The 226,592-nt window shown below is 74.8% G+C and carries 204 protein-coding genes, 1 tRNA gene and 2 pseudogenes (2 of these 207 running past the window's edge); 106 read left to right on the top strand and 101 right to left on the bottom strand.

Features of this window, described 5'->3' with window-relative positions; all coding sequences use genetic code 11:
• A pseudogene (locus CLV72_RS33870) lies at nucleotides 1-230 on the top strand (lantibiotic dehydratase) (its annotated part extends 1 nt beyond the left edge of the window); the annotation flags it as partial.
• 38 nt (nucleotides 231-268) lie between these two features.
• On the opposite strand, the gene CLV72_RS33565 reads toward CLV72_RS33870, so the two are convergent.
• A complete protein-coding gene (locus tag CLV72_RS33565; RefSeq protein ID WP_281262391.1) occupies nucleotides 269-400 on the bottom strand; it encodes a hypothetical protein in 132 nt (43 codons plus the stop codon).
• Between the two features lie 388 nt (nucleotides 401-788).
• On the opposite strand from CLV72_RS33565, the gene CLV72_RS32715 reads away from it, so the two are divergent.
• The 6 genes from CLV72_RS32715 (at nucleotide 789) to CLV72_RS05615 (ending at nucleotide 5,275) form a co-directional block, all read left to right on the top strand.
• Entirely contained in the window at nucleotides 789-1,010 is a 222-nt protein-coding gene (locus tag CLV72_RS32715; protein ID WP_281262394.1) for a TIGR02679 domain-containing protein, read from the top strand.
• 42 nt (nucleotides 1,011-1,052) lie between these two features.
• Nucleotides 1,053-1,262 carry a DUF2399 domain-containing protein gene (locus tag CLV72_RS32710; RefSeq protein WP_211302712.1) on the top strand — a complete coding sequence of 70 codons (210 nt, stop codon included), beginning with the start codon at nucleotides 1,053-1,055 and terminating at the stop codon, nucleotides 1,260-1,262.
• A gap of 366 nt (nucleotides 1,263-1,628) precedes the next feature.
• Nucleotides 1,629-3,026, top strand: coding sequence for a type I glutamate--ammonia ligase (locus tag CLV72_RS05630; RefSeq protein WP_106240288.1), 1,398 nt, complete (start codon nucleotides 1,629-1,631; stop codon nucleotides 3,024-3,026).
• 97 nt (nucleotides 3,027-3,123) lie between these two features.
• On the top strand, nucleotides 3,124-3,651 hold the full coding sequence (locus CLV72_RS05625; RefSeq protein ID WP_106240284.1) for a hypothetical protein: 528 nt from the start codon (nucleotides 3,124-3,126) through the stop codon (nucleotides 3,649-3,651).
• Nucleotides 3,652-3,693: 42 nt separating this feature from the next.
• A complete protein-coding gene (locus CLV72_RS05620) occupies nucleotides 3,694-4,407 on the top strand; it encodes a 2OG-Fe dioxygenase family protein (protein WP_170140882.1) in 714 nt (237 codons plus the stop codon).
• A 448-nt stretch (nucleotides 4,408-4,855) separates the two neighbouring features.
• Entirely contained in the window at nucleotides 4,856-5,275 is a 420-nt protein-coding gene (locus tag CLV72_RS05615; protein ID WP_146159346.1) for a carbohydrate-binding protein, read from the top strand.
• A 118-nt stretch (nucleotides 5,276-5,393) separates the two neighbouring features.
• Here CLV72_RS05615 and CLV72_RS05610 read toward each other — a convergent pair whose 3' ends face one another.
• The 4 genes and pseudogenes from CLV72_RS05610 to CLV72_RS05600 form a co-directional block, all read right to left on the bottom strand.
• A complete protein-coding gene (locus tag CLV72_RS05610; protein WP_245929874.1) occupies nucleotides 5,394-7,589 on the bottom strand; it encodes an ATP-binding protein in 2,196 nt (731 codons plus the stop codon).
• 138 nt (nucleotides 7,590-7,727) lie between these two features.
• A pseudogene (locus tag CLV72_RS33865) lies at nucleotides 7,728-8,105 on the bottom strand (helix-turn-helix domain-containing protein); the annotation flags it as partial.
• Nucleotides 8,106-8,936: 831 nt separating this feature from the next.
• The gene (locus tag CLV72_RS05605; RefSeq protein WP_106241447.1) at nucleotides 8,937-9,650 is read right to left on the bottom strand and encodes a DUF998 domain-containing protein; all 714 of its coding nucleotides are present in this window, start codon (nucleotides 9,648-9,650) and stop codon (nucleotides 8,937-8,939) included.
• A 5-nt stretch (nucleotides 9,651-9,655) separates the two neighbouring features.
• On the bottom strand, nucleotides 9,656-10,708 hold the full coding sequence (locus CLV72_RS05600) for an aldo/keto reductase (protein ID WP_106240273.1): 1,053 nt from the start codon (nucleotides 10,706-10,708) through the stop codon (nucleotides 9,656-9,658).
• A gap of 99 nt (nucleotides 10,709-10,807) precedes the next feature.
• Between CLV72_RS05600 and CLV72_RS05595 the strand changes: the two genes are divergently transcribed.
• A complete protein-coding gene (locus CLV72_RS05595) occupies nucleotides 10,808-11,389 on the top strand; it encodes a TetR/AcrR family transcriptional regulator (RefSeq protein ID WP_106240269.1) in 582 nt (193 codons plus the stop codon).
• A 46-nt stretch (nucleotides 11,390-11,435) separates the two neighbouring features.
• On the opposite strand, the gene CLV72_RS31675 is transcribed toward CLV72_RS05595, so the two are convergent.
• Entirely contained in the window at nucleotides 11,436-11,633 is a 198-nt protein-coding gene (locus CLV72_RS31675) for a hypothetical protein (protein WP_146159345.1), read from the bottom strand.
• A gap of 486 nt (nucleotides 11,634-12,119) precedes the next feature.
• Between CLV72_RS31675 and CLV72_RS05585 the strand changes: the two genes are divergently transcribed.
• The gene (locus CLV72_RS05585; protein ID WP_106240262.1) at nucleotides 12,120-12,638 is read left to right on the top strand and encodes a hypothetical protein; all 519 of its coding nucleotides are present in this window, start codon (nucleotides 12,120-12,122) and stop codon (nucleotides 12,636-12,638) included.
• Nucleotides 12,639-12,941: 303 nt separating this feature from the next.
• On the opposite strand, the gene CLV72_RS31670 is transcribed toward CLV72_RS05585, so the two are convergent.
• The gene (locus tag CLV72_RS31670) at nucleotides 12,942-13,226 is read right to left on the bottom strand and encodes a hypothetical protein (protein WP_146159344.1); all 285 of its coding nucleotides are present in this window, start codon (nucleotides 13,224-13,226) and stop codon (nucleotides 12,942-12,944) included.
• 335 nt (nucleotides 13,227-13,561) lie between these two features.
• Between CLV72_RS31670 and CLV72_RS05580 the strand changes: the two genes are divergently transcribed.
• Nucleotides 13,562-14,257: an NAD(P)-dependent oxidoreductase gene (locus tag CLV72_RS05580; RefSeq protein WP_106240260.1), complete on the top strand. Its 696-nt coding sequence runs from the start codon at nucleotides 13,562-13,564 to the stop codon at nucleotides 14,255-14,257.
• Nucleotides 14,258-14,287: 30 nt separating this feature from the next.
• Here CLV72_RS05580 and CLV72_RS05575 read toward each other — a convergent pair whose 3' ends face one another.
• Entirely contained in the window at nucleotides 14,288-15,511 is a 1,224-nt protein-coding gene (locus CLV72_RS05575) for a cytochrome P450 (protein WP_106240257.1), read from the bottom strand.
• 171 nt (nucleotides 15,512-15,682) lie between these two features.
• Nucleotides 15,683-16,624, bottom strand: coding sequence for an RNA polymerase sigma-70 factor (locus CLV72_RS05570; protein WP_170140880.1), 942 nt, complete (start codon nucleotides 16,622-16,624; stop codon nucleotides 15,683-15,685).
• A 238-nt stretch (nucleotides 16,625-16,862) separates the two neighbouring features.
• Here CLV72_RS05570 and CLV72_RS05565 point away from each other — a divergent pair, with 238 nt between their 5' ends.
• Together CLV72_RS05565 and CLV72_RS05560 are read left to right on the top strand one after the other, a co-directional pair.
• On the top strand, nucleotides 16,863-17,714 hold the full coding sequence (locus tag CLV72_RS05565; protein ID WP_106240255.1) for an SDR family NAD(P)-dependent oxidoreductase: 852 nt from the start codon (nucleotides 16,863-16,865) through the stop codon (nucleotides 17,712-17,714).
• A gap of 34 nt (nucleotides 17,715-17,748) precedes the next feature.
• The gene (locus CLV72_RS05560; protein ID WP_106240252.1) at nucleotides 17,749-19,005 is read left to right on the top strand and encodes an NAD(P)/FAD-dependent oxidoreductase; all 1,257 of its coding nucleotides are present in this window, start codon (nucleotides 17,749-17,751) and stop codon (nucleotides 19,003-19,005) included.
• On the opposite strand, the gene CLV72_RS05555 is transcribed toward CLV72_RS05560, so the two are convergent.
• The 3 genes from CLV72_RS05555 to CLV72_RS05545 are packed head-to-tail and all read right to left on the bottom strand — an operon-like array spanning nucleotide 18,974 to nucleotide 21,852.
• Nucleotides 18,974-19,999, bottom strand: coding sequence for an NAD-dependent epimerase/dehydratase family protein (locus tag CLV72_RS05555; RefSeq protein WP_106240249.1), 1,026 nt, complete (start codon nucleotides 19,997-19,999; stop codon nucleotides 18,974-18,976). The two genes, CLV72_RS05560 and CLV72_RS05555, sit on opposite strands and share 32 nt — an antisense overlap.
• Before the next feature lie 58 nt (nucleotides 20,000-20,057).
• Entirely contained in the window at nucleotides 20,058-21,230 is a 1,173-nt protein-coding gene (locus CLV72_RS05550; RefSeq protein WP_106240247.1) for an FAD-dependent oxidoreductase, read from the bottom strand.
• A 7-nt stretch (nucleotides 21,231-21,237) separates the two neighbouring features.
• Entirely contained in the window at nucleotides 21,238-21,852 is a 615-nt protein-coding gene (locus tag CLV72_RS05545) for a TetR/AcrR family transcriptional regulator (RefSeq protein ID WP_106240244.1), read from the bottom strand.
• A gap of 459 nt (nucleotides 21,853-22,311) precedes the next feature.
• Here CLV72_RS05545 and CLV72_RS05540 point away from each other — a divergent pair, with 459 nt between their 5' ends.
• Nucleotides 22,312-23,694 carry a cytochrome P450 family protein gene (locus CLV72_RS05540; RefSeq protein ID WP_106240241.1) on the top strand — a complete coding sequence of 461 codons (1,383 nt, stop codon included), beginning with the start codon at nucleotides 22,312-22,314 and terminating at the stop codon, nucleotides 23,692-23,694.
• A 68-nt stretch (nucleotides 23,695-23,762) separates the two neighbouring features.
• Entirely contained in the window at nucleotides 23,763-24,473 is a 711-nt protein-coding gene (locus CLV72_RS05535; protein ID WP_106240237.1) for a helix-turn-helix domain-containing protein, read from the top strand.
• Here CLV72_RS05535 and CLV72_RS05530 read toward each other — a convergent pair.
• A complete protein-coding gene (locus CLV72_RS05530; RefSeq protein WP_106240233.1) occupies nucleotides 24,455-25,033 on the bottom strand; it encodes a dihydrofolate reductase family protein in 579 nt (192 codons plus the stop codon). The two genes, CLV72_RS05535 and CLV72_RS05530, sit on opposite strands and share 19 nt — an antisense overlap.
• A 305-nt stretch (nucleotides 25,034-25,338) precedes the next feature.
• Between CLV72_RS05530 and CLV72_RS05525 the strand changes: the two genes are divergently transcribed.
• The 7 genes from CLV72_RS05525 to CLV72_RS05495 all read left to right on the top strand — a co-directional run bounded on the left by CLV72_RS05525 (nucleotide 25,339) and on the right by CLV72_RS05495 (nucleotide 35,472).
• Nucleotides 25,339-26,448 carry an NAD(P)/FAD-dependent oxidoreductase gene (locus CLV72_RS05525; RefSeq protein WP_211302710.1) on the top strand — a complete coding sequence of 370 codons (1,110 nt, stop codon included), beginning with the start codon at nucleotides 25,339-25,341 and terminating at the stop codon, nucleotides 26,446-26,448.
• Nucleotides 26,449-26,850: 402 nt separating this feature from the next.
• Nucleotides 26,851-30,462 carry an amino acid adenylation domain-containing protein gene (locus CLV72_RS05520; RefSeq protein ID WP_106240228.1) on the top strand — a complete coding sequence of 1,204 codons (3,612 nt, stop codon included), beginning with the start codon at nucleotides 26,851-26,853 and terminating at the stop codon, nucleotides 30,460-30,462.
• 49 nt (nucleotides 30,463-30,511) lie between these two features.
• Complete coding sequence (locus CLV72_RS05515) at nucleotides 30,512-31,495, top strand: aldo/keto reductase (protein WP_106241441.1); 984 nt, start codon at nucleotides 30,512-30,514, stop codon at nucleotides 31,493-31,495.
• On the top strand, nucleotides 31,492-32,211 hold the full coding sequence (locus CLV72_RS05510; RefSeq protein ID WP_211302709.1) for a sulfotransferase-like domain-containing protein: 720 nt from the start codon (nucleotides 31,492-31,494) through the stop codon (nucleotides 32,209-32,211). The genes CLV72_RS05515 and CLV72_RS05510 overlap by 4 nt, the downstream gene beginning before the upstream one ends.
• An 11-nt stretch (nucleotides 32,212-32,222) precedes the next feature.
• Nucleotides 32,223-33,122 (top strand): family 3 encapsulin nanocompartment shell protein, encoded by a 900-nt coding sequence (locus tag CLV72_RS05505; protein WP_106240222.1) that lies wholly within the window; start codon nucleotides 32,223-32,225, stop codon nucleotides 33,120-33,122.
• On the top strand, nucleotides 33,119-34,291 hold the full coding sequence (locus CLV72_RS05500; protein WP_170140879.1) for an MFS transporter: 1,173 nt from the start codon (nucleotides 33,119-33,121) through the stop codon (nucleotides 34,289-34,291). The genes CLV72_RS05505 and CLV72_RS05500 overlap by 4 nt, the downstream gene beginning before the upstream one ends.
• Before the next feature lie 53 nt (nucleotides 34,292-34,344).
• Nucleotides 34,345-35,472, top strand: coding sequence for a Kelch repeat-containing protein (locus tag CLV72_RS05495; RefSeq protein ID WP_146159343.1), 1,128 nt, complete (start codon nucleotides 34,345-34,347; stop codon nucleotides 35,470-35,472).
• Between the two features lie 106 nt (nucleotides 35,473-35,578).
• Here CLV72_RS05495 and aztA read toward each other — a convergent pair whose 3' ends face one another.
• Nucleotides 35,579-36,322, bottom strand: a complete 744-nt coding sequence (gene aztA / locus CLV72_RS05490) for a zinc ABC transporter ATP-binding protein AztA (protein ID WP_106241438.1) — start codon at nucleotides 36,320-36,322, stop codon at nucleotides 35,579-35,581.
• A 60-nt stretch (nucleotides 36,323-36,382) separates the two neighbouring features.
• On the opposite strand from aztA, the gene aztB reads away from it, so the two are divergent.
• The 4 genes from aztB to aztD all read left to right on the top strand — a co-directional run bounded on the left by aztB (nucleotide 36,383) and on the right by aztD (nucleotide 40,767).
• The gene (gene aztB / locus CLV72_RS05485) at nucleotides 36,383-37,267 is read left to right on the top strand and encodes a zinc ABC transporter permease AztB (RefSeq protein ID WP_106240214.1); all 885 of its coding nucleotides are present in this window, start codon (nucleotides 36,383-36,385) and stop codon (nucleotides 37,265-37,267) included.
• Nucleotides 37,264-38,481, top strand: a complete 1,218-nt coding sequence (locus tag CLV72_RS05480; RefSeq protein WP_106240210.1) for a WD40 repeat domain-containing protein — start codon at nucleotides 37,264-37,266, stop codon at nucleotides 38,479-38,481. Before aztB ends, CLV72_RS05480 begins: the two co-directional genes overlap by 4 nt.
• Complete coding sequence (gene aztC, locus CLV72_RS05475) at nucleotides 38,478-39,410, top strand: zinc ABC transporter substrate-binding protein AztC (RefSeq protein WP_106240207.1); 933 nt, start codon at nucleotides 38,478-38,480, stop codon at nucleotides 39,408-39,410. The genes CLV72_RS05480 and aztC overlap by 4 nt, the downstream gene beginning before the upstream one ends.
• Before the next feature lie 178 nt (nucleotides 39,411-39,588).
• A complete protein-coding gene (gene aztD, locus CLV72_RS05470) occupies nucleotides 39,589-40,767 on the top strand; it encodes a zinc metallochaperone AztD (protein WP_106240204.1) in 1,179 nt (392 codons plus the stop codon).
• A gap of 98 nt (nucleotides 40,768-40,865) precedes the next feature.
• On the opposite strand, the gene CLV72_RS05465 is transcribed toward aztD, so the two are convergent.
• A complete protein-coding gene (locus CLV72_RS05465) occupies nucleotides 40,866-41,648 on the bottom strand; it encodes a VOC family protein (protein WP_106240200.1) in 783 nt (260 codons plus the stop codon).
• A gap of 301 nt (nucleotides 41,649-41,949) precedes the next feature.
• On the opposite strand from CLV72_RS05465, the gene CLV72_RS05460 reads away from it, so the two are divergent.
• From CLV72_RS05460 to CLV72_RS05450, 3 genes are all read left to right on the top strand, one after another.
• Nucleotides 41,950-42,276: a hypothetical protein gene (locus CLV72_RS05460; RefSeq protein WP_106240196.1), complete on the top strand. Its 327-nt coding sequence runs from the start codon at nucleotides 41,950-41,952 to the stop codon at nucleotides 42,274-42,276.
• 132 nt (nucleotides 42,277-42,408) lie between these two features.
• Complete coding sequence (locus CLV72_RS05455) at nucleotides 42,409-42,933, top strand: hypothetical protein (protein WP_106241435.1); 525 nt, start codon at nucleotides 42,409-42,411, stop codon at nucleotides 42,931-42,933.
• A 709-nt stretch (nucleotides 42,934-43,642) separates the two neighbouring features.
• The gene (locus tag CLV72_RS05450; RefSeq protein WP_106240193.1) at nucleotides 43,643-44,587 is read left to right on the top strand and encodes an SDR family oxidoreductase; all 945 of its coding nucleotides are present in this window, start codon (nucleotides 43,643-43,645) and stop codon (nucleotides 44,585-44,587) included.
• 63 nt (nucleotides 44,588-44,650) lie between these two features.
• Here the strand turns inward: CLV72_RS05450 and CLV72_RS05445 are convergent, their stop codons facing one another.
• The 6 genes from CLV72_RS05445 to CLV72_RS05420 form a co-directional block, all read right to left on the bottom strand.
• Nucleotides 44,651-45,829 (bottom strand): sensor histidine kinase, encoded by a 1,179-nt coding sequence (locus tag CLV72_RS05445; protein ID WP_211302708.1) that lies wholly within the window; start codon nucleotides 45,827-45,829, stop codon nucleotides 44,651-44,653.
• On the bottom strand, nucleotides 45,826-46,482 hold the full coding sequence (locus CLV72_RS05440) for a response regulator transcription factor (RefSeq protein ID WP_106240190.1): 657 nt from the start codon (nucleotides 46,480-46,482) through the stop codon (nucleotides 45,826-45,828). Before CLV72_RS05440 ends, CLV72_RS05445 begins: the two co-directional genes overlap by 4 nt.
• A 55-nt stretch (nucleotides 46,483-46,537) precedes the next feature.
• Nucleotides 46,538-47,737, bottom strand: coding sequence for a serine hydrolase domain-containing protein (locus CLV72_RS05435; protein WP_106240188.1), 1,200 nt, complete (start codon nucleotides 47,735-47,737; stop codon nucleotides 46,538-46,540).
• A gap of 118 nt (nucleotides 47,738-47,855) precedes the next feature.
• Nucleotides 47,856-49,079 carry a WD40 repeat domain-containing protein gene (locus CLV72_RS05430; protein ID WP_106240185.1) on the bottom strand — a complete coding sequence of 408 codons (1,224 nt, stop codon included), beginning with the start codon at nucleotides 49,077-49,079 and terminating at the stop codon, nucleotides 47,856-47,858.
• 96 nt (nucleotides 49,080-49,175) lie between these two features.
• The gene (locus CLV72_RS05425) at nucleotides 49,176-50,564 is read right to left on the bottom strand and encodes an MFS transporter (RefSeq protein WP_211302707.1); all 1,389 of its coding nucleotides are present in this window, start codon (nucleotides 50,562-50,564) and stop codon (nucleotides 49,176-49,178) included.
• A gap of 43 nt (nucleotides 50,565-50,607) precedes the next feature.
• A complete protein-coding gene (locus CLV72_RS05420; protein WP_106240183.1) occupies nucleotides 50,608-51,342 on the bottom strand; it encodes a GntR family transcriptional regulator in 735 nt (244 codons plus the stop codon).
• Nucleotides 51,343-51,467: 125 nt separating this feature from the next.
• On the opposite strand from CLV72_RS05420, the gene CLV72_RS05415 reads away from it, so the two are divergent.
• Genes CLV72_RS05415 through CLV72_RS05400 form a run of 4 tightly spaced genes read left to right on the top strand, consistent with a single transcriptional unit; the run spans nucleotide 51,468 to nucleotide 55,451 of the window.
• Complete coding sequence (locus CLV72_RS05415; RefSeq protein WP_106240180.1) at nucleotides 51,468-52,751, top strand: MFS transporter; 1,284 nt, start codon at nucleotides 51,468-51,470, stop codon at nucleotides 52,749-52,751.
• Nucleotides 52,752-52,758: 7 nt separating this feature from the next.
• Complete coding sequence (locus tag CLV72_RS05410; RefSeq protein WP_106240177.1) at nucleotides 52,759-53,709, top strand: phosphoglycerate dehydrogenase; 951 nt, start codon at nucleotides 52,759-52,761, stop codon at nucleotides 53,707-53,709.
• Nucleotides 53,710-53,755: 46 nt separating this feature from the next.
• Entirely contained in the window at nucleotides 53,756-55,132 is a 1,377-nt protein-coding gene (locus tag CLV72_RS05405) for an acyclic terpene utilization AtuA family protein (protein ID WP_211302706.1), read from the top strand.
• Nucleotides 55,125-55,451 (top strand): DUF4387 domain-containing protein, encoded by a 327-nt coding sequence (locus CLV72_RS05400; RefSeq protein WP_106240174.1) that lies wholly within the window; start codon nucleotides 55,125-55,127, stop codon nucleotides 55,449-55,451. The genes CLV72_RS05405 and CLV72_RS05400 overlap by 8 nt, the downstream gene beginning before the upstream one ends.
• 73 nt (nucleotides 55,452-55,524) lie before the next feature.
• Here CLV72_RS05400 and CLV72_RS05395 read toward each other — a convergent pair whose 3' ends face one another.
• Nucleotides 55,525-58,566 (bottom strand): family 78 glycoside hydrolase catalytic domain, encoded by a 3,042-nt coding sequence (locus CLV72_RS05395; protein ID WP_146159342.1) that lies wholly within the window; start codon nucleotides 58,564-58,566, stop codon nucleotides 55,525-55,527.
• A gap of 283 nt (nucleotides 58,567-58,849) precedes the next feature.
• Nucleotides 58,850-59,389 (bottom strand): PadR family transcriptional regulator, encoded by a 540-nt coding sequence (locus CLV72_RS05390; RefSeq protein ID WP_106240167.1) that lies wholly within the window; start codon nucleotides 59,387-59,389, stop codon nucleotides 58,850-58,852.
• A gap of 182 nt (nucleotides 59,390-59,571) precedes the next feature.
• Between CLV72_RS05390 and CLV72_RS05385 the strand changes: the two genes are divergently transcribed.
• The gene (locus CLV72_RS05385; protein ID WP_106240163.1) at nucleotides 59,572-60,708 is read left to right on the top strand and encodes a serine hydrolase domain-containing protein; all 1,137 of its coding nucleotides are present in this window, start codon (nucleotides 59,572-59,574) and stop codon (nucleotides 60,706-60,708) included.
• Nucleotides 60,709-60,739: 31 nt separating this feature from the next.
• Here the strand turns inward: CLV72_RS05385 and CLV72_RS05380 are convergent, their stop codons facing one another.
• From CLV72_RS05380 to CLV72_RS05370, 3 genes are all read right to left on the bottom strand, one after another.
• Entirely contained in the window at nucleotides 60,740-62,023 is a 1,284-nt protein-coding gene (locus CLV72_RS05380) for a phytase (RefSeq protein ID WP_106240161.1), read from the bottom strand.
• A gap of 75 nt (nucleotides 62,024-62,098) precedes the next feature.
• Nucleotides 62,099-62,761, bottom strand: a complete 663-nt coding sequence (locus CLV72_RS05375; protein ID WP_146159341.1) for a FadR/GntR family transcriptional regulator — start codon at nucleotides 62,759-62,761, stop codon at nucleotides 62,099-62,101.
• A 160-nt stretch (nucleotides 62,762-62,921) separates the two neighbouring features.
• The gene (locus CLV72_RS05370) at nucleotides 62,922-64,508 is read right to left on the bottom strand and encodes an SLC13 family permease (protein WP_211302705.1); all 1,587 of its coding nucleotides are present in this window, start codon (nucleotides 64,506-64,508) and stop codon (nucleotides 62,922-62,924) included.
• A 279-nt stretch (nucleotides 64,509-64,787) separates the two neighbouring features.
• Here CLV72_RS05370 and CLV72_RS05365 point away from each other — a divergent pair, with 279 nt between their 5' ends.
• The 4 genes from CLV72_RS05365 (at nucleotide 64,788) to CLV72_RS05350 (ending at nucleotide 69,483) form a co-directional block, all read left to right on the top strand.
• Nucleotides 64,788-65,885, top strand: coding sequence for an isocitrate/isopropylmalate dehydrogenase family protein (locus CLV72_RS05365; protein WP_106240154.1), 1,098 nt, complete (start codon nucleotides 64,788-64,790; stop codon nucleotides 65,883-65,885).
• Complete coding sequence (locus CLV72_RS05360; RefSeq protein ID WP_106240149.1) at nucleotides 65,885-66,325, top strand: VOC family protein; 441 nt, start codon at nucleotides 65,885-65,887, stop codon at nucleotides 66,323-66,325. Before CLV72_RS05365 ends, CLV72_RS05360 begins: the two co-directional genes overlap by 1 nt.
• On the top strand, nucleotides 66,322-67,590 hold the full coding sequence (locus CLV72_RS05355) for a four-carbon acid sugar kinase family protein (RefSeq protein WP_211302704.1): 1,269 nt from the start codon (nucleotides 66,322-66,324) through the stop codon (nucleotides 67,588-67,590). Before CLV72_RS05360 ends, CLV72_RS05355 begins: the two co-directional genes overlap by 4 nt.
• A gap of 243 nt (nucleotides 67,591-67,833) precedes the next feature.
• Nucleotides 67,834-69,483, top strand: coding sequence for a carboxylesterase/lipase family protein (locus tag CLV72_RS05350; RefSeq protein WP_106240146.1), 1,650 nt, complete (start codon nucleotides 67,834-67,836; stop codon nucleotides 69,481-69,483).
• Nucleotides 69,484-69,564: 81 nt separating this feature from the next.
• Here the strand turns inward: CLV72_RS05350 and CLV72_RS05345 are convergent, their stop codons facing one another.
• Together CLV72_RS05345 and CLV72_RS05340 are read right to left on the bottom strand one after the other, a co-directional pair.
• Nucleotides 69,565-71,640, bottom strand: a complete 2,076-nt coding sequence (locus tag CLV72_RS05345; protein WP_106240142.1) for a cellulose binding domain-containing protein — start codon at nucleotides 71,638-71,640, stop codon at nucleotides 69,565-69,567.
• A 408-nt stretch (nucleotides 71,641-72,048) separates the two neighbouring features.
• Nucleotides 72,049-72,726: a methyltransferase family protein gene (locus CLV72_RS05340; protein ID WP_106240139.1), complete on the bottom strand. Its 678-nt coding sequence runs from the start codon at nucleotides 72,724-72,726 to the stop codon at nucleotides 72,049-72,051.
• 105 nt (nucleotides 72,727-72,831) lie between these two features.
• Between CLV72_RS05340 and CLV72_RS05335 the strand changes: the two genes are divergently transcribed.
• A complete protein-coding gene (locus CLV72_RS05335; RefSeq protein ID WP_106240135.1) occupies nucleotides 72,832-73,638 on the top strand; it encodes a phosphotransferase in 807 nt (268 codons plus the stop codon).
• 21 nt (nucleotides 73,639-73,659) lie between these two features.
• Here CLV72_RS05335 and CLV72_RS05330 read toward each other — a convergent pair whose 3' ends face one another.
• On the bottom strand, nucleotides 73,660-74,202 hold the full coding sequence (locus tag CLV72_RS05330; protein ID WP_106240132.1) for a hypothetical protein: 543 nt from the start codon (nucleotides 74,200-74,202) through the stop codon (nucleotides 73,660-73,662).
• Between the two features lie 158 nt (nucleotides 74,203-74,360).
• On the opposite strand from CLV72_RS05330, the gene CLV72_RS05325 reads away from it, so the two are divergent.
• Entirely contained in the window at nucleotides 74,361-74,807 is a 447-nt protein-coding gene (locus CLV72_RS05325; RefSeq protein WP_106240129.1) for a hypothetical protein, read from the top strand.
• Nucleotides 74,808-74,849: 42 nt separating this feature from the next.
• Here the strand turns inward: CLV72_RS05325 and CLV72_RS05320 are convergent, their stop codons facing one another.
• Nucleotides 74,850-80,345, bottom strand: a complete 5,496-nt coding sequence (locus tag CLV72_RS05320) for an ATP-binding protein (RefSeq protein ID WP_106240125.1) — start codon at nucleotides 80,343-80,345, stop codon at nucleotides 74,850-74,852.
• 1,252 nt (nucleotides 80,346-81,597) lie between these two features.
• Between CLV72_RS05320 and CLV72_RS05315 the strand changes: the two genes are divergently transcribed.
• On the top strand, nucleotides 81,598-82,278 hold the full coding sequence (locus tag CLV72_RS05315) for a glycoside hydrolase family 11 protein (protein ID WP_106240122.1): 681 nt from the start codon (nucleotides 81,598-81,600) through the stop codon (nucleotides 82,276-82,278).
• Between the two features lie 81 nt (nucleotides 82,279-82,359).
• Here CLV72_RS05315 and CLV72_RS05310 read toward each other — a convergent pair whose 3' ends face one another.
• From CLV72_RS05310 to CLV72_RS05285, 6 genes are all read right to left on the bottom strand, one after another.
• A complete protein-coding gene (locus CLV72_RS05310; protein ID WP_106240119.1) occupies nucleotides 82,360-82,749 on the bottom strand; it encodes a DUF1761 domain-containing protein in 390 nt (129 codons plus the stop codon).
• Nucleotides 82,750-82,894: 145 nt separating this feature from the next.
• On the bottom strand, nucleotides 82,895-83,707 hold the full coding sequence (locus CLV72_RS05305) for an ABC transporter ATP-binding protein (RefSeq protein WP_106240117.1): 813 nt from the start codon (nucleotides 83,705-83,707) through the stop codon (nucleotides 82,895-82,897).
• Nucleotides 83,708-84,697 (bottom strand): FecCD family ABC transporter permease, encoded by a 990-nt coding sequence (locus tag CLV72_RS05300; protein WP_245929873.1) that lies wholly within the window; start codon nucleotides 84,695-84,697, stop codon nucleotides 83,708-83,710. It lies immediately after the preceding gene.
• Between the two features lie 77 nt (nucleotides 84,698-84,774).
• On the bottom strand, nucleotides 84,775-85,851 hold the full coding sequence (locus CLV72_RS05295; protein WP_106240114.1) for an ABC transporter substrate-binding protein: 1,077 nt from the start codon (nucleotides 85,849-85,851) through the stop codon (nucleotides 84,775-84,777).
• A 27-nt stretch (nucleotides 85,852-85,878) separates the two neighbouring features.
• On the bottom strand, nucleotides 85,879-87,108 hold the full coding sequence (locus CLV72_RS32060) for an MFS transporter (protein WP_170140877.1): 1,230 nt from the start codon (nucleotides 87,106-87,108) through the stop codon (nucleotides 85,879-85,881).
• On the bottom strand, nucleotides 87,105-88,292 hold the full coding sequence (locus CLV72_RS05285; RefSeq protein ID WP_106240110.1) for a SagB/ThcOx family dehydrogenase: 1,188 nt from the start codon (nucleotides 88,290-88,292) through the stop codon (nucleotides 87,105-87,107). Before CLV72_RS05285 ends, CLV72_RS32060 begins: the two co-directional genes overlap by 4 nt.
• A gap of 523 nt (nucleotides 88,293-88,815) precedes the next feature.
• On the opposite strand from CLV72_RS05285, the gene CLV72_RS05280 reads away from it, so the two are divergent.
• On the top strand, nucleotides 88,816-89,913 hold the full coding sequence (locus CLV72_RS05280; protein ID WP_106240107.1) for a ferric reductase-like transmembrane domain-containing protein: 1,098 nt from the start codon (nucleotides 88,816-88,818) through the stop codon (nucleotides 89,911-89,913).
• Nucleotides 89,914-89,929: 16 nt separating this feature from the next.
• Here the strand turns inward: CLV72_RS05280 and CLV72_RS05275 are convergent, their stop codons facing one another.
• The 5 genes from CLV72_RS05275 to CLV72_RS05260 form a co-directional block, all read right to left on the bottom strand.
• On the bottom strand, nucleotides 89,930-90,562 hold the full coding sequence (locus tag CLV72_RS05275) for a sulfotransferase family protein (protein WP_106240104.1): 633 nt from the start codon (nucleotides 90,560-90,562) through the stop codon (nucleotides 89,930-89,932).
• A 26-nt stretch (nucleotides 90,563-90,588) separates the two neighbouring features.
• Nucleotides 90,589-91,863: a cytochrome P450 gene (locus CLV72_RS05270; RefSeq protein ID WP_106240101.1), complete on the bottom strand. Its 1,275-nt coding sequence runs from the start codon at nucleotides 91,861-91,863 to the stop codon at nucleotides 90,589-90,591.
• Nucleotides 91,864-91,932: 69 nt separating this feature from the next.
• A complete protein-coding gene (locus tag CLV72_RS33105; RefSeq protein WP_245929871.1) occupies nucleotides 91,933-92,031 on the bottom strand; it encodes a cittilin family RiPP precursor in 99 nt (32 codons plus the stop codon).
• A gap of 305 nt (nucleotides 92,032-92,336) precedes the next feature.
• Nucleotides 92,337-92,549, bottom strand: a complete 213-nt coding sequence (locus CLV72_RS05265) for a DUF6243 family protein (RefSeq protein ID WP_106240098.1) — start codon at nucleotides 92,547-92,549, stop codon at nucleotides 92,337-92,339.
• A gap of 152 nt (nucleotides 92,550-92,701) precedes the next feature.
• Entirely contained in the window at nucleotides 92,702-93,328 is a 627-nt protein-coding gene (locus tag CLV72_RS05260; RefSeq protein ID WP_106240094.1) for a TetR/AcrR family transcriptional regulator, read from the bottom strand.
• A gap of 69 nt (nucleotides 93,329-93,397) precedes the next feature.
• Here CLV72_RS05260 and CLV72_RS05255 point away from each other — a divergent pair, with 69 nt between their 5' ends.
• The 6 genes from CLV72_RS05255 (at nucleotide 93,398) to CLV72_RS05230 (ending at nucleotide 98,281) form a co-directional block, all read left to right on the top strand.
• The gene (locus CLV72_RS05255) at nucleotides 93,398-94,282 is read left to right on the top strand and encodes an NAD(P)H-binding protein (protein ID WP_106240088.1); all 885 of its coding nucleotides are present in this window, start codon (nucleotides 93,398-93,400) and stop codon (nucleotides 94,280-94,282) included.
• 48 nt (nucleotides 94,283-94,330) lie between these two features.
• On the top strand, nucleotides 94,331-95,227 hold the full coding sequence (locus tag CLV72_RS05250) for a helix-turn-helix transcriptional regulator (RefSeq protein ID WP_211302702.1): 897 nt from the start codon (nucleotides 94,331-94,333) through the stop codon (nucleotides 95,225-95,227).
• Nucleotides 95,228-95,349: 122 nt separating this feature from the next.
• On the top strand, nucleotides 95,350-96,360 hold the full coding sequence (locus CLV72_RS05245) for an alcohol dehydrogenase catalytic domain-containing protein (protein WP_106240083.1): 1,011 nt from the start codon (nucleotides 95,350-95,352) through the stop codon (nucleotides 96,358-96,360).
• Nucleotides 96,361-96,412: 52 nt separating this feature from the next.
• Nucleotides 96,413-97,309 carry an SDR family NAD(P)-dependent oxidoreductase gene (locus tag CLV72_RS05240; protein ID WP_106240079.1) on the top strand — a complete coding sequence of 299 codons (897 nt, stop codon included), beginning with the start codon at nucleotides 96,413-96,415 and terminating at the stop codon, nucleotides 97,307-97,309.
• A 59-nt stretch (nucleotides 97,310-97,368) separates the two neighbouring features.
• Nucleotides 97,369-97,815, top strand: coding sequence for a hypothetical protein (locus CLV72_RS05235; RefSeq protein WP_106240076.1), 447 nt, complete (start codon nucleotides 97,369-97,371; stop codon nucleotides 97,813-97,815).
• A gap of 58 nt (nucleotides 97,816-97,873) precedes the next feature.
• Nucleotides 97,874-98,281, top strand: coding sequence for a four-helix bundle copper-binding protein (locus tag CLV72_RS05230; protein WP_106240072.1), 408 nt, complete (start codon nucleotides 97,874-97,876; stop codon nucleotides 98,279-98,281).
• Between the two features lie 61 nt (nucleotides 98,282-98,342).
• Here the strand turns inward: CLV72_RS05230 and CLV72_RS05225 are convergent, their stop codons facing one another.
• Nucleotides 98,343-98,969 carry a DUF305 domain-containing protein gene (locus CLV72_RS05225; RefSeq protein WP_245929870.1) on the bottom strand — a complete coding sequence of 209 codons (627 nt, stop codon included), beginning with the start codon at nucleotides 98,967-98,969 and terminating at the stop codon, nucleotides 98,343-98,345.
• Nucleotides 98,970-99,242: 273 nt separating this feature from the next.
• Nucleotides 99,243-99,668, bottom strand: a complete 426-nt coding sequence (locus tag CLV72_RS05220; RefSeq protein WP_106240065.1) for a DUF6153 family protein — start codon at nucleotides 99,666-99,668, stop codon at nucleotides 99,243-99,245.
• 316 nt (nucleotides 99,669-99,984) lie between these two features.
• Here CLV72_RS05220 and CLV72_RS05215 point away from each other — a divergent pair, with 316 nt between their 5' ends.
• Complete coding sequence (locus CLV72_RS05215; protein WP_106240060.1) at nucleotides 99,985-100,971, top strand: C40 family peptidase; 987 nt, start codon at nucleotides 99,985-99,987, stop codon at nucleotides 100,969-100,971.
• Between the two features lie 70 nt (nucleotides 100,972-101,041).
• Here the strand turns inward: CLV72_RS05215 and CLV72_RS05210 are convergent, their stop codons facing one another.
• Both CLV72_RS05210 and CLV72_RS05205 read right to left on the bottom strand, forming a co-directional pair.
• Nucleotides 101,042-103,108, bottom strand: a complete 2,067-nt coding sequence (locus tag CLV72_RS05210) for a heavy metal translocating P-type ATPase (protein ID WP_245929869.1) — start codon at nucleotides 103,106-103,108, stop codon at nucleotides 101,042-101,044.
• Nucleotides 103,109-103,235: 127 nt separating this feature from the next.
• Nucleotides 103,236-103,823 (bottom strand): TetR/AcrR family transcriptional regulator, encoded by a 588-nt coding sequence (locus tag CLV72_RS05205; protein WP_106240053.1) that lies wholly within the window; start codon nucleotides 103,821-103,823, stop codon nucleotides 103,236-103,238.
• Between the two features lie 71 nt (nucleotides 103,824-103,894).
• Here CLV72_RS05205 and CLV72_RS05200 point away from each other — a divergent pair, with 71 nt between their 5' ends.
• Nucleotides 103,895-104,710 (top strand): class I SAM-dependent methyltransferase, encoded by an 816-nt coding sequence (locus CLV72_RS05200; RefSeq protein ID WP_106240049.1) that lies wholly within the window; start codon nucleotides 103,895-103,897, stop codon nucleotides 104,708-104,710.
• Here CLV72_RS05200 and CLV72_RS05195 read toward each other — a convergent pair.
• The 5 genes from CLV72_RS05195 to CLV72_RS05175 all read right to left on the bottom strand — a co-directional run bounded on the left by CLV72_RS05195 (nucleotide 104,707) and on the right by CLV72_RS05175 (nucleotide 108,974).
• Complete coding sequence (locus tag CLV72_RS05195; RefSeq protein ID WP_106240045.1) at nucleotides 104,707-105,222, bottom strand: phenylacetate--CoA ligase family protein; 516 nt, start codon at nucleotides 105,220-105,222, stop codon at nucleotides 104,707-104,709. The two genes, CLV72_RS05200 and CLV72_RS05195, sit on opposite strands and share 4 nt — an antisense overlap.
• 92 nt (nucleotides 105,223-105,314) lie before the next feature.
• Complete coding sequence (locus CLV72_RS05190; RefSeq protein WP_106241411.1) at nucleotides 105,315-106,019, bottom strand: TetR/AcrR family transcriptional regulator; 705 nt, start codon at nucleotides 106,017-106,019, stop codon at nucleotides 105,315-105,317.
• Between the two features lie 154 nt (nucleotides 106,020-106,173).
• On the bottom strand, nucleotides 106,174-107,169 hold the full coding sequence (locus CLV72_RS05185) for an aldo/keto reductase (protein ID WP_106240041.1): 996 nt from the start codon (nucleotides 107,167-107,169) through the stop codon (nucleotides 106,174-106,176).
• Nucleotides 107,170-107,355: 186 nt separating this feature from the next.
• Nucleotides 107,356-108,459 (bottom strand): glycerophosphodiester phosphodiesterase family protein, encoded by a 1,104-nt coding sequence (locus CLV72_RS05180; protein ID WP_106240037.1) that lies wholly within the window; start codon nucleotides 108,457-108,459, stop codon nucleotides 107,356-107,358.
• Nucleotides 108,460-108,530: 71 nt separating this feature from the next.
• On the bottom strand, nucleotides 108,531-108,974 hold the full coding sequence (locus CLV72_RS05175) for a type II toxin-antitoxin system PemK/MazF family toxin (protein ID WP_106240034.1): 444 nt from the start codon (nucleotides 108,972-108,974) through the stop codon (nucleotides 108,531-108,533).
• Nucleotides 108,975-109,299: 325 nt separating this feature from the next.
• Between CLV72_RS05175 and CLV72_RS05170 the strand changes: the two genes are divergently transcribed.
• On the top strand, nucleotides 109,300-110,238 hold the full coding sequence (locus CLV72_RS05170) for an extracellular catalytic domain type 1 short-chain-length polyhydroxyalkanoate depolymerase (RefSeq protein ID WP_106240031.1): 939 nt from the start codon (nucleotides 109,300-109,302) through the stop codon (nucleotides 110,236-110,238).
• Between the two features lie 103 nt (nucleotides 110,239-110,341).
• Here CLV72_RS05170 and CLV72_RS05165 read toward each other — a convergent pair whose 3' ends face one another.
• Nucleotides 110,342-111,466 (bottom strand): Rossmann-fold NAD(P)-binding domain-containing protein, encoded by a 1,125-nt coding sequence (locus CLV72_RS05165; RefSeq protein WP_106240028.1) that lies wholly within the window; start codon nucleotides 111,464-111,466, stop codon nucleotides 110,342-110,344.
• Nucleotides 111,463-112,383 (bottom strand): SDR family NAD(P)-dependent oxidoreductase, encoded by a 921-nt coding sequence (locus tag CLV72_RS05160; RefSeq protein ID WP_106240025.1) that lies wholly within the window; start codon nucleotides 112,381-112,383, stop codon nucleotides 111,463-111,465. The genes CLV72_RS05165 and CLV72_RS05160 overlap by 4 nt, the downstream gene beginning before the upstream one ends.
• Nucleotides 112,384-112,500: 117 nt before the next feature.
• On the opposite strand from CLV72_RS05160, the gene CLV72_RS05155 reads away from it, so the two are divergent.
• Nucleotides 112,501-113,139: a TetR/AcrR family transcriptional regulator gene (locus tag CLV72_RS05155; RefSeq protein WP_106240020.1), complete on the top strand. Its 639-nt coding sequence runs from the start codon at nucleotides 112,501-112,503 to the stop codon at nucleotides 113,137-113,139.
• Nucleotides 113,140-113,250: 111 nt separating this feature from the next.
• On the opposite strand, the gene CLV72_RS05150 is transcribed toward CLV72_RS05155, so the two are convergent.
• Entirely contained in the window at nucleotides 113,251-113,856 is a 606-nt protein-coding gene (locus tag CLV72_RS05150; RefSeq protein ID WP_211302701.1) for a helix-turn-helix domain-containing protein, read from the bottom strand.
• 92 nt (nucleotides 113,857-113,948) lie between these two features.
• Here CLV72_RS05150 and CLV72_RS05145 point away from each other — a divergent pair, with 92 nt between their 5' ends.
• Together CLV72_RS05145 and CLV72_RS05140 are read left to right on the top strand one after the other, a co-directional pair.
• The gene (locus CLV72_RS05145; protein WP_106240015.1) at nucleotides 113,949-115,316 is read left to right on the top strand and encodes an erythromycin esterase family protein; all 1,368 of its coding nucleotides are present in this window, start codon (nucleotides 113,949-113,951) and stop codon (nucleotides 115,314-115,316) included.
• Nucleotides 115,317-115,705: 389 nt separating this feature from the next.
• Nucleotides 115,706-117,376 (top strand): phosphatase PAP2 family protein, encoded by a 1,671-nt coding sequence (locus CLV72_RS05140; protein WP_211302700.1) that lies wholly within the window; start codon nucleotides 115,706-115,708, stop codon nucleotides 117,374-117,376.
• A gap of 54 nt (nucleotides 117,377-117,430) precedes the next feature.
• Here the strand turns inward: CLV72_RS05140 and CLV72_RS05135 are convergent, their stop codons facing one another.
• Complete coding sequence (locus tag CLV72_RS05135; RefSeq protein ID WP_106240011.1) at nucleotides 117,431-118,084, bottom strand: formylglycine-generating enzyme family protein; 654 nt, start codon at nucleotides 118,082-118,084, stop codon at nucleotides 117,431-117,433.
• Nucleotides 118,085-118,437: 353 nt separating this feature from the next.
• Here CLV72_RS05135 and CLV72_RS05130 point away from each other — a divergent pair, with 353 nt between their 5' ends.
• Complete coding sequence (locus tag CLV72_RS05130) at nucleotides 118,438-121,737, top strand: S8 family peptidase (protein ID WP_106240007.1); 3,300 nt, start codon at nucleotides 118,438-118,440, stop codon at nucleotides 121,735-121,737.
• Between the two features lie 31 nt (nucleotides 121,738-121,768).
• On the opposite strand, the gene CLV72_RS32055 is transcribed toward CLV72_RS05130, so the two are convergent.
• Nucleotides 121,769-121,828: transfer RNA gene (locus CLV72_RS32055), tRNA-Pro, on the bottom strand.
• A 208-nt stretch (nucleotides 121,829-122,036) separates the two neighbouring features.
• On the opposite strand from CLV72_RS32055, the gene CLV72_RS05125 reads away from it, so the two are divergent.
• The 13 genes from CLV72_RS05125 to CLV72_RS05065 all read left to right on the top strand — a co-directional run bounded on the left by CLV72_RS05125 (nucleotide 122,037) and on the right by CLV72_RS05065 (nucleotide 136,615).
• Nucleotides 122,037-122,339, top strand: a complete 303-nt coding sequence (locus CLV72_RS05125) for a hypothetical protein (protein WP_146159339.1) — start codon at nucleotides 122,037-122,039, stop codon at nucleotides 122,337-122,339.
• 111 nt (nucleotides 122,340-122,450) lie between these two features.
• On the top strand, nucleotides 122,451-123,215 hold the full coding sequence (locus tag CLV72_RS05120) for a class I SAM-dependent methyltransferase (RefSeq protein WP_106239999.1): 765 nt from the start codon (nucleotides 122,451-122,453) through the stop codon (nucleotides 123,213-123,215).
• Between the two features lie 127 nt (nucleotides 123,216-123,342).
• On the top strand, nucleotides 123,343-124,149 hold the full coding sequence (locus tag CLV72_RS05115; RefSeq protein WP_170140875.1) for a class I SAM-dependent methyltransferase: 807 nt from the start codon (nucleotides 123,343-123,345) through the stop codon (nucleotides 124,147-124,149).
• Nucleotides 124,150-124,219: 70 nt separating this feature from the next.
• Nucleotides 124,220-125,059, top strand: a complete 840-nt coding sequence (locus tag CLV72_RS05110; protein ID WP_106239991.1) for an ABC transporter ATP-binding protein — start codon at nucleotides 124,220-124,222, stop codon at nucleotides 125,057-125,059.
• Nucleotides 125,056-125,865 (top strand): ABC transporter ATP-binding protein, encoded by an 810-nt coding sequence (locus tag CLV72_RS05105; RefSeq protein WP_170140874.1) that lies wholly within the window; start codon nucleotides 125,056-125,058, stop codon nucleotides 125,863-125,865. Before CLV72_RS05110 ends, CLV72_RS05105 begins: the two co-directional genes overlap by 4 nt.
• Nucleotides 125,862-127,181 (top strand): MFS transporter, encoded by a 1,320-nt coding sequence (locus CLV72_RS05100; RefSeq protein WP_106239987.1) that lies wholly within the window; start codon nucleotides 125,862-125,864, stop codon nucleotides 127,179-127,181. Before CLV72_RS05105 ends, CLV72_RS05100 begins: the two co-directional genes overlap by 4 nt.
• Nucleotides 127,182-127,222: 41 nt before the next feature.
• Entirely contained in the window at nucleotides 127,223-128,728 is a 1,506-nt protein-coding gene (locus tag CLV72_RS05095; RefSeq protein WP_106239983.1) for an ABC transporter substrate-binding protein, read from the top strand.
• Entirely contained in the window at nucleotides 128,725-130,470 is a 1,746-nt protein-coding gene (locus CLV72_RS05090) for an ABC transporter permease subunit (RefSeq protein ID WP_211302699.1), read from the top strand. The genes CLV72_RS05095 and CLV72_RS05090 overlap by 4 nt, the downstream gene beginning before the upstream one ends.
• 459 nt (nucleotides 130,471-130,929) lie before the next feature.
• Entirely contained in the window at nucleotides 130,930-131,997 is a 1,068-nt protein-coding gene (locus CLV72_RS05085; RefSeq protein ID WP_106239980.1) for a pectate lyase family protein, read from the top strand.
• A gap of 13 nt (nucleotides 131,998-132,010) precedes the next feature.
• Entirely contained in the window at nucleotides 132,011-133,006 is a 996-nt protein-coding gene (locus CLV72_RS05080) for a pectate lyase family protein (protein WP_106239976.1), read from the top strand.
• 11 nt (nucleotides 133,007-133,017) lie between these two features.
• Entirely contained in the window at nucleotides 133,018-134,031 is a 1,014-nt protein-coding gene (locus tag CLV72_RS05075) for a pectate lyase family protein (RefSeq protein WP_106239972.1), read from the top strand.
• A gap of 15 nt (nucleotides 134,032-134,046) precedes the next feature.
• Entirely contained in the window at nucleotides 134,047-135,087 is a 1,041-nt protein-coding gene (locus CLV72_RS05070) for a pectate lyase family protein (RefSeq protein WP_146159338.1), read from the top strand.
• Nucleotides 135,088-135,397: 310 nt separating this feature from the next.
• Nucleotides 135,398-136,615, top strand: a complete 1,218-nt coding sequence (locus CLV72_RS05065; protein ID WP_146159337.1) for an MFS transporter — start codon at nucleotides 135,398-135,400, stop codon at nucleotides 136,613-136,615.
• A 100-nt stretch (nucleotides 136,616-136,715) separates the two neighbouring features.
• Here the strand turns inward: CLV72_RS05065 and bla are convergent, their stop codons facing one another.
• Entirely contained in the window at nucleotides 136,716-137,651 is a 936-nt protein-coding gene (gene bla, locus CLV72_RS05060; protein WP_106239965.1) for a class A beta-lactamase, read from the bottom strand.
• A 219-nt stretch (nucleotides 137,652-137,870) separates the two neighbouring features.
• Here bla and CLV72_RS05055 point away from each other — a divergent pair, with 219 nt between their 5' ends.
• Together CLV72_RS05055 and CLV72_RS05050 are read left to right on the top strand one after the other, a co-directional pair.
• Nucleotides 137,871-138,755, top strand: coding sequence for a LysR family transcriptional regulator (locus CLV72_RS05055; RefSeq protein WP_211302698.1), 885 nt, complete (start codon nucleotides 137,871-137,873; stop codon nucleotides 138,753-138,755).
• Complete coding sequence (locus CLV72_RS05050) at nucleotides 138,752-139,654, top strand: serine hydrolase (protein WP_106239961.1); 903 nt, start codon at nucleotides 138,752-138,754, stop codon at nucleotides 139,652-139,654. Before CLV72_RS05055 ends, CLV72_RS05050 begins: the two co-directional genes overlap by 4 nt.
• Nucleotides 139,655-139,673: 19 nt before the next feature.
• On the opposite strand, the gene CLV72_RS05045 is transcribed toward CLV72_RS05050, so the two are convergent.
• Nucleotides 139,674-140,366, bottom strand: a complete 693-nt coding sequence (locus CLV72_RS05045) for an SDR family NAD(P)-dependent oxidoreductase (protein ID WP_106239958.1) — start codon at nucleotides 140,364-140,366, stop codon at nucleotides 139,674-139,676.
• 101 nt (nucleotides 140,367-140,467) lie between these two features.
• Between CLV72_RS05045 and CLV72_RS05040 the strand changes: the two genes are divergently transcribed.
• Together CLV72_RS05040 and CLV72_RS05035 are read left to right on the top strand one after the other, a co-directional pair.
• Complete coding sequence (locus CLV72_RS05040) at nucleotides 140,468-141,310, top strand: helix-turn-helix transcriptional regulator (protein WP_106239954.1); 843 nt, start codon at nucleotides 140,468-140,470, stop codon at nucleotides 141,308-141,310.
• A gap of 133 nt (nucleotides 141,311-141,443) precedes the next feature.
• Entirely contained in the window at nucleotides 141,444-142,253 is an 810-nt protein-coding gene (locus tag CLV72_RS05035; protein WP_106239950.1) for a GNAT family N-acetyltransferase, read from the top strand.
• A gap of 48 nt (nucleotides 142,254-142,301) precedes the next feature.
• On the opposite strand, the gene CLV72_RS05030 is transcribed toward CLV72_RS05035, so the two are convergent.
• Nucleotides 142,302-143,021, bottom strand: a complete 720-nt coding sequence (locus tag CLV72_RS05030) for a polyamine aminopropyltransferase (RefSeq protein WP_106239947.1) — start codon at nucleotides 143,019-143,021, stop codon at nucleotides 142,302-142,304.
• Nucleotides 143,022-143,531: 510 nt separating this feature from the next.
• On the opposite strand from CLV72_RS05030, the gene CLV72_RS05025 reads away from it, so the two are divergent.
• Nucleotides 143,532-145,136 carry a flavin monoamine oxidase family protein gene (locus tag CLV72_RS05025; protein WP_106239944.1) on the top strand — a complete coding sequence of 535 codons (1,605 nt, stop codon included), beginning with the start codon at nucleotides 143,532-143,534 and terminating at the stop codon, nucleotides 145,134-145,136.
• Between the two features lie 36 nt (nucleotides 145,137-145,172).
• Here the strand turns inward: CLV72_RS05025 and CLV72_RS33560 are convergent, their stop codons facing one another.
• Nucleotides 145,173-145,304 (bottom strand): hypothetical protein, encoded by a 132-nt coding sequence (locus CLV72_RS33560; RefSeq protein ID WP_281262390.1) that lies wholly within the window; start codon nucleotides 145,302-145,304, stop codon nucleotides 145,173-145,175.
• A 201-nt stretch (nucleotides 145,305-145,505) separates the two neighbouring features.
• Between CLV72_RS33560 and CLV72_RS05020 the strand changes: the two genes are divergently transcribed.
• Entirely contained in the window at nucleotides 145,506-146,363 is an 858-nt protein-coding gene (locus CLV72_RS05020) for an NAD(P)H-binding protein (protein ID WP_106239941.1), read from the top strand.
• Between the two features lie 14 nt (nucleotides 146,364-146,377).
• Here the strand turns inward: CLV72_RS05020 and CLV72_RS05015 are convergent, their stop codons facing one another.
• The 11 genes from CLV72_RS05015 to CLV72_RS04965 all read right to left on the bottom strand — a co-directional run bounded on the left by CLV72_RS05015 (nucleotide 146,378) and on the right by CLV72_RS04965 (nucleotide 157,983).
• Nucleotides 146,378-148,093 (bottom strand): IlvD/Edd family dehydratase, encoded by a 1,716-nt coding sequence (locus tag CLV72_RS05015; RefSeq protein ID WP_211302697.1) that lies wholly within the window; start codon nucleotides 148,091-148,093, stop codon nucleotides 146,378-146,380.
• Nucleotides 148,090-149,313, bottom strand: a complete 1,224-nt coding sequence (gene larC / locus CLV72_RS05010; protein WP_106239934.1) for a nickel pincer cofactor biosynthesis protein LarC — start codon at nucleotides 149,311-149,313, stop codon at nucleotides 148,090-148,092. The genes CLV72_RS05015 and larC overlap by 4 nt, the downstream gene beginning before the upstream one ends.
• Entirely contained in the window at nucleotides 149,310-150,017 is a 708-nt protein-coding gene (gene larB, locus CLV72_RS05005; RefSeq protein WP_106239931.1) for a nickel pincer cofactor biosynthesis protein LarB, read from the bottom strand. Before larB ends, larC begins: the two co-directional genes overlap by 4 nt.
• Nucleotides 150,014-150,844 carry an ATP-dependent sacrificial sulfur transferase LarE gene (gene larE / locus CLV72_RS05000; protein WP_106239927.1) on the bottom strand — a complete coding sequence of 277 codons (831 nt, stop codon included), beginning with the start codon at nucleotides 150,842-150,844 and terminating at the stop codon, nucleotides 150,014-150,016. The genes larB and larE overlap by 4 nt, the downstream gene beginning before the upstream one ends.
• Nucleotides 150,841-151,962, bottom strand: coding sequence for an Ldh family oxidoreductase (locus tag CLV72_RS04995; RefSeq protein ID WP_106239923.1), 1,122 nt, complete (start codon nucleotides 151,960-151,962; stop codon nucleotides 150,841-150,843). The genes larE and CLV72_RS04995 overlap by 4 nt, the downstream gene beginning before the upstream one ends.
• A complete protein-coding gene (locus CLV72_RS04990; protein ID WP_106239920.1) occupies nucleotides 151,955-152,632 on the bottom strand; it encodes an RraA family protein in 678 nt (225 codons plus the stop codon). The genes CLV72_RS04995 and CLV72_RS04990 overlap by 8 nt, the downstream gene beginning before the upstream one ends.
• The gene (locus tag CLV72_RS04985) at nucleotides 152,632-153,915 is read right to left on the bottom strand and encodes a nickel pincer cofactor-dependent isomerase, group 22 (protein WP_106239916.1); all 1,284 of its coding nucleotides are present in this window, start codon (nucleotides 153,913-153,915) and stop codon (nucleotides 152,632-152,634) included. Before CLV72_RS04985 ends, CLV72_RS04990 begins: the two co-directional genes overlap by 1 nt.
• Entirely contained in the window at nucleotides 153,912-155,447 is a 1,536-nt protein-coding gene (locus CLV72_RS04980; RefSeq protein WP_106239912.1) for a tripartite tricarboxylate transporter permease, read from the bottom strand. Before CLV72_RS04980 ends, CLV72_RS04985 begins: the two co-directional genes overlap by 4 nt.
• A gap of 13 nt (nucleotides 155,448-155,460) precedes the next feature.
• Nucleotides 155,461-155,985 (bottom strand): tripartite tricarboxylate transporter TctB family protein, encoded by a 525-nt coding sequence (locus CLV72_RS04975; protein WP_170140873.1) that lies wholly within the window; start codon nucleotides 155,983-155,985, stop codon nucleotides 155,461-155,463.
• Between the two features lie 184 nt (nucleotides 155,986-156,169).
• Nucleotides 156,170-157,225 carry a Bug family tripartite tricarboxylate transporter substrate binding protein gene (locus CLV72_RS04970; protein WP_106239906.1) on the bottom strand — a complete coding sequence of 352 codons (1,056 nt, stop codon included), beginning with the start codon at nucleotides 157,223-157,225 and terminating at the stop codon, nucleotides 156,170-156,172.
• Between the two features lie 104 nt (nucleotides 157,226-157,329).
• Nucleotides 157,330-157,983: a GntR family transcriptional regulator gene (locus CLV72_RS04965; RefSeq protein ID WP_170140872.1), complete on the bottom strand. Its 654-nt coding sequence runs from the start codon at nucleotides 157,981-157,983 to the stop codon at nucleotides 157,330-157,332.
• Between the two features lie 193 nt (nucleotides 157,984-158,176).
• Between CLV72_RS04965 and CLV72_RS04960 the strand changes: the two genes are divergently transcribed.
• From CLV72_RS04960 to CLV72_RS04950, 3 genes are read left to right on the top strand one after another with little or no spacing between them, the layout of a single operon-like run.
• A complete protein-coding gene (locus tag CLV72_RS04960; RefSeq protein ID WP_106239899.1) occupies nucleotides 158,177-159,343 on the top strand; it encodes a mandelate racemase/muconate lactonizing enzyme family protein in 1,167 nt (388 codons plus the stop codon).
• A 50-nt stretch (nucleotides 159,344-159,393) separates the two neighbouring features.
• Nucleotides 159,394-160,185, top strand: coding sequence for an SDR family oxidoreductase (locus tag CLV72_RS04955; RefSeq protein ID WP_106239896.1), 792 nt, complete (start codon nucleotides 159,394-159,396; stop codon nucleotides 160,183-160,185).
• 40 nt (nucleotides 160,186-160,225) lie between these two features.
• Nucleotides 160,226-161,098 (top strand): fumarylacetoacetate hydrolase family protein, encoded by an 873-nt coding sequence (locus CLV72_RS04950; protein ID WP_106239892.1) that lies wholly within the window; start codon nucleotides 160,226-160,228, stop codon nucleotides 161,096-161,098.
• Between the two features lie 61 nt (nucleotides 161,099-161,159).
• Here the strand turns inward: CLV72_RS04950 and CLV72_RS04945 are convergent, their stop codons facing one another.
• The 3 genes from CLV72_RS04945 to CLV72_RS04935 all read right to left on the bottom strand — a co-directional run bounded on the left by CLV72_RS04945 (nucleotide 161,160) and on the right by CLV72_RS04935 (nucleotide 163,247).
• Nucleotides 161,160-161,966, bottom strand: a complete 807-nt coding sequence (locus tag CLV72_RS04945; RefSeq protein ID WP_106239889.1) for a class I SAM-dependent methyltransferase — start codon at nucleotides 161,964-161,966, stop codon at nucleotides 161,160-161,162.
• 181 nt (nucleotides 161,967-162,147) lie between these two features.
• Nucleotides 162,148-162,420 (bottom strand): hypothetical protein, encoded by a 273-nt coding sequence (locus CLV72_RS04940; RefSeq protein ID WP_106239885.1) that lies wholly within the window; start codon nucleotides 162,418-162,420, stop codon nucleotides 162,148-162,150.
• A 53-nt stretch (nucleotides 162,421-162,473) separates the two neighbouring features.
• Complete coding sequence (locus CLV72_RS04935; protein WP_106239881.1) at nucleotides 162,474-163,247, bottom strand: L,D-transpeptidase; 774 nt, start codon at nucleotides 163,245-163,247, stop codon at nucleotides 162,474-162,476.
• 260 nt (nucleotides 163,248-163,507) lie between these two features.
• Between CLV72_RS04935 and CLV72_RS04930 the strand changes: the two genes are divergently transcribed.
• The 3 genes from CLV72_RS04930 (at nucleotide 163,508) to CLV72_RS04920 (ending at nucleotide 166,528) form a co-directional block, all read left to right on the top strand.
• The gene (locus CLV72_RS04930) at nucleotides 163,508-164,215 is read left to right on the top strand and encodes a response regulator transcription factor (protein ID WP_106239877.1); all 708 of its coding nucleotides are present in this window, start codon (nucleotides 163,508-163,510) and stop codon (nucleotides 164,213-164,215) included.
• The gene (locus CLV72_RS04925; protein ID WP_106239872.1) at nucleotides 164,196-166,148 is read left to right on the top strand and encodes a sensor histidine kinase; all 1,953 of its coding nucleotides are present in this window, start codon (nucleotides 164,196-164,198) and stop codon (nucleotides 166,146-166,148) included. Before CLV72_RS04930 ends, CLV72_RS04925 begins: the two co-directional genes overlap by 20 nt.
• Nucleotides 166,149-166,210: 62 nt before the next feature.
• Nucleotides 166,211-166,528, top strand: coding sequence for an ArsR/SmtB family transcription factor (locus CLV72_RS04920; RefSeq protein WP_106239868.1), 318 nt, complete (start codon nucleotides 166,211-166,213; stop codon nucleotides 166,526-166,528).
• A 15-nt stretch (nucleotides 166,529-166,543) separates the two neighbouring features.
• Here the strand turns inward: CLV72_RS04920 and CLV72_RS04915 are convergent, their stop codons facing one another.
• The gene (locus CLV72_RS04915) at nucleotides 166,544-166,957 is read right to left on the bottom strand and encodes an arsenate reductase ArsC (protein WP_106241392.1); all 414 of its coding nucleotides are present in this window, start codon (nucleotides 166,955-166,957) and stop codon (nucleotides 166,544-166,546) included.
• Between the two features lie 149 nt (nucleotides 166,958-167,106).
• On the opposite strand from CLV72_RS04915, the gene arsB reads away from it, so the two are divergent.
• Complete coding sequence (gene arsB, locus CLV72_RS04910) at nucleotides 167,107-168,198, top strand: ACR3 family arsenite efflux transporter (RefSeq protein ID WP_106239865.1); 1,092 nt, start codon at nucleotides 167,107-167,109, stop codon at nucleotides 168,196-168,198.
• A gap of 42 nt (nucleotides 168,199-168,240) precedes the next feature.
• Here arsB and CLV72_RS04905 read toward each other — a convergent pair whose 3' ends face one another.
• Entirely contained in the window at nucleotides 168,241-169,590 is a 1,350-nt protein-coding gene (locus CLV72_RS04905; protein WP_106239862.1) for an FAD-dependent oxidoreductase, read from the bottom strand.
• Nucleotides 169,591-169,685: 95 nt separating this feature from the next.
• Here CLV72_RS04905 and CLV72_RS04900 point away from each other — a divergent pair, with 95 nt between their 5' ends.
• Nucleotides 169,686-170,552: a helix-turn-helix domain-containing GNAT family N-acetyltransferase gene (locus CLV72_RS04900; RefSeq protein ID WP_106239859.1), complete on the top strand. Its 867-nt coding sequence runs from the start codon at nucleotides 169,686-169,688 to the stop codon at nucleotides 170,550-170,552.
• A 103-nt stretch (nucleotides 170,553-170,655) separates the two neighbouring features.
• Here the strand turns inward: CLV72_RS04900 and CLV72_RS04895 are convergent, their stop codons facing one another.
• From CLV72_RS04895 to CLV72_RS04815, 17 genes are all read right to left on the bottom strand, one after another.
• Nucleotides 170,656-173,850 carry an amidohydrolase family protein gene (locus CLV72_RS04895; protein ID WP_211302696.1) on the bottom strand — a complete coding sequence of 1,065 codons (3,195 nt, stop codon included), beginning with the start codon at nucleotides 173,848-173,850 and terminating at the stop codon, nucleotides 170,656-170,658.
• A 380-nt stretch (nucleotides 173,851-174,230) separates the two neighbouring features.
• A complete protein-coding gene (locus CLV72_RS04890) occupies nucleotides 174,231-174,665 on the bottom strand; it encodes a carboxymuconolactone decarboxylase family protein (RefSeq protein WP_245929868.1) in 435 nt (144 codons plus the stop codon).
• A 2-nt stretch (nucleotides 174,666-174,667) separates the two neighbouring features.
• The gene (locus CLV72_RS04885) at nucleotides 174,668-177,430 is read right to left on the bottom strand and encodes an AMP-binding protein (protein WP_106239856.1); all 2,763 of its coding nucleotides are present in this window, start codon (nucleotides 177,428-177,430) and stop codon (nucleotides 174,668-174,670) included.
• Nucleotides 177,431-177,554: 124 nt separating this feature from the next.
• Entirely contained in the window at nucleotides 177,555-179,270 is a 1,716-nt protein-coding gene (locus CLV72_RS04880; protein ID WP_245929867.1) for a CoA transferase, read from the bottom strand.
• Nucleotides 179,271-179,494: 224 nt separating this feature from the next.
• The gene (locus CLV72_RS04875) at nucleotides 179,495-181,102 is read right to left on the bottom strand and encodes a class I adenylate-forming enzyme family protein (RefSeq protein WP_106239853.1); all 1,608 of its coding nucleotides are present in this window, start codon (nucleotides 181,100-181,102) and stop codon (nucleotides 179,495-179,497) included.
• 8 nt (nucleotides 181,103-181,110) lie between these two features.
• Complete coding sequence (locus CLV72_RS04870) at nucleotides 181,111-182,496, bottom strand: protoporphyrinogen/coproporphyrinogen oxidase (RefSeq protein ID WP_106239850.1); 1,386 nt, start codon at nucleotides 182,494-182,496, stop codon at nucleotides 181,111-181,113.
• On the bottom strand, nucleotides 182,493-183,470 hold the full coding sequence (locus tag CLV72_RS04865; protein WP_106239847.1) for a UbiA family prenyltransferase: 978 nt from the start codon (nucleotides 183,468-183,470) through the stop codon (nucleotides 182,493-182,495). Before CLV72_RS04865 ends, CLV72_RS04870 begins: the two co-directional genes overlap by 4 nt.
• A complete protein-coding gene (locus CLV72_RS04860) occupies nucleotides 183,467-184,636 on the bottom strand; it encodes a DegT/DnrJ/EryC1/StrS family aminotransferase (RefSeq protein WP_211302695.1) in 1,170 nt (389 codons plus the stop codon). Before CLV72_RS04860 ends, CLV72_RS04865 begins: the two co-directional genes overlap by 4 nt.
• Nucleotides 184,633-185,844, bottom strand: coding sequence for a DegT/DnrJ/EryC1/StrS family aminotransferase (locus CLV72_RS04855; protein ID WP_106239844.1), 1,212 nt, complete (start codon nucleotides 185,842-185,844; stop codon nucleotides 184,633-184,635). The genes CLV72_RS04860 and CLV72_RS04855 overlap by 4 nt, the downstream gene beginning before the upstream one ends.
• A gap of 114 nt (nucleotides 185,845-185,958) precedes the next feature.
• Nucleotides 185,959-186,486: an EF-hand domain-containing protein gene (locus CLV72_RS04850; RefSeq protein WP_106239842.1), complete on the bottom strand. Its 528-nt coding sequence runs from the start codon at nucleotides 186,484-186,486 to the stop codon at nucleotides 185,959-185,961.
• Nucleotides 186,487-186,668: 182 nt separating this feature from the next.
• A complete protein-coding gene (locus tag CLV72_RS04845) occupies nucleotides 186,669-187,145 on the bottom strand; it encodes a DUF6917 domain-containing protein (protein ID WP_106239839.1) in 477 nt (158 codons plus the stop codon).
• Nucleotides 187,142-188,065, bottom strand: coding sequence for a Gfo/Idh/MocA family protein (locus CLV72_RS04840; protein ID WP_106239836.1), 924 nt, complete (start codon nucleotides 188,063-188,065; stop codon nucleotides 187,142-187,144). Before CLV72_RS04840 ends, CLV72_RS04845 begins: the two co-directional genes overlap by 4 nt.
• On the bottom strand, nucleotides 188,062-189,213 hold the full coding sequence (locus CLV72_RS04835; protein WP_106239833.1) for an Ldh family oxidoreductase: 1,152 nt from the start codon (nucleotides 189,211-189,213) through the stop codon (nucleotides 188,062-188,064). The genes CLV72_RS04840 and CLV72_RS04835 overlap by 4 nt, the downstream gene beginning before the upstream one ends.
• 158 nt (nucleotides 189,214-189,371) lie before the next feature.
• The gene (locus tag CLV72_RS04830; protein ID WP_106239830.1) at nucleotides 189,372-190,655 is read right to left on the bottom strand and encodes a M20/M25/M40 family metallo-hydrolase; all 1,284 of its coding nucleotides are present in this window, start codon (nucleotides 190,653-190,655) and stop codon (nucleotides 189,372-189,374) included.
• Nucleotides 190,656-190,800: 145 nt separating this feature from the next.
• A complete protein-coding gene (locus CLV72_RS04825) occupies nucleotides 190,801-191,703 on the bottom strand; it encodes a sugar phosphate isomerase/epimerase family protein (RefSeq protein ID WP_106239826.1) in 903 nt (300 codons plus the stop codon).
• On the bottom strand, nucleotides 191,693-192,721 hold the full coding sequence (locus tag CLV72_RS04820) for a Gfo/Idh/MocA family oxidoreductase (protein ID WP_106239823.1): 1,029 nt from the start codon (nucleotides 192,719-192,721) through the stop codon (nucleotides 191,693-191,695). Before CLV72_RS04820 ends, CLV72_RS04825 begins: the two co-directional genes overlap by 11 nt.
• Nucleotides 192,722-193,067: 346 nt before the next feature.
• Nucleotides 193,068-193,385 (bottom strand): hypothetical protein, encoded by a 318-nt coding sequence (locus tag CLV72_RS04815; RefSeq protein WP_245929865.1) that lies wholly within the window; start codon nucleotides 193,383-193,385, stop codon nucleotides 193,068-193,070.
• Between the two features lie 334 nt (nucleotides 193,386-193,719).
• Here CLV72_RS04815 and CLV72_RS04810 point away from each other — a divergent pair, with 334 nt between their 5' ends.
• The 6 genes from CLV72_RS04810 (at nucleotide 193,720) to CLV72_RS04785 (ending at nucleotide 199,065) form a co-directional block, all read left to right on the top strand.
• Nucleotides 193,720-194,367 carry a hypothetical protein gene (locus tag CLV72_RS04810; RefSeq protein ID WP_425428022.1) on the top strand — a complete coding sequence of 216 codons (648 nt, stop codon included), beginning with the start codon at nucleotides 193,720-193,722 and terminating at the stop codon, nucleotides 194,365-194,367.
• Nucleotides 194,368-194,426: 59 nt separating this feature from the next.
• Nucleotides 194,427-195,368 carry a metal ABC transporter substrate-binding protein gene (locus tag CLV72_RS04805; protein WP_106239818.1) on the top strand — a complete coding sequence of 314 codons (942 nt, stop codon included), beginning with the start codon at nucleotides 194,427-194,429 and terminating at the stop codon, nucleotides 195,366-195,368.
• Nucleotides 195,365-196,108, top strand: a complete 744-nt coding sequence (locus tag CLV72_RS04800; protein WP_106239815.1) for a metal ABC transporter ATP-binding protein — start codon at nucleotides 195,365-195,367, stop codon at nucleotides 196,106-196,108. Before CLV72_RS04805 ends, CLV72_RS04800 begins: the two co-directional genes overlap by 4 nt.
• Before the next feature lie 41 nt (nucleotides 196,109-196,149).
• Nucleotides 196,150-196,980: a metal ABC transporter permease gene (locus CLV72_RS04795; RefSeq protein WP_106241370.1), complete on the top strand. Its 831-nt coding sequence runs from the start codon at nucleotides 196,150-196,152 to the stop codon at nucleotides 196,978-196,980.
• A complete protein-coding gene (locus CLV72_RS04790; protein ID WP_106239812.1) occupies nucleotides 196,977-197,645 on the top strand; it encodes a metal-dependent transcriptional regulator in 669 nt (222 codons plus the stop codon). The genes CLV72_RS04795 and CLV72_RS04790 overlap by 4 nt, the downstream gene beginning before the upstream one ends.
• A gap of 550 nt (nucleotides 197,646-198,195) precedes the next feature.
• On the top strand, nucleotides 198,196-199,065 hold the full coding sequence (locus CLV72_RS04785) for an alpha/beta hydrolase fold domain-containing protein (RefSeq protein ID WP_106239809.1): 870 nt from the start codon (nucleotides 198,196-198,198) through the stop codon (nucleotides 199,063-199,065).
• 66 nt (nucleotides 199,066-199,131) lie between these two features.
• Here CLV72_RS04785 and CLV72_RS04780 read toward each other — a convergent pair whose 3' ends face one another.
• On the bottom strand, nucleotides 199,132-199,647 hold the full coding sequence (locus CLV72_RS04780; protein WP_245929864.1) for a DoxX family protein: 516 nt from the start codon (nucleotides 199,645-199,647) through the stop codon (nucleotides 199,132-199,134).
• A gap of 391 nt (nucleotides 199,648-200,038) precedes the next feature.
• On the opposite strand from CLV72_RS04780, the gene CLV72_RS04775 reads away from it, so the two are divergent.
• The 10 genes from CLV72_RS04775 (at nucleotide 200,039) to CLV72_RS04730 (ending at nucleotide 206,364) form a co-directional block, all read left to right on the top strand.
• Nucleotides 200,039-200,800 (top strand): SDR family oxidoreductase, encoded by a 762-nt coding sequence (locus CLV72_RS04775; RefSeq protein ID WP_106239805.1) that lies wholly within the window; start codon nucleotides 200,039-200,041, stop codon nucleotides 200,798-200,800.
• 1,071 nt (nucleotides 200,801-201,871) lie between these two features.
• Complete coding sequence (gene gvpO / locus CLV72_RS04770) at nucleotides 201,872-202,174, top strand: gas vesicle protein GvpO (protein WP_106239802.1); 303 nt, start codon at nucleotides 201,872-201,874, stop codon at nucleotides 202,172-202,174.
• Nucleotides 202,175-202,253: 79 nt separating this feature from the next.
• Complete coding sequence (gene gvpJ / locus CLV72_RS04765) at nucleotides 202,254-202,670, top strand: gas vesicle protein GvpJ (protein ID WP_106239798.1); 417 nt, start codon at nucleotides 202,254-202,256, stop codon at nucleotides 202,668-202,670.
• Nucleotides 202,667-203,407: a GvpL/GvpF family gas vesicle protein gene (locus tag CLV72_RS04760; RefSeq protein WP_106239794.1), complete on the top strand. Its 741-nt coding sequence runs from the start codon at nucleotides 202,667-202,669 to the stop codon at nucleotides 203,405-203,407. The genes gvpJ and CLV72_RS04760 overlap by 4 nt, the downstream gene beginning before the upstream one ends.
• Nucleotides 203,408-203,428: 21 nt before the next feature.
• A complete protein-coding gene (locus CLV72_RS04755; RefSeq protein ID WP_106239790.1) occupies nucleotides 203,429-203,674 on the top strand; it encodes a gas vesicle protein GvpG in 246 nt (81 codons plus the stop codon).
• Nucleotides 203,675-203,698: 24 nt separating this feature from the next.
• Complete coding sequence (locus CLV72_RS04750) at nucleotides 203,699-204,235, top strand: hypothetical protein (protein WP_106239786.1); 537 nt, start codon at nucleotides 203,699-203,701, stop codon at nucleotides 204,233-204,235.
• 63 nt (nucleotides 204,236-204,298) lie between these two features.
• A complete protein-coding gene (locus CLV72_RS04745) occupies nucleotides 204,299-204,745 on the top strand; it encodes a gas vesicle protein (RefSeq protein WP_106239782.1) in 447 nt (148 codons plus the stop codon).
• Nucleotides 204,742-205,554, top strand: a complete 813-nt coding sequence (locus tag CLV72_RS04740; RefSeq protein WP_245929863.1) for a GvpL/GvpF family gas vesicle protein — start codon at nucleotides 204,742-204,744, stop codon at nucleotides 205,552-205,554. The genes CLV72_RS04745 and CLV72_RS04740 overlap by 4 nt, the downstream gene beginning before the upstream one ends.
• Nucleotides 205,551-205,859 (top strand): gas vesicle protein, encoded by a 309-nt coding sequence (locus CLV72_RS04735; protein WP_245929862.1) that lies wholly within the window; start codon nucleotides 205,551-205,553, stop codon nucleotides 205,857-205,859. Before CLV72_RS04740 ends, CLV72_RS04735 begins: the two co-directional genes overlap by 4 nt.
• Nucleotides 205,860-205,899: 40 nt before the next feature.
• The gene (locus CLV72_RS04730) at nucleotides 205,900-206,364 is read left to right on the top strand and encodes a gas vesicle protein K (RefSeq protein ID WP_106239778.1); all 465 of its coding nucleotides are present in this window, start codon (nucleotides 205,900-205,902) and stop codon (nucleotides 206,362-206,364) included.
• A gap of 7 nt (nucleotides 206,365-206,371) precedes the next feature.
• On the opposite strand, the gene CLV72_RS04725 is transcribed toward CLV72_RS04730, so the two are convergent.
• Both CLV72_RS04725 and CLV72_RS04720 read right to left on the bottom strand, forming a co-directional pair.
• On the bottom strand, nucleotides 206,372-207,010 hold the full coding sequence (locus CLV72_RS04725) for a maleylpyruvate isomerase N-terminal domain-containing protein (protein WP_106241357.1): 639 nt from the start codon (nucleotides 207,008-207,010) through the stop codon (nucleotides 206,372-206,374).
• Nucleotides 207,011-207,039: 29 nt separating this feature from the next.
• A complete protein-coding gene (locus CLV72_RS04720) occupies nucleotides 207,040-207,858 on the bottom strand; it encodes a MerR family transcriptional regulator (protein ID WP_245929861.1) in 819 nt (272 codons plus the stop codon).
• A gap of 164 nt (nucleotides 207,859-208,022) precedes the next feature.
• Here CLV72_RS04720 and CLV72_RS04715 point away from each other — a divergent pair, with 164 nt between their 5' ends.
• Nucleotides 208,023-210,344, top strand: a complete 2,322-nt coding sequence (locus CLV72_RS04715; protein WP_106239770.1) for an ATP-binding cassette domain-containing protein — start codon at nucleotides 208,023-208,025, stop codon at nucleotides 210,342-210,344.
• A gap of 52 nt (nucleotides 210,345-210,396) precedes the next feature.
• Here CLV72_RS04715 and CLV72_RS04710 read toward each other — a convergent pair whose 3' ends face one another.
• Together CLV72_RS04710 and CLV72_RS04705 are read right to left on the bottom strand one after the other, a co-directional pair.
• Nucleotides 210,397-211,638 (bottom strand): styrene monooxygenase/indole monooxygenase family protein, encoded by a 1,242-nt coding sequence (locus tag CLV72_RS04710; RefSeq protein ID WP_146159336.1) that lies wholly within the window; start codon nucleotides 211,636-211,638, stop codon nucleotides 210,397-210,399.
• Between the two features lie 411 nt (nucleotides 211,639-212,049).
• Nucleotides 212,050-212,694 carry a DUF1275 family protein gene (locus CLV72_RS04705; RefSeq protein ID WP_170140871.1) on the bottom strand — a complete coding sequence of 215 codons (645 nt, stop codon included), beginning with the start codon at nucleotides 212,692-212,694 and terminating at the stop codon, nucleotides 212,050-212,052.
• Nucleotides 212,695-212,884: 190 nt separating this feature from the next.
• Between CLV72_RS04705 and CLV72_RS04700 the strand changes: the two genes are divergently transcribed.
• Nucleotides 212,885-213,967: a sodium:calcium antiporter gene (locus CLV72_RS04700; protein ID WP_106239758.1), complete on the top strand. Its 1,083-nt coding sequence runs from the start codon at nucleotides 212,885-212,887 to the stop codon at nucleotides 213,965-213,967.
• 17 nt (nucleotides 213,968-213,984) lie between these two features.
• Here the strand turns inward: CLV72_RS04700 and CLV72_RS04695 are convergent, their stop codons facing one another.
• Nucleotides 213,985-214,524 carry a hypothetical protein gene (locus CLV72_RS04695; RefSeq protein WP_106239755.1) on the bottom strand — a complete coding sequence of 180 codons (540 nt, stop codon included), beginning with the start codon at nucleotides 214,522-214,524 and terminating at the stop codon, nucleotides 213,985-213,987.
• 468 nt (nucleotides 214,525-214,992) lie between these two features.
• Between CLV72_RS04695 and CLV72_RS04690 the strand changes: the two genes are divergently transcribed.
• From CLV72_RS04690 to CLV72_RS04660, 7 genes are all read left to right on the top strand, one after another.
• Nucleotides 214,993-215,997 (top strand): sensor histidine kinase, encoded by a 1,005-nt coding sequence (locus CLV72_RS04690; RefSeq protein ID WP_211302755.1) that lies wholly within the window; start codon nucleotides 214,993-214,995, stop codon nucleotides 215,995-215,997.
• Nucleotides 215,994-216,803, top strand: a complete 810-nt coding sequence (locus tag CLV72_RS04685; protein ID WP_106239749.1) for a LytR/AlgR family response regulator transcription factor — start codon at nucleotides 215,994-215,996, stop codon at nucleotides 216,801-216,803. Before CLV72_RS04690 ends, CLV72_RS04685 begins: the two co-directional genes overlap by 4 nt.
• A gap of 29 nt (nucleotides 216,804-216,832) precedes the next feature.
• A complete protein-coding gene (locus CLV72_RS04680) occupies nucleotides 216,833-217,153 on the top strand; it encodes a hypothetical protein (RefSeq protein WP_245929860.1) in 321 nt (106 codons plus the stop codon).
• Nucleotides 217,153-218,850, top strand: coding sequence for a sodium/solute symporter (locus CLV72_RS04675; protein ID WP_106239742.1), 1,698 nt, complete (start codon nucleotides 217,153-217,155; stop codon nucleotides 218,848-218,850). The genes CLV72_RS04680 and CLV72_RS04675 overlap by 1 nt, the downstream gene beginning before the upstream one ends.
• A 687-nt stretch (nucleotides 218,851-219,537) precedes the next feature.
• Complete coding sequence (locus CLV72_RS04670) at nucleotides 219,538-219,882, top strand: DUF485 domain-containing protein (RefSeq protein ID WP_106239738.1); 345 nt, start codon at nucleotides 219,538-219,540, stop codon at nucleotides 219,880-219,882.
• On the top strand, nucleotides 219,882-221,501 hold the full coding sequence (locus CLV72_RS04665; RefSeq protein WP_106239735.1) for a solute symporter family protein: 1,620 nt from the start codon (nucleotides 219,882-219,884) through the stop codon (nucleotides 221,499-221,501). Before CLV72_RS04670 ends, CLV72_RS04665 begins: the two co-directional genes overlap by 1 nt.
• Nucleotides 221,502-221,707: 206 nt before the next feature.
• Nucleotides 221,708-223,954 carry a polyprenyl synthetase family protein gene (locus CLV72_RS04660; protein ID WP_245929859.1) on the top strand — a complete coding sequence of 749 codons (2,247 nt, stop codon included), beginning with the start codon at nucleotides 221,708-221,710 and terminating at the stop codon, nucleotides 223,952-223,954.
• A 79-nt stretch (nucleotides 223,955-224,033) separates the two neighbouring features.
• On the opposite strand, the gene CLV72_RS04655 is transcribed toward CLV72_RS04660, so the two are convergent.
• The 3 genes in view from CLV72_RS04655 to CLV72_RS04645 are tightly spaced (at most 60 nt apart) and all read right to left on the bottom strand, a layout consistent with a single transcriptional unit that may run on beyond the window.
• On the bottom strand, nucleotides 224,034-225,395 hold the full coding sequence (locus tag CLV72_RS04655; RefSeq protein ID WP_106239730.1) for an MFS transporter: 1,362 nt from the start codon (nucleotides 225,393-225,395) through the stop codon (nucleotides 224,034-224,036).
• A gap of 60 nt (nucleotides 225,396-225,455) precedes the next feature.
• Complete coding sequence (locus tag CLV72_RS04650; RefSeq protein WP_106239726.1) at nucleotides 225,456-225,926, bottom strand: RpiB/LacA/LacB family sugar-phosphate isomerase; 471 nt, start codon at nucleotides 225,924-225,926, stop codon at nucleotides 225,456-225,458.
• Nucleotides 225,923-226,592: the 3' portion of a LacI family DNA-binding transcriptional regulator gene (locus tag CLV72_RS04645; RefSeq protein WP_211302694.1), read on the bottom strand. The gene runs 425 nt beyond the window's last position; the window shows 670 of its 1,095 coding nt (coding positions 426-1,095); its start codon lies beyond the right edge, outside the window — the gene reads right to left on this strand; its stop codon occupies nucleotides 225,923-225,925. The genes CLV72_RS04650 and CLV72_RS04645 overlap by 4 nt, the downstream gene beginning before the upstream one ends.

Raw genomic sequence — 226,592 nt, 5'->3', positions numbered from 1 at the left:
TGGCGCAGCGCGCCGCCTGCGACGGCGCCCGCGAGGTCCTGTTGACCTCGTCGCTGCCGGCGGAGTTGGAGCACGACGCCGACCCCACACCGCTGCCCCATGTCGACGTGCGGGTGCGGGTGCGGGTGCGTGTGCAGGCGGTGACCCGCGGCGCATTGGAGGCCGGGGACTTCACGCTCGCCGTCACCGGTATTGCGTCGGCGGCCGGAGCCACGGCGGGCCGGTTCCTGGATCTCCTCGACGTCGGCGACCGCCGGCGGATGACCGATCACTGCACCGCGCCGCCCACGCTGACCGCCTGGACGCCCCCGCCACCGTCGAGGCGGGCGAGGGTGACCGGCGCCTGCGGGCCTTCCAGGAGGCACTGGACGGCTGCGCCGAGGACGACCGGATCGACCATGATCCAGGAGCGAGCGGTGTCGTCATGGTGTACGTCAACGACGACGGAGGCCGCGATCCCGTCGCCGTGTTCGCCCGCCGGATGGCCGACCGTGTCGCCGAGCAGGGTCTACTGCTCCAGGAACGCCAGCGGGCCACACTGGAGGACGAGTTGCTGGCCGGGCTCGCCCAACAGATCCACGACCGCGTCGTCCTCGCCAGAGAACCGGTCGTGGGGATGAACCACGACACCCAGTCGCGGCCGATGTCGTCGGAAACGGCCATCGGCATTCGCTGGGTGCGCTCGGACCGGGCCGGCGAGCGGCAGCGCACCCCTTCGCACCTGCTGGAGCGCGACGCACGCGCCCTCGGACCGGCCGGCCTTTCCGAGTTGCAACCACGGGAACGCCCTGTCCGGCCTGGTACTGCGCGCCTTGGCGCTCCGGATGAAGGCGCCCCGTCCGCACAACGCCGAGCAGCGCCGCGAACTGTGGGAGTCCTGCGGCGTGGTCCTCGACGACCTCGCCGGCCGAGCGCTGGTGCTCAACCTGCCCGCGCACGGCGAAGGACTGGGCGAGTGGCTGACCGGAGCCGCCCGCCATGGCACGCCCTTCCACATCAGCCTGCAGTAGCTCATCAGCCTGCCCATCACCGTCGACCTGCCGGTGGTGCACGTGTGCGAGAACCCCGCCGTACTGCGCCGCGCCGCGGCCGAACTGGGCCCCTCCACTCGACCCCTGGTGTGCACCGAGGGCCGCCACTCTGCCGCCTTCCACCGACTCGCCGCCACGATCGCGGCGGCCGGCGGGTGCCTGCGCCACCACGGCGATTTCGACTGGCCGGGCATCGCGATCACGCGCTCCCTCATCGGCCCCGGCAAGTAGGGCGGCAGACTCCCGTGCTGTCCGACAGCGGCGGGCTGCCGCTGGTGGTGGGCGCCTCGGCCGCCAACACCCTGACATCCAGGCGTTCAAGCCGTTGTTCATGGCCATCCCGCCGATCCGTTCTCGGCGTCGTCCGCGTCGCCGGCACCCGGACAGTGCCTGCCACTACCGGGCTAAATAACATGCAGCCGCGGAAAGATGCCGCTCTGAAACAGTTGACGAGAGAACTCTCGTGCCGTTGTGACGACTGGGGTGGAGGTGAGGGAGTCTATAGGCGAATCAAAAGGAGGCGCCCATGTCGGGACCCGGCAGGCCGGACGCGCGGCGATCATCGGCCGCACGGCGCTCGTAAAGGAGCATGCTCGTATGACCGCAAGCGCTGGCAGCGGAGCGTCGTTGGCTGATGAGGCGGAGGGGCGCCTTGCTGCGCAAGGCGTGCGTATTGTCGCACTGAGCTGGGTGGACAACGCGGGCATCAGCCGGGCTAAAGCGGTGCCGCTGCACAGGCTGCCTCACGTGGCGCGCTGGGGGGTCGGCATGTCGCCGGTGTTCGACACTTTCCTGGTGAACGACTCACGGGCCCACGCTGACGGCTTCAGTGGGCCAACCGGGGATCTGCGGCTGCTGCCCGACCTGAGTCGCCTGACACGGCTCGCCGCGCAGCCTGGCTGGGCCTGGGCGCCGGCCGACCGCTATAGCCAGGACGGCACGCCTTACCTGGGGTGTCACCGTTGGTTCGCCGCCCGAATGGCTCACGAGACAGCTGGCCGAGGGCTAGGCCTTCGCATGGGCTTTGAGACCGAGTGGACCGTCGAGGCGGACTCACATCCGGTTCCGGGATTCGAGTCGGTACCGAGGTCTGGCCGGATCAGGGCCGGATCCGCTTACGGTCTGGCCCGCCTGGCAGACGCCGGGCCATACCTCGTCGATGTCGCCGACGCGCTCATCGCGCAAGAGCTCGACGTACTCCAAATCCATCCCGAGTACGAGACGGGGCAGTTCGAAGTGTCTACCGGCGCCGAGGACCCCTTGGGCGCGGCCGACAGCGCGGTTCTGGTCCGACACACCCTGCGCGCGGTGTCACGGAGCCACGGACTGCGCCCGTCATTTGCCCCACTGACCACACAATCCGGTGCTGGCAACGGCGGACACCTGCATCTGAGCATCTGGCGCAATGGCCGGAATCTGCTCCAGGGTGGTCAGGGCCCGCGCGGGATGACGGCGGAAGGCGAGGCGTTCCTGGCCGGGGTGCTCAGCGCGTTGCCTGCGCTGACGGCGATCGGCAGTCCAACGCCTGCCAGCTATCTGCGGCTGGTGCCATCTCGGTGGGCGGGCGTGTACCAGTGTTGGGGCTGGGAGAACCGCGAGGCGGCGGTCCGTTTCGTCACCGGGATGCCTGGACAGGAGATTGAGGCGGCGAATGCCGAGATCAAATGCTTCGACGGGGCGGCCAATCCATATCTGGTGGTAGGCACGGTCATCGCTGCTGGGCTCGCTGGAGTCGACGCAAGTCTTCGTCTCCCCCCGGAATACTCAGGCGATCCGGCTGTCGCGGACGCCACAGAGCTGGAAAGATTGGAAGTACGGCGACTACCCACCAGCCTCACGGAGGCCGTTCGACACCTAGAGTCCTCCACGCTCCTGCGCCAGGCACTTGGTGAGCCGTTGTTCCGTGCTGTGCTCGCGGTCCGGCATGGTGAGGACGAGTTGTTCGCAGGACAAACCTCGGCGGAGATCATCGAGGCCACTCGCTGGCGGTACTGAGTACGACTCTGGGAAGTTCCTGTGCGGTCCCTCGGATGCCCTTGTGCATACTTGTTCGTCCTTGACATTCTATCCCCAGAGGGGAACGGAGTGCCAAGTGCAGACATCAGACTACATTTCCATAGCAGCTGTGATGTTCTCGCTGCTCGCAGCTTGGAAGGCATATCGCGTCTCAGCGAAGGGCTACGAAACGGCGTCATACCACTCCGGGACGGACCTCTTCATGCAGCTCAACCTGGTGTTCGTGGAGTACCCGCAGGTACGACCATACTTCTACTCCGGCAAGGCACTCACAGAGGACGACCCGAACTTCCACCGAGTGCAGGCTACCGCCGAACTGATACTGGATGTATTCGAGTGGATATGGCACCGACGCGAGGGCATAACGGAGGTTGATCGCCAGGCCTGGTCTGACTACATCGGCCGGATGTTCGCGCTCAGCCCGGTCTTGCGTCAGTACCACCTCAACCACCCGGCGTGGCATCCCACCGTCACAGACCTGTACTTCTCCCAGGACGAGTTCGCCGGGACCTCCCTGCCGACACAGTCCCCGCCCTCGATGGTTCCAGACCCAGTCACTCCTGACCATGCATCGTTCACGGATCCAAAGCCCGAAGGGCGTTAGCACACCATGGCGCCGAGCGCTTCCGTCTCGAGTCTCGAACTGGTGACCGACGTTGCCAGAGGCATCGCCGCCTACGGCTTCCTGCTCGTGGATGGTCCTGCCTTCCGCCCGGACCAAGCGTGCATGCTCGCGCTGGACGCGTTCAGCCAGACATGGCGGGACCTGCCGCCGGACGACTACCTACCCGGGAATGCCTCGTATCGGCTGAGGCGACACGCCCGGTTCATACTGAACCCCGACAGCGGGAGACTTCAGTGGGTGCAGGACGCGGGCTATTTCCAGCACCCCACCGTGAATCCTCTCACCGGGGGGATCGTGCGCCGATTCGCCCCGCTTCTGGACGGGCAAGCACGCAATCCATTCCTGCAGGCCCTGATCCTGCGCAACGCCAGCATCTTCAGTGCCTGCACCCATGCAATGCCAGCCGCATGGGAGATCGACGTCCACCTGATCCGAATCACAGCCCGCCCGGGTGTACCTGGTCGACCATCCCCCGAGGGAAAGCACCGTGACGGCTTCGACTACATCGCTCTGCACCACATCGGGCGGGAAAACGTGACAGGCGGGTGCACCAAGATCTACGACATCGAGGGCGCACTGCTGAAATTTCGCACTTTCACCGGCCGGCTCGACAGCCTATACGCCGACGACTCCCGCATCCTGCACGACGTCACGCCCGTAGTCCTAGGCCCCGACGGTCCCACCGGCCATCGCGACATGCTTTTAATGAGCTTCACCGGGCTCAGCAACTCGTAAGCGGCATATCAGCGTGCACGCTGCAATCGCCGCAATTCCTTCAGAGCGCCAGGTCTGGTAGGGCCGTTGATCGGGTGGTCGGTGTGAGCTGCATTGACCACAGTGTGAACGCTGGGGACGTAGCGGTTCCAGACGGTGCCGGCGTCGGCGGCGATGCAAGTGGTGATCTTGGTGTGGAAGCCGATGACTTGGGCGGAACCTGAATCTTGAGGCCGGTCCGATTCAGGGAACGTCCGCCGCAGCGCAGGAGGAGCACTGCGCCGACCGACGTCCATCGACGGGTCCCGACACCCCCTGCAGCGTCACAGCCCCTTCGTTGTCCTTCGCTGACGTGGGCGAGCTGTCCGGTGGATGTCCGGTCGGTTGCCTGGTTCGCGCTGACGTCCGTGTCGAGAATCTCCTCTGTGCACCCGGAAAGTCGGGTGTGACACCCCAAGAGGAGATGTCCATGTCACTAACGGAACGCCACGGGAACATCAGAGTGAGGCTGCTCAGTGTCCTCGCCCTGCTGTCCTTCCTGTTCGTGCTCGCTCCCACCGCGCCGGCGTCGGCCGCGTCCGGCTGCAGCCTCAACCTGTGCCTGGCGACCAACTACTTCCAGGACCCCGCCTACAACGTCGAGGTGACGATCACTCCTCCCTCCGCCGGGACCTACCACGTGCACCTGTGGTTGGCCAACGCCCCGAACTACGATCACAACACTCCGGCGAGGTCCTACGCGGCCGGTATCAACTACGAGCACGGCGTGGACCTCCGCGGTACCGAGATCTACAGCCTGAGCCGTGGGGAGCGGCTGTGCGGGGAACTGTGGCGTCACCTGGGCGGGGGCCGCTACTCGTCGCACGGCCTGCCGTGCATCACGCACTGACGCTCTCCGGGGCGGCGCGGGTGCGGGAGTCGTCTCCGGCGGGGCTCCCGGACCGGTGAGGGGCCGCGGCTCCGCTGCGGTCGCGGAGAACGCAGCGGAGCCGCGGCCGGCCGTGCGTCTAGTCCTGGACGCGGTCGCCGAGCCGGGCGCGGATGGCCTCGGCGCCGGCCTCCTCGTCCTCGGTGTGGTCGACACCGAGGTGCACGAGGATGTCCAGGGCCTGTCGCCAGTGCCGACGGGCCTGGGCGTCCTGGTGCAGGGCGTGGTGGGCATGGGCGAGGCCGTCGTGGGCGCGCGCCTGGTCGACGAGTTGGCCGAGTTCGCTCACCAGGTCGAGTGCCCGTCGGTGCAGGTCCAGCGCGTGGCCGGGGTCGCCCGTGGAGCACCGGACGCGGCCCAGGCCCTGCAGGGCCTCGTACTGGTAGTTGCGGTCGTCGATCTCCCGGGCGAGGGCGAAGACCCGCCGGTAGTTGTCGGCGGCCTCCTGGGGGCGGGCCCGTAGTCGGTGGACGTGGCCGAGAGCGACCAGGGCGCTGAGCTGCCCATGGGGGTTGCCGATCTCGTGGGCGATCCCGAGTGCCCGCCGGTAGCAGCGGGCGGCCTCCTCCAGCCGGCCCTGACGGCGGTACGCGTGGCCGAGGCCGCGGAGCGCGTGCAGTTCGGTGATGCGGTGCCGGCGGGCCCGGGCGATCTCGAGGCCGTGTTCGAACTGCTCGGTGGCGTCCCGGCCCTGCCCGAAGCGTGACCAGCCCAGGCCGGTGAGCGCCTCCAGTTCGCCGTCCTTGTCGCCGACGCCACGGGCGATCTCCAGGGCCTCGCCGAACCTCTCGGCGGCCTGTCCGTAGCGGCTCGTGCTGTTGAGGACATGCCCGGCGCCGGTCAACGCCTCCATCTCCCCGGAGCGGTCCCCGATCTCCCGGGCGACGGTGACCGCCTGGGTGAAGTCGGCCATGGCCTGCTCGTACCTGCCGAGGAGTCGTCGGATGGGACCGCGCTTGGTCAGCGCGGCCACCTCGCCCCGCCGGTCACCCGCACCGCGTGCGGCGTCCAGGGAGCGGCTGTGCAGCCGCTCGGCGTCGACGTACCGGCCACGGGTACGCAGGTGGCGGTCCAGGGTGCTGGACAGGTGCAGGAGGTGGGGCGCGCTGTCGTGGTCAGCGGCGTGGTGGGCGACGGCGAGCAGGTTGGCCAGTTCAGCGTCCAGCCAGCCGGCGGCCTGGACCGGGTCCCCTGGGGCGTGCGGGTCGGACAGCACAGGGGGTGGGACCGCCGGGCGCCGCTCGTACTCGTAGGGGTAGGCGAGGTGCATCGCCACCGACGCGGTGTGGCAGTACTGGTCGAACAGCCGGGTGAGCGCCGCTCGGCGGTCGGCCTCGTCCATCTCGCGCGCGGCCGTGGCCATGGCGTGCGTACGGACCAGGTCGTGGAACCGGAATCGGCGCGGAGCCGGCTCCTGGAGCAGGTGGTCGTCGATCAGGCGGTCTGCCAACCGGGCTGCCTCCGGTGGCCGGGTGTGGGTGAGGGCGGCGATCGCAGCCGTGTCGAAATCGGCCCCCGGGTGCAGGCCACACAGGTGGTACACCCTTTGCAGGTCCGGGGTCAGCTGGTGGTAGGACAGGTCGAGGGCGGCGAGGACCGTGCGGTGCCCGGCCTCCAGCTCCGCCAGGCGCTGATGGTCGCGGAGACGCTCGACCAGGTCGCGCACTCGCCACGACGGGTGCGCCCCCAGCCGTGCCGCGGCGATCCGGATGGCGAGGGGCAGCAGGCCACACGCCTCGACCACCCTGTCCAGCAGCTCGGCCGGTTCGTCCAGCAGCCGCCGCTCGCCGACGCTGCGCCGGAACAGCTCCACGGCGTCGCGGGGCGGGAGCACGTCCAGCAGGAGGGTGTGGGTCTGGTCCAGACCGGCTAGGCGGCGGCGACCGGTGATTAGCACCATGCAGCCGGGCGAGCCCGGCAACAGCGGCAGCACTTGGCGTTCGCTGCCGGCGTTCTCCAAGAGGACCAGCATCCTCCGGCCGGCGAGTTCACTGCGGTAGAGAGCGGCGCGGTCGTCCAGGTCCGGCGGGATCCTGCCACCGGCGACACCGAGAGCGCGCAGGAGGCGGTCCAGGGCGTCGGACGGCTCGACCGACCGGACGCCTTCGGTGTGACCGTGCAGGTCAAGGAAGAGCTGTCCGTCCGGGTAGTCGGGCGCCATCCGGTGGGCGGCGTGGACGGCGAGAGCGGTCTTCCCGACCCCCGCCATACCGGCGATGGTGATGACCACCACCGCGTTCGGGTCCCGCCTTCCCTCCAGATCGGTCAACTCCACCGCCCGACCGGTGAACACGGGCGGTGCCGCGGGCAGCTGCCGTGGCACCGAGGCGGCCGGCCGGGGAGCGGTCGACTCGCCGTCCCCGTCGGCGGGCGGTGCGCCACGGGCCGCCGCCCGGAGCACCTCCTGTTCGGCGGGGCTCAAGCCCAGTGCGGTGACCAACCCCCGAAGCGTCGCGTTCTGCGTACGCACCCCCTGGTCAGTCTCCAGTCTGCGGACGGTGCGGACGTTCAGACCGGCTCGCTCCGCCAGCTGCTCCTGGGTGAGGAGAGCGCGTTCCCGCCATTCCCACAACAGCCTTCCCAGGGGCGCACCGCCCTCGCGCGCCTTCGGGTCGGCGCCGCTGTCGGATTCCACTGACACTTCACGCCCCGGCTGGTTCCGATGGCGTCTGGTCACCCCCGACCGCCTGGGGGGTCGGACACCCGGAAAGGCGCGTCCAACGTCATGGGACCATGGTAGGTCGTTGGCTCGACTCGGCCCGGATAGCGGCCGACAGCGGCCAGCCGGCATTAAGTGACGACCCGAATGGACCAAAACGGTCTTTTCATCAAGTTCTTCCCATTGGGACGCGATCTGCGGGTGATTCACAGGGAGCGGGCCCCGGTCGTGGTCCGTGCATCACGCGTCGACTTCCGGGGTGGGCGTCGCGCTGCCAGTTGGCGACCTGGCGGGTGAGCACGTCGGTCCAGAAGCGGTCGAGGAATCGAACATGAATCACCGCCGCTGAAACCAACAGACGCGATCAGGCGTGCTCCGAACGTGCTCGGCGGATATCGACCAGCCCGACACAGGAAGTCATCGAACACCATCAACCGGCATACGAATCGGCGACGACCAGACCAAACAACGCTCGGCGACACCAAATGGCATTCCGAGACACCCATCAAGGGAACTCTTAATCAGCGGGTTCGGGGTTCGAGTCCCCGGCGGCGCACCCCCAAAACCCCAGGTCAACGGGAATTTTCTACGTTGACGCTGGGGTTTTCCCGTGTCCGGACGTGCTCTAAACGTGCTCTACCGTCGGGATTCGGTCGAAGCGGCAGGTCAGGGGGAGCGACGCTCGCGCTGCTGGTCCCGCCACCCATCACACTGACCGCGCGCAAGAACCCGAAGAAGCGAAAGCCTAGACGCCGTGCCGTACTGCGGCACGCACCAGTCGCCGGTTCCTGAGTTGATCAGTTCGTCATCGACGTTCATCGGGCCCTCAGCAGCGAACGGCGACGGCGGTGTGCTGGTCGGGGTGGGCGATTTGGGTGCAGTCGCTCTGTCCGGCGCTGCCCCATGCCGGCCGTGTCGGTGGTCCGGATTCGGTGCTGCTGGGAGCGGGCCGCCGGCATTGGTTCAGCGCGAGGGAACCGCACCGGCTTCCGGCTTGTCAGACGGCTGCGCTGGTTGGCGGGTCAGCATGCTGATGCCGAGCAGGGCGTGCCCGACCATGATCGGGTAGATCGCCCAGCGTTCGAACAGCCCGATGTTCCATTCGATGCCGGCGCGGACGTCGACCATGAACAGGGCGAAGCCGATCAGACCGAGGACGCCGAGGGCCGCAAGGGTCCTGCCCCGGGCGCGGTCGAGGCCCAGGCGCCGGGCGGACAGGCCCGCGAGGAGCGCGAAGACGTTGCCGCTGACGATGACGGTCTGCGCGCCGAGGAAGTGGAACACCGCGAGCCCGTTGGCGACGTTCTCGTTCGAGCCGTGCACGATGCCGACGAGCGACACCCCGACGCCCGAGAGCACCGCGAGCAGCGTCAGGACGACAGGGCGCCAGCCCTGGCGCTGGTCGAGGAGGAGGGTGACGCCGACGATCAGGACGGCGCCGTAGATCACCCAGCCGGTGTTCATGACCCACGCGAGGGGTGAGTCCGCGACCTGACCGAACGCGGTCTCACGCTCGGGCAGCCCGAGGTGGCTGACCCAGTTGTACAAGGGTGCGTAGCGGGGGTTGGTCCACGCTGCGGCGGTGACGAGTTCGGCGGCCCAGCTTGCCAGCGGGCCGAGGAGCAGCAGGAGGGCGCCGAGGCGGGCGGCCGGTCCGGTGCGGAGGATGGAGGTCATGGCGGTCACCCCTTCAGGGCCATGCCGGGGATGCGGGCGCGGATGGCGTCGAGCTCGGCCTCGTCGGAGACGCCCTGGAAGTCGTAGCGGGGCGTGTACGGCGCTTCGAGCTCGAGCAGCTCGGCGTCGGTGAGCTCCAGGTCGAGCGAGGCGACGGCGTCGTCGATCTGCTGTGTCGTGCTCGCGCCGACCAGCGGGGCGGTGACCACCGGCTTGGACCGCAGCCAGGCGAGTGCGACCTGCGCTCGCTTCACTCCGTGCGCCTCGGCGACCCGCCCGACGGCGTCGACGATCGCACGGTCGGACTCCTCGGTGGAGGGGGTGTAGAGCATGTCGGCGAAGGCGCCGTCGGTCTGGGCACGCGAGGTCGCCTTCGCGTCGGCCCAGGCGCGGGCGAGGCGGCCGCGCGCCAGCGGGGACCAGACGATGGTGCCGACGCCCTCGTCGAGGCAGAGCGGGATCATCTCGCGCTCCTCCTCGCGGGCAAGCAGGTTGTAGTGGTCCTGCATCGACACGAAGCGGGCCCAGCCGCGGGCCTTCTGCAGGTGCAGGGCCTTGGCCATCTCCCAGGCGCGCATCGAGGAGGCACCCAGGTAGCGCACTTTGCCGGCCTGGACGAGGTCGCTCAGCGCTTCGAGCGTCTCCTCCAACGGGGTGGACGGGTCGTTGCGGTGGACCTGGTACAGGTCGATGTAGTCGGTGCCGAGCCGCCGCAGCGAGTGGTCGACCTCCGCCATGATCGCCTTGCGCGACAGGCCCTTGCCGTTGGGGCCAGGGCGCATGGGGTGACGCAGCTTGGTCGCGATGACGACGTCGTCACGGTTGGCGAAGTCGGCCAGCGCCCGGCCGAGGATCTCCTCGCTCGAGCCGTTGGAGTACATGTTCGCGGTGTCGAAGAAGTTGATGCCGGCCTCCACCGCGTGGCGGATCAGCGGTCGCGCGTCCTTCTCGCCCATCGACCACACCGGGTGGCCCCGGTCGGGCTCGCCGTAGGTCATCGCGCCGATGGCGATCGGGGACACGTCCAGGCCGGTGGTGCCGAGCTTGACGTAACGCATCAGAGTGCCTCCTGCTAGAGTGAAACTTACGGAGAGTTCTCCGCGACTAGGTCGAAACTAGCGGAGAGTTCTCCGGAAGTCAACGGGAGGAGACTGTCCGTGCCTGACGAGACGGCGACGACGTACGGGACCCAGCGCAAGGCGGCCGCGCACAACCGCGCCGCGATCCTGGAGGTCGCTCACGCCCTGTTCGCACAGAACCCCGCGACCTCGATGAACGAGGTGGCCAAGCGCGCCGGTGTCGGAGCGGGCACGCTCTACCGCCACTTCCCGACTAGGGAGGCGCTGATCCTGGCGGTGTACCGGCACGACGTCGAGAAGCTGGTCGCGGCGGTGGACGGCCTGCTGGCGCGACGTCCCGCCAAGGAGGCCTTCGTCGAGTGGTTCGGGACCCTCGCCGCCTACATCCGCGTCAAGCACGGCCTCGGCGAGGCACTGCACAATGCCGCGATCCAGGACGCGATCAACGAGACCTACGCCCCGGTCACCGCCGCCGTCGCCAAGCTGCTCGACGCCTGCGTCGCCGAGGGAAGCGTCCGCCCGGGCCTCGACCCGGGCGACGTCCTGCTCCTGATGGGCTTCCTCTGGCGCGTCGCGCCCCATGACGACGGTGCCGCGCAGGGACGCAGGCTGACCGCGATGGTCTTCGACGGGATCGGAACTCCCGGGGCGTCCCGCTGACGGCCGCGGGAAGGTCTTCGCCCAGTCCTTCCCGCGGCCCGTGCGGTCAGCGCGCCGGCGGCGGGGTGATGCCGTAGGACCAGTTGTCGCCCAGCGCCGACTCGCGCTCGCCGACCACGGACAGCGCTTCCATGCGCGCGCTCTCGTCCTCGGACGACGTCAGCCGTGCGGCGCCGGCGTTCCCCTCCAGGCGGGCGGTGCGCAGCGTGCCCGGGATGGGCACGACGCTGTGTCCGCGTGTCACCGTTCCTTCGCCGCAATTCGGTGTGGCTGGGTGCGCGGGATGAGGTTGGCGGCTTCTTGCGCGGTGGTGTGGGCGAGTTGGGGGAGGACGCTGGTGTAGGTGTCGGCGGTGTTGGTGATGGAGGAGAGCCCGAGGAGTTCTTGGACCGCAATGGCTCTGTGGCCTGCCCTACGCGATTCCCTCGGCAAAGCGGGATGAGCTGTGACGAGTACCCGTTCCGATCAACCTGGCAAGGAGCCTCCACTGGTGAGGTGACACCAGGTGAGACCGGCCCGCGTACGTTCGACTGGTGCCAGATCAACGACGACCGGCGCCCCATCGGGATCACCGGCCCGCGCGGCTGCAGCTCCTGCATGATCAACGCTGCGCAGAACAGCAGCGCAGGAGGTCTCCTCCTCGCTTTCTACCAGTCCCAACGAGTAATAGAACGAGACCCGTTCTTCGTCTTCATCGACGAGTAGGAACACACAAGGAGGGCCGAGCAGCATGACCAGTCCGGCAGAGGCCGTCCACGGGGTCGTACGGGTGGACTACCACCAGTTCCGGGTGGCCGACCAGACCGACCCGTGGAACACCGAGCCCGCGTACAACGGCCTGTTCGCCACCGCGCCCGGCCAGGTCGTCATCTACACCGGCGCCAGCAGCGGCCAGGTCAACCTCGCCGTGCAACCGCTGCCCGGCCCTCCTCCCCCGCCCGACCTCGACGCCTGGGACGAGATCGCCGACACCACCCTGGAGGCGCCCCACGGCCGAGCACGCATCGACACCATGATGACCGACCCACCGCCCCTCCCCGACCTCACCCAGACCGGCCCAGGCAGCTACCGCCTGCGCATCCACGCCCGCGGCCGCGACACCGGCCCCGACAGCGTCGCATTCGAACCCGTCGAGGACTGCCTCGTCCAAGCCTGGCCCGCACCCCCCGCCCCCGACACCATCCACAAACACACCGACACCTACGGCCATGACCTCGCCCGATCCGCACAATGGAGGAACCAAATGTGAATCATCGCCGCCGAGACCGGCAGACGCGATCGGGCGTGCTCCAAACGTGCCAGGCGGATATCGACCAGCCAGACACAGGAAGTCATCGAATGCCATTTACCGGCATACGACTCGGCGGCGAACCGGCCAAACAACATATAGCGTCACCAAATGGCACTCCGAGACCCCCGTCCAGTGAACTCTTAATCAGCGGGTTCGGGGTTCGAGTCCCTGGCGGCGCACAAACCACCAGCTCAGAGCGCCAAGGTTCTTGGCCCTCGCTGGCGTTCCCACGCATAACCCACACGATGTTCCTCCGTCCCTCTACTCGCCGACCACGGCCTGCAGCACGGTGGCGGCGCCCGTGGCGGCCTTCTTCCGGCTGAAGTAGACGTCCTGCCTCATCGACGCCTTGGCGTGCCCGAGCCGGTCCGCGCGCTCGGACCGGCCTCGCCCATGAGGGTGGTCACGGTCTTGCGGCCGACTGCGAACCGGCCCAGGGGGCGGCCGCATCCAGCGCCCGGCGCAGGTCGCGGCTGGTGTGCTGGGATCACGCAGGCCGCCCATGGGCGCGGTGAACACCGCGTCCCACTCGTTGTCGATCGCCACGGCCCTGCGCCGCCGCAGAAAGGCGCGTTGATCCCGCTCTCCTCTGTCGGCCCTTCGACGGGGTCACGCACGAGTGGCGCATCCCGGACCGTTTTGCGACACCCGGAAGTGGTGGCGGGTGTCACATGACCGCGCTGTCACAGGCATCCGGTCATCGGCGACTTGTGTTCGTCAACCGTGGCATCTCCGCGGCGGGGAGGACGCGAGTCCAATCGGCGGCGACACCGTCCGGCGGGCCCATGTCGGGGACGCGGCGGGGTCGCGGTCAAGGGAAGGCACAGCGCGTTGTCCATCGCCCGCGCCGATGTCTCCGGCTTCCAGGAAGGACGGTCATCGTGCTCATCACGGTCTTCGGCGCCAATGGGCGCACCGGTCGGCTGCTCACCGGTCATGCTCTCGCCGCCGGACATCAGGTCACCGCGGTCACCCGGCGGCCGGAATCGTTTCCGCTGCACCACGACCGGCTCGAAACAGTGGGTGCCGACGTGCTCGATTCCGTGGCCGTCGATGCCGTCGTGGCGCAGCGGGATGCGGTGCTGTCGACGCTCGGGGTGCCCGCCGGCAGGGAACCGATCAGCACCTACTCACGTGGTGCGGCCAACATCGTCGCCGCGATGGAGCGGCATCGGGTGCGCCGGCTCGCCGTCGTCAGCTCGAGCGGGGTGGATCCGCGTCCGTACTCCGATGGCGGGTTCCTGTTCAACCGGGTGCTGCTGCCGTACGTGACGCGGGTGCTGGGCAAGACGCTCTACGACGACATGCGGCGGATGGAGAGGCTGATCCGCGCCAGCGGGCTGGACTGGACGATCGTGCGCCCGAGCGGGCTCTACCACCTGCCGTCGGTCACCGGCTACACCCTTGTCGAGGGCCGCGCCGACGGCAGGTTCACCGCCCGCACGGATTTGGCCGCGAGCATGCTGGCGCTGCTGGACGACGACCGCTACCTCCGTACCACCGTCAGCGTCATCACCACCACCGACAACCCCACCCTGTTCCAGTGGATCCGTCGCGAAGCTCTGGCCGAGCGCTGAGCCGGTTCGTCGCCCTGCGCGTGGTCCTGCTCACCAGGTGACCGGGAGTTCATGGACGCCGTAGATGACGGCGTCGTTCTTGAACGGCAGGTCCTCGACCGGGGCGGCGAGCCGCAGGGTGGGGATGCGGCGGAACAGTGTGTCGAAGACGATCTGCAGTTCCATCCGGGCGAGGTTCTGGCCGAGGCACTGGTGCGGACCGAAGCCGAAGGCGAGGTGGTGGCGGGCGCCGCGCTCGATATCCAGCTCGGCCGGGTCCTTGAACGCCGCCGGGTCCCAGTTGGCCGACAGGGTCGAGACGATGACGCCCTCGCCGGCCCTGATGCCCACACCGCCGATCTCCACGTCTTCGGTGGCCAGGCGGGAGGTGACTCCGTCGGCGATGGTGAAGAAGCGCAGCAGTTCCTCCACGGCCATGGGCGTCTTGTCCGGGTCGGCGGTGATCAGGGCCAGTTCCTGCGGGTGGCTGAGCAGCCCGACCACGCCGAGCGAGATCATGTTCGCCGTGGTCTCGTGTCCGGCGGTCAGCAGCAGGAAGGCCAGGCTCACCAGGCCCGCGTGGTCGACGGTGCCCTGCCGGCCCTGCCGGGCGATCTGTCGGCCGAACAGGTCGTCGCCGGGTGCGGACTCTTTGCGGGTGACCAGGCCGTCGAGGTAGGCGTGCAGTTCGGCGAAGGCTCGCCGGCGGTCTTCGGGCGAGGTCCGGCTCACCATCATGGTGGTGCGGCTCTGGAAGAAGTCGTGGTCGGTGTAGGGGACGCCGAGCAGTTCGCAGATCACGAGCGAGGGCACGGGCAGGGCCAGCGCCTGGACCAGGTCGACCGGCCGCTGGTCGGCGGCGAGCACGCGGTCGATGAAGCGGTCGACGATTTCCTGGACTCGCGGGCGCAGCGCGGCCAGCCGCTTCACGGTGAACTCGCCGATCACCGCGCGGCGGGCCGCGGCGTGTTCGGCGCCGTCCATGCCGAGCATCAACGGCGGCCGGCTGCGGAGCTGCCGGAGGGTCGCCGCATCGAGGGTGAAGAGCGGGAAGCCGTCCTTGCGCTTGTCGGAGGAGAAGCGGGGGTCGGCGAGGACGGCACGGCCTTCCTCATGCCTGGACACCCACCAGGCTTCGCCGCCGCTGGTCAGGCGTACCTTGTTGACGGGTGCCTGCTCGCGCAGCCGTTCGTAGGCGGTGGGCGGGGCGAACGGGCAGCCGCGCTCGATCGGCAGCTTCGGGCCGGTCGGATCGCCGGCGGCGCTGTTGGCCATGAAGGACCTCCAGGTAAGGAATCGTGCGGAGTTCGCCGTGCTTGTGGCGGGCTCAGGTGGCGTGACCGGCATCGTCGGCACGGGCTTGGGAGTCGGCGAGCCGTCCCGCGCCGACTCGGCCGGTCCGGTCCAGGCCGCTCGGAGCTCGCGGGCACGGCTCGTCATCGGTGGTCATCGCAGGGTGAGCGCGGTCTCGGATGCGATGCGGGTCAGCTTCTGCGGGTTGCGGACGTAGTAGAGGCCGCAGATGCGGGCGTCCTCGACCTGGACCGCTATGACGCCGTCGATCTCCTCGTCCACGCGCAGGAGGAGTGCCGGGTTGCCGTTGACCACGGTGAGCTCGCTGGTGAGGGCGATCCTGGCCTTGCCGAGTCCGCTGACGATCATGCGGGCCACCTTCCCGGCGCCGGTGATCGGCTGCGGTGCGGCCTGTTTGACGCCGCCGCCGTCGCTCATCAGAACGACCTCAGGGGCGAGCACGTCGAGCAGGCCCTGCAGGTCCCTGGTTTCCAATGCGCGCTGGAACGACTCCAGAGCCAGCCGGACCTGGCTTTGGGGAACCGCCTCGCGAGGCCGCCGCGCATCGACGTGCCGGCGGGCCCGATGGGCGATCTGGCGTACGGCTGCCGGGGTCTTGCCGACGGCGGCCGCGATCTCCTCGTAACCGAGGTCGAAGACCTCACGCAGCACGAAGACGGCGCGCTCGGTCGGTGAGAGCGTCTCCAGGACGAGCATGAGCGCCATCGACACACTCTCGGCGAGTTCGACGTCCTCGGCCACATCCGGCGCGGTGAGCAGGGGCTCGGGCAGCCAGGGACCGACGTACACCTCCTTGCGGCGCTTCATGGTGCGCAGCCGGTCCAGCGAGCGCCGGGTGGCGATCCGCACCAGGTAGGCGCGCTGGTCCCGGACCTGCTCCAGGTCGACCTTGACCCACCGCAGCCAGGTCTCCTGCAGGACGTCCTCGGCGTCGGCCGCCGAGCCGAGCATTTCGTAGGCGACGGTGAACAGCAGCTTGCGGTGGGCGACGAACGCCCCGGTCGCCGGGTCCGTCCGGCCGCCACCGACCATCGGCTCGGCTGCGGCCGCCGGCGGCTCGCTGCGCTCTTTCATGGCCGGCTCCCGCCTGTTGGCTCCTCAACCGCGCTTCACGTACAAGGCGCCGCTCCTCAACGCGGTGTGACACCCGCGTGCGGTGGCCTAGGTCACATGGCCGTGCCGTCACAGCGCTCGGACCGATGGCGCCTGGTGTTCGCCAGGAGGCCGCGCGAACGATCCGCGCGGCACACGTCTCCACGATCGAACGCCTCGGCCGTCGCGTGCGGACCGCCGCGGCGGCAGGAAGGACATCATGAGCAAGGTCTGGTTCGTCACCGGTTCGTCCCGCGGCCTGGGCCGCAATTTCGTCGAGGCCGCCCTTTCGCGCGGCGACAAGGTGGCCGCCACCGCCCGGACCACCGCACGCCTCGACGGGCTGGTCGCGGCCTATGGCGGGGCGGTGCTTCCGCTGCAGCTGGACGTGACCGACAAGGCCGCCGTCTTCGAGCGCGTGAAGCGCGCCAGGGAGCACTTCGGCCGGCTGGACGTCATCGTGAACAATGCCGGCTACGCCCAGGTCGGCGCGGTCGAGGAACTGGCCGAACAGGACGTGCGCGACCAGCTGGAGACCAACCTGTTCGGCGCGGTGTGGGTGATCCAGGCCGCGCTGCCCTACCTGCGCGAGCAGCGCGCGGGACACATCGTCCAGCTGTCCTCGGCGGCCGGGCTCATGGCGATGCCGCTCAGCGGCGCCTACAGCGCCTCCAAATGGGCCCTGGAGGCCCTCAACGAATCCCTCGCCCACGAGGTCGCCGACTTCGGCATCAAGGTGACCGTCATCGAGCCCGGCGGCTTCGCCACCCGGGCCGGCAGGAACCCCGATCCCCTCGACAACGGCCACCTGGCCGAGCCCGACCCCATCTACGACGGCCTTCGGCAGCGCATCGCCGCGTTCGCGGGCAAGCAGCCCGCCGGCGACCCGGCCGCCGCGGCCCGGGCACTCCTCAAGATCGTCGACTCCGACAAGCCGCCCCTGCGGGTGCTGTTCGGCCAGGGCTTCTACCCCATGCTCCAGCAGGTCTACGCCGACCGGCTCAAGAGCTGGGCCGACTGGCAGGACCTTTCGGCGGAGGCGCACGGCGCGCTCGATCAGCAGGATCGGTGACGCGGGCGAGCAGGCGAACCGACAGGAGCAGCACATGAAGCACCGCATCGTCGTCCTCGGCGCCGGCTATGCCGGGGCCTACGCGGCCGGCAGCCTGGCCCGCCGCCTTTCCCCGCGGGACACCGAGATCTCGGTGGTCAACGCCGCACCGCACTTCGTCCAGCGCATGCGGCTGGCCCAGCTGGCGGCCGGCCGGGAGATCGAGGCTCCGAAGCTCGCCGACGTCTTCGCGGGCACGGGGATACGGCTGCGTCTGGCCCGCGTCACCGCCATCGACCCCGAACGCCGGACCGCCACCCTGGCCGGCGCCGACGGCGGCGAACTCGGCTACGACACGCTTGTCTACGCTCTCGGCAGCCGCGTCGCCGACCACGGCGTCCCCGGCGTGGCCGAGCACGCCTTCGACGTCGCCGCCCGGCCCTCGGCGCTGCGCCTGCGCGAACGCCTGGACAGCCTGGAAGGGCGTGGCGAAGGCGGGAGCGTACTGGTCGTCGGTGACGGGTTGACCGGCATCGAGACCGCCACCGAGATCGCCGAATCCCGGCCCGGCCTGTCGGTGGCGCTGGTCGCCCGCGGAGAACTCGCCGCCCGGCTCTCCGCCGGGGCCCGCGGCCACCTGCGCCGGGCCTGTGACCGGCTGGGCATCACCGTCCTGGAGCACACCAGCGTCGAAGCCGTCGAAGCGACGCGGGTGCTGTGCGCCGACGGCACCGCCCTGGCGTCCGACGCGACCGTGTGGACGGCCGGGTTCGCGGTCGCCCCCATCGCCGCCGCCGGCGGGCTGGAGGTCACCGCGACCGGCCGGATCGTGGTCGATCGCACCATGCGGTCGCTCTCGCACCCGAACGTCTACGCCATCGGCGACGGCGTCCACGCCATCGGCGACAACGGCCGGCCGCTGCCGATGTCGTGCGCCTCGGCCGGCTGCACCGGCAGGCAGGCGATCGAGGCGATCGTGGGCCGCCTGACCGGCCGCGAGGTCCCGCTCACCAAGCTGGTCTACACGTACAACCACATCAGCCTCGGGCGGCGGGACGGGATCCTGCAGCCGGTCGACGACGAAGGGCGGGCGAAGCCGAACCACGCGGGCGGCCGGAAGGCCGCGCGGATCAAGTCGGGCATCCTCAGGATGGCGCTGTGGGCCGCCGCGCACCCGACCTTCGGCCTGCCCAAGCGCAGACACCGCCTGGCTTGCGCGAGGCCGAGCGAGGACCTTGCGGCGGCCGCGGACCAGGGAACGCACCCGCGAGTGCAACCGATCAGCTCCGGTCCGCCGGTGTCCGGCCGGTGAGCCGGTCCAGCAGCTCTCGTTCCTTCGCCGGATCGCTCCAGGTGGCCGGGTCCGGGGCGTCGGGTCGGGGCTCGGGGTCGCCTTCGGCGCGCAGCCAGGCCCAGGTGTCGGCGACGGTGTCGCCCACCGGGCGGCAGTGCAGGCCCTGGGCGGCGGCCGCCGACACGTCGGCGTCGTGCAGGCCGGTGGGGTCCGGGACTCCGGGGAAGCGCAGGCCCAGTTCGGTCCCCAGCGACAGCCCGGCCTCCTCCAGGGCGTCGGGCGCGGCCCAGAGCAGTTCGGTGTCCGCGCCGGTGACCTCGACCATGGTGCCCAGCAGCCCGCCGACCGTCGTGGCCCCCGACGGGCCGGCCGCGTTGAACGCGCCGCCGAGACCGCGGTCGGCCGCGGTGAGCATCCAGGCCGCCAGGTCGCGGGCGTCCACGTACTGCAGCGGGGCGTCGGCCGGTCCAGGGGCCAGGACGCGGCCGCCGCGCTCGACGCGGCGCAGCCACCACGGGATGCGGCCGACATCCTCGTAGGGGCCGAGGATCATCCCGGCCCGCGCCAGCAGCGCGCGGTCGCCGAAGGCGCGCAGGGCGGCGAGTTCGCCGCCCCGCTTGGCGGCGGCGTAGTCGGCGCCGTCCGCGCTGTCGGGGTCGCCGTCGACCAGGGGCGCCCGCTCGTCGGCGCCGGGCGGCCAGGGCCAGCGGTACACGCCCCGGCTGGAGACGTAGCCGTAGTGGCCGACGCGGTCGGCGAGCAGGTCCGCGGCGTGGGCGACGGCGCTGGGCGCCCACGCCCAGGTGTCGATGGCGGCGTCCCATTCGCGGGTGCCGAGCGCCGCTTCGACCGCCGCCGGATCGGCTCTGTCGGCGGTCAGGGGCTCGACGCCGGGGTCCGGGCGCCGGCTTCGGCCCCGATTGAGGGTGGTCACGTGGTCGCCGCGCTCCAGGGCGGTCTCGACGACGGCGCGCCCCACATGGTGGGTCCCACCCAGGACCAGCAGTCTCACGGTGTCTCCTTCCCTTGGATCCGTTGTCGCGGAGCGTCCGCGCCGCGGCTGCGACGGGTCAGCCCTTGAGCTGGAGGCGCCGCTGGAGCAGACGGCCGGCCCAGGGATAGGAGGCCATCCGCAGCGGCAGGTCGCGCACCCAGCGGGCGACGGGTGAGACCGGGGCGTAGAGTCCCTTGACCCGGCGGCCGAGCCGCTGCTTGCGCTCCGTCTCGGGGCGCAGCCGCTCCTCCCAGGCCGCCAGGGCGGCCGGGATGTCGCCGGGGTGCTCCTCCAGCGCGGTGCCGAGCAGGTCGGCGCCGCCCACGGCGAGGGAGGAGCCGTAGCCGGCGAACAGGGTGACGCACCAGGCGGCGTCGCCGAGCAGCACGACCCGGCCGCGGCTCCAGCGCGGCACGACCATCTGGCTGATGGTGTCGAAGTAGACCGAGTCGGCCGCCGCGAGCCGGGCCAGCACCTCGGGCGCGACCCACCCGACGTCGGCGAACGCACGAGGGAGGGCGGCGGCGGCCCCGGCCGCCAGCTCGCCCTGCGGGTCGGTGGTGCGGTAGCCGAAGAAGGCCGCCGCGCGGCCCTGGCCCAGGTCGATGATGGCCAGGGTGCGGCCGGCGTCGGTGAGCGAGACCGTCGCGCCCGCCGGTACGCCTTCGGGCAGCCGGTCGAGCATGAACACACCGGCCATGTGGTCCAGGTCCCGCCGGAAGTCGGCCTCAGGCCCGAACACCTGGGTCCGGGTGGCGGAGTGCAGTCCGTCGGCGCCCACGAGCAGCTCGGCGGTCACGGTCGTGCCGTCGCTCAGGCGGGCCCGGACCTCGCGCTCGTCCTGGGCGATCTCCTCCACGACCGTTCCGAAGCGGAACTCCGCGTGGTCGCGCACCGCCTGGTACAGGACGTCCTCGATGTCGCCGCGCAGCAGGCTCAGCGACCGCTCGCCGACCATGGACCGCACCGTCTCGCCCGGCACGGTGAACGAGACCGCTCCGCTGGGCTTCAGGTAGACCATCTCGTCCGGGGTGATGTGCCGTTCGGCCAGGGCCGGCAGCACGCCCATCCGCTCGGCCGCGTCGTAGCCGACGCCGGCGAACGCGACGGCGTAGCCGCCGCCGCGCCGGGCCGGGGAGCGTTCGACGACCACCGGCCGCCGGCCCGCTCGGTGCAGGCGCAGGGCGGCGGCCAGACCGGCGATGCCGGCTCCGACGATCAGGACCCTGTTCGGGTCGGATGCGGTCATGGGACGGTCATTCCTTTCGGGGTGCGAGACCCGCTGTGACGACGTCGATCAGCAGGTCGAGGACGGCGGGGAAGCGCTCAGGGTCGCTGAGCCGGTCGGCGTGCACCGGGGTCAGCACGACGGCCTGGATCACGCCGATGATGACGGCGGGGTCCGTCGCGACCAGTTCGCCGCGTTCCTGCCCGCGGACGATGAACTCGGTGAGCGCCCGAAGCGGGTTGTCGGGATCGTCGGCGACCCGCGAGGGGTCGAGCCGGCGGGTGACGGCCGCCATCTCCTCGGGGTGGGTCATCAGCCGCCCGTAGAGCGGATCGGTGGTGAGCTGGGTGACGGTGGCGCGCAGGAAGCGGCGCAGACCGTCGCGGACATCGCCGCCCGCGAGCAGGCCCTCGTCGATGACGTGCCGCTTGACCTGGGCCGTCTGCCGCATCATCAGCTCCAGGTACAGCGCCTCCTTGGAGTCGAAGAACTGGTAGAAGCTGCTCTTGGCGATTCCCGCCGGGGCGACGAGCTCGTCCAGCGAGGTCTTGCGCAGGCCGCGCGTGGTGAACAGGCGTCGGCCCGATTCCAGCAGCAGTTCGGTGATGCGGGTCTTCTCCTCTGCGGAGAACGCGGCCGGCATCGGCCCTCCTCGAACGTTCGAACGGATGCGCCACTCGGTCACCGGGAGTCGCGGGCGGTCCCGGGCCAGTCCCATCGGCCGCTTCTGCGGCCGACACAGTCATTAAACTATAAAAACAGATTAGATGAACGGTTTTATTGCTCATGACGGCGCTGGATCCGGCGCCTTCCAGGACACCAGTCTCTCGCCCCGGTCGGGGTGCTCAATGGCGCAGCCAGGCTGCACGTGCCGCCCAGGGGCCGACACCGCCGCCGTCACCGGATGAGGAGGCGGATCGGTGGGAGTCGGCTGCAAATCCACCCGAAGCAGGAGACTCTAGAGAACCAGGGAAGGTCATCTTCCGGTGAGGGCCGGGCGGTGCCGCCGGCGCGCCTCCGTCCGCGCGACCGGTAGGCTGCCCGCCCCTCACCTCTTCCTGTCTCTTCCGGTCTGTCCCTGTCGGGTGATTGGCGGTGTCCCATGGCGCGTTCGGACGAGGTGGTGACCCTGGCGCGGGCGGTGCCGGTTTACGGCGCGCCGCTGGCCGTCGCGGGCGGTATGGACGCCCTGGTCGCGCAGCTGCGGGCGGAGTTCGGTCCGATCGCCCCGGTGCAGGTGGCGCGCGGGGTGGGGGCGTGGCTGGTGCTGGACTACCACGCGGTGCTGGACGTGCTGCGCGATGCCGACCGCTTCTCCTCCGATCCGCGCCGGAGACGTCCCTCCGGTGCCGGTGGCGGTGCGGCGGACGGCGATCGGCTGAGACAGGCGGCCGGCACCGACGGGACCGAGCACCAGCGGCTGCGGGGCGGGCTCGCCGACGCGCTGGAGCCGCTGAGACCCGCCCGGCTCGGGGAGGCCACCCGGCTCATCGCCGAGGGGCTCATCAGTCGCTTCGCCCCCACCGGCCAGGCCGAGATCGCCGGCCAGTTCGCCCGGCCGCTGGCCCACCACCTCACCGCCCGCATCCTCGGCCTCGCCCCGGCCGAGGCCGACGCCCTGCACCGGCTCACCGAAGCCCGGCCCGCTCCCGGCGCGCCCGATCCCGTGCTGGCCTTCGCCGAGGCCGTCACCGCTCAGCGCCGCCTGAACGGTGACGCCGCGGCCGCCCCGAAGGACACACCCCGGCGGCGGCGGGCGGTACCCGCCGCGGCTCCCGCTCCGGCCGCCCCCGCGACGGCGGAGCCGTCGGGGGGTGTGCTCGGCCGCCTCCTGGAGGATCCGGCGCTGCGGGAGACGGAGGTGCGCGACCAGGTGGCGATGCTGGCCGCGCACGCTCCGCTGCTGGGCGACCTCGTCACCCACACGGTGGCGGCCCTCGTCTACGACCCGGTACTGCGCGCGGCGATGGCCGGCGGCGGTGTGCGCCCGGCCGACGCGGTCGAAGCCGCCCTGTGGCGGCATCCGCCGCTGGCGGTGGCCGACCGCTACGCCACCCGCACCACCCGAATGGGCCGCGCCCTGGTCCGCGCCGGCGACCACGTCCTGGTGGGCATCGCCGCCGCCCACACCGACCCCGGACTCACCGGCGACGGCGTCCGCGCAGGCCAGCGGGCGCACCTGGCCTTCGGCGCCGGAGCGCACCGCTGCCCCGCCCACCACCTGGCGGCCACCATCGCCACCCACGCCCTCACCGCACTCCTCCAGGCCCTGCCCGACCTGCACCCCACCCTTCCCGCCGACCGGCTGCGCCACCGCCTCAGCCTGGCCACCCCCGGCCTGGAGGCGCTCCCGGTCGCCTTCACCCCCGTCCGCGACCCCGGCCGTCCGCCCGTCCCGGAACCGGCCCCGCCCGACGTGTCCAACCCGCTGCGCCGCCCCCCGTCCCATCGCCCGCCCCGGGGAGACGGCGGCCCAGGTGCGTGAACCCGGCCGGGGCGACACCCCGGCACAGCCGCTCGGCGCCTGCGCCCGGCGCGGCGTATCCTGCGCCCGTGGAGCTGCGCTTCGGGACGCGCGGGTCGGACTCACCGTGGGTCGACACCGTGTGGACCTGCACGAGTGAGCGGGTGGCGGCGATGACGTCCGTCGCCGGCGTGCGCTGGGGCCTGGTGTTCTGGGAGCGTGGCGGCCGGGCGTACGCGAGCGTCACCGGTCCCGAGACGCGGACCGGCACGGCGCCGGTGCCGGAGGGGGCGAGCTTCACCGGCATCGAGTTCGCCTTGGGAACCTCCTTGCGGGCCGCGCCCACGCCCTCACTGGTCGACGGCGGCGTCGAGCTGCCCGACACCACGCGGCGGACGTTCCGGCTGGACGGCGCGCGCTGGGAGACGCCCGGTCCCGACGACGCCGAGGCCCTGGTCGAGCGTCTCGTCCGGTCCGGGACCGTGGTCCGCGACCCCCTCGTCGCCGAGGTGCTGCGGGGCGACCGCCCGGCCGTCTCGGGGCGCACGGTCGAACGCCGGTTCCGCGCCGCGACCGGGTTGACGCGCGGCGCCGTCCGGCAGATCGAGCGGGCCCGCACGGCGGCGGAGCTGCTGGCGGCCGGCGAAGCGGTCGCCGACGTCGTCGCCAAGTTCGGCTACTTCGACGAACCGCACCTGGCCCGGGCGCTGCGCTGCTACGTCGGACGCACCGCCGGGCAGCTGCGCGAGGGCTCCGGCGGCGCGATCGCCCTCGACCTGGATCAGCGCCTGACCTCGTAGACCAGCTTCAGGATCCCGTTGGAGTAGCGCTCCGACTCCCGCAGGGCCAGCATCTGCTTGTCGCGGTCGGCCCGGCCGAACACGCCCTTGCCGGCACCGAGCAGCACGGGGAAGACCAGCAGGTTGTACTGGTCGATCAGGCCCGCGTCCGACAGCCGCCGGGCCAGCTCCGCGCTCCCGTGGATGAAGATCGCGCCGCCCTCGCCCTCCTTGAGCGCGGCGACGTCCTCGGTCGAGCGCAGGATGGTCGTCGGCCCCCACCCGTCGACGAGGGCGTCGTCGGACAGGGTGCTCGACACCACGTACTTGGGCAGGTCCTTGTACCCGGCGTGGTCCTCCGAGCCGGGCCAGACCGGGGCGAAGGCCTGGTAGCTGCGGCGGCCGAACATCAGCGCCGTCGTGTCGGCGAGCTCCTCCCCCTTCAGCGACCATGCCTCCGGGACGAACTCCAGGTCCTTGAACACCCAGCCGCCGCTGCGGTGCTCCTCCCCCGGCCCACCGCCGGGCGAGTCCACGACACCGTCGAGGGACATGAAACCGGTGTACACCAGGTCGCGCATTGTGCCGACTCCTCATGATCGGGCGAGCTGCCGTCTCCACGCTAGACCGCGCCGCGGCGAAGGTCTTGGACGGAAACGACAGCGAGTCCGGAACGCGTACCGGAACACCGCCCCGGCGCGGCGCTCTTCGAGCACGGCACGGAAACGTTCCTCGCCCACCATCGACCAATCGCCTTTTGGGGCGGTTCGTCCGGTCTGCCCGGGGGGAGGAAACGGGCGTGCGGCCCTGTCGGCGCGGCGCGGAGGCGGCGGGGCGGGGTCCGGCGGGTGGACAGGTCCGGCGGCGGGGCGGGCGAGGAGATCCTGTGACCGACTTCCTCATCGTGGGCGGCGGTATCGCCGGTGCCGCCGCGGGTTACTTCCTTTCGGGCAGTGGACGGGCGGTCGTGCTCGACATGGAGGCGGCGGCCGGGCACCACTCCACCGGGCGCTCGGCGGCGCTGCTGTCGGAGTACTTCGGGAATGCCGCGGTGCGCGGGCTCACGGCCGCGGGGCGGGCCTTCTACCGGGACCCGCCTGAGGGTTTCGCCGACCATCCGGTGCTGGGTCCGCGCGGTGTGCTGGCGCTGTGTCCGCCGGGTGACGAGGGGGCTTTCGAGGCGGCGCTCGCCGACGGTGCGGCAGCGGCGGAGCCGGCCCGCGAGATCGGGCGCCGTGAGGCGGCCGAGCTGGTGCCGATCGTGCGGAGGGAGCGCGTCAGCCGGGCGCTGTACCGCCCCGGTGCGATGGACATCGATGTCGACGCGGCGCACCAGGGCTTCCTGCGGGGCGTGCGGAGGGCCGGCGGCCGGGTGGTGACGGGCGCGCGGGTGCGTGCGCTGGCCCGGCGGGGCGGCAGCTGGCGGGCGGACACCGACGCCGGTGTGTTCACCGCGCCCGTGGTGGTGAACGCCGCGGGGGCCTGGGCCGACGAGGTGGCCGGGCTGGCCGGGGTGCGGAGGATCGGGCTCACGCCGCTGCGGCGCACCGCCTTCCTGGTGGACCTGCCCGCGGGCACCTCGGCGGCCGGGTGGCCGATGCTGTGCGATGTGCGCGACAGCTTCTACGCCAAGCCGGAGTCGGGACGGCTGCTGGTGTCGCCGATGGACGCCACACCCTCGCCGCCCGTGGACGCCAGGCCCGCCGACATCGACGTCGCTCTCGGCGTCGAACGATTGCAGGCCGCGACGAGCCTCTCGGTCCGCAGGGTGGTGCGCGCCTGGGCCGGGCTGCGCAGCAGCACGGCCGACGACACTCCGGTGGTGGGTGCCGAGCGCTCCGCCCCCGGCTTCTTCTGGCTGGCCGCGCTGGGCGGCTACGGCGTGCAGACCGCCCCGGCGGTGGGCCGGCTGCTGGCCGAGGCGGTGACCGGAGCGGCGGCGACGGGTGCGGCGCAGGGCGCCGCGGCCGCGGTGTCGCCCGACCGACTCAATTGATCATCGCCCGGAAGAACGCATTTCCTTTTCGTTTCCGCGCCCGCCGATATCACCGAACGTGAACACCGAAGACGCCGAGCCGATTCAAGATCAATCAACCGTCCGTTCGCGCATGCCCCGATATCACGATTTCCGACGACGATCCAGAGGGCCGAAGGCGCTGTCACCACCGGGAGAGCAACATATGGCACCGAGGTGAGTACAGCGCCCTCTCCAGCATTTTCTTCGTCCGAAACCCGGCCACCAGCTGAAACGATCACCAACCGTAGCCTTATTATCACAGATCACGACTTCCGTAGCGAAAAACGATCAATTAACGTCTGCTCCGTTGCGGCCACTCCGGCAGCCCGCCTTCCACCACACCCCCGTGGGGCGTCCCGGAATTGTCACCGCGGAGGGTGTATGAGCTTTCCGGCCGGCGCGCCAGGTGCGAACCCAGACCACCACGACGACGGCCGCTACTCCCGCGAATCGCCGGGAGGCGGCCTGACCGGCCCCGAGGTGACGGCCGAAACGGCCGCGCTCGCCGCGGTCGAGACCCTGGCCCGGCTGGGCCGCCGCTGCGGCCTGCGGGTGACGGCCGGGCCGGCGGCCGTGGACCTGCCCGAGCCGCCCGAGGAGGTGCGCCACCTCGACGGAGCGTCGGCGCGGGCCCGCCTGCGCGAACTGGCCCGGCCCGCCTCCGGTCCGGCCGGCGAACTGATGCACGTCCGCCTGCTGAGCGGTGGCGAGGCCGCCGAGGCGGAGCCGGCGACCGGCGCCGGGGTGCTGGTCACCTGCCGGCCGACCGCCGCCGCCATCACCGCCGCGGTCGACTGCGACCGCGCGGACCCGTGGTGGCGGGCGCGCACCGCGGCCGCCGAGGTCTTCGCCGAGGTGCTGGCCGCGCTGCTGGCCGACCCGCGGCTGCCGGCCGCCGCGGCTCCCGGGATCGGCGCGCGCTCCCGCGCGCTGGTGCTCGGCCCCCTGGCCGGCCGCGCGGTGCCCTACGGCCCCTTCGTCGCGATCCCCACCATGATCGAGCGGCAGGCCGACCTCGCCCCCGACCGTCCCGCGGTGACCCACCTCGGACGCACCCTCGGATACCGGGAACTCGACGAACTGGCCAACGGGCTGGCCGCGGCGCTGGCCGACCGCGGCGTCGGGCGCGGCGACACCGTGCCGGTGCTGATGGGCAACAGCCTGGAGCTGGTCACCGGCTACCTCGCCCTGATGAAGCTCGGCGCCGCCTTCGTGCCACTCGACCCGGCCTGGCCGGAGGCAAGGATCGCGACCGCGCTCGACGTACTGGCGCCGCGGCTGGTGCTGCACGCCGCGCACACCGCCCCGCCGCACCACCACCCGGGCCGGGCCCTGGAGGTGGCGGTCGACCGGATCGCCCCGAGCCCGCACCGCCCCGGTGTGCCGCTGCGCCCCGACGACCCGATCTACGGGATCTTCACCTCCGGCACCACCGGCACCCCCAAGTGCGCGGTCAACCTGCACGGCGGGCTGACCAACCGCTTCCGCTTCATGTCGCGCTACTTCGAGCCCACCGCCGACCACGTCGTGCTGCAGAACAGCAGGCACACCTTCGACTCCTCGGTCTGGCAGCTGTTCTGGCCGCTGACGATCGGCGGCCGCACGGTCGTCCCGCCCCAGGACGAGTTCCTGGACCTGGAGCACACCATCGCCGCGATCGCCGCGCACGGCGTCACCCTGACCGACTTCGTGCCGAGCATCTTCAACGTGGTGGTGGCCATGGTCGACGGCGACCCCGCCGCGCTGCGGCGCATCGCGTCGCTGCGCGAACTGGTGGTGGGCGGCGAGGAGATCAACCCCCGGATGGTGCACCGGCTGCGGACGCTGCTGCCCGGCCTGCGGGTCACCAACGGCTACGGCCCGACCGAGACCTCCATCGGCATGGTCTTCCACCCGGTCCAGGCGGCCGACGGCGACGCGGTGCCGCTCGGCCGGCCCATCGACAACTGCTACGCCGTCGTGGTGGACGACGCGCTGCGCCCGCTGCCGCCCGGCGCCACCGGCGAGATCGTGGTCGGCGGCGCCTGCCTGGGCGCCGGCTACCGCGGCGACCCGGCGCGCACCGGCGCGGTCTTCGTGCCCAACCCCTTCGCGTCCGTGCCCGGAGACCGGCTGTACCGGACCGGGGACCTGGGCTACTACGACGCGGCCGGCCGGCTGCACTTCCAGGGGCGCGCCGACGTCCAGGTCAAGGTCGGCGGCGTGCGGATCGAACCGGGCGAGATCGAGGTGGCCGCCGAGGGCGTCCCCGGCGTCCGCCAGGCCAAGGTGCTGGCCGCCACCGCCGGGGGCGCCCGCGCGCTGGCCCTGTTCGCCGCCGGCGACGAGCGGCTGACCGAGGAGGCGCTGCGCGAGCGCCTGACGCGGGTGCTGCCGCGCACGAGCCTGCCGCGCTACTACGTCGTGCTGGCCGCGATGCCGCTCACCGACAACGGCAAGGTCGACCGGCGCGCGCTGGCCGAGGTGCTGGACCGCCGGCTGCTCGGCCCGCCCGCCGCGCCCGCCGGCCCCGACGACGACGGCACGGCGGCCCGCGTCCTGCGCGTGCTGCGCTCGGTGCTGCACCAGCCGGCCCTCGGCCCCGACGACGACGTCATGCGCGCCGGAGCCGACTCCATCAGCGCCGTGGCCGCGGTGGCCGCGCTGCGGGCCGCCTTCGGCGTCCCCGTCGGGGTGCGGGACCTGTTCGACCAGCCGCGCGCCACGGCGCTGGCCCGGCTGATCGACGACCGCCTGGCCCGGCCCGCCGCCGACACCGACGACGAGGCGCTGCTGCGCCGCGACGCGAGCGCGCCGGCCGCCTTCCCCGCCGCGCCCGCGCCGCCGTCCCGGGCGCCGGGCACCGTGCTGGTCACCGGCGCCTCCGGCTTCGTCGGGGCCCGGCTGGTGCACGAGCTGCTGGAGCGGACCGACGCGCGGGTCGTCTGCCTGGTCCGGGCGGGCGAGGACGCCGCGGCGCTGCGCCGGGTCCGCGAGGCGCTGGCCGCGCAGGGGCTCGACGGGCAGCGGTCCGCCGCGCGGCTCAGCGCGGTCGCCGGCGACCTCACCCTCCCCCGGCTCGGCCTGGACGCCGCCACCTGGGACCGGCTGGCCCGCGGCTGCGACGCGCTGCTGCACGCCGGCGCGCTGGTGAACTTCCTGTACGACTACGGCGCGCACCGCGCGCCCAATGTGCTCGGCACCCGCGAGATGCTGCGGCTCGCCCTGGACCGGCGGCCCAAGCCGCTGCACCACGTCTCCACGCTCGGCGTGCTGGAGGCCGAAGCGGCCCGCCGGGGCGCCGTGCTGCCCGAGTCCGTCGACCTGGCCGAGGTGGCGGTGCCGGTGAGCGGCTACAGCCGGTCGAAGTGGGCGGCCGAGCGCTACCTGGCCGGGGCGCGCCGCCGCGGGGCGGTGGTCACCGTGCTGCGGCTCGGCGAGGTGATGCCCGCCGACGACGGCCACCCCAACCCCCGGGCGCTCACCCACCTGCTGCTGTCGGCCTTCCACCGGCTCGGCGTCTGCCCCAACACCGACATCCGCTCGGACTACACCCCGGTGGACTACGCCGCGGCGCGCATGGCCGCCGCCGTGTTCGACCCGGACGCGTGGGGACGCGACCTGCACGTCTTCCACCCCGAGAGCGTCTGCTTCGCCGAGGTGTTCTCCCGCTTCGGCACGCTGGTGCGCCGGGTGCCGTGCACGGAGTTCCTGGCGCGGCTGCGCGAGGCGGCGGTCCGCAGCGGCGACCGCGAGCTCAACACCCTGCTCGCGCTGCTGCCCGACACGGGCGACGGCGGCGAGGCGGCGGCCGAGCGGATGTTCGGCCGGCTGCTCACCGACAACCCGCGCCTGTTCGACAAGAGCGCCTGCCGCCGGCTGGAGCGGCGGCAGGGCCTGACCGACGACTGGCTCGGCGGCCCGATCGCCGCCTACCGCCGCTACTTCGACCACCACGGCGGGCTGCTCGGGCCGCCGGGCGAGACCCGCGAACTCCAGCAGGCCGGTGCCTAGCGGCCGCCACGACACCGTGACGGCGGACGACACAGAGATGGGGAGCAAGATGCGGTACCGCACGATGGGCCGGCTCGGCTGGCAGGTCAGCGAGGTCGGGTACGGCATGTGGGGCATCGGCGGCGGGCCCGGCGGCTTCACCGGCTGGGACTACGACACCGCGCCGGGCTGCCTGGACGAGGCCGTCGAGCTGGGCTGCAATTTCTTCGACACCGCCTGGGTGTACGGCCGCGGCGTCAGCGAGCAGCTGCTCGGGGCACTGCTGGCCCGCCACCCGGACCGGCGGCTGTACGTCGCCAGCAAGATCCCGCCGCTCAACCGGGAGTGGCCCCCGCGCCCCGAGGACACCCTCGACGAGGTCTTCCCGCCCGGCCACATCCGCGAGTTCACGTACCGCAGCCTGGAGAACCTGGGCGTGGACCGCATCGACCTCATGCAGTTCCACGTCTGGGAGGACCGCTGGGCCAAGGACGAGCGCTGGCAGGCGGCGATCACCGAGCTGCGGGCCGAGGGCGTCATCGGCGGGGTGGGCATCAGCGTGAACCGCTGGGAGCCGGCCAACTGCTTCGCCGCGCTCGACACCGGCCTGATCGACGTCATCCAGGTCATCTACAACATCTTCGACCAGGCGCCCGAGGACGAGCTGTTCGGGCGGGCCGCCCGCGAGGGCATCGGCATCATCGCCCGCGTCCCCTTCGACGAGGGCTCGCTCACCGGGGCGCTGACCCGCACGACCACCTTCCCCGAGGACGACTGGCGGGCCACCTACTTCGGCCCCGAGAACCTCGGCCCCAGCGTCGAGCGCGCCGAGCGGCTGCGCGCGCTGGTGCCCGAGGGGATGACGATGGCCGAACTGGCGCTCCGGTTCATCCTGCACCATCCGGCCGTCAGCACCGTCATCCCCGGTATGCGCAGGATCGAGCACGTGCGCGCCAACCTGGCCGTCTCCGACGGCCGGCCGCTGGACGCCGGGCTGGCGGCCCGGCTGCGCGAGCACCGCTGGGACCGCGTCCCCACCGGGTGGTCGATGTGACGGTGATCGCGCTGTGGGCGCACCCGCGCTCGCTGTCCACCGCCTTCCTGCGCATGATGATCGAGCGCGGCGATGTCACGGTGGTGCACGAACCGCTGGTCACCCTGGTGGACACCGGCGAGGTGGCGCTGCCGGACGGGGCGGGCGGCACCGTGGTGGCGCGCTCGGCGGCGGAGGTCTTCGACCGGCTCAGGGAGCTGGCCAGCGACCGCCCGGTGTTCTTCAAGGACACCGTCGAGTACCGCTACGGCTACCTGTTCGAGCACCCGGAGCGGATCGCCGACATCACCCACACCTTCATCGTCCGCGACCCGCGCCCGGCCATCGCCTCACTGCACGCGATGAAGCCCACAGCCGCCCGGCACGAGTTCGGCTACGAGCACCTGTACGACATCTTCGCGCTGGTCCGCGCCGTGACGGGGCGGGCGCCCGCGGTGGTGGACGCCGACCGGCTGCTCGCCGACCCCGCCGCCGTGGTGGCCGCCTACTGCGCCGCGGTCGGCCTGCCCTTCGTGGCCGAGGCGCTGAGCTGGCGGCCCGGGGACCGCGCCGAGTGGAGCCGCACCCGCCAGTGGCACCGGGCGGCCAGCGCCAGCTCCGGCTTCCAGGCGCCCGCGAGCCGATACACCGCCACGGTGGACGACGACGCGCTGCTGCGCTCCCACTACGACTACCACCGCCCCTTCTACGACGAGCTCGTCAAGCACGCGATCTGAGCGGAGCAGCCATGGTCTCCCCGTCCCCCGCACGCACGCCCGCCGCCGCGCCGCCCGCCGACTCCCCCGCCGCCTCTCCCGGCGCGGCCTTCGCCCGCGCCTTCGCCGCCGAGGGCACCGGCGCGGCGGTGCGCTTCGACTTCACCATCACCGACGCCTTCCAGCCGACCAAGGACCGGCCCCGGGTGACGGTGCGCAACCTGTTCCGCAAGCGCCCGGCCGGGGCCGGCCCGGTCCGGTTCTGGACCGAGGACCGGCCCGGCGCCGCCGAGGCCGCCACCGTGCGCGAGTCGGCGCTGCGCCCCGAGGCGGCCTTCCGCTCCGGGACGGCGGAGGCGGACGTGCACCCCATTTCGGCGTGGGTGCAGCTGCCCGAGGAACTGCTCGAGGACCCCGAGGGGCTGGCGGCCTTCATCGACTTCCGGCTGCTGGTGCGGCTGGCCACCGCCGAGAACCAGGCGCTGACGATCGGCGAGCACGGGCTGCTCACCCATCCGGGCATCGCGACCCTGCCCTACCAGGGCGACTACCTGGCGGGCCTGATGACGGCCTGCAACGAGATCGAGCAGATCGGCGCCACCGCGCACGCGATGATCGTCAACCCGCAGGACTACTACTTCCGCATGGTCGGCACCGGGCTGCTCGCGGACCTGGCCCGCAACGGCACCCTCATCAGCCGGACCCGGATGGTGGAGCCGGGCTGCGCGCTGGTCGGCGACTTCGCGATGGCCGCCCGGCTGCTCGACGGCGGCCGCTCGGTGATCCGGGTCGCCGAACCGCCGCCCGGGACCTTCGCCCGGCCCGGCGTGGCGGTGTGCGCGGAGATCCACGAGGGACTCGCGGTCCACCTGCCCACCCACTTCTTCCACGTCCGGCCGACGGCCGACGCCGGCACCGGCAGGCGCGCGTGAGCCGCGCGGCCGAGGCGGCCCGCTTCTACCGCCCGTTCCTGCCGCTGTTCGGCGCCCTGTTCTGCTGCCTGCTCGGGGTAGGCGCCACCCTCGCCACCGTCCCGTTCTTCGTCCAGGACAGGCTGGGCGGCAGCGACGTCGAGGTCGGCACCGCCGTCGCCGCCATCGCGGTGTCGGCGGTGATCACCCGTCCGCTGGCCGGCCGGGTGGCGGACCGGCGCGGGCACCGGAACCTGATGCTGGCGGGCGCCGTCGTGTGCGTGCTCGCGGGGGCGGCCTACCTCGCCGCCGGCGACCTGGTGTCGCTGGTGGCGGTCCGCGTCCTGCACGGCATCGGCGAGGGCACCGTGTACACCGCGGGGGCGGCCTGGCTGGTCGCGCTCGCGCCGCCCGAGCGGCGCGGCCGGGTGGTCGGCCTCTACGGGATCTCCATGTGGTCGGGGATCACGCTGGGCGCGCTGCTCGGCGCCGTGGTGATGTCCTACTCGGGCTTCGCGGCCGTCTGGCTCAGCTGCGCCGGCCTGGCGGTGGTCGCCGTGGCGCTGGTGCTGGCCGCGCCGCGCCCCGTACGCGCCCCGGGGACGGGCGCGCGCGGCGGCCTGCTGCCGTCCTCCGTCGTGCTGCCGGGGATCGCGCTCTCCCTGGCCGCGTTCGGCTACGCCGCGCTGGCCGCCTTCGTCGCGCTGCACATGTCGGCGCTGGGGGTCAGCGGCGGCATCGCGGCGCTGAACGCCTTCGGTGTGACCTATGTGGGTGTGCGCCTGTTCGTCGGGCACTGGCCGGACCGCTACGGCGGCAACCGGGTGGCGGTGTGGTCGGCGCTGGCCGAGGCGGTCGGGCTCGCGCTGGTCGCCTTCGCGCCCAATATCGCGGTGGCGGTGCTCGGCGGCCTGGTCATGGGCGCGGGCCTGTCGCTGCTCTTCCCCGCCCTCGCGCTCGTCGTGCTCAACCGCACCGACTCCTCCCGCCAGGGCGCCGCCCTGGGCGCGTTCACGTCGTTTTGGGACATCGGCCTGGCCGCCGGCGCCCCGGCCGCCGGCTACGTGGCGCTCGTCGCCGACTACCGGACCGCCTACCTGGTGATGCTGGTCTGCGCCCTCGCCTCGGCGGGCCTGGTCTGGCTGGAAGCGGCCGGCCGCCGGGCCCGGGCCGTGCCCACAGAGGGCTGAGCGGGCCGATAGGGTTTCCGAGATTCTCCACAGAGAGAAATGGCTTCGATACGGTGAAGGCCACTCCCATCGGGCTACTGGCCCTGGTCCTCCTGGCGAGCTCCTGCGCCCTTGGCGGCCCTGAGGCGGCGGAGATGGACCTGGTGGTGTCGGAGATCGACGCCTCCCCCTTGCAGCCGCGGATCGGGCACTCCTCGGTGCCGGCAGCGGACTCCCTGCTGATCTGGGGTGGAGACTCCGGAGACGAGCACCGACCGCACCAGGACGGGGCGGTGCTCTCCCTGACCGGCGGCGGCTGGGACGCGATCCCTCCCGCTCCGGTGCCGCCGCGAACGCAGCACGTCGCCGTGTGGACGGGAACGGAGATGATCGTCTGGGGCGGCGCGACGAGCGAACCCGGCCCTGACCGGCACGCCTGGGACGGAGCGGCCTACCACCCGCAGGACGACACCTGGCGGCCCATCGCACCGGCTCCGGAAGGACGGAGTCACGCGATGGGTGTGGCGACCGACGAGTGGATGGTGATCGGCGGCGGGCACACGCCGAACCGGCCGACAGACTCACTCCTGAGCTACGCGATCGCCGACGACCGCTGGCATGCCACCGACATCGACATCCAGGTGCAGGCCATGGCGGCGACCGGTCCCGGTCCTGTCCTGCTGGCCGGCACCGACACCGACCGCGCCCTCGCGGTCCGGCGCTATGAGCCGGAAGGCGAGTCGGTCTCCGTGGTGCCCCATGACGTCGAACTCACCGGATCGCTCCGTTACCTGGGCATCGCCTCGAACGACCGGGGCTCCGCCTACCTCCTCGCCTCCGACGACACCCGCACCCACGTCGCACGCCTGAGCGGGGAAGGCACCCTGGAGACGATCGCCTCCCACGACGTCCGGGACCTGCGCCCTCCGGTCGACCTGGTAGTGGCGCCGTACGACCGCGGAGCAATGTGGGTCACCTCGGCCGAGGAGGTGATCTCGCTCAACGGCCGCAACCTCAGCGTGTTCGACCCCCACTCAGGCGGACTCGGCTACCGGCGGCTGACCGAGCTCGCCGACTACTGCGGCGCCGAGGCCGCCGAGGCGCTGTCCGCACAAGGACTCATCGCCTGGGGCGGACGCAACTGCCACAACGGGGACACCTCCCTCACCAACCGCGGCCTGCGGATCCAGCTGCCGTCCTGAAGGACCGCCCGGCCCGCGCTCCGCGACCCGCTCCCCCATAAGCCGAACGGGACCGAAACGGGACCGGCACGGCCGCGAGGACTTCTCCCGCGCATGGCGGCAGGCGTCACAGCAGTCCGGTCAGGCCCCAGCTCTCGCGGACGGTGTCGCCGGTCAGCGCGGTGGCGGGCGGGCCCTGGGCGAGCACGCGGCCGTCCTTGAGGATCAGGCAGTGGTCGGCGCGGGCGGCGTCGGCGAGGTCGTGGGTAGCGTGCACGACGGTGGTGCCGCGCTCGCACGCCTCGGCGAGGGTGGTGGAGATGCGGTCCTGGGCGTCGAGGTCCAGGCCGGCCGTCGGTTCGTCGAGGAGGAGCAGGTCGGATTCCTGGGCGAGGCCCTGGGCGACGAGGGCGCGCTGGCGCTGGCCGCCGGACAGGTCGCCCAGCCGGCGATCGGCGAGCCCCTCCAGGCCCATCCGCGCCAGGCACTCGGCCACGACTGCGCGGTCGCGGGCGGTCAGGCGCTGCCACGGGCGGCGGTGCGCCCAGCGGCCCATGGCGACGGTCTCCTCCACGGTGATCGGCAGGGCGTCGGCGACGGCGCTGCGCTGGACGACGAAGGCGGGCCGGGTGGAGCCGGCGCGGGCGACGGAGCCGGAGAGCGGAACGATGGCGCCCGCGGCCACTCCGAGCAGGGTCGACTTGCCCGAGCCGTTGGGACCCAGCACGGCGGTGGTCCGGCCGCGCGGGAAGGCGGCCGTCACCCCGCGCAGCGCCAGGCGCCCCGGGTAGCCCGCGCTCAGTCCGTGAAACGCCACCGCGTCCGCCGGCCGCTCCGGCTCCGCGCCGCCGGCGCTCCGCAGGCCCTTCATGCCCTTCATGCCACCCCCGATTTGATAATGAGAATGATAATCATTGTAGTATCGCCGATCATGGAGGGTCTACTCGAACCGTTCGCGGCGTCGATGGTGCAGCGGGCGCTGTGGGGCGGTGTGCTGGTCTCGGCCATCTGCGCGCTCGCCGGAACCTGGGTGGTGCTGCGCGGCATGGCCTTCCTCGGCGACGCCATGTCGCACGCGATGCTGCCCGGCGTGGCGCTCGCCTCGCTGCTCGGCGTGAACCTGATGATCGGGGCGGCACTGAGCGCGGGCGCCATGGCGCTCGGGCTGACGGTGCTCGGCCGCTCGCCCCGCCTGTCGCAGGACACCGGCATCGGCCTGCTCTTCGTCGGCATGCTGTCCGCGGGCGTGATCATCGTCTCGCACTCGCGCTCGTTCGCCGTCGATGTCACCGGCTTCCTCTTCGGCGACGTGCTCGCCGTCCGCGCGCAGGACCTCTACGTCCTCGGCGCCGCCCTGGCGGTCGCGGCCGCGGTGTCGGCCATCGGGCACCGCTCCTTCGTCGCCCTGGCCTTCGACCCGCGCAAGGCGCACACGCTCGGCCTGTATCCGCGGACGGCGCGGGCGGCCCTGCTCGGGCTGGTCATGCTGGCCGTCGTCGCCTCGTTCCACATCGTCGGCACCCTGCTGGTCTTCGGCCTGCTCATCGCCCCGCCCGCCGCCGCGGCGCTGTGGGCGCGCAGCGTCCCGGCGATCATGCTCGGCGCGGCGCTGATCGGCGCCGCCGCCACCCTGGTGGGCCTCTACCTGTCCTGGTACTGGGGCACGGCCGGCGGCGCCACCATCGCGGCCGTCGCCGTCCTCGCCTTCTTCCTGTCCGCCCTGGCCTCCCGGCTGCTGCGGCGCGCACCCGTCCCCGAGGCGGCGGACATCCCCGACCCCGCCCGATCCGAAAGAGAGGTCGAACACTCGTCATGACGCGGAGTACCAGGAGGGGAACGGCGTTCGCCGCGACCGCCGTCGGCACCGGACTGCTGCTGGCCGGCTGCGGCGGCCAGGCCGCACCGGCCCCGGCGGAGTCGGCGGAGGTCCCGCACGGCTACGTCGAGGGCGCCGAGGAGACGGCCGAGCCGCAGTCGCGCCTCGTGATCGCCGACACGGGGACCGGCGCGGTCCGGGTGCTGGACCTGATCACCGAGGAGGTCGTGGACGCGGGCACGGTGGAGGGCGTCGCGGGCATCAGCGGCGACGGGCGCTTCGCCTATCTGACCACCGCCGACCGCGGCGGCGCGCACATCGTCGACAGCGGCGCGTGGACCGTGGACCACGGCGACCACAGCCACTACTACCGCACCGACGTGGCGCCGGTCGGCGCCGTCACCGGCGAGGGGCCCGGCGCCGTGGCCACCGACAGCGCCGTCACGGCCGTCGGCTTCGGCGACGGCACGGTCGCCCTGCTCGACCGGCCCGCCCTGGAGGACGGGTCCGTCACCGAGGCCGCGACCATCGACGCCGGCACCCCGGCGCCGGCCGCGGTCCCCTTCGGGCAGCAGGTGCTGGTGCCCGGCGCGGACGGCGCCGTCCGGGTGCACGGGCGCGACGGCGCGCCTGTCAGTGAACTCCCCGAGCCCTGCCCCGAGCCCCGGGGCCACGCGCTCACCCGGCACGCCGCCGTCTTCGGCTGCGCCGACGGCGCCCTGGTGGTCGGCGAGGACGACGGCGCCTTCACCGCCGAGAAGATCCGCTTCGCCGACCCGGTGCCCGACGGTGAGCGGCCGGAGACCTTCACCAGCCGTCCGGCGAGCTCCACCCTGGTGGCGCCCGCCGGAGAAGACGGGATCTGGGTGCTGGACACCGAGGCCGGGGGCTGGGAGCGCTTCGCCGCCGACGCGCTGGTGGCGGTGAACGCCGTCGGGGCGGGCGGACCGGTGCTGGCCCTCACCGAGGACGGCGTGCTGCGCGCCCTGGACCCGGAGACCGGCGAGGAGACCGCGCGGACCGAGCTGCTGGCGGCACCCGTGGAGGCCGGGGCCGGACCCGCTCCCGTCATCCAGGTCGACACCAGCCGCGCCTACGTCAACGATCCCGCGTCCGGCACGGTTTACGAGATCGACTACAACGACGAGCTGCGCGTCGCCCGCACCTTCGAGCTGGAGATCAGCCCGGACCTGATGGTGGAGACCGGCCGATGAGCGCCCGCCGCCCCTCGGTCCGCCGCGCGGCCGCCGCCGTCGTGTCCGCGCTGGCCGCCCTCGCCCTGCTCGGCGGCTGCGCGGGAGCCGAGCAGCGGTCGGGGATCGTCGTGACCACCAACATCCTCGGCGACCTCACCCGGGCCGTCGTCGGCGACGAGGCCGAGGTGACGGTGCTGATGCCGCCCAACGCCGACCCGCACTCCTTCGGCATCTCCGCTCGGCAGGCGGCGCTGATCGAGGACGCCTCCCTGGTCGTCGCCAACGGCCTCGGCCTGGAAGAGGGCGTGCTGCGCAATGTCGACGCGGCGCGGCAGGCCGGCACCCCCGTCCTGGCCGTCGGCGAGGGCGTCGACCCGATCGACTACGGCTCCGACGAGTCGGCGGGCGAGCCCGACCCGCACTTCTGGACCGACCCCGCCCGGGTCCGCACGGCCGTCGACCTGATCGCCGACCGCGTCGTCCAGGACGTGCCCGGGATCGACGCCGAGGCGGTCCGCGCCAACGCCGCCGCCTACTCCGCCCAGGTGGAGGAGCTGGACGCCTGGATGGCCGAGCGCTTCGCGCGGATCCCGCCCGAGCGGCGCAGCCTCGTCACCAACCACCACGTCTTCGGCTACCTGGCCGAGCGCTACGGCTTCGAGGTGATCGGCGCGGTCATCCCGAGCGGGACGACGCTGGCCTCGCCCAGCTCCGCCGACCTCAGCGGCCTCGCCGCCGCGGTCAGGGAGGCCGGGGTCACCGCGGTCTTCGCCGACTCCTCCCAGCCCGACCGGCTCGCGCAGGTCATGGCCGAGGAAGCGGGGCTGGAGATCGAGGTCGTCCCCCTGTTCTCCGAGTCGCTGAGCGAGGAGGGAGGTGGTGCGGCGACGTACCTGGAGATGATGCGCGCCAACACCGAGGCCATCGCCGCCGGACTCGGCGGCTGACCCCGTCCCACGCGTCCGGCGCCGGCGCCGGACCCGCCCCTTCCGCCCGTACGCGGCGCGACCGCCGCGGGCGGCAGCCTGCCCAGATCCCACCACCCGCCGCTGCTCCGCCGGCCGGACCCGTCCCGGACGGGCGCCGCGCCGGAGCCGGCACACCGGATAGGAAGACGAACACGACATGACCACCCACGCCCGCACCACCCCGACGGCCGCGCTGTCCGGCGTCGCCGCCGCCGTGCTCGCGCTGAGCGCCTGCGGCGGACAGCCCACCGGCGCGGCCCCCGAGGACGCCTCGCCGCCGGTGTCGGTGGCCGAACCCCTGGCCGTCACCTACGACGGCGGCATCTACGTCCTGGACGGCACCACCCTGGAGCTCGCCGGGGACATCCCGCTGGAGGGCTTCAACCGCGTCAACCCCGCGGGCGACGACCGCCACGTCATGGTCTCGACCTCCGAGGGCTTCCAGGTGCTCGACGCGTCCGCCGCCCGGCTCACCGACATCGTGTTCCCGGGCGCCGAGCCCGGGCACGTCGTGCGGCACGCGGGCCGGACCGTGCTCTTCACCGACGGGACCGGCGAGGTCACCAGCTTCGACCCCGCCCAGCTCGCCGAGGGCGCCCCCGAGACCGAGGTCTACACGACCGAGGAGCCGCACCACGGCGTCGCCGTGGAGCTGGCCGACGGCGAACTCCTCGTCACCATCGGCAACGAGGAGGAGCGCACCGGCATCATGGTCCTCGACGCGAACCGCGAGGAGATCGCCCGCAGCGAGGAGTGCCCCGGCGTGCACGGCGAGGCGACCGCGCAGGACGAGACCGTCGTCATCGGCTGCGAGGACGGCGTCCTGATCTACCGGGACGGCGAGATCACCAAGGTCGACAGCCCCGACGACTACGGGCGCATCGGCAACCAGGCCGGCTCGGAGGTCTCGCCCATCGTGCTCGGCGACTACAAGCGCGACGCGGACGCCGAACTGGAGCGCCCCGAGCAGGTCTCGCTCATCGACACCGCCGACGGCGACCTGACCCTGGTCGACATCGGCACCAGCTACACCTTCCGCTCGCTGGCCAGAGGCCCCGAGGGCGAGGCGCTGGTGCTCGGCACCGACGGCGCCGTCCACGTCATCGACCCCGAGGCCGCCGAGGTCGTGGAGACCATCCCGGTCATGGACGCGTGGGAGGAACCGCTGGAGTGGCAGCAGCCCCGCCCGGCGATCTTCGTCCGCGAGGGCACCGCCTACGTCACCGACCCGGCGACCAGCGAGATCCACGCCATCGACATCGCCGCCCGCGAGATCCTGACCACCGCCACCCTGCCCGGCACCCCCAACGAGCTCAGCGGGGTGGCCGCCCACTAGCCCGTGGGCCCGGCGGCGCCGCACCCGCCTCCCGTCCTGATCCGGCCGGGTGCGGCCCGGTGCCGCCGGGGCGGCGGGGGCGGCGGACGGCCTGCGGGTCAGCCGGCGGCGCTCGCGTTGACCGAGAACAGCGCCCCGGCCGGGTCGCGCAGGGTGGCCTGCCGGCCCACCCCCGCGGCGGTCTCGGCCGGGATCGCCACGGTGCCGCCGTGCGCGACGGCGGCGGCCACGGCGGCGTCGCAGTCGGCGACGGCGAAGTACGGGTGCCAGCCGAGCAGCCCGGCGGAGACCTCCGCGGGCAGCTCGGTGAGCGCCATGATCCCGCCGTGAGGGCCCCCAGGCCCGCCGGCCGGCGCGACGACGGTGTAGGCGGCGCCGCGCACCAGCACCAGGTCCTCGGTCTCCCAGGCGAACACCGACCGGTAGAAGTCCCGCGCCGCCGGCACGTCCAGAACGTACAGCTGCGTCCACCACAGCGTGTTCGGCGCGCCCACCGCGTCCAGCCCGGCCCGCTCCCCGGGCCGCCACAGCGCGAACCGCGCCCCGGCCGGGTCGGAGCAGGCGGCGGTCCGCCCGGCCGCGAGCACGTCCAGCGGCCCGGTCCGCACACTCCCCCCGGCCCGCTCCACGGCCCCGGCGGTCGCGTCCACGTCGGCACTGTGGAAGTACAGCGTCCACCCGGCCCGCGCCCCCTCCTCGTCGAGCGGCCCGACCCCGGCCACGACCCGCCCGTCCAGCAGGAAGAACCCGTACCCGCCGGCCCCCGCCGACCGGAACCCCCACCCGAACAGCGCCCGGTAGAACCCGGCCGCCCCCTCGACGTCACGCGTCCCCAGATCCACCCAGTTCGGCGCACCCGGCACGTAGTCGGTCGTCAGCACAGGTCCTCCTGGCGGTCGAGGGACGGGCCGCGTCGACGGCGCCGGTGTCCCGTCCAGGATGTCAGGAGAGGCCGGGGGGAAGGGCGTTGCGGTGTCGGTCGCTCTCGGTTCTCCACGCCGTTAGAGTGGGCCGTGACGAGGCTGGTTCGCAGCTCTCGGTAAGACCGACGAATCCGTGCGCTCGACAAGCTCGCGAAAAAAGTCGCCAATGCCGCACAAGCGGCCCTGTGATCTGCGCCGCGCCGCCGGCCATCGGCCCCACTGGCGGGTGGTACCGCACGTTCCCGGTCTCCCGGCGGTCGTGCAGCAGGAGATCTCCCAGATAGAGATTCAGACCCACGCGAACTGGGCGCGCTTCGGCCTGTGGCCGGGAGCCGTGGCCGAAGCCCTGACCGGGTGGTCGATCACCTCCGCTACCGGCGATCCCGCCCAGCTGCGGTTCCATCCGTGCGGCTGCTGCGGCCGCAGCAGCCGCGGCCTCCTGGACGAGGTGCTCGAGATGCTCTCGGCTCCCAGTGCCCGCGCTCTGACGCGCTTGATCGAACCGCTGGACGAGCGCTTCCGCGACCGCAGCCTGCCGAACCCCTCGGCACCAGAGGACATCCCCTGGTGGATGCGCCGACTGTGACCGACCCTCACTTGCCCGGCTTGTGATCTGACCCGGCAATCGCGCTGACCCACCCGTTCTTGGTGCGAACGTCGATGGCCGCCGGCGCTCGCTGCGTGCCCGGCGGCCACGAGGCGCCGTTACGGTGTGCCCGTGCAGTCGTTGATCGCCACCATTCAAAGGCAGGACGAGGCGGCCCGTTTCCTGGCCTGGACGGGTGATTTCGACCTGGACCGGGGCGACCACTGCGAGGATGTCCACCTGGCCTCGGGCGACGCGCTGGAGGGCTTCGCGGGCGACGCCTCCGGAGGCACTTTCTTCTTCTGCGGTCAGGGCGGCGAGGAGCGTCCCGTCCTCTACGCGGACTCCGGAGGACAGGCGGCCCTGATCGCGGTGGGTCTGGCCGAACTCCTGCGGCTCCTGCTGGTGGCGCCCTGGTGGCGCGGCTGCCGGACGTTCACCGCCGAGGAGAGCCGGACGCTCTCGGCCGAGTACCTGGCCGACATCCCGGACCTGGTGGCCCGCCGGGACCGTACCGCAGCGGCTCTCGGACTGGAGCCTCCACCGGAGGAGCACGTGCTGGCCCGCTTACGGGAAGTGGCCGTCGAAGTCGGCAGGAGCGTCGTCCTCGTCTACACGCCTGAGGACCGTCCCTACGCTCCTCTCTTCACGGGCTGAGACGACCCCTCCGTGCGACAGCGCGCCCGACGACGGCGACATCGAGGTCGGGAATTCACGCCCCTGGTCCGATGGTCGACGGCCCGACCACCTGCCGGACCAGCGGCGGTACCGCAGGGCCGGCCTGGCGTCTGCTGACCGCTGGCCCGCCGACGGTCGGCCGCTGGGGTATCGGTCGTGAGGGACGGGCCGCAGCGAGCGGCGCGCGGTGGCGCCGACCCGGCCCGCACGACCGACGGTGGCGGACGCGGACGCACCCGCCGAGGGGGCGCGTCCGCATCTCGCCGCACCCGCATCATTCCCGCGGCAGCCGGCCAAGCATGTGCCGCCGGACGCGGTACCGCCGCGGCATCGTCTACTGCGGAGACATCACCTCGTGACGAACGGCGTCCACGGCCGGAGAGGCGCGGGCCGGGCTTCCGGTGTCCGCTGGGAGTTCTCGGGCCCACGATTCGCCGATCCCCCTCCGGAGCGGAGGGGTGGTCCGGCGAGCCTGTGACCGGGAGGTCCTGGATGCGCTCGGGCCGTCCGCCGAGGATCGATGACATGGCCGGAGCGGGGGCCACGGGCGCGCAGGTGCCGGGCCGCAGGTGAAGCGCCGTCCGGCGCGCCCCGGCGCACCGGGGTCTCCACCCGGTGGGCGGCCGCTCCGGCGGGGTCAGCCGGACTCGACGACTGACACGCGGACACGATTCGAAGGAGCACGACCATGCCACGCACGCCGATCGACATCGCCATCCCCGCCCTGACCGGCAAGCGCGCCGTGGTCACCGGGGCGAGCGACGGCATGGGGCTGGGCATGGCCCGGCGCCTGGCCGCCGCCGGCGCGGAGGTGGTCATGCCGGTGCGCAACCCGCGCAAGGGCGAGGCGGCGATCAGCGCGATCAGGACGGCCGTCCCCGGCGCACAGCTGTCGCTGCGCGGCCTCGACCTGTCGTCGCTGGAGTCGGTGGCGGCCCTCGGTGACACCCTGCGCGGGGAAGGGCGGCCCATCCACATCCTGATCAACAACGCGGGCGTCATGAGGCCGCCGAACCGGCAGCTCACGGCGGACGGCTTCGAAGTGCAGTTCGGCACCAACCACCTGGGCCACTTCGCCCTCGTCGGGCGGCTGCTCCCGCTGCTGCGGGCCGGCCGGGCCCGGGTGACCTCCCAGGTCAGCGTGGCCGCTCGTCGCGGCGCCATCAACTGGGACGACCTGAACTGGGAGCGCGGCTACCACGTGATGCGCGCCTACGCCCAGTCCAAGATCGCGTTCGGGCTGTTCGGCCTTGAGCTGGAGCGGCGCAGCCAGGCCCACGGGTGGGGCATCACCAGCAACCTCTCCCATCCCGGCGTGGCCCCCACCAGCCTGCTGGCCGCCCGCCCCGAGCTCGGCCGCGGCCGGGACACCCCCTACATCCGCCTGATCCGGGCGCTCTCGGCCCGCGGCGTCCTGCTCGGAACCGCCGAGACCGCGGCACTGCCCGCCCTGATGGCCGCGACCGCTCCCGACGCCGCGCCCGGCGCCCTCTACGGGCCCAGCGGCCCGGGCAATCTCGGCGGCCCGCCGGCCGAACAGCGGATGTACGCCCCGCTGCGCAGCGCCGAGGAGGCGCAGCGCGTCTGGCGGGTCTCCGAGGAGCTGACGAAGACCGCCTTCCCGAGCGCCTGACCTTCCCGGGAACCGCACGGCCGGCAGGGCTCCCGTCCGGCCCTGTGCCGTCCGCGAGGGCGTTCACCCGGTCGGCGCCTCCGGTGGCCGGGCCGGGAAGCGGACGGTGATGTCGAGCCCGCCGGCCGGGCGGGCGGTGAGGACGACGGTGCCGTGGTGGGCGGCGGCGATGGCGCGGACGATGGACAGGCCGAGGCCGGCGCCGCCGTCGGCGCGGGTGCGGTCGGCTTCGCCGCGGACGAAAGGTTCCAGCAGCCGGTCGGCCTCGGCGGCGCGGACCCGCGGCCCGGTGTTGGTGACGCGCAGGAAGACCCTCGACGCGTCCGCCTCGGTGCCGGTGGCGACCGCGACACGGCCGCCGGCCAGGTTGTAGCGGACGGCGTTGTCGACGAGGTTGCCGGCCAGGCGCTCCAGCAGGCTCGGCTCGCCGGTGACCGGCGCCGGACGCAGCTCGGCCCGGACGGCGAGCCCTCCGGCCGCGGCCGGTCCCGCGGCGGCCTCCAGCGCGCCGGCCGCGACCTCGGCGAGGTCGGCCGGGCGCGCCTCCGGGGTCCCGGCCTGGCTGCGGGCCAGCATGAGCAGGCCGTCCAGGGTGGCCTGGCCGTGCTCGATCGCGGTGCGGACGTCGCCGGCCATGGCGAGCAGTTCGGCCGTCGACGGCCGGCCGTCGAGGGTGACGTCGATGGCGGTGCGCACGGTGGCCAGCGGGGTGCGGAGTTCGTGCGCGGCACTGGCGGTGAACATCCGCTGCGCGGCCAGCACCCGGTCGCGTTCGGCGATTCCCTGCTGGATGCGGTCGAGCATCCCGTTGATGGTGCCGGCCAGGGTGGCCAGTTCGTCGGCGGGCGCCGTGACCGGCACGCGTTCGGAGATGTTCTCGGCGGACAGGCGCTGAGCGGTGGCCGCGATCGTGCGGATCGGCCGCAGGACGCGCCCGGCGACCAGCCAGCCCAGCACGGCGGCCAGCGCGGTGACCACCGCGAGCGCGATCGCGGCCTGGGTGAGGAACTCGGCCTGCGCCGCGGACCGCGCCAGCTCGGTGAGTTCGGCCAGCTCCCGGTCCGGGGCCGGGCCGGGCCCGGACCCGCCGGGCGGCGTCCGCTCCAGCCTGGTCTCCTGGTGCTGCCGGCCGCGCAGCATCAGCAGGTAGGTCAGCGCGGTCAGCAGGACGCCGGCCGCCAGCACCAGTCCGGTGTGGAGGAGGGCGAGCCGGGCGCGTGCGGTCGGCCGGACGGCTCTCACGCTTCGATCCGGTACCCGGCGCCGGTCACGGTCGCCACCAGCGGCGGCTCGCCGAGTTTGCGGCGCAGGGTGCCGACGGTGATCCGGACGGCATTGGTGAACGGGTCGGCGTGCTCGTCCCACACCTTGTCCAGCAGCGTCTCCGCGCTGACCACGGCGCCGCGCGCGGCGAGCAGCTGCTCCAGCACGCCGAACTCCTTGGGGGTCAGGTGCAGCAGCCGCCCGGCGCGCTCCGCGGTGCGTCGCGCCGGGTCGAGGACCACGTCCGCGGCGCGGAGCACCGGCGGCCGGGCCGGCGCGCTGCGCCGACCCAGCGCCCGCACCCGGGCGACCAGCTCGGAGAAGGCGAAGGGCTTGCCGAGGTAGTCGTCGGCGCCCATGGCCAGGCCGCTGACCCGGTCCTCGACCGCGCCGGACGCGGTGAGCATCAGCACCCGCGCCGTTCCGCGCTCGGCCAGTTCCCGGCAGACCGCGTCGCCGTGCACCACCGGCAGGTCCCGGTCCAGCACGACCACGTCATAGGGGGTGGTCGCGCACTTGTCCAGGGCACTGCCGCCGTCGGCGGCGAGGTCGACGGCGAAGCCGTGCCTGCGCAGTCCGACCGCGAGGTATTTCGCGAGGGAGTGTTCGTCCTCGACCAGCAGCACGCGCACGCCCGCAGTATCCCAGCCGGGGCGTATGGCCCCCGTATGGCCCGGGGCGCGCCGGCTACTCCGTGATGTGCCTTACGGCGGCGTTCACGACCTCACCGGCGGCGTCGTCGCAGTTGGCCAGCACGGCGACGAACCAGTCGGAGTCGGGAAACCAGTGGACGTTCGCCGAGATGCCGGGGGCGCCGCCTCCGTGGCCCAGGACCCACTGGCCGCCGGTCAGCGCGCTGATCGTCAGGTAGTTCCCGAACGAGGCAGGGGGCGGCGGCTCCGCCGCGGCGGCGGGGTCCGCGCCGGGGTCCCGCGGCGTCTTCGGGCTCATGGCGAGGTACAGGTGCTGCTCGCCGACGAGGTCGCCGCGCAGCAGGGTCTTCACGATCCTGGCCAGGTCCGCGGCGGTCGCGAAGGCACCGCCCGCCGGCGTCCCGACGAAGGTCTGCCGGTCGTCGATGACGTCGGTGATCTCATCGCCGTCCTTGACGTACGGGTGGGCGATACGGCGGTCGGCGCGCCACCGCGGCAGGGTGTAGAAGTCCGTGGCGGTGGTGCGGGACGCCGCGAAGACACGGGTGCGGATGTAGTCGTAGTAGGTCATGTCGGAGAGCCGGGCGACGATCGCGCCGAGGATGACGAAGCCGGTGTTGCTGTACACGCTGCCCGATCCGGGCACCAGCGTGGGCCGGTCCATCCGCACGTACCGCAGGGTGCCCTCCCATGCCTCCTCGACGCTGTCCCAGGTCGCCGCCTCCCGCCAGAAGTCGCCGATCCGCATGTAGTTGCCCAGCCCTGAGGTGTGGGTGAGGAGCTGGTGGACGGTGACGGCGTCGGCGACCTCGGGGGCGAAGCCGTCCAGGTGCCGGCCGACCGTGTCGTGGTGGTGCAGTGCGCCCTGCTCGGCGAGCTGTGCGATCGCGATGGAGGTGAAGAGCTTGGTCACCGAAGCGGTGGAGAAGATCGTGCCGGATTCGTTCGGGATGCCGCGCGCATGGTCGGCCATTCCGTACGCGCGTTCCAGCACGGGCCGGTCGCGGTGCTCCAGCAGCACGGTGCCGGAGAACCTGTCCTCGGCGGCCAGCCGCGCCACGAGGTCGTCGAAGGCGCCGCCCGGGCGCAGCCCGTCCGGTACGGAGCCGGAGGACGGGGACCGCCCGGTGGCGGCCTCGGCGATGCCCGGGGCGGCCAGCGCGGTGCCGGCCACCACCGGGGCGGCGCTCAGCATCGCGAGGACGGACCGCCGGGATGGGTGCTTGTCGTGCACGGTTCGGATCTCCTCGGTCGTAGGTCTGGCAACGGGCTCAGATCTACCGAAGAGGACCGATCGGCGGCCGATCGGCGGGCCATAGCCGGCCCGTATCCGGGCGGGCGGCGCCGACCGGTCAGATCCGCCAGAGTTCCGCCTGGTTGCGGGCCGTGCCGACGAGCAGGCCGCCGTCGGGGGTGAGGACGGGTGCGAAGACCTGGGTGCCGAAGTCGATGCGGGCGCGCAGCTGCCCTTGGGCCAGGTCCCACAGGCAGATCTGGGAGCCGTGCTCCACGGTGGCCAGGACGGTGCCGGCGGGGTCGGCGGCCATCTCCGGGTACAGGCCGTCGCGGTGCAGGGCGTGCAGGAGCGCTCCCGAGGCGGTGGACCACAGTTCGACGCGGTTCACCAGGCCGACGGCGAGGACGGCGCCGCCGCAGAAGGCGATCCGGGTGTTGCGGTCCGCGCGGAAGCGGTGCGCGACCTCGCCCGTCGCCGGTGTGCGCAGCTGCACGCCCTCGTCGGAGACGGTGGCCAGCCAGCAGCCGTCCGGGCTGAAGGCGATCCGGGGGAACCAGCCGTCCATGGTGGCGGTGTAGGCGGCCTCGCCCGTGGCGGCGTCGTAGAGGGTCACATCGCCCCGGTCGCGCAGTTCGGTGGCGGCCGTCCCTCCGGCTTCGGCGGCGTCGGCGGGCATCCGGCGGCGCCGGTAGCCGACTCCGGCCAGGAAGCGGCCGTCGGGGCTGAACACCACCGCGCGGTGCGAGTTGTCGCCCCAGGCCCTCTCCAGGGTGTAGCGCTGCCGGCCGCCGTCGGCGTCCCATACCCGGATCGCGCCGTCGAAGCCGACCGTCGCGAGCAGTTCGCCGCGCGGGTCGAAGCCGACCGCCATCACCTGCCAGGACTGGAAGGCGTGCGCGACTTCCACCCCGGTGCGCACGTCGTGGACGTCGACGCCCTTCCCCGTCACCGACGCGCGGGCGAAGAGTTCGCCGTCCGGGCTGAAGGCCATCCCCTCCGACGGTCCGCCCCGCCGGAAGCTGTGCAGGTGCAGACCGCTGCCGGCCTCCCACAGGCGGTAGGTCCAGTCGTCGCTCTCGGTCGCCACCACACCGGTGCCGGCGGCGTGGGCGACCCTCCTCACCCACCGGCGCAGCAGCAGGCCCCGCTTCCTGGGGTGGTCGAACACGCGGAGCCGCCGCGGTCCGTCGCCGGAGTCGTCCCCGAGGGTGTGGATGTGCACGCCGCCGGAGATGACCCGAGCCTGGACCACCGGACCGCGCACCTGGCCGGACAGCTGGTTGTGCACGCCCTCACCGGGATCGGCGTCCTGCCGTTCCTCGGGCTTCCGCTCGGCCATGCCTGATTCTCCCCCGGGACGGGGGCCGGCGGTAGGGCCCCTCGGGCGCGGCGTCCGGGTCGTCCCGGGCGGATCCAAGCCGGCCGCGCCGCGGTGCTAGCCGTCGCGGCCGACGCCGCGCAGCGAGCGGTCCGCGAGGCTCGCGGCCAGGAGCAGCAGCGCCGCGCCGGTCATCGGCCAGGCCAGGCCGTGCATGCCCGCGGTGGTGGCGCCGTCCTGGAAGAAGGCGGCGGTCGCGGCGGCGGACAGCAGCGCACCGAAGTAGGTGGCGGTGCGCAGCAGGCCGGCCGAGGCGCCGATGCGCTCGGGGTCGGCCTGCGCGTACAGGGCGTTCTGGTTGGCCAGGCCGCTGAGGCCGTGCGGGACGCCGAAGACGGCGGCCAGCACCAGCAGCAGCCAGACCGGGCTGTCCGGGCCGAGCAGCAGCAGGGCGGCGCAGCCGGCGAGCTGGACCAGGGATCCGGCCACCAGTTTGCCGCGCACCCGCGGGTTCCGCCCGGTCGGAACGGTGATCGCGATGGCCGCCAGGGCCATCGGCAGCTGGATCAGGCCGGCCGACGCGGTGTCGATGCCGCGGCCGTCCTGCAGCCACTGGCCGTAGCCGTAGAGGAAGGTGTAGGTCACCGTGTACGCGAGGAACTGGCGGGCGTAGGTGGCCAGAAGCGGAAGCTTGCCGCCGAGCACCCGCAGGTCGATGAAGGGGTGGGCGACGGCGAGCTGCCGGTGGACGAAGGCGGCGCCCGCCGCCGCGCCGGCCGCCGCCAGGTACCAGCGCTGGGCGGCCGGCGCCATCAGGAAGGTCATCAGCATGGTGAGCGATCCGGCGAAGAGCGCCATGCCGAGGACGTCGGTGCGGGTGCGCGCGGCGGCGGCGCCGCCCGCGGGCAGCCGCAGGGCGCCGAGCACGAGGCAGGCCGCCGCCAGGGGGACGTTGACCGCGAAGACCAGGTACCAGCCGCCGGCGCCGATGAGCAGGCCGCCCAGGGTGGGGCCGGCCACCGTGACGATCTGGTTGGCGAGGGTGAGCGCGGCCAGGACGCCGCTGGGGTTCTTGGTGCCGGTGCGGTCGGCCTCGGCGCGCAGCAGGGACATCGACGCCGGGTAGGCCGCCGAGGTGCCGAAGCCGAGCAGCACCCGGGAGGCGACCAGGATCCACAGGTCGGGGGCGAGCACGCCCAGCAGGCCGGCGCAGCCGACCAGCGCCGTCCCCGCCAGGTAGAGCCGGCGCGGCCCGAAGGCGTCGACGAGCCGGCCGGCCACCGGCTGGCCCACGGCCGTGGCGAGGTAGAGGCCGGTGACCAGCCAGGCCGTCTGCGCGGGCGGCGCGTCGAAGGCGCGGCCGATCGGGATCAGCGCCACCGCGAGCATCGAGGAGTTGACCGGGTTCAGGATCGAGCCCAGGACCATCGGCACCAGCAGGCGGCGGTCGAAGCCCTCGGGCGGGTCGGTCCGCCCGTGGCGCAGCCGCCGGAGAAAGCGCCTCACGCCCGGGCCGCCCGCTCGCCGGAGCGCGGTTCGCGGCGCACGGTCAGTCCGCGGCGGCGGGTGGGTCCTCCGGCGGGCGGCGCAGGTCGGCGAGCCCGCCGCGGGCGTCCGCGACCGCGATCCGCTCGGCCGCCTCCGCGTCGCCCTCGCGCAGGGCGCGGACGAGGGCGCGGTGGCTGGTGTAGCGGTCGAGGCCGAAGCGCTGGTCGACGGCGGCCCGCCGCAGCAGCCGGCTGCGGCGCTCCTCGCGGGAGAACACCCGGGTCTGCTCCAGCAGCCGCACCAGGACGGGGTTGCCGGCGCAGGCGGCCACGGCGTCGTTGAAGCGCTGCATGGTGTCGAAGAGCTCGCTGACGTGCCGTTCGACGGGCCGGCCCTCGCTGGCGCGCTGCTTGATGACGATGAGGCGGTCGTCGGCGTCGTCGAGGATGGCGTCGAGCGCGTCGAGCTGGCCGGCGGTGGCGTGGTGCGCCGCGAAGCGGGCGACCAGGCCGCGCAGCGCGAGCTCGGCCTCGGCGAGCTGCTGGATCGCGGTGTCCTCCATGGCGGCGACGACGACCGTGCGCGGCCCGGTGCGCTCGATGAGGCCGTCCTGCTCCAGGCGGCGGATCGCCTCGCGGACCGGGGTGGGGCTGACCGACAGCCGCTGGGCGAGCCCGCGCTCGGTGACCTTCTCGCCGGGCCGCAGCTCGCCGGTGCTGATCGCGTCGCGGACGGCGCGGTAGGCGCGGTCGGCGAGGGTGTCGGGCGTCAGCGCGTGCAGTCCCCCGGGAGTCATGCGGCCGATCCTAGCTTCTCCATCGCAAATCCGTTAAGCCCCCTTTGACATTTTTGCTATAGCAAAATTAGGGTGCCCGTGAGCGGCGTCACACCGAGGCGGCCGCAGGTGCTGGGAGGTCGCCGATGACGGCACTGGACGCCCCCGCCGGCCGTACGGCGGGGCGCACGATCACCTTCTTCGTGGTGCTCGCGGTCTTCGCGCAGGAGTCGACCTGGAACTTCTACGACGCGCAGGTGCCGCCGCTGCTGCGCGAGTACGTGGCCAGCGCCGCGCTCGTCGGCGCGCTGATGGGCATGGACAACCTGCTGGGCATCTTCGTCCAGCCCTGGATCGGCAACCGGTCGGACAACACCCGCACCCGGTGGGGCCGGCGGATCCCCTACCTGGCGGTCGGCATGCCCGTCGCCGCCCTGCTGTTCGCCTCGATCCCGCTGGCAGGCTCGCTGCCGGTGCTCATCGCGCTGATGTTCGCCTACGCGCTGGTGTGCAACAGCTTCAAGCCGATCGCCGAGGCGCTGCTCCCCGACTACATCCGGCCCGAGCGGCGCAGCAGGGCCAATGCCGCCGTGAAGGCGGCGGCCAGCCTGACCATCGTCGTCTCGGCGCTGATCAGCCTCTTCCTGGTCGACTCCTATCCGGTGCTGTCCTTCTCCGTGCCCGCCCTGCTGATGCTGGTGTCGGCGGCGGTGCTCGTCGCCTGCGTCCGCGACAGCACCTCGCCCGCCTACCGGGCCGCCGCGGCCGAGGACGCCGCCGCGAACGGGGGCCGGGCCGAGGGCGCGCCGCCGACGCGCATGCGCGACATCCTCTCCGACATCATCCGCGACCCCAACCGGGAGCGGCTGCTCATCATCGTGGCCATCCTGCTGTTCGGCTGCGCCTGGGCCGCGTCGCGCTCGCTGGTCACGCCCTACGGGATGGAGGCGCTGGGGCTGTCGCGCGGCAGCGCCGGCGGGCTCACCCTGCCCAGCGGGGTGGCCTTCATCCTGGCCGCCTTCCCGGTGGCGCTGCTGTCGGAGCGGATCGGCCGGCTGCGGGTCATGGCCGCCGGAATGGCGCTGTTCGCCGCCGCGCTCACGGTCGGCGCCCTGGTCAACACGCCGACCGCGGCCGTGGTCGCCCTGTGCGTGGGCGCGGTCGGCGCCTCGGGCTTCCTGGTCAACGCCGCGGTGATCCTGTGGAACCTCGCCCCCTCGGCCGGGATGTTCGGCGTCTACACCGGCCTGTACACGGTCGGCTGGGCCTCGGGCGGCTTCCTCGGGCCCACCCTGGTCGGCGCCATGGTGGAGGTCACCGGCTGGCGCTTCATGCCGGCCGACGCCGCGCTGCTCGCCGCGCTCGCGGTCGCCGTGGTGCTGCGCGTCCTGGTGCTGAGCCGCCGCGCGGCGGCGGCGCGGGTCCTGTGAGGGGCGGATGTCGAAGATCCTGGTCACCACCGACTACTCGCACCCCGGCAGCGAGGCGGACGCCGTGCTCGTCCGGGCCGGCCACCAGGTCGCCTACCGCACCGGCGGCGACGCGGCGGCGCTGGCCGGCGTGGAAGGGGCGATCGTCGCCAACGACCCCCTGACCGCGCGGGTGCTGGAACAGGCCGGCTCGCTGCGCGCGATCGTGCGCGCGGGGGTCGGATACGACTCCGTCGACGTCGAGGCCGCCACCCGGCTGGGCATCCGGGTCAGCAACCTGCCGGGCGTCAACAGCAATGCCGTCGCCGAGTACACGATGGGCCTGCTGCTGGCCGCCGCCCGCGGGCTGGTCGACCTGGCGCGCGGCGTCGGCGAGGGCGGCTGGCCGCGCCGCAGCGGCCGCGAGCTGCGCGGCGCCGTCCTCGGCCTGGTCGGGTACGGCCCCGCGGCGCGCGCCGTCGTCCCGCTGGCGCGCGCCTTCGGCATGCGGGTGCTGTGCACCACGCGGTATCCCGACCCGGCCGCGCGCGAGCTGCGCTTCACCGGCCTGGCGGAGCTGCTGCGGGAGTCCGACTACGTCTCGGTGCACACCGCGCTCGGCCCGGCCACCCGCCACCTGTTCGGCGCCGACGCCTTCGCCGCGATGAAGCCCACGGCGGTCCTGGTCAACACGGCCCGCGGCGGGATCGTGGACGAGGCGGCCCTGGTGCGGGCCGTGTCCACCGGGCAGATCGCCGGCGCGCAGCTCGACGTGGCCGGCACCGAGCCGCTGCCCGCCGACAGCCCGCTGCGCGGTGTCGAGGGCATCACCGTGTACTCGCACATGGCGGGCCAGACCGCCGAGGCCCGCCGGGCGGCCGACATCGGCGCGGCACACGAACTGCTCGCCGCGCTGCGCGGCGAGCCCGCCAGCCCGGTCAACCATCCGGCCGGCCGCACGGGGGCGGACGAGCCCTGACCGGGCACCGCCCCTCACGCCGGACCCACGACAAGGAAGTGACCACGTGAACGACAGCTCAGTGCGCGTCCTGGTACCCGCGGGCATGCTGGGCGCGGGATTCCCGCCCGAGACGGTGGAACGCGGGCTCGCCCTGGGCGCCGACGTCATCGCGATCGACGGCGGCTCCACCGACTCAGGACCCCACTACCTCGGGTCGGGGACGCCCAAGACCGCGCGGGCGGCCGTCGCCGCGGACCTGCGGATCCTGCTGAACGCGGCCGCGCGGGCCCGGATCCCGCTCATCGTCGGCTCCTGCGGCACCAGCGGGACCGACGGCGGCGTCGACTGGGTCGCCGGCATCACCGCGGAGATCCTGGCCGAGGACGGGCTCGGCCTGACCGTCGCCACCGTCTACAGCGAGCAGAGCCCCGAGCCGCTCGCCGAGCGGCTCGCCGCCGGGGCGGTGCGGCCGCTGCCGCCGATGGGCGAGCTGGAGCCCGGGACGCTGCGCGAGTGCACGCACATCGTCGGCATGATGGGCCACGAACCGATCGAGGCCGCGCTGCGGGCCGGCGCCCAGGTCGTGCTGGCCGGGCGCGCCACCGACACCGCCGTCGCGGCCGCCTACCCGCTGATGCGCGGGATGCCGCCCGGACCCACCTGGCACGCCGCGAAGATCGTCGAGTGCGGCGGCCAGTGCACCACCGACCCGCGCGCCGGCGGCGTGTTCGCCACCATCGACCATGACGGCTTCACCATCGAACCGCTCGACCCCACGGTCGCCTGCACCCCCACCTCGGTCGCGGCCCACATGCTCTACGAGACGGCCGACCCCTTCCGGATGCGCGAGCCCGCCGGCACGCTCGACGTGTCCGCAGCGGACTACCGCGCGCTCGACGAGCGGACCGTGCGGGTGGAGGGCTCGCGCTTCGAGCCGGCCGAGCAGCACACGATCAAGCTGGAGGGGGCCCGGATCAGCGGCTACCAGACCATGTCCTTCTCCGCGATCCGCGACCCGCGCATCCTGGGCCAGATCGAGGACTGGGCCGCGCTGCTGCGCAAGGTCCTCGCCGACCGCGTCAGCCGGACGCTCGGCCTCGCCCCCGACGACTACGCCGTCGACCTCCGCCTCTACGGCCACAACGCCGTCCTCGGCGAACTCGACCCGGCCAGCGGACCGCCGCGCGAGGTCGGCGTGATGCTGCTGGTCCAGGCGGCCGACCAGGCGACGGCCACGGCCGTGGCGAAGGTGGCCAACCCGCTGATGCTGCACCTGCCGACCGCCGACATGGCCTACCTGCCGAGCCTGGCCTTCCCCTTCTCCCCCGCCGAGACCGAGCGGGGCCCGGCCTACGAGTTCGTCCTGAACCACACCGTCGACGTGGACAGCCCCACGGCCCTGTTCCGCACCGAGTACCGAAAGGCCGCCGCCGATGCCTGAGACCCTGGGCGACCTCGCCCTGGAGGTCCGCTCCAAGAACGCCGGCCCCTTCTGGGTCACCATGGAGCTGTTCATGCGCGACGCCGAGGGCTACGCCATGGCCGCCGACGAGGACTTCCTGAACGAGGAGGTGATCGCCCGGCTCTACGGCGTCCCGGCGGGCGAGGTCCGCTTCTTCCGGATCCCCGCGCTCAGGGTCGTGAAGCTCTCCTTCCCCCGCGCCGCCTCCCAGGGCGGGCTGCACGACCGCGACGTCCACCGGGGCCAGCACCACGTGCCGCTGGCCGCCCTGGTCCCGCCCGGGCGGCCCGGCGGCTGACCGGCGGTCCGCGGGGGCCGGCGGCCGTCCCGGTGCGCGGCGGGCGCGCACCGGGACGGGGGCGGCAGGCCGGCTAGGTGCCGCGCCCGATGTCGGAGCGGGCCGCCGCGCCGACCAGCGCGGTGTACTCGCGCCCGTCGATGACGCCGTCGGAGCGCAGGCTCCGCGCCACCTCGGTGACGTGCCGGACGAACGGGCCGTGCCCGGACCAGTCGGCCTCATCGAGGATCCGGTGGTTGATGGTGCACGAGCCCGCGACCGTCCGGTCCGCGACGCCGCTGTCGACATCGCCGAGCATGACGGTGGGCGCCTGCGGGTCGACGCAGATGTCGCCGGTGTCCTCGGCCACCACGAAGCGCCAGGTGCCCGAGCCGACCCGGTAGACGGCGTAGCCCTCGCGCACGCCCGCGAACTCGGCCTGCGGCGAGGCCGCCACCTGCTCGGCGGTCCGGCCCAGCAGCGGCACGTGGATCTCCCCCGTCGCGTTGGGCGGCACCGTCGCCTCCAGCTCGAACTCGCCTTCGCCGTCGCGGCGCCACCGGGAGGCGACCTCGCCGCGCACCGTCTCGGTGGCCGCCTCGGCGTGGTCGAGTCCGGTGGGGATGTGCGGCCGGATCCGCACCGCCGCGTATCCCGGCTCGGCGGGGGTGATGCCGGCCAGGTCGGCGAACATCCAGTGGCCGATGGAGCCGAAGAAGTGGTGGTTGAGGGAGCGGGTGTCGGCCTCCCAGTGCTCCTGGAGCGAGCTGTTGCCGAGTTCGATCCAGTAGCCCCAGCTGGGCTCCTCGGTCTGGGTCGCCACGGCGTAGGCCGTGTCGATGTGGCCGTGGCGGGTGAGGACGGGCAGCAGGTAGCGGGTGCCGACGACGCCGGTGTCCAGCCGGTCGCCGCGGCCCTGGATGTCGGCGACCAGGTTGGCCACGACCGCGTCGACGTGCTCGTCGGGGACGAGTCCGAAGGCCAGCGGCAGGATGTTGGAGGTCTGCCGGTACTCGTCCACGCCGGGCGTCCGGTAGAGGCCGGCCTCCTCGTCCAGGAAGGCGCCGTTGAAGGTGGCGCGGATCTCGCCCGCGCGGGCCTGGTAGGCCTCGGCCCGCTCGGGGTCGCCGAGGATCTCGGCGGTCTCGGCCAGCCAGGTCGCCATCAGGTAGGCGTGGGCCGTCGAACTCAGCACCGGCCCCTCCGGCGGGTCGCCGCCGGGGGCGAGCCAGTCGCCGAGCCCGACCGGGTACAGCCCCTCGGCGTCCACCCGCGACTCCAGCCAGGAGAAGTACCGGCGCATCCCGTCGTAGTGCCGCTCAAGGGCCCGCACATCGCCCTCCATTTCGTAGAGGTTGCGCGGCAGCACGAACAGGGCCATGTCCCAGGCGGGGGTGGGCCCGTGCACGGCGGGCCAGCCGGGCTGCCCTTCGTAGCTCCAGCCCGGCGTCGGCACGATCGTCGGCAGCTCGCCCGAGGCCAGTTGGGAGTCGGTGATGTCGTCCAGGTACCTGCGGTGGAAGCGGCTCATGTCGAACTCGTAGCTTGCGGTGGTCGAGGTGAGCTGCGCGTCGCCGGTCCACCCGGCCTTCTCGTAGACGGGGGTGTCGGTGGGGATGTGCTGGTGGTTGTTGAGCAGCGCCCGGCGGGTGTTGCCGCGGATGGTGTCGAGCAGCTGCGAGCCGCTGTCGAAGTGGCCGACGGAGGCGAAGTCGCTGTGGATCCGCCGCCCCTGGACGGTGGCCGCCTCGGGGGGCGCGGGCAGGCCGCGGACCTCCACGAACCTGAAGCCCTTGTAGGTGTAGGACGGCTCCCAGACCTCGCCGCCGGCGTGCCCGCCCAGGGTGTAGACGTCGGTCTGGGCGCGCGGCACGTCGTGGAAGTCGTCGTACTGCGGGATCGTCACCAGGCCGTCGCCGTCGAGCCGTTCGCCGTAGCGCATCGACACCTCGGTGCCGGCCGGGCCCGCCACCGACAGCCGCGCCCAGCCCGCGATCTGGACGCCGAGGTCGAACACGTAGACGCCCGGCTCAGGTTCGGTGACCGCCACGGGGGTGATGGTCTCGGTCACCCGGACCGGTTCGCTCGGCTGGGCCCGCAGCACGCCGCCGGGCCCGCCCGACGGCTCGGCCGGCTCCCAGCCTGCGTCGTCGTAGCCGGGCTCGCTCCAGCCGGGCTGTTCGAGGCGCGCGTCGTAGGTCTCGCCGACGAAGACCTCGTCGTAGCGGGTCGGTCCGTCGTCGCTCGTCCGCCACCGCTCGTCCGAGACGACCGTGGTCGTCGAGCCGTCGGGGTGGGTCACGACCAGCAGGGCGCGCAGTTCCGGATCCGACCACCAGGGGGCGGTGCTCCAGTTCCAGGAGTTGTCGGTGCTGATGCCGTAGAAGCCTCGTCCGAGTTCCACGCCGATCGCGTTCGGGCCCTCGTCCAGCAGCTCGGTGACGTCGTGGACGGTGTAGAAGGCGGTGTCGCTGTAGTCGGTGTGGCCGGGGTCGAGCACCGAGCCGCCCACGCGCTCGCCGTTGATGTGCGCGACCGAGTAGCCCAGGCCGCTGAGGTACAGGCGGGCCCGCGCGACGGGGCCGCCGGAGTCGAACTCGTGCCGCAGGCGCGGCGCGGGCGGGTGCTCGCCCTCCGGCTCCTCGCGGCCCGGGCCGCGGCCGATCCAGGCGGCGCCGTGCCAGTCGGCCTCGTCGAACAGCCCCGTCTCCCACCAGCTCGGGGAGCTCCAGCGGGTCGGGGTGCCGGCCTCGTCCCACACGCGGACCCGCCAGTGGTAGCGCGTGCCCGGCTCCAGGGCCGGCCCGGCGTAGGGGATGTGGGCGGACGCGCCGGTGGCGACCCGGCCGGAGTCCCACACCTCGGCCTCGCCGTCGCGCAGGGCGGCCGCGGAGGCAGCCACCTGGATCTGGTAGGCGGTCTGCAGCACGCCGCGGCGCTGCGACTCCAGCCGCCACGACAGCCGCGGCCGCGCCGCGTCGGTGCCCAGGGGCCGCGGTGCGTCCTGCACCCTCAGATCGGTCACCGACACCTCGGCGGCCGCCGCGGCGGCGGGGGGAGCGCTCGCGGGCGCCGCGAGCAGTCCGGAGGTCAGTACGAGGACAAGGGTCGTCAGAAGTGGTCGGCGTCTGGACATCGCCTCTCCCAGGGGGACGTTCAGCGGGGTGCGCACCGGACGAGAACTTAAAACGTTTTATAGCTGCCGTGAACGTACGTTGATCACGCCGGAACGTCAAGCCCTTCAGGTGACCGTAGTCACAGTCTGCCGAAAATCCAGGTGGAAGCGGGTCATGTCCCGGACGTACGACCCGGGGGCGCCTCAGCGGCAGCGATGGCAGGCTTGCCGGACCCGGCTCCGCAGGGTCCGGCGGGCCGCTTCGCCGAGCAGGATGTGAAACGTTTCGATCGGGCGGTCCGGCTCAGCGGTCCAATGGCCCGTACCGGTCGGCGCGCTCGCGGAACCAGTCGAGCATGAAGCGGTGCGAGGCGATGCCGTAGTCGAGGGCGGCCCGCTGGTGGGCGGCGATGTCGCGGTGCCGCTCGGGGACGTTCAGGGTGTCGAGGTGCCGGTCGAGGGCGGCGAGCCGGGCCAGGTCGGCCTCGATCCGCGCCGTGACGCCGCGCAGCACCGGTGCGCGTTCGGCCGGGTCCAGCAGGCCGAGGAAGTAGAGCCGGGACAGCGCCGCGGTCTCCAGGTCGGGCCCGGCCGGCTCCCCGGTCATCCAGGCGCGGAACTCAGCGCGGCCGGCGTCGGTCACCCGGTACACCTTGCGGCCCCGCCCGCCGGCTTCGACGCTGGCCACCTCGATGAGCCCTCGCGCGAGCAGGCCGTCCAGCGCGCGCCTGATACTGCCGGAACTGGCGCTGTAGAAGAGCGCGACACCGGCCTCGAAGCCCTTGATCAGGTCGTAGAAGCTCTGCGGGGCGATCAGCAGCAGACCGAGGATCACATTGCCCATGGGGCGAGTCTAGACCCGCCCTTGTATCTCATAGACATGTCTAGTAGATATATTGGGCGCGCCGGGATCCGCACCCGGCCGGCACGGGGCGCCCGCCGCCCCGCAGCCGCCCGCCCCGACCACCGCGCGGGACGGCGCCCGCCGCGCCGCGACGCCGGGCAGCCACCGGAGGGCCCACGCCCATGGCCGCGACACCTCCCATCACGACCCCCGCCGATGACAACAGCGTCCCCGCCGAGGTCGGCGCGCGGCTGACCGGGCTGCTGGAAGACCTCGTCTCCCGACCCGGCATGCACCACGCCATCGCCGCCGTCATGAGCGGCGACGGGCGGCGCTGGTCCGCCGCGTCCGGTCCCGCCGACGGCCCGCGGCCGCGCCCCGGCACCCCCTTCTTCATCGCGAGCGTCACCAAGCGCTTCATCATCGCGCTGGTCCTCCAGGCGCACGAGCGCGGCGAACTCGATCTGGCCGCGCCGATCACGGACTACCTGCCGGCGGAGACGACCACCGGTCTCCACGTCCTCGGGGGCGTCGACCGGACGGCCGCGATCACGGTGCGCCACCTGGCGAGCCACACCTCCGGCCTGCCCGACCAGTTCGAGCGGCGCCGCGGCGGCACCAGCCTGAACGAGCACCTGGCCACCGGACGGGACACGGCCTGGACCTTCGCGGACACGCTGCGGATCACCCGCGAGGAGCAGCGCCCGCACTTCGCGCCGCAGGACCTCACCGCCGCCCGGCAGCGGGCCCGCTACTCCGACACCGGCTTCCAGCTGCTCATCCGCGTCCTGGAGACGGTGACCGGCCGGTCCTTCGCCGAGCTGCTGACCGAGCGCATCACCGCTCCGCTCGGCCTGCGGCGCACCTGGCCGCCGGCGGGCCGCCCGCCGGACGCGGCGAGTCCGCGGCCCGCGCCGCTGTACGCGGGACGGCGCCGGGTGGAGCTCCCGGCACTGATCGAGTCCTCCAAGGACCTGTACAGCACCACCGGCGATCTCCTCGCCTTCCAGCGGGCGCTGCTGGACGGCGGGCTCTTCCGCGAGGCGCGCACGCGGGAGCGGCTGACCGAGCGGCGCAACCGGCTGCGCAACATCCCCGTCCTCCGGTACGGGCTGGGCACCATGTTCTTCAGGGTCGGCCGGCTCATGGCCCCGGGGCGGCGCCCCGTGACGCTCGTCGGCCACTCGGGAGCCACCGGGACCTGGCTCTTCCACTGCCCGGAGCTGGATGTGCACCTGGCCGGCACCGTCGACCAGACCAGGGGGCAGGCCGTCCCCTTCCGCTTCATGGCGCGGTGCCTGGACGCCTGGCGGGGGTGACGGCGCCCCTGTCCGAACGGCCGGGCCGCGCTCAGTCCAGGCCGAGCAGCCGGGCGTCGATCAGCTTGAAGTTGGTGTTCGGGCGCGGCTCGCCGTCCTCGCCGGGGACGTCCGGGGTGTTCGCGCCGTCGTGCACCACCAGGAGGCCCGCGGGGCGGCCGGGCAGCGGCGCGCTGGTGACGGCGGCGCCGTCGCTCTCCTGGACGCCGTCCGCGGCCGGGCCGTCGGCCACGGTGAACTGGCCGGTGGGGGCGTTGGTGCGCCGGTCGTACTGGAAGAAGGTGTCGTCGCCCTGGGCCGAGACCAGCAGGTGGCCGGAGCGCCGGCCCGTCTCGTACACGGTGACGCCCTCGACGTCGGCGCCGATCCGGCCGCCGTACCCGGGATCGCGGTCGTAGTGGACCTCGCACTCCTCGGTCGCCGGGTCGTAGGTGGCGGGGACGCCGTACTCGCGGACGCGCTCCACCACCGACCGCCGCCCGAAGGCGGTGCCGGCCGGGTCGACCCGAATCCGCCACAGCGCGACGTCCTCCTGAGCGGCGTAGAGCGCGCCCGTGGCGGGGTCGTAGACCATGCCCTCCACCTGCGGGCCCTCGCCCGGCTCGCCGCAGGGGGTCCAGCTGCTTCCGTCTGGCAGCCGGAAGGCGTCCGGCAGGTCCACCGTGCCGCCCAGGCGGTAGCCGACCCGCCCGCCGCGTGCGGTGATCTCCACCAGTCCGAGCCGGGTGGTGCTGCGCCGGCTGACCACCGCGTGCGCCCGGCCGCCGTCGCTCCAGGTCGCCAGCCCGTACGCGGTCGCCTGCCCGTTGACCTCGGCCTGGTCGGCGGAGAAGACGAACGGCACCTCGGCCGCGGTGACGTCGGTCAGCGGCGCGCGCCCGGCCGCCGCGGCCTCGGGGTCGATGCGGTAGAAGCGCAACTGGTCGCGGCCGCGGTCGGTCACCACGGCGAGGTCGACCGTGCGCCCGCCGAGCCGGAAGCCGCTGACCAGGTCGACATTGTTGAACCGGCCCGCCTCGTCGCCGGGTCCGGGCGGGGGCGGGGTGGCGATCGACTGGAGTTCGCGTCCGCTCAGGTCGTACACGCGCAGGCCGCCGTTCTTGGCGGTCGCCACGATCAGGCTGCCCCCGGGGACGTCCGGGTGGACCCAGATGGCGGGGTCGTCGCCGTCGGCGTCGCCGCCCGCGGCGTCGTCGAACAGGGCCGGCGTCTCGGCGAAGGCGGTGACCGGGCGTGCCGCCGGGGCGGCGTGGGCGGGGACGCCCGCGGCGGCGGCGCAGCCGGCGGCCAGGGCGAGGGCGAGGAGGGCGCGCATGCCCGCAAGCCAAGCACGGGCGGGTGAACCCCGCCGGCCGGACGGGTGAACGGACCGGGCCGCCGCGGGCGGGCGCTAGCGGGTCGGCGCCTCGCCGGTCTCCTGCCAGTAGCGGAAGACCGCGCCGAGGTGCGCGCTCATGGCGACCCGGGCGCCGGTCTCGTCGCCCTCGGTGATCGCGTCGAGGATCGCCTGATGGGAGCGGACCGCCTCCTTGTAGGCCGACGGCAGGGCGAGGTTGTGCCTGCGGACGTCGACCAGGCTGGTGTGCAGCGAGGAGAAGATCAGCTCGATCACCCGGTTGCCGGTGACGCGGGTGATGACGGTGTGGAAGGCGGCGTCGGCCTCGGCCGCCGCCGTCAGACGATCAGCGGAGTCGCGAAGGGTGCTCATGGACTGCCGCAGTGCGTCGATGTCGGCGGCGGTGGCGCGCGAGGCGGCGACGCCGGCGGCGTGGGTCTCGATCAGCTCGCGCACCTCGTGGATGGAGCGGTAGTCCAGCCGGTTGTCGCGGAGGTAGAGGTAGAGCGCCTCCTGCGCGCGCTCGGGCGCCACGGCGGTGACGGTGGAGCCGCTGCCGCCGCGCGGCGAGACCACGCCGCGGCCGGCCAGGTGGCTGATGGCCTCGCGGACCATGGGCCGGGAGACGCCGAACTCGACGGCGAGGTCGCGTTCGTTCGGGAGGCGGTCACCGGTCTTGAGGGTGCCGTCCTGGATCCGCCGCAGCAGGTTCCGCACCACGTCGTCGGAGCGACGGGACTCGGCGCCTGGGCGTCCGCCATTCGATGGTGCTGACAGCGCTGCCTCCTCCGGGCATCCTCACCAGCAGCAGATTCTAGCCGCCCGCCGCGCCTGCGCCCGCTCCCCGCGCTGCGCGGGGAGCGGGCGGGCGGAGTCCTCACACCAGGCCGAGCAGGGTGCCCGTCCCCAGCACGCCGGCGGTGACGAGGACCGCCGCGAGCAGGTCGAACACGATGCCGCTGCGCACCATCTTGGTGATCGGCACCGCGCCGGTGGCGTAGACGAGCGCGTTCTGCGGAGTGGAGATCGGCATCATGAAGCCGAAGGACGAGCCGAAGGTCGCCGCCAGGCCGGGCAGCAGCGGGTTCACGCCCGCGGCGATCGCGATCGCGATGACGATCGGCACCACGATCCCGACCGAGGCCAGGTTGCTGCCGACCTCGGAGATCAGGATCGCCAGCACCACCGCGAAGAAGGTCAGCAGCACGATGCTGGTGCTGCCGAAGGTCTCCCCGAGGGCGCCGCCGACGCGCTCGGCGAGCCCGGTCGCGGTCAGCTGGGCGCCCAGCGCGGCGCCGCAGATGATGAAGAGCAGGGTGCCCCAGTCCGTCTTCACCGCGTCGCGCCACTCGATGGTGAAGGTGCGGGTGCGCCGCTCCGCCGGCAGCAGGAAGAGCAGCGAGGCGCCGAGGATGGCGACGATGCCCTCGTCCAGGTTGTCGGCGAGCGCCTGGTAGACGCCCGACTCGGGGCCGAACACCAGCGCGGACAGGCCCGGGAGCAGCCAGCCGATGACGACCAGCGCGAACACGATCAGCGTGTTCCACTCGCCGCGCGACAGCCGGCCGCGCGAGTCGCGCTTGGCGGCCATGGTGGCGGCGAGCCCGTCGATGTGGGCGGCCTCGGGCCGGTTCAGCCTGATCAGCAGGAGCAGCAGGGCGGCGAAGAGCGGGACGGCGAAGGTGAACGCGATCGCCGACCAGGAGAAGAAGCTGACCTGCGCGCCGGCGGCCTGCTCCAGCAGGTCGCGGCCGATCAGCTGGTGCGGGGCGCCGACGGGCGTGAGCGCCCCGCCGATGCTGGCGCTGAAGGCGAGCATCAGCAGGATGGCGGTGGCGATCCGCAGCCGGGTCGGGTCGCCGCCCACCTGGCGGCTGATCGCCACGATGATGCCGAGCACCGTCGGCAGCAGCATCGCGACGGTCACGGTGTTGCTGACGAAGGCCGAGAACAGGCAGGTGACGACGCCGACCGCGATGACGACGCGGGGGACGGAGCTGCCCACCCAGCGCGCGGCCAGGACCATGTAGGCGGCGCGTTCGGCCAGACCGTGCTTGAGCAGCGCCTGGGAGAGGAAGAACGCCCCCAGGTAGAGCAGCACGATCGTGTCGCCGAACGAGCTGAGCACCTCGTCGGCGCCGCCCACGCCCAGCACCACCATCAGCGCGACGCTGAGCAGGGAGGTGGCGGGGATCGGGATCGCCTCGGTCAGCCAGAAGACCACCGTGAAGACGAACACCGCGGCCAGGGCCTGCTGGTTCCACGGCAGGTCCAGCGGCAGCACCAGCAGCAGCACCGCCGCCAGCGGCCCCGCGACCAGGCCGGTGAGTTGGCGGCGGCGTTCGAACCGCGCCTCGGCCGCGGTCATGGCCGACTCGTCGATACCGCGGTAGGCCTGGAACTGCTCCAGCCCGGCCTGGTCGTCGGTCCCGGTCGCGGCCGGGCGGTCTTGGGGGTCGCTCACGTGTCTCGTCCTTTCGGCACTGATGGCCGCCACAGTATTGGTATTACCGCTTTGTGTTGTCAAGATCATAGACGTGGCCTGGGACACGCACCGGCGGCGATCGGCGCCCGGTTCACCCCGGCCGTCGGACGTCGACGGATAGGGTTCAAACTGGATATTCACCGATCGCGCCTGGAGCGTCACCGCGAACGCCCGCCGGCCGACCCGGGCTTGCGTTCAGCCGTGCACACCGGGTAGACATACCGCAGACCAAAAGTGGTAATACCAAAAGGGGACTCTGTGGGGAGCTACAGCATTGCGGCCCTGCCCGGGGACGGGATCGGTCCGGAGATCACCGACGTCGCGCTGCGCGTGCTCGACCGCGCCGCCGCCGACCTGCCCGCGCTGAGCGTGTCGGTCGAATCCCACGACGCCGGGGCCGAGCGGTGGCGGCGGACCGGGACCGCGATGACCGACGAGACCTTCCAGGCGTGCGAGGCGGCCGACGCCATCCTGATGGGCGCGATCGGGCTGCCCGACGCCCGCCACCCCGACGGCCGCGAGGTCAACGGCGACGTCATCTTCCGGCTGCGCTTCGCCCTCGACCTGTTCGCCGGGATCCGCCCGGTGCGCAGCCTGCCCGGGGTGCCCACCGCCCTGGCCGGCTCGGCGCCGGTCGACTACGTGGTGGTGCGCGAGAACGTCGAGGGCCTGTACGCCTCGCGCACCGGCGGCACCAATGTGCGCGGCGAGGTGGCGACCGACACGATCGTCATCACCGCCAAGGGCACCCGCAAGGTGGCCGAGATGGCCTTCGACCTCGCCGAGCGGCGCAACGGCCGCCCCCTGGACGGGCGCAGGATGGTGACCTGCGTGGACAAGGCCAACGTCCTCAGCTCCTACGCCTTCTTCCGCTCCGTCTTCGACGAGGTCGCCGACGAGCGCCGCGGCGTCGAGCGCGAGCACGTCTACGTCGACGCCATGACCGCCTTCCAGGTGCAGCGGCCCGACCACTTCGACGTCGTGGTCGCCGAGAACATGTTCGGCGACATCATCTCCGACCTGGCCGCGGCCACCGTCGGCGGTCTCGGCCTGGCCGCCTCGGCCGACGTCGGCTACGAGCACGGCATGTTCCAGCCCGCGCACGGCTCCGCCCCCGACATCGCAGGCCGCGACCTGGCGAATCCGGCCGCGATGGTGCTCTCCACCGCGATGATGCTGGACTGGCTCGCCCGCCGGCACGACGACCGGGCCGCCGCCGAGGCCGCCGCCCGGATCGACGCCGCCACCCTGCGGGTGCTCGCCAAGGGCGAGGCGGTCACCCCCGACCTGGGCGGCTCGGCGAGCTGCTCGGCGATGGGCGACGCGATCGTGGCCGAACTGGCCGAGACCGCCTGATGGCCGCGAGCCCCCCGGCCCCGCGACCGGCCACCCGGGTCTCGCTGATCGACCACGTGGCGGTGGCCGCGCACGACGCGGCGCGGACCGCCGAGTGGTTCGAGCGCACCCTCGGGCTGCGCCGCGAGCACGACGAGGTGGTCGAGGACGCGGGCGTGCGGCTGGTCTGGCTCTACCCCGACGGCGGGGAGCCCGGCGGGCGGGCCGCGGCGATGCAGGTCGTCCAGCCGCTGCGCGCGGGCCCGGTCGCCGACCACCTCGCCGCCCGGGGCGAGGGCCTGCACCACGTCTGCTTCGCCGTGCCCGACATGGACCGGGCCCTCGCGGAGCTGGCAGAGGACCCCGGCCGGGTGTTCACGGGCGGCTACGGCCAGCGCTGCGCCTTCCTCGGCCGGCGGCCGGCCGGCTGCGCCGTCGAGCTGGTGGAGCGGCCGCTGTGAGCCGCGCCCCCGCCTCCGGCCGGGTGGTCGTCCTCGACGACGACCCCACCGGCACCCAGTCCGCGCACGGCGTCGACATACTGCTCGCCGAACTTAGAGCCGGGCTGGCCGGCTTCGCCGCCGGCGGCGAGCGCGCCGTCTACGTCCTGACCAACACCCGGGCGAAGTCGCCCGCCGAGACCGCCGAGCTGCTGCGCGGCCTGACCCGGGCCGTCCGCGACGCCCTCGGCCCCGGCACGCTGCTCGTGCTGCGCGGCGACTCCACCCTGCGCGGCCACGTCGCCCTGGAGATGGAGCTGCTCGGGCTCGCCGACGGGGTCGGCATCGTCGTGCCCGCCTATCCGGCGGGCGGCCGGGTGACCCGCGAGGGCGTGCACTACGTCCGCACGGCCGCCGGGGAGCTGCCCGCCGCCGAAACCGAGTACGCCCGCGACCCGGTCTTCGGCTACACCCGCAGCCGGCTCACCGAGTGGGCCGGCGAGGTCGGGCTGGCGGGGCCCGCGATCCCGCTGGGCCGCGCGGAGCTGCGCTCCGGCCCGGCGGCGGTCGCGGCGGCACTGCGCGGTGCGCCGCGCGGCGCGGTCGTGCTGCCCGACGCCGCCACCGACGAGGACATCGCCGTGATCGCGGCCGGCATCGAGGCGGCGCGCGGCCAGGGGCGGCCGGTGGTGGTCCGCTGCGCGGCGCCGCTCGCCGCCGCGCTGGCCGGCACCTCGGCCAAGGCGGTCACCCCGCCGCCCGCCCGCGCGGTCCTGGTCGCCTGCGGCTCCCACACCGAGGGCGCCGGCCGCCAGCTGGAGCGGCTGCCCGGCCCCACCCGGCTGCTGCCGGACGCCGAGCGGCTGCTGGCCGGCGGCGCGGCGGCCGAACTCGACGCGCTCGCCGCCCGGCTGCGCGCGGACCTGGCCGCCACCGGCCTGGCCGTGGCCGCCACCCCGCGGCACCGCAGCGCCGAGCACGGCGGCCTCGCCCACGGCGCGGTGATCATGGACGCGCTGGTCCAGGTGGTCCGCGCTGCCGCGTCCGGTGCGGACGCGGTGGTGACCAAGGGCGGCATCACCGGCGCCGACATCGCCACCCGCGCCCTGGGCGCCACCGCCGCCCGGGTGGAGGGCCAGGTCGCGACCGGAGTCCCGCTCTGGCGCCTGCGCGGCGCCGCGGGGCGCACACCGCAGCACCAGGTGGTCGTCCCGGGCAACGTCGGCGACGATCACGTGCTGGCCGACATCCTCGGCATGCTGCGCGGCACCGGCCCGTCGCGGTAGGGGCGGGCGCGCGTGCGCCCGCCCCCGGCCGGTCGGCCACCGCTCCGCACCCGCCGCCCGCGACACGGCCGCGTGCGCCGTTCGCTGCGGGGACTCCCGGCGAACCCACGGCGCGCCATCGCAGCAGACCGACGAACGGAGCACGCGCGCCGACTTCCGTCGGCTTCTCCCGGCGGCACCGCCGTAGCAGCCTCGACGGCGGGGGCACGTCCGTGCTCCCGGCGACGAGGAAGGACCTGGACCATGGGAACGCATCGAAGCCGCCGGCGGCGCCGGCCGGCGCTGGCCGCGGCGGTGGCGGCCGCGTCCGTGACCCTGCTGGCCGGTGCGGTGGTGGCACCGGCGACCGCTCTGCCCGGGCAGGAACCCGGCACCGTGGTGGCGACCCGCGACGGACGGGTGCGCGGCACAGTGCACGAGGACGGCACCCGGACCTTCTACGCCCTCCCTTACGCCGCGCCGCCCGTCGGCGAGCTGCGCTGGAGCGCGCCGGAACCGGCGGCGGCCTGGCCGGGCACCCGCGACGCGACCGCCCCAGGGCCGGCCTGCCCCCAGGCCCAGCTGCCCGAGTCGGTCCCCAGCGGCGAGGACTGCCTGCACCTGAACGTGACCACTCCGTCCCGGTCGGCCGGGAGCGGCCCCAGGCCGGTACTGGTGTGGGTGCACGGCGGCAGCTTCACCAGCGGCCGGGCCGCCGAGTTCGGCGCCCGCCGCATGGCCGAGCGGCACGGCGTCGTGGTGGTGACGGTGAACTACCGGCTGGGCGCGCTCGGCCTGCTCAGCCTGCCGGAGCTGGCGGGCTCGGGCACCTTCGGCCTGGCCGACCAGCAGCAGGCGCTGCGCTGGGTGCGCGACAACGCCGCCGCCTTCGGCGGCGACCCCGGCCGGGTCACCCTGTTCGGCGAGTCGGCCGGCGGCGTCGGCGTCTGCGCGCAGCTCGCCTCCCCCGGGGCCGCGGGGCTGTTCCACCGGGCCGTCCTGCAGAGCGGCAGCTGCTCCACCCTGTCGGTGAGCATGGTGGCCGGGGCGCAGGGGCTCATCGTGCTGCCCGAGCCACAGCGGCTGCTGATCACCGCCGAGGATTCGCGGGAGGCCGGCGCGCAGCTCGCCGCCGCCGTGGGCTGCGAGCGGCCCACCGACGCCGAAAGCCTCGCCTGCCTGCGGGAGCTGCCCGCCCAGACCCTGGTCGACGCCCAGGCCGAGGGCCCGGCCGCGCCCGCCTACGGCACGGAACTGCTGCCGGTGGACCCGGCCGAGGCGCTGCGCTCGGGCGCGTTCAACCGCGTCCCCGTCATCACCGGCCACACCCGCGACGAGGCGCGGCTGACCGGCGTGGTCACCGAAATCCTGGTCGGTCCGCTGACCGAGCGGCGCTTCGCCGAGCAGCTGGACGAGGTCTTCGGCGCGCAGGCCGGCGCCGTCGCGGCGCGCTACCCCATCGCCGACCACGGCACTCCCGGGCTGGCCTGGGCCGCGCTGGACACCGACCGCTCCTTCGCCTGCCCGCAGCTGCGCGACGCCGGCGCACTCGCCGCGCACGTGCCGACCTACTCCTACACCTTCGACGACCGCACCGCCCCGCCCTACCTGCCGGCGGACTTCCCGTACCCGCCCGACTTCCCGATGGGCGCCTCGCACGCCGCGGAGCTGGGCTACCTCTTCGAACTGGACGGCCGGCCGGACCGGCTCGCACCGGAGCAGCGCGAGCTGGCCGACACCATGACCGGGTACTGGACCCGCTTCGCCCGCACCGGCGAGCCCAACGGCCACGGCCGGCCGCGGTGGCCGGCCTTCCCGGGCGCCTCCCAGTCGCTGGACACCGCCCCCGCCGGGGTCGGCCAGGTGGACGCCCACCAGCGGCACAACTGCGAGCTGTGGGCGGAGGTGGACTGACCGCCCGACCCCTCAGCGCGGGCCGGTCCCCGCCGGTCCGGCCGGCGGCGTGCGGGCCGCAGCGGCGGGGCGGACGAGCGCTCAGCCGGTGCGGCAGACCGTGCCGTTGAGGGTGAAGACGGTCGGGGCGGGGTTGGCGCCGTCATTGGCGCCGACGAAGCCGAAGGTGGCGGTGGAGCCGCCGTTGGGCGCGAGGTGGCCATTGCCGTCGTCGGTGGCGTGGACGCGGGCTCCGTCGCTGCTCACCCGCGCGCTCCAGGCGCTCTGGACGGACTGGCCGGCGTTCGGCCAGGTCCAGTCCAGGCTCCACCCGTTGATGGGGGCGTCCCCGAGGTTGGAGACGGTGACCGAGGCGACGAAGCCGCTGCCCCAGCCGGTGTCCACCCGGTAGCTGACCAGGCAGGTGCTGTCCTGCGGCGAGGTGGTGGTGAAGGTCAGCGGGCCCGACGGCCGGGAGAGCCGGCCGTCGGCGTCCCTGGCCAGGACGTTGACGGTGTGCTCGGAGCCGGGCGGCAGATTGCGCACGGTCAGCGAAGTGGAGGTGGAGGTGCCGAGCAGCTGGGCGTTGGCGCCCAGGCGCTCGTACACCTCGTAGCGCACCGGCCTCCCGCCGGCGGCCTGCGGCCACTCCAGTGTCGCCGTGGTGCTGCCGGCGGCCGCCACCCTCGGGGTGCCGGGCGCGCCGACGGCGGCGCCGCCGGAGTGCGGCCGGACGGTCACCGTGGTGATCGAGTAGGGCGGGAGGGTGAGCGGGCCGGACGAGGCGGGGACGCGCGTCACGTCGGTGTCGCCCCGGGCGTAGCGGTGCACGACGGGCGCCTCGGCGGTCGGCGTGAAGCCGGCGTAGTCCAGGTTCACCGCGACGGAGCGCTCCGGGTCCTGGTTGATCAGCAGCACGCTGAGATCGCCGTCGGCCTGGTGCACGGCGTGCGCCGAGACGTCCTCGCTGCCGGACGCGGCGGCCACCATGGTGTCACCGGGCCCGCCGAGCGTGGTCAGGGCCTTGATGCCGTAGTAGGGGTGGAAGGGGGTGTTGACGGCGGGCTGGCAGACCTCCCCGATGCAGCCGCCGCTGGACAGCAGGCCGTAGTCGTTGAAGTCGGTGTCGCCGTCCACCGTGCTGATCTCGGTGGGCCCGTTGTGGGTGTTCCACCAGCCGACGTTGAACACGCCGTTCTCCAGCGCCGTCATGTAGACCTCCGCGGCGAACAGCGCGTTGGGCCGGCTGTTCTGCTGCACGTTGGAGTTCACCTCGGTCAGCGCGATGCCGATCTCCGCGGAACGCTCCCCCGCGTACCGGTCGAGCTGGCGGCGCACCTCGCGCAGCTGCCCGGGCAGCCGACCGACCCGGTCCAGCGCCTCGTCGGCCGTCGCCCCGCCCGGGTAGGAGTGCACGATGACGAAGTCGATGGTGTCGGCGACCCTGGACAGCACGGTGTGGTTCCAGTCGGCGTCGTCGCCGGGGCCGACGATCCCGTCCGGCCAGTCCCCCGGGGTGGTCAGCACGGCGCCGATCCGGATGGTCGGGTCCACCGCCTTCATCGCGGCGGCGTAGGCGAGCACATTGCGCGCGTACTCCCGCGGGCTCTTGTCCGGGTGGTCGTCGGCCTCCCACTGCGCGCCGTAGTGGCCGTTGCCGTAGATCTCGTTGCCGATCTCCCAGTACCGCACGCCGTAGTCATTGGTGACATTGGCGTAGCGGACCCATTCCGCCGCCTCCTCCGGAGTGCCGGTGCCGTAGTTCGCGATGACCATCGCCTGGCCGCCGGTGGCGCGCACCGTGCCGATGAAGTCGTCGAAGCCGGTGCCCGGCGCGACGTAGCCGCCGGGGGCGGTGTGGTCCTCCCAGCGGTAGATGTCCCCGTAGGAGCCGCCGGGATAGCGCATCATCCCGATCCCGGCCTCGCCCATCAGCTCGACGACCTCGGGGTCGTTCATGTGGGAGTCCCAGATGGCGGTGTTGACGCCGAAGGCCGCGTCGTCGAGGGTGCCGAGTCCGAGCGAGGCATTCACCGCGATGTCGACGACCGGCTCGGCGGCGGCCGGCGCCGGGGCGGCGAGCAGCGCTCCGGCGCAGGCCAGAGCGGTGGCGGCCGCGGTGGCGCGGGCGCGCACGGCCGCGGTGCGGGGGCGGGGCGGGCGGGTGGCGAGGGGCATGGGCGCGTTTCCCTTCACGGCGCGGCGCGCGGCATGGTCGGAGCGGTTCGGGGCGCGCGGGTCCCCCGGCTCCGGCTGCGGCGCGGATCCCGTCCCAGCGGTCTGGGAGCGCTCCCATCGTGAATCGGCGGTAGGAGCGCGTCAAGGGACGGGAGGGCGCCTTCCCCACCGTCCCGCCGAGTCGGGGTAGGGACCGGCCTAGCCCGGACGGTCGTGCGCGGGTACGAAACTTCCGCCCGCCGGCCCTATCGCCGGTGGTGAAGGGGATCTCTAGGGTCGGCCGACATGACGACACCCTCTCTGCGCGCCTGTCGGCGCGCTCTCGTTCCACTCGCCGCCGCAATGGCCGCGGTGCTCGCCCTGCCGGCCGCCGCCGCGGCCGACGCTCCGGCCGAGGCCGTGGCGCCGTCACCACACCCGCGGCAGCAGGCGGTACCTGACGCCGCGGGTGTACTCGGTGTAGCCGGCGAGCTCGCGCCGCAGCAGCTGCTCCTCGTCCAGGGTGCGCCACACGAGGGTGGCGGCCAGGGGGACGAAGGCGAGCAACCCCCACCAGGAGCCCAGCGCGACCGGGATCGCGAGCACGAAGAGCAGCGCGCCGCTGTACATCGGGTGGCGCACCACCGCGTAGGGTCCCGACGAGATGACCCGCTGACCGTCGGCGACCTCGACGGACGTGGAGGAGAAGCCGTTCTCCCGGAACACCCGAAAGATGATCAGCAGGCCCGCGGCGGCCAGGACGTCCGCCGCGACGCTCAGGTAGGGCGGGACCGCCGACCACGCGAAGCGGTGGTCGAGGGCGGAGACGGCCAGCAGCGCGAGGAAGGCCAGCGAGACGACGTACATGAGGGCCCGCTGGCCGGCCCGCTTCTCCCCCATCGGCCCGATCGCGGTCCGCCGCTCCAGCAGGGCGGGGTCGCGCCGGGCGAGGTAGACGGTCATCGCGAGGCTGCCCACCCCGTACACCGCCAGCAGGGCCCACGCCTGCCAGTAGCCCAGCGTGCCGGCGAGCGGGAAGAGCAGCGCGCCCATGAGCGCGAGCATGAACACCAGGCCGGCGGCCGCCCTCGCGTACAAGCCGCCCATGGCACGCTCCGTTCGTCGGTCCAAGCGCAGTGTCGCCCGGTGGCGCCGGGTGGGCAAGTGGGCTTTGCTGAGTCTTGACGGCACGGGATCGGGACGGAGCGGCTGATGGACGGCGAGCACGACGACGGTCCCGAGGTCGCGCTGGCGGGCGGCGGCCGCACGGCGGTCAGCCGGCGCGGCGGCACGGTGCTGCGGGCGCCGGGGCCCTGGTCGGCCACCGTGGTGGAGCTGCTGCGCCACCTGGAGGCGGTCGGCTTCCGCGGCGCGCCCCGCGCCGTCGGCACCGGCTTCGACCCGGCCACGGGCCGGGAGGCGCTGACCTTCATCGAGGGCGGCTTCGTCCATCCCGGGCCGTGGAGTGAGGCCGGGGCCTTCGCCGTCGGTGAGCTGCTGGGCGAGCTGCACCGCGCGACCGCGTCGTTCCGGGTGCCCGACCGGGCGGTGTGGCGGCCCTGGTACGGGCGGCGGCTGGGCCGGCGTCCGCCGGTGATCGGCCACTGCGACGCGGGGCCGTGGAACATCGTGGCGCGCGAGGGGCTGCCGGTCGCCTTCATCGACTGGGAGGCGGCCGGGCCGGTGGACCCGGTGGTGGAGCTGGCACAGGTGTGCTGGCTGAACGCGCAGCTGCACGACGACGACGTGGCCGGCCGGGTGGGCCTGGGCTCACCGGACGACCGGGCGGCGCGGCTGGCGCTGATCGCCGACGGCTACCGACTCGGGGCGGCCGACCGCGCCGAACTGGTGGACACGATCATCACGGTCGCGGTGCAGGACGCGGCCGACCAGGCGGTGGAGGCGGCGATCACGCCCGACGGCGGCGACACCGCCGCGCTGTGGGGTCTGGCCTGGCGCATCAGGGCCGCCGCCTGGATCCAGCGGCACCGCCGGCTGCTCGAAGCGGCCCTGGGCTGAGGCCGCGGCGGCCGCCCGGCCTCAGCGCCGCTCGGCGGTGCGCGCCGCGGGCCCGAGGGCCGCCTCGGTGAGCCGCAGCCGCCAGCGCAGCACGGCCGAGGCGGCGCCCGCGACCAGCAGCAGGCGGACCGCGTTGCCGCTCTCCCAGAGCACGACGGCGGCCAGCAGCTCCTCGCGGCTCGCGGCCGCGTCCCTGAGCCCGGGGACGACCAGGCCGACCATGGGCACGGTCAGCGCGATGCCGGCCGCGACGAGGGCGGCGGCGAGCACGGCGGCCCGGGTCGAGCCGGGCAGCACCCGGTCGGCGCGGTCGCGGCGCAGCCGCAGCGCCAGTGCCAGGGCGAGCACCGGAGCGGCGACGGCGGCCGGGGCGAAGTAGAACACCGGGTCGCCGGGCGACGCCGTGCCGCCCAGCGAGCCAGGGGGGAGCCCGGCGAGCAGCGGCAGCAGCACCACGGCCTCGTAGAGGTTGCCAAAGCCCCACCAGGCCAGGGCCGCCAGCAGCGCCGCGGTGTGCGTCCGGTACCGGCGGAGGAGTCCGGCGGTCGTGTCGGCGTCGTGCACGACCCCAGTAGAGCACGGCCGTCCCGCCGGCCCGCCCCGGCCCGGGCGGGCGGCGGGAGCGGATGCCGTTCTCGTAACCGGGCCGTCACCCGCGCTCCGTAGCCTGTGGCCGTGCCGCCGCGGCCGGTACCGGGCCGCGCTCCCGCCCTGGAGGTCCGATGACGCACGTCCGGCAGCCCCTCGCCTCCTACGCGCGCCCCGTCGCGCTCATCGGCGCGCTGGCCGCCGCGCTGAGCGGCTGCGCGGGCGCGCCCGCCTCCGACGCTCCCGCCGGGGCCGCGTCCTCAGGACCGGCCTCGGCGCCGCCGTCCGCGTCGGCCGAGCCCTCGGCGCTGGGCGAGGTCGAACTGGAGGTCTCCGGCGAGGGCGAGGCCGAGCTGGCCCTGACCCTCAACGGCGAGGAGACCCTGGCGGAGACGGCCGGACTGCCCTGGACGCACACCATCGCGGTCACCGAGGACCTGCTGCCGCTGGAGTGGGAGCTGACGGTGTCCGGCAGCACCGGCGATGTGGTGGCCGAAGCCTTCTTCGACGGCGAACCACTGACCTCCAGCGCCGGCTCGCCGGGCAGCGACATCACCCTGTCGGGCAGCGTCGGCGACTGAGGCGCCGGCCCGGCCGCGGTGGCGCGGCCGGGCCGGGGCGGCTCAGCGGCGCAGACCGCGCTCGACGGCCTCGATGACGCGCGGCCGCAGCTCGGCGGCGCTGATGATCGCGTCCACCGAGCCGACCTCCACGGCGCGCTGGATGCTGTGCACCCGGTCGAACTCCGCGGCGACCTCGCCCAGCTTCTCGGCCCGCACCGAGGACTGCACCTCGGCCAGCCGGGCGTTGAGCGCGGCCCGCTCGGCGCCGGTGGTCTCCGAGACCCTGGCCTGGAGGCCGGTGACCCGGGGATCGGTCGCGGTGCGGTTGTTCACCTCGCCGGAGAAGACCACGGCCGCCGCCGGGGCGCCGCCGAGCACCGAGGCGAAGGAGCCCTCCAGCGCCAGCACGGTCATGTTCGGGTTGAGCGCCTTGGAGAACACCACGAAGGCGCCGCCGTGGTACCGGGAGATCACGCAGAACACGATCGGCCCGTCGAAGTTGACGATCGCCCGGCCGATCTCCGCGCCGTACTCCAGCTGGAGCTTGCGCATCGACTCCGGCGAGCCGTCGAAACCGGACAGGTTCGCCAGCACCACCAGCGGCCGGTTGCCCGAGGCCGCGTTGATCGCCCGCGCGGTCTTCTTGGACGACCTCGGGAACAGGGTGCCCGCGGTGTAGGCGTCCGGGCCGTCGGTGGGCGGGAAGCCGCGCCGCGGCACCGAGCGCGACTCGATGCCGACCAGGCAGACCGGCCGGCCGCCGAGGTGGACGTCCTGCACCACGGAGGTCTCCGCGTCGGCCATGCCCGCCCAGCGCTCCAGCACCGGGTGGTCCTGGTCGGACAGGGCGCGCATCACCGTGCGGATGTCGAAGGGCTTCTTGCGGTCGGGGTTGTGCTCGGCCGAGAAGATCTGCCCGACGGTGGTGAAGTCGCTGCCCGCGATGGCGTGCGGGAAGGCGGAGACATCGCGGTCGACCGGGTCGGTGGTGCCGGCCGCACGGGGCGCCGTCTCGCCGGGCGCCACGTAGGTGTGGTCGTAGTGGGCCATCAGCACGTCGCGGGCGGCCGGCAGGCTCGGCGCCCAGTACTGCGCCTGGCCGTTGGGGCCCATGACGCGGTCGTAGCCGCCGATGCCGTAGTTGTCCTCGGCCGACACGCCGCCGGAGAAGTCCAGCGACTGCTTGCCGGTGAGCACCATGGCGGAGTCCGGCGTCATCACCAGCACGCCCTTGGTGTGCATCAGCATCGTCGCCTCGGCGTTCCAGTACGGCTGGGCGCCGACGTTGATGCCGGCGACCACGACGTTGATCTCGCCGCCGTCCTGGGTGAAGGTGACGATCCGCTTCAGCGCCGCCGCGATCCAGTCCATGTTCTCGGTGCCCGAGCTCATCGAGATCTTGGCGCCCGCCGACAGCGCGAACCACTCCACCGGCACCCGCATCTGCTCGGCGAGGTCGAGCGCGGCGATCACCCGGGTGCACTCCGGCTCGGCCAGCGCGCCCAGCGCCTTGGTGGGGTCGCCGAGCAGCACCACCCGGGTGACGCCCTCGGGGTGCCTCGGGGTGGGCGTGCTGACCACGCCCGCCACGATCGCCGCGGAGTTGCCGCCCCTGGGCCGGTCGACCGGGACCAGCTCGCCGCGCTCGTCGAGGTCGTACTCGGTGAACTCGCCGCGCGGCCCGGCCAGCAGGCCGGTCAGCTCGTACGGGTAGACATTGCCGCGGCGGGCCGCCCGCAGCACCTTCTGGCGATAGTCGTCCAGCGGCCGCACCGGCTCGGTGGACGGCGCGCCGACGTGCAGGCGCGCGCCGTGGCCCGGGTCGAGGGTGATCCGGACGGAGACCTCGGTCAGCTCGCCGGCGGCGGTGCGCCGCCGGGCCACGAACTGGACCTCCTCGAGGCCCGCGCCCGCCGTGGTCGGCAGGATGCGCTGGACCAGCGCGTTCAGCTCCTCGCCGGTCAGCTCGGTCGCCGGCCAGACGTACATCATGATCCGGTTGGTGTCGAAGCGCCGGTTCTGCGGGCGCTGCGCCTGGATGTTGCGGATGGCGTCCAGGCAGGCGGTGACCGCGTCCTCCAGCGCGGGCAGCGCGACCAGTCTGCCGTCGGACTCCCGCAGCGGCGTGAGGTCGCGGACCTGTGCCATCGCGATCAGCCGCTCGTCGGCCGGATTGCTGCGCGCCACCGCCTTGAACAGGTAGATCTCCTCGTCCACCGACGGCAGCCGGGTGAGGTCGAACTCGCGCAGCCGCTTCAGCTGGAGGCGCTGGGCGATCTGCGGGTGCAGGCCGCGGATCAGCCGGTCCTCGGCGAAGCCCTCGCCGTCGGGGCGGAAGGTGAAGTGGTGGTGCATCACCGCGCCGCTGGTGCCGGCGACCATGGTGGTGATCCGGCGGATGTTCGCGGGCAGCCGGTGCTCGGCGATGAGCCGGCCGAGCCGCACCGCCATCGCGTCGGCGTCGGGCTGGCCCTCCCAGGTGAGGTAGAGGTCCGCGACCACCTCGCCCTCGGCCGCGTCGGCGGCGCCGGCGGCCGCGAGCGCGGCCACCGCGCCGAGGGCGTCGGGCAGGGCGGCGATGTCGACGGCGGTGGCGAGCACCCGCGTGACGCGGTCCTGGCCGGTGTGCCGGGCGGCGACGAAGCGGCAGCCGGCCGCGTCGACGGCGCTGACCTCCGACAGGGCGCGGTTGCCGTAGTAGCGGCGGGTCAGCACCTCCAGCAGCGGCGCCTGGTCGCGGCCGGGGCGGCCGATCCGCTGGCCGATCATCCGGACCAGCGGCTCGGAGCTGGCCACCATGGCCTGGATCCGCTCGGCGCGGTCCGGGGCGTCGGGCTCGCGGTCCAGGTAGCGCAGGTCGTCGCGGACCGCGGCGTAGACCTTGGCGCGGTTGCGGCGCAGCAGCGGCTGGGCGAACCAGCGGAAGACCACGCCGCGGGCCAGGTCGGAGACCGCGGGGAAGCGCACCTGGGTGGCCTGGATCACGTGCTCCAGGGCCCGCCCGGCCTGCTCGCTCAGCGACTCCAGCGGCGGCGGGCCGGCCAGCCACTGCCGCAGCAGCTCCGACACGACCGCGACGTCGGCCGACACCCGCTGCTGCGCCAGGAAGATGCGGAAGACCGCCGCCTCCAGCTCCGGCGTGCGGTCCAGGCCGTCGATGCCGTAGTGGCCGAGGACCTGCTCCAGCTTGGCCTGGAAGCCCTCGGTGACCCCGGCGCGCTCGACGTCGAGGCTCTGCAGGTAGCTGTGGAAGTACTCGCGCGGGCTGTGCACCGGGCTGTGCGGCTCGACGTCGATCTCGCCGCTGGGCTTGTTGCGGCTCAGCTCCAGCAGGTCGGCGAAGACGGTCAGCAGCTCGATCTCGCCGGGCAGCGGCCGGCCGCCCAGTTCGGTGCGGGCCGCCACGTAGCCCGACAGCACGCGCCTGCGCTCCTGCGGGTCCAGGTCGAAGCCGAGCAGCATGCCGCGCAGGTCGTGCAGGCCGCGCTCGGCCCGCTCGGCCGCTGAGACGTCCGGCTCGGCGGGCAGGTCGATCTCGACGGCCTCGCCCGCGCCGGCGCCCGCCGCCTCGGCCGGGTCGTCGCCGAGGGGCTCCAGGCGCATCAGCGGCGCGCCGGTGCCGACCTGGCTGCCGACCGACACCGGGCACTCGCGCACCCGGGCGCGGAACGGCGCGCGCAGCACCGTCTCCATCTTCATGCTCTCCAGCACCAGGATCGGCGCGCCCGACTCGACCTCGTCGCCGACCGACAGCGGCGTCGCCACCACCAGCGCGGGCGCGGGCGAGCGGACCACGCCGCCCTCGTCGCGGCTGATCCGGTGGGTGACGCCGTCGACCTCCACCAGGTGGATCGGGCCGTGGGTGGCCGACACCAGCCGGAAGCGGCGGCCGTTGACCTCGATCTGGCCGCTGTGCGCGTCGAAGCGCTCCACCTCGACGTCGGCCGGGTGCACCTCGCCGCCGGCGGAGATCCCGACGCGGAAGCGGGTGCGGCCGACGCGGGCGACGCCGACCCGGTAGCCGACGCCGCGGAGCTTGAGGTCCAGCGGGCGGCCGATCTCGTGCCGCACCTGCGGACGCCCGCCGTGGGCGGTGGCCAGCAGCCGCCGGCGGCCGAGCTCCTCCTCGTCCTGGTAGGCCTCGATCGCGGCGGCGGCCAGCGCGACGGCGGAGTGCCGGCGGCCGACCAGGCGGCCCTGCCCGCGCACGCGGTCGATCCAGCCGGTGTCGGCGCTGGCGTCGACCACCTCGGGCTGGTCGAGCAGGTCGAGCACGAAGCTCTTGTTGGTGGCGCCGCCCTCGATGATCACCGTGGTCTCGGACATGGCGCGGCGGAGCCGGGCCAGGGCCTCGTCGCGGTCGCGGCCGTAGGCGATGATCTTCGCGATCATCGAGTCGAAGTCGGCCGGGATGGTGTCGCCCTCGCTGACCCCGGTGTCGACGCGCACGCCGGGACCGGCGGGCAGCGCCAGCCGGGCGATGCGGCCGGGCGCGGGGGCGAAGTCGCGGTCGGGGTCCTCGGCGTTGAGCCGCGCCTCCACGGCGTGGCCGGACTCCGCCGGCTGCGGGCCGTCGAGCCTGCCGCCGGCGGCGACGTGCAGCTGCAGCCTGACCAGGTCGGTGCCGGTGGTGATCTCGGTGATCGGGTGCTCGACCTGCAGGCGGGTGTTCACCTCCAGGAAGGCGAACAGCCTCTCGCCCGGGTGGTACAGGAACTCGACGGTGCCGGCGCCGCGGTAGTTCACCGCCAGCGCCAGCCGCTCGGCCGACGCCTTCAGCTCGGCGGTCTGCTCAGCGGAGAGCACCGGGGAGGCGGACTCCTCGATGATCTTCTGGTTGCGCCGCTGCACCGAGCAGTCGCGCACCCCCAGCGCCCAGGCGGTGCCCTGGCCGTCGGCGATGACCTGGACCTCGACGTGCCGGGCGCCGGTGACCAGGCGCTCCAGGAAGACCACACCGGAGCCGAAGGCGCGCAGCGCCTCCTGGCTGGTGCGCTCGTAGGCCTCGGCCAGTTCGTCGGCGGAGGCCACCATCCGGATGCCGCGCCCGCCGCCGCCGGCGGTGGCCTTGAGCATCAGCGGGTAGCCGATCTCCTCGCCCGCGCGCAGCGCCTCGTCCAGGGTGGCGACCTCGCCGCGGCTCCACGGCGCGACCGGGACGCCGACCTTCTCGGCGATCAGCTTCGCGCCGATCTTGTCGCCGAGCTGGCGCATGGCCTCGGCGCTCGGCCCGATGAAGGTGACGCCGATCTTCTCGCACAGCTCGGCGAAGGCCGGGTCCTCGGCAACGAAGCCCCAGCCGACCCAGGCGGCGTCGGCACCGGTCTCCACCAGCGCCCGCGCCAGGACGGCGTGGTCGAGGTAGGGGCGGGCCGAGGCCGGGCCGAGCGGGTAGGCGATGTCGGCCTCCCGGACGAAGGTCGCCCCGCGGTCGGCGTCGGTGTAGAGGGCGACCGTCTCGATCCGCGCTCCTGTTTCGGCCGAGAGGTCGCGGACGGCGTGGATGAGCCGCATCGCGGCCTCACCACGGTTGACGATGGCGACACGACTTAACACCGGTTGAGCCTCCCCAAGTGCCCCCGCACAGAAGGCGACGTCCGAGTGCCGGAGCGTCGCCTGCGCCTGGTCTCTAGCCTGCTCGATTACCGGCAGGTACACCAATGTCCCAAATCACGCATGCCGGATCTGTTGTTTTGTAGGAACCCCACAAAGGGTGACCCCTACCGGACCCCCCGGCCGCCCCCGCACACGAGGTCCGCCACAAAGCCCGACAGCGCCCCCGGCAGGGGTGACCTGGGTGCGCCGACTTGCGGAAGCCGGCCGCACCCCTGGCGACATGTCCGATTCGCGGCCCCGACGGTACTCGTGCCGCCGGACGCGGGCAACGCCGCGGCCGCGGCCGGCCCCGGCCCCGACGGCGCCGGCCGCCGGGCCGGCCGCCGCGGGCGGCGACCGGGGCTGCGCGGCGGACCGCGGCGCGGCGCCCGCCGCCCCGGCCGGAACGGCGCTGCGGCGAAGCCGCCGCGCAATTCCTCATTCACATCGCCTCGGAGCGAGGACTCTACTATGAACGCACTTCCAGCGCAGGCCCGGTCCCGCCGGGCGAGGACGTAATAGCAGGTGGGAGCAGACTGCCGCAGATCCGACATCTCGCTTTCACCACCGTTCCCTTTCCGGAGGAACCGGGCGGGAAGTGCGGGCGGCGCAGCGGTGGAAGCGTGGCCGAATGGCAATTGCGAACGGCCCGGAAACACCGGTTGGGGACATCGGGAAACGCCCGGCGGGACGCGCGGCCCCAAACCCGGCCGCGGATCCCGCGGCGGGTCCGACGCCACCGGCGCGCGCCCGCCGGGCGGCCCCGCCGCCCGGCGGCCGGAGGGGTCCGGCAGGCTCCGGAAGATCTCCGAAAACTTTCGAAGGATTCACATCGAAATTCGATCTTGAATCGCGAGCTTCGACGGCGGAGCTTCGACCCGTTCAAGCAGGTAGCGCCGTTGACCAGGAAGGACGCCGTCTCAGACTTTTTCCCACCATGACGGACTTCCCGCAATTCTTCCGGAAAACTGTTGACAACGCCATGGAGTCAGACCAACACTATCGGCATCGACAGACCCCCAAGCGCTGTCGATCCGGGTCACCGGTATGACCTGGTCCTCCGGTCGCCGCGCGCACGGCGACCGGCAGGCCCCGCCGCGTGCAGCACGGTTCCGGCGCGCGGTGGCCGCCCCCACGGCCACCGACGGCTCCGCCGGGCCGTACTCCGCGCTGCCCGGCCTCCCGCCCGCCTTCACCAGGAGGAATCACGCACATGGACGAGTCCCCCGCCAACTCGATCAGCCGGAGAAGGCTCATCGGCTACACCGCCGGCGCCGTGACCCTGGCCACGTCCGCGGTGATGCTGCCCGGCACCGCGCACGCCCAGACGGTCACCCAGAACTCCACCGGCACCCACAACGGCTACTACTACTCGTTCTGGACCGACGCCAACAACACGGTCTCCATGACCATGGGCGGCGGCGGCCAGTACAGCACCTCGTGGCGCAACACCGGCAACTTCGTCTGCGGCAAGGGCTGGAGCAACGGCAGCCGCAGGACCGTGCGCTACTCCGGCAGCTTCAACCCCTCCGGCAACGGCTACCTGTGCCTGTACGGGTGGACCTCGGGCCCGCTCGTCGAGTACTACATCGTCGACAGCTGGGGCAACTACCGGCCCACCGGAGAGCACCGGGGCACCGTCACCAGCGACGGCGGCACCTACGACATCTACCGGACGATGCGCTACAACGCCCCCTCCGTCGAGGGCACCCAGACCTTCCCCCAGTTCTGGAGCGTCCGGCAGCAGCGGCGCGTGGGCGGCACCATCACCTCCGGCAACCACTTCGACGCCTGGTCGCGCGCCGGTATGCAGCTGGGCAGCTTCCGCTACTACATGATCATGGCGACCGAGGGCTACCAGAGCAGCGGCAACTCCAACATCACGGTGAGCTGACCCGGTCGTAGAGCACTCGGACACCCGCATCCGCACCCGTGGCGCGGCGGTCGCCCGGCCGCCGCGCCACACCCGGCCGCGTCAGGGCCACAGGCCGACGATCACGGCGATGACCAGCAGCCGGCCCAGCCAGTTGCCCGCCTGGACGGCGGCGTGCCGCCAGGGCAGGCCGGACCAGACGACGGAGCCGCTGAGCAGCACCAGCGGGAACCCGGCCCAGACCGCGAGCGCGAGTCCCAGGGCGCCCGCCGCGTCCGCGATCCCCAGCCCGGCGGAGAGTCCCGCCACGACGCAGGCGACGACGAGGATCCGCACCGGCTCGAAGGCCAGGATCTTCCAGGGCCGCGGCGCGGCGCCCGCCTCCGCGCCGGGCGGCGGCGCGAGCCTCCGGGAGACCGCCGTGTGGTAGGCGACGGCGAACAGGAACGCGGCCGCCGCCGCCACCGCGACGGCCTGGAACTCGATCTCCATGGGTCTCTCCCGCCTCGCATCCGGCCAGGGCGACCGTGCCCGGCGCCCGGTCCTGCGTCCCAGGATGGAGATCGCGCGGGGCCGCCCGCATCGGCCGGAAGTCGACGGCCCCGCGACCGAAGTCGTCTTCTCCCCGAGACCTCCGTCAACCGGGGGCCGCACCCCCGCCGGAGGGCTCGGCGGGGTTGAGGATCAGGTGCGGGCGGCCGGTGCGCGGATTGGCGACGACCTGGGCGTGCACGCCGAAGACCTCGGCGACCAGCCGCTCGGTCAGCACCTCCTCAGGGGTGCCGGCGGCGGTGACGCGGCCGCCGTCGAGCACGTAGAGCCGGTGGCAGTAGGCGGCCGCCAGGTTCAGGTCGTGCAGGGCGGCCAGCACGGTGCGGCCGCTGGCGCTCACCAGGTCGAGCAGTTCGAACTGGTGCCGGACGTCGAGGTGGTTGGTGGGTTCGTCCAGCACCAGCAGCGGGGTGCGCTGGGCCAGCGCCCGGGCGAGCAGCACGCGCTGCTTCTCGCCGCCGGACAGGCCGGCGAAGGCCCGCCCGGCCAGGTGCTCGGTCCCGGTCCGCCGCAGCGCCTCGCCGATGGCGGCGCGGTCCTCGTCGGTGTCGGCGGCGAAGGGGCCCTTGTGCGGGGTGCGGCCCATCGCCGCCATCTCGTAGCCGGTCAGCTCCAGGTCGGCGTGGTTCTCCTGCGGCAGCGCGGCGATGGCGCGGGCGGCCTGCCGGGGCGGCAGCCGCCACAGGTCCGCGCCGCCGTACCGGACGCCGCCCGAGTGCGGCCGCAGGTGCCGGTAGACCGCCCGCAGCAGGGTGGACTTGCCGCTGCCGTTGGGACCGATCAGCCCGACGCGCTCCCCCGGCCCGACGGCGATGTCGATCCCGGAGACGATCCGCACGCCGGACAGGTCGACGCGGACGCCGTCGAGGACCAGCGCGGCCGGCTTCGGTGCGCTCATCTACAGCCCCGAGGTGTCGCGGGCCCGCGCGTGCACGAGCCAGAGGAACAGCGGCGCGCCCAGGACGGCGGTGACGATGCCCACCGGCAGCTCCTGCGGGCTCAGCGCGGTGCGGGCGGCGATGTCGACCAGCACCAGGAAGGCGGCGCCGGCCAGCGCCGCCAGCGGCAGCAGCCGGCGGTGGTCGCCGCCGGTGAGCAGCCGCACGGCGTGCGGGACGACCAGCCCGATGAAGCCGATACCGCCGGCCAGCGCCACCATGATGCCGGTGAGCAGCGCGATCAGCAGGAAGAGCAGGGCGCGGGTGCGCGCCGGCGGTGTGCCCAGGCTGGTCGCGGTCTCGTCGCCGAGCAGCAGCGCGTTGAGCGGGCGGGCCTGCGCCAGCATCACCGTCATCACCACCGCCAGGACGGCGGCGGGCAGCCCCAGGTCGCCCCAGTCGGCCTCGGCCAGGCTGCCGAACAGCCAGAACAGCACCGAGTTGGTCGTCCCCGGGTCGTCGGCCCGCAGCACCAGGAAACTGGTGACACCCGAGAGCGCGTAGGTGACCGCCATCCCCGACAGCACCAGCCGCAGCGGCGCCAGTGCCCGCCGCGCCCCGGCCAGCGCGTACACGGTGGCGAAGGCGGCCAGCGCCCCGGCGAAGGCGGCGATGCCGGCCGAGGCGGGCCCGAAGGGCGCGAAGCCGGTGACCAGCACCGCGACGGCCCCGACCGCGCCGCCGTAGGTGAGGCCCAGCACGTAGGGGTCGGCGAGCGGATTGCGCACCAGGGTCTGGGTGGCGGCCCCCGCCAGCGCCAGCCCCGCGCCGACCAGCGCGGCCAGCAGTGCGCGCGGGACGCGCAGGTTCCACACCACCGTGTCCTGGCTGGCGGTCCAGGGCCCCGGCCCGCCGCCGGACAGGTGCCGGGCGATGATCCGCAGCACCGTGCCCGGGGGCACCTCCACCGCGCCGAGGCAGACCGACGCCACCAGGCCGGCGGCCAGCACGGCGCAGATCCCGGCACAGCCCGGCCATACCGGGCCGCGGCCCCGGGCGGCGGGCGCCGCGGTGCGGGCCGGAGCCGTCACGGCGCGCCGTGCAGCTGCTCGGCCAGCTCGGCCACCGCGTCGGCGGTGCGGACGCCGCCCACCGACGCCTCCTCGTAGACCAGCCGGGCGAAGCGCCGCTCGCGCACCGCGGTGACGCCGCGCAGCGCCGCGGCGGACGTCAGGAACTCCTCGGCCTCGGCGGCGCGGGCGGCATTGGCGGCGGCGCCGCCCTGGTCGTAGACGATGACCAGGATGACGTCCGGGTCCCGGTCGACCACCTGCTCCCAGCCGACCTGCTCGTACACTCCGTCCCGGTCGGCGAAGAGGTTGCGGCCCCCGGCCAGCTCGATCACCGCGTTGACGGTCTGCCGGTTGCCGGGCGCGTAGGGGGTGGCGGTGCCCTCGTCGAACTCGAACGGGAACACGGTGGGCCGCTCGGCCGCCGCGGCCCGCCCGCCCGCCTGCGACACGCGGGCGCGCATCTCCTCGACCAGCTCGGCGGCCCGCTCGGGGACGCCGAGGATGCCGCCCAGGTTCTCCAGGTCGCGGTAGACCAGCTCCAGATCGGTCTGCGGGCCGGTGAGCGCTGTGGCGCACGAGGTGCTGAAGGCCAGGTAGGAGTCGGCCCCCGCCTCGGCCAGTTCCTGCTGCGACATGGCGCCCTCGGCGTCGAAGTTGCTGGGAAAGCCGCCCAGCACCAGGTCCGGCTGGACGGACAGCAGTTCCTCCCTGGGCACCGCCCGGTAGCCGCCGCCCACGGTGTAGGAGCCCGACAGGGAGGCGAGCCCGGCCGCGGTGTCCGCGAACTCCGGCGGCATGGCGCCCGGGCGCGGCTGCTGGCCGACGGCGGCGATCCGGTCCTCGGCGCCGAGCCAGAGCACCATCTCCAGCACGCTCGGGCTCAGCGGCACGACCCGCGAGGGTGCCCGCTCGTAGCGGGTCTCGGTCCCGGTGCAGTCGGCCACGGTCACCGGCCGGTAGCCGGTGCCGGCGGCGGCGGAGCCGTCCGGGGCGGGGGCGGCGGTGGCCGAGCAGGCGGTGGCGGCCGCCAGCAGCGCCGCCGCGGCGGTCGCCGCGCACCGGCGGGCTGCGGTCGGAATGGGAGGGGTCACGGACCTGCCTTTCTGGCCTTCGATCGGCTATCTCTCGGAGTCGGGGTCCGCGGGGCGGGCGGAGGGTGCGGGCGGCGGGGCGAGCGCGCCGCGGCCGGCGAGCGCGCAGCCGGCCGCCAGGGCGCCGAAGCCGGCGGCCGCGGCGAAGGCGCCCGCGGCCGACGCCTCCGCGAGCAGTCCGCCCGCGAGGTTGCCGAGCGAGGCGCCCGCGAAGGTCGCGGTGATCCCCCAGGCGAAGGACTCGGTGAGGGTGCCCTCGGGGGCGACCCGTCCCACCAGTTCGAAGTTGGCGATGACGATCGGCGCCAGCCAGGCGCCCGCCGCCAGGCAGAGCACCAGCAGCACGCCGATACCCGGGGCGAACGGGAGCACGGCGGCCGAGAGCGCGTACCCGGCCACCAGGGCGGGGAAGCGCGCCGCCGTGTCGCCGCGCCAGGCGACCGCGCCGTAGGCCAGGCCGCCGAGCAGGCTGCCGAGCCCGAAGGCGGCCAGCGCGAGCCCGCCCGCCTCGGGGAGGGCGTGCTCGTCGGCGAAGGCGACGAAGCCGAGCCGCAGGGTGCCCAGCAGCGCGCCGGTGAGCACCGACACCGCCAGCAGCAGCCGCACGCCGGGTGAGCGCAGCGGTCCGAGCAGGCCGCCGCGCCGCGCCGCCGGCCGCCACCGCCGCGAGGGCGCCAGCCGGGCGAACCAGACCGTGCCGCCGAGCAGCGCGGCCGCGCAGCCGCCCAGCGCCCAGGCCGGGTCGGCCAGCAGACTCGCGCCCGTCACGGCGAGCGGGCCGGCGACCAGGGCCAGGTCCAGCACCAGCGCGTCGGCCGCCAGGGCGGCCCGGCGCACCGCGGGGTCGTCGACCACCGTCGACCACAGCGCGCGGGCCGCGGCCGCCACCGGCGGCAGGGTGGCGCCCACCAGCGCGGCCCACACCCCCAGGACCACGGCGCCGGCGCCGGGGCGGGCGGCCAGGATCAGCCCGGCGAAGGCGGCGGCGTTGGCGGCCGAGGCCGCCAGCAGCGGCACCGTCTGGCCGTGGCGGTCGACCAGCCGGGCGTGCACCGGCACGCACACGGCGTAGGCCGCGCCGGTGGCCGCGGTGACCGCGCCCGCGGCCGGGTAGGAGCCGGTGCGCTCCACGACCAGCAGTAGGACGGCGAAGGAGTACGCCTGGAGGGGTACGCGTGCCAGGACCCCGACCGCCAGCAGCGACGGGGCCCAGCGCTGCCGGAGCAGCCGCGCGTAGGGGTGTGCCTGTCCGTTCAAGGGCGCGGCGCGTCTCCCGGAGGCCTTGCGTGGGCCATCAGCGCGGCCGGGTCGACCAGCGTGGCGCGGCTGGTGCCCCGGGGCATCCCGCCCTCCGCCGGCACTGGGTCGCCCGCGCCGAACATGTACAGCGCGCCCTCGCTGAAGCCGTCGACGCCCAGCGCCTCGTCCAGCTCCTCGTCCCGGAAGGCCGCGCTCTGCCAGGCGCCCAGGCCCAGCGCGGTGGCGGTGAGCACGAAGGTCTGGCCGAGGTGCCCGGCGCCCAGCAGGGTGACCCGGTAGGCGCGGGAGTGGCGGTACTTGTACATGGTCCGCTCGTAGACGGCGGTGACGAAGCAGACGAAGGCCGAGGGGGTGCACATCTGCGACTCGAAGGTGAGCCGGTGCAGCCGGTCCCGGTCGAAGCCTGCGTCGATCAGCTCCAGCGCGTGCGCCTCGGCGTTGTAGTGGTACAGGCCCGGCGGCACGTCCTGCACGTCCATGACGGCCACGTAGCCCTCCAGCTCGTGGCGGGCGCCGCCGCAGGGGCTGGTGCGCAGCATCAGCGTGCCCAGGTCGCCGGCGTCGTAGAGCTGCATGGGGCCGAAGGTGGTGAACAGCGCGGTGGACAGCTCGCGGATGCCCACGGGCTCGCCGGTGAAGGCGCGGTGGGTGCGGCGGCGGGTGAGCACCTCGCCGAAGGGGTCGTCCAGCGGCGCGAACAGCCGCGGCAGGTAGACGCGCGGCGCCTGGGGATAGGACTTGAAGATGGCGGGCGGGGTGCCGCCGGTCTCGCGCACCCAGCGGGCGTCGGAGCGGCGCTGTTCGAGGGTGTCGCCGGTGTAGATCGCGTTGCGGGTGCCGAAGTGGAAGTAGCGGGCCTCCTCGCCCCAGTTCTCCCAGGCGGCCAGGAAGCGCTCCTCGCGCTCGGCCTGCTCCCGGTCCAGCAGCAGCCCGCTGTCGGCCAGGGCCGCCACGCCCGCGCGCACCGACTCGGGGTCGAACTCCGGCAGCTCGGCCGCGAGCTTGCCCGCGGTGTTCCAGTCGTCGAAGCGCTCCAGCAGCCGCAGCGCCTCGACGTCGACCGTGACCGCGTTCTCGGTCTCGGTGTCGGTCGACCGGCTCTCCAGGTAGTTCTCCGCCGTCAGCTCGCCGTCGTGCCAGTACAGCACGACCGAGCGCGCCCTCCGGTACTCCACGTCCACACCGACTCCTCGTCCCTGTCCGTGCACCTGTGCGTTCGCCCGACACCGCGGGCACCTTGGGGCGCCGCCTGCCGGGCGGCGCGCGGCCGCCCGGCAGGACCGCGCCGGATCAGGCGTGGTTGTTCAGCAGCCGGCTGCGGGTCTTCTTGCGGCGCACGGTGAGGGTCAGCTTCTTCATGCTCGATCGCTCCTTTCGCGAGGGCCCTATAAGAGGGTCCCGCTGTGGATGACGGTTCAATCCACAGTCGGGCGGAAAGCCGGGAAAGTTCCAGAAGTCGGCGCCCAGTCGTACGAAAGGCCGGAAAAGTTCCCGGCCGATCGCGAAATTGTCGGCCGATGCGCATCGCCGCTGATCATCAGGGGAAGCACGGTTCCGGCGGCGGAACGGCCGGCGCCGTCACGAAGTTCGTGCGGAAGCACGGTCTAGCCGAATTCTGCGTTTCAAGGTACAAAGGTCCCCGAAACCGACATCCGTCACCGTGGACGGGTCATTCGATCATGCTTCGACGCCCGCGAGGTGGCAATGAGCGAGGTTCGGAATCCGATTCCCGGCGATTCGGCGGCGGAGTCCGCCCCGCCGCGGAAAAGGCGCGGGCGCCGGATCGACCTCGCCGGATTCGCCGCCGACCTGCGCGGCGCCGTCCCCGACGCGAGCGCCGCGCTGGTGATCACCGGGCTGATCTTCTGGTGGCTCTACAGCCGCGTCGCCGCGGGCGTCTCCCAGACCGTCCAGGTGATGCCCTTCCTCGCCGACGCGAACCAGTACTGGGTGTACTGGCTGTGCCAGGCCTTCGGCTGGTCGGCGCTGCTGTGGGCCTGGATCACCGTCATGCTCGGCCTGATCCGCTCCAGCACGCTGCCCGGCTGGATGCCGTTCTCGGCCGCCCGGATCGAGCGCCTGCACCGGACCACCAGCCTCACCACGATCGCGCTGATGTTCGCGCACGCGCTCGCCTTCTTCGTCGAGCTGGTGCGCGCCAACGACTACGAGCTGCCCTGGGGCGGGCGGGTGCTGACCGCCTTCGTCGAGTCCTTCGTCCCCGGCGGCTACCCCTCGGGCACCGGGCAGGTGGCGATCCTGGTCGGCCTGCTCGCCTTCTACCTCGCCATCCCGCTGGGGCTCGCCTACTACGTGCGGCAGGCCACCGGCTCGCGCATGTGGCGCGCCCTGCACCGCCTGATCATCGTGGTGTACGCGCTCAGCGTCTGGCACACCCTGCTGTACGGCACCAGCGTCTGGTTCGACGGCTGGCTGCGCACCGGCCTGTGGCTGCTCCAGCTCCCGGTCGCCGCGCTGCTGCTGGCCCGGCTGCTCGCCCCGGCCCGGTCCAGTGAGCGGCTGCGGCTGAGCGATCCGGCGGTGCGCGAGCGCCCGCTGATCAGCGCCGCCCGGCTGGGCGCCCGCCTGGCCACCGCCGCCACGATCGTCGTCCTGCTGCTGGTCGCCGCCTCCGGCCGCGACGGCGGCCGGCTGCCCGGCGCCGAGTCCGTCCCGGTCAACACGCCGGCCTCCTTCGTCTGGGCCGGCCTCGCCGTGCTGCTGGTCGTGGCGGGCGTCGTCGTGCACACCACGCGCGTGCGCCGCCGCGAGCGGCGCGCGTCCGGGCCGGTCCCGGGCTGAGGGGCGCGGAGCGCGCTCAGCGGCCCGGCCCGAGCACCCGGGCGCGGTAGGACTCGGCGGAGTTGGTGTCGGGGTACGGCCGGTCAGGTACGGGGACGCCGAGGAAGGCGCACAGCGGCGCCCAGCCGTCGGCGGCCCGGAACTCCAGCAGGCGCTCGGCCGGCACCCCCGCGCGGACCCGCCGCTCGTGCTCGGTGAACACGCGCACGGCGTGCTCGGGCTGTTCGAAGCGGCCGCCGAAGGCGCCCTGCCAGATCACCTCCTCGTTAAAGGCGAAGACCTCGCCCGCCCGGCCCTCCGGCGTCCGGGGCGCCCCGTCGGGGCCGAAACGGCTGCGGTACAGCGTGCGGTACGCGCTGCGGTACCACTCGGCGGGGTCCCGGCTGGTCAGGATCACCTTGGCCTCGGGGAAGGCCGCCACCAGTCCGGGCCAGAAGGCGCAGCCCGGCCAGCCGAGCGTCGCCCGGTACCCGGCCAGCACCTGGGTCCAATCCGCGCGGCCCTCGGCGGCGGCCCGCCACAGCGCGAGCCGCTCGGGCCGGTCGTACAGCTCCTTCATGTGGTAGCAGGGCGCGAAGCCGAGCGCTTCGAGCGCGAGCCGGAGCGAGACCGTGCCCGTCCGGCCGAAGCCGACGCCGATCACCTGCACTGCGGACCCCTTTCCGTCGCGGCGGCTCAGCCGGCCGGGAGCTTGCGCACGACGGCGCGCACGCCGCGCGGCTGGAGGGTGAGCGCCGGCCTGGGCCGGACGCCGTCCGGCTCGACGAGTTCGAACCGGACCCGGGAGCGCAGCGCCGCGGTGATCACCGCGATCTCGCGCAGCGCCATCGACGCCCCGATGCAGCCGCGGGGGCCGCCGCCGAACGGGAAGTAGGCGTAGCGGTGCGGCGGGCCGCCGTCGAGCCAGCGGGCGGGGTCGAAGACGAGCGGCGCCGCGTACCACCGCTCGTCGCGGTGGGTGACCCACTGGCTGACCGTGACGGTCGTGCCGGCGGGGACGGGGTACCCGCCGAGCTCGACGGGGGCGGCCGTCTCGCGGCTGGTCACCCAGGCCGGCGGGTACAGCCGCATGACCTCCTTGACGACCGCGTCCAGGTAGGCCCCGGCCGGGTCGCCCGCCTCGGCGCTCAGCCGCCGGTCCACCCCCGGGTGGGTGCCCACCAGGTACCACAGCCAGGTCAGCGCCTCGGCGGTCGTCTCGTAGCCCGACATGAGCAGGGTGGCCAGCTCGTCGTGGATCTCGGCGGGGTCCAGCGGCGGATCGGCGCCCTTGAGCAGGCCGAGGACCGTGTCGTGGCCGGGCCCGGCCGACGGTCGGGCGATGATCGCGTCCAGGTTCCGGTCCAGTTCGGCCAGCGAGCGGCGCAGCGCCAGGTTGACCGGGCTGGGGAACCACGCGGGCAGCCGCATCGGGGTGGCGGTGAGGCGCATGATGGCCTCCACCGCCCGCTGGACGCTCTCGGCGGCCTCCCCGGCCGAGGCGCCCAGCAGGTGCGTGGAGGCGACGGTCAGCGCGAGCCGCGCCATCTCCGGGTGGATGTCGAGGAGTTCGCCGTCGCGCCAGCCGGCGACGGTGCGGTCGACCTCCGCCTCGGCTCCGGCCGCCAGGGCGGCGAGCCGCTCGGGGCGGAAGACCGGCTGCAGCCGGCGGCGCTTGCGCAGCCAATCCCCGCCCTCGCTGTTCATCATCGCTCGCGGGAATCCCGTATGGGCCCGCCTGCGCAGATTCGGCCGGTCCTTCACCACGGAGCGGTCGCGGTCGACCAGGATCCGCTCGACCTCGTCCGGATGGACGACCAGCACATTGTGCTCCCCCAGCAGCACCACATCGCCGAATTCCGCCGCGCACCGCGACAGGAATCCCAGCGGGTCCACCGCGTAATCGGCGAAATTGCCGCTCCAGCGGTCGCCCCGGGGCCCCGGGGGGCGCGGCCCGGGCCGGTCAGCCATGCCGACCGGCCCGCCGCGGCCGGCGCGACCCTGGCTCGTCCGACGCCATCGCCGTCAGGGGTCCGGCCTTTAGTAGTAGACGTACGGGGTGGTCAGCCGACGGGAGTCCGCGATCCGAAGGGTCGCGGCGACCCGGTACATGAACTTCTTCATGGGTACCTCCGTCATCTCGGTCGTGCGCTATTGCATACCGATATATTTCATCGGCCGCCGCCACGCTAGCCACCCCGTATGTGCAAATTCAAGGGCGACCGACGACACAAGGACCTTACTCGTACAAGATCGAATTACCTGTTCCCGAATTCCGCACCGGCCGCAGCAGGAAGAACGCCCGCGGCGGGCGGGCGGCCGTTCGGGAGAAAGAATTTTGGAAACGGACCCCGCGCTCCGGCCCGGGGCGCCGGAACGCCGCAGGCGGCCGGTCCGGCACCGCGCCGGGCCGGCCGCCTGGTGGAAGGGCCGGGGTCCGGGGGCTAGCCCTCGCCCTCGGACCGCTGCTCCGGCTCGGCCGCGGCGGGCCGGTCGGCCTGGGCGCGCTCGCGCATCTTGCGCAGCAGTTCCTGCTTGCGGTCGGCGACGGCGTCGCGGTCGGCGGCGGAGGCGGGGCCGGAGCCCTGCCGGTCGGCACGGGACAGCTTCTTGCGCTGCCCGCCCAGGCCGAGAAGGTCGTTACGGCGCTTGGCCACAGGTTCTCCAGGGTGGTGAGAGGTGATCAGGGAACGTCCGACGGGGGCGGCGCGCGGCCGCCAGGCCCTCACATCGCGCCCTCACATGGAGATATCGGGAGTACGCGGCACACCGACCACGGTATCCGGTGCCCGCGACCGGCGGCATCCGCTTATCCGCCCCCGGCGGACGGGCCGAGCACCGCGGTGACGGCGGCGCGGATGGGCGCGAGGTCGACGTCGGCGGCCAGCGACGCCTCGTCGGCCGCCTCGTCCAGCGGCGGCTCGACGCCCAGCAGCGCCCGGAACAGGCGCGGGTGGACCGTGCCGCCGAGGAGCCGGCCCGCGGCCTCCTCGGCCGCCGCCGGGCTCAGGTCGAAGCGCTCGGCCAGGTAGCCGGCCAGCCGCCGCCGGCTGGTGTCGAAGATCGCGTCGTGGTAGCGGGCCGACGCCTCGGGCAGCCGCTCGGCCTCGGCGATGCCGAGGCGGCAGGTCCGCAGCGCGGGCCTGCGCAAAAGGAGCTGGAGGAAGCGGGCGCAGTAGACGACGACCGCCTCCACCGCGTCCTCGCCGTAGGCGTCGGGCGTGCGCAGGCGGCCGAGGTAGAGGTCGCGGGCGAGGTCGACGACGGCGAGGAAGAGCCGGTCCTTGCTCTCGAAGTGCGCGTAGAGGGACCGCTTGGAGGTCCCGGCGCGGGCGGCCACCGCGTCCATCGAAGCGCGCGCGAAGCCCAGCTCCAGGAAGACGTCCTTCGCCGCCCACAGGATGTGCTCCCGCAGTTCGTCCCCGCGCCTCGCCATCCGCCTTGCCCTCCCATAAAGTAAACGGTACGGTCTAGTTTACTTTCATCGGTCGCTCAGGAGCTTCACATGATCGTCGTCACCGCACCCACCGGCGCCATCGGACGCCAGGTGGTCGCGAATCTCCTCGGCAGCGGCGAGCCTATCCGCGTGATCGCACGCGATCCGGCCCGCCTCTCCGCGTACGTGCGCGCGCACGCCGAGGTCGTACCCGGCTCGCACGGCGACCCCGCTGTCGTCGGCGCCGCCCTCGCGGGCGCCGACGCCGTGTTCTGGCTGGTGCCCCCGGACCCTCGCGCCAAGAGCCCGGAGGCCGCCTATGTGGACTTCACCCGGCCGGCCTGCGACGCCTTCGGCGAGCACGGCGTCGGGCGGGTGGTCGGCGTCTCCGCCCTGGGCCGCGGCACCGCGATGGAGCGCGAGGCCGGCCTGGTGACGGCGTCGCTGGCGGCGGACGACCTGATCGCGGGCACCGGCGTGCCCTACCGGGCCCTGGTGATGCCCTCGTTCATGGACAACGTCCTGCGCCAGGCCGAGTCGATCAGGACCCGCGGCGTGTTCCACTCGCCGCTGCCCGCGGACCTCAGGCTGCCCACCTGCGCCACCCGCGACATCGCCACCGCCGCCACCCGGCTGCTGCTCGATCGCTCCTGGAGCGGGGTGGGCGAGGTCCCGGTGCTCGGCCCCGAGGACCTGTCCTGCGCGGACATGGCGCGGACCATGTCGGAGGTGCTGCGGCGGCCGATCCGCTTCCAGCGGGTCCCGCTCGACGCCTACCGGGCGAACCTCCTCGCCGCCGGGATGTCGGAGGCGATGGCGCAGGGCATGGCCGACATGATGGCGGCCAAGGGCGCCGGACTCGACCAGGCCGTGGCCCGCACGCCCGAGTCCGGCGGCCGAACGGGCTTCCGCCGGTGGTGCGAGGACGTGCTCAAGCCGGCCGTACTCGCCTGAGCACCGCCGCCTTCTCCCCTGGTCCGCCACCTGGTCGTAGAGTCGGAGGTGGGGAGCGGAGTCGGGGAGGACGCGGTGGACCTGGTCGAACTTGGAGCCTTCTTGAAGTCGCGGCGCGACCGGCTGAGCCCGCAGGCCGTCGGCCTGCCGCCCGGAACGAGGCGGCGGGTGCCCGGCCTGCGCCGGGACGAGGTGGCGCGGCTGGCCGGCGTGTCCGCCGACTACTACACCGAACTGGAGCAGGGCCGCGGGCAGTGCCCGTCGGAGCCGGTGCTGCACGCGCTGGCCCGGACCCTGCGCCTGGACTCCGACGAGACCGGCCACCTGCTCCACCTGGCCGGGCACCCGGCGCCCATCGGCGCGGAGCCGCTGCGGATGCAGTCGGCGCTGCGCCAGCTGATGCAGCGCCTGGACGACACCCCCGCCATGGTCATCACCGATATGCACGAAGTGGTGGTGCAGAACCACGCCGCCCAGGTCCTGGTCGGCCCCCAGGCGGGCCTGACCGGGATCCGGGCGAGCTTCCTCTTCCACTGGTTCACCGCCCCGGCGACCCGCGGACTCTATCCGCCGGACGACCACGAGTACCACTCCCGGCTGCTCGTCTCCGACCTGCGCGCCGCCGCCGCCCGCCGCGGCCCGGCCGACCGCACCTGCTCCGAACTGGTCCGCCACCTGCTGGCCCATAGCGCCGAGTTCGCCGGGCTGTGGCGGGCCCGGGAGGTCGCGGTGCGCCACGAGGAGTACAAGCGGGTGGTCAACCCCGCCCTGGGCACCCTCAAGGTCACCTGCAACACCATCGTCACGGCCGACACCGCGCAGCGGCTGCTGTGGTTCGTGCCCGACGACCCCGGCGCCGTGGCGGCGCTGCGCACCCTCGACCCCGCCGAGGTCTGGCGCGACACCCCGGGCCCGGCCTTCGGCGTCCCCCCAGCCCGGGGTTGACCACCCCAGGCTGCGCCCTTTCGCCGCCGATGCGGGCGCGCCACTCTTGGGGGTAGCGGAACGGGGGCGTTCCCGCTGGTCGGAGCGTCCCGGTCACCGCTGTCCGCCAAGGAGGAAACGTCATGCGCGCAGTACTCGCCACCGGGGCGAACATCCCGCCGTCCCTGACCGACCGCCCGGTGCCCGAGCCGGGTCCCGGCGAGGTCCTGGTGAAGATCACCGCCTGCGGGGTGTGCTTCACCGATCTGAACCTGGTGCGCGGGCACTACCCGTTCGCCCGCTTCCCGGTCGTCCCGGGCCACGAGATCACCGGCACGGTCGCGGCGCTCGGCAGCGGGGTGCCCGGCCTGTCCGTGGGCGACCCGGTCGGCGCCCAGTTCCTGTACGACTCGTGCGGCCACTGCGACTACTGCGTGTCCGGCGAGCAGATCCTGTGCCCGTCCAAGCGCATCACCGGCATCGTCGCCGACGGCGGCTACGCCGAGTACGGCCTGTTCAAGGGCGGGTACGTCACCCCGCTGCCGGCCGGGCTCGACCCGGTGGCCGCGGCGCCGCTGATGTGCGCGGGCCTGACCGCCTTCAACGGCCTGCGGCGGGCCGGCGCCACCGCCGACTCGCGGGTGGCGGTCATCGGCAGCGGCGGCGTCGGCGCGCTGGCCGTCCGCTACGCCCTCGCCATGGGCGCGCGGGTCGCGCTGGTCGGCCGCTCGGCGTCGGGCGAGACGCACGCCAAGGACCTCGGCGCGGAGCTGTACGTCGCCTCCCGCGACACCGACCCCGCCGCGGCGCTCAAGGCGTGGGACGGCGGCGCGGACGTCATCCTGAACGCCGCCCCGTCCACCGCGGCGGCGGCCGCCGCCGTCACCGGGCTCGCCCCCGACGGCACGCTCGTACTCTGCGGCTACGACAACGCGCCGCTCACCCTGCCGGTCCCGCCCATGGTGCTCAACCGGCTGCGGGTCATGGCCTCGCCGTCCGGCTCGCCGCACGACCTGCGCGACACGCTGGCCTTCTCAGCGCAGCACCGCATCCTGCCCGAGATCACACCGATCGGCCTGGACGAGGCGCCGGCGGCGCTGGAGGCCATGGGCGGCGGAGCCGGCGGCGGCCGCCGCGTCATCACCTTCGCCTGACCGATCCCCGCCCCCGCCGACGGGGGCGCCCCGACGACATACCGGAGCAGCAATGAGCACGACCGTCCTCATCACCGGCGCGAGTTCGGGTTTCGGCGCGCTGTCCGCGCGCGCCCTGGCCCGCGCCGGGCACACCGTGTACGCGGCGATGCGCGCCACCACCGGCCGCAACGCCGAGCGCGTCGCCGACGCCGCCGCCTACGCCAAGGAGCACGGTGTGGACCTGCGCACCGTCGAACTGGACGTCCTGTCGCAGGAGTCCGTCGACGCGGCGGTCGCCACCGTCCTGGCCGAGACGGGCGCGATCGACGTGGTGGTGCACAACGCCGGGCACATGGTGCTCGGCCCCGCCGAGGCCTTCACGCCCCAGGAGCTGGCCGCCGTCTACGACACCAACGTGCTGGGCAGCCAGCGGCTCAACCGGGCCGTCCTGCCGCACCTGCGCGAACGCGGGCGCGGCCTGCTGCTGTGGATCGGCTCCAGCTCCACCCGCGGCGGCACCCCGCCCTACCTCGCGCCGTACTTCGCGGCCAAGGCGGCGGCCGACGCGCTGGCCGTGTCCTACGCGGCGGAGCTGGCCCGCTTCGGCATCGAGACGACCATCGTCGTCCCCGGCGCCTTCACCTCGGGCACCCGGCACTTCGCCAATGCCGGCCACCCGGCCGAGACGGCCGTGCTCGCGGCCTATGACGAGCGGTACGGCGGCCTGATGGAGCAGGTGGGCGCGCGGCTGGCCGAACTCCAGCCGCCCGGCGCCGACGTCTCCATGGTGGCCGACGCCGTCGTCGCGGTCGTCGGCGCCCCGCACGGCACCCGCCCGTTCCGGGTGCACGTCGACCCGGCCGACGACGGCTCGGCGGAGGTCAGCGAGGTCGCCGACCGCGTCCGCGCCCGCTTCCTGACCCGCATCGGCCTGGACGACCTGCTCGGCCCGCGCGTCACCGCGTAGCGGGCGCCGGGGCCCGGCCTGCCCGTCCGTTCCCGCCCGGCCTGGAGTATCGTCCGGCTGTGCTGCGAAGAGCGTGGGCCTGGGCGGGCCCCGTCCTGGTCGTGACCGGCATGGCCCTGGCGGCCGCGGGCTGGGGCGGGGTCTTCGGCACCTCCTGCACGGGCCGCTACATGGAGGCCGACGACCCCTGCTTCCAGACGACCCCGCTGGGGACCTACATCCTGGCGGCCATGGCCGCCATCCCCTTGACCGTGGTCGGTCTGCTGCTCACGGGTTTCCTGGGCGAGCTGCGCCGGATGGCGCTGTCCGCCCTGCTCGGCGGCGCGCTCGGCGCGGCGGTGGCCCTGGCCGCCGGGTGGTGGCCGGTCGCCGCCGTCGTCGGCGGGGCCGGCGCCGTGCTGGCCGCGGCGGTCTGGGGCACCGAGCGGCTGGCCCGGCGGCTGCGCGCCCTGGTGGAGGCCGATCCGGCGCCGCCCGCAGGACCCGCCCCCAAGCGGACGCGTTAGCGCTTCGGCGGCGCCGGGTAGCCGCGACGGGTACCGCGACCGTTCGGAGGGGATACCGATGACCCACGCGACCGCCATGCTCGACCGCTACCCCGCCGGTCTCGGCGGGGTGGACCGCGAGGCGCTCGCCCGGTGCATCGAGGCGTGCTACGACTGCGCCCAGACCTGCACTGCCTGCGCCGACGCCTGCCTGAGCGAACCGGACGTGGCCCGGCTGGTGTCATGCGTCCGCACCGACCTGGACTGCGCCGACGTGTGCGCCGCCACCGGGCAGGTGCTGTCCCGCCACACCGGCTACGACGCCAACCTGACCAGCGCCGTCCTGCAGGCGTGCATCGTCGCCTGCCGGACCTGCGCCGACGAGTGCGAGCGGCACGCCGGCACGCACGACCACTGCCGGGTGTGCGCGCAGACCTGCCGCGACTGCGAGCGCGCCTGCCGCGAGCTGCTGCACGCGCTGGGCTGAGCTTCCGGCAGGACCGGCCGCGGTGGGCGCCGGCTCGAAGCGGCGCCCACCACGGCCGCCGTCACGGCCCGAGGAGCCGGACCATCTGGTCGATCTCAGCCCGCTGGGTGCCGATGACGGAACGCGCCAGCTCCCGCGTCTCCGGGTGGACGCCTCCGGCGAGCTCCGCCTCGGCCATCGCGACCGCGCCCTCGTGGTGCTCGACCATCGATTCCAGGAACATCCGGTCGAAGTCCGCACCGTGCGCGTCGGCAAGCTCGCCCATCCGCTCGTCCGGCACCATCCCCTCGCCGGTGCCGGAGTGGTCCATCCCGGAATGGCCCATGCCGTCGGCGCCGGTACCGGGAGACGCCTCGGCGGGCACGTCGGCGCCCCACTCCCGCAGCCGGTCGGCGAGGGTCCGGATCTCCGGCTCCTGGACCTGTTCGATGCGGGCGGCCAGTTCGCGGACCTCGTCGCCGCCCTGCTGCTCGGCGAGTGCGGCCATCTCGATCGCCTGGCGGTGGTGCGGGATCATCCCCTGGGCGAAGGCGACGTCGGCGTCGTTGAACACCACCGCACCGGACGAGGGCGACGCGGTGGCCGTCTCCGGCGCCGCCCCGGACCCTCCGGTCCGATCGCCGCCGCCACCGCACGCTCCGGCTAGGGCCAGACCGGCCAGCGCGACCGCGAGTGCGAACGTCTTCATTCCACGCATTCTCGATTTCCCCTCGCATCTCGTCGCACGGGCCATTCCGATTCGCGATCGGGCATGCCGAAACGGCGCTCCGTGCATCATCATGAATCGGGCCGGTCCGCATCCCGATACGGATTCAGGAACGCGGCGGCACCGTAGGACGCAATAAGCCGGCGGCCACGCGGACAACGCAGTGGCCGACCCGGAGGCCAGATGCGCCACGGCGGTACGGATGGGCGAGCGGAAGCGCGCGGCGGAACCCGCGGCCGCTCGCCCCGGGGAGATCTAGACCCGCAGAACCTGCAACTGGGCCAACGACGGAGCGCCGGGCGGCCGCACGGGCCGGGCGCGCTCCCGCGGTCGGTGCGGGGGCGGCGGAGCGGCGAGCGGCGCGAGCGCGCGCCTGAGCAGGGCGAAGCCGAGGGCCACCCCGGCCAGGGCGACCACGGCCAGGCACATCACCATCGCACCGGCCAGCGGACCGCTCGAGTGGTGGCACTCACTAGGGCACGGAGTCGGGTCCGAATCGCCGACGGTGCCCGCCGGGTGGGCGTGGGCGTGGGCCGCCGCGGAATGGGCGTGGCCGACGGGGTGGTGGTCGTTGTGGCCCGAACTGTGCATCGCGATCGTGCCGACCACCAGGCACAGCAGCAGCGCGGCCCGCGCGAACAGCACCGCGCGGCGGTGCAGGCCGGGCTGCCGCGTCGTCATCACCCGACCGATTCTAAGGGACGCTCGCACCGCCGTGATTTCGGGTCCGCGGCACGGTTCCGCAATTCGTCAGTCGCTGCCATATCGGCGCGGAAGCGGGAAAGGATCGCGCGCACGTCCACCGCACGGAATTGTCGGCACGGGTTGATGGCGCTCCGGATATCCGCTAGCTTCTGGCGTTGGGCTCCAATTGGTCTCCAATTGTCGAGGCCCGTACCGTTCGCGCCAATCGGCGGCGTTTCCACCTCCCGCCCCGTCGCGAACGGCGTCTCCAGGTCCCCTGCCGCCGTCCGGCGGACGTAAGGAGTGGTACGCCATGCCTGTTCGGAGAGTCCGGCTCGCGGCGAGCATCGGTCTGGCCGCCGTCGGCGCGGTGACACTGCCGGCCGGCACCGCCGGCGCGGAACCGGAGCCGACCCGGGACGAGGTCGAGCAGCGGATCGAGGAGCTGGCCGAGGAGTCCGGCACCCTCGTCCAGGAGTTCAACGAGGCCGAGGAGGAACTGGAGGCGGCCGAGGCCGAACTGGCGGACGTCGAGGAGCGGATCACCGGAAACGAGGAGCGCCAGGAAGAGCTGCGGGAGCGCATCGGCCGGCTGGCCGGCGCCGCCTACCGGTCCGGTGACCTCGGTTCGCCGATCACCGTGCTCGGCTCGGGAGACCCCCAGGACGTGGTGGACCACGCCGCCGTCCTGGAGTACCTGTCGGCCGGCCGGCAGGCCGAACTGGAGGAGTACACCACCGTCACGGAGCGGCTGGAGGAGCTGCGCGCCGAAGCCGAGGCGGCCGTCGAGGAGGCCGAGGCCGCCCGCGAGGAGAGCGAGCAGCGCGCCGAGGAGGTCGAGGTGTCCCTGGCCGAGCAGGAGGAGCTGCTGGCCGAGTTCGACCTCGCCCCGGCCGGCGGCTCCGGTGAGAGCGGTCCGGGCGCCGCCTACACCGGATCGGCGAGCGGCAGCGCGGGGGCGGCGCTCGATTACGCCTACGCCCAGGTCGGCGACCCCTACGTGTGGGGCGGCACCGGCCCGGACGGCTTCGACTGCTCGGGCCTGACGATGATGGCCTGGCGCCAGGGCGGTGTGAACCTCCCCCGCACCACCTGGGACCAGTGGGAGGTCGGCCAGGCCGTCAGCTGGGACGCCATGCAGCCCGGCGACCTCGTCTTCTTCTACCCCGACCTCGGCCACATGGGCATGTACGTCGGCAACGGCCAGATGGTGCACGCCCCCAGCAGCGGCAGCTATGTGAGCGTGGTCGAGCTCAACGACTACTGGCAGAGCAACTTCCAGGGCGCCCGCCGCCCCTAGCTCCCGCGCCGCCGGACCGCCCGCCCCTCCCCGGCGCGAGGTGGGGCGGGCGGTCCGGCGGCGTGAGGCACTACCCGCCGACCTGGTCCCGGGGCGCCTCCGCCCGCCGGAGCACCGCCTCGGTGCTCGTCTCGGGACGCAGGTCGAGCCGGCGCAGCAGCTGGGCGTTGAGCGCGACCACGACGGTGGACGCCGACATCAGCAGCGCGCCCACGGCCATCGGCAGGACGAAGCCGACGGGGGCGAGCACGCCGGCGGCCAGCGGCACCGACAGCAGGTTGTAACCGGCCGCCCACCACAGGTTCTGCTTCATCTTCCGGTAGCCGGCCCGGGACAGCTCGACGACGGAGAGCACGGACCTGGGGTCGTCGCTCGCCAGGATCACCCCGGCGGAGGCGATCGCCACGTCGGTGCCGGCGCCGATGGCCAGGCCGACGTCCGCCTGCGCGAGCGCCGGGGCGTCGTTGACGCCGTCGCCGACCATGACGACCTTGCGGCCCTGCCGCTGCAGCTCGGCGACCTTCTCCCCCTTGTCCTGCGGCCTGACGCCCGCGAAGACCTGGTCGATGTCCAGCTCGGCGGCGACCGACTCGGCCACGGCCTGCGCGTCACCGGTGATCATCACGACCCTGATGCCGAGGGCGTGCAGCGCCCGGACGGCCTCCCGCGACTCCTCACGGACGTCGTCGGCGAGCCCGAGCGCCCCGATGACCTGACCGTCGGCCAGCACGTGCAGGATGATCGCGCCCTCGTCGCGCCAGGGCTCCGCGGCCGGCAGCCCGGACAGGCCGTGGGCGGCGAGCATGCCGGGGCCGCCCACGCTGATCCGCGCGCCGCCCACGGTGGCCGAGACGCCCACGGCCGTCGACGCCCGGAACTCCGTCGCCTGAGGGACCTCGACCCCGCGGTGGCGGGCGGCGGAGACGATCGCCGCGGCGAGCGGGTGCTCGCTGTCGGCCTCGGCGGCGGCGGCGAGCGCCAGCACCTCGTCCTCGCCGCGCCCGGCGGCGGGGGCGATACGTGTCACCGCGGGCCGCCCCTTGGTGAGGGTGCCGGTCTTGTCGAACAGCACGGTGTCGGCGGTGCGCATGCTCTCCAGCGCCAGCCGGTCCTTGATCAGCACCCCGCCCCGGGCGGCGCGCTCGGTGGCGATGGAGACGACCAGCGGGATCGCCAGCCCGAGCGCGTGGGGGCAGGCGATCACCAGGACGGTGATCGTGCGGATCAGCGCGTCGTCGGGGCTCCCGGCGAGGGACCACACGGCCAGGGTGACGGCCGCGGCCCCGAGCGCGAACCAGAACAGCCAGGCCGCCGCCCGGTCGGCGAGCCGCTGCGCGCGCGAGGTGGAGCTCTGCGCCGCCGCGACCAGCCGCTGGATCCCGGCCAGCGCGGTGTCGTCGCCGACCGCGGTGACGCGCACCCGCAGCGCCGTGTCGGTGGCGACGGTGCCGGCGACCACGTGCTCGCCGGGGCCCCGGCGCACCGGCCGCGACTCCCCCGTGATCATCGACTCGTCCACGTCGGCGGTGCCCTCGGCGACCTCGCCGTCGGCCGGGATCCTGCCGCCCGGGCGGACGATCACCGTGTCGCCGACGGCCAGCTCCGCGGGCGCCACCCTGACGACGGCGCCGCCCTCGATCCGCTCCGCCTCGTCGGGCAGCAGGGCGGCCAGCGACTCCAGCGCCGAGGAGGTACGGGCCAGCGAGCGCATCTCGATCCAGTGGCCCAGCAGCATGATCACGATCAGCAGCGCCAGCTCCCACCAGAAGTCCAGGTCGTGCGGGAGCAGGCCGAGGCTCGCGCCCCAGGAGGCGATGAAGGCGACGGTGATGGCCAGCCCGATCAGCAGCATCATGCCCGGCCTGCGGGCCCGCAGCTCGTCGACGGCGCCGGTCAGGAAGGGGCGGCCGCCCCACAGGTACATGACGGTGCCCAGCAGCGGGGACACCCAGGCGACGCCCGGCAGGCCGGGCACGGCATAGCCCAGGACCGACGCGAACATGCCGCTCAGCCCGACGGTGGGCACCGCCAGCACCAGCATGATCCAGAACAGCCGCCGGAAGCCGGCGACATGGTCGCCGTGCCCGCCGTGTCCGTCGGTGCCGTGCCCGCCGTGAGTGTGCGTCTTCTCGTCCATGCCGGTGAACATATACCCCCATGGGGTATATGGCAAGCAGTATATGACCAGGTCCAGGGCTTGTCCGCCGCACAGCGGCCGGATCGCGGGCGGAATCGCCGCGCAGCCGCGCGGCGGCCCGCCGCCGTCAGCGGCGGGCGGCGCCGACGACGGCGGCCACCATCCGGTGGACGGCGTCGGGCTCGGGCGGGGCACCGGTCCGGTCGGCGAACAGCAGGTGCGCGCCGCCGACCAGCGTGGGGGCGAGGACGTCGACATCGGCGTCGGCGGCGAGGCGACCCAGCGCCCGCTCGGCGGCGAGATAGTCGGCGATCACGCCCACGGCCTCGGTCAGGACCGGGACACCGACCGGATAGCTGCGGCGCAGCCGCGCCCGCAGCCCGTCCCGGAAGGTGATGAGGGCGACGATCGCCACGGCGGCCGACTCGAACAGCGCCGTCAGCGCCTCGGCCAGGTTGCCGGCGACGGTTCCGCTCCCGGCGGCGCCGCGCAGGGCGGCGGCCCGGGGCGGGAAGCGGTGCGCGCGGTCGAGCACGAACTCGGCGAGGAAGGCGTCGAAGTCGTCGAAGTGCCGGTGCAGCACGCCCTTGGCGAAGCCGGCCTCCGCGGTGACCGCCCGGCTGGTCAGCGCGTCGGGCCCGTCCCTGAGCAGGATGCGCTCGGCGGCGTCGAACAACTGCTCGCGCACGTCGCGGATGGCGACCCCTGTCGGCACGTGTGCGCCTCCACTCCCTCACCGGTTCCGCCAGATTGCCATAGTGGGCGCCCGCCCACTAAAGTGGGCACATGCCCACTCACTCCGCCCAGCCCTCCCGGCCCGTCGAGGGCGGGCCGCACCGCCACCGCCAGGTCGCGGAGTCCTTCGGCGCCGACGCCGAACGCTACGACCGGGCCCGGCCCGGCTACCCCGCAGAGCTGGTGCGGCGGATCGCCGCCGCCTCCCCCGGCCCCGAACTCCTCGACGTCGGCTGCGGCACCGGCATCTCCGCCCGCGCCTTCCAGGCCGCCGGCTGCCGGGTGCTGGGCGTCGACGCCGACGCGCGCATGGCCGCGCTCGCCCGCCGCCGCGGCCTGGAGGTCGAGATCGCCCGCTTCGAGGAGTGGGACCCGGCGGGCCGGAGCTTCGACGCGCTCGTCTCCGGCCAGACCTGGCACTGGATCGACCCCGGCGCCGGCGCGGCCAAGGCGGCCGAGGTGCTGCGCCCCGGCGGCCGGGCGGCGCTGTTCTGGAACGTCTTCCAGCCCCCGCCGGACCTGGCGGCGGCCTTCGCGGCCGTCCACCGCCGCCTGTCGCTCGGCCCCGCGGCCGAACTGTGGGAGCGCCCCGTCCTGGACGCCTACGCGCCGGTGTTCGGCACGGCGGCCGACGGGCTGCGGGGGACGGCCGCCTTCGGCGAGCCCGAGCAGTGGCGCTTCGAGTGGGAGCGGCCCTACACCCGGGACGAGTGGCTGGACGGGCTGGAGACCGCCGGCGGCATCGGCCGGCTCGGGCCCGGCGCCCTGGCCGAGCTGCGCAGCGGCCTCGGCGCCGCCATCGACGCGCTGGGCGGCGCCTTCACCATGCGCTACACCGCGGTGGCGGTCACCGCGGCGCGCCGCTAGCCTCCGGCCGCGGCGAGCGGGACGATCCTGCGGAACTTCCCGCCGGGCGAGCGCTCCGGCGGCTCCTCGACGCGCTCGATCGCGACGCCGTCGACCCGGTGCTCGGCGAGCAGCCCCGCCGGCTCCTCGCGCAGCCTGCGCCACACCTCCTCGCGATCGGCGTCCCGCGCGGGCCGCAGCCGCACCCGCAGCACGTCGGGCGCGGTCTGCACGATCTGGACCTGGTCGACACCTGGCGCGTGGTCCAGCAGGATGGCGACCAGCAGCGGCGACATGGCGGTCCGCCCGCCGCCGCGGGTGGGGAAGCCGAGCAGGTCCGCGGTGCGTCCCTGCACCCGGGCGGCGGGCAGCGGGCTGCCGCACGGGCACGGGTCGGGGCGCAGCACCACGCTGTCGCCCAGGTCGTAGCGGAGGATGGGCTGCACGCGGTTGGCGAGGTTGCTGATCAGCACGGTGTGCGAGCGCTCTCCCGGCGGGACCGGGCGGTGGCCGGCGTCGACCGGCTCGACCACGGCCCAGTCGCTGCAACTGGAAGTTCTTATGGGCCCGAGACGACGGGACGCACCCGGCGGCCTCGCGGCCGCCGCCGGGTGCGTCGGCTTTCTCAGCCTGCCGCCGGTACCTCGCCCGCGGTGGCGATGCGGTCCAGCCACTCGGCCAGCAGGGCGCGCTCCGCCGCGGTGAGCACGGTGGTCCGCGGCAGCACCGCGCGCAGCGCCACCGCGGCGACCGGCGCCCCGCCGCGCGGCTCCTCCGGCGGGGCGTCGGTGGTGATCGCCGCGATGACGGCCTCGCGGGCGGCCTCCGACAGGGACGGGTCGCGCTGGTCCTCGGGCAGGGAGATGAGGGTCAGCGTCATCCCGCGGCCCGCGGCTTGCACCATGACCATCGCGCGTTCCTCGGTCACCCGCAGCCGGCCGGCCTCGGCGATGCGGTGGATCATTCCGGCCAGGATCTCCGAGCCCTGGCGGGCGGCCGGCGACTCGCCGATGCGCGGATCGCCGTAGATGAGGCTGTACAGCGCCGGGTGCGCCAGGCCGAAGCCGACGTGCAGGTCCCAGCCCCGCCGCAGGTCGGCGACCGGGTCGTCGGTCACCGGGTTGCTCTGCTTGCCGCGCAGGTAGCTCACGAAGCCGTGGTCGGCCACGGCGTCCAGCAGTCCCTGCTTGTCGCCGAAGGCGCGGTAGATCGCCGGTGCCTGCACCCCCGCCGCGGCGCTGACGGCACGGGTGGACACCGCGTCGCGCCCGCCTTCGGCCAGCAGCGCGGCCGCGGCCTCGATGATCCGGTCCCGGTTGCTCGCCGCCATGGTCACGACGATAACAGGGGCTTGATAACGGCTTGTCGGACCACTGTCTCCACCTGGCCTCCTCGTGGTACCTGGCGCCCGGGCGGCGGCTCCGCCGCCCGGGCGCCGCCGCCCTCCGGGGAGCGGGCGGCGGCGCCGTCCGGGTGCGGCGCGGTCAGCGCTCGCTGTCGAGCTGCGCGAACTGCGGTGCCGCGTAGCGCAGGCCCGCGGCGGCGCCGGGCGGCACGGCCGCCTCGATCGCGGCCAGGTCGTCCTCGGCGAGGTAGACCTCGGCCGAGCCCAGGGCCTCGGTCAGCCGGGTGCGCGTGCGCGCGCCGACGAGCGGCACGATGTCCTCGCCGCGCTGGGAGACCCAGGCGATGGCGACCTGCGCGACGGTCGCGCCCTTCGCCTCGGCGACACCGCGCAGCGCCTCCACGAGCGCCAGGTTGCGCTCCAGGTTCCCCTCCTGGAACCGCGGGTTGCCGGCGCGGAAGTCGCCTGCGGTGAGCTCGCGCTCGGGTGCCCAGTGCCCGCTCAGCAGCCCGCGCGACAGCACCGCGTAGGCGGTGATGCCGATGCCGAGCTCCCGCGCGGTCGGCAGCACCTCGGCCTCGATCCCCCTGGACAGCAGCGAGTACTCGATCTGCAGGTCGGAGATCGGGTGCACTGCCTGGGCCCGGCGCAGCGTCTGCGCGCCGACCTCGGACAGGCCGATGTGGCGGATGTACCCGCCCTGCACCAGCTCGGCCAGCGCGCCGACGGTGTCCTCGATCGGCACCTGGGGGTCGAGCCGGGACGGCCGGTAGATGTCGATGTGGTCGGTGCCGAGCCGCCGCAGGCTGTAGGTGACGAAGTTCTTCACCGCCGCGGGGCGTGCGTCGAAGCCGTTCCAGCCCATGTCGGGCCCGCGCAGCGCGCCGAACTTGACGCTGATCACCGCGCGGTCGCGGTCGGCGCCGCGCAGGGCGTCGCGGAGCAGCATCTCGTTGTGGCCCATGCCGTAGAAGTCGCCGGTGTCCAGCAGGGTGACGCCGGCCTCCAGGGCGGCGTGGATCGTGGCGACGGACTCCTTCTCGTCGGCGGGGCCGTAGAAGTCCGACATGCCCATCAGGCCGAGGCCGAGCGCGGACACGGCCGGGCCGGTGGCGCCGAGGGTGCGTGTATCCATCAGGGTTCTCCCCTTGGGCGATTCCATCGTTAACAAAAATGATGGTAGCACTGATTTGCTACCAGTGCTACCATCAGGTCGAAATCATCGCTAACAAGAGGGGGAGCGCCGCTCCCGCCATGGAAGCGGCCGGGGACGGGCGGGCCGGGCCGTGCCGCGTGCCCGCCCGTCCCCGGCCGCCGGGTCTCAGGACCTCGCGCGGGCGGCCGCCACGGCCCGGCCGAGCGAGGGGTCGTCGCAGAACGCGCCGTCGACGCCCAGGTCGAGCAGCCGGCCGAGCCAGCCGGCGACGTCGCCCATCGCCCGCTGGTACACGGGGCTGGCCGGGTCGCCCAGCCGGTAGTCCACCGGGAGCTGGGAGTTCTCGTTGCGGACCGTCCAGACGTGCACCTCCAGGTCGCGGCGGTGGGCGTCGCGGACCAGGGTGGTCGGCGGCAGCACCCGCCCCTGGGCGTCCTGCGGCACGATCCGCCGGGTGTGCACGCCGACGCCGTCGGCGTAGGAGGCGACCTCGCGCAGGCCGGCCGGGGTGACCATCGTGTCGTAGCTGCGGGGGTCGCCGGCCTCCGTCCAGTCGTAGGGGCGGCCGGTGGCGTCGATCAGCTGGGCCAGCCGCACCCGGGTGCGCGGGCGCAGCCGGCGCAGGTTGGCCGTCTCGAAGGACTGGATGACGACGGGGTCGTTGCGGTGCGTCCAGTCGTGGCGGCGGAGCGTGTCCAGCAGCGGCTCCTCCAGCGACAGGCCGATGGAGTCGAAGTACGTGGGGTGCTTGGTCTCGGGGTAGACGCCCACACCGTTCTCCTTGGCCAGCCGCACGACCTCGTCGAAGGTCGGGACCACCGCGAGGCCGTCGAAGGCGGTGTTGTCGGGGCGCAGGTCGGGCACGCGCTCCGTGGCGCGCAGGGTGCGCAGCTCGGCGAGGGTGAAGTCCTCGGTGAACCAGCCGGTGATCGCCCGGCCGTCGATGGTCTTGGTGGTCCGGCGGTCCGCGAACTCGGGGTGGTCGGCGACGTCGGTGGTGCCGCCGATCTCGTTCTCATGCCGGGCGACCAGGACGTGGTCCCTGGTGGAGACCAGGTCGGGCTCGATGTAGTCGGCGCCGAAGGCGATGGCGGCCTCGTACGCGAGGATCGTGTGCTCCGGGCGGTGCGCCGAGGCGCCCCGGTGGGCGATGATGAGCGCCTGCTCGCGCTCGCGGCGGTCCGCCGACGCCGGCAGCGTGCCCGCGAGCACCCCGGCGACCGTGCCGGCGGCCGCGAGGCCGACGGCGTTCCTACGGGTGAGAGTCATGGCGGGAACCTAGATCCCCGAGGTGAATCCGGCGTACCCGTATCGCGAATTCTTCTCGGCGCGTCGTGCCGCTAGGCGAACGGCCAGCCGAGGCGGCGGTGCAGTACGGCGGCGGTGCGGGCGAACCTGGCACCGTCCAGCACCGCGCCCTCGCGGCGGATGTCGTCCTCGTCGAGCTCGAAGACCCGGTCCAGCCGCAGGTAGGACGGGCGCGCCTCGCGGTCCCAGACTCCCGAGCCCAGTTCGAGCCAGTCGTCCAGGTAGGCGGGGTCGGGTTCGCGGCTGGACAGCATCATGCCCAGCAGCCGGCGGCCGTGCCGGCCGACGACCAGCAGCGGCCGGTCCTTGCCCCGGCCGGCGTCCTCCTCGTAGGGCACCCAGGCCCACACGATCTCACCGGGGTCGGCCAGGCCGTCCAGGTCCGGGGAGTACTCCAGCGCCGCCGCCTCGGTGAGGTCGTAGGCCTGCCGCACCGCGCCGCGCAGGGGGCGCGCGTCCTCGTCGAGATCCCGCATGCGCGGCAGCCTAGCGCGGACCTGGCGCCGCGGACCCGGCGGATCGGATCCGCACACCTTGATTTATTCCGGATAGTTTTCGGTAGATTTCTCGATCGACGGCCCGCGATCGACGTGTCCATGGCCTGCCCTCATGCGACCGGAGCGCACGAGACCGCGAGTTCCGGCGGAGCACCCGTGCTCGGCCCAGCGATTCCGATCATGAACCTCCAGGTCAACAACTCGGTCTTCGGCGACTCAACTCTCCGTGCATCAACGGTTGCCTTCTGAAATATTCCGGAACATAATCCGAAATATTTCCGTACCGCGACCCTGAGGAGATCGCATGAGGAACAGCTGGCGGGCCCTCGCCCGGCTGGGGGGCGCCGCCCTGCTCGCGGCCGCGCTCGTCGCGCCCGCGCCCGCGGCGGCGAGTCCCGCGCCGACGGCGACGCTGACCGAGGTGACGAACTTCGGCAGCAACCCGAGCGGGCTGCGCATGCACGTCTACGTGCCGGACAACGTGGCCCCGCGCCCCGCGGTCGTGGTGGCCGTGCACTACTGCACCGGCTCCGGCCCGGCCTTCTACAACGGCTCGGGGCGGGAGTTCGCCACCCTCGCCGACCGCTACGGCTACATCGTGGTCTACCCCTCGGCCACCCGCAGCGGGAACTGCTTCGACGTCTACACCCAGCAGGCGCTGCGGCGCGACGGCGGCAGCGACCCGGTCGGCATCAGGTCGATGGTCGAGCACGTCCGGCGCGCCTACAACGCCGACCCGAACCGCACCTTCGTCACCGGCGCGTCCTCCGGCGCCATGATGACCAACGTCCTGCTCGGCAACTACCCCGACGTGTTCCGGGCCGGCGCCGCCTTCATGGGCGTCCCCTTCGGCTGCTTCGCCACCACTCCCCCGAGCACGTGGAACAGCGAGTGCGCCAACGGGCAGGTCGTGCGCACCCCGCAGCAGTGGGGCGACCTGGTCCGCGGCTCCTACCCCGGCTACACCGGCCCGCGCCCCCGCATGCAGGTCTGGCACGGCACCAACGACTCCACGCTGCGCTACCCGAACTTCAACGAGCAGATCAAGCAGTGGACCAACGTCCTGGGCGTCGGCCAGACCCCGGCCTACACCGACAGCCCGCGCTCGGGCTGGACCCGCACCCGCTACGGCGGCACCGGCACCACCGCCCCCGTCGAGGGCGTCAGCATCCAGGGCGGCGGCCACGACCTGCCCACCAGCGGCATGGCCGCGATGGCCATCGCCTTCTTCGGCCTGAGCTGACCACCGCGCCCCCGCCTCTGCGCCCCACCCGCCGTGCGGCCCGCCGGCCCGCCCGCGCCGGCGGGCCGCACCGGCCGCGCCCCCCTCGACCCGGGGCGCGGGCTCAGCCCGGGTAGCTCGGCACGGCGACGTCGTCGTGGACGTCCATGCCGTTGCCCCGCCGGGTGAGGGCGCGTGCGGCGGGCAGCAGGCCGAGCAGCCGCATGGCCTGGGCCCCCGCCCACACCCGTGCGGGGCTGCCGGGGATGACCTGCTCCACCATGCGCACGGCGAAGGCGCGGCCGCGCCGCACGTAGTCGGCCATCGCGCGCTCGTAGGCGCCGAAGGCGGCGGTGTGGTCGCCGCCGGCCGCGGCCAGCTCGCCGGCCAGCACATAGGCGCCGACCACGGCCATGCTGGTGCTGGCGCCCACCGCCGGTCCCGGGCAGTAGCCCGCGTCGCCGACCAGGCTGACCCGGCCCCGCGACCAGCCGTCCATGCGCAGCTGGGTGATCTCGTCGAAGTAGAAGGCGGGGGTGCGGTCCAGTTCGGCGAGCAGGCGCGGGACCCCGGCGCCGATGCCGGCGAAGTGCTCGCGCAGCAGCTCCTTCTGCCGTCCGGTGTCGCGGCGGTGGTAGTCGAGCCGGCGGGGGCTGCGGAACATCAGCACCGCGCGGGCCTCGTCCAGGTGCCGCGGCCGGTACACGGCCGCGATCCGGCCGGGGGCGGCCACCGTGGTCATCCGGCCGGGGACGGCCAGTCCGCCCGGGACGGTCAGCACCGAGGTGTAGCCACCGATGTAGTGGGCGAAGCGCCGCTCGTCGCCGAAGACCAGCCGGCGGACCCGGGAGTGCAGGCCGTCGGCTCCGATGACCAGGTCGAAGGCGCGCGGGGCGCCCCGCTCGAAGGTGACCGCGAGCTCGGGCCCGCGGTCGTCGACGGAGGCGATCGAGTCGCCGAAGAGGTACTCGACGCGGTCCCGGGCGGCGTCGTGGCAGATCTCGCTCAGCTCGTCGCGCAGGATCTCGACCTGCCGGTCGGCGGCCACGCCGAGCACGCGGTCCACCTCGATGTGGACCGGCCGGGCGCCGTCCCGCAGCAGGGTCATCCGCTCCGTGCCGGTGCTCCTGGCACGGACGAGGCCGAGCAGGCCCATCCGCTCGACCACGGTGGGGCGGAAGCCGTACCGGTCGAGCCAGTAGGCGAGCACGGGGCCCGCGATGCCGGCCCCGGAGACCAGGATCCTCACCGCTCCCCCCGTCCGGCGTCCTCCCCGTCGGGACGGGGTGCGGACCGGCCGCCGACCAGGGGCATGATCTCGCGGTCCAGGGCCGCGGCGATCCGCCGGTCGCGCTCGGTCTCCGGCGGCATCGCGTCCAGCAGCGCCCGGGTGCGCTCCTGGATCGCCCCGGCCAGCATGCGATCGGTGTGCACGTAGGGCAGGTCCTCGCGTACCGCGTGCAGGACCTGCTCGCCGACCAGGTCGGGCGGGAGCCCGTAGCGCTCGAAGATCCGGTCGCGGGCCTCGCCCGCGGCGTCGCGCGGGCCCGCGGCGCCCGGCTCGCGCCGCAGACTGTTGGCCATGATCCCGGTGCGGACGAAGCCGGGGCAGACCACGGTCACCCCGATGCCGCACGCGGCCGGCTCGGCGTGCCGGCGCAGCGACTCCGACAGCCCCACGACGGCGGACTTGGCCGTGACGTAGGGGACCTTGTCGCTGGCGACCAGCCCGGCTCCCGATGCGACGTTCACGATATGGGCCGGTCCGCCGCGGTCGAGCATGCGGGGCAGGAAGGTCTGCAGGCCGTTGACCGCGCCGCCGAGGTTGGTGCCCAGCACGTGGTCCCAAACGCGGTAGCTCAGCGCGGACGGGGGCAGGGCGCTGCCGACTCCGGCGTTGCTGCACAGCACGGAGACCGGCCCCAGCCGCTCCTCGGCGGCGTCCGCGACCCGGGCGAAGGCGTCGCGGTCGCACACGTCGAGTTCGAAGCCGGCCAGCTCGTCCGTCAGGGCGGACAGCTCGCGTTCGGCTTCGGCCAGCCGCTCGCGGTCGATGTCGGCCAGCGCGATCCGGGCCCCCGCCCTGGCGAAGGCGCGGGCGATGCCGAGCCCGATCCCCTGGGCGCCTCCGGTGACGAAGAGCGTCGCCCCCGCGATGTCCCTCATGTCTCTCCCTTGCCGTTTCCGTCCACTCCGGCGGCCACAACACTACAGTCACTGCATCAATCGTGCCACTGCACTTTTAAGGCGGCGTCCTCATTGCAGCGGCTGTAGGCTGGCGGCATGGTCGAGACGGGACGGCGCGAACGCAAAAAGCAGCGGACCCACCAGGCACTGGTGAACGCGGCGATGCGGCTCTTCGAGCGGAAGGGTTTCGAGCAGACCCTGGTGACCGAGATCGCGGACGCGGCCGACGTGTCAGAGCGGACGTTCTACCTGCACTTCCCCACCAAGGAGGACGTCGTCATCGGTACCGCGCAGGCGCGCCTGGACGCGGGCCTGCGGGCGATCGCGGAGTGGGAGCCCGGTCAGACCGTGGCCGAGGTCCTCGGCCGCGCCGGGCGGCTGATCGCCGAGGAGACCTGGCGGTCGGACCTGCCGAGCGGCCTCGCGGAGCTGCGGGTGCGGCTGCTGGCGACCACGCCGTCGGTCCAGGCCCGGCTGGTGCAGCGGCTGATGCGCACGCAGGGCGAACTGATCGAGGCACTGCACCGGGCGGCGCCGGAGTCGGTCCGCCGCGTCGACGCGGCCGCCCTGGTGGGCGCCCTGCTCGGCGCCCTCAACGCCGCCGCGATCGTCAGCGTCGAGCAGGGCGACGACCCCGAGCGGATCCGCGCCGCACTGCACCGCGCCATCGACCTGGCCCTGCGCCCGGAACTCGTCGCGGCCGCAGTCCGCCAAGAGGAACCGGCGGGCGGCTGAGCGTCCCCGCGGCCGCCGGCGGCACCGGGCACTCGGGGTCGGGAACGGCACCTGAACCCGGCGGCAGGCGGCGGGAGACGAGATCCAGGCAGGCGGCGAAGCCGCAACAGGTCAGTCCCCGGTCCACCGGTCGGCCCTCGGGTCGGACGGTTCGCCGTCGTCGGGCGCCGGCGGGGCTTCGGTCGGAAAGAGGATGGTGCTCAGCAGGACGGGGCTGCGTCCGGGGGTGGGGGGCTTGGCGAGCAGGGGGCGGACGAGGGCTTTGATCTGCTCGATGAGCGCGGCGCGCTCGGCGTCGTCCAGCCAGAGCGGGAACTGCTTGTAGGAGACGAGGTCCGCGGCCGGGTCGGCGCCCTCGCGGTCGAGGTAAGCGTTGAACTCGGCGAGCAGGGCGGCCACGGCGGCGGCGAAGCCGTGGCGGTGGTCGTCCAGCGACATGGCGGCGCCCGCGTCGGGGTCGACGGCCGCGCGCTCGCGGTTCAGCCGGAAGCGGCGCTCCACGGCGCCGTGGACGCGCCGCTCGTCGGCGACCTCCAGCAGGCCCGCCCCGGCCAGCAGGCCGACGTGGCGGTAGACGGTGGTCTTGGGGACGTCGGCCAGGCGGGCGCAGAGCTCGGACGTGGTGCGCGCGTGCCCGCCCCACATGGCGTTGACGATACGCAGCCGGACGGGGTGCAGGAGCAGGTCGAGGGCGTCCACCCCGCCACGATCCCACATCTGCTACCGTTACCAAACTTGGGAATGCACAATCGAGCGCCGCGCCGGGGCCCGGAGAGGGCGGCGCCGCGCCGGCAGCGAAGGAGCCGCTGATGTCCGAGCCCCGGCCCGAGGGCCGTCCCCGACCGGCGGGGCCCGCCCCAGCCGCGCCGGACCGCCTGAGCGGCGCGGCGGTGATCCCGCTGGCCACCCTGGACCCGGCCGCGCCGCTGGACGACCTCGGGTGGCTCGACGCCGTGGCCGGCGACGCGCGGGTGGTGGCGATCGGCGAGAGCGCGCACTACAACGCCGAGACCTACCGGCTCCGCCACCGCCTGCTGCGCTACCTGGTGGAGCGGCACGGCTTCGGCGCCTACGCGATGGAGACCGGCTTCACCGAGGGCTGGACGGCCGACGCCTGGGTCCGCGGCGCCGGCTCCGCGCCCGACCGGCTCGGCGAGGTCCTGGCCCGGGGTGTGACCTCCCTGATGGGCCTGTGGACCCAGATGGGTGACCACCTGGAGTGGATGCGGGGCCGCAACCGCACCGCCGCGAGCCCGGTCGGCTTCTACGGCATCGACCTCGGCGGCTCGAACGTCTCCCTGCTGCCGAGTCTGGACGCGGCGCTCGGCTACCTGGCGGCGGCGGACCCCGGCTTCGGGCCCGACCCCGCGATCCGCGCGGCGGCGGCCTCCTTCGCGGTGCCGTCCGCCTTCTCGGCCGGAGCGGCCCTCGCCGGCTACGGGCGCCTGGCGCCCGAGGCCAAGGACGCGCTCACCGCGGGCCTGGCCCGCCTCACCGCGCGGATGACCGCCCTGGGTCCCGACTACCGCCGGCGCACCTCCGCCGAGGACTACGAGCGCGCTCTGCGCTCGCTGCGGCACGCCGCCGCCATCGACACGCTCGTCCGGGCGCTGTCGGGCGGCGAGCCGCAGGCCGGTACGAACCTGCGCGAGGCGGCGATCGCGGACACGGTCGAGTGGATCCTGGGCCGCGAGGACCGCATCGTCCTCGCCGCCCACAACGGCCACGTCCAGCGCTGGTACAGCGCCGTTCCCGGCATGCCCGCCTTCGCCTCGGCGGGCCTGCGGCTCGCCGAGCGGCTGGGCGGGGACTACCGGGTCATCGGCGTCACCTCGGGCACCGGGCGGACCCTCAACACCGGGCCCGGGTTCCACGCGGGCGAGCTCTTCACCGAGCAGCCGGCGCCGCGGCCGGGCAGCCTCGACGCGCTCATGGCCGCCAGCCACGACGGCGCCTTCGCCACCGACCTCAGGCGGCTGGCGCCGGCCGACACCGCGGCCGTCCGGGCCGCCGGCGAGCAGCGCCACGGCGGCTACTACGCCGAGGCGGACGCCATCGCGGCCTTCGACGCCATCGTCCACCTCCCCCGCGTCACCGCGGCCGAGCCCGACCGCGCGGCACTGGCCCACGCCCCCGCCGAGGTCCAGGAGGCCTTCTCCGCCCATCTGGGCGGCTGACCTCCGCCCCCGACGGCCGCGTCCGCCCCGCCACCGGGGCGGGGCCGGCGCTTCGTGCACGCACGGTCATGGCCGCGCGGCGGCCGGCGGGGCCGAACGGAGCCGCGAGGCTTCAAGATCCACTTCTGACCTGCCGTTCCTCGCCGCACCGCACCGAACGGGCACCCCAACCGGTCCTGTTCACCGTGCGTGCCCTCAGGCAGGCTCACAGGTGTGCGCGCGGACACCCGCGGGCCGTCGCCGAAGGCGACGGCCGGTCCCCGCGACGCCCTCCCGCCATTCACCCGCCGCCCCCGCCCGGCGGAGCGAACCCGTCCCTGGCGCCGCGGAGCCCATCTCCCGGCGTCCAGCCCCCTGCAGCACGGAACACCGCGTAGAGAGTGAGAGCAGTGCGAGACGAGCACGACTCCAACGTCAACAGGCGGAACTTCCTGGGCATGGCCGGCGTGACCGCCGGCGCCGGCCTGGCGACCGCCATCGGCGCCTCCCCCGGCACGGCCGCGGCCTCCTCCTCCACCACCACCGGGGTGAACCCGGGCCGCGAGTACGCGCGCCGCCAGGAGGGCTACAGGCTGCGGCTGGCCTCGGCCGACCGCGCCTACGCCGACCCGTACCCGGCGCAGCGGCCCAACGGCGAGCAGACGATCCCCGGCTACGTCGCCTCCTACCACAAGGGCCTGCCGCACAACGCCTACGGCGAGGTCAGCGTCGCCGCCTACGAGCAGTTCATCCGGGCGATGAGCACCGGGAGCCAGGCCGACTACAACGCGATCCCGACCGGGGTGCAGCCCAACCGCGGCCTGCTCAACCCGCAGGTCATCCACGCCTTCGACCTCCAGGGCCCGGACTCGCACTCCTTCGCCGTGCCGCCCGCGCCCCGGCTCGACAGCGCGGAGTTCGCCGGGGAGATGGTCGAGGACTACTGGATGGCGCTGCTGCGCGACGTGCCCTTCGCGCAGTACGGCGGCAGTGCCGAGGTCGCGACGGCCTGCGACGAACTGAGCGCGATGTCGGGATTCACCGGCCCGCGCCAGAACGGCCGGATCACCCCCGCCACCCTGTTCCGGGCCTACACCCCCGGTGACCTGCGCGGCCCGTACATCTCGCAGTTCCTGTTCAAGGACGTGCCGTACGGCCCGCAGTACATCAGCCAGCGGCTCGACACCATCGAGCCCCGCGAGTACATGACCGACTGGAACGAGTGGCTGGCCGTGCAGAACGGCGCGCCCCGCAGCACCGAGCGCGACTTCCAGAACCGGCGCTACATCCGGACGGCCCGCGACCTCGGCCACTTCACCCACTTCGACGTCACCTACACGCCGTACCTGAACGCGGCTCTCATCCTGTTCGGCAGCGGCCTGCCCGCCGCGCAGCTGCTCGACCCGGCCAACCCGTACCTGGGCTCGCGCAACCAGGCCGGCTACTCCACCTACGGCCAGCCGCACGTGCTCGCGCTGCTGGGCGAGGTCGACAAGATCGTCCGCAAGGGCAACCTGTACCAGCAGTGGTGGGTGCACCGCCGGCTGCGCCCGGAGATGGCCGCCGCCCGCGTCGAGATCCAGCTCAACCGCGCCCCGGGCCGCTACGACGGGCTGCTCAGCGACGAACTGCTCAACGCGCCGGTGCTGGACCGGGTGCGCTCGCGCTACGGCTCCTACCTGCTGCCGCAGATGTACCCGGAGGGCTCGCCGATGAGCCCCGACTACGTCAGCGGCCACTCGGCCGCCGCCGCGGCCGGCGTGACCATCCTCAAGGCGTGGTTCAACGAGAGCACGCCGCTGCCCGACCCGGTGGTGCCCAACGCCGACGGGACCGCGCTGGTGCCCTACACCGGCTCCGACGCCGGACAGCTGACCATCGGCGGCGAGCTGAACAAGCTGGCCGGCAACATCGGCAACGGCCGCAACACCGCCAGCGTGCACTGGCGCAGCTCCTACGTGCACGCCTTCCCGCTCGGTGAGGCGATCGCCATCCGGCTGCTGCGCGACCAGAAGCGCCTGTTCAACGAGCGCGCCCCGCTCAGCCTGACCAAGTTCGACGGCACCACCATCACGATCTGACCCGCCGACCGGTCCACGGCGCCCTCCCGGCGCCGTGGACCGCCGCGGGAACCCTCACGCCCCCGAGCGGGCCAGGCGGAAGCCGAGGTCGTCGGTGCGCAGGGCCGGGTGGCTCTTGCGGCGGCACGACGCGCGGCAGGCGCGCGGCAGGTCGTTCCAGCCGCCGCCGCGGAAGACGCGGTACGGGCCGTAGACCCGGGGGTCGTACACGTCCCAGCACCACTCCCAGACGTTGCCGATCATGTCGTGCAGGCCCCACGCGTTGGGCTCCCTGGTCGCGACCTCGCGCACCCGGCCGCCGGAGTTCGCGCGGTACCAGGCGATGTCGTCGAGCCCCCCGTAGCGGACGCCCGTACTCCCGGCCCGGCAGGCGTACTCCCACTCCGCCTCGGTGGGCAGCCGGTAGCCGTCGGCCTCCGGATCGCGGACCACGTCCAGGGCGTCGGGGTCGTCGCCCATCGAGTAGCACGGCCGGAGCCCTTCCGCCCGCGAGAGCAGATCGCAGAAGCGCACCGCGTCCCGCCACGACACGTCCGTCACCGGCGCCCGCGCGCCCCCCGGCTCCCCGGGCGCCGCGCCGGCGACCGCCGCGTACAGCTCGCGGGTCACCGGATGCGCCGCCAGCCGGAAGGCGCCGACCTCGGCCCGCCAGCTCGTCCGCGAGCCCTCGTCCCGCAGCAGGATCTCACCGGCCGGGATCCCCACCATGCGCGCAGGGTCCGCCCGCGGCGGCACCGGTCCAGGGCTCGTCACGGACCATTCCTACCCGATCCGGCGGCGCCTCCCGCCACCTGGCGGGTGTCCGCGCCGCCGGCCCGCCGCCGTGGCCGCTCCTGGCCGGGCCGCGGCGCCCGGAAAGGTTTGCCGGCGCGTCGGGGCCGCTCGCGCGGATACCCGGCGGCCGGACTTCCCGGGTGGCCGGATAGCGACTCCAAGCGGCCATTCCACTCCGCTGCGTCGCGCGAGACCGTTCACATGTTCGAAACAGCGGCGGTACACGGCGTGACGAACGCGCACGGCGCGGGCCGCCGGACACGTGACGGGAGTGGACAGGAGTGGGAATGCGCAGACGTAGATGGCGGCTGCTCGGCGGACTGGCCGCGGTGGTGACCGCGCTGCCGGCCGCGGCGGTGGTCGCCGCGGCGCCGGCGGGCGCCGCCACGGCGGCGGACCGCCCGGCGCCGGACGGCGACGGCGGCTACGCGGTGACGCTGGTGACCGGCGACCGGGTGACGGTGAGCGGCCCGGCCGAGCGGCCCCGGGTCCGCTTCGAGGGCGGCCCCGGCCGCGAGGACATCGCGTACTCCAGCCGGATCGGCGCCGACGGCCACCTGCGGGTGGTGCCGGCCGACGCCGCCGGGCTGATCGCGTCGGGGCGGCTGGACGAGCGGCTGTTCGACCTCACCCGGCTGCAGGAGTGGGGCTACGACGACGCGGGCCGCGACGACGTGCCGCTGCTGGTGCGAAACAGCACGGCCGATGAGGCACCGGAGTTCGCCGCGCTGAGCGGGGCGGACGTGCTGCCCACCGCCGGCATCACCACCGCCTCGGTCGACAAGGGCGACGCGGCGCGCTTCTGGGCCGGCCTCACCGAGTCGGCGTCGGCGCGGACACTGGGCTCCGGCGCGGAGCGGATCTGGCTCGACGGCCGCCGCGAGGCGCTGCTGGACGAGAGCGTGCCGCAGATCGGCGCGCCCGACGCCTGGGAGGCCGGATTCGACGGCGAGGGCGTCACGGTCGCGGTACTGGACTCCGGCGTCGACTCCGACCACCCCGACCTGGCCGGGCAGATCGGCCAGATGGAGGACTTCGCCTTCACCGGCTCGCCCGAGGACCGCTACGGGCACGGCACGCACGTCGCCTCGATCATCGCCGGCACCGGCGCGAGCAGCGTCGGGCACCCCGGGGTGGCGCCCGGCGCGACGCTCATCTCCGGCAAGGTCCTCGACGACACCGGCGGCGGCTACGAGTCCGACATCCTGGCCGGCATGGAGTGGGCCGCCGACCGGGCCGACATCGTCAACATGAGCCTCGGCGGCGAGGACTTCCCCGGTGAGGACCCGCTCGAAGCGGCCGTGAACGACCTCAGCGAGCGCACCGGCGCGCTGTTCGTGATCGCCGCGGGCAACTCGGGTGAGAGCGGCGCCCGCACCATCTCCTCCCCCAGCAGCGCGGACGCGGCGCTCGCCGTCGGCGCGGTGGACGGGGACGAGGCACTGGCCCCCTGGTCGAGCCGGGGCCCCCGGATCGACGGCGGCGCCGTCAAGCCGGAGATCACCGCGCCCGGCGTGGACATCCTCGGAGCCAGGGCCGAGGGCGCGCTGCCCCAGGTGCCCGAGGGCGGCCCCGACCACCTGGTCATCTCGGGCACCTCGATGGCCGCGCCGCACGCGGCCGGAGCCGCCGCGCTGCTCGCCCAGCGCAACCCCGACTGGGACGGCGCGCGGCTGCGCACCGCGCTGACCAGCACCGCCCGGCCCAACCCCGAGCTCGGCGTGTACCAGCAGGGCGCGGGGCGGGTGGACGTGTCCGCCGCCATCGGCGCCACCGTCACCCCGGACACGGCCGGGCTGACGGGCTCCCTCGTCTGGCCGCACGGCGACGGGGAGACCGAGAGCTTCGAGGTGGCCTACACCAACTCCTCGGCGCAGCCCGTCACGCTCACCCTGGGAGTCGCGGACGCCACGGCCGCGGGCATGTTCTCGGCCGCCGCCCCCACCCTGACCGTGCCGGCGAACGGCACCGCCACCGCCACCTTCCGCGCCACCGCGCCGGCCGGCACCCGGCCGGGCGACTACGCGGCCCGGTTCACCGCCACCCACCCGGGCGGCACCGTGTCGGTCCCCGTCGCGGTGCACGCAGAGCCCGCCGTCGCCGACATCGAGTTCCGCGTCGTCGGGGCGGACGGCCGGCCGGTGCCGTGGGCCAGCGTCAACGTGTACATCCCCGGCGAGGAGCCGGGCAGCCTGTTCCTGCTCACCGACGGCCAGGGCCGGACCACCGAGCCGCTGACCACCGGCGAGTACTACGTGGTGGCCGAGATCGAGGGCGAGCCCACCGCGGACGGCGAGTACCCGCTGGCGCTGGTCGGCCAGCGGCTCACCGTGGTGGACCAGCCGGTCACCGTCACCCTGGACGCCCGGACCGCCGAACCCGTCGAACTGGTCCAGGACGCACCGGCGACCCCCGTCACCCAGCACGTCGCGATGGACTTCGGCGACACCTACATCGAGAACTGGACCGGCTACACCGTCTCGATGACCGGCATGGACGCGCCGGGCTTCCACACCTTCTACGGCGGCACCACCAGCGACCAGGAGGGCACCGGAGAGCCGATCACCACGCTGAGCTCGGCCTACGCGGTGCACGAGGACGGCCTGCCCGCCGATCCGAGCCTGGACCTGCGCGCGGCCTCGCTGGCCCGGGTGGACGCGACCATGCGCAGCCAGGGAGCCGCGGCCGACACGGCCGAGCTGACCGTGTTCCCCACCGCCCCCGACGAGCGCTTCGCGCTGCACCTGCCGGACTGGATCGCGGCCGCGCCGAGCACCATGCGGTTCAACCTGACCCCCGGCGCCTGGGAGGCGTACTACAACTACGGCTACCTGGAGGACGAGGACACCTACCTGTACGACGCCTACGGGTCGCCCCCCGTCTCCTTCGCCGCGCCGGGTCCGGCGCGCTGGGAGCTCAACGCGGCGGTGCTCGGCCCGTCCACGCGCGACGGCGTGGTGCAGCGCGCAGATGACGAACTGGGCGTCTTCGCCGACTGGAGCCTGTTCGCCGGCCCCGGCTGGGGCGAGGCCATCACCACGCTGAGCTCGGGCACCGCCCGGGTCACCCGCGACGGGCAGACCATCTACAACGGCTCGGTCGAAGAGCTGGGCTGGTTGGAGGTGCCGTCCGCCGAGGCCCGCTACGTCGTCACCGTCGACGCCACCCGGCAACTGGCCGCACCCGGCGACATCTCGCCCCGCGTCCAGGTGGAGTGGGGCTTCGACTCGGCGACCTGGCCGCACCAGATCGGCGACCCGTCGAACTACGTGGCCACGCCGAGCGTGCAGTTCGTCCCGACCGGGCTGGACGAGCGCAACCGGGCGGCGCGGGGCACCTCCACCCCGGTCCACGTGTACGTCACCGGCCCCGAGGGCGCCGTGGACGCCACCGGGCTGACCGTGGCGGCGTCCTCGGACGGCGGCCGGACCTGGACGGAGCTGCCGGTCACCCGCTCGGGCGGGCACTGGCTGGTCACGGTGGCCAACCCGGGCGCGGCGGGCGCCGTCTCGCTGCGCGCCTCGGCCGCCGACGCCGAGGGCAACACGGTGTCGCAGACGATCACCGACGCGTACCTGGTGCGGTGACGCCCGGGGAGTGAACCGGGTCCGTCGGGGTGGCGGGACCTGAACCCGCGGCCTCTTCGTCCCCAACGAAGCGCGCTGCCGTGCCGGCGCGGCGGTCGGCGGGCCCCGGGGGTGATCGCCCCCGGGGCCCGTCGGCGTTGCGCGCCGACCCCTGACGGTCAACGGCCGGCCAAGCCCGGCCCAAGAAAGGGCCTGGCGCGGTGAGCCGCCGCCGGGGCGGGGAACGAGCGCGCTGGACCGCGGGCCGGAGCGCACCGGGCGCCCGGGCGCGGTCCGGCGACGAGGAGGACTCCGCGAGCATGAGGACGAGGACCTGGGCACGGGCGGTGGCGGCGGCCGCCGTCGCGGCGGGACTGGCGGCGGGCGCCGGAGCGCCCGCCCACGCCGACGCCCGCTACGACTGCGCCGGCCTGCTCTCCTACGACGAAGGCACGGGCAAGCTCATCGCCTACCGCTGCGAGGGCGAGGGCACCGGACCCGGCATCGTCTCGGTGGCCGACCGCCACTTCTACTGCGGTGACATCGGGCCGGGTCCCGTCCCCGTCCGCGACTCCATCGAGGGCACCGGCTGCTGGCCGGTGTCCCTGCTGCCGGCCGGCTGACCCGCTGGGGCCGTCCGGGACCCGGGCCTCCCGGACGGCCCCGGCCCGCGCGCCCGGGCGGCGCGGGAAAACCGCTTGCCCCACCGGGCACCGCCCGGTTCCACTTGGGGCATGAGCGTCGATGCAGGGGCCACCGACCATGTCGGGGTGAACCGCCGCTACTGGGACGAGGAGATGGCCGCGGTCTTCGGCCCGCTCGCGCGGGACCAGTGGTCCGCCGAGCCGCGCTGGGGCCACTGGGCCGTGCCGGAGTCGCGGCTCTCGATGATTCCTGCCGACATCGCCGGAATGGACGCGATCGAGCTCGGCTGCGGCACCGGTTACGTCTCCTCGTGGCTGGCGCGGGCGGGGGCGCGCCCCGTCGGGCTCGACATCTCCGCGCGGCAGCTCGCCACCGCCCGCGCGATGCAGGAGGAGTTCGGCGTCCGCTTCCCGCTCGTGCTCGCCAGCGCCGAGCGCACCCCGTTCGCCGACGGGAGCTTCGACCTGGTGATCAGCGAGTTCGGCGCCTCCCTGTGGTGCGACCCCCGGGTGTGGATCGCCGAAGCGGCGCGGCTGCTTGCACCCGGCGGCCGCCTGGTGTTCCTCCGCCACTCGCCGCTGTTCGCGCTCTGCGTGCCGTCCGAAGGGGCGGCGTCCGCAGCGCTGCGGCGCCCGCAGTTCGGACTGCACCGGCTCGACTACGGCGATTCCGTCGAGTTCACCCTGCCGCACGGCGAGATGCTGCGGCTGCTGCGCTCGCACGGCTTCACGGTCGAGGACCTGATCGAGATCCAGGCCCCGGCCGACACGGACCGCGACTACGACTACGTCTCCGCCGCCTGGGCCCGCGACTGGCCGAGCGAGGAGATCTGGAAGGCCCGGCTGGCCGGCTGAGCCCGGCCCGCCGCCCGCGCCGGAGCCGGTGATCGTTTCGACGGCGCCGCCGCGTACCATGCGTTGTTGCGAATCATTCGTAATAACGAGCGGCGGACCGGCCTGCGTCCGCCGGAGGCGGGGGACGGTGACCGTGGGAACGGACCGCGCGGCGACGGGCACGGCCGGGCGCGCCGAGGACGGCGTGGTGGAGCGGGTGCGGCGGTACTGGGACTGGCGGGCGGCCAGCTTCCGGGCCGACATCGCGGCCACCCCGGACCGCGAGGCGTGGCGGCGGGCCTACGCGGAGGCCGCCGCGGCGCTGCTGCCCGGGCGCGCCGCCCCGCTGCGGGTGCTGGACGTGGGCAGCGGCACCGGCTTCGTCGCGCTGCTCTTCGCCGAACTCGGCCACGAGGTGACGGCGGTCGAACCGGCCGCGGCCATGCGCGAGATCGCCGCCAAGGAGGCGGCCGAGCGCGGCACCGGGCTGCGGCTGCTCGACGGCGTCGCGCACCCGCTGCCCGAGCTGGACGGCGGCTTCGACCTGGTCACCTGCCGCAATGTGCTGTGGACGCTGCCGGACCCGGCCGCGGCGCTGGCGCACTGGCGCGGAGTGCTGCGCCCCGGCGGCGCGGTACTGGTCAGCGACGGCATGTGGAACACCTGGCGGCACGAGCTGCGGCTGCTGCGGGAGGGCCTGCGCTCGCGCGGCGGCGAGGCGGTGGGCCCGCGCTTCCTCGCCGCCTACCTGGGCATCCGGCGACGGCTCCCCTACTACCGGGGTCTGGACGCCGCGCGGGCGCGGCGGGTGCTGGCCCAGGCGGGCTACCCCTCGCCGGTGGTGCTGGACCACCTGCTGCCCGCCGACTCCTACCAGGCCGGAACCGGCGACGGCTACTGCCTGGTCGGCGCCCGGACGGCCGCCGACCGGGCGGCGGCGCCGCACGAGTCCTGACCCGGGCCATGACCGTTCTCAGCCGCACCGGGGCCGCCGCAGCGGCGACCCCGCGCCCCGGGAGGCCGCCGTGCTCGACGTCGACGGGCTGACCGTCAGCGCCGGCCCGCGGCGCGTGGTCGACGGCGTCGGCTTCCGGCTCGGCCGCGGCGACCGCGTCGGCCTGATCGGGGAGTCGGGTTCAGGCAAGTCCCTCACCGCGCTGGCGCTGATCGGGCTGCTGCCGGCCGGCTGCACCGCGAACGGCAGCGTACGGCTGGACGGCGCCGACCTGCTCGCCGACGCCCGCCGGCTCGACCGGGCCCGGGGCCGCGACATCGCCATGGTCTTCCAGGAGTCGCTGACCGCCCTCAACCCGCTGGTCCGGGTCGGCCGGCAGGTGGCCGAGCCGCTGCGCCGGCGGCAGGGCCTGTCCCGCCGCGCCGCGCGGGACGCGGCCGTCGAACTGCTCGGCCGGGTCGGCCTGCCGGAGCCCGCCGCGATCGCGCAGGCCCACCCCGGCCGGCTCTCCGGCGGGCAGCGCCAGCGCGCCTGCCTCGCCCTCGCGCTGGCCTGCCGGCCCCGGCTGCTGATCGCCGACGAGCCCACCACGGCGCTCGACACCACCGTGCAGGCCGGGATCCTGCGGCTGCTCGCCGAACTGCTCGCCGACGACCGCTACGGGCCTCCCCCGGCGCTGCTGTTCATCTCGCACGACCTCGCCGTGGTCGGCCGGCTGTGCTCGCGGCTGCTGGTGATGCGCGAGGGCCGCGTCGTGGAGTCGGGTACCACCGCCGAACTGCTGCGCGCCCCGCGCCACCCGCACACCCACGCGCTGCTGGCCGCGGCCCGCGCCACCGCGCTGCCCGGCCCCGCGCGCCCCCAGGCGGCGCCCGGCGACCCGGCCGCGCCGGGCGGGGCGGCGCGGTGACCGGCCCGCTGCTGCGCGCGGCCGGGCTGCGCCGCACCTACCGCACGCCCGGCTCCCTGCTCTCCCCGGCCTCCGCCCGCACGGTCGCCGCACTCGACGGCGTCGGCCTCGAGGTGGGGGCGGGCGAGCGGCTGGGCATCGTCGGGGAGTCGGGCTCCGGCAAGTCCACCCTGGTCCGCACCCTGCTGGCGCTGGAGCGCCCCGACGCCGGCGAGGTCCGCTACGGCTCCCGGCCCGTACGGCCCGGGCCCGCCAGGCGGCTGCGCTGGTTCCGCTCCCAGGTGCAGATGGTCCCGCAGGACCCCATGAGCTCGCTCAACCCCCGGCTGCGCGTGGGCGAGAGTGTGGCCGAGCCGCTGGTCTGCCTCGGCGTCGGCGGCGACCACCGCGAGCGCGTCGCCGAAGTCCTCGCCCAGGTGCGGCTGGAGCCCGACGCGGCCCGGCGCTACCCGCACGAGTTCTCCGGCGGGCAGCGCCAGCGGATCGCCATCGCCCGCGCCATCGCGCCGCGGCCCCGGCTGCTGGTGGCCGACGAACCGGTGAGCGCGCTCGACGTCACCGTGCGCGCCGAGGTGCTGGCGCTGCTGCGGCGGCTGAGCGAGGACGCCGGCCTGGCGGTGGTACTCGTCTCCCACGACCTCGGCGCGGTCCGGCTGCTGTGCGACAGGGTGCTGGTGATGCGCGCCGGTGCCGTGGTCGAGCAGGGCCGCACCGGCGAGATCCTCACCGCGCCGCGCCACGACTACACCCGGGGGCTGCTGGCGGCGGTGCCCCGGCTGCCCGAGCCCGAGGACGCCCGCCCGTGACCGCCACCGACGACCGCGCCGCCCGTCCCGCTCGGCGCCTGCTCGACCGCTGGTCGCTGCTGGCGCGCGCCCGCGACCTGTCGGGCGTGGCCCGGCTGCTGCTCGCCACCCAGCTGGCCTTCAACGTCGGCTTCTACCTGGTGGTGCCCTTCCTCGCCGTGCACCTGGCCGAGGACCTGCTGCTGGCCGGGTGGGCGGTCGGCGTGGTGCTGGGTGTGCGCACCTTCAGCCAGCAGGGCCTGTTCTTCCTCGGCGGCGCACTGGCCGACCGCTACGGCACCAAGCCGATGGTGCTGACCGGCTGCGCGATCCGGGTGGCGGGCTTCGCGGTGCTCGGCCTGGCCCCGGACTTCGGCACGGTGCTGCTCGGCGCGGTCCTCACCGGCTTCGCCGCCGCGCTCTTCTCCCCCGCCGTGGAGTCCGCGCTCGCCCAGGAGGGCACCGAGCTGGAGCGGCGCGGCGTGATCACCAGGACCGAGGTCTTCGGCCTGTTCGCGGTCTGCGGGGAGCTGGGCGCGGTCACCGGGCCGCTGCTGGGCGCCGCGCTGCTGGCCGCCGACTTCACCGCGACCTGCCTGGTGGCCGCGGGCGCGTTCGCGCTCATCCTGCTGGCGCACCTGCGCTGGCTGCCCGCCGCCCCCGCCCGCGACGCCGCGGGCCCGCCCCTGGCCGGCTGGGCGCGGGTGCTGCGCGACCGCGTCTTCCTGCTCTTCGCGCTCTGCTACAGCGGCTACCTGCTCAGCTACAACCAGCTCTACCTGGCCCTGCCGGTGGAGCTGTCGCGAGCGTCGGGCGGCGGCGACGGCCAGGCCGCGCTGGGCTGGATGTTCGCCACCGCCTCCGTGCTGGTGGTGCTCGGCCAGCTGCCGCTGGCCGGGTGGGCGCGCCGCAGGCTGGGGGCCGTCCGCGCGCTGCCGCTGGGCTTCGGCCTGCTGGCGCTGGCCTTCGCCGCGGTCGCGGTCTGCGCGCCGCTGCCGGTGCCGCCCGGGCTCCTCGCCTACGCCCCCGCCCTGGCCCTGGTGGTGCTGCTCACCTTCGGCCAGATGCTGGCGGTGCCCGTCGCCCAGGACCTGGTCGCGCGGCTGGCCGGGGAGCGCTCCCTGGGCGCCTACTTCGGCTTCCTGTCCTCGGCGGGCGGCGCGGCCGTGCTGCTGGGCAGCACCGGCGCGGGCGCGCTGCTCGACCTGGCCGCGACGCCCGGACCGCTCGCCGCGCTGCCCTGGGCGACGCTGGCCGCGGTGCCCGCCCTGGGCGGGCTCGGCCTGTGGCTGCTGGCCCGGCGGGTGTCCGGGCCCGGCGCCGGAACTCCCACGTGACGCCCCCTCCGCCCCCGACCGACGACCGGAGACCCACTCCCATGCCCATCGCCCCCAGACCCCCGCGCCGCCCGGCCGCGTCGCTCGGCGCCGCCGCGCTCGCCCTCGCCTTCCTCGCCTCCGGCTGCTTCGGCGGCCCGGCCCCCGACGACTCCGGCCGGCTCCGCGTCGGCCTGGCCTTCCCGCCGGTGGCCGGCATGTCGCCCTACAGCGACGACGCCGCGCTGCTCGGCCGCATGGGCGCCGTCGACGCGCTGACCGCCCTCGACGCCGAGGGCCTGCCCGCGCCCCGGCTGGCCGAGAGCTGGGAGCAGGCGGACGACACCACCTGGCGGCTGGAGCTGCGCGACGACGTCGTCTTCCACGACGGCACCGCGCTCACCGCCGAGCACGCCGCAGCCGCACTCAACCACGCCGCCGCGGCCGCCCCCGTGCCGCGCGCGCTGGCCGGGGTGGAGCTGACCGCCGCCGCCGCGGGCGAGCACACCCTGGAGGTCACCACCGCCGAGCCCGACCCGATCCTGCCGCAGCGGCTGTCCTCCCCCGAGCTGGTCGTCCTCTCCCCCGCCGCCTACGCCGAGGACCCCGCCTCCCCCGACCCCGTCGGCACCGGCACCGGCCCCTTCGAGCTGACCGGCCTCGGCGGCGACAGCACCGCCACGCTGGCGGCCTTCGGCGAGCACTGGGCGGGCGCCCCCGCCGCCACCGGCGTCGACGTGCGCTTCATCCCCGACGCCGCCGCCCGCGCCGGCGCGCTGCGCGCCGGGGAGGTCGACGTGATCGACTCCGTCGCGGTGGCGCAGCTGCCCAACATCACCGAGCAGGAGATCGTCGAGGTGCCGCTGCCCCGGCTGGTCGGCCTGCTCCTCAACACCTCCGACGGCCCCTTCGCCGACCCGGGCACCCGCGCCGCCGCGGCCGCCGCCGTCGACGCCGCCGCGATCGTGGCCGGCATCTACGAGGGGCGGGCCGACACCGCCGAGGGCGTCTACGGCCCGGCCAGCCCGTGGGCGGCCGAGCGGCCCGAGCCCTCGCCGCGACCGGAGCCCGCCGAGCCCGGCGGCACCGCGATCACGCTGGCCACCTACTCCGACCGGCCCGAGCTGCCCGAGGCGGCGAGCGTGGTGGCCGAGGACCTGCGCGCGGCCGGTTTCGAGGTGGAGGTGATCGTGCGCGAGTTCGGCGCCCTGGAGACCGACATGCTGGCCGGCGCCTTCGACGCCGTCATCGGCGCCCGCTCCTACCTGCTGGACACCGGCGACCCGATCGGCTACCTGGCCGCCGACTGGAGCTGCGAGGGCAGCTACAACCTGGCCCGCTTCTGCGACGAGGACGTCGACCAGGCGATCAGCGAGGCGGCGGCGCTGACCGAGCCCGCCGAGCGCAACGCCGCCGCGCTGGAGATCGAGGCGCGGATCCTGGCGAGCGCCGCGGTCGTTCCGCTGGCCAATGAGCGCACCCGGCTCGGTGTCGCCCCCGGCGTGGAGGGCGTCGCCGAGGACCCCTACGAGCGCGCCCTGATCACGGCGGAGACCCGGCGGCCGTGAGCGCCGCGCTCCCCGGGCCGCTGCTGCTCGGCGCCCGGCTGCTGCGCGGCCCCGCGGTACTGGCGGGCTCCTGTGCCGCCCTCGTCCTCGCGGTCGCCGCGCTGCCCTGGCTGAGCGGCGAGGACCCCGCCCACACCGTGCTGCGGGCCCGCTCCGCCGAGCGCGAGCCCGACCCGGCCGCGCTCGCGGCGGTCCGGGCCGAACTCGACCTGCCCGCCGACCCCGTCGCCGGCACGCTCGGCTGGCTCGGCGGCGCCCTCCGCGGCGACCTCGGCGCCTCCTGGGTGACCGGCGCGCCGGTCGCGCCCACCGTGCTCGGCGCCACGGGCGTCTCGGCGGGCCTGGCCGCCTGCGCGGCGCTGGTCGCGCTGGCCACCGCGGTCGCCGTACTGGCGCCCGCGCTGTGGCGGGCCGCCCGCACCGGGCGCGCCGGCGGCGACGGCGCCGCCGCCACCGGCGCGCTGCTGGGATCGGTGCCCGACTTCCTGCTCGCGGCGGTACTGCTCGCGGTGGTCGCGGTGCGCTGGGGGCTGGCGCCCACCTCGGGCTGGTCGGGCCCCGCCAATGTGCCGCTGCCCGCGCTCGCCCTCGGCCTGCCGGCCGGCGGACTGCTCAGCCGCGTGCTGGCCGGCGCGCTGGACGCGGCCGCCGCCGAGGGCTGGGTGCGCACCTGGCGGGCGGCCGCCTTCGGCCGCTGGACGCTGGCGGTCGCGCTGCTGCGCCGGGCACTGGCGGTCGCGCTGCCGCAGGTGCTGCTGCTGTTCATCGGGCTGCTCGGCGGCGCCGTCACGGTGGAGACGGTGTTCGCCGTGCCCGGCCTCGGCGACACGGCGCTGTCCGCGGTGCTCGCCCAGGACCTCCCGCTGGTGCAGGGCTGCGTCACCGCCCTGGTCGCCATGGGCCTGGCCGTCGGCGGCGCGGGCGTCATCGCGCACCGGCTGCTGATGGGCCCCGCGCTGGTCCCGGGCGCGCTCGCCCCGGCCGTGCCGCGCGGCCGGCGGCGGCACGACCTCGCCCCGGCGCTGGTGGCCGCCGTGCTGCTCGCGGCGGTGGCGGCCGGCCTGCTCAGGGACCCCGCCGCCACCTCGCTCGCCGACCGGCTGGCCGCGCCCTCGCTCGCCCACCCGCTGGGCACCGACGCCGTCGGCCGCGACCTGCTGGCCCGCTTCGGGCACGGCGCGCTGCTCAGCGTCGGCACCGGGGTGGCGGTGAGCGCGGTCGCGCTGGTGGTGGGGCTGCTGGTGGGGCTCGCCGCCGCGCGGGCCCGCGCGGGCGCGGGCGATGTGCTCAACGCGGTGCCGCCGGTGCTGATGGGCGTACTGGTCGCCTCGGTCACCGGCCCCGGCCCGCTCGGCGCGGCGGCCGCGGTGGCGCTAGTGGCCTGGATCCCGCTGGCCGTACACGCCAGGACGCTGGCCGCCGAGGTGCGGGCCGCCGGCTTTTTCCAGGCTGCGGTGGCCGGGGGCGCCGGCCGCGGCCGGCTGCTGCGGCGGCACCTGCTGCCCTCGGTGCTGCCCGGCGTCGCCCGGCACGCGCTGGTCCGGGTGCCGCACAACACCCTGGCCCTGGCCGGGCTCAGCTTCCTGGGCCTGGGCGCCGGGCACGACTCCCCCGAGTGGGGCGCGATGCTCGCCGAGGTGATCGGCTACGTCGAGCGGGCGCCGTGGACGGTCGCGGTCCCGGCCGCGGGCCTCGGCCTGCTCGGCGTGGTGGCCGGGCTGGTGCGGACCGACCGGGTCTGAGCCCGGAGCCGGGCGCGGGCGGGCGGTCCGGCCGGACGCGCGGACGGGGAGCCTCGGGAAAAGTTTCCCGTAACACCGCGGCAATCTTCCGCCGACCAGGCGAGGAGCCGCCGGTCAGCGGCCCCGCCGCCCGGGCCGGCCGCCGCCCCGCGCCGCCGTCGCGGCGCCGGGCCGAGGTCCGGTGCGGAGCCGGCCGAGCGCGGCACACCGGCCGTCCGGCCCGTCGCGCTCCCCGGCCGGGCCCGCCGTGCCACCGGGTTTCCGCTGGATGGGACGGCGCGCCGCCTGAACACAAGCCGAACAACTCCTGTCCGAGAACGGTTGACGGCTTTTCGGAAAGCGCTTACCGTCCGTGTGAAAGCGCTTTCCCGGAGTGAGTCGGACCTCCGGACCGCGCAGCGCACCCATGGCGTCCCCCACTCCGCCATGCCCGGAAACCGCCACGGAAGGTCACCGAACATGCGCACACCCGCACCACCCCCGCGCTTACCGCGGCGCACACCCGGCCGGCCCGGTCCGGCCCGGCTCGGGCTGCTCGCCGTCACGCTCACGGCCGCGCTGGTGGGCACCGCGCCCGCGGCCGCGACCGCCGACCCGGTCCCGCTCAACACGGCCGACGGCTTCGCGAGCGTCAGCGCCCTGGGCCAGAACGGCACCACCGGCGGCGCGGGCGGGGCGACCGTCACCGCCACCGGCACCGCCCAGTTCCTGGACTACATCTCCCGCCCCGAACCGCTGACCGTGCAGGTCAGCGGCACCATCACCCTGCCGACCGGCTCCAGCGACGGCATGCACTCCGTCGCCTCGGACAAGACGATCATCGGCCTGGGCTCCACCGCCCGGCTGACCGGCGGCGGGCTGAACATCGGCCTGCCGGTGGACGACGACATCACCGCGCCGCCGGCGAACGCCGTGCACAACGTCATCATCCGCAACATCTCCTTCGACGGCGCCACCGACGACCTGATCAACGTGCAGATGTTCTCGCACCACATCTGGATCGACCACAACGACTTCTCCAACGGCGACGACGGCGCGCTGGACATCAAGCGCGGCTCCGACTACGTCACCGTCTCGTGGAACCGCTTCCACGACCACGACAAGTCGATGCTGCTCGGCCACGACGACGACAACTCCGCCCAGGACGACGGCCGGCTGCGGGTGACGTACCACCACAACTGGTTCGACGGCTCCGACCAGCGCCACCCCCGGGTGCGCTTCGGCGAGCCCGTGCACGTCTACAACAACTTCTTCGACGACAACAGCTACGGCGTCGCCTCCACCATGGACGCCGGGGTGGTGCTGGAGGGCAACTACTTCTCCAGTGTCAACAACCCGGCCCGGGTCGACTTCAGCGGCGACCTCGGCCGCCTGGTGGCGCGCGACAACATCCTGGTCGACTGCAACCACGAGATCGAGACCCGGGGCTCGGTGGTCGAGCCGAACAGCTACTACTCCTACACCCGGCACCAGGCGTCCCAGGTCCCGACCGTCGTACCGGCCGGCGCGGGCGTCGGACGGATCTGAGGGAGCGAGCACCATGCCCGACCGTCCACTCACCCGCCGGGGCCTGCTCGCGGGCACCGCCGCCACCGCCGCCCTGCTGGCGGGAGGCGCCGGCCGCGCCTGGGCGTCCCCGTCCCCCGCCCGCGCCGCCGCCGCGGCGCAGACCGCCGACAGCTTCGCGGGCGTGCCCGCGCTCGGCCTGTCCGGCACCACCGGCGGCATCGCCGGCCCCACCGTCACGGTGACCGACGCCGACAGCTTCCTGGACTACTGCGACCGCAACGAGCCGTACGTGATCCAGGTGTCGGGCACCATGCACATCACCAGCAAGCAGGGCGTCCGCTCCGACAAGACAATCATCGGCCTGGGCACCGACGCCGAGATCAGCGGCGGCGGCCTGGACATGTACCGCAGGCAGAACGTGATCATCCGCAATCTGCGCTTCACCGGCGCCGAGGACGACGCGATCAGCGTCCAGCAGTCCTCGCACCACATCTGGATCGACCACTGCGACTTCAGCACCGGCGCCGACGGGCTGATCGACATCGTGCGCGGCGCCGACTACGTGACGGTGTCCTGGAACCACTTCCACGACCACAGCAAGACGATGCTGATCGGCCACTCCGACGCCAACGGCTCCCAGGACCGCGGCCACCTGCGGGTCAGCTTCCACCACAACTACTTCGACGGCACCGAGCAGCGCCACCCCCGGGTGCGCTTCGGCGAGCCCGTGCACGTCTACAGCAACTACTTCCGCGCCAACGGCCTGTACGGCGTGGCCTCCACCGAGGACGCGGGCGTGCTGGTGGAGGGCAACTACTTCGAGGACGTCGCCCACCCGGTGTACTCCGGCTACGACGAGAGCGGCCCCGGCCGGGTGGTCGAGCGCGGCAACGTCTACGTGCGCAGCGGCGCGCCCGAGACCCTGGGCACCGTCGCGGAGCCGCGCGCCTACTACTCCTACACCCTGGACGACCCCGCGTCCCTCCCCCGCACCATCCCGGCCGGCGTCGGCGTCGGCAGGATCTAGGAGGAAGCCCCATGCCTGAACTCCCCCCGATCACGCGCCGGGGCCTGCTCGCGGGCACCGCCGCCTCCGCACTGCCGGCCGGAGGCACCGCCGCCGGCGCCTGGGCGTCCCCCCGCCCGGCCCGGCTCGCCGCCGCGGCGGCGCAGACCGCCGACGGCTTCGCCGGAGTGCCCGCGCTCGGCCTGTCCGGCACCACCGGCGGCATCGCCGGCCCCACCGTCACGGTGACCACCGGCGCGCAGCTCGCCGACTACGTCAACCGCAACTCGCCCTTCGTCATCCTGGTCTCCGGCCGCCTGGAGGTGGACGACCTGCTCACCGTGGTGGCCGACAAGTCCATCCTCGGCGTCGGGAGCACCGCGGAGATCACCGGCGGCGGGCTCCAGCTGGGCTCCACCACCCGGCCGGGAAACAACGTCATCATCCGCAACATCCGCTTCACCGGGGCGTCCGACGACTCCGTCAGCGTCACCAACCGCGCCCACCACGTCTGGATCGACCACTGCGACTTCTCGCAGGGCTACGACGGCCTGCTCGACATCAAGCGGGAGTCGGACTACGTGACGGTCTCGTGGAACCACTTCCACGACCACAGCAAGAGCTGCCTGCTCGGCCACAGCGACGGCTACACCGCCGACCGGGGCCGGCTGCGGGTGACCTACCACCACAACTTCTTCGACGGCACCGACCAGCGCCACCCCCGGGTGCGCTTCGCCGAGCCCGTGCACGTCTACAACAACTACTACCGGGACAACGCGCTGTACGGCGTCGCCTCCACCGAGAACGCCGGGGTCCTGGTCGAGAACAACTACTTCGAGAACGTCGCCCACCCGATCTACTCGGGCTACGACTCCAGCGGCCCCGGCCGGGTCGTGGAGCGCGGCAACGTCTACGTCGACTCCGGGACGCCGCAGACGCTGGGCACCGTCGTCGAACCGCGCACCTACTACTCCTACACCCCCGAACCGGCCGCGAACGTCCCCGCCGCCGTCCGCGCCGGAGCCGGCGTCGGCCGGATCGCCTGAGCCCTGGAGCACCCGATGCACCGCAAGCGCACCCTGCTGCTCACCGCCGCCCTGTCCGCGCTCGTCCTCTCCGCCGCCGTCCCCACCACCGCGACCGCCGCCCCCGCGGCCGGCACCGCGCCCGCCCCCACCGCGGAGTCGTCCCCGATCGGCTTCGCGAGCGTCAACGCGCTCGGCCAGAACGGCACCACCGGCGGCACCGGCGGTCCGACCGTCACCGTCACCGACGCCGCCGACTTCATCGCCGCCATCGACTCGCCCGGCCGGCTGATCGTCCGCGTGAACGGCATGATCACCCTGCCCGACGGCATGTACGACGTCGCCTCGGACAAGACGATCATCGGCGTCGGCGCCGACTCCGGCATCACCGGCGGCGGCCTGAACATCGGCCTCCCGGTGGACGACGGCATCACCGAGGCGCCGGCGAACGCCGTGCACAACGTCATCATCCGGAACCTCAACTTCCGGGACGCCAGCGACGACTCCATCAACGTGCAGATGTTCTCCCACCACATCTGGATCGACCACAACGACCTCGCCGACGGCTACGACGGCCTGATCGACATCAAGCGGGGCGCCAGTTACGTCACCGTCTCGTGGAACCACACCCACGACCACACCAAGAACATGCTGCTCGGCCACGACGACGACAACGCCGCCCAGGACGTCGGCAACCTGAAGGTGACCTACCACCACAACTGGTTCGACCGCACCCCGCAGCGCAACCCGCGCACCCGCTTCGGCGACCCGGTCCACATCTTCAACAACTACTTCCTGGACAACAGCGACACCGGCCCCGCCTGCAACGCCGACTCCGGCTGCTTCATCGAGGCCAACTACTTCGACGACGTCGAAGAACCCATGACCAACAGCTACTCCGGCCCCGACGGCGCCATCGTCCAGCGCGACAACGTCTTCGTCGGCGAGACCGGCGACCCCGTCGTCGGCGGCACCGTCGAGGACCCGGCCGACTACTACACCTACACCGTCGACGACCCCCAGCAGATCCCCGACCTGGTCACCCAGGGCGCCGGCACCGGCACCATCGGCCACTGACCATCCCCCGGCCCGGTCCCGCCCTCCCCCGAACGGGCGGGACCGGGCTTTCGGCCGCGGCGGCTGCGGCCATTCCACGCTTCCGGTATCCCGATATTCGGTCTGCCGCCTTTCTGGCATTCGCACGGATTCGGCCGCGAACGGCGTAGGCTCGCACACGCATTCCGCTATCCTCAAAACGCATTCAAGGCCGTACGGTGGGAGCTTGCCGATCATTCGCGATGAATAGGTGATCATTTCGGCTCCGCACCGGCCGCTACCGCGAATTCCGCACCGGCGCTCGCGCCGCTGGACCGGCAGGTGTCCGGGGATGACGACGCGCAGCAGGCCGTATCGGGCGATCGTGCTGACGCCCGGGGTGGCGCGGGGGCTGGCGGCCGGGGTGGCGGCGCGGCTGGCGGCGGGGATGCTGCCGTTCGCGGTGGTGGCGACGGTGGCGTCCGAGCACGGGTTCTCGGCGGCCGGGATCGCCTCGGCCGCGACCCTGCTGGTGGCGGCGGTGACCGGGCCGCTGCGGGGGCGGCTCGCGGACCGGTACGGCAATCCGGCGCTCGTCGGCGCCGCCCTGCTGTACGGAACTCTTGCGACGACCGCCGCGGTGATCGTCGGCGCCGCGCCGGCATGGGCCGTGATCGCCGTGCTCACCGCGGCGAGCGGGTGCGGGCCGCCGATCACCGCGGCGATCCGGACCCGCTGGTCGCGGCTGCTGCCGGAGAAGAACGACCTCCAGCGGGTGCACACGCTGGACTCGATCGTGGAGGAGCTGACCTTCGTCACGGCGCCGCTGGTGACCACCGCCGTGCTGGTGGTGCTCTCCGGTCCGGTCGGCATCGCGGTCGTGGGCTGGATTCCGCTGGCCGCCGTCGCGCTGGCCGTGGAGCGCGGCGCCGGTGTGCGTGCCGGCGGCGGCCGGCCGCGCGGTGCGGCGCAGCGGCGGCGGGCGCCGATCGCCGCCTCGGCGGTCGGCCGCGGCATCGTCGTGCCGATCGCCGCGCTGGGCCTGGTCGGCGGCTCCTTGGGGGTCCTCCTGCCGGCGTCCATGGCCGAGCGGGGCGAGATCAGCTCGGCCGGGTACCTGCTGGCGCTCTTCTCCGCGGGCGGGGTGGTGGGCGGCCTCGTCTACGCCCGGCGGGAGTGGACGGTGGGGCTTCGCCGGCGCTACCTGGCCATGAGCCTCTGCCTGGCGGTGACGACCGCGGCACTGGCCCCCGCGCTGGGGACGGCCGTCGCGCCGGTCGGGGTGTTCGCCGTCGGGCTGGCGATGACGCCCCTGTTCGTCATCGGCTACCTGCTCGTCGACGCCCACCTGCCGCACCGCCAGACCGAGGCCAATGTGTGGATCGGCGCGTCCTACAACGTCGGCGCCGCCGCCGGCGCGGCCGGCTGCGGCGCCCTGCTGGCCCAGCTGGGTCCCGGCGGCGCCGCGCTGCTGATCGCGTCGGCCGCGGCCCTCGCCCCGCTGTTCGTCCTCGGTCTCCCCCGCACGGCGCCGGCCGGCCCACCCGCGTCCTCCGAGCCGCCGGGCTGAAGCCCGGCTCTGCCGGTGCACAAGGGCGGGCCCGCGCCCGGCCGCGGCGCGTCCGGTCCGGTCTCCGCCGGTGGACGCGCCGTGGGTTCGGGGGCGGGGGTCAGGCCATCGTCTGGGCGATGACGGTGGCGGCGTCGGCGATGAGGGCGTTGTCGTACTCGGCGTCGGGGTCGTCGTTGCTGGTCATGATGGCGACGACGATGGGCTCGCGGTCCGGGGGCCACAGGATGGCGATGTCGTTGCGGGTGCCGTAGCTGCCGGAGCCGGTCTTGTCGCCGACCTCCCAGTCGGCGGGGACGCCGGCGCGGATCAGCTCGTCGCCGGTGGTGTTGCCGCGCAGCATGTCGACGAGGATGGCCCGCTCGTCCGGGGGGAGCACCTCGCCCAGGGTGTAGGCGCGCAGGCTGGTGGCCATCGCCTGCGGGGTGCTGGTGTCGCGGATGTCGCCTGGCTCGTAGTCGCTCAGGTGCGGCTCGATCCGGTCCACGTGGGTGACGTCGTCGCCGATGCCCTCCAGGGCGGCGTCCAGGCCGCTCGGGCCGCCGAGTTCCTCGAAGAGCATGTTGGCGGCGGTGTTGTCGCTGTAGCGGATGGCGGCGTCGCACAGTTCCCGCAGCGTCATCCCGGTGTCGACGTGCTGCTCGGTGATGGGCGTGTGGTTGACCAGGTCGTCGCTGGTGTAGGTGATGACCTCCTCCAGCTCCTCGATGGTGTTCTGCTGCAGCACGGCGCCGACGGCGAGGGCCTTGAAGGTGGAGGCGTAGGCGAAGCGCTGGTCGGCGTTGTAGGAGATGGTCCGCTCGGTGCCGGTGTCCACGGCGTAGACGCCGAGCAGGGCGTCGTACTCGCTCTCCAGCTGCTGGAACTGCGGCTCGAAGGCGGCCGGGTCGATCGGCTGCGCGGCGGGCGGGGAGGCCGACGGGGCCGCGGACGCCGGGGCGGAGGCGGCGGGCTCGCCGCCGCCCGCGCAGCCGGCGAGCGGTACGAGAGCGAGCAGGGCCGCGGCCGCGGCGCGTCGGTTCAGCTGGATCGGCATGGTCGGTCATCCGCCCTTTCGTTCCGGGATGGATCGCAGGTCTTGTGCTGCCGGCGGGCTCACGGGCGGCGCCGAGGGGGCGACGGGCCGTCACCGGGCGGCGCCGCGCTCCGCCCCGGAGCGCCGCCGTGAGCCCGTAGTGCAGTCTCGCGGCGTGCCGCGATGCTGTCGAAGACACAAATGACCATTCACATGCGCGATCGGCATAGTCTGTCCGCCGTGGACATCGTCGGGGCCTGCCGGGCCTTCGTGAACGTGAGCGAGCGGGGCAGCTTCACCCTCGGCGCCGCCGCCACCCGCATCCCGCAGCCGGTCGCCAGCCGCCGGATCGCGGCGCTGGAGCGGCATCTGGGCGGGCGGCTGTTCGACCGGTCGGCGCGGCGGGCCGCGCTCACCCCGTTCGGCCGCGACATGCTGCCGTCGGCCAAGCGCCTGGTCCAGCTGGCCGACGCGATGGAGCACGACGCGGAGCGGGCCAGGCTCACACCGCTGCGCATCGCCGTGCCCGACATCTGCGCCGCCCGCGAGCTGGCGCTGCTGGACGCGGACGCGCGCCGCCAGGGCGTCTACCTGGACTTCCGCCCCGCTACTCCGGCCGAGCGGGCCGAACTGCTGCACGCGCGGCAGGTGCGGGCCGCCGTCGCCGCGGTGCCGTCCGACGACGGGCACTGGACCGTGCCGCTGGGCCTGGCGGGCCTGTCGGAGCCCGGCGCGGGCGCCGTGTACGTCGAGACGCTGCGGGTGGGCCGCGCCGACCCGGCGCCCAGGCGCCGGATCTGGGTCCAGCCCGAGGACGACGTGCCGCACGTCCGCGACCGCCTGATGCGGGTCAGGGACGCCGTCGGCCTCCAGCCGGCGCAGGTCGCCGTCGCCCCGGCTCTCACCTCCGCCGCGGCGGAGGCCTACGGCTCGGCCGACCTGCTGCTGTGCTCGGCGCGGCAGGCCGAGGAGCTGGGCCTGCACTGGCGCCCGATCGGCGAGACCGAGCTCGCCCGCGGCTACGACCTGGCCGCCGACGGGGACGAGGGCGAGCGGCTGCGGACCCTGCTGCGGCACGGCATCGCCCGCTGCCTGGGCGCCCCGGCGGACGGGGCCGCGCCGTGAGCGCCGACGCGCTCGTCCGCGAGCTGCGCCGCGAGCTGGACGACGGCGGCCTGCGCGGGTCCTTCCTGGTGTCCGAGCTGCGCACCGGGGACGAGATCGGCATCGAGCCCGAGCTGCGCTTCCCGATCGCCTCGCTGGTCAAGGTGCCGCTCGCCATCGCCGTACTCGACCGGATCAGGACGGGCGCGCTCGACGGCGCCGAGCGGCTGCTGGTGCCGCCCGGCGGCGTGACCACGCCGGGCCCCATCGGGCTCACCCGCTTCCGGCACCCCGCTACGGTCGCCGTCGACGACCTGCTCTACCTCAGCACCTGCCTGAGCGACAGCAGCGCGGCCGACGCGCTGTTCGAGCTGGTCCCGCCCGCCGAGGTCGCGGCGTCGATGCGGGCGCTCGGGCTGCCGGGCATCAGCGTCCGGCACACGATGCGCGAGCTGAACGACACCCCGGCGGACCGCTTCGGCACCGCCGAGGCGCACCTGGCGCACTCCCTGGCCATCGGGGCGGGCACGGCGGGGCGCGGGCACCCGGTGCCGCAGCTCGACGTCACCCGCGCGAACGCCGCTTCGGCGCGGGAGCTGGCCGGGCTGCTGCGGGCGCTGTGGACCCCGTCGGCGATCGACCCCTGGGTGGCCGGGCGCGTCCGGGGGCTGATGGCCGACAACGTGCTGCGGCACCGGCTGGCCCCCGACTTCAGCTCCGACGCGTCGCGCTGGTCGTCCAAGACCGGCACCCTGCTCAACCTGCGGCACGAGATGGGGGTGGTCGAGCACGCCGACGGCCAGAGCTTCGCCATCGCGGTGCTCACCGAGTCGCGCGTGCCCGCCATCAGCCAGCCGGGCGCCGAGGCGCTGATGGCGCGGGTGGCCCGCCGCCTCCGCGACCACCTGCGGGGGCGGTAGGCGGCGGGGGCGGGCGGGCCTACCAGGGCACGGGCCCGGCGGCGTTGAAGAAGCCGCCGGTCGGGCCGTCCGGTCCGAGCAGCGCCATCCGGACGATGATCTCCGCGCCCTCCTCGACGGTCTGGGTGCCGGTGCGCCCGTTGAGGTCCGTCGCGGTGTACCCGGGGTCCACGCAGTTGACGCGCATCCCGGGGAAGGCCATGGCGTACTGCACCGTGAGCATGTTGACCGCCGCCTTCGACGACTGGTAGCCGAGGCCGGGGAAGCGCGATTCGAGCGCCTCGGGCGTGGTCACCCGGGTCATGGAGCCCAGGCCGCTGCTGACGTTCACCACGACCGGCGCGGCGGAGCGGCGCAGCAGCGGCAGGAAGGCGTGCGTCACCCGCACGACGCCGAGGACGTTCGTCTCGTACGGTGCGCGCAGGTGCTCGGCGGTCGCCTCGGCGACGCCGATGAACTCCCCGGTGATGGCGGCGTTGTTGACCAGGACGTCGAGCCCGCCGTCGGCCTCGACGGCCTTGGCCGCCGCCGCGACGGACGCGTCGTCGGCCACGTCGATGAGGAGCGGTCTGGCCCCCAGCTCCTCGGCGGCCCTGCGGCCCCGCCCGGGGTCGCGGGCGCCCAGGTAGACGGTGTGGCCGGCCGCGATGAGCCGGCGCGCGGTCTCGTAGCCGAGACCCTTGTTCGATCCGGTGATCAGTGTCGTCGTCATGGCGCCAGGCTCGGTCCGGGCGCCGCGGCCAACCAGGCGTCCCGTCTTCGTAGGACTGCCGGTACCAGGCAATTCGGGCGCGGATCGGGCAGACTGGCCCTATGACGACGGAGGAGTTCGGCCGGGCACTGCGGCGCTGGCGCGACCGCGTGCGGCCCGAGGCGGCCGGGCTGCCCGCGGGCGGCCGCCGCCGCGCGGCCGGACTGCGCCGCGAGGAGCTGGCCCGGCTGACCGGGATCTCCGTCGACTACGTCACCCGCCTGGAGCAGGGCCGGGCCACCAGCCCGTCGGCGCAGGTCGTGACGGCGCTGGCCCGCGCGCTGCGGCTGTCCGAGGACGAGAGCGCCCACCTGTTCCGCACGGCCGGGCTGGCCCCGCCCCGGCCTGAGCTGGTGCCGGCGCAGATCACGCCCAGCGTCCAGCGGCTGCTGGACCGGCTGGCCGGCACCCCCGTCGCGGTCTTCGACGCGTCCTGGACGCTGCTCACCGCCAACGCGCTGCACGTCGCCGTGTCGGGCGACCCGTCCCCGCTGCGCGGCAACGAGCGCAACATCGCCTGGCAGCACTTCATCAACGGCGGGCTCGGCCGGGTGCGGTACACGCCCGAGCAGGCGATCGCCTTCGAGACCGCGCTCGTCGCCGACCTGCGCACGGCCTCGGCCCGCTACCCGGCCGACCAGCGGCTGCGGCGGCTGGTCGCCGAGCTGCGCACGCGCAGCGCCCACTTCGCGCGGCTGTGGGACTCCGGCGTCGTCGGCACCCACCGGGCGGCCCGCAAGACCATCGACCACCCGCAGGTGGGCCCGATGACTCTGGACTGCGACGTGCTCACGGTGGCCGGCAGCGATCTGCGCATCGTCCCCTACACCGCCGAGCCCGACACCGAGGACGCCGACCGGCTCGCCCTGCTCGCCGTCATCGGCACCCAGCCTCTCGGGGCCTAGCCCGGGGCGCCGCCGAGCGCGTCCGCACTCCCCTCCGGTCCGATCCGCACGCCCGCCGCCGCGGCGGAGGCGGAACCCGGTCGACAGCCGCCGCGCGGGTCCACCATGATCGGAGGCGGACGGAAGGAACAGAATGGACAGAGCGGACACAGCCGCCCCCGTGCGCGGACCGGACCCGGCGGACGCCCCCGGGCCGCCGGCCCGCGACCGCCACGAGCCGGCGGTCGCCAACGCCCGGGAGCTGTGGACGCGGCTGGGGCGGGCGCGCGGCCTGCCGGTGCGGGCGCACCCGTGCTACCTGGCCGTCGACGGCGGCCCGGAGCTGGGCGGACTGCGCGTCCTGGTCGGCCGCACCCCGCCCGGACCGGCCGAGGCCGCAGCCATCGCCGCGCTCGCGGCGGCCTCGGCCGGTCCGGCGGTGGTCGAGGACCACTCCGGCGCGCTGACCGCCGACGACCTGCCGGGCTTCACCCCCCGTACCCTCCCGGTCATGGTCCGCGAGCCGGGCCCGGCGAACGGCGGCGCCCGCGGCACCGGCACCGAGGTGCGCGAGGCGCGCGGCGCCGAGGAGCTGCGCACGGTCGAGCGCATCATCGTCGACGGCTTCCCGGTACCGCCCTTCCAGCCCTACTCCCCCGGCCGGCTGCTGCCCGGCGCCCTGCTCGGCGACGCCGCCTGCGCCTTCCTGTCCGCCCGCCGCGAGGGCGCCGACGCCGGCTGCTGCCTCCTGCTGCGCACCGCGGGCGCCACCGGCGTCTACTGGGTCGCCACCCTCCCCGAGCACCGCTCCCGAGGCGTCGGCCGCGCCATCATGGCCGCCGCCATCGCCCGCTCACCCGACCTGCCGCTCGCCCTGTGCGCGACCGCGGCGGGCGAACCGCTCTACCGTTCCCTGGGCTTCACCCGCGTGGCCGAGTCCACCTGGTGGTCCAAGGGACGCTGAGAGACGCCGCCGGCGGCACCGTCGGGCCGCCCGGGCGCGGCACCTCGCCTACTCCTCCGCCGTCCGGGCGACGTAGACCGTGTTGGAGGCCGGGCGCTCCTGGAAGGGGTTGGGGAAGGTGACGACTTCGGCCGCGGCCTGCGGGAAGACCTCGGTGAGGACGGACATGAAGCCGTCGTCCGGGGGGTCGTTGGACCACAGGGCGAAGGCGCCGCCGGGGTGGAGCTGGGCGGCGAGGTGGCGCAGGCCCGAGGGCTGGTAGAAGGCGGCGTGGTCGGGGTGCAGCAGGTGGCGCGGCGAGTGGTCGATGTCGACGATGACGGCGTGGAAGCGGCGGCCCGGGGCGCGGGGGTCGAGCCGCGCGGCGGCGGCCAGCGCGAAGAAGTCGCCCTGCACGAGGTGGCAGCGGGGGTCGGAGACCAGCTCGGTCCCGGACGGGATGAGCCCGCGGCGGTGCCACTCGATCACCTCGCCGAGGGCGTCCACCACGACCAGTGAGCCCACGGCCGGGTTCTCCAGCACCGTGCGCGCGGTGTAGCCGAGGCCGAGCCCGCCGACCGCGACGTCCAGGCCGGGGCCGGGCATCCCGGCCAGCGCGAGCCGCGCCGCCTCGACCTCGGCGGCGGTGAACAGGCTGGACATCAGGAAGTCGTCGTCGAGTTTGATCTCGTACACGTCCTCGCCGACCACGGGGTCGCGGCGGCGGCGCAGGCTCACCGACCCCATGGCGGTGGGGCGCCAATCGAGCTCTTCGAAGCGGGCGCTCATCTGATCCCCGATCCTCGTGCGGTCATCCCACTCTCTCATCCCGTCCCGCCGCCGCGGCCCAGGCCCATTCGGGAGGTTCGCGGCGACCGCGGACGGCTCGGCGGGCAGACCCCGCCGCCGCCCGGGCCGGTGCGCCGGACCGAAACGGAGAGCGCGAGGGCGCGGGGCTTCGGGCCGGTCGCCGGAATCGGGCGGCGGAGCGGGCCGGCGGGCAGCCGGGGCGGTGGCGTCCCGCCCCGCCCGTTCCCGCTCGTCCGGCCCGCTTCCGGCGATAGTGGACGCAGCGCGCGGACGCGTCAGGGGGGACGCTCGCGCGGTGGCCGGGCGCGGTCCGGGCCTTTTCGGCGCAGGGAACGTCACGGTCCGGACACCGGTCCGATACGGGTGCGAAACAGCCCCATAGCAGCCTTTTCACGATCAAACCGGCCATAACAACTCCGTTCTCGGCGGCCGGGTCGTTGTCCACTGGCGGCTCGGGCCTGCGCTCTGGGGCCGCGGCGAGGAGCGGATATGGCGATGACGGGATCGCGTCGGGACTTCCTGAGGTCGGTCGGGATGGCCGGCGGCGCCGGGGTGCTGTACTCCACGATGAGCGCGCTCGGCCTGGCCCCCGTCCCCGAGGCGCACGCGGACGCCTACCGGCCGCCGCGGGCCGGCGACCTCGCCGCCACCGGGCGGCGCGGCGGGCGGGTGCTGGTGCTGGGGGCCGGGATCGCGGGCCTGGCCGCCGCCTACGAACTGGGCAAGGCCGGGTACCGCTGCCACGTGCTGGAGGCCAAGGACCGCCCGGGCGGGCGCAACTGGACGGTGCGCGGCGGCACCCGCGAGACCGACCTCGACGGCCGCACCCAGACGGCGGCCTTCTCCGAGGGCCAGTACATGAACGCGGGCCCCGCGCGGCTGCCGCAGTCGCACCTGAGCCTGGAGTACTGCCGCGAGCTGGACGTGCCGGTGGAGGTGTTCGCCAACCAGAACGCCAACGCGTACATCTACCACGAGAACGGCGGCGGGACGCTGGCCGGACGGCCGGTGCGGTGGCGCACGGCAAAGGCCGACATGTACGGCTACGTCGCCGAACTGCTGGCCCAGGCGACCGACCAGGGCGCGCTGGACCAACGGCTCACCGCCGCCGACCGCGAGCGGCTGCTGTCCTTCCTGCGCGACTTCGGCTCCATCGGCGGCCGCGCCGACGGCTGGGCCTACACCGGCGGCAGCCGGCGCGGCTACGCGACCGAGCCGGGGGCGGGGCTGGAGGAGGGCACCGTGCTCGGGCCGCCGCCCTCGCTGCCGGACGTGCTCGCCGCCGGGCTGGGGCGGCGCTTCTCCTTCGAGTTCGGCTACGACCAGGCGATGATGATGTTCCAGCCGGTCGGCGGCATGGACGCCATCCCGCGCGCCCTGGCCGAGGCCGTCGGCGCGCACCGGATCACCTACCGGGCCGAGGTCACCGGGGTGCACGACCGGGCGGACGGCGTCGAGGTGACCTGGCGTGACCACCGCGGCCGCGTCCGCACGGATGAGGCCGACTTCGCCGTCGCCGCCATCCCACCGATGATCATGGCGCGGCTGCGGCACAACCTGGGCGCGGACGTCACGGCGGCGCTGCGCCACCCGGTCCCCGCCCCGGTCGGCAAGATCGGCCTGGAGTACCGCAGCCGCTGGTGGGAGACGGACGAGCAGATCTACGGCGGCATCACCCCCACCGACACCGATCTCGCCACCATCTGGTACCCGTCCCACGGCTACCACGGCCGGCGCGGCACGATCATCGGCTACTACAACTTCGGCGAGAACGCGCTCGCCTACGGCGCCCTCCCGCACGCCCAGCGCCTGGAGCGGGCGCTCAGCCGCGGTGTCCGCGTCCACGGCGCCAAGTACCGCACCGAACTCGCCGCCTCCTTCAGCGTCGCCTGGCACAAGGTCCCCTTCATCGAGGGCGCCTGGGTCGACTGGCCCTCCCAGACCGGCCCCGAGTACCGCCTGCTCGACCGCCCGGCCGGCCGCGTCCACTTCGCCGGCGACTGGCTCAGCCACGCCATCGCCTGGCAGCACGGCGCCTTCGCCTCCGCCCGCAAGGCCGTCACCGCGATCCACACCCGCGTGCTGGCGGAGTGAACCGGACCGGCCGCGCCGGCACGGGCGGCGCGGCCGTCACCGCGGCCACCCGGAGGGCGGCAGGACGGTGAACAGCGTGACCGCCGCGGCCATGATGGCGTGCGGGACGGGCGCGGGCGGCGCGATCCCGGCCGGCGACAGGGCGCCGACCGCGCCGAAGGTCAGCACGGCCGGCCGCGCGCCCGCGCCTCATTCTGCCGCCGTTCGCCCCGTTCCACCCGAATCACAATTCGGAACGGTCGGCGCATTATGCCCGGAACATCCGTAAATAGAACGAAATCAGGGATTCCGGCTGTGCGAGCATGGGGCCGCGGTTCCGGGCGGTGGGGTCCGGGGGCTTGTCGTCGGGCGCGGGGAAGGTCTCGTCTCATGATCGTGGTCACCGGAGGCGCCGGCCGTTTCGGCCGCCTGGTGGTGCGGAGCCTGCTCGCCCGGGGAGTGCCCGCGGCCGGGCTGGCCGTGGCGGTGCGCAGGCCCGAGGCGGCGGCCGAGGCGGCGGCGCTCGGGGTGGCGGTGCGCACCGCCGACTACGACCGGCCCGACACGCTCGCCGCCGCCTTCGACGGCGCCGAGCGGCTGCTGCTGGTCTCGGCGAACGGGGCCGACGACCGGCGCGTCGTGCAGCACCGCGCGGCCGCGGCCGCGGCGGCGCGGGCCGGGGTGGGGCTGGTCGCCTACACCTCCATCACCCGCGCCGACGCCAACCCGCTCGGGTCCGCCCGCGTCCACCGCGATGCCGAGGCGGCGCTGGCCGCGCACCGGCTGCCGGCGGTGCTGCTGCGCAACGGCTGGTACACCGAGAACTACACTGCGACGCTGTGCGGCGCCGCCGAGCGCGGGGAGATCGTGGGCTGCGCGGGCGACGGGCGGATCGCCTCGGCGACCCGCGCCGACCTGGCCGAGGCGGCCGCCGCCGTGCTCACCCGCGACGGGCAGGCGGGCCGCGTCTACGAGCTGACCGGCGAGACGGCCTGGTCGCTGCCGGAGCTGGCCGCGGCGGCGACGGTCCGCTCCGGGCGCGAGGTGGTCTACACCGACCTCGCGCCCGACCGCTACGCCGACTACCTGGCCCGGACCGGCCTGCCGCCCGCCCTGGTGGACGCGCTGGTGGACGCCGAGGTCTGGGTCGCCAAGGGCGCGCTGGCCCACACCTCGCCCGATCTGCGCGGACTGCTGGGCCGGCCGCCCGCGCCCCTGCACACCGCCGTCGCCGCCGCCCTCGCCTGAGCGCGGCGGGCCGCTCAGAACTTCGGCTGCCGGTAGGAGCCGGCCGGGTCGCGGCCGTGCAGCACGTCGAAGTCGCAGCCCAGCGGTGCCTGCTCGACGTGGTCGAGGAAGATGCGGCCGTAGCCGCGCCGGTAGGCCGGGTCGGGCGGGGTCCACTCGGCGCGGCGGCGCTCCAGTTCGGCCTCGTCCACGTGCAGGTGCAGGCTGCGGCCGGGGACGTCGAGTTCGATCTCGTCGCCGTCGCGGACCAGGGCGAGGGGGCCGCCGACGGCCGCCTCGGGGGCGACGTGCAGGACGACGGTGCCGAAGGCGGTGCCGCTCATCCGGCCGTCGCAGACGCGCACCATGTCGCGCACGCCCTGGCGGAGCAGCCGCTTGGGGATCGGCAGGTTGCCGACCTCCGGCATGCCGGGGCCGCCGACCGGGCCGGCATTGCGCAGCACCAGCACGCTGTCGGCGTCGACGTCCAGGTCCTCGTCGTCGATGCGCGCCTTGAGGTCGTCGACGCCGTCGAAGACCACGGCGCGGCCCCGGTGCCGCCAGCGCTCGCGGGGCGCGGCGACGTGCTTGATGACCGCGCCGTCCGGGGCGAGGTTGCCGCGCAGCACCGCGATGCCGCCGTGCGGCCACACCGGGTTCTCCAGCGGCCGGATGACCTCGTCGTTCTCGATCCGCGCCGTCGACACCTCCTCCGCGAGGGTCCGGCCGGTGACGGTGAGGGCGTCGCCGTGCAGCAGCGGCAGCAGCCGCCGCATCAGCGCGGGCACGCCGCCCGCGTGGTACAGCTCCTGCATCTGGTAGCGCCCGGCCGGGCGCATGTCGGCCAGGATCGGGGTGCGCCGCCCGATCCGGTCGAACAGCTCCAGCGGCAGCTCGACCCCGGCCCGGCCCGCGATGGCGGGCAGGTGCACGACGGCGTTGGTGCTGCCGCCCAGCGAGCTGAGCACGGTGACGGCGTTCTCGAAGGCGGCCCGGGTGAGGATGCGCGAGGGCCGCAGGTCCTCGGCGGCCATCGCGGTGATGCGCCGCCCCACGGCCTGCGCGTGCTGGAGGCGGCGCGCGTCCACGGCCGGGATGGCGGCATTGCCGGGCAGCGCCATGCCGAGCGCCTCGGTGAGGGCGCCCATCGTCGACGCCGTCCCCATCACCATGCAGTGCCCCGGGCCGCGGACGATGCCGTCCTCCAGCGCCCGGTAGGTGTCGTCGTCGATCTCCCCGGCGCGGTGCTCGGCGGTCAGCCGCCGGCAGTCGGTGCAGGCGCCCAGGGTCTCGCCGCGGAAGTGCCCGTTGATCTGGGGTCCGCCGCTGAGCATGATCGCGGGCAGGTCGGCGCTGGCCGCGCCCATCAGCGCGGCGGGCGTGGTCTTGTCGCAGCCGGTCAGCAGCACCACGCCGTCGATGGGCTGGGCGCGGATCATCTCCTCGGTGTCCATGGCGGCGAGGTTGCGGTGCAGCATGGACGTGGGCGCCAGGAAGGTCTCGCCCAGCGAGATGGTGGGGAACTCCACCGGGGTGCCGCCCGCCTGCCACACCCCGCGCTTGACCGCCTCGCACAGGGTGCGGAAGTTGGAGTGGCAGTTGTTCAGCTCGCTGAAGGTGTTGCAGATCCCGATCAGCGGGCCCTTGAGGCTGGTGTCGTCCAGGCCGGTCGCCTTGGTCATCGCGCGGTGGGTGAAGCCGGCGACCCCGTCCTCGGCGAAGAACTCCGCACTCCTGCGCTGCTGCGTCACGTCGCGTCCTCTCGGGCTGGGGGGCATCGGTCGGTGCGGCCGGGCCGGGCCACGGGCCAGTCGCCGCCGAGGGCCGACGGCGCCAGCCGCCGGGCCTCCTCGGCCACGGTGCGCGGCGGTACGCCCAGGGCGGCGGCGGCCCGCACCACGTCGTCGTGCTCGGGCTTGGCCTGCCAGGGCCCGTACTTGATCCGGACCGGGTGGCCGGACACGTGCACGGTGGTGCCCGCGCGCTCCACCGCGACCCGGTCGACGGCCGTGCGGCGCAGGCCGAGGCTGCCGGTGTGCGCGAGTACCAGGGTCTCCAGCGCAGGCGCGTCGGAGGCGCGGCACAGCACGTGCACGGTGTGCGCGGGCCGGTTCTTCTTCATCACGGCGGGGGTGATCCAGGCGTCGGCCGCCCCGGCGTCCAGGGCCGCGCCGATCAGGTGGCCGAGCACCTCGCCGGTGGTGTCGTCGACATTGGTCTCCAGCACCGTGTACGCGCCGGAGCCGGCCGCGCCGGCGCCGAGCGCTTCGCCCAGCGTCGCCTGGAGGACGTTGGGCCGGTCGGGCAGCTCGCGGCTCCCCGCGCCGTAGCCGGTGGCGCGCACCGTCATCGGCGGCGCCGGGCGGTAGGACGCCCCCGCCGCGGCCAGCAGCGCGGCCCCGGTGGGGGTGACGGTCTCGGCCGCGATGGCGGCCCAGCTCACCTCGGCGCCGCGCAGCAGCGCCAGGGTGGCCGGGGCCGGGGCGGGCAGCCGCCCGTGCGCGGTCGCGACGGTGCCGCGGCCCAGCACCACCGGCGCGGACACCACCTGCTCGACGCCGAGCAGGTGCAGCGCGGCGGCGGTGCCGACGGTGTCCACCACGGTGTCCAGGCCGCCGATCTCGTGCAGGTGCACCTCGCCGGGGTCCACGCCGTGCAGGGCGCCCTCGGCCTCGGCGAGCAGCCGGACCGCCGTCGCGGCCAGCCGGGCGACCGGCTCGGGCTCGGCCCGGGCGACGTGTTCGAGCAGCCGCGCGGCGGGGCGCGCGGTGGCGTCGTCGTCGACGCGCACCTGCGCGCGGGTCGCCATCAGGCCGCCCTTGGCGGCGCGGACGGCGGTCAGCCGCCAGCCGTCCAGCCCGGTGGAGCGGACGGCCGCCTCGATGCCCGCCACCGGCGCGCCGAGGTCGATGAGCGCGCCGAGCAGCATGTCGCCGGAGATCCCGGCGAAGGGGTGCAGGAAGAGGATCATCCCGGCCCCCTCCGCGAGCGGACGGCCATGGCCAGCCGGTGCGCGGCCATGGCGGCGCCGAAGCCGGAGTCGATGTTGACCACGGTCAGCCCGGCCGCGCACGAGCTGAGCATGGCCAGCAGCGCGGTGACGCCGTCCAGTCCGGCGCCGTAGCCGGTGGAGACGGGCACCGCGACGACCGGGCAGGCCACCAGGCCGCCGACCACGCTGGCCAGGGCGCCCTCCATCCCGGCCACCACGACGACGGCGTCGTGCGCCGCGACCTCTTCGGCGCAGTCCAGCAGCCGGTGCAGGCCGGCCACCCCGACATCGCGGAAGAGCGTCACCTCCAGGCCGACGGCGCGGGCCACCGCCGCCGCCTCGGCCGCCACCGGCTCGTCGGCGGTGCCCGCGGTGAGGATCGCCAGCCGGAAGCCGTCCGGCGGCGCGGGCCGCCAGGCCAGCAGGCGCGCCGCCGGGTCGTGGCTCCCGCCCGGGTGCGCGGCCAGCACGGTGCGCGCGGGCTCCGCTTCGACCCGGGTGACCAGGACGGGCCCGTCGGAGCGGTCCAGCAGCTCCGCCACGATCGCGGTGATGTGCCCGGTCCGCTTGCCCGGGGCGTACACGCACTCGGCGACGCCCTGGCGCGCCTCGCGGGCGGTGTCGACCCGGGCGAAGCCGAGGTCGGTGTAGCCGGGGTCCGGACCGGCCGCCGCGCCGCTCACCGGGCCGCCCCGCCGCGCGAGGTGACCGAGAGCGGCAGCAGCGCGTTCAGCCGCCCGCTGGCGAAGCCGCCCAGGTCGAGCGCGCAGAAGGTGAAGCCGCAGGCCCGCACGCCGGCGTCCAGCCGCGCGCGCAGCGCCACGGCGCGCTCGGCCTCGGCGTCGGGCAGCTCCACCCGCGCCACCGTGCCACCGGAGTGGGCGCGCACCCGCACCTCGGTGAAGCCCAGCTCGCGCACTGCCTGCTCGGCCGCCTCGATCCTGGCCAGGACCTCGGGCGTGACGGGTTCACCGTAGGCGACCCGCGAGGCCAGGCACGGCGCGGCGGGCTTGGCGGCGGTGCGCAGCCCCAGCGCGCGGCTCGCCGCGCGCACCGCCGCCTTGTCGAAGCCCGCGTCGGCCAGCGGGGTGAGCACGCCCCGCTGCGCGGCCGCCCGCCGGCCGGGGCGGTAGTCGCCCAGGTCGTCGAGGTTGGTGCCCACGGCCATCGCGGCGCCGAGCATCCGGGCCAGCGGTCCCATCGCCTCGAACAGCGCGCTCTTGCAGTGGAAGCAGCGGTCGGCGCCGTTGGCGGCGTACTCGGGCCGCTCGCCCTCGTCGGTGCAGACCTCCAGGTGCGCGATGCCGTGCTCGGCGGCGAAGGCGCGCGCCTGGCGCCGCTCGGCGGCGGCCAGGCTCGGCGAGACCGCCGTGACGGCCAGGGCGCCCTCGCCGAGGGTGCGCGCCGCGACGTAGGCGAGCAGGGCGGAGTCGGCGCCGCCGGAGTAGCCGACCACGATCCGCCGCTCCCGGGCCAGCCGCTCGCGCAGCCGGTCGATCGGCTCCGTCATGGCCGCGCCTCCCCGCTGCCGGCCGGCGTCCCGGCGTCCGCGCCCAGGCAGGCCAGCGCCTGCTCGGGCAGGCCGAGCGAGCGCGCCACCGCGGCCAGCTCGGCCCGCACCTCGGCCGGGAGGGGGAGGCCGCGGGCGCGCCGCTCCGCCTCCCGTTCGGCCTCCGGCTCGCCGGGCAGGTACACCCGGGTGTGCCCGGCGGCGGTGGGCAGCGCGGCCAGTTCCTCGGCCAGCGCGCCCATGCGCCGGGCGAAGTCCTCGGCCGGGCCGAACAGGTCGGGGCGCAGCGCGAGGAAGAAGTGGCCCACGTTCTGCGCGCGGTCGGGGTTGCCGTACAGCGGCGGGATGTGCGGGCCGTACTCGGCCCCGCTCAGCACACCCGACAGCACGTCCACCAGCAGCGCCAGGCCGGAGCCCTTGGCGCCGCCCAGCGGCAGCATGGTGCCGGCCAGCCCGGCCGCGGCGTCCTCGGTGGGCTTGCCGTCGACGTCCAGCGCCCAGCCGGCCGGGATCCGCTCGCCGCGCTTCTCGGCCATGATGATCTTGCCCCGCGCGACGGTGCTGGTCGCCATGTCGAAGACGATGTCGGGGCGCCCGCCGGGCACCGGCACGGCGTAGGACAGCGGGTTGGTGCCGAAGTACGCCCGCGCCCCGCCCCAGGGCGCCATCGACGCGGGGGCGCTGGTGGTGGCGAAGCCGATCAGCCCGGCCGCCGCCGCCTCGCCGGTGTAGTGGGCCAGCATGCCGCAGTGGTTGGAGCCGCGCACCGCGACGGCGCCGATCCCGCTCTCCCGCGCCTTGGCGGCGGCGGTGCGCATGGCGTGCCCGGCCACCACCACGCCGGGCCCGTTGCCGCCGTCCAGGTGCGCGCTGACCGGGGTCTCGGCCAGCACCCGGATCCGCGGGCGCGGGTCGACCAGCCCCTGCCCGATCCGCTCCACGTAGATGGCGGTGCGGCTCACCCCGTGCGAGCCGACGCCGCGCAGGTCGGCCAGGACCAGGTGCTCGGCGACGGCGCCCGCGTCCTGCCCGGTCAGTCCGGCGGCGGTGAAGACCTGCCGCACCAGTTCGCGCAGCGGCCCGTGCGGGACGCCCGCCGGCTCGGTCGGCTCAGCCATCGGCGCACCCGTTCGCGGCGAGCTTCCGGTCGATCCAGGCCCGGTCCCAGCCGTCGCGCTCGATGGCCGCCACCACGCCGCGCTCGTTGCCGCGCACGGCCTCGGCCTCGCGCCGGACCTGCTCGGCGTCCGCACGCGGCACCACGACCACGCCGTCGGCGTCGCCCAGCACCAGGTCGCCGGGGAGCACCGGGGTGCGGCCGCAGCTCACCGGTACGTTGATCTCGCCGGGGCCGTCCTTGTAGGGGCCGTTGGGGCTGATCCCGGCGGCGTAGACGGGCAGGCCCAGCTCGGTCAGCTCGTCGTCGTCGCGGACCATGCCGTCCACGACCAGCCCGGCCAGCCCGCGCCGCCGCGCGTAGCGGCACATCAGTCCGCCGACGATCGCGTAGTCGGCGCCGCCGCACGCGTCCACCACCAGGACGTCGCCGGGCCCGGCCAGGTCGAGCGCCTTGTGCACCATCAGGTTGTCCGACGGGCGGGTGCGCACGGTGAGCGCGGTGCCGACGAGGTAGGGGGCGGGCGCCATCCGGCGCAGGCCCCGCAGCGCGCCGAAGCGCCCCATCGCGTCGGCGACGTTCGCCACCGGGAAGGCGGCGGCGCGGAAGCGCTCCAGGGTCTCGGCCGCCACCGACTCGGCGCGGGGCAGCACCCGGTTGCCGACCCCCATCACGGCACCAGCCTTCCGGCCGCGTCGAAGGCCGGGCCCGGCCGCGACTCCAGCAGTTCGACGTCCTCGTTCGCGCGGATCTCCGGCAGCAGCGCCGCCGAGACCCACAGGGTCTCCAGGTGAAGGGTGTTGTCGATGACCGCCATGCGGACCTCGCCTTCCTCTCCGGGATCGGGTTTGAGCAGCCGCCCCATCGCGTCGACCAGCGCGGCGTCGTCGGGGAACGTCATGGGCACGGCGGCGCGCTGGGGCCCGCCGCTGGTCAGGCAGTTGAGGTAGGTGGCGGTGCGGTCCATCCCGCGGACCAGCCGCTCGGTGGTGAGGTCGGCCAGGCCCACCCCGGTGGCGTTGCCGTGCGAGCCCTCGTCGAGGTCGAGCACGCCCAGGCAGCGGATGCTCGGCGTCTCGGGCTCGGGCATGCCCTCTAGGCGCAGCCGGCCGATCACGTTGGTGTCCATGCCGCAGCCGCTGAAGGCCTTGCCCATCAGCCGCACCACCAGCGCGTCCAGCCGGTCCACCGGCAGCCGGGGCAGCAGCCGCCTGGCCAGTTCCAGCAGCTCGGCCTCGCGGGCGGCCAGTTCCTCGGCGGGCACCGCCGCCACGGCGGCGGGCCGCTCGTGCGCGTCCTGGACCACGGCCAGGCCGCCGAGGACCGGCAGCCGGTCCACGACCACGGCGGCGATGGCCTCGATCGCCGGGACCATCCGGTGCCAGCCGAGGCGGTGCACCATCGCCGCGCCGTCGGCGCGGCCGGCGCCGACGGTGAGCATCTTCAGCAGCCCGCTCTCGTGCGGCCCGTGGAAGGAGGTGTGCGGCTTGACCCGGTTGACGGCGAGGATCGCGTCGGCTTGCGCCGCCTCCTCGGCGAAGTACACCGGCAGCCCGGGCAGCGGGCCGGCGGTCTCGCCGAGCGGCACCACCCGGTCCGAGCAGCTGACCGGCGCGCCGGTGCTCTCCTCGGTGACGCCGAGGGAGTCCAGGATCGCGCGCTGGCCCGGGCCGGTGCCGCCGCCGTGGCTGCCCATGGCCGAGAACAGGAAGGGCTCGGCGCCCGCGTCGCGGGCGGCGCGCACCGCGCCGCGCAGCAGCCCGGCGATCCCGTCGATGCCGCGGCTGCCCGCGGTGATCGCCAGCCGCGCCCCGGCGGGCAGCCCGCGGCGGGCGAGCAGCCCCGCGGTCTCGCGGTAGGCGGTCTCGACGGGGTCGGGCAGCGCCGCCGAGGGCAGGGCGCGGCGGATCCGGTGCAGCGGCACCCGGCGCATGACGCCGTCCCCGGCACTCACGCGTCCTCCCTCTCCTTGGCGGTGGCGGCCTGGGCCGCCATCCGCCTGCGCATCCGGGCGGCCAGCGGCGGCGCGGCCAGCGACAGCACGATCAGCAGCAGCAGGACCACCGACAGCGGGCGGGACAGGTAGTAGCCGATCAGGTCGCCCTGGGCCATCACGAAGGACTGGCGCAGCCCCTTCTCGGCGAGGGCGCCCAGGATCAGCCCGAGCACGATGGGCGCCGGAGGCACCCCGACCTTGCGCAGCAGGTAGCCGATGACGCCGAAGACGATCATCACCCACACGTCGGCCATGCTGTTGTTGACGGCGTAGGTGCCCACCACGCACAGCGCGACGATGATCGGCACCAGCACCTTCATCGGCACCCTGGTGGCCAGCACGAAGTAGCGCGCCCCGGCGATGGCCAGGACGCCCATCAGGACGTTGGCCAGCAGGAAGCCGAGCATGATCGCGTAGGTGGTGTCGGCCTGCTCGGTGAAGAGCCGGCCGCCCGGCTGCATGCCGTGGATGAGCAGCCCGCCCATGATCACCGCCGTCGCGGAGCTGCCCGGGATGCCGAGCGTCAGCATCGGCACCATGGCCCCGCCGGTGACGGCGTTGTTGGCGGCTTCGGCGGCCGCGACGCCCTTGAGGGAGCCCTTGCCGAACTCCTCGCGGTCGGCGCCCTTGGAGAAGCGCTTGGCCTCGTTGTAGCCGATCCAGGACCCGATGTCGCCGCCGGCGCCGGGCAGTACCCCGACGAAGACGCCGATCCCCGACGAGCGGGCGATGGTGGCGGTGATCCTCTTCAGCTCGCGCAGCGTCGGCAGGGCCCGGCCCTTGAGCGCGTGCGCCATCGCGGTCCCTCCGCCGCCGCGCCCCTCGGCGAGCACCAGCACCTGGGAGAGCGAGAACAGGCCGATCAGCGCCGGGACCAGTTCGATACCGGACTGCAGCGCGGTCGTGCCGAAGGTGAAGCGCGGGAAGCCGGTGAGGATGTCGATGCCGATGGTGGCGACCAGCAGGCCGAGCGTCCCGGCGGCGAAGCCCTTGAGCAGCGAGCCGGCCGCCAGGCTGCCGATGATGAGCAGTCCGAAGACCGCGATCAGGAAGTACTCGGGCGCCGAGAAGGCGAGTGAGACCTGGGCGAGCGGCGGCGCGAGCAGCAGCAGTGCGAAGGCGCTGACCAGGCCGCCGACCATCGACGCGATCGCCGAGACGGCCAGCGCCTTGGCGCCCTTGCCCTGGAGCGTGAGCTGGTAGCCGTCCAGCGCGGTGGCCGCGGCGGCCGGTGTGCCCGGTGTGTTGATCAGGATGGCCGAGACCGACCCGCCGTAGGTGGCCGCGGCGTAGATGGCGGCCAGCATCGACAGACCGGCGACGGCGTCCATCCCGAAGGTGATGGGGATCAGCAGCGCGATGCCCATGGTCCCGCTGAGGCCGGGGAGCGCGCCGATGATGATGCCGCCGACGACTCCGGCGGTGATGGCGAGCATGACCTCCCAGGTGAAGAGGTTGTCCAGCGCGCTGAGCAGCAGTTGGGTGTCCATTGCGCCCGGCCCCCTAACCGAAGAGCCCGGTCGGGAGCGGAACGCTCAACTCGTGCACGAACAGCAGGTAGACGAGCCCGCACAGCCCGGCCGTCACCCCGGCCACGACGCGCAGGTCGCGCGAGCCGCCGAACCACAGGTGGCCGACCAGGTACAGCACGGTGGCCGGGAAGAAGCCGATGACGTCGAGCAGCGCCACGTAGCCGATCACGATCAGCATGGTCAGCGCGGGACGGCGCAGCACGGCCGGGCTCCACTCGCCTGAGGCGCCCTCCTCCTCGTCCGGGACGGCGTCGGCGGCAGCGGGTTCGGCGGCCGGCCTCCCGGCCGCGGCGGCGCGGACGGCGCGCACGGTGATCGCGGCGCCGAGGAACAGCAGCAGCGCCAGCACCGCACGCGGCCAGGCGGCGGCCGCCGCCGACAGCGGCAGGGTGCAGGCGAGGAAGACGACGGAGATCGCGATCAGACTCAGGCCGAGTACGGCGTCGGGTGAGCGCAGCGCGGTGGTTCGTGAGCGTTCGTCGGGTTCGACCGGCATCGGTGGGTCAACTCCTCGGATGGGCACCGGCGGTCCACCGGGCGCGGCGGCAGGGTCGCGGGGACCGTGCAGTGCGCGGCGGACGGGTGCCCGGTCGCGTGGCGGTGGGGGCGCGGTCATTCGCTTCGGTACGGAAGGGGTGCGGGCGGCGGCCGTGCCGGGGGTGCGCGGCGGCCGCGGCGGCTCAGCCGCCCTGCGCGCCCCAGATGTAGCGCTCGCCCAGGCGGCGGGCGGTTCGGTCGTCGCGCTCGATCATCTCGGCGTAGGCGTCGGGCGCCTGGTAGTCGACCTGGAGGCCCTGGGTGGCCAGCCGCTCGACGTGCGCGGGGTCCTCGATCGCGGTGCGGCAGGCGGCGACCAGGCGCTCGACCACCCCCGCGGGCAGTCCGGCCGGTCCGGCGATGCCGCGCGAGGACCAGGACTCCACGTCGGGGTAGCCGGCCTCGGCGAGGGTGGGCACGTCGGGCAGGTAGGGCGAGCGCTCCTCGTCGGCCTTCATCACCGCGACCACCTTGACGCCGCCGTCCTGGTGCTGGGCGGTCAGCTCGCCGACATTGGCGAAGACCGCGTCGACATTGCCGCCGAGCAGGTCGGTGACGCTGTCGGCGGCGCCCTCGTTGTGCAGCACGTCGAAGCGCAGGCCGAAGCGGTCGGCGAGGGAGAGCGCGGAGAAGTGGTCGTCGCTGCCGACACCGGTGGAGGTGACGATCAGGCGCTCGCGGGCGGCGTACTCCAGCAAGCCGCGGACGTCGGTGAACCGCTGGTCGTCCGGGCTGATCGCGATGGCGCCGTAGTCGGTCACCTGGTTGGCGATCAGGGTGAAGGAGCCGGCGTCGATGTCGGTGCGGCCCAGCCGCGGATCGAGGTAGCCGGTCATGAAGTTCGGCGTGTTGATGAAGCCGAGCGTGTAGCCGTCGGGCTCGGCGCGTGCGAGGTCGTTCCAGCCGGCCCAGCCGCCGCCTCCGGGGCGGTTGACGATCTGGATCTCGCCGCCGAGGGCCCGTTCCAGGACCGGCTGCAGGATGCGCGCGCCGACGTCGGTGCCGCCGCCGGGCTCGTAGGCGACGATCATCTGGATCGGCCGCTGGGGATAGGCGCCGGCCTGGGCGCTGTCGGCGCAGCCGCTCAGCGCGGAGCCGCCGAGGGCGAGGCCCGCGACGCCGAAGCCCGCGGTCCGCAGGAACCGCCGCCGGTCGGGGTGCGAAAGATATCGTGTGTGTTCTACATCCTTTTTTGGCATGTCAGAATCTCGCCTCCTGTAGAAGCGACACGCCGGTATGAGGGTGTGCGGCGGCGATGCCGCGCGCCGGGGCGGGACCGGGGTCCCGTCTTCGCGGATAAGCGCTATCCGCCTGGGTTCTCCTTCTCCTGCTGCTGTGCCAGGTACTTCGCCATCGTCGCCTCGCCCGCCTCCAGGTGGCTGATCAGGGCGGCGCGGGCGGCGTCGAGGTCGTGCGCGGCGATCGCCTCGCAGACGTCGCGGTGCTCGTTGACGACCTCCTTCATCCGGCCCTCGTAGCCCGGGGCGAGGTAGTGCCGGATGCGGTTGATCTGCTTCTCCGCGATCGCGTAGAAGCGGATCAGCCTGGAGTTGCCCGACAGCGCCACGATCCTCTTGTGGAAGGCGTGGTCGCGGGCCAGGTACTCCTCGTAGGGGCCGGGCGGCCCCGGCTCGGGCGCGCCGTCGAAGAAGGTGGCCAGCTCCTCGACCACCGCCGGGTCCCAGTCGGCGGCCAGCCGCTCCAGGCCCGGCGGCTCCAGCAGCCGCCGCATCTCGAACAGTTCGCGGACGTCGTCGAGGTCGAAGCCGGCCACGGAGTAGCGGCCCCGGGTGCGCACGACCAGCCCCGCCGCCTCCAGGCTCTGCATGGCGTCGCGGATGGGGGTGCGGCTCACCCCCAGCACCTCCGAGAGCTGCCGGTCCACCAGCGGGGTGCCGGGGGCCAGCTCGCAGCGGACGATGGCGCCTTCGATGGCCTCGTAGGCGGTCTCGCTCATCCGGAGCGTCCTCAGCGGCCCCTGGGCCCGCATGGGGGCTAGCGCGTCCATGTGACGCACGGTACATTGCGTTCCAGATCACAACAAGGGCATATGGAATACCAAATTCCAAATACCAGGACCACAGACCCCGCTGACCAGGCAGGACGCTCACCAAGATCGCGTGACACGAGCCGAGAAGGGGAGAGATCCGATGTCCCGAGAGCCCGCCCGCGCCCGGACGGCCGCACCGGTGGCGGCCGTGGAGACCCGGGTGGCCCGGGTGCCGCTGCGGCAGGTCACCTCCTTCGCCACCCGCCAGGTGTCCGCCCGCGACTACGTGCTGGTCACCGTCACCGACGCCGACGGCGTCCAGGGGCGCGGCTTCTGCTACGCCGGGGCGTCGGGCGGCGAGGTGGTGTCGGCCGCCGTCGCGGCGCTGCTCGGCCCGGTCGTCGCCGGGCGCGACCCCTTCGGGGTCGAGCGGATCTGGCAGGACATGTACCAGGAGGCGCTGCTGCACGGGCGGACCGGTTCGGCGATGCGCGCGCTGAGCGCGCTCGACATCGCGCTGTGGGACCACAACGCCCGCGCCCTCGGCCTGCCGCTGCACCGGCTGCTCGGCGGCTTCCGCGCCGAGACCGTCCCCGCCTACGCCAGCGGCGGCTACTACCTGGACGGCAAGACCCCCGACGACCTCGGCGAGGAGCTGGCCTCCTACGTCGCGGCGGGCTTCCGGGCGGTGAAGATGAAGGTCGGCCGGCTCTCCCCCGCCGAAGAGGAGGAGCGGGTGGCGGCCGCGCGCCGCGCCGTCGGCGACGGCGTGCTGCTGATGCTGGACGCCAACAACGCCTGGTCCGACCTGCCCACGGCGCTGCGCACCATGGACCGGCTGGCCCGCTACGACCCGTACTGGATCGAGGAGCCCTTCGGCCCCGACGACATCGACAACCACGCCCGGCTGGCCGCCGCCATCCGGGTACCGGTGGCCACCGGCGAGATCGAGGCCGGCCGCTGGCGGCACAAGGAGCTGCTGGAGCGCGGCGCCGCCGCCGTGCTCCAGACCGACGCCGCCGTGTGCGGCGGCATCACCGAGTTCCGCCGCATCGCCGCCACCGCCGCCTCCTTCGGCGTGCCGCTGGCCCCGCACTGGTTCCACGACCTGCACGCCCATCTGGTCGCGGCCACTCCCAACTGCACCTTCACCGAGTTCTTCGCCGACGACTCGGTGCTCAACTTCCGCACCCTGGTCGACACCCAGCTCGCCGTCCGCGACGGGCGGCTGGTGCTGCCGGCCGGCCCCGGGCTGGGCTTCGGCTTCGACGCCGACGCGGTCGAGCGCCACACCGTCCCCGGCACCCCGGCGACCGTCACGGCCTGACCCGGCGCCGGCCCCCGTCCCCCGACCGCGACACCGAGGAGCCCGCACCCATGCCACCGAGCGAACCGGACCGGCGATCCGCCGTCGTCATGGCGGCCACCCAGGGCCTGGGCCGCGCCTGCGCGCACGCCCTGGCCGAGGCCGGGCACAGGCTGACCGTCTGCGGGCGCGATCCCGCGCGCCTGGACGAGGCCGTGCGCGAGCTGAGCGCCCACGGCACCGCCGTCGCGGGCGAGCGCGCCGACGTGTCGCAGGCCGAGCAGGTCGAGCGGCTGGTCGCCGGCGCCGTCGAGCGCTTCGGCCGGCTCGACGTGCTGGTGGTGAACGCCGGCGGCCCGCCGCCGGGCGACTTCGGCGACGTCGGCCCCGAGCAGTGGGACGCCGCCTACCGGCTCACCCTGCGCAGCGCGGTCACCGCCATCGGGGCGGCGCTGCCCGCGATGCGCGCGGGCGGCTTCGGCCGGATCGTGGTGATCGGCTCATCCAGCGTGCGGCGTCCGCTGGGCGGGCTGGTGCTGTCCAACGTGTTCCGGCCCGCGCTGGCCGGGCTGGTCAAGTCGCTCGCCGTCGACCTGGCGGCCGAGGGCATCACGGTGAACATGGTCTCGCCCGGCCGGATCGACACCGAAAGGGTGCGCGCCCTGGACGCCCGCACGGCCGAGCGCACCGGCGGCACCGCCGCGCAGGTGCGGGCCGCGTCGGAGCGCTCGATCCCGGCGGGGCGCTACGGGCGCCCCGAGGAACTGGCCGCCGCCGTGCGCTTCCTGGCCTCCGAGGAGGCCGGCTACCTCACCGGGCAGAGCCTGCTGGTGGACGGCGGCCTGGTGCCGACGCTGCCCTGACCCCGCTCCCGCTCCGACCGACACCGACCGAGGAGAGTGCATGTACCTGGCGACCATCCACGACGGCGACGAAACGACCGCGGTGGCGGTCGACGAACGGGGCGGCGCGGCGCGGGCGGCCGCGGTGGCCGACCTGATCCCCGGCGCGCCCGGCGACGCCATGGCCGTCATCGCGTCGGTGCCCAGCGCCGACTTCACCGCGGCGGTGCGCGCCGCGCCCGACTCCGCGTTCCGCCCGCTGGACGGCCTGCGCTTCGGCGCGCCGTACCGGCACCCGCGCAAGATCTGGGGCATCGGGCTCAACTACGTCGAGCACGCCTCCGACCTGACCGAGTCCGTGCCCGAGGAGCCGGCCTCCTTCATGAAGGGCGACCACACGATCATCGCCCCGGACGAGCCCATCCCGCTGCCAGCGCAGAGCGAGCGGGTGACGGCCGAGGCCGAGCTGGGCCTGGTGATCGGCCCGCTCTGCCAGGACGTGGCCGAGGATCGCGCCCTGGACCACGTGTGGGGGGTGTGCACCGTGCTGGACCAGACGGCCGAGGACATCCTGGCCAAGAACCCCCGCTTCCTGACCCGCAGCAAGAACTTCCCCGGCTTCCTGTCCTTCGGCCCGGCCATCGTGCCGGTGCCGCACCTGCTGGAATCGGTGCCGAACCTGGCCGAGCTGGAGGTGAGCACCCTGCTCAACGGCAGGGCCGAGCGGACCAACACGGTGGCGCGGATGCGCTACTCGCCGGAGTTCCTGGTCTCCTTCCACAGCCGCGTCATGCCGCTGTTCCCCGGCGACCTGCTGTCGACCGGCACCCCGGGCGCCGTGCACATCCGCCCCGGCGACACCGCGGGCTGCGTCATCCCCGGTGTGGGCGAGCTGGCCAACCCGGTCGTCGACGGCGCTCCCGGCCGCCGGTAGCCGGCACCCGCGCCCGGTCCGCCGCCGCCCCTCCGCCCACCGGGAGGGGCGGCGGCCCGGCTCAGAAGGCGTAGCGGCAGTGCCGCATCATGTCCCGGGTGACCGGCACGGCGTTCATCAGCCGGTACACGGCGCGCAGGCCCCGCACCGGGATGTCGGGGTGGTTCGAGACGAGCGGCACCGCGGCCAGCAGCTTCAGCCGCGGCTCCCAGCGCTCGACCTCGTGCGGGTCGCCCATACCCCACCGGTACAGGCGGGACGCCCCGGCGATCCACGGAGCCATGGCGTCGAAGAGCAGTTCCCCGCTGGGAAAGTGCGCCACCAGCCGCCGCAGCAGCTCCCGGACCTCGCTCTCGGCCAGGTACATCAGCAGCCCTTCCGCGACGACCAGCCCGGGGCGCCCCGAAGGCGCCGCCGCGAGCCAGGAGGGGTCGGTGACGGGGGCGCCGACCATCCGGTAGCCCTCGCCCTCGGAGTACAGCCGGCGGCGCAGGGCGATCACCTCGGGCAGGTCCAGGTCGATCCAGTCCGTACCGGCGGGCCGCTCGATCCGGAAGGCCCGGCTGTCCAGGCCGCAGCCCAGGTGCAGCACGACCGCGCCGGGGTGGCGGGCGAGGAAGTCGGCGGCCCACCGGTCCAGCCGCTTGGCGCGCAGCGCGACCAGGAACTTGTTGGCCGCCGGCAGCGAGATGCGCCGCACCCGCTCGAAGTCGTAGTCGATCCGCGCCAGCGCCTCGTCGGCGGCGCGGTCGCGCAGCAGGGAGTGCGGCGAGCGGCTCTCCATCGCGCGCAGGTACAGGGTGACGAGGTTGGTCCACTCCACCCCGCCCCACTTCACCCCGGTGAAGTCGACGCGGTCCGTGTCCATGGCGTGCTCCCTTCCGGCCCCCATCGTCCTCGCCGCACGGGCTCCGGCGGGCGCGCGGCCGCCGTATTGACGCGTCCTTGACGAGCCGGATCCCGTCCCCGGACGCCCGGACGGCCCGGACGCGTGCGCGTCCGGGCCGTCGGCACGCCCGCCGGACCGCGAGCGGTCCGGCGGGCGCCGGTCAGCCGGTGTAGGCCGGTTCGCCCGGCAGCGCCTCGGCGGGGGCCGCCTCCTGCGCCGCACGCTCCGCCTCCCGCTCCCGCTCCCGCTGCTCCTCCTCGGCCGGGTCGGCCGGGACGGCCTCCGGCGGCGCGGCCGGGTCGGCCTCGGCGGGGGGCGCCGGCTCCGTCGGGGCCGGCGTCTGGGTGGGGTCGTCCGCGGCCAGGGCCGGGACGGCGCCGGTGGCGACGGCGGCCGCGACGGCGGCGCTGAGCATCAGCTTCTTGAATCGCACGGTGTGCCTTCCTTGTCGTTTCTCGGTCGGGCGGAGGGACCGGGCGCCGGCCGTCACTCGGTGATCTCCACCGGGGTGCCGATCGGCAGGTTCTCCGCCATCCAGGTGATGTCGGCATTGGAGACGCGCACGCACCCGTGGCTGACCTGGGTGCCCAGGGCGGCCTCGTCGTCGGTGCCGTGCACGGCGAGCTGCCCGGGGCCGCCCGCGAAGGTCTCCAGCGTCGGTGAGAAGCCGCTGAGGCCGAACGCGTAGGCGCCGTAGGGCCCGTCCGGGGCCGGCGGTTGGAGCAGCTCGGTGAAGTAGTACCGCCCGGGCGGCGTGGGGGTGTCCTCCACTCCGATGCCGATCCGGCCGGACCGCAGCTCCTGCTCGCCGTCGAACACGGCGAACGCGAAGTCGCCCATGTCCACCTCCAGCCGCAGGCTGGTGGTGGTCAGCTCCACCTCGTCGCGCCTGATCCAGCCGGTGCTGCCGTTGGGCCGGACCGGCAGCAGCACCTCGAGCCACTCGCCCTCGTCCCGCTCGACCAGGAACGCCCGGTCGGCGCCGAGGTCGTTCGGGCTGGCGAGCGTCTCGACCACCTCCCCGTCCGGCTCGTCGCGGATCTCGATGCCGTCGCCGACGACGGTGGCGATCTGCTCCTGCGCCTCCGTCGCCGCCCCCGTGCCGGCCGCCTGCGTACCGGCCGCCTCCGGCCCGGCGGCCCCCGTGTCGCCGGCGGCGGGTCCGCACGCCGTGAGCGCGGCGAGCGCGGCGGCCGCGGCGAGCGGCCGCAGCAGGCCGGTCGGGCGTGCGGAATTCGGGGTCGGCGGGCTTGGGCGCATGGGCTCGTCCGGCTTCGTGTCCGTGGCCGGGAGGACCGGCCGGGTCGGCGGGGGGCGGGCCCGGCGCGTGGCCCGCGCCGGACGGATACGAACCCTGGCCGACGGATGTGTGGAAGTCGTGAGCCCCGCGTGTGGATGCTGTGTCGCCCCCGGGCCCCGCGGCGGCACGGCGGCTCCGGCGGCTGGGCGTGGCCTACGATCGAGCGGGCCGCGCCGGGCGCGGCCCCGACGCGCGGGAGTGACGGCGAGGAGGTCGCGGAGTGTGCGCGCATGTGCTGATCGCCGAGGACGACGGCAACCAGGCCGAGCTGGTCCGGCGCTACCTGGAGCACGACGGCCACACCGTCCTCGTCGTGCACGACGGCCGGACCGCCCTGGACGCCTTCCACCGCGACCGGCCCGAACTGGTGATCCTGGACGTGATGATGCCGGTGCTGGACGGCCGGGAGACCTGCCGGGCGCTGCGCGCCGCCTCCGACGAGGTCGCCGTGCTGATGCTCACCGCCCGGTCCACCGAGGAGGACATGCTCGACGGCCTGGACCTGGGCGCCGACGACTACGTCACCAAGCCCTACAGCCCGCGCGAGCTGACCGCCCGGGTGCGCGCCCTGCTCCGCCGGGCCCGCCGCGCCGCCCCGCCCGACCGGGTGCTGCGCGCCGGGCCGCTCGCGGTCGACCCCGACCGGCACACCGTGCTGGTCGACGGCGCGCCGGTGGACTGCACACCGGGCGAGTTCCAGCTGCTCGCGGCGATGGCGGCCCGGCCCGGCCACGTGTTCACCCGGGCCCGGCTGCTGGAGCACGTGCACGGCATCGACCGCTTCATCACCGAGCGCAGCATCGACGTGCACGTGAAGAACCTGCGCCGCAAGATCGAGCCGGACCCCCGCTCGCCCCGGTGGCTGGTCACGGTCTTCGGGGTCGGCTACAAGCTGAACGGGACCGCCGGTGACGGCCGCCCGGCGTAGGAGGCGGCCGCGCCGCACCGGCGTCGCGCTGCGGCACAGCCTGCTGGCGCGGCTGCTGGCCAGCTCGGTGCTGGTCGCGGCCTGCTCGATCACGGCCACCGCCTGGCTGGCGGCGGAGGGCGCGTCGGAGTCGATCAGCGTCGCGCAGGGCGAGACGCTGGCCGTCGACACCCGCATCAACGACACCCTCCTCGGCTACGCCGCGCAGCACGCCGACTGGAGCGGGGTGGGGCCCACCGTGCACGCGCTGGCCGAGCAGACCGGGCGGCGCATCGTGCTCACCACGGAGAACCGGGTGCCGATCGCCGACTCCGCCGACGGCGGAGCGCCGCTGCCGGCCCGGATCCGCGCGTCCTCGGCCGTGGACCCGCTGGCGGTGGACGTCTCCTCGGCCGCCGACGGCGCCGGCCGCATCGACCCGCGTGCGGTCGGCCCCTTCGCGCTGCCCGAGGAGGAGGGGGCGGAGTTGGAGCAGCTGGCGGAGCAGGTCGCCGCCTGCTTCGAGACCGCCACCGGACTGACGGCGTCGGTGGAGCGGGCGCCGAGCGGGCGGCCCTTCGTCGAGATGTCCGACAGCGGCTCCCCGTACGCCGCGGAGTGCGCGCGCGAGATCCTGCTGGAGCCGACCGAGACCGAGCGGGCCGCGCTGGCGGAGCTGAACGGGCTGCTCGCCGAGTGCCTGGAACCGGCGGGACTGCAGGCGCGCTTCGCGATCGACCCCGCGACCGGCGCCGCGGCCCTCACCCCGGTCTCCGACGTGCCGGGCGAGCCCGCCGCACCGCCGCAGGAGGCGGAGCCGCTCCCGGCCGCGCCGGAGCCGCCGGTCGCCGCGCCGGGCCCGAACGCCGACCCGGTCGCGCGGCCCCGTGTCGATCCGCGCGTCGCGTCCTGCGCCGACACGAGCCGCCGCGCGCAGCTGGACCCGTACGTGGCGCCGAGCGCGCTGCTGTTCATCGACGACCCCGCCGACGGCGCGGGCGGCCTCTCCCTCTCCCGCGACGGCTGGCTGCGGATCGCGGGGGCCGGGGCGCTGGTGCTGGTGCTGACGGTGGGCGTGAGCGTCGCCGTGTCGACCCGGCTGGTGCGGCCGGTGCGCTCGCTCACCGACGCGGTGCAGCGGATGCGGGCGGGCGAGGGCGTCCGCCTGGTGGAGGTGCGCGACTCCGGCGAGATCGGCCGGCTGGCCGCGGCCTTCAACGAGATGGCCGAGCACCTGGTCCGGCTGGAGCGGCAGCGCAAGGCCATGATCAGCGACGTCTCGCACGAGCTGCGCACGCCCTTGAGCAATCTGCGCGGCTGGCTGGAGGCGGCCCAGGACGGGGTGGCCGACCTGAGCCCCGAGCGCACCGCCATGCTGGTGGAGGAGACGCTGCTGCTGCAGCGCATCATCGACGACCTGCGCGACCTGGCCATGGCCGACGCCGGGCGGCTGGACCTCGCGCTGGAGCCGGTCGACCTCGGCCGCCTGCTCGCCCAGGCCGCGGCCAGCCACTCCCTGACCGCCGAGGCGGCCGGGGTGCGGCTGACGGCCGACGCCGAGCCGGGCCTGCGCGCGGTCGCCGACCGGGCCCGGCTGCTGCAGGCCGTCGGCAACCTGGTCGGCAACGCGATCCGGCACACCCCGGCGGCCGGCGCCGTGACGGTGCGCGCCCGCGGCGACGGCGAGGACGTGCTGATCGAGGTGGCCGACACCGGCACCGGCATCGCCCCCGAGCACCTGCCCTACGTGTTCGACCGCTTCTGGCGGGCCGACAAGTCGCGCAACCGGCGCACCGGCGGCAGCGGCCTCGGCCTGGCGATCGTCCGCAACATCGCCGAGCTGCACGGCGGAAGCGCGACGGTGCGCACCGCACCGGGCGGCGGCGCGCTCTTCACCGTCCGGCTGCCGGTGCGCGGCCCGGCCGTCCCGGAGCCCGCGGGCGCGGGCGGCTGACCGGCGGGGCGGGGCCGCCGGGCCGGTTTGACGCCGCCGCGGGCGCGTGGTGACATCAACCCATGCTGATATCCGCGCGGGATCCGGTGGCGGAGGCCGCGGTCGCGCTGTTCGGCGATCCGCTGCGGGCCCGGATCGTGGCGCTGCTGGCCACCGAGCAGATGTGCACCTGCCACCTCATCGAGGAGACCGGGGCGCGCCAGCCCACCGTCAGCCACCACCTGAGGGTGCTGCGCGAGGCCGGGCTGGTCGACACCGAGCCGAAGGGGCGGTTCACCTACTACCGGCTGCGCGCCGAGGCGGTCGCCGAACTCGCCGACGCGCTGGGCGGGCTGGCCGACCGCGCCGAGCGGGCGGGCGGGCACTACCGCCCGTGCTGAGGCTGCGCCCGGGGCTCAGCCGCGCACGGGCACGCCGAGTTCGGCCAGCAGGCCCTCGATCCGGCGGCGGATCTCCTCGCGCACCGGGCGCACCTTCTCGATGGGCTGCCCGGCGGGGTCGTCCAGCTCCCAGTCCAGGTAGCGCTTGCCGGGGAAGACCGGGCAGGCGTCGCCGCAGCCCATGGTGATGACCACGTCGCTGGACCGGACGGCGTCGGCGGTGAGGACCTTGGGCCGCTCGCCGGTGATGTCGATGCCGATCTCGGCCATCGCCGCCACCGCCACCGGGTTCACCGACTCCGCCGGCTCCGACCCGGCCGAGCGCACCTCCACCCGGTCTCCGGCCAGGTGGGCCAGCAGGCCGGCGGCCATCTGGGAGCGGCCGGCGTTGTGCACGCAGACGAACAGCACGCTGGGCTTGTCCGACACGGGGACCACCTCTTCCGCAAGGGAGCTGCCGCGGCGCGGCCCGGTGGCCGCTCCGCCCACCGACAACCTATCAGCCCATATTGATATCAATCCATATTGATGTAACGTGTTCCCGTCCGCGCACCACCCACGACGGAGGGACACCCGCGATGGCCCCGCCCACCCCCGGCGCGAGCGCGCCGCCCCGGCTGTCCGCCCTGGACCGGCTGCTGCCGGTGTGGATCGGGCTGGCGATGGCCGCCGGGCTCGGCCTGGGCCGGCTGGTGCCCGGCCTGGGCGGCGCGCTGGAGGCGGTCCAGCTCGGCGGGGTGTCGCTGCCGATCGCGCTCGGCCTGCTGCTGATGATGTACCCGGTGCTGGCCAAGGTCCGCTACGACCGGCTGGACACCGTCACCGGCGACGCGCGGCTGCTGGTCTCCTCGCTGGTGCTGAACTGGCTGGTCGGGCCGGCGGTGATGTTCGCCCTCGCCTGGATCTTCCTGGCCGACCTGCCGGAGTTCCGCACCGGGCTGATCATCGTGGGGCTGGCCCGCTGCATCGCGATGGTGATCATCTGGAACGACCTCGCCTGCGGCGACCGCGAGGCGGCGGCCGTGCTGGTGGCGCTCAACTCCGTCTTCCAGGTGCTCGCCTTCGGCGTCCTCGGCTGGTTCTACCTCGACCTGCTTCCCGGCTGGCTGGGCCTGGAGCGCAGCGGCATCGAGGTGTCCGGCTGGGAGATCGCCCAGAGCGTGCTGATCTTCCTCGGCATCCCGCTGGCGGCCGGATACCTCACCCGCCTGCTGGGCGAGCGCGCCCGGGGCCGGAGCTGGTACGAGGAGCGGTTCCTCCCCCGTATCGGCCCCGCCGCCCTGTACGGCCTGCTGTTCACCATCGTCATCCTGTTCGCGCTCCAGGGCGAGGCGATCACCTCGCGGCCCCTGGACGTCGCGCGCATCGCCGTGCCGCTGCTGGTCTACTTCGCGCTGATGTGGGGCCTGTCCATGCTGCTCGGCCGGGCGATCCGGCTGTCCTACCAGCGCTCCACCACCCTCGCCTTCACCGCCGCCGGCAACAACTTCGAACTCGCCATCGCGGTGGCCATCGGCGTCTTCGGCGTCACCTCCGGGCAGGCGCTGGCCGGCGTCGTCGGCCCGCTCATCGAGGTGCCCGTGCTGGTCGGACTCGTGTACGTCTCGCTGTGGGCGCGGCGCTTCTTCCCCGCGCCCGCGCCGGCGGCCGCCGCACCCCCGGCCGCCTGAGCCGGGGCGGACGGCGGAGGGGGCCGCCCGCCCCGGCCCGGGTCAGCGCGGCGCGGCGGCGCCCGGACGGACCAGCTCGACCGGCTCGGGCCCGCCGCCTCCGCAGCAGCCGCCGGCGGTGACGGCGGCGGCCGGAGCGTCGTCGGCGAGGCCGGGGCCGGAGCAGACCCCGGTCTCGGGCAGCACCAGCTCCACCTGGGCGGCCGCCTCGTGGTCGCCGTCGATGGCGGCGGCGATGCTGCGGACCTGCTCGAAGCCGGTCAGCGCCAGGAAGGTGGGGGCGCGGCCGTAGGACTTCATCCCGGCAAGGTAGAAGCCGGGCTCCGGATGCGCCAGCTCCGCGGCGCCGTGCGGGTAGACGGTGCCGCAGGAGTGCGTGTTCGGGTCGATCAGCGGCGCCAGCGCCACCGGGGCCTGGAGGGCGGGGTCCAGTCCGAGCCGGATCTCCGACAGCCACGACAGCTCGGGGCGGAAGCCGGTCAGCGCCAGCACCTCGTGCACCGGGTCCAGCGCGCGGCCGGTGTCGTCCACCAGCACCACGCCGCCGGACCCGGCACGCGCCTCGGCGGTGCGGAAGCCGGCCACCACCTCCACCTGACCGGCCCGCACGGCCTGGCGGGCCCGCTCCCCCAGCGCGCCGCGCGCCGCCAGCTGGTCGGCCGCCCCGCCGCCGAAGGCGTCGCCCACCTCGCCCCGGCGCAGCACCCACAGCACCCGGGTGCCGGGCTCCTCCTCGGCCAGCCGCGCCAGCGCGACCAGCGCCGTCAGCGCCGAGTGCCCGCTGCCGGCCACCGCCGTGCGCCGCCCCGCGTACCGGGCCCGCACGGCCGGGTCGGCCAGGTCGGGGACGCGGTAGGAGATCCGGTCCGCCGCGGCCGCCTCGCCGAGCGCGGGCAGCCCGTCGGCGCCCAGCGGATTGGGCGCGCCCCAGGTGCCCGAGGCGTCGACGACGGCGCGGGCCGAGATCCGCTCCTCGGCGCCGCCGGCGCGGCGGACGCGCACGGTGAACGGCAGCCCGGCCCGCTCGGCGTCCACCACCCGGTCCCGGCCCTGCCGGCTCACCCCGACCACCTCGGCCCCGAAGCGGACCCGCTCCCCCAGGGCCGCGGCGAGCGGCGCCAGGTAGGACCCGGCCCACTCGGCCCCCGTGGGGTAGCGCTCGTCGGCCGGCCGCGTCCAGCCCGCGCTCGCCAGCAGCCGCGCCGCGGCCGGGTCGACCAGCTCCCGCCAGGCCGAGAACAGCCGGACGTGCCCCCACTCGCGCACCGCCGCGCCGGCGGCGGCGCCCCGCTCCAGGACCAGCACGGGTACGCCCCGCTCCGCCAGCTCCGCCGCCGCGGCCAGCCCCACCGGGCCCGCACCGACCACCACCACGGGATGTCCGTCGGCCATGACTCCGCCCCTTTCATCGATATCTGTCGATCAAGGGCGACATTATCGACGGATGTCGATGGACGCAAGCATCGATCGTGGTCGATAATGAGGGCATGACCACGACGACGCCCGCCGCCCCGCCCGCCGCGCTGCCGGTCGCCGACGCCGAGACCTACGCCGGCTGGTTCGCCTGCCTGGCCGAGCCCACCCGCGTCCGGCTGCTGCACACCGTCGCCTCCCGGCCGGGCACCACCAGCGTCGGGGAGCTGGCCGCGGCGCTCGGCATCGGCCAGCCCACCGTCTCCCACCACCTGCGCAAGCTCGCCGAGGTCGGCTTCGTCACCCTGACCAAGGACGGCACCTCCACCCGGGTGGCGATCAACCCCGCCTGCTGCACCGGCCTGCCGCACGCCGCCGACGCGGTGATGGGCCTGCTCGCCGCCCGCCCGTGCTGCCCGACCGACCTGCCCGAGGACGTCGCGGTGCGCGCCATGGAGCCGGCCGACCTCGGCGCGGTCCGCGCGATGTACGCCGAGGGCGCGGCCTCGGGCGACGCCGCCTTCGCCACCGAGGCGCCCGGCGCGGCCGAACTGGACGCCGAGTGGCTGCCGGACCACCGCTGGGTGGCCGAGATCGACGGCGAGCCGGTCGGCTGGGCGGCCGCCGCGCCCGTCTCGGCCCGGCCCGCCTACGCCGGGCTCGCCGAGACCTCCGTCTACGTCGCCGCGGCCTCGCGGGGCCGGGGCGTGGGCAAGGCGCTGATCCACCGCCAGGTCACCGCGGCCGACGCCGGCGGCCTGTGGACGCTGCAGACCACCCTGGCGCCGGAGAACAAGGCCGCCCTGGCCCTGCACCGCATGGCCGGCTTCCGCACCCTCGGCGTGCGCGACCGCGTCGCCCTGCACCACGGGCGCTGGCACGACACCGTCCTGCTGGAGCGCCGCCGCGCCGACACCGGCGGCTGCGGGCCGGCCTGCTGACCGGGGCGGGGCGGGCACGCGCGACCGCCGCCTCAGGCGGCCGCGGCGCGCCCGGTCCCCGCCGCGCCACCCCGGTAGGCGGGGTCGCGGCCGAAGCCGCCGGTCAGGAGCCGTCGCAGCAGCCGTCGCGGCGCAGCTGCCCGCCCACCTCCCGCCAGTGGTCGTCATGGGCGGCGGCGAGCATCGGATCGGCGGTGCCGCTGAAGGACTCCACCAGCTCGGCCTGGGTGAACGGCACCCCGCCGCGCAGCACCGACTCGGTGCGGACCAGGTCGGCGAGGTCCGCGAAGGGGTCGCCCGCCACGATGGTCAGGTCGGCCAGCTTGCCCTCCTCCACCGTGCCGAGCCGGTCCTCGGCGCCGAAGGCGCGCGCCGGCAGCACGGTCGCCGTGCGCAGGGTCTCGGCCACCGACAACCCGGCCCGGTGCAGCGCCCGCAGCGCCAGGTGCAGGTGCAGGCCCACCGGCACCAGCGGCTGGTCGGTGCCGAGGGCGACCACCCCGCCCCCGGCCAGGATGCGGCGGTACACCGCCGTCTCGATGTCCAGGGTGGCCAGCTGCGCCTCGGTCGGCGGCGCGGCCGCCTGGTCGCGCACGGCGGTGGCGTCCCAGGGCGGCATCAGCGCGGTCACCCGGGGGTCCTCGGCCAGCGCCGGGTCCGCGCCCAGCAGCGGGCCCGCCGTGAACGGGGTGGCCACCAGCCGGAAGTCCGCGGCGGTGTAGATCTCCTCGACGTCGCCGTAGGCGCGGCCGGTGGCCGAGGTGGCGTGCCCGTACTCCAATCGCTGCGTCGCCTGCAGGTGGGTGGTGAGGTCCTGGCCCAGCTGCACGCCGGGCGAGCACAGGTGGCTGCCGGTGCGCACGCCGAGGCGGTCGTGCGCGAAGGCCGCCGCCTCGGCCATCACCCAGCCGGGGGCCCGCACATAGGTCTTGACGAAGTCCCAGTCCAGCGCGGCGGCCCGCGCCAGCGAGCGGCGCAGCCCCGCGCGGGTGGCGTGCGCGCGGCCCATGCTGTAGGCGACGCGGGCGCCGTCCAGCAGCTCGCCGGTGGCCAGCAGCCGCGGCCCGGCCAGCTCCCCGCTGTTGACCGCCTCGCGCAGCCGGGCCTGCTCGTAGCAGAAGCCGCCGAGCGAGACCGCGGTGGTGATCCCGTACGCCAGCTGCAGCGCGGTCTGCCGCCCGCCGTAGGTGCTCTGCCACGGGTGGATGTGGCTGTCCCACAGCCCGGGGATCACCGTCCGGTCCGAGGCGTCCACGCGGCGGGCGGCCGCGCGGCCGGGCCGGTGCGGCTCGACGGCGGCGATCCGCCCGTCGCGCACCACCACGTCGACGTCCTCGCGGACGGTCTCGCCGGTGCCGTCCCACAGCCGGCCGGCCCGCACGACCGTGTCGGCGGCGCGCGGCCGCCGGTAGTCCAGCGCCACGGGCACGGTGCGGGCCCGGCCGCCGTCCACGCCCACCGTGCGCAGCCGGCCCGACGACAGGTAGAGCAGGGTGCGGGAGTCGCCCGACCAGGAGGGGTGGTCGGCCGCCTCCGAGGTGAGCCGGCGCGGCTCGCCGTCGGGGCTGCCGTCGGAGCGCACCGGCAGCACCCACAGCGCCGACTCGGTCACCAGCGCCATCCACCGGCCGTCCGGCGACCAGGCGGGCCCCGAGGCGTAGCGGTCGGAGAGCGAGACGTGCGGTCCGGCGGCGTGCAGGGCGGAGTCGCCGGTCTCGGTGTCGACCACCCGGATCAGGTTGTAGCCCTCGCGGAAGCGCATGTTGAGCCGGTTGCGGTCGCACAGCGCGACGCGGCGGCCGTCGGGCGACCAGCTGGGACCGCCGGGCAGCCCGCCGCCGCCCAGCGGCGCGGCGAGCACCCGCTCCTCGCCGGACTCCAGCTCGCGCACGACCAGATTGCCGAGCATGTCCAGGGCCGCCAGCCGCCGCCCATCGGGCGAGAGCGCCGGGAAGACGCGGCCGCCGGAGGCCAGCACGGTCTCCTCGCCGGAGGCCAGGTCGCGGCGGCGGACCGCGAGCAGGCCGTCGCGGTCGTCGGCGTAGACCAGGCCGCGCCCGTCGGGAGTCCACGACGGGGCCAGCAGGTAGCGGGTGGGCTCGGCGCGCACGACCCTGCGGGGCGCGCCGCCGGACACCGGCGCCGTCCACAGCGCGTTGAGGGCGGCGAAGGCCACCGTGCGGCCGTCCGGGGAGAGCGCGGGCAGGTGGATGCCGCGCACCCGGCGGCTGCCGCCGCCGGTGAAGTCGTAGCGCTTCACCCGGTAGCGGGGCCGCTCGACGGGCAGGCCCGCGGTGAACGGGATCTCCCGCCCGCCGGCCGGCGCGCCGGGGCGGAGCACCCGGAAGCGGCCGTCGACGTTGAGCAGCAGCTCGTCCTCGCCGACCCAGCGGACCGGCACCGGCGCCACGTCGCCGCCCGCGTCGACGGCGGCGCCGTCCACGACCAGCGTGCACGAGGCGGCGGGCGCCGGGGTGGTGCGCAGGTAGGCGAGGCGCCCGCCCGGCGAGACGGCCGGCACCATGAGCTGCGCCCCGGAGTCGTCGGCGTGCTCGGCGCGCACGGCTCCGCCGCCGGCGGGCACGGAGGCGACGGTGCGGGCCGCGAGCGCGCCCGCCTCGGTGACGGTCGCCCGGACGAACAGCACCCGCTCGCCGTCGGGCGACCAGGCGGGGTCGAAGTCCTCCCAGGCGCCGTCCTGGCCGGGCCCCTCCTGGCCGGGCAGCCCGGTCAGCTGGACCAGCTCGCCGGAGCCGGTGTCGAGCACCCAGATCCGGTACGGGCCGCCGGCCACCGGATCGCCCGCGCGCTCGGAGGCGAAGGCGACGCGGGTGCCGTCGGGCGACCAGCTCGGCGCCCGGTCGTCCCAGGGCCCCTCGGTGAGCTGCCGCAGCTGGGAGCCGTCGGGCCGCAGCGTCCACAGGTGGAAGCCGCCGCCCCGGTAGGCGCACACGACCAGCCGGCTTCCGTCGGGCGAGAACTGGGGCCGGTTGGGTTCGAGGTCGGCCGGGGTGAGCGCGACCGCGTCGCCGCCGTCGCCGGGGACCGACCACAGCACGTTCTGCACCTCGGCGATGAGCCGGTCGCCCGAGGGCGACAGGGTCGCGGAGCCGTTGGTGGCGGCGGTGAAGGACAGCGGCACGGTCCGCGAGCGGGCCGCGGCCGCGGCCGGCGCGCCCGCGACCGCGGCCACCGCGCCGGCCGCGGCCGTCGCCTGCAGGAGTCTGCGCCGGGAGATGGGGGCCGCTGGGGAGATGGTGGAGCCGGGGGTGTCGTCGGACGGGACGGGACTGTTCACAGGCTTCCCCAAACGCGTTCGTACGGCGGTGGGAGGCCGAGCCGGGCCCGGCTCGGCCGGGGTGCTACTCGGGGTGCGGCGCTACCGCCCCGGTGGCGGGCACCGGCGCGGCGGAGCGCGTCCGGCGCGGCGGGCGGCACGGCCGGTGCGCAAGGCTCGACCCTGCGTAGCCGGCCGAGCGCGCGCCGGGCGGCGGCGGTGGACGGTTCATGATCACATCATCGGACGTTCACCCCGCCGCGTCCAGAGTGGCGGCGGTGGCTCACGGTGCGTACGCGGCGGGCGGGTGCGGGCGCCGGCCGGCGCCCGGTCCACGGCGTCGGGGGCGGCCGTCCGTCAGCCTTCCGTGTGCCGAGGGCGCCGCGCCGCTCGGCCGTCCGTCACCCCGGAGGGGCGAGCGCGGAGGCGACCGCGACCCGGTTCCAGGTGTTGATGGCGGCGATCGTCCAGACCAGGCGGGTCAGCCGCGCGGCATCGAAGTGCTCGGCGGCGGCGGCGAAGACCTCGGCCGGGACGCCGGAGTCGGAGATGAGGGTCATCGACTCGGTCAGGGCCAGCGCGGCGCGCTCGGCCGCGGTGAACAGCGCGCTGTCCCGCCAGGTCTCCAGCGCCCGCAGCCGCCGCTCGTCCTCGCCCGCGTCCCTGGCCGCGCGGACGTGGGTGTCCCGGCAGAAGTCGCAGCGGTTGAGCTGGGAGGCGCGGATGCGGACCAGTTCGGCCAGCCGCCGGTCCAGGCCCTGGCGCGCGGCCGCGTCGAAGGTGGCCATGGCGGCGTAGACGTGCGGCGCCGTGGCGCCCGGGTCGATGCGCGGCACGGTCACCCCGCCTGCGGCCGGCGGCCCTGGACGGAGTAGACGGCGCACGAGCAGGCGCAAAAGCCCGGGTCGGCCAGCAGCGCGCGCACCTCGGCGAGCCGCCGGTCGGTCATGCCCTCGCGCACGAAGGCGTCGCGCAGGTGCCGGGTGTGGTGCGCCACCAGGTGCACCCCGGGCGAGTCCGCGTTCCACAGCTCCAGCCGGGGCACCGGGTCGATGCCGGTCAGCCCGGCGGCCCGCATCGCGGCGGGCGCCTTGCGCCCCCAGGCGGGATCGGCGCCCGCCCGCGTCATCACCCGGATCTTGGCCTCCATGAAGACGTCGTAGAGCTTCGCCGCCTCCGGGTCGGGCATCAGCAGCCCGGGCCCGTAGGTGATGTCGAACTCGTCCAGCTGCAGCACGCCCCCGGGTTTGAGCGCCCGCACCAGCCGGTCCAGCACCGCGAGCCGCTCGGGGAGGTGCAGCAGCACCAGCCGCGCGTGGACCAGGTCGAACGCGGCGTCGGGCAGCGGGTCGCGGACGATGTCGTGCCGCATCACCTCCAGCCCTGGCGCCGCCGGGATCAGCTCCGGCTTGATGTCGGTGGCCAGCACCCGCCCCCCGGGCGCCACCCGCTCCGCCAGCCAGCGCGCGACGCTCCCGCCGCCCGCCCCCACCTCCAGGCACCGCCACCCCGGCCCCACCCCGGTGGCGGCCAGCCGCTCGACGGTCATCGGATCGTAGGCCGCCGCCAGGAACCGGTGCTGGTCACCGGCGTGCGCGCTGTGGTTGTCGAAGACGTACCGCATGGTCTCCTCCTTCGGATCGGACGGGTGGGTGGTGTCCGCGGCGGCGCGGAGGGACAGCCGGGGCGCGTCGCCGGGATCGCGGCGGCTCCGCTCAGCGGCCGCAGCCACCCGAACCGACGACCTTCGCGCGGGCGGCATGTCCTTGCCGCCCGACCCGGTCCCCGAACGGGGCGGCGCCGCGGAAGCCGCCGTATCGAGGGCGGCGGCCGGATCGGCGCCGACCGGCGCCGGGGGCGCGGCACCGCCGCTCCCGGGCGGCTCCGTCGCGGTGGCCGGGAGCGCGGTGCCGGTGCGGACGGCCTCGGCGGCCGTGCGGGCCAGTGTCGCGCCGCAGACCTTGCCGGTGGGGCCGAGCGGGAGTTCGGGCAGGTGGAGGACGTACTCGGGCAGGGTGCGCGGGTCCAGGCCGCGCGCCTCGCGCAGGAAGGCGGTCAGCTCGCTCGGCGCGGCGGGGACGGCGCCGGGCCGCCAGGACACGCAGGCGCACATGCGCTCGCCGAGGTCGGGGTCGGGCACCGCCACGCAGCAGGCGTCCGCGACGGCCGGGTGGGCGGCGAGCCCGCGCTCCACCTCGCCCGGGTACAGGTTCACGCCGCCCCTGATCACGACCCGCCGGATCCGGTCGAGCACCCACAGGGCGCCGTCGGCGTCGATCCGGCCGAGGTCCCCGGTGCGCACCCAGCCGCCGGGCGCGCGGCGGGCGGCGTCGAGTTCCGGGGCGGCGACGTGGCCCAGCGGCGTCATCGGGCCGAGCGCCCAGATCTCGCCGGGCTCGCCGTCGGGCACGGGGCGCCCCTCGGCATCGCGGATCGCCAGCTCGGCGACGTCGGGTGCGGGCCGCCCGGCCAGGCCCGGCACCCAGGCGGCCGGGTCGCGGCCGGTGTGGCAGTTGACGCCGTCGGTGGAGCCGTAGACGTTCACCACCGGGCGGCCGAAGCGGCGGACGCAGGCGTCCCTGGCCTCCAGGTGCAGCGGGGCGCCGCTGGCGACCAGCATCCGCAGCGACGACAGGTCGGCGCCGGACGCGCCGGGGTGCTCGGCGATGCGGCGCAGCATCGTCGGCACGCCGATGAGGTGGGTGGGCCGGTGCCGCTCGATCGCGCGCAGCGCGTCGGCGGCGTCGAAGCGCGGCAGCACCACCAGGGTGCCGCCGTGCCGGGCCAGCGTCACCGGCACCCCGCAGGAGCCGAAGGACGACGCGAGCGAGACGAGCACCAGGTTGCGCATCGGCCCTGGTCCGGTGTGCAGCGCCGCCAGGTAGTTGCCCCGGCCGCCCGCCATGGCGTTGTGCGAGTAGGCGACCATCGCGGGCTCGCCCTCGGAGCCCGACGAGACGAGCACCCGCGCGGGCGTTTCGGGGTCGACCTCGGCGGGCCGCCAGGCCCGCACCCGCGCCGGATCCGCTTCGTCGAGGGAGCGCACGCCCGGCGGGAGCGCGCCGTCGGCACGCTCGCCGGACCGGGACGCGCCCTCCTCGGAGCGCCCGCCGGACCGGGCAGCCCCGGTGATCCAGACCTCGCGCAGATAGGGCAGGTCGGCACGGCCCAGGTACCGTCCCGCCGCGTCCGGCGCGGTGACCAGCGCACCCGCGCGGGACCGGCCCAGCAGGCCCACCACGTCGCGCTCGGCGCGCCCGTCGGGGACCGGCAGCGACACCGCGCCCACCGCCGCCACCGCGAGCTCGGCGACGACCGCGGCCCGGCCGTTGGGCAGCAGGATCCCGACGATGTCGCCGGGGCCGACCCCCCGCCCCGCCAGAGCCGCCGCGGACCGACGCACCGCACCGTCCAGGCCCGCGTAGTCGAGCACCCCGTCCACCTCGGCCACCGCCGCCCGGCCCGGCACGGCCCGCGCCCACGCGGCGAACAGCTCGTACACCCCGCGCCCCGGACACCACCCGCGCGCCGTCCACTGGTCCCGCAGCCGCCGCGGGACGTGGTCGGCCACGACGACGCCATTGGCGGAGACCCAGGTCATCGCGCCTCCCGGCGCATCTGCGGCCGGACCGCGACCGGCGCCGGACCCCACCCAGTGGCACCGGCGGCACGTCGGAGGGCACATGGGCCGGAACCGCGTTTCGGGACGGCCGCTCGGTACCCGATCACCGCGCCCCCTCCGTGCGCGCGGCCGGGGCGAAGCTCCACGGGGCGCGGGCGAAGCGGGTGGCGCCCTCGGTGGCGAAGGCGGCGGCGAACGCGGGGTCGGCGGCCAGCGCGGCCAGCTCGGTCGCGGCGGGCACGGCGGCGGACCGGCCGGTGGTGCGGGCGTGCGCGCGCAGCAGGCGGGCGGCGTCGACGAGGGCGGTCTCCGCGCGGACGCCCGCGCCGGTGCGGGCGCGGGCGAGCAGGGCGGCGACCGCCGCCTCCGCGCCGATGATGCCGCCCAGCACGTCGGTGAGCGTCATCAGCGAGGGCGCGGGCGGCTCGCCGGGGGCGCCGACCAGGGCGCCCAGGCCGCTGTGCGCCTGCACCAGGTAGTCGGTGCCGAGCGGCTGCGGATGCGGCATGGTGTCGGCCCACCCGCCGGTGTGCACATGGACGAGCGAAGGGCGGACGGCCGCGAGCCGGGCGCTGCCCAGGCCGAGGCGCTCGGCCCGCCCCGGCGGCCAGTTGTGCAGGAACAGGTCCGCCGACGCGATCAGCCGCAGCGCGGCGCGGCGCCCCGCCGCTGTCTTCAGGTCGGCCTCGACGGCGCCCTTGTTCCGGTTGAGCGCCAGGAAGCGGGCCGAGCGGTCGCCTACCAACGGCGGCACCCCGCGCATCGGGTCGCCGCCGGGCGGCTCCAGCCGCACCGCCTCGGCGCCGAGCAGCCCGAGCAGGTGGCCCGCGAGCGGCCCCTGCACCCGGGTCGTCGCCTCCACCACCCGCAGGCCGGCCAGCGGCGCCCGTCCGTCCGGGGGCAGCGGCGGCAGGGGGTGCTCCGGCGCCCCGGACTCCCCGTACGCCCGCCCCCCGGACGCGCCGTCACACCGGTCCCGTCCGGCGGAGGTCCGGCCCAGCCGCCACTCCGACGCGGGGACGGGCAGGGCGGGCGCGTCGGCCCCCCGGACCGGTACCGCGCTGACGCCGCCGGCGGTGGCGGCGTCGAGCAGCCGCCGGTACGGCAGGGCCGCGGCGCAGGCCGCCAGTTCGGGCGGCAGTGGGCAGACGGCGGTGGCGAAGCGCGACTGGAAGGCGGGCCAGCCCGCGGCGACCGCCGCGCGGGGGGCGCCCAGCGCGGTCCAGAAGCGCAGCCACGCCTCCGCGTCCAGCGTCTCGATCTCGAAGCGCACTCCGTCCGCCGACCGGAACGGCGGCGTCCGCTCCCGGCGCTCGGAGGCGTCGCCGGGGCCGGTGCCGGGGGGCGCGGCATCGTCCCCGGTAGAGCCGCCTCCGCCGGACGCGGTCGCGGCCGCGACGTACTGCGTGACGGCGAGCAGCGCCGCCTGGGCGACCGAGGTCGCCGCGCGCAGGACGGGGCCGCCGCGCAGCAGCGCCAGCACCGAGGCGGCGAGCGCCTGGGCGGCGAGCACCCCCGCGCACACCGAGGCGTAGTCCACGCCCAGTTCGCGCGGCCCGCCGGCGGCCCGTCCGTGCACCTGCGCGATCCCGCACGCGGCCTGCACATCGCGCTCGCCGGCCAGCACCGCGCCGACCGGCCCGGACCAGCCGATCGCGCAGCCGGGCAGCGGACCGCCTCCGGCCGCCGGGATCGAGGTGGCCTCGATCCACCCGGCCGGGGCCTCTCCTGGCGGCGGGCCGTCCACCCGCTCGACCGCGCAGCCCATCGCCCGCAGCCGCGCCGCCGCGACGCGCGCCGCCGTGGACCCGCCCAGCACGCGCGCCGCCGTCCCGGCCAGGGGCCGGGCGGCATCCCCCGTCCACCACGCCGCCGCGTCCGCGCGACCTGGGACCGCGCCGGACGCCCGCTCCCCTACGGCCCCGCCCACGCCAGGTCGGCCTCTCGGCTCGGGCCTGGTGGCAGGCGCACGCGACTCCGTACCGACCGCGCCGCCCTCGGCCGGTCGCCCCTGTCCCCCGGCGGTGTCCGCCGTCCGCTCCGTCAGGTCCACCGGCCGGTTCCGTACGGGTCGGAGCGGTGGCCGAGGAGGTCGCGCAGGACGGTGCGGCGGACCTTGCCGGTGCCGGTCCTGGGCAGGGTGTCCCAGGTGGTGACGACGGGGTCGGCGAGCGGGGGGAGGTCGGCGACGGCGCGCCGCCAGGCGGCGGGGTCCAGGGCGCCGTCCTCGGTGACGACGACGGGCTGGGAGGGCCGGCCGGGGACGCTGAGGACGACGCACTCCTGCACCTCGGGGACGCGGTCGTCGATGACGTCTTCGAGTTCGACGCAGCTGCCTTCGGGGATGGCGTCCAGTTCGCGGTCGACGAACAGCAGGCGGCCGGTGCGGGTGAGGACGCCGATGTCGCCGGTGTTCCACCAGCCGCCGGTGCGCTTGGCCCGCCAGCGCTCCTGCTCGCCGACGTAGCCGAGGCAGAGCGCCTTGGTGCGGCAGAGCACGAGGCCCGGGGTGCCGCGCGGGACCGGGCGCAGGGTCCGGGCGTCGACCACGCGCAGCCGGGTGCGGGTCGGCACCGGGCGGCCGAGGTCGCGGGTGGTGGGGTGGCGGCCGTGTTCGGGGGCCATGGCGCGGCGGGTCAGGAAGCGGAAGGTGAGCGGCCCGGTCTCGCTCTGGCCCCAGCCCTGCATCCACACCGGCCTGCGGTGGCGGGTGCCGTTGAGGAAGGCGCGGACGGTCGGCGGGTGCATGGCGTCGAAGGTGCTGATGAACAGCCGCACCCGCTCGAAGGGGTGGCCGGGCTCCTGGGTGCGCCGCTGCCAGCGCACGTAGGTGGCGGGCAGCGCCTCGAGTGTGGTCGGGCGGTGCCGGAGCAGGAAGGGTCCCGCCTCGGCCCAGTCGCCGGAGGTGACGGCGAGCAGCCGCGCGGGCTCCAGCCACAGCACGCTCGCGGTCCACGCCAGCGCGCGGCCGTGCGCGAAGGAGACGGCGCCGGCGACGGTGTCGTCGGGGCGGCTGCCCAGTACGGGCCAGCGGTGCGCCTCGAAGCCGGCCAGCCGGCGCATGATCGTGCGGCTGGAGTGCACGACGAGCTTGGGCACGCCGGTGGTGCCCGAGGTGTGCATGATCGCCAGCGGCGCGTCGGGGGCGGCGCGGCGGGGCGCGGGGATCGCGCCGCCGCGCACGTCGTCCAGGCCGAGCACGCCTTCGGCGGTGCCGTCCACCAGGACCGTCCGGGCGGCGAGCGCGGACGGATCGGCGCCCGCCTCGCGGCCGGCGGCCAGCAGGGCGGCGTCGGTGACCAGCAGCGCCGGGTCGAGCCGTTTGAGCAGCACGGCCAGCGTGTCGGGCGCCAGGTGGGCCGAGAGCGACACGGGCACCGCGCCGATGCGGGCCGCGGCGCACGACAGCACGACGTAGTCCCAGTGGTTGCGCTTGGCGATCGCGACGCGGTCGCCCGGCCGGGTCCCGGCCGAGGCCAGCCAGCCCGACGCCTCGGCGGCCAGCCGGGCCAGCCGGGGCAGGGCCAGCTCGGTGCCGAGGCCGGGCGCGATGTCCATCGGCCTGCTCAGGTGGACGGTGGTGGCGCTGCCGCGCCCGGCCAGGTCCTCGAAGAGGGTGCCCAGCTCGATGGGGGTGCGAAAGAGCGTCATGGGGCTCCTCACTCGAAGTCGAGGGCGGCGGCCAGGCGGTCTCCCGGCCGCCCGACGCCGCCCGGGGAAAGCTGCGCGAGCAGCCGCTCGGCGGCCGTGGCGGCCGACGAGACCGCTCCCTCGCTGCACGGACGGAGTGCCGTCCAGTCGCCGGCGTACTCCACCGGCGAGGCGGGGCGGGCCGCGAAGGCGGCGCGCGCCGCGAGGGCGCGGGGGGTCGCCAGCGGCAGCCCGTGCCGGAACCGGTGCACGCGGACGGAGTCGATCCGCGCCGAAAGGCCCGGGACGAAGCGCTCGGCGCGGGCGGTGAGCCGCTCGGCGAGCTCGTCGTCGGGCGCGTCGATCAGCTCGGCGGTGCCGCGCGGCGAGGTGACGAGCGACAGCAGCCCGCGCCCGGCGGGCACCCGCCCGGGGTGCTTGTTGTGCTCGGCCGTGATCACGTTGATCACGGGGTCCTCCGCGGCGGGGACCAGGACGGCGAAGCCGCGCTCGGCCCCGGCGGGCGCCATCGGCCGGTCGAGCAGCAGCGACACCCGCAGCATCGGCGCGTAGCCGCAGGCCGCCAGGTAGTCGCGTTCGACGGGCGGCGCGTCCGGGTGCAGCCGGGCCGCCACCGGCGCGGGCACCGCGAGCACGGCGGCGCGCGCCGTGACGGCGCCGGCGGCCGTCTCCAGCCGCACCCCGCCGGCGACGGCCGCCACCGAGGTGACGGCCCGCCCGGTGGCCACGTCGAGCCGGGTGGCGAGCGCGCGGGCGAAGGCGTCCATGCCGTCGCGGTAGGTGCGCCAGCCGGCGGTGCCGCCGGCCGCGACGAGGTGCGCGGCCAGCGGCGCGGCCGCCGCCTCGGCCAGGTCCCAGCCGAAGAAGCCCGCGGCCAGCGGACCGAGCAGGCGGGTGCGCAGCTCGCGGTGGTAGGGCGCCAGCAGTTGCGCGGCGGTGGCCGCGCCCAGCGCGGAACGCTCGGGGCGGTCGGCGTCCAGCCCGCCGGCCCTGGCCCGCGCGGCCAGCGCCGCCTGGAGCCGGACCAGGTCCAGGCGGGCGCGCGGCGGCAGGCCCGCGCCGGTGAGCAGCCCGAGCGGCCGGCCGGCGTGCGGCCGCGCCCGCCCGCCGCGCCACACGGCGAGCGCGCCGGGCACCCGCGGCACCGCGCCGGGGGCGTCCAGGCCCAGTTCGCGGACGAGCCGCCAGGTCGCCGGGTAGCCCGCGGCGGGCGGCAGCATCTCGGCGCCGGTGTCGATCAGGAAGCCGTGCTCGCGCAGGGTGCGCATCCGGCCGCCGACGGCGTCGGCCGCCTCCAGCACCCGCACGGCCAGGCCCGCCTCGCCCAGCGCGTAGGCGGTGGCCAGCCCGGCGGGGCCCGCCCCGACGACGGCGACGTCCAGGCCGGGGCTCATCCGAGCGCTCCGGCGATGACCGGCGCGGCCAGGTTCGCGCCGAACAGCAGGGCGACGGTGAGCCGGTGGGTGCGGATGGCGGTCCGGCGGGCCCGCAGGATGTCGCCGCGCACGAAGCCGGTGTGCAGCTGGCGGAGGCGCAGCACGAAGACCGGCGCCAGCACGGCCGAGAACCACCACGGCGCGGCGCCGGTGAGCGTGGCGCCGGTGATGAGCAGGCTCTCCGCGGCGGTCAGCGCTACTACGAAGGCGGTGTTGAGGCGGGGCGGCACCGTGGCCGCGACGGTGATCCGCCCGGCGCCGCGGTCGCCGTCGATGTCGTGGGTGTTGGAGTACAGCCCGAACAGCATCGGCCCGAAGCCGAACAGCACCGCCTGCACCGCGATGAAGGCGGGCGCCTCCCCGGCGAGCAGGGCGTAGGGCACCAGCACCCAGCCGATGCCCAGGCCGATCAGGAAGACCTCCTGGCAGCCCCGGTAGCTGATCTTCAGCCCCCAGGAGTACTGGACGGACGCCGCCAGGCAGCCGGCCGCCAGTAGCACCGCCCACAGCGGGCGGTGCGGGGCGGCCGCCACGGCCAGCGCCCACAGCGCCGCGGCCGCGGCGGTGGCCGCCCAGGCGAAGCGGAGCGCCTGCGCCTCGGTCAGCGTCCCCGCCACCAGCGGTTTCCTGGCCAGTCTGCGCCGGGCGGCGTCCGAGCCGTAGTTGGCGGCGTCGCTGCCGTCGCGGTAGCCGGTGACGTCGTCGAAGGCGACCATGGCCGCCACCGTGGCGACCTCGGCGGCCAGGATCAGCACGAGCAGGCCGAGCGTCCCCGGCTCCCAGCGCAGCGCGGGCGGCAGCGCCGCCCACACCAGCGGCAGGCCGATGTAGTAGTCGTAGATGTCGAGCTTGGCCAGCCGCGCGTAGGCGGCGGCGCGGCCGCGGGCGCCCGCCGCGGGCGCGGCGGCCGGGCGGGTGATCTGGTCGGTCATCGGACCTCTCCAGTCCGGTCGGCGAAGGCGCACACGGTGTCGGCGATGTGCTCCACCTGTTCGTCGGTCAGGTGCGGGTACAGCGGCAGCGAGAGGTTGCGCGCCGCCGCCGACTCCGCGTTCGGCCAGCGCGCCCCGGGCGGGGCGAAGTGCGCGAAGGCGGGCTGCGCGGGCAGGGTGCGCGGGTAGTACACGTGGGTGTCCACGCCCTTGGCGGCCAGGTGGGCCCGCAGCGCGTCGCGCCGCTCGGCCAGCACCGTGTAGACGTAGTGGCAGCGGCCGTCCCCGCCGGCTTGCGGCGCCGTGATCCCTGCCCCTGCCAGCGGCGCGAAGCGGGCGGAGTAGCGGCGGGCGATCTCGGCCCGGCGCGCCAGCCGCTCCGGCAGGCCGGGGAGCCGGTGCAGCTGGAAGGCGGCCTGAAGCTCGTCGAAGCGGCTGTTGTGGCCGACGACGTGGTGCACGAAGCGCCGCGCGCCGTCCTGCCCGTGGTTGCGCAGCATCCGCACCCGGCCGGCCAGCGCGGGGTCGTCGGTGACGACGGCGCCGCCCTCGCCGGGCATGCCGAAGGTCTTGACCTGGACGAAGGAGAAGACCCCGGCGTCGCCCCAGCGCCCGGCCGGGCGGCCCCGCAGCACGCCGCCCTGGGCGACGGCGGAGTCCTCGACCAGGCGCAGCCCGTACCGGTCGGCGAGTTCGCGGAAGCGCGGCATGTCGGCCATCACCGAGAAGAGGTGCGCGGGCATCAGGGCGGCGGTGCGCGGGGTGATGAGCCGCTCGGCGGCGTCGGGGTCGATGGTCAGCGAGACCGGGTCGATGTCGGCGAAGACGGGCCGGGCGCCGAGGTTGGCGACGGTGGCGGCCAGCGGCGCGCAGCCGAAGGCGGGCACCACCACCTCGTCACCGGGCTCCACGCCCATCGCGGCCAGCACGAGGGTGAGCGCGGAGGTGCCGCTTGAGCAGGCGACGACCTCGGCCGCGCCCAGGCTCTCGCGCAGGGCCTGCTCGAAGCCGGCGGTGTGCCCGCCGAGGATGAACTTCTGCGCGGCGCCGGTGCCCACGGCGTGCACCGTGTCCAGCAGCGCCTCGCGGTCGGCCTCGAACAGGTCGGGCGGGAAGAAGGGGATGGGCGGGGCGGTACGGGGGGTGGCGGGGGTCGGGGCGGTCACCGTCGTCTCCTGGTGCAGAAGTCCTCGATCGCGTCGCAGACCCGGTCCGCCTGCGCGTCGGTGAGGTCGGGGTAGAGCGGCAGCGCGACGGCCGAGGCGCAGGCCGCCTCGGCGCGCGGGAAGTCGCCGGGGGCGTGGCCCAGGTGCGCGAAGCAGGGCTGGAGGTGCAGCGGGAGCGGGTAGTAGGTCTCGGTCCCGATGCCCCGGGCGGCCAGGTGCGCGACGAGCGCGTCGCGCCGGTCGGCCTCGATCAGGTGCACGTACACGACCCGGCCGCCGCCGGGGTGCGGCGGCACCTCGCCGGGCACGGCGCGCACGCCGGGGAGGCCGCGCAGCCGGGCGTCGTAGCGGGCCGACAGTTCGGCCCGCCGGGCGATCGCGGCGTCGAGCCCGGCCAGCTTGGCGAGCAGGACGGCGGCCTGGAGGTCGTCCATCTTGCTGTTGCAGCCGGAGACGACCGTGGGGTTGGCGATACCGGGGAAGTCGTCCAGGGTCCGCCCGGCGCGGCCGTGGTGGCGCAGCCGCCGCGCGGTCTCGGCGATGCCGTCGTCATCGGTGAGCAGCGCCCCCGCGTCGCCGATCGCGCCGAGGGTCTTGGCGGGGAAGAACGACAGCACCCCGCCGGTGCTCAGCAGCCCGGCGTGCCTGCCGTCGAGCCGCATGCCGATCGCCTCGGCGCTGTCCTCCAGCACGGTCAGGCCGTGCCGCCGGGCGACCTCGTGCACGCCCGCCATGTCGGCGAGGCGGTCGAACAGGTGCACCGGCATGACCATGCGGGTGCGCGGGCCGACCGCGGCGGCCACCGACGCCGGGTCGACGCCGTACCCGCGCCGCTCGATGTCGGCGAAGACCGGGACGCCCCCGGCCAGCACCACCGCGCTCGCGGTGGCGACGAAGGTGTAGGCGGGCACGATGACCTCGTCGCCGGGGCGCAGCCCGGCGGCGCGCAGCAGCAGCACCAGCGCGTCGGTGCCGGAATTGACGCCGACGACGTGCCGGGCACCGGTCCAGCGGGCGAGTTCGCGCTCGAATTCGGCGACCATCGCGCCGTGCGAGAACTTGCCGCGGTCCAGTACGCGCACGCATTCGTTCCGGATGCGCGGCCACAGCCGTTCGAATTCGGCGGCCTGGCTGAAGAATGGGATCTCGGTGGACGCCGGCGCTTTCCGCGCAGGGGCGTCCGCGGGGGGTGAGAGGGTTTTCTCCACGGGTTCCGTTCCTGTGCGCCGGATCGGCGGGGGCGCGCCCCGGGGGAGGCGCGCGGGCCGCGGCGGCGTGCGGCCGTTGTCCGGCGTCCGCCGCCGCGGTCCGCTACGGCCGGGTCAGCGGCCGAGCAGGGGGATGTCGTTGCGGCCGAGGTGGTAGTCGCGCACCGCGTCGACCAGTTCGGTCGTGGACAGCCGGCCGCTGCCGTCGGTGTCCAGCTCCGCGAAGGCCGCGTCGGCCTCCTCCTCCTGGAGCCCGATGGCCATGAACCACTTCTGCATCTCCACCCGGCTGACCTCCCCGTCGCTGTCGGTGTCGAGCACCTGCACGATCGACTGGATGGTCGGGCCGAGCACGCGGGAGAAGCCCGCGTCGCCCTTGCTGATGATCTCCTTCTCGGCGACCTTCTCGAACTGCTCGGCGGTCATCCGGTCGGTGCCCGCGGCCCGGGAGAGGCCGTCGAACATCTCCAGGTACGAGCGCCGCAGCTCGTCGCCCTGCGGTGTGCCCTGCGCGTCCAGGGCGGTGATGATGCGCTCGGCCTCGGCCTCGAAGTCCGAGCGCTCGACCACGCCGTTCCCGTCGACGTCCCAGAGCCGGAAGCGCTGGGCGAGGCGGTCGGACACGGTGGCGGCAGCAACCATTTTCAATTCCCTTCAGGAAACCTGGACAGCCTAAATAAAGGAGGTGCGCTATTTGAACACGGACTCGACGGGGATTACCCAGTCCCACCGATTCCCGCACCGTCATATTACCGAGGTCGGTTGTTCCCGGTCGACGGATCGGAAAAACCAAACGCTCCGCATTTTCCAGGCGCCGACAATTGTCACGGCAATGGGGAATTCACTGCGATCCGGACATCAGGCCCGTATCCAGCGCCCGCGCCCGCGCCGGCAGGGCGCCCCTGGCGGAAGACCAGCGGCTCGCCCGGGACCAGCTCCAGCTCGCCCCCGGTCGGCGCGGGGTCGGCGTGCACGAGCACGTTGTAGTGGTTGGGCAGGTGGCAGCCGTCGAAGCCCAGCACGGTGCCGACCCTGCGCGCCCCGATCCACAGCTCGTCGCCCCGGTCCAGCACCCCGGCCGAGGTGATCTCGGCGAAGCCGAGGAAGCCCACCCGGTCGATCCTGGCGCCCTCGGCCGTCTCGGTGTGGTCGGTGGCGACCAGCTCGTGCACCTCGCCCGCGCGCACGCACCGGCTGGCGTGCGCTTCGAGGCGCATGCCGCGGTCGGTGCGCCGGTGCACCAGCACCTTCACCAGGGTCGCGGTCACCGCCCGCTTCGGCCCGTCCTCGACCGGGTTCACCGCGCCTCCCCCGCCACCGGCTCCGCCGCCCGGTAGGCCGCCCCGACCAGCCGCAGCGCCGACAGGCCGCCGCCGTCGCCCACCGCGCCCGAGCGGACCCGCCGCTCGAAGGCGGCCAGCACGCCGGCGTACTCGTGCCACAGCGAGTCCTTGAACCCGGGGTGGCCGGCCAGCATGTCGGCGGTGAGCGTCCGCCCGTCGGCCAGCCGGACGGCCAGGTCCTTGCACTCGCCCGGGTAGGACCAGTCCAGCAGCACCCGGGCCCGCGCCCCTTCCGCCCGCAGTCCGATGTCGGCCCAGCGGTCGGTGCCCGCGATGTCGCGGGCGATCCGCGCCGACTCCACCTCGGCCGGGCCCAGCAGCAGCTCCACCAGGTCGAAGGCGTTGGGCCCGTTGTCGGCGACGCATCCGCCGCCGCAGCGGCGCGCGTCCAGGTACCAGCTGTCGGCGCCCGCGTGCTCCTCGATCCGCTCCAGGTAGCGCACGGTCAGCTCCTCGACGCGCTCCCCCGCGATGGCGGCCCGCAGCCGCGCGACGGCGGAGCTGTAGCGGCGGTGGAAGGCGGTGAACAGCGGCACACCGCGCTCTTGGGCCAGCTCCGCCAGCGCCTCCCCCTCGGCGAGGTCCAGCGCGAGCGGCTTCTCCACGCAGACCGCCGCTCCGCGCCGCAGCGCGTCGGCGCAGATCGGGGCGTGCGCGTCATTGGGCGCGGTGACCACCACGGCGTCCACGGCCGCCTCGTCCAGCATCCGCAGGTGGTCGGAGTAGCAGGCGACGGCTCCCGCGTGCCGGGCCAGCACGGCCGGGTCGCGGTCGCAGACGGCGGCCAGGCACAGCGTCGGCGCGGCGCGCAGCGCGGCCAGGTAGAAGCGCGAGATGACGCCGAGGCCGACGAGCCCGACCCGCAGCGGCGCCGTCACCGCCCCTCCTCCAGCACCGGCGGGGCCGTCAGGCCGGTGCGCGCGGCCACGCCGAGCAGCTCGTCGTAGAGATCGGCGGCCAGCGGGACGCCCCGGCGGCGGCACTCCTGCGCCCGGTGGTGCTCGTGCCAGCCGGGGTAGCGCACCGGCTCGGCCGGGTCGGCGGGCGGGCAGGCGAGCAGCGCGCCGAACAGGCCCTCGGCGTCGGCGCCCGCCCCCTCGCGCAGCGCGCCCGGGTCGACCGCGGCGACGAAGTAGCCGATGTCGTCGTCGCGCCCGTGCGGGCCGCCGTCGCCGGCCAGCGCGTCGGGGTGCGGGCCGAGCCCGGCGCCGGGCACCAGCGCGGCCAGCACCTCCACCGTCAGCCCGAGCCCGTAGCCCTTGTACCGGCCGGCCTCGCCGCCCAGCCACATCAGGTGCGCCCGCCCGGCGTCGAAGGCGGCCGGGTCGGTGACGGGGGCGCCCCGGTCGTCGCACAGCAGCCCCTCGGGCAGCGCGCGGCCTTCGCGGGCGGCCTGGCGGACCCGGCCGGTGGGCGCGGCGGTGGTGCTCATGTCCAGGACGAACGGCGGGTTCTCCCCCGCCGGGGCCGCGACGCTGAGCGGGTTGGTGCCCAGCATCGCCACCGCGCCGCCCGGCGGGCGGGCGATCCGCTGGCGGCCGCAGTTGCTGGCGACCAGCCCCACCATGCCGCGAGCGACCGCGCGCAGCGCGTGGTGCCCGGCGCAGCCCAGATGGGTCCCGCCGCGCACCGCCGCCAGCCCGATCCCGTACGCGGCCGCGCGCTCGGCCGCCAGGTCCATGGCGGCGCCCGCCGCCCACAGTCCCAGGGCCCGGCCGGCGTCCAGTAGCACGGCCGCGCCCCGGTCGGCGAGAACGCGGAGTTCGGCGCGCGGATCGGCCCGCCCCTCGTCCAGCAGCGGCAGGTAGAGGCGGGTCAGGTTGGCCAGCCCGTGGGTGCGCAGCCCGGTCAGGTCGCCATGGCACAGCGCCCGGGCCGCCGCGCCGGCCCGCCCGGGCGGCAGGCCCCGGTCCGCGAAGACGGCGGCGGTGAAGGCGAGCAGTCCGTCATGGGGCACGCGCACGCTCGCCGGGTCGGCCGGCGCCGCGCCGCGGTCCGGCGGCGCGATGGGGGCGGGTGAGTTCACGGTCCTCCGTCCGTGTCGTCGGTGAAAGCGGTCAATCGTCGGCAGCGTCGGCGCGGGCGGACTCTCCGTCCGCAGGGGCCCGGTCGGCGGCGTCACGGGGCCCGGCACGACGGCGCGGGTACCACGGCGATCCGGCGGCGCGACGGCGGCGGAAGGGTTCACGGTCCTCCGTTCACGTCGTCGGTGAAGGCCGTCAGCAGCCGCGCCGCCCCGGCGGCGAAGGCGTCGAGTTCGTCGGCGCGGGCGTACTCGCCGTCGGCATGGGCCCTGTTGGCGGCGAGGTCGCCGGGGCCCAGGACGACGGCGCAGGCGTCGGCGACGCCTGCCATCCAGATCGCGTCGCAGGTGAAGGCGGGTTCGCCGGGCGGCCAGGGCTCGATGCCGGCCGAGCGCAGCAGGGCGTGGCCCCAGGGGTCGCGGTCGTCCAGGACGGGCAGTCCGCGCTTGCGCCACTCCAGCCGGGTGACGGCGCGCGCCTCGGCGGCGGTCCGGCCGAACAGGGCGGTGCCGCCGAAGGCGGCGGTGAAGGCGGCGAGCCCGTCGTCCAGGGCCTCGCGCACCGCCCGTTCCAGGGCGCGCCCGGCCGCCGCCGAGGCGTAGGAGAGGTTGAGCAGCAGCGAGCCGGTGCCGTACACCCGGTTGTGCAGGGTGCCGGTGTGCAGCCCGGCCAGGCAGACGGCGCCGGCGGCGGCGTGCGGGTCGAGTGCGCGGCCGAGGTGCTGGGCCAGGAAGCCGAGCAGCACGCTGGCGTTGTGCCCGGTGCCCGGCCGGTCGTCGACGGCGCCGTCGCCGTCGACCACCACCCGCGCGGTCATCGCCGCCGTGCTGCGCGGCAGGAAGCGCAGCCGGGTGGGCTCGCAGAAGACGTTGAGCCGCCCGGTGAAGCCGCGCTCGACCAGGGGCCGGGTGCCGAGCACGCCCATGGCGCCGCCCTCCTCCCCGGCCACCGCCTGGACCAGCACCGCCACGTCGCGGCCGATCGCCGGCCGCAGCGCCCGCGCGGCCCGCACCCCGGCCAGCAGCGCCACCGCGGGCCCTTTCGCGTCGATCGCCCCCCGCCCGCGGAAGCGCGCCCCGTCGAAGCCGGCCGGCTGCTCCCCGGCGACGGTGTCCAGGTGCACGTTGAACATCACCGTGCGCGCCTTCGGCAGCGCGGGGCCGAGCCGGAGCACCAGGCTCGGCTGGTCGGCCAGGAAGCCGGGCGTTCCCAGCGCCTCGCGCACCGGGGCCGGGACGTCGTCGCGGTCCAGCTCGGCGGGCTCGGCACAGCCGTGGTGCACGGTGCGGAAGCCGATCGCCCCGGCCGCCCGCGCGTACTCGGCCAGCGCCTCGCGCAGCCGCGGCCGCGGCCCGCCCGGCCCGGTCTCCAGCGGCCCCGCGGTCGGCAGCCGCAGCAGCCGGAGCAGCAGCTCGCGGTCCTCGGGGCCGAGTCCGGCCCTCATCCGTCCACCGCCCGGGCCCCGAAGCACACGGCACCGGCGGCCGGCCGCCCGCACGCGCGGCGGCGGACCGCGACGGCGGCGCGGCCACCGCCGCGCCGCTGCTTCGACGGCCGCGCCGCGCGCTCTTGTGGACGGGGACCGGCCCTCACCGGGCCGCCGCCTCGGGCCGGTTCGCGGCCGTGACCTCGGCGGCCAGCCGCTCCAGGGCGCGGCCGCAGCCGACGAAGGCGGCCCGGTCGCCGCGGCCGGCGTCGGGCGCGTGCGGGCGCAGGCGCACGTGGGGTTCGAGGGAGAGGGCGCCGCGGTAGCCGTGGGCGGCGAGCAGGCGCAGGCACTCGGCGACCCCGGCCTCGCCGGTGCCGGGCGGAACGTAGCCGACCCCGCCGCCGGGGGCGGTGACGGCGTCCTTGACGTGCACGTGGACCACGTGCCCGACGACGGCGCGCAGCAGCGGCTGGGCCGGGTAGCCGTGCGCGACGCCGTTGCCGGTGTCGAACAGCAGCCGCAGCGCCGGGCTGTCCACCTCGGCCAGCAGGTCGAGCATGCGGTCGGCCCGGTCCGCAGCCCAGCCGGCGCAGTTCTCGTGCGCGAGCAGCAGGCCGGCGTCCTCGGCGCGGCGGGCCAGGGCGCGCAGCCGCGTGCGGGCGCGGCGGCCCCATTCGGCCTCGGGCAGCCCGCCCGAGGGGTAGGACATGACGCGCACCAGCCGGGTGCCCAGTGCGGCGCAGCGGCGGGCCAGGACGTCGAGTTCGGCCAGGTCGAGGGCGAAGTCGCCGGTGGCGGGCCGCGACCAGTCGCCGATCTTGGCGGCGACGGCGACCACGGTGACGCCCGCGGCGCGGATCCGCTCGGCCGCGCGGGCGAAGGCGGCGTCGTCCAGGGCGGCGACCGGGATGCCGTCGACGCCGCGCAGCTCCAGGTGCCGCCAGCCCAGTTCGCCGAGCGCGGCCAGCTGGCCGCCGAGTTCGGGGGCGGCCTCGTCGCCGATGCCGGCGAGGGTCCAGCCGGGTGCGGCCGGCGCGCGATCGGCGCGGGGTTCAGCGGGCACCGGCCACCTCCTCGCGCCGCTCGGCACCGGTCGGCGGGGAGGCGCACAGGGCCTTGGCCTCGGTGAGCAGCCGCACCACGTCGACCTGCACCGGGAGGGTGCCGGGGGTGAGCGGCGCGTGCAGGTAGCGGGCGTAGGCGGCGCGGACGAAGGCGGGGAGGGAGTCGTCGGGGAAGACCGAGCGGACCGGCTCGCGGCCCTCGGCGTCGATCCGCAGCTGGGCGGTGTGGTCGGCGTCGGAGCACGGATAGTGGCCGGTGAGCACGGCCCGGTCGAACTCCAGCACGATGCGGCGCTCGCGCACCGGCGAGCCGAGGTCGGAGTGGAGTTCGGTGCGCACCCCGGAGCGGTGGTGCAGCCGCAGCCGCGCCCCGCCCAGCCGGGGCAGCCGGGCGCGGTCGGTGACCAGGTCGTCCAGGGCCGCGGCGGCCAGCCGGGCGCCCCCGGCCAGGGTGAGTACGACGGCGAGCGCGTGCGGCAGCTCGACGTCGAAGGCGGTCGGGTGCCGGTCGGTGCCGGCGCCGCCGCGGGTGAAGCGCGGCTTGTGCTGCGCCACCCGGATGGCGCGCAGCGGCCCGTGGGCGCGCCCGTCGACCGCCGCGCGCAGCCGCCGGGTGAGCGCGCTCTCCAGCCACTGGGTGGTGACGGTGAGGTCCAGGCCGAAGCGGCGCCGCACCCGCGCGACGGCGGCCAGGCCGACCAGGTCGAGGGCGAGCGGCTTCTCCACGATCACCATGCGGTAGCCGAGGCCGCCCAGCCGCGCGAGCAGGCCGGCGCGCAGGTGCGGCGGGGTGCACAGGTGGACGACGGTGCGGTGCGGCGGCAGGCGCCGGGCCGCCTCCTCCAGGGAGTACGCCGCGAGGAGGCCGGGGGCGGCGGTCGGCGGGCGGAGGGGGTCGTGGCCGAGCACCGGACCGGGGGCGAAGAGGTGCGGCTCGGCGGCGCGCGCCTTGGCCAGCGACGGCAGGTGGAGTCCCGCCCCTGATCTGCCCAGGCCGACGACGAAAGAGTGCAGCATGTGCAAGAACGCCTTTCCGGGCCGACTGGCGCGCCTGTACCGACGAAACCGCTCTCCCGCACGGCCCCGGCCGCATGGACGGAAACCGGCGCGGGCATGGGGCCGCCGTAGCCGCGGAAAGGCGCTGTGCGCGCCTTTCCGAGAGCCGGACCCAGTCTTTACCAATGGGCGGCTTCCGTCAAAAAGCGGATTCCGAAACGGGATCGCATCCGGCGAATCGGGCGCGGTGTCGAAATGGGGGGATCACCGCGAAAAAGGCCGGAATCCGGCTGTCGTTTCGTTCCGGCGGCGGGGCGCCGCGGCCCGTCCGGGCGGACCTCGGCCCGGACGGGCGCACCCGGTGTCGTCAGGCGACGGAGAAGCTGAAGAGCCCGCTGGGCGGCGCGTGCCAGCCCCGGTCGGGCGCGACCCGCACACCCGGCCCCATGCAGGAGGGGTTCGCGTGGATGAACAGGTCGGAGTCGGACCGGTTGACCAGCACGTGCGCGGTCGCCGGCAGCCGGTGGCAGCTGCCGGACGGGAGGTCGCGGTGGGTGACGAGCTGCTCGGCCTCGGTGGTGAAGACGATGACCTCACCGGTGGACGCGCCGGCCGGCCCCGCGCCGATGACGGCCATCGCGATCGCGGCGCCGAACGCGGCCGCGGCGAAACTGAAGGACTTCATTGAATCACCCCTGGTGCATTGTTCGTGCGTTTCACGGGGTACTGCGTACCCGGCGCCGTCCATACGGCGGCACCGACAGCCATTATCTTTCCCGCACGGAACCCATGTGGCGACTTCCGTGAATCTCCCCCGGAACGACACGGAATTCGTTTCGGCTTTTCGGGTAACATAAATGCACAAAGGACGGTTCGCCCCGGCGGCCGGACGCGGGGCGGCGGCCCGCCGCCGCGCCCCTCGCGCTCGGCCGTGCGCGAGGGACCGGTCCGGCCGCTCCCAGGCCCGACCCTTATTGCGTATTGTTCGCAATAAGGACCGCGAGCGCGCAGGAGTGACGGTGGACGACGCACGTACCCGGATGGTCAGGGAGCTGCTGGAAGGGTCGGCCTGGGTCGACCGCACCCGCGCCTTCGCGCGGACGCTCGGCTCGGCCGGACACGACCCGGGCGGCCTGCTGCTGGTCGGCACCCCGGTCGAGGAGCCCTGGCACCTCACCGCGCACCTCGCCGACGAGGCCCGCTGGTCGGGCCGCCCCGAACTGGAGCCCACCCTCGTCCGGCACCGGGTGCCGCCCGGAGCGCCGGGCCACCTCGCGGTCGGCCTGCGCCGGCTGGAGGCGGCCCGGCGGGGCGAGACCGTGTTCGTGGTCGCCCCCGACGACAGCGGCGAGGCCCTGCTGGAACGGGTGCACGACGCGCGCCGGGCCGGCGCCACCGTGCTGGCGCTGGAGTCCGGCGACCGGGAGCTGCGCGGCCTGGCCCACGAGGCGCTGACCGTGGCCGCCGGCCCGGAGGGGCCCTGGCCCCGGGCGGCGCTGCGCCCCGACGGCCTGGTGGTGCCCGGCCCGCTCGCCTTCGAGACCGCCCAGCACCTGGTCAGCCTGGCGGCGGGCGAGACTCCGGCGCGCAGCGGCGCCTGGCGGGGCTTCACCGACCGGCTGTCCCGGCTGCTCGACGTGGTCAGCGGCCCGGTCCGCACCGGTTGAGGGCAATGGGACCTTCGTCCCATTGACGGAGTTAACCTGGCCGAACTAATTTCTTAGGTGTGGCTAACTCCCCAGTTCGAGCCGCCCTCCGCCGCCTGGCCGCGGCAGGCTGCGCCATCGCCGTCCTCGCCGGGCTGTCCGGCTGCGGCGGATCCGACTCCGCCGCCGCCGACGGCCGGCCCGTCGTGCTGACCACCTTCACCGTCCTGGCCGACATCGCCCGCAATGTCGCGGGCGAGCACCTGCGCGTCGAGTCGATCACCCGGGTGGGCGCCGAGGTCCACGGCTACGAGCCCACTCCCGAGGACGCCCGCCGCGCCGCCGAGGCCGATCTGATCCTGGACAACGGGCTCGGCCTCGAAGCCTGGTTCGAGCGCTTCCTGTCCGGCGCCGCGGGCGGCGGCACCCCCCGCGCCGTGGCGAGCGAGGGGGTCGAGCCCATCCCCATCGAGGGCGCCGACGGTGCGGCCAATCCGCACGCCTGGATGTCGCCGCTCAACGCCGAGGTCTACGTCGGCAACATCGTCACCGCCTTCTCCGAACTCGACCCGGTCCGCGCCGACGCCTACGCCGCCAACGGCGCCGCCTACACCGAGGAGCTGCGGGCCGTCCACGACGAGCTCACCGCGCGGCTGAGCGAGCTGCCCGAGCGGCAGCGCGCCCTGGTCACCTGCGAGGGCGCCTTCTCCTACCTGGCCCGCGACGCCGGGCTGCGCGAGTCCTACATCTGGCCGGTCAACGCCGAGCAGCAGGCCACCCCGCAGCGGGTCGCCGCCGCGATCGCCTTCGTCCGCGACAACGAGGTGCCGGCCGTCTTCTGCGAGTCGACCGTCTCCGACGACGCCATGCAGCAGGTCGTCCGCGAGTCCGGCGCCGCCTTCGGCGGCGTGCTCTACGTCGACTCCCTCTCCGAGGCCGACGGCCCCGTCCCCACCTACCTGGACCTGCTCCGCCACGACACCGAGCTGATCGCCGACGCGCTCGCCGGGGCGGCGGCATGAGCGCGCCCGCGGTCGCCGTCGCCGGGCTCACCGTCCGCTACGGCGAGGTGACGGCCCTGTCCGAGGTCTCCCTGGAGATCGGCGCGGCCCGGGTCTGCGGCCTGGTCGGCATGAACGGCTCGGGCAAGTCCACCCTGTTCAAGGCGGTCATGGGCCTGGTCAGGCCGGACCGGGGCACCGTGCTGGTGGGCGGCGAGCCGCCCGCGCGGGCCCGGCGGTCCGGCGCGGTCGGCTACGTCCCGCAGAGCGAGAGCGTCGACTGGACCTTCCCGCTCAGCGTGGGCGAGGTGGTGATGACCGGCCGCTACGGCCGCATGGGCTGGACCCGCCGCCCGCGCGCCGCCGACCGCGCCGCCGCGGCCGCCGCCCTGGAGCGGGTGGAGCTGGCCGACCTGGCCGGGCGGCAGATCGGCGCCCTGTCGGGCGGCCAGCGCAAGCGCGCCTTCGTGGCCCGCGCGCTCGCGCAGGACGCGTCCGTGCTGCTGCTCGACGAGCCCTTCGCCGGGATCGACAAGCGCTCGGAGGCGACGATGACCCGGCTGCTGCGCGAGCTGGCCGCCGCCGGGCGGACCGTGGTGGTCTCCACCCACGAACTGCGCGCGCTGCCGCGGCTGTGCGACGAGGCGGTGCTGCTGAAGAACGCCGTCCTGGCCCACGGCGACCCCGCCTCCGTGCTGCACCCCGACACCCTGGCCCTGGCCTTCGGCCTGGACCCGCTCGCCGAGGAGCCGGCCGCGTGAGCCCCTTCGAGCTGCTCATCGCCCCGCTGGAGTACCCCTTCATGCTGCGGGCGCTGGCCGTCACCCTGGTCGCGGCGGTGGTCTGCGCGGTGCTCAGCTGCTGGCTGGTGCTGATCGGCTGGTCGCTGATGGGCGACGCCGTCTCGCACGCCGTGCTGCCCGGCGTGGTGCTCGCCTACCTGGTCGGCGCGCCCTTCGCGCTGGGCGCGCTGGTCTTCGGCCTGCTCGCCGTCGCGCTGATCGGCGTGGTCCGCGACGGCGGCAGGGTGAAGGAGGACGCCGCCATCGGCACGGTCTTCACCACCCTGTTCGCGCTCGGCCTGGTGCTGATCTCGGTGGTGCCCAGCCAGACCGACCTCAGCCACATCCTGTTCGGCAACCTGCTCGGCGTGTACACCCCGGAACTGGTCCAGGTGCTGGTGCTCGGCGCGGTGACCCTCGCGGTGCTGCTGCTCAAGCGGCGCGACCTCACCCTGTACGCCTTCGACCCGGTGCAGGCGCACGCGATCGGGCTCTCGCCCCGGCGGCTGGGCGCCCTGCTGCTCGGCCTGCTGGCGCTGACCACCGTCGTCGCCCTCCAGGCCGTCGGCGTGATCCTGGTGGTGGCGATGCTGATCATCCCCGGGGCCGCCGCCTACCTGCTCACCGACCGCTTCTCCCGCATGCTGGTCATCGCGCCCGCGCTGGCGGCGGTCTGCGCGGTGGCCGGGCTCTACCTCAGCTACCACCTGAACACCTCCTCGGGCGGCATGGTGGTGCTCGCCCAGGGCACGGCCTTCGGCCTGGTCTACCTGCTGAGCCCGCGCCACGGACTGGTCGGCGCCCGCCTGTCCCGGGCGCGGCGCGGCCGCCCCGTAAGCTTGGGCGCGTGACGACGAGCGGGCTCACCCCCACCGCCCAGGACTACCTGAAGGTGATCTGGGGCGCCCAGGAGTGGAGCGACGAGCCCGTCACCACCTCCGCGCTGGCCGAGCGGCTGGGCGTCTCCACCCCGACCGTGTCGGAGGCGGTGAAGCGGCTGGCCGCCAAGGGATTGGTCTCCCATCCCCGCTACGGCTCGATCGCGCTGACCGAGAGCGGGCGGCGGGCCGCCCTGGACATGGTGCGCCGCCACCGCCTGCTGGAGACCTTCCTGGTCACCTACCTCGGCTACGGCTGGGACGAGGTGCACGAAGAGGCCGAGATCCTGGAGCACGCCGTCTCCGCCGCCTTCGTGGACCGCCTGGAGCGGCGGCTCGGCCGCCCCACCCGCGACCCCCACGGCGACCCCATCCCCAGCCGCGACGGCGAACTGCCCGAACTGCCCGCCGTCTCGCTGTGCGAGCTGGCCGAAGGGGCGGCCGGGCAGGTGGCGCGGGTCTCCGACGCCGACGCCGAGCTGCTGCGCTACCTGTCGGGCGCCGGGATCGGGCTGGACGGCTGGATCACCGTCGTCCGCCACCAGGCCGCCGCGGGCGTCCTCACCGTGGAGGTCGACGGCCGCCGGGTCGACCTCGGCCTCCCGGCGGCGCGGGCCGTGTGGGTCGTGCGCAAGTGAGCCCGCGGCCGGGGTGCCCGCGCTCCTGACCGCCGCTCCCCGCGCCGCCCGGCGGGGTCCCGGAAACGCGCGCCGGAAAAGGGGCGGTTGAAATTCACCCGGCGGTCCGATGGAATTCCGGTCCGCAATCAGCGCGCTTGACACCGGAACGGCGAAGGGTTTGAATATCGGTCGTGCCGTGCTGTGCCACCGGGTACCGGTGGCCGCGGGTCGGCACCCGACCCCCGAGGAGCTGGTGCCGTCATGACGCACTTCATGGGACTCGGCTAAGCGCCCTCGCACTCGCGCCGCCCGCCGCGTCCGGCCGCCTCGGCGGCTGATCCGGCCCGTGTGACCTCGTGCGCGTCCACCACTGCTCAGCGGCCCGCGCCGCCCCCGCCCGACCGGGTCCGCGGGTGCGCCCGCGGATATCGCGCGACCCCGCAGAGGCCATTCCCGCGCAGTGAAATCGCGTGATTCCGTCCGTTCGCGGCGGCGAGCAGAATTCCCCTCCACGCATTTCGCATGCCCAAAAACTCGCGAAAGGAAATCAGCCATTACCACCACCGCCATGACCACCCGCGTCCCGGTCTCCGACGCCGAGCGCGCGACCGTCCGGGAGCTGTTCACCTCGGGCGCCTTCGCCCCGGCCCCGCTCCCCGCCGACGCGCGTACCGCGCCCCTGCTGCCGCGCACCGGCGGCGTCCCCTGCGACTGGGTGGACGCCGACGGCGCCGGCCTGGCCGCGGGCGTGCTCGTGTACGTGCACGGCGGCGGCTTCGAGTACTCCCACCGCGGCAACGAGCGGGTGATGGCGCACCGCCTGTCCCGGGCCGTCCGCCGCCCCGCGCTGCGCGTCGGCTACCGGCTCGCCCCCGAGCACCCCTACCCCGCCGCCGTCGACGACGTGCTCGCCGTCTACCGCGACCTGCTCGGCCAGGGCGTACCCGCGTCGCGGATCATCCTGGCGGGCGAGTCGGCGGGCGCCACCGTGCTGCTCTCCGCGCTGCTGGTGCTCAAGGACGACGGCACCCCGCTCCCGGCCGGCGCCGTGCCGGTGTCGGCGCTGACCGACCTCACCTTCTCCGGCCCGTCCCTGACCGCCAATGCAGACAAGGACCTGCTCGGCGGCGCCTCGCTCGGCCACATCGCGCCGCAGTACCTGGCGGGCGCCGCCCCCGACCAGGCGCCGCAGTCGCCGCTCCACGGCGACCCGCGCGGACTGCCGCCGCTGCTGCTGCCCACCGGCGGCGACGAGGTCTTCCTGGACGACGCGCGCCGCTTCGCCGCCGCGGCGGCCGCGGCCGGCGTCGACGTCGCCCTCGACGTCTACGAGGGGATGCCGCACGCCTTCCACGCGGTGGTCCTCGCCGCCGAGCCTCCGCCCGTGGGCCGCGCCTTCCTGGCCCGCCTCACCGCCTGGGCCGACCGCCTCGGCTGAGCCCGGCAGGGCGCACGCGGCGGCCCGGGGACGCCCCTGGCGCCCCCGGGCCGCGCGGCCGGCCGCTCAGCCGCCGGCCGCCGCCCGCGTGCGGGAGCCGTAGGCCTTGGCGGCCACCACCAGCGCGGCCGCGACCAGCACGATGTCCTTGACGATGTACTGGGCCGCCAGGCTCGGGCCCGAGCCGAACATCTCAACCGGGAACAGCGCCAGCGGCGCCAGGAAGCCGACCGTCGCCCCGCCCAGCGCCAGCAGGCCCGGCCCGAGGAGGCGCCCGGTCACCAGCGTGACGCCGATGAAGGTCTCCAGCACCGCGACCAGGACCAGCCCGACCGGCCCGGGGACCAGTCCGAGGCTCAGGACGTCGACCGTCCGCACCACCAGGTCCTCGGCCGGACTCAGCCCCGGCACGAACTTCAGCAGCCCGAAGGCGAGGAACACCAGTCCGAGGCTGACGCGCAGCACGTCGACACTGCGCTCGGAGAGCAGCGCGGCCGCCCGCCGGGCGGCGGCGGCAACGCGGTCGGCGGCCCGGCGGGAGGCGGGCGCGGTGCGGGAGGCGGAAAGGGTGGGAGCGGACACGGGAACCTCCGTGGTTCGGTGCGGGGAATCGGTGAACGGCTCCCAGCCTCCCCGCGCCGGCCTCCCCGCGAATCGGCCCGCGCACGACACCCGGCCTGCCCGGATCGCCGTACCCGCGCACCGTCCGGCCGCCCGCGCCGACGTAGCGCCGACCCGCCCGCGGCGTACGGCGGCGCCCGTACGGCGCGTAGGCCGCCCCGCCGGACCGGCGCACCGCGCCCCCGCCGCCGGACGGCCGGACGCGGGGCCGCCCCGCACGGCGGCGGGCGCGGCGGTGCGGGCCGTACGCCGGGGAGAGCCGCGGCCGCCCGTGCCGTACCCCGGCGGGCGTACGGCACGATGGGGCTCGCGGGTCCGGTGGGGGGCCGCGGCGACGGGTGGGAGGCGGGCCATGGCGTACCGGGCGGAGCCGGAGCGGGTGGCGGTGGTGACCGGGGCCGGTTCGGGGCTGGGGCGGGAGATCGCGCGGGCGCTGCTGGCCGACGGGTACCGGGTGGCGCTGGCCGGACGGCGGGAGGCCGCCCTGGTGGAGTCGGCGGGGAGCCACGCGGGCGGGGCGGCGCTCGCGGTGCCGACGGACGTCACCGATCCGGACTCGGTGGCGGCGCTGTTCGGCGCGGTCCGCGACGCCTGGGGGCGGCTCGACCTGCTGGTGAACAATGCCGGCACCTTCGGCCCGACCGGACCGGTGGACGAGCTGTCCGTCGCGGACTGGCGGGCGACCCTCGACACCAACCTCACCGGCGCCTTCCTGTGCGCCCGGCAGGCGGTGGCGATGATGCGGGCGCAGCGCCCGCAGGGCGGGCGGATCATCAACAACGGCTCGGTGTCGGCGCACAGCCCGCGGCCCGGCAGCGCCGCCTACACCGCGAGCAAGCACGCGCTCACCGGGCTGACCAAGGCGATCTCGCTGGACGGCCGGCCGCATCGCATCGCCTGCGGACAGATCGACATCGGCAACGCCGGCACCGAGCTGACCGCCGGCATCGCACGCGGCGCCGTCCAGGCCGACGGGCGCGTGGCGCCCGAACCGGTCTTCGACGCCCGGCACGCCGCCGAGGCCGTGCGGTACATGGCCGCGCTGCCGCTGGACGCGAACGTGCAGTTCCTGACCCTCACCGCGACGGCCATGCCCTTCATCGGCCGCGGCTGACCGCGCCGGGGCGGGCGGGGCGGCCGGGCCCGTCGGCCGCGGACCCGTGCCGCGCGGGCGCCGCTCAGGCCCGGTCCGGCCGCTTGGGCGGCTTTGCCGGCCGGCGCGCCGATTTCTGCCGGTGCGGCCGCTGAGCTGGATCTCTGCCCCGAATGCGCCTGTTCGCCATCCGCACCGGACCTGGTCACGGTAAGTTCGACCCGGTACCTCAGCCGTGCCGTTCGACCGTCGGGAACGGGGGTCGGCCGACCGGTGCGACCCGGGCCGCCACGGGATTCCCCGGGCCCGCGGTCCGCCCCCGACTCCGGGGGTTGGAGAGGAGGTACCCGTGGGTCGACGGCGCCGCAGGCGCGGCGATCCCGATCCGGACCGTTGGGGGCGCCTGAGCGCACTCGCCGGCCTGGGCCGACTGGCCCTGGCCGGATGGGAGTGGCTGCGCGCACTCTTCGGTGGCGGGGACGGCCCCCTGTGACCCGCCTCGGCTGAGGCGATCACAGGGAGCCCCATGAAGGGCCCTCCGAGCGTCGCCCGATCACGTTGCCGCGTGATGGCGCCGGGGGGCCCGACTCCTTTCGCGCCTTTCGCGCCCCGCACCCGCGGGCTCATCCCCGTAGAAACCGGGCATCGCCGAGCCTCGGGCGCACGAGGCGACTATACGCACCCGCGGAGATCCGTATAGAGCCCCTGGTACGAAAAGCTCAAATGATCATACCGGCCGGACGGAACGCGCCAATGCACGCGGACCCGCCCGCCCAAGACGAGCGATATGTCGCGCCCGCTCCGCGGCTCCCACACAGATTCTAACGCACTGAATCATGAGCTGTACGTACTGATTATCGCAGGGCTGCGCGGCGACCGGCCGCCGCCCGATTGCGCCGCGCCCGGCTCCGCGGCGGGCACCGCCGGCGCCACCCGTCCGAGCTGCGCGAACGCCGGAGCCGGCGCGGACCAGGCCCGGCCCGGCGGCGGGCGCCTCGAACTCGGTGGATGTTTCGTCCCGCAAAGAGTCGGTATCGCCTTTACCAGGCGGCGGGCAAAGAGCCCCGCCCCAGACCGCGGGACGGGAGGGCGATGAGCAGCGACAGCAGCAGTCCGGAGGCCGACGAGAAGCGGCCGCGCGGCAAGGTGGCGGCCCTCATCGGCGCGGCGCGCGAGCAGTTCGAGGAACTGGTCGGCATCCCCGTCGAGGGCGTCTCCGGCGTCGAGAAGGCCGAGGACGGCTGGACGGTGACGCTGGAGGCCGTCGAACTGCTGCGTGTCCCCGACACCGTGAGCCTGCTCGCGACCTACACGGTCGACCTCGACTCCGAAGGCGACCTCGCCGGCTACCGGCGGGTCCGCCGGTACACCCGGGGGCGCGCCGACGCCCTGTGACCGGGGCGGGCCCGAACGACCGCGGCCCCACCCGACCTCCTCCTTCGACCCCGCTGGAGGACGAAAGGAGCACACCCCCATGACAGTGATGCAGCAGAGCGCCAGCCGCCGGGGCGGCGGCTCCACCGGCCTCTACGACGTCCTGGACCTCATTCTCGACAAGGGCCTCGTCATCGACGTGTTCGCCCGCGTCTCCCTGGTCGGCATCGAGCTGCTGACGGTCGACGTGCGCGTCGTCGTCGCGAGCGTCGACACCTACCTGCGCTTCGCCTCGGCGTGCAACCGGCTCGACCTGAGCGGCAGCGACTCCGTCGGCCTGCCCGACCTGGTCGGCGGGACCGTGGAGCGCGGTGCGCGCGGCAAGAGCAAGGGCATGATCAGCGGCGCCGCCGAGGCCATCAGCGACACCTTCCGGCGCGACGGCGACGACGAGAAGCAGCCGGCCAGGCGGCGGCGCAGCTCCTCCAGCAAGGACAAGGAGAGCGACGCCGAATGAGCACCTACGTCTACGGCATCGTCCGCGCGGACGGGGCACCCGACCCCGCCACGCTGACCGGTGTGGGCGAGCCCCCCGCCGAGGTGCGGCTGGTGCGCGGCGGCGACCTGGCCGCCGCCGTCAGCACCGCGCCGGAGGGGCTGCGGCCCAAGCGCCGCGACCTGGGCGCCCACCAGGAGGTCCTGGTGGAGCTGGCCCGGCACGGCGCGGTGCTGCCGATGCGCTTCGGCGCCGTCGCCGAGGACGACTCCGAGGTGGCCGCCGAGCTGGAGCGCTCCGCCGGCCACTACGCCGGGCTGCTGGACCGGCTGGCAGACCGCGTCGAGGTCAACGTCAAGGCGGCGCACGTCGAGGAGGCGGCGCTGCGGACCGTCCTCGCCGAGGACGAGGAGCTGCGGGCCGCCAACGAAGAGCTGCGCGCCGCCGGCGGCGGGAGCACGGCCGAGCGCATGGCCTTCGGCGAGCGCGTCTCCGATGCCCTCGCCGAGCGCAGGGAGCGCGACGCCGAGACCGTCGTGCGGCCGCTGAGCGAGCACGCCGAGAGCGTGGTGCTCGGCCCGCCCGTGGGCGGCTGCCTGGCCAATGTCTCCCTGCTGGTCCACCGCGACCGGCTGGACGAGGTCCACCGCGCGGTGGCGGCGCTGCAGCAGGAGAAGGGCGGGCTGATGGAGATCCGGCTCAACGGCCCGCTGCCGCCGTACAGCTTCGTGACCCCGCCCGGCCAAGCGGTCGGCTGACGCTCGAAGGAGTGGTACGAGATGGGGCTGATCAAGGCCATCGTCACGGCTCCGGCGGCACCGGTCCGCTTCGTCGGCTGGACGGCAAGGCAGGTCCTGGACGCGGCCGAGCGCGAGTACTACGACCCCGCCGCGATCCGGGCCGAACTGGCCGAGCTGTCCGAGCGCTTCGACGCCGGCGAGCTCTCCGACGAGGAGTTCGACCGGATGGAGGACGAGCTGCTGGACCGGCTCGCGGAGGCCGAAGCCCGGACCGACCGCTACTGAGACCGATTCGAAGGTGACTTTCCCATGGCAGACAGGGCAGACAGGGCCGACAGGGCCGACGGTGCGACGACCGCGAAGATCGCGGCGGCCGCCCTCGGCGGCTACTTCCTCGGCTCCCGCAAGAAGTCCACGGCCGCCCTGGTCGTCGGCGCGGGCGGCGCCTACCTGGTGGCCAAGAAGTTCAGGATCACCCCGCAGCTGATGTTCAAGCTGCTCGGCCGGCAGCTGGCCAATGTGCCCGTCGTCGGCCCGATCACCGACCAGACGCGCGAGCGCCTGGCCACCGCGAAGAACGCCGCGGGCGAACTGGGCAGCCGCTGGTCGGACAACCTGCACGCGCGCGCCGAGGGCCTGGGCGAGGGCGCGTCGGCGACCGCCGCCAAGGGCGGCTCGGCCGCCGCCTCGGCGGGCCGCGGCGCCGGCGGCGCCGCCAAGGGCTCGGCCGCGGCGGCCAAGCGGACCGCGCGCAAGACCACCGCCAAGGGCTCGGGCGGCTCGTCCTCCGGCGGCTCGGCCCGTTCGCGCAGCGGCTCCGGCGGCACGGGCAAGAGCCGGAGCTGACCGAGCCGCCCGCCGGGCCGCGCGGCCGGGCGGGCGGGGAGCACCGAGAGTGGGAGGCCACACGTGACCCAGCCGGCACCATGGCAGGGCGGCGCCCGGACCGTGCGGTCCGGGGGCGGCTCGTCGTCGGCGAACCTCGCGGACATCCTGGAGCGGGTGCTCGACAAGGGCGTCGTCATCGCGGGCGACATCAAGATCAACCTGCTCGACATCGAGCTGCTGACCGTCAAGCTGCGCCTGCTGGTCGCCTCGGTCGACAAGGCCAAGGAGATGGGCATCGACTGGTGGGAGCACGACCCCGCTCTGTCGTCGGCGGCCCAGGGTCGCGAGCGCGACGAACTGGCCGAGGAGAACGAGCGGCTGCGCGAGCGGCTGGCGCTGCTGGAGGAGAGGCGCGGCGGCGAACTGGAGGCCGGCCCGGCCGACGACGACGAGACGGAGGCCGGCGGCGGGCAGCAGCGGACCGGAGCGGGCCGCTCCCGCGCCGGGCGCGGAGGGGGCGGCCGGTGAGCGTGGACGAAGGCGCGCTGGCGCGCTACGTGTACGCGGTGGCCCGGCCCTTCGACCCGGCGCCGCTGGCCGGGCTCACCGGTGTCGGCGGCCACCCGGTGGAGGCGGTCGCGCACCGCGGCCTGCTCGCGGTGGTCAGCCCGGTGCCGCTGCGCGAGTTCGACGAGGCGGCGCTCAAGGCGAAGCTGGAGGACCTGGGCTGGCTGGAGCGGGTGGCCCGCGCCCACCACGCCGTGGTGGACGCCGTCATGCCGCTGGCCGCGGCGGTGCCGCTGCGGCTGGCGACGGTCTACCGGGGCGAGGAGCGGGTGCGCGCGGCGCTGGACGAGGACCGCGCCGTCTTCGAGCGCGCGCTGGACCGGTTGAGCGGGCGGCTGGAGTTCGGCGTGAAGATCTACGCCGATCCGGGCTCCCGCGGCGAGCCGGAACCGGCCCCGGCGGCCCCCGCCGGCGCCGAGCCCGGTGAGAGCCCCGGCCGGGCCTACCTGCGCCGGCGGCGCGAGCAGCGGCGGCGGCGCGACGACAGCTGGCAGGTGGCGGCCGCCCTGGTCGAGCGGGTCGACGCCGCCCTGCGCGAGTGGGCCGACGCCATGGCCAGGCACCGGCCGCAGGACGCCGCCCTGTCGAAGGCGCCGGGCGAGAACGTGCTGAACGCCGCCTACCTCGTCGCCGAGGACGACGCCGAGGGCTTCCTGCGCACGGCGGCGCGGCTGCGCGATGAGGCGCCCGAGGGCACCAGGGTCGAGGTCTCCGGCCCCTGGGCGCCCTACTCCTTCGCGGGGCTCGACCGCGCCGGGGAGCCGGCATGAGCCGGGCGGCCGGACGGGAGCGCCCGGACCTCCCCCTCCCCCTCCCCCGGGCGCCGGAGCGGCCGGAGTCCCTCGCCCGGATGCTCGACGAGGACCATCCGCTGGTCAACCGCGAGCTGTCCCTGGTCGACCTGCTCGACCGGGTGCTGGCCAAGGGCGTGGTCATCACCGGCGACCTCACCGTCTCCATCGCCGACGTCGACCTGGTGCGGATCTCGCTGCGCGCCCTGGTCTCGTCCGTCAACGAGAACGTCCCGTCGCCCTGGGAGCACGGCCACCCGCTGTCCGGATGGATCCGCGAGTGAGCCGGCCGCGCCCCGGCGCGGCGGCGGAAGGAGCGGCCACATGACCCGGCACCCCGAGCGGCAGGGCTCCCGCACCGTCTACGACCTGGAGCCGGACCAGCCGCCCGCCGGCGACCGGCAGGAGCACGACGTCTTCGGCGAGCTGGAGCGGACGCTCGACCGCACCGCCGGCGCCCCGGAGCCGGCCGGCGGCTCCGGCGGCGAGGCGGCCCGGCTGCGCCGCCGGATCGCCACCGAGCCCGACACGGTCGAACGCGATCTGATCAAGCTGGTGCTGACCGTGGTCGAGCTGGTCAGGCAGCTGATGGAGCGGCAGGCCCTGCGCCGCGTCGACCAGGGCGACCTGACCGAGGACCAGGAGGAGCGCATCGGGATGACCCTGATGCTGCTGGAGGACCGGATGACCGAGCTGCGCGAGCGCTACGGCCTGTCCGCCGCCGACCTCAACCTCGACCTGGGCCCGCTCGGCTCCCTGCTGCCCGAGCCGGACCGCGCGGACCGCTGACCGCCCGCTAGCCGCCCCGGGGCTCGGCGTACCAGCGCCAGCGGGCCGGGCGGGGCCGTCCGGGCAGGTCGGCGCGGCCGGTCGCCCACAGCAGGGTCGGCCAGGGCGGGGTGTCGGCGGGCGCGTCCGGGAAGAGGCGGGCCAGCACCCGCGCGCACAGCTCGGCGGGCGGCTCCCAGCGCAGGCCGAGCCCCTCGGCGAGGTCGCCGGTGTGCACCAGGGTCTCGACCACGCCCATCGCGGCGAAGCCCTCGGGATCGGAGCGGCCGAAGACGTGGTGGGCGCGGGCCCCCGGCGGCGCGGCGCGCACCATCGCCGCCAGCAGCGCGCCGCACGCCTCGACCACCAGCAGCAGTCCGCGCGGCCCGGCCGCGGGATCGGCGCGCACCGTGTTGGCGGGGCCGCCCGGCCGGCGGCTCTCCCAGGCGAAGGGCACCTCGCCCTCGGGCGGGGTGCGCGGGCCGAGCTGGGCCGCGTAGGCGAAGAGGTCGTCGGCCAGGTGCTCGGCCGTCTCCCAGCAGGTCCACTCCAGCGCGCCCGCCGGGCGCTCCCAGCCGCCGGGCGGCGCCGCCGCGAGCAGGTCGACCGCGAGCCGGACGGCGCGGTCGACGTCGTCGGCGGTCACGGGTGCGGACGGAGCGGGCATGGCAAGGACCGTACCGCGCCCCGGCGCCGTCAGGCCGGGCGGCACCACCCGGGGTCCGGCGGCGGGCCGTCCGCGCCGTCCTGCTCGGGCAGGTCCGGGCCGGCGCCGTCCGGCTCGCCGGCGAGGTAGCGGTGCAGCCGGGCGGCGGCCGCCAGCATGGCGGTGGCCCGCTGGGCCAGCGCGTCCCTGCGCTCGGCCACGGCGGCGCGCAGCTCCTCGCTGCCGCCGGTGCGGCGCAGGCCGTCCAGGACCGGCCGGATCCGGGTGAGCGGGTACCGGTTCCGCCGGAGCATGTCCACCATCCGGGCGTCGCGCACGTCGGCCGGGCCGTAGCGCCGGTAGCCGGTGGCCGGGTCGCGCCTGGGCCGCAGCAGCCCGGCCGACTCCCACATCCGCAGCACCGAGGCGCGCACGCCCAGCCGCGCCGCGACGGCGCCGACCAGCAGGCCCGAGCGGGGCGGCACGTCGGCGCCAGCCCCCTCGGGGACCTCTCCGGCCACCGCCTCCAGCGCGGCTGCGGTGGCGATCAGCGCCAGCCGCTCCTCGTGCAGGGCGTGGTGGCCGGCGTCGACCACCTCCAGGGCGGCCGCCACCTCGCCGGAGTGCACGGCCCGCATGACGTCCTGCGCCGCCTCCCAGCCGAAGCCGCGCGCCAGGGCCCGGTAGGCGAGCAGGGCGGCGCGGTGGCGCGGGCCGAACCTGCGGTGGCCGCCGGGCGTCCAGCGGACCGGCGGCAGCACCCCGGCGTCGACGTAGTTGCGGATCTGCTGCGTCGAGACGCCCGCCAGCCGCGCCAGGTCGACCGGGCGCAAGCCCTCCTCGGCACCGCCCATGGCGTCCCCCTTCACAGACGGGTTTCATCCTTACGTTGAAGTTCGCCGATGCGAATCCCCAGCTTAGTCGGAGCTATCGCCGTCCAAAGTTAAAGGCGCCTATCAATGGCAGACTTGAAGGCATGGATGATGGAAACAGCGAGGGCGCGGCACGCCGGCGCCGAAGAGAGGACCCCGACATGCCCCATTCCGCCCCCGGACGGGCGCTCCCCCCGGCCGCCGAGTGGATCCGGGTGGCCGGCGCCCGCGAGCACAACCTCGCCGACGTGCACATCGAGGTGCCCAAGCGGCGGCTCACCGTGGTGACCGGGGTGTCGGGCTCCGGCAAGTCGTCCCTGGTGTTCGACACGATCGCGGCCGAGGCGCAGCGGCAGCTGTACGAGACGCTGCCCGCCTTCGTCCGCGGCTTCCTGCCCAGCTACGGCCATCCGGCCGTCGACATGATCCACAACCTCGGCGCCGCCATCGTGGTCGACCAGCGCAGGCTCGGCGGCGGCTCGCGCTCCACCGTCGGCACGATCACCGACATCGCGCCGCTGCTGCGGCTGCTGTTCTCCCGGGCCGGCACCCCGCACGTCGGCTACTCCGACTCCTTCTCCTTCAACCTCCCCGCCGGCATGTGCCCGGGCTGCGACGGCCTCGGCGAGGTCACCGACATCGACATGGACGCCTTCCTCGACCCCGCGCTCTCGCTGAACGAGGGCGCGCTGCTGGCGCCCTACTTCAAGGTCGGCACCTGGATGTGGCAGGTCTACGCCGCCTCGGGGCGGCTCGACCCCGACAAGAAGGTGCGCGACTACACCGCGGAGGAGCGGCACACCCTGCTGTACTCCACCTCGGGCACGGTGCCGTTCGGCGAGGGCGGCGCGCAGATGAACGCCTCCTACGAGGGCGCCGCGGCGAAGTTCCGCCGCCTGTACATCCAGCGCGACACCGCCGAACTGGGCGAGCGCACCCGGAAGATGGCGGCTCAGTACACCACCACGGTCACCTGCCCGGAGTGCGGCGGGGCGCGGCTGAACCGGGCCGCCCTGGACTGCCGGGTCGCCGGGTACGGCATCGCGCAGCTGTCGGCGATGGAGGCGGTCCGGCTGGTGGAGGCGCTGGCCGGCCTGGAGGTGCCCGAGGCGGCACCGGTGGTCGAGGCGCTGCGGACCAGGGTCGGCCACCTGGTCGAGATCGGCCTGGGCTACCTGAGCCTGGACCGCAGGACCGACTCGCTGTCGGGCGGCGAGTCGCAGCGGATCAAGATCGTCCGCCATCTGGCCAGCACCCTCACCGACATGCTCTACGTCTTCGACGAGCCCAGTGTCGGCCTGCACGCCCGCGACGTGCAGCGGCTCACCTCACTGCTGCTGGAGCTGCGCGACAACGGCAACACGGTGCTGGTGGTGGAGCACGACCGCGACGTGATCGCCGCCGCCGACCACGTCATCGACATCGGCCCGGGTGCGGGCGCCGCGGGCGGCCGGGTGGTCTACACCGGCGACGTCGCGGGGCTGGAGTCCTCGGAGGGGCCGACCGGCCGGCACCTGGAGCGGCGCACCCGGCTGAAGGAGAAGGTCCGCACCCCCACCGGGGCGCTGACGGTGCGCGGCGCCGAACTGCACAACCTGCGCGGCCTGGACCTGGAGATCCCCACCGGCGTGCTCACCGCCGTCTCCGGGGTGGCGGGCTCGGGCAAGTCCTCCCTGGTGTACGGCGTCTTCTGCGCCCAGCACCCCGGCGCCGTCGTGGTGGACCAGTCGGCCCCCACCGCCAACCGGCGCTCCACCACCGCCACCTACACCGGCGCGCTCGACCCCATCCGCAAGACCTTCGCCAAGGCCAACGGCGTCAGCCCGGCCCTGTTCAGCGCCAACTCGGCGGGCGCCTGCCGGACCTGCGAGGGCATGGGCGTCACCTACACCGACCTGGCGTTCATGGAGGGCGTCAGCACCGTCTGCACCACCTGCCGGGGGAAGCGCTTCACCGACGAGGTGCTCGGCTACCGCCTCGACGGCGCCACCATCAGCGACGTGCTGGAGATGACGGTCGGCGAGGGGCTGGAGTTCTTCGCCGGCCGCCGCGCGGTGGCGCCGATCCTGCGCGCCGTGGTGGACGTCGGCCTGGACTACCTGCGGCTCGGCCAGCCGCTGACCAGCCTGTCCGGCGGCGAGTGCCAGCGCATCAAGCTGGCCTCGTACCTGCACCGCGAGGGCGCGATCTACGTGCTCGACGAGCCGACCACCGGCCTGCACATGTCCGACACGGCGCGGCTGCTCACCGTGCTCGACCACCTGGTGGACGAGCGCGGCGGCACGGTCGTCGTCATCGAGCACGACCTCGACGTGATCGCGCACGCCGACTGGGTGGTCGACCTCGGCCCCGAGGGCGGCAGCGCGGGCGGCCGGATCGTCTTCCAGGGCACCCCGGCCGAGCTGCTCGACGCGCCCGGCTCGCACACCGGCGCCTACCTGCGCCGGGCGCTCGCCCCGGCGCGGGTGCCGGCCGGGCGCTGAGCGCCGCGCCGTGCGGCCGCCGCGCCGGTGCGCGGCGGCCGCACGGCCCCGGTCAGGCGCGTCCGGCGGTGGCGTGCTCGCACTCGGCCACCATGCGCCGGGTCGCGTCCTCGTCGGCGAACCAGGTCGCCAGGCCGGCGGGGTCGTCGAAGCCGTTGACGAAGCGGTCGGCCAGCACCTGGTGGCGGTCGGCCGCCGTGCAGAAGTCGACCACGTACGGCGGGTTGAAGTGCAGGCGGGCCGCCACCTCGCTGGTGAACGGGCCCGCGTACTCCATGTAGCGCTCGAAGGCGGCGTGCATGAAGGACTCGTCGAAGGGCGCGCCGCCGTGGGCCAGGATCGCCTCCAGGTACACCTTGGCGGCCATGCTCGCGTTGTTGGCGTCCTGCTGGAGGGCCGGGGAGGTGACCACGACGGTGTCGCCCATGCCCAGCACCGGCCGCCCCGAGGGCAGCAGCGCCACGGGCCGGCGCACCAGCGGGTTGGCGTGGTCCATGGCGACGGCGCCGGGGTCGGCGAGCACGGCGCCGCGGTAGGCGGCGTAGCGCTCGGGCAGGTACTCGCGGAGCAGGTCGAGCAGTACGGCCAGGTGCGCCTGCGGGGTGAGGCGCCGCGGGAAGCGCGACAGCGGGCCGTCGGCGGCGCCGGTGACGGCGATCTGGTGGCACGGGCCGTTCACCGAGTAGCCGGGCCAGGCGATGACGTGGCCGAGGCCGGGCACGATGTCGACGCCGACGACATCGGCGTCCGGGTAGGCCGCAGACGCCTCCAGGTAGGCGATGGCCGTGGCCACCTTCGGCATCCGGGCCAACGGGCGGGAGCCGTCGGCCTCGAACATCTCGGCCAGGCCGCTGTGGCCGGTGGCGACGATGGTGAGGTCGAACATCCCGGTGAGCCGGTCGAGGTCGGAGACGGTGGCGCCGTGCAGCACGACCTTGCCGCCGCGCTCCTCGAACTCCTGCTGCCAGACCGCCATCTTGACCCGCTCGTCGATGGACTGGGCCGGGGCGTCCAGGCGGCCGGTCCAGTCGAAGGCGGTGGCCCCGCCGGGGAGGTGGCCGGTGATCCGCATGCCGTTGATCGGCGGCAGCCGCCCCTCCCAGAAGTCCAGGCCGTACTCGCGCTCGGCCGCGCAGGCGGAGTGGTACAGGATCTGCATGGAGACGGCGCGCCCCCCGAACAGCTCCTCGGCGCTGCACACCGTCATGAGGGTGACGTCGTAGGCGTGCTCCTGCAGGCACAGCGCCAACTGCATCCCCGACTGGCCGCCACCGACTATCAGAACCTTGCGCATCTTTCTCCGCCCGCCCTATCAAAACGCACCCGAAAACCCCCAAATGGGACGAAAAGTCCAAGGAAAGAGGGTGATCGTTATCGTCGTGGCGGGATACGAGCATGTCAACACGGGCGCGGTGCGGTTCCGTAACGGTTCTGAAATCGCAGCTCGACCAGCGAGCCGTCACCCTGCGTCAACACCGTGGCACGTTTCGGCGAAACGGCGCTCCCCGCCCGCCGACCCGCGAGAGCCTGCGGCCGCGAACCCTTCCGCGACGCAATTGCCGAAAGTTCTCTAACTAGATTTCCGGCCAATTCGCCATGTTCTCCGCATTCGTCCCGCCGACCACGCCGGACGCGAATTCCCCACTCAACCGCCCGGTAGCGCATCCGCTCCGGCCCACCCGTTTCCGCCGCGGCGCCCGGCCCCTCAGCGACGGCGCACCACCCGGCACAGCAGCGCCGCCACCGCGCAGGCCAGCGGGACGGCCGGAGCGGCCGCGGGCAGCACGTCCAGGGCCAGGGTGGCGGCGACGGCGCCCAGCAGCAGCGCGCCCAGCCGGGCCAGCGGCGCCAGCGTGGCGGCGGCCGGGCCGCCATTGGCCAGCTCCGAGAGCGCGGCGGTGAAGGTGCCGGTCAGATAGGTGGTCGAGCTGCCCAGGGTACGGGCGACCACGCTCTGGCCGCCCATGGCCGCGGCCGCCGCGGCCAGCAGGGCCAGCTGCTCCGCCAGGCCGTCCGGCCGCCCGCCCACCAGCGCCCAGGCGGCCGCGAACGCGGCCAGCACCGCGGTCTCCGCCGCCATCGCCCCGGTGAGGTGGCGCACCGGGCCGCCGCCGCGCGGCCCGACCAGCCGGGCCCAGGCCACCACCCCCGCGCCGAAGCCCGCCACGGCGACGGCGGCGGTGGCCGCCGTCCGCCAGGCCGCCGTACCGAGGCCGTGGGCGACGTGGATGAGGTCGCCGGTGATGATGCCGGCGAACACCCCGCCGAGCACGACGACGGAGAGCAGGTCCACTCCCCCGGCGCAGCCGGTGAGCAGGAGCAGCACCGCCAGGGTGCGCCGGTGCCTCATCGGCCGCCCCGCCTCCTCGGCCTTCACCGCGCCTCCAGGGGATCGCCGCGTCCGACACATCCATGATCACGCACTGTGCCGGCCGGCGCCCCGCGCGGCGCGGGCCGCGTGTCGGCGGCCGAAACACCGGATTGGACCCGGAGTGTCCGGGTAGCCGTCGCCCCGGTGCCGAGCGGAAGGGAACGGGAGCGTGCTGGAATCGCTGGGAGCGGCGGGGTCGCTGGGCTGGGGCGTCGCCGTCTTCCTGCTCGCCGCCGCCGTCACGGTGCTGGGCAGTGTCCGGATGGCCGCGCTCGGCGATGTGCTGGCCGACCGCACCGGGTGGGGCGAGGCGGTGTTCGGCGCCGTCTTCTTCGGCCTGGCGACCTCCCTGTCCGGGATCGTGATGACCGCCGTCAGCGCGGCGTCGGACGAGCCTGGGCTCGCCTACGGCAACGCGGTGGGCGGCATCGCCGCCCAGACGCTCGCCCTGGCCGCCGCGGACTTCTTCTACCGGCGCGCCAACCTGGAGCACGCCGCCGCCTCCGCCGCCAACCTGCTCTTCGGCTGCCTGCTGATCGGGCTGCTCGCGCTGGCGCTGCTCGCGGCCTTCGGGCCCGACGTGACGCTCTTGGGCGTCCATCCCGCTTCGGCGGCGATGGTCGCCTTCTACCTGGGCGGCCTCCGGCTGATCAGGGACAAGAGCGAGCTGCCGATGTGGCGGGCGGTGGAGACCGCGGAGACCGTGGTCGACACCCCCGACGAGGCGTCCGGCGGCCCCGACGGGGACCGCGGCGGCGCGGCCGCCGGGGACCGCGTGGCCCAGCACCGCACCGGTGCGCTGTGGGCGCGGTTCGCCGCGATCGGCCTGTTCGTGGCGGCGGGCGGCTGGGCCGTCGCCGAGGCGGCCGCCGCGATCATGGCGGCCACCGGCCTGAGCGCCGGCTTCGTGGGAGCCGTGCTGATGGGCCTGGTCAACGCGCTGCCGGAGACGGTCACCGCCATCGCCGCCGTCCGCCGGGGCGCGATGACCCTGGCCGTGGCCGCCGTCATCGGCGGCAACAGCCTCGACGTGCTCAACCTGGTCGTCGGCGACGTGTTCTACCGGGCCGGGTCGCTCTTCCACGCACCCGGCCCCGACGAGCTGTTCCTCACCGCCGGCGCCCTGCTGATGACCACGATCCTGCTCGGCGGCCTGCTCATCCGGCAGACCCGCGGCTGGGGCCGGATCGGCTTCGAGGGCGTGCTGCTGATCGCCGTCTACCTCGGCATCGTGTCGGTGCTGGCCTTCTAGCGCCCCGGCGGCGGCCGTCAGCGCACCCAGCCGGTGTAGCGCTGCCTGCCGCGCCCGCCCAGGGCCCCGTCGCGGGGCCGGGCCCGCTGCTCGGGTTCGAGGGCGGCCGCGACCGCGCGCACCAGCCAGGCGTTGACCGACAGCCCCTCGCGGCCCGCCGCCTCCTCGATGCGCGGCTTGAGGTGGTCGGGCACCCGCAGCGAGATCCGGGAGGTGCCGCCGGTGTCATCGGCCTCCGGCGGCGGCGGGGGCGGTGCCGGCGGCGCCATGCCGCCGATGCCGCCGCGCTCGTCGGGCTCGCCGAAGGACGGTTCGGGCGGCGGTGTGACGACGAAGGCGGGGTCGCGGCCGCGCAGGCGGACGTCGACCGAGCCGGGGGCCAGCTCGCCGGTGATCTCGGCGGCCGCGGCCGACAGGGCTTCCAGCAGCGCCAGCCGGGCGGCGGACTCCAGCGGGGCGGTCAGCCGCTCGGCCAGCTCCCGCGCGTCCACTCCGCCCACCTCGGCGGCCACCGCGAGTTCGCGGCGTAGGTGGTCGACGTACGGCTCCAGGTTCATGGCTCCACCATGACACCATGGCGGGCGCCGCGACACCACGGACGGCGCCGCGGCACCCGCGGCACGGCGGAAAGTTCCGCCGGGAGCCGGTTCCCCGCCGCGCCGGGGCGGCCGGGCGCCCACCGCGCCCGCCCGGCACCGCGCCGCGCACGGAGGCGCGGCGCGGCGGAGGTACCGACTTCGGGCGCGTGTGATGTGCGATACCCCTGCGGACGACCGTAAGATCTGACGGACCACCACATCAGGGGACGAGCGCCCACCAGTACGCCTCGCGCGGCAGACGGCGCCGCGAGCGGGACGAACGGTCGACGAGCGTCCGCTCCCACCGACGGTCCTCGGGGGCCCGTCGGCGATCCGACCACCGACCGATGCCGCGCGCCGCTGGAACCGCCCATGGACCCGTCCCCCGTCCGCCCGCCGCACCGCACCGCGGCGCGGCCGTGGGCCGTCCGGCCCCGGCCCGACGCCATGGCGGCGCTGAGCGCGGCGCGCGGTGTGGTCGGCGACCTGCGCGACGGCCTGGCCGGCTCGGGCGCCCGCCGGGCGGCCCGCCGGATGCGGCGGCTGCTCGGCGCCCGCGGCCTCGCCCTGGCCGACCTGGCCGGCTCGCTCGCCTGGGCCGGCCGGCCCGCGGGCGACACCGAGGTCAAGGCGCTGATCGACGCCGTGCTGCACGCCGAGGCGGCGAGCGGCCGCCCGCCGCTGGTGGCCGAGCCGCTGTTCGCCAACGGCGAGCTGGCCGGCGCGCTGGTGGTGGCCGGCCCGGTCCGCCCGGCCTCGGTGCGCAAGGCCGCCGCCTGGGTGGCCGACGCCCTGGACCGCTGCCGGCTGGAGACCTCCGCCGAGCAGGCCGCCCAGGCCGAGCTGCGCGCGCTGCGCGCCGAGATCTCGCCGCACTTCGTCTACAACGCGCTGACCGTGATCTCCTCGCTGGTCGGCTCCGAGCCCGACCGCGCGCGCGAGCTGATGACCGACTTCGCCGACTACACCCGCTACAGCCTGGCCAGGCACGGCGACTACACCACCGTCTCCGAGGAGTTCCACGCGATCGAGACCTACCTGATCCTCCAGCGGGCCGTGCTCGGCGAGCGGCTGCGGGTGCAGGTGCGGGTGGCGCCCGAGGTGCTGGGCGTCGCAGTGCCCTACCTGGTGCTGCAGCCGCTGGTGGAGAACGCCATCCGGCACGGCGTGGAGGCCCGCGCCGGAGCGGGGCTGGTGCAGGTCTCCGGCGAGGCCGAGGGCAACGACTGCGTCATCTGCGTCGAGGACGACGGCGCCGGCATGGACCCCGCCAGGGCCAAGGCGATCCTGGCCGGCCGCGGCTCGCCCGACAGCGTGGGCCTGGCCAATGTCGACCGGCGGCTGCGCCACGTCTACGGCGCCTGGTACGGCCTGGTGGTCGAGACCGCGCCCGGAGCCGGCACCCGGGTGGTCGTGCGGGTGCCCCGCTTCCAGCCGGGGGTGATGCCGTGACGGCGGACCGCGGTACCGGGCTGCGGGTGCTGGCCGTCGACGACGTCCCGCTCGCCCTGGACGAGCTGTGCCGGCTGCTGCGCGACGCCCCCGAGGTGGCCGAGGTGGTCGCGGCCGGCGACCCCATCAGCGCGCTGCGCAGCATCCAGGCCGACCGCTTCGACGCCGTCTTCCTGGACATCTCCATGCCCGGCCTGGACGGCATCGAGATGGCGTCGCTGCTGGCCAAGCTGAGCGAGCCGCCGGTGGTCGTCTTCGTCACCGCCCACGAGGAGCACGCCCTGGCCGCCTACGGCCTGGGCGCCGTCGACTACCTGCTCAAGCCGGTCCGCGCCGACCGGCTGTCCACCGCGCTGGCCAAGGTCGCCCGGCTGGCCGCCGCCGGGCCGCCCGCCGCCCCCGCCGGCGGCGGCCAGCGGCCGCGCCGGGCGCCCGACGCCATGGCGGCCATCCGCGTCGACAACGGCGGCCGGATCCGCTACGTGCGCCGGAGCGACGTCCGCTTCGTGGAGGCCAGCGGCGACTACGTCCGGCTGCACACCCCCTCGGGGGTGCACCTGGTCCGGATGCCCATCTCCCGGCTGGAGGAGTACTGGACCGACGCCGGCTTCGCCCGGGTGCACCGCGGCTTCCTGGTGGCGCTCAGCGCCGTGCGCGAGCTGCGCAGCGACTCCGTCGGCGGGCTGCTCGCCCACACCGAGCTGGGCGACGTGCCCGTCAGCCGCCGGCACGCCCGCGAGCTGCGCGAGCAGCTGCTGCGGGCGGCGCAGCGCGGCGAGCTCGACCGCACCGAGCGGCGGCCCTGATGCCGCACCGCGCCAGGAGGGTGGCGGTGATGAGCCCGCAGAGCCGGCTCGCCCACGCCCGCGGCCGGCCGCGCGGGCGCTGGCGGATGCCCCCGCTGGACCCCGCCGACGCCGACCGCGCCGACCGCCTGTACCGGGCGCAGCTGGCCAGGGCGGTCCCCGCCCTGGTGCTGATCGTCGCCCTCCTGCTCGGCCTGCCCGCCGTGTTCGCGCTCTGGCCGCACCTGGACGACCTGCGGCTGCTCGGCGTCCCGGTGTCCTGGCTGATGCTGGCCGCGCTGCCCTACCCGGCGATGGCGCTGCTGGCCCGCTGGCAGCTGCGCCGGGCCGAGCGGGTCGAGGAGCGCTGATGGGCCCGCTGCTCGCGGTCGCCCTGCTGGTCCTCGGCACCCTGCTGATCGGGCTGCGCGGGGTGGCGGCCATGCGCACCAGCTCCGACTTCCTGGTCGCCTCGCGGCGGGTGTCGCCGCTGCTGAACTCGGCGGCCGTCTCCGGGGAGTACCTGTCGGCCGCCTCCTTCCTGGGCGTGGCCGGCCTGGTGGTCAAGGACGGCATGGGCGCGCTGTGGTACCCGGTGGGCTTCACCGCCGGCTACATCGCCATGCTCATCCTGGTGGCGGCGCCGATGCGCCGCTCGGGCGCGCTCACCCCGCCCGACTTCGCCGAGGCGCGGCTGGCCTCCCCCGCGCTGCGGCGGCTGTGCGCCGTGGTGGTGCTGGTGATCGGCGCGCTGTACGCGGTGCCGCAGTTCCGCACCGCCGGGCTGGTGCTGAGCGCGGTGAGCGCCTACCCGTACTGGGTGGGCGTGCTGGTGGCGGGCGCGGTCGTCAGCGTCACCCTGGTGCTGGGCGGGATGCGCGCCGCCACCTACGTGCAGGCCTTCCAGTTCTGCCTCAAGCTGCTGCTGTTCATCGTGCCCGCCGTCTGGCTGGTGGTGCAGGCCGGCCCCGAGGTGCGCCACGACGCGGTGAACCCGGTGGCCTTCACCCACTTCACCCGGGAGACCCCGGTCTCCTTCCAAGTCGACGTCACCCTGCGCGTCGCCGAGCCCGTGCGGGTCGAGACCCCCGGCGGGGGCGCCGCGCTGCTGCCGGGCGAGCACCGCATCGACGCCGGCCGCACGCTCGTCTTCCCCGAGGGCGCCCGGGTGCCCGAGGTGCGCGGCGACGAGCCGCTGAACGGCGCGGAGTGGCGGCGGCCGCTGCTGGACCTGGAGGACTCCGGCCACCCGCTGCTGGGCACCTGGGGGGTGCTGCTGGCGACCGCGCTCGGCACGATGGGGCTGCCGCACATCCTGATGCGCTTCCACACCAGCCCCGACGGCCGCGCCGCGCGGCGCACCGCCGCCGTCACCGTCGTACTGCTGGGCGTCTTCTACCTGTTCCCCGGCGTGTACGGGGCGCTGGGCCGGGTGCTGGTGCCGGAACTGTACCTGTCGCACGCCACCGACACCGTCGTGGTCGCGCTGCCCGCGCAGGTCGACACCGGCTGGCCGGGCTCGCTGTTCACCGCGCTGCTGACCATGGGCGCCTTCGCCGCCTTCCTCGCCACCTCGCTGGGCCTGCTGCTGGTGATGTCCGGCGCGATCGCGCACGACCTGCTGCCCGGCGGGCTGCGGCGGCTGCGGATCACGGTGGTGCTGGTGGCCGCCGGTACCGTGCTGCTCGCGCTGCCCGCCACCTCCGTCGACGCGGGAGTCCTGGTGACCTGGGGCTTCACCGTCGCCGCCTCCACCTTCTGCCCGCTGCTCGTCCTGGGCATCTGGTGGCCGCGGCTGACCGCGGCCGGCGCCCTCACCGGCGTGGTGACCGGCCTGCTCACCACCTCGGGCGCGATCGTCGCCGCCCTGTTCGGCCCGCCCCTGAGCGGCCTGACCGGCCTCCTCGTCACCCAGCCCGCCCCATGGACGGTCCCGCTCGCCTTCACCGCCATGGTCGCCATCTCCCTGCGCGGCCGCCCGGCCCCGTGGTCCCGCGCGGCCATGCTCCGCCTCCACCTGGACGAGGCGCGCCTTCGCCCACCCCCCAGCCAGAACCGCCCCCGCTAGACCGCCGCCCGAAACGTCGAACCACCCGTCCAAGCACAGGCCAGCCCACCCCAGAAGAACCACCCGCGCCGTAGGCGCGCCTGCAGGACTCGCCCTCGCCGCCAGGCGTCCCGCGCCCGAAGGGCGGTAGAGCGGGGGTCGAAACTCGCCCTCGCCGCCAGGCGTCCCGCGCCCGAAGGGCGGTAGAGCGGGGGTCGAAACTCGCCCTCGCCGCCAGGCGTCCCGCGCCCGAAGGGCGGTAGAGCGGGGGTCGAAACTCGCCCTCGCCGCCAGGCGTCCCGCGCCCGAAGGGCGGTAGAGCGGGGGTCGAAACTCGCCCTCGCCGCCAGGCGTCCCGCGCCCGAAGGGCGGTAGAGCGGGGGTCGAAACTCGCCGCGCCGAATGGCGCCTCCCGCGCCCGAAGGGCGGTAGAGCGGGGGTCGAAACTCGCCGCGCCGCCAACGACAGAGCCCAGGCCGCGACCACTCACCGGCTCTCAACGGCAGAGCAGGGCCGCGACCGCTGAACGCGCCCGACCGACCGTACGTCGACCGTTCGTCGCGCGACGCGTCGTTCGGTCGGCGGGACCTTCTCGGCGGCGGCTCCGCCTTCTTAACGTGGCGCGGGACACATGTGTCCCACGCCACATCCGTACGGGTCGCGGGGGAGAGTGATCCCGATGACGTCGACGCCACGAGAGAGACAGGGATGACTGACACCGAACGAGACAGCGGCGGCCTGCCGCCGGACTACGACTGGGAGAGGATGCAGGCGAGCCCCGACTTCATCCAGCTGCGCCGCCGCCTGCGGGTCTTCGTCTTCCCGATGACGGCCTTCTTCCTCGCCTGGTACCTGCTGTACGTCCTGCTCGCCGACTACGCGCACGACTTCATGGCGATCCCGGTCGTCGGCAACATCAACATCGGCCTGGTCTTCGGGCTGCTCCAGTTCGTGTCGACGTTCGTGATCACCGGTCTGTACGTGCGCTACGCCGGGCGCCGCCTCGACCCGCTCGCCGACAAGATCCGCGACGACATCGAGAAGGGGGCCTGATGGAAGCCGTGACACTGGCCGCGGAGAGCCTGGACCAGATCAACCCGCTGCTCAACATCGGCATCTTCGGGCTGTTCGTCGCCATCACCCTGGTGATCGTGCTGCGGGCCAGCCGCAACACCAAGACCGCCGCCGACTACTACGCGGCCGGGCGCGCGTTCAGCGGTCCGCAGAACGGCATCGCGATCGCGGGCGACTACCTGTCGGCCGCGTCCTTCCTGGGCATCTGCGGCGCCATCGCGATCTACGGCTACGACGGCTTCCTGTACTCCATCGGCTTCCTGGTGGCCTGGCTGGTGGCGCTGCTGCTCGTCGCCGAACTGCTGCGCAACACCGGTAAGTACACGATGGGCGACGTGCTCGCCTTCCGGATGCGGCAGCGCCCGGTCCGGGCGGCGGCGGCGATCTCGACCCTCGCCGTGTCCTTCTTCTACCTGCTGGCGCAGATGGCGGGCGGCGGCGGCCTGGTCAACCTGCTGCTGGGCATCGAGGGCCCGGTCGGCCAGTCCGTCGTGATCGCGGTCGTCGGCGTCGTCATGATCGTCTACGTGATGATCGGCGGGATGAAGGGCACCACCTGGGTGCAGATCATCAAGGCGGTGCTGCTGATCGCGGCCGCGTTCGTGATGACGCTGTGGGTGCTCGGCCTGCACGGCTTCAACCTGTCGGAGCTGCTGGGCGCGGCCGCCGCCCGCGAGGACGGCGCCGGGGCGGCCGTGCTGGCGCCGGGCGCGCAGTACGGCGCCACCGAGATCAGCCGGCTGAACTTCCTGTCGCTGGGCATCGCGCTGGTGCTGGGCACGGCGGGCCTGCCGCACGTGCTGATGCGCTTCTACACGGTGCCCACCGCCAAGGAGGCGCGCAAGTCGGTGGTGTGGGCGATCGTGCTGATCGGCCTGTTCTACCTGTTCACCCTGGTGCTGGGCTACGGCGCCGGAGCGCTGGTCGGACCGGAGGCCATCCAGGCGGCACCGGGCGCGGCGAACTCGGCCGCTCCGCTGCTCGCGCTCGAACTGGGCGGGCCGGTGCTGCTCGGCTTCATCGCCGCGGTGGCCTTCGCGACGATCCTGGCGGTGGTGGCGGGCCTGACCATCACCGCCTCGGCCTCCTTCGCCCACGACGTGTACGCGAACGTCATCAAGAAGGGCGAGGTGTCCGACAAGAACGCCGAGGTGCGGGTGGCCCGGATCACCGCCGTGGTGATCGGCGCCGCCGCGATCCTGGGCGGCATCCTGGCCCGCGACCAGAACGTCGCCTTCCTGGTCGCGCTGGCCTTCGCGGTGGCGGCCTCGGCCAACCTGCCGACGATCCTGTACTCGCTGTTCTGGAAGCGCTTCAACACCTCGGGCGCGCTGTGGAGCATCTACGGCGGCCTGATCGTCACCATCACCCTCATCGTCTTCTCCCCCGCCGTCTCCGGGGGAGAGCGCTCGATGATCCCCGAGGCCGACTTCGCCCTGTTCCCGCTGGAGAACCCCGGCCTGGTCTCGATCCCGGTCTCGTTCTTCCTGGGCTGGCTCGGCACGGTCCTGTCCAAGGAGCACAACGCCAAGAAGCAGGCCGAGATGGAGGTGCGCTCGCTGACCGGCGCAGGCTCGGAGAAGGCCATCGTGCACTAGCGGCCCGTCCCCGAACCGCCGCCCCGGGCGCCCCCCTCTCCGCGCCCGGGGCGGTCCGTCGTCCTGCGGCCCCGGTCCGCGCCCGCCCGCCGATCGCTGAACCGCCGGACGGCAACGCTTACCGACAGTCATATCACTGCTACTGTCTGTCGATGTCGCGGACGGCGCACCGGGAGACCGCCCGCTCGGAGAGAGGCAGGTTGCCGGTGGACGTGTCGGACGCGCGGTGGCACGGCACCGCGCCGCACAGCTCGGCCCCCGACCCGGGCGCCGGCGACCTCCCTGGGCCCGACCGCGCCGCCGAGCACTGGTGGTTCACCGCCCGGCTGGACGGCGACGGCGACGACCGCACCGGCCTGGCCTTCTGCTTCAGCCGCCACCGCGGCCCCGGCGCCGGCGGCGCGCCGGTGGCGGCGCACGCCGTGCGCTGGTCGTGCGCCGATCCGCGCACCGGGCGCATGAACGGGGAGTCCTGGCTGGACTCCGGTTGCGTCGAGCTGGCCAGGGCGGCCGCCGAGTGCGACCAGGCCGTCGACCCCCGGGTGCGCACCGCCCTGGTCGAGGCGCTGTCGCGGGGGCGCCCGCCGCTGCCCGACCGGGCGCTGCCCCGCCCGGCCCGGGTCGCCGAGGACCGGCTCGACCTGGACTACGGCGGCGTCGCCGCGCTGCGCAAGGACGGCGAGAGCTACCTGGCCACGGCCGAGGGCGCGGGCGGCGGCTTCGCGCTGCGGCTGCGCCCGGCCAAGCCCGCCCTGCCCCGGCCCGAGGCGGCGGACCCGTCCGCGGCCGACGGCGCCACCGGCTACTGCCTGCCGCGGCTGGCCGTCGAGGGCACCGTCCGCCTCGGCGGCGAGGCCCGGGCCGTGCGCGGCACCGGCTGGTACGAGCACTCCATGGCCGGCGGGGCGGGCGGCGCGCTCGCCGGACCCGACGCCTGGCGGCCGGCCGCCAGGACCCAGGTCGCGCTCCGGCTCGACAACGGCTGGGAGCTGTCGGCCGCCCGCGCCGACCGCCCCGGCACCGACGCGGGGGGCTGCGGCGACGCGGTGCTGTGCTCACCGGAGGGCGACCGGGTCGCGGTGCCGGTGCGGCTGGCCGGCTCGCGGCCGTGGACCTCCGTCGCCACCCTCAACTCCTACGACACCGCCTGGCGCCTGGAGGTGGCCGAGCTGGGGCTGAGCCTGCGGGTGCGGACCTGGTTCCCCGAGCAGGAGATCAGGTCCCTGCTGTTCTCGCCCGGGATGCTGGAGGCCCACGTCCGCGCCGAGGGCGCCATGGCCGGGCGGCCGGTGCGCGGCGAAGGCGTGCTGCGGGTGCTGCCCGACAACCGCGTCGACGACTTCGAACGGCACATCACCCGGGTCCGCGAGGTCACCCTGGCCGAGATCCGCCGGCTGCACCCCGATGCGCCCGAGCCGGCCGCCCTGGCCGCGCTGTCCGGGCTGGACGGCGCCGAGGACTTCGAGCCGCTGCTGGCCGAGGACATGCACCGCTCGCTGGTGCGGCCGATGCGGCACGCCGTCGACGGCCTGGGCCGCAGCTGGCGCTCCTACGTCGCCACCGCCGCCCTGGAGCTGTTCGGGGTGAGCAGCGAGCCGTACCGCGCGCTGCTGGCCGCCACCGAGCTGCTGCACACCGGCTGCCTGGTCATCGACGACATCGAGGACCGCTCCGAGCTGCGCCGCGGCCGGCCGGCCGCGCACACCGTCTACGGCGAGGCGGCCGCCGTCAACTCGGCGACCGCCGCCTACTTCGTCTTCGACCAGGTGATGCGGCGGGTGCTGCCCGACGACGACCGGCTGGGCCTGCGCGTCTACCAGACCTACCTGCGCGCGCTGCGGGCCGGGCACGCCGGGCAGGCCGTCGACATCGCCGGGCACCGCGCCGCGATGGACGCCGCCGTGGCGGCCGGCGACGCCGAGCCGGTGCTGCGCCGGGTACGGGCGGCGCACCGGTTGAAGACCGCCGCCCCGGTGCGCGGCGTCGCCGAGGTCGGCGCGCTGATCGCCGGGGCCGACGACGAGCGGGTGGCCGCCCTGGGCGACTACTTCGAGGCGGTGGGCCTGGCCTACCAGATCAGCGACGACGTGATCGACCTGCGCGGCGTCACCGTCGGCTCCGGCGCGGGCGCGGCGCGGGCGACCAAGCTGCGCGCCGAGGACCTGCGGGCCGGCAAGGTCACCATGCCGCTGGCCCACGCCGTCGCCCTGCTGCCCGCCGAGCGGATGCGCCCGCTGTGGGAGACCGTGCGCGGCGGCGCGGCCGACGAGGCCGCCGTCGCCTCCGCCGCCGAGTCGCTGCACGCCTGCGGCGCCGTCCGCGCCTGCCAGGAGGAGGCCCGCGAACTGGTCGACCGCGCCTGGAAACCGCTCCAGGACCTGCTCCCGTGCAGCCACCACGCGATCATGATCCGCGCCCTGGGCCGCTACGCCGCCCGCCGCGAACGCGAGTGAGCCGCCCCGGCCGGCGCCCGCGGCCCCGGATCAGGCAGAGCGCCGCCGCCCCCGCGGCGGCGCTCGGACGGGCCGGCGGTCAGGCGGTGGTGCCGGCCGGGCGGGTTCCGGTGGCCGGGGCGGTGCCGGCGACGATGGCGTCGACCTCGGCGCGCTGGGCCGGGCCCCAGGTCTCGCGGGTGGCGAGCACGCCGGAGATGCCGACGATGCCGATGACCACGTAGAAGCCGGCCGCGCCGGGCCAGCCGAAGGCGCCGACCAGCAGCACGGCGAGGAAGGGCGCGAAGCCGGCCAGCGAGGCCGCCACCTGGTAGCCGATCGAGGCGCCCGAGGTGCGGGTGTTGGCCCGGAACAGCTCGGCGAACCAGGCGCCCTGCGTGCCGGTGAGCGCGGCGTGGATGACGCCGATGCCGACGCCGAAGACCAGCATCAGCGCGAGCGGGCTACCGGTGTTGGCCAGCAGGTACATCGGGAAGCCGAAGGCGATCGCCATCAGGCAGCCGACCAGGTAGACGCGGCGCCGCCCGACGCGGTCGGTCAGCCAGCCGGCGAAGACGGTCACCGCGACCGCGAGGAGGCTGGCCGCGACCAGGCCGGTGAGCGCGTCGGCCCGGGCGGCGGGGTCGCGCTCGGTGACGTAGTTGAGCAGGTAGGTGGCGGTGAGGTAGTAGGCGCAGGACTCCACCACGCGCAGCGCGATGATCCGCAGGATGTTGCGCCAGTCGCGGCGCAGCACGGTGAGGAAGGGGTTCTTGACCAGCTGGCCGCGCGCCTTGGTCTCCTCGAACTCCGGCGACTCGCTCAGCTTCAGCCGCACGATCAGGCCGACCACGATGAGCACGGCGCTGGCCAGGAACGGCAGCCGCCAGGCCCAGTCTCCCTCCAGCGCGGCCGAGGCGAGGAAGGCGACATTGGCCAGGGCGATGCCCAGCGGGTTGCCCGCCTGCGGGATCGCGGCGAACAGGCCGCGCCGCCGCCAGGGCGCGTGCTCGAAGGCCATCATCACGGCGCCGCCCCACTCCGCGCCGAAGGCCAGGCCCTGGATCATCCGGATCAGCACCAGCAGCACCGGCGCCAGCACGCCGACCTGCGCGTAGGTGGGCAGCACGCCGATCAGCATGGTGGCGACGCCCATCACCAGCAGCGCGGCGACCAGCACCGGTCTGCGGCCGAAGCGGTCGCCGAGGTGCCCGCCGAGCGCGCCGCCGACCGGGCGCATCAGGAAGCCGACGCCGAGGGTGGCGAAGGAGGCGAGCGTGCCGACGACCGGGTCGAACTCGGGGAAGAAGGCGTCGTCGAAGTAGAGGGCGGCGGCGGTGCCGTAGGCGATGAAGTCGTAGTTCTCGACGCAGGTGCCTGCGGCCGAGGCCATCGCGGTCTTGACCTTGCCCGGTGAACCGTGCGCTGCCCGCTGCCGGATGCCGGGATCGTCCGCGGTCATGGGGGTGTCTCCTTGGGGTGGGGGGTGGGGACGGGTGCGTCGGGGTGGGGGACGGCGGGCTCAGCCGCCCTCGGTCAGCTCGCGGGCGGTGCGCAGCTCCAGCTCGCGCAGCTTGGCGACCCGGCGGACGGTGTCGTCGTCATCGTCGAAGCGGGCGTTGAGGAAGGACTCCAGCACCTCGGCGGCGGTGGCCGGGCCGATCAGCCAGGCGCCCATCGCGATCGCGTTGGCGTCGTCGTGCTCGACGCTCTGGTGCGCCGAGTAGACGTCGTGGCCCAGCGCGCAGCGGATCCCGGCGATCTTGTTCGCGGCCATCACGGCGCCGACGCCGGTGCCGCAGACCAGCACGGCCCGGTCGGCCTCGCCCTTGCGGACGGCGTCGCAGGTGGCGAAGGTGATGTCGGGGAAGTCGACGGGCTCGTCGCTGTCGGTGCCCCGGTCCACCACCTCGTGCCCGAGGCGGCGCAGCACCTCGGCGACGTGCCGCTTGAGCGGGTATCCGGCGTGGTCGTTGCCCAGTGCGATTCTCACGGTCGGCCTTTCGACGGGGACGGCGGCTTCGGTGCGGGTGCGGGTGCGGGTGCGGCGGGGGCGGGGCCCTGGGCCGGGACGGGTTCCGGAGCGGGCTCGGGCGCGGCGCCGGAGGAGGAGCGGCGGACGATCAGCCGGGTCGGCAGCACGACGGACTCGGGGGTGCGGCCGCCGATCACGTCGAAGAGCAGCCGCACCGCGGCCCGCCCCATCGCGGCGGCGTCCTGCGCCACCACCGACAGCGGCGGGTCCAGCTCCGACAGCCACTCCACGTCGTCGAAGGCGACGAGGTCCACGTCGGTGCCGATCCGCACCCGGCGGCGGCGCAGCGCGGTCAGCGCGCCGATGGCCATCGGGCTGTCGGCGATCAGCAGCGCGGTGGGCGGGCGCGGGACCGACATCAGCGCGTCGGCGCAGCGCCCGCCGCTGGCCGACATGAAGTCGCCGTGCGCGATCAGCGCGGGGTCGGGGTCCAGGCCGTGCTCGGCGATGGCGCGCACGAAGGCGTCCGCGCGCAGCCGCCCGGTGGAGATCGAGGTGGGGCCGCCGATGTAGCCGATCCTGGTATGGCCGCGCCGGGCGAGGTGGGCGACGGCCTCGCGGGTGCCGGAGTCGTTGTCGGCGGTCACGCTGGGCACCTCGAAGCCCTCGACGGTGCGGTCCACG

It is taken from the genome of Allonocardiopsis opalescens, from assembly GCF_003002095.1.
Taxonomy (GTDB): Bacteria; Actinomycetota; Actinomycetes; order Streptosporangiales; family Streptosporangiaceae; genus Allonocardiopsis; species Allonocardiopsis opalescens.
Note: the sequence above shows the minus strand (reverse complement) of the source record. Positions and strands in the feature narration are given on the sequence as shown.

Bases quoted from the DNA above. Each gene is read 5' to 3' on its own strand.
- CLV72_RS33565 (WP_281262391.1), bottom strand. From the start codon at position 400: ATGGTCGATCCGGTCGTCCTCGGCGCAGCCGTCCAGTGCCTCCTGGAA.
- CLV72_RS05630 (WP_106240288.1), top strand. From the start codon at position 1,629: ATGACCGCAAGCGCTGGCAGCGGAGCGTCGTTGGCTGATGAGGCGGAG.
- CLV72_RS05615 (WP_146159346.1), top strand. From the start codon at position 4,856: ATGTCACTAACGGAACGCCACGGGAACATCAGAGTGAGGCTGCTCAGT.
- CLV72_RS05605 (WP_106241447.1), bottom strand. From the start codon at position 9,650: ATGACCTCCATCCTCCGCACCGGACCGGCCGCCCGCCTCGGCGCCCTC.
- CLV72_RS05600 (WP_106240273.1), bottom strand. From the start codon at position 10,708: ATGCGTTACGTCAAGCTCGGCACCACCGGCCTGGACGTGTCCCCGATC.
- CLV72_RS05585 (WP_106240262.1), top strand. From the start codon at position 12,120: ATGACCAGTCCGGCAGAGGCCGTCCACGGGGTCGTACGGGTGGACTAC.
- CLV72_RS05575 (WP_106240257.1), bottom strand. From the start codon at position 15,511: ATGGCCAACAGCGCCGCCGGCGATCCGACCGGCCCGAAGCTGCCGATC.
- CLV72_RS05570 (WP_170140880.1), bottom strand. From the start codon at position 16,624: ATGAAAGAGCGCAGCGAGCCGCCGGCGGCCGCAGCCGAGCCGATGGTC.
- CLV72_RS05565 (WP_106240255.1), top strand. From the start codon at position 16,863: ATGAGCAAGGTCTGGTTCGTCACCGGTTCGTCCCGCGGCCTGGGCCGC.
- CLV72_RS05560 (WP_106240252.1), top strand. From the start codon at position 17,749: ATGAAGCACCGCATCGTCGTCCTCGGCGCCGGCTATGCCGGGGCCTAC.
- CLV72_RS05550 (WP_106240247.1), bottom strand. From the start codon at position 21,230: ATGACCGCATCCGACCCGAACAGGGTCCTGATCGTCGGAGCCGGCATC.
- CLV72_RS05545 (WP_106240244.1), bottom strand. From the start codon at position 21,852: ATGCCGGCCGCGTTCTCCGCAGAGGAGAAGACCCGCATCACCGAACTG.
- CLV72_RS05540 (WP_106240241.1), top strand. From the start codon at position 22,312: ATGGCGCGTTCGGACGAGGTGGTGACCCTGGCGCGGGCGGTGCCGGTT.
- CLV72_RS05530 (WP_106240233.1), bottom strand. From the start codon at position 25,033: ATGCGCGACCTGGTGTACACCGGTTTCATGTCCCTCGACGGTGTCGTG.
- CLV72_RS05520 (WP_106240228.1), top strand. From the start codon at position 26,851: ATGAGCTTTCCGGCCGGCGCGCCAGGTGCGAACCCAGACCACCACGAC.
- CLV72_RS05515 (WP_106241441.1), top strand. From the start codon at position 30,512: ATGCGGTACCGCACGATGGGCCGGCTCGGCTGGCAGGTCAGCGAGGTC.
- CLV72_RS05505 (WP_106240222.1), top strand. From the start codon at position 32,223: ATGGTCTCCCCGTCCCCCGCACGCACGCCCGCCGCCGCGCCGCCCGCC.
- aztA (WP_106241438.1), bottom strand. From the start codon at position 36,322: ATGAAGGGCCTGCGGAGCGCCGGCGGCGCGGAGCCGGAGCGGCCGGCG.
- aztB (WP_106240214.1), top strand. From the start codon at position 36,383: ATGGAGGGTCTACTCGAACCGTTCGCGGCGTCGATGGTGCAGCGGGCG.
- CLV72_RS05480 (WP_106240210.1), top strand. From the start codon at position 37,264: ATGACGCGGAGTACCAGGAGGGGAACGGCGTTCGCCGCGACCGCCGTC.
- aztC (WP_106240207.1), top strand. From the start codon at position 38,478: ATGAGCGCCCGCCGCCCCTCGGTCCGCCGCGCGGCCGCCGCCGTCGTG.
- aztD (WP_106240204.1), top strand. From the start codon at position 39,589: ATGACCACCCACGCCCGCACCACCCCGACGGCCGCGCTGTCCGGCGTC.
- CLV72_RS05450 (WP_106240193.1), top strand. From the start codon at position 43,643: ATGCCACGCACGCCGATCGACATCGCCATCCCCGCCCTGACCGGCAAG.
- CLV72_RS05430 (WP_106240185.1), bottom strand. From the start codon at position 49,079: ATGGCCGAGCGGAAGCCCGAGGAACGGCAGGACGCCGATCCCGGTGAG.
- CLV72_RS05420 (WP_106240183.1), bottom strand. From the start codon at position 51,342: ATGACTCCCGGGGGACTGCACGCGCTGACGCCCGACACCCTCGCCGAC.
- CLV72_RS05415 (WP_106240180.1), top strand. From the start codon at position 51,468: ATGACGGCACTGGACGCCCCCGCCGGCCGTACGGCGGGGCGCACGATC.
- CLV72_RS05410 (WP_106240177.1), top strand. From the start codon at position 52,759: ATGTCGAAGATCCTGGTCACCACCGACTACTCGCACCCCGGCAGCGAG.
- CLV72_RS05400 (WP_106240174.1), top strand. From the start codon at position 55,125: ATGCCTGAGACCCTGGGCGACCTCGCCCTGGAGGTCCGCTCCAAGAAC.
- CLV72_RS05395 (WP_146159342.1), bottom strand. From the start codon at position 58,566: ATGTCCAGACGCCGACCACTTCTGACGACCCTTGTCCTCGTACTGACC.
- CLV72_RS05390 (WP_106240167.1), bottom strand. From the start codon at position 59,389: ATGGGCAATGTGATCCTCGGTCTGCTGCTGATCGCCCCGCAGAGCTTC.
- CLV72_RS05385 (WP_106240163.1), top strand. From the start codon at position 59,572: ATGGCCGCGACACCTCCCATCACGACCCCCGCCGATGACAACAGCGTC.
- CLV72_RS05380 (WP_106240161.1), bottom strand. From the start codon at position 62,023: ATGCGCGCCCTCCTCGCCCTCGCCCTGGCCGCCGGCTGCGCCGCCGCC.
- CLV72_RS05360 (WP_106240149.1), top strand. From the start codon at position 65,885: ATGGCCGCGAGCCCCCCGGCCCCGCGACCGGCCACCCGGGTCTCGCTG.
- CLV72_RS05350 (WP_106240146.1), top strand. From the start codon at position 67,834: ATGGGAACGCATCGAAGCCGCCGGCGGCGCCGGCCGGCGCTGGCCGCG.
- CLV72_RS05345 (WP_106240142.1), bottom strand. From the start codon at position 71,640: ATGCCCCTCGCCACCCGCCCGCCCCGCCCCCGCACCGCGGCCGTGCGC.
- CLV72_RS05340 (WP_106240139.1), bottom strand. From the start codon at position 72,726: ATGGGCGGCTTGTACGCGAGGGCGGCCGCCGGCCTGGTGTTCATGCTC.
- CLV72_RS05335 (WP_106240135.1), top strand. From the start codon at position 72,832: ATGGACGGCGAGCACGACGACGGTCCCGAGGTCGCGCTGGCGGGCGGC.
- CLV72_RS05325 (WP_106240129.1), top strand. From the start codon at position 74,361: ATGACGCACGTCCGGCAGCCCCTCGCCTCCTACGCGCGCCCCGTCGCG.
- CLV72_RS05315 (WP_106240122.1), top strand. From the start codon at position 81,598: ATGGACGAGTCCCCCGCCAACTCGATCAGCCGGAGAAGGCTCATCGGC.
- CLV72_RS05310 (WP_106240119.1), bottom strand. From the start codon at position 82,749: ATGGAGATCGAGTTCCAGGCCGTCGCGGTGGCGGCGGCGGCCGCGTTC.
- CLV72_RS05305 (WP_106240117.1), bottom strand. From the start codon at position 83,707: ATGAGCGCACCGAAGCCGGCCGCGCTGGTCCTCGACGGCGTCCGCGTC.
- CLV72_RS05280 (WP_106240107.1), top strand. From the start codon at position 88,816: ATGAGCGAGGTTCGGAATCCGATTCCCGGCGATTCGGCGGCGGAGTCC.
- CLV72_RS05270 (WP_106240101.1), bottom strand. From the start codon at position 91,863: ATGGCTGACCGGCCCGGGCCGCGCCCCCCGGGGCCCCGGGGCGACCGC.
- CLV72_RS33105 (WP_245929871.1), bottom strand. From the start codon at position 92,031: ATGACGGAGGTACCCATGAAGAAGTTCATGTACCGGGTCGCCGCGACC.
- CLV72_RS05260 (WP_106240094.1), bottom strand. From the start codon at position 93,328: ATGGCGAGGCGCGGGGACGAACTGCGGGAGCACATCCTGTGGGCGGCG.
- CLV72_RS05255 (WP_106240088.1), top strand. From the start codon at position 93,398: ATGATCGTCGTCACCGCACCCACCGGCGCCATCGGACGCCAGGTGGTC.
- CLV72_RS05245 (WP_106240083.1), top strand. From the start codon at position 95,350: ATGCGCGCAGTACTCGCCACCGGGGCGAACATCCCGCCGTCCCTGACC.
- CLV72_RS05240 (WP_106240079.1), top strand. From the start codon at position 96,413: ATGAGCACGACCGTCCTCATCACCGGCGCGAGTTCGGGTTTCGGCGCG.
- CLV72_RS05230 (WP_106240072.1), top strand. From the start codon at position 97,874: ATGACCCACGCGACCGCCATGCTCGACCGCTACCCCGCCGGTCTCGGC.
- CLV72_RS05225 (WP_245929870.1), bottom strand. From the start codon at position 98,969: ATGAAGACGTTCGCACTCGCGGTCGCGCTGGCCGGTCTGGCCCTAGCC.
- CLV72_RS05220 (WP_106240065.1), bottom strand. From the start codon at position 99,668: ATGACGACGCGGCAGCCCGGCCTGCACCGCCGCGCGGTGCTGTTCGCG.
- CLV72_RS05215 (WP_106240060.1), top strand. From the start codon at position 99,985: ATGCCTGTTCGGAGAGTCCGGCTCGCGGCGAGCATCGGTCTGGCCGCC.
- CLV72_RS05210 (WP_245929869.1), bottom strand. From the start codon at position 103,108: ATGGACGAGAAGACGCACACTCACGGCGGGCACGGCACCGACGGACAC.
- CLV72_RS05200 (WP_106240049.1), top strand. From the start codon at position 103,895: ATGCCCACTCACTCCGCCCAGCCCTCCCGGCCCGTCGAGGGCGGGCCG.
- CLV72_RS05190 (WP_106241411.1), bottom strand. From the start codon at position 106,019: ATGGCGGCGAGCAACCGGGACCGGATCATCGAGGCCGCGGCCGCGCTG.
- CLV72_RS05185 (WP_106240041.1), bottom strand. From the start codon at position 107,169: ATGGATACACGCACCCTCGGCGCCACCGGCCCGGCCGTGTCCGCGCTC.
- CLV72_RS05180 (WP_106240037.1), bottom strand. From the start codon at position 108,459: ATGACTCTCACCCGTAGGAACGCCGTCGGCCTCGCGGCCGCCGGCACG.
- CLV72_RS05175 (WP_106240034.1), bottom strand. From the start codon at position 108,974: ATGCGGGATCTCGACGAGGACGCGCGCCCCCTGCGCGGCGCGGTGCGG.
- CLV72_RS05170 (WP_106240031.1), top strand. From the start codon at position 109,300: ATGAGGAACAGCTGGCGGGCCCTCGCCCGGCTGGGGGGCGCCGCCCTG.
- CLV72_RS05160 (WP_106240025.1), bottom strand. From the start codon at position 112,383: ATGAGGGACATCGCGGGGGCGACGCTCTTCGTCACCGGAGGCGCCCAG.
- CLV72_RS05155 (WP_106240020.1), top strand. From the start codon at position 112,501: ATGGTCGAGACGGGACGGCGCGAACGCAAAAAGCAGCGGACCCACCAG.
- CLV72_RS05150 (WP_211302701.1), bottom strand. From the start codon at position 113,856: ATGTGGGATCGTGGCGGGGTGGACGCCCTCGACCTGCTCCTGCACCCC.
- CLV72_RS05145 (WP_106240015.1), top strand. From the start codon at position 113,949: ATGTCCGAGCCCCGGCCCGAGGGCCGTCCCCGACCGGCGGGGCCCGCC.
- CLV72_RS05135 (WP_106240011.1), bottom strand. From the start codon at position 118,084: ATGGTGGGGATCCCGGCCGGTGAGATCCTGCTGCGGGACGAGGGCTCG.
- CLV72_RS05130 (WP_106240007.1), top strand. From the start codon at position 118,438: ATGCGCAGACGTAGATGGCGGCTGCTCGGCGGACTGGCCGCGGTGGTG.
- CLV72_RS05125 (WP_146159339.1), top strand. From the start codon at position 122,037: ATGAGGACGAGGACCTGGGCACGGGCGGTGGCGGCGGCCGCCGTCGCG.
- CLV72_RS05120 (WP_106239999.1), top strand. From the start codon at position 122,451: ATGAGCGTCGATGCAGGGGCCACCGACCATGTCGGGGTGAACCGCCGC.
- CLV72_RS05095 (WP_106239983.1), top strand. From the start codon at position 127,223: ATGCCCATCGCCCCCAGACCCCCGCGCCGCCCGGCCGCGTCGCTCGGC.
- CLV72_RS05085 (WP_106239980.1), top strand. From the start codon at position 130,930: ATGCGCACACCCGCACCACCCCCGCGCTTACCGCGGCGCACACCCGGC.
- CLV72_RS05080 (WP_106239976.1), top strand. From the start codon at position 132,011: ATGCCCGACCGTCCACTCACCCGCCGGGGCCTGCTCGCGGGCACCGCC.
- CLV72_RS05075 (WP_106239972.1), top strand. From the start codon at position 133,018: ATGCCTGAACTCCCCCCGATCACGCGCCGGGGCCTGCTCGCGGGCACC.
- CLV72_RS05070 (WP_146159338.1), top strand. From the start codon at position 134,047: ATGCACCGCAAGCGCACCCTGCTGCTCACCGCCGCCCTGTCCGCGCTC.
- CLV72_RS05065 (WP_146159337.1), top strand. From the start codon at position 135,398: ATGACGACGCGCAGCAGGCCGTATCGGGCGATCGTGCTGACGCCCGGG.
- bla (WP_106239965.1), bottom strand. From the start codon at position 137,651: ATGCCGATCCAGCTGAACCGACGCGCCGCGGCCGCGGCCCTGCTCGCT.
- CLV72_RS05045 (WP_106239958.1), bottom strand. From the start codon at position 140,366: ATGACGACGACACTGATCACCGGATCGAACAAGGGTCTCGGCTACGAG.
- CLV72_RS05040 (WP_106239954.1), top strand. From the start codon at position 140,468: ATGACGACGGAGGAGTTCGGCCGGGCACTGCGGCGCTGGCGCGACCGC.
- CLV72_RS05035 (WP_106239950.1), top strand. From the start codon at position 141,444: ATGGACAGAGCGGACACAGCCGCCCCCGTGCGCGGACCGGACCCGGCG.
- CLV72_RS05030 (WP_106239947.1), bottom strand. From the start codon at position 143,021: ATGAGCGCCCGCTTCGAAGAGCTCGATTGGCGCCCCACCGCCATGGGG.
- CLV72_RS05025 (WP_106239944.1), top strand. From the start codon at position 143,532: ATGGCGATGACGGGATCGCGTCGGGACTTCCTGAGGTCGGTCGGGATG.
- CLV72_RS05020 (WP_106239941.1), top strand. From the start codon at position 145,506: ATGATCGTGGTCACCGGAGGCGCCGGCCGTTTCGGCCGCCTGGTGGTG.
- larC (WP_106239934.1), bottom strand. From the start codon at position 149,313: ATGATCCTCTTCCTGCACCCCTTCGCCGGGATCTCCGGCGACATGCTG.
- larE (WP_106239927.1), bottom strand. From the start codon at position 150,844: ATGACGGAGCCGATCGACCGGCTGCGCGAGCGGCTGGCCCGGGAGCGG.
- CLV72_RS04995 (WP_106239923.1), bottom strand. From the start codon at position 151,962: ATGGCTGAGCCGACCGAGCCGGCGGGCGTCCCGCACGGGCCGCTGCGC.
- CLV72_RS04990 (WP_106239920.1), bottom strand. From the start codon at position 152,632: ATGGGGGTCGGCAACCGGGTGCTGCCCCGCGCCGAGTCGGTGGCGGCC.
- CLV72_RS04980 (WP_106239912.1), bottom strand. From the start codon at position 155,447: ATGGACACCCAACTGCTGCTCAGCGCGCTGGACAACCTCTTCACCTGG.
- CLV72_RS04975 (WP_170140873.1), bottom strand. From the start codon at position 155,985: ATGCCGGTCGAACCCGACGAACGCTCACGAACCACCGCGCTGCGCTCA.
- CLV72_RS04970 (WP_106239906.1), bottom strand. From the start codon at position 157,225: ATGCCAAAAAAGGATGTAGAACACACACGATATCTTTCGCACCCCGAC.
- CLV72_RS04965 (WP_170140872.1), bottom strand. From the start codon at position 157,983: ATGAGCGAGACCGCCTACGAGGCCATCGAAGGCGCCATCGTCCGCTGC.
- CLV72_RS04960 (WP_106239899.1), top strand. From the start codon at position 158,177: ATGTCCCGAGAGCCCGCCCGCGCCCGGACGGCCGCACCGGTGGCGGCC.
- CLV72_RS04955 (WP_106239896.1), top strand. From the start codon at position 159,394: ATGCCACCGAGCGAACCGGACCGGCGATCCGCCGTCGTCATGGCGGCC.
- CLV72_RS04950 (WP_106239892.1), top strand. From the start codon at position 160,226: ATGTACCTGGCGACCATCCACGACGGCGACGAAACGACCGCGGTGGCG.
- CLV72_RS04945 (WP_106239889.1), bottom strand. From the start codon at position 161,966: ATGGACACGGACCGCGTCGACTTCACCGGGGTGAAGTGGGGCGGGGTG.
- CLV72_RS04935 (WP_106239881.1), bottom strand. From the start codon at position 163,247: ATGCGCCCAAGCCCGCCGACCCCGAATTCCGCACGCCCGACCGGCCTG.
- CLV72_RS04920 (WP_106239868.1), top strand. From the start codon at position 166,211: ATGCTGATATCCGCGCGGGATCCGGTGGCGGAGGCCGCGGTCGCGCTG.
- arsB (WP_106239865.1), top strand. From the start codon at position 167,107: ATGGCCCCGCCCACCCCCGGCGCGAGCGCGCCGCCCCGGCTGTCCGCC.
- CLV72_RS04905 (WP_106239862.1), bottom strand. From the start codon at position 169,590: ATGGCCGACGGACATCCCGTGGTGGTGGTCGGTGCGGGCCCGGTGGGG.
- CLV72_RS04900 (WP_106239859.1), top strand. From the start codon at position 169,686: ATGACCACGACGACGCCCGCCGCCCCGCCCGCCGCGCTGCCGGTCGCC.
- CLV72_RS04885 (WP_106239856.1), bottom strand. From the start codon at position 177,430: ATGACCTGGGTCTCCGCCAATGGCGTCGTCGTGGCCGACCACGTCCCG.
- CLV72_RS04875 (WP_106239853.1), bottom strand. From the start codon at position 181,102: ATGACGCTCTTTCGCACCCCCATCGAGCTGGGCACCCTCTTCGAGGAC.
- CLV72_RS04870 (WP_106239850.1), bottom strand. From the start codon at position 182,496: ATGAGCCCCGGCCTGGACGTCGCCGTCGTCGGGGCGGGCCCCGCCGGG.
- CLV72_RS04865 (WP_106239847.1), bottom strand. From the start codon at position 183,470: ATGACCGACCAGATCACCCGCCCGGCCGCCGCGCCCGCGGCGGGCGCC.
- CLV72_RS04850 (WP_106239842.1), bottom strand. From the start codon at position 186,486: ATGGTTGCTGCCGCCACCGTGTCCGACCGCCTCGCCCAGCGCTTCCGG.
- CLV72_RS04830 (WP_106239830.1), bottom strand. From the start codon at position 190,655: ATGAGGGCCGGACTCGGCCCCGAGGACCGCGAGCTGCTGCTCCGGCTG.
- CLV72_RS04820 (WP_106239823.1), bottom strand. From the start codon at position 192,721: ATGCTGCACTCTTTCGTCGTCGGCCTGGGCAGATCAGGGGCGGGACTC.
- CLV72_RS04815 (WP_245929865.1), bottom strand. From the start codon at position 193,385: ATGAAGTCCTTCAGTTTCGCCGCGGCCGCGTTCGGCGCCGCGATCGCG.
- CLV72_RS04800 (WP_106239815.1), top strand. From the start codon at position 195,365: ATGAGCGCGCCCGCGGTCGCCGTCGCCGGGCTCACCGTCCGCTACGGC.
- CLV72_RS04795 (WP_106241370.1), top strand. From the start codon at position 196,150: ATGCTGCGGGCGCTGGCCGTCACCCTGGTCGCGGCGGTGGTCTGCGCG.
- CLV72_RS04785 (WP_106239809.1), top strand. From the start codon at position 198,196: ATGACCACCCGCGTCCCGGTCTCCGACGCCGAGCGCGCGACCGTCCGG.
- CLV72_RS04775 (WP_106239805.1), top strand. From the start codon at position 200,039: ATGGCGTACCGGGCGGAGCCGGAGCGGGTGGCGGTGGTGACCGGGGCC.
- gvpO (WP_106239802.1), top strand. From the start codon at position 201,872: ATGAGCAGCGACAGCAGCAGTCCGGAGGCCGACGAGAAGCGGCCGCGC.
- gvpJ (WP_106239798.1), top strand. From the start codon at position 202,254: ATGACAGTGATGCAGCAGAGCGCCAGCCGCCGGGGCGGCGGCTCCACC.
- CLV72_RS04760 (WP_106239794.1), top strand. From the start codon at position 202,667: ATGAGCACCTACGTCTACGGCATCGTCCGCGCGGACGGGGCACCCGAC.
- CLV72_RS04755 (WP_106239790.1), top strand. From the start codon at position 203,429: ATGGGGCTGATCAAGGCCATCGTCACGGCTCCGGCGGCACCGGTCCGC.
- CLV72_RS04750 (WP_106239786.1), top strand. From the start codon at position 203,699: ATGGCAGACAGGGCAGACAGGGCCGACAGGGCCGACGGTGCGACGACC.
- CLV72_RS04735 (WP_245929862.1), top strand. From the start codon at position 205,551: ATGAGCCGGGCGGCCGGACGGGAGCGCCCGGACCTCCCCCTCCCCCTC.
- CLV72_RS04730 (WP_106239778.1), top strand. From the start codon at position 205,900: ATGACCCGGCACCCCGAGCGGCAGGGCTCCCGCACCGTCTACGACCTG.
- CLV72_RS04725 (WP_106241357.1), bottom strand. From the start codon at position 207,010: ATGCCCGCTCCGTCCGCACCCGTGACCGCCGACGACGTCGACCGCGCC.
- CLV72_RS04715 (WP_106239770.1), top strand. From the start codon at position 208,023: ATGCCCCATTCCGCCCCCGGACGGGCGCTCCCCCCGGCCGCCGAGTGG.
- CLV72_RS04710 (WP_146159336.1), bottom strand. From the start codon at position 211,638: ATGCGCAAGGTTCTGATAGTCGGTGGCGGCCAGTCGGGGATGCAGTTG.
- CLV72_RS04705 (WP_170140871.1), bottom strand. From the start codon at position 212,694: ATGAGGCACCGGCGCACCCTGGCGGTGCTGCTCCTGCTCACCGGCTGC.
- CLV72_RS04695 (WP_106239755.1), bottom strand. From the start codon at position 214,524: ATGAACCTGGAGCCGTACGTCGACCACCTACGCCGCGAACTCGCGGTG.
- CLV72_RS04690 (WP_211302755.1), top strand. From the start codon at position 214,993: ATGGCGGCGCTGAGCGCGGCGCGCGGTGTGGTCGGCGACCTGCGCGAC.
- CLV72_RS04680 (WP_245929860.1), top strand. From the start codon at position 216,833: ATGAGCCCGCAGAGCCGGCTCGCCCACGCCCGCGGCCGGCCGCGCGGG.
- CLV72_RS04675 (WP_106239742.1), top strand. From the start codon at position 217,153: ATGGGCCCGCTGCTCGCGGTCGCCCTGCTGGTCCTCGGCACCCTGCTG.
- CLV72_RS04670 (WP_106239738.1), top strand. From the start codon at position 219,538: ATGACTGACACCGAACGAGACAGCGGCGGCCTGCCGCCGGACTACGAC.
- CLV72_RS04665 (WP_106239735.1), top strand. From the start codon at position 219,882: ATGGAAGCCGTGACACTGGCCGCGGAGAGCCTGGACCAGATCAACCCG.
- CLV72_RS04655 (WP_106239730.1), bottom strand. From the start codon at position 225,395: ATGACCGCGGACGATCCCGGCATCCGGCAGCGGGCAGCGCACGGTTCA.